Genomic DNA, 226,113 nt, shown 5'->3' on the forward strand with positions numbered 1-226,113 from the left:
CGACAGCAGCGAGGACAGTCGCCCGAACAGCGATAGCGTCGATATCGGCAACGGCTCCAGCAATAGCGAGGTGACGTCATGAATGTGGCGATCAAGGAGGCAGGAACGCAACGGGTGGACGCTGCCGAGGATGTCGAGTCGCCGTTGATCGAGGCCAACGGCCTGCACACCTTCTACGGCGAAAGCCATGTGCTGCACGGGGTGGACCTGACCCTCCAGGCCGGCGAGACGCTGAGCCTGCTTGGGCGCAACGGGATGGGCAAGACCACCACCTTGAAGTCGATCCTCGGCTTCGTGCCGCCGCGCCACGGCGAGGTGCGGGTCATGGGGGTGGACACCCGCAAGCGCCGTCCCTGGCAGATCATTCGTCAGGGTATCGGTTATGTGCCGGAAGGGCGGGGCATCTTTCCCGGTATCAGCGTGCGCGAGCATCTGGTGATGGCCGCACGCCCGGGGACTGACGGTCGCACCGATTGGGACATCGAGCGGGTGCTGGACACCTTTCCCCGGCTCAAGGAGCGCATCGGCCACGATGGTTCGCTGCTGTCCGGCGGCGAGCAGCAGATGCTGTCGATCGGTCGCGCGCTGATGCTCAACCCGCGGCTGTTGATTCTTGACGAGGCTACCGAAGGGCTGGCGCCGCTGATCCGCGACGAGATCTGGTCGATCCTGCGCACCATCAAGGCTTCGGGCATCGCCAGCATCATCGTCGACAAGAACATCGACAACCTGCTCGAGGTGGGCGACCGCCACCTGTTGATCGTCAAGGGCAAGGTGGTGTTCGACGGTGACAGCCAGGCGCTGAGGGCCGATCCCTCGATCCTCGATACCCACCTCGGTGTGGGCTGAGGCCACGCCGTGGCCACTTCACCCACCGCATCCGACAGCAGAAGGACAGCAACATGAAGCGATTCGAAGGACAGGTGATGCTGATCACCGGCGCCGCCCAGGGGATCGGTCGGCGTCTGGCCGAGCGGGCCGGTGACGAGGGCGCTGCCCTGGTGCTGGTCGATCGTGCCGAACATGTCCACCAGGTGGCCCGCGAGCTTGACGAGCAGGGAGTCGAGGTCCTGGCCCTGAACGCCGATCTGGAAACCTGGGAGGGCGCCGAGAGCGCCATCAAGAGCGCCATCGAGCGCTTCGGGCGACTGGACGTACTGGTCAACAACGTCGGCGGGACCATCTGGGCCAAGCCCTACACCCACTACTCACCGGAGCAGGTCGAGGCCGAGGTGCGTCGCTCGCTGTTTCCGACGCTGTGGTGCTGTCGCGCGGCGCTGCCTCACCTGATCGATAGCGGCGGCAATATCGTCAACGTCTCCTCGGTGGCCACCCGCGGGGTCAATCGGGTGCCCTACGCTTCGGCCAAGGGCGGGGTGAACGCCATGACCGTGGCGCTGGCCATCGAGATGGCCGAGCACGGCGTGCGGGTCAACGCCACCGCTCCTGGCGGCACCGAGGCGCCGCCCCGGCTGACGCCGCGCAACGCCGAGCCCCAGAGTGAACAGGACAAGCTGTGGTACCAGCAGTTGATCGACCAGACCCTGGCGTCGAGCCTGATGCACCGCTACGGCACCCTGGACGAGCAGGTCGGGCCGATCCTGTTTCTGGCCTCCCGCGACGCCAGCTATATCACCGGCACGGTGGTGCCGGTGGCCGGCGGCGACCTGGGCTAGCCGGTTGATGCCGCGTGACGTGGACCCACCTTGCATCCCGCTGTACATGCGGGGGCACCGGGACGGCGTGGTGAATCTTGTATCCTCCTTGGCCTGGCCGCGTGCCGGGCCTTTTTTGTCTTCCGTCGATGTCGCCGGGGGTCCCTCCAGGTGACATTCCTGGCCGGACATCGACGCCATCATCAAGGAGCCAGCCCATGCGCCGAACCGACTCCGATACCGTAACCGCACCTCAAGGAGCGGCTGCGGGGTCGTCCCTTTTTCGTGACCTGTCGCTGTCGGCGGTGACGGCAGGCTTTGTCGCGGTGCTGATTTCCTACTCGGGGCCGCTGGCGATCTTCTTCCAGGCCGGGGCGGCGGCGGATATCTCGCCCGAGATGATGACCTCCTGGGTGTGGGCCATTTCGTTGGGGGCGGCGGTGTCGGGCATCGTCCTGAGCCTGTGGCTCAGAGTGCCGGTGGTGACGGCCTGGTCGGCGCCGGGTACGGCGCTGCTGATCACCCTGTTCCCGGAGCTGTCGCTGGGCGAGGCGGTAGGCGCCTACCTGACGGCGGCGGTGCTGATGCTGATCATCGGTGTCACCGGCAGCTTCGACCGGTTGATGGCGCTGATTCCGTCGGGCGTGGCCGCCGGCATGATGGCGGGCATCCTGTTCCAGTTCGGCCTCGGTGCCTTTGCGGCCATCGAGACCTCGCCCTGGCTCGCCGTCGGCATGCTGCTGGCCTATCTGGTGCTCAAGCGGCTGGCGCCGCGCTATTGCCTGATCCTGTTGCTGATCACCGGTGTGGTGCTCGCCGTGGTGCTGGAAGGCGCGAGTCTCGCGGGCGTCGGTGTGCACCTGGCGATTCCCCGCTTCATCGCTCCCGAGTGGACCATCACCAGCACCCTGAGCCTGGCGTTGCCGCTGGTGGTGGTGAGCCTGACCGGCCAGTTCCTGCCGGGAATGGCGATCCTGCACGCAGCGGGCTATCGCACCAGGGCTCGGCCGATCCTGACGGTGGCCAGCCTGACCTCCTTCGCCACCGCCTGCTTTGGCGGCATCACCACGGTGATCGCGGCCATCACCGCTGCGCTGTGCACCGGCAAGGATGCCCACCAGGACCCGGGCCGTCGCTACGTCGCCGGGGTCGCCAACGGCGTCTTCTACCTGGTCGGCGGGCTGTTCGCCGGTACTATCGTGGCGCTCTTCACTTCCTTGCCCGGCGCCTTTGTGGCGGTACTGGCGGGGCTTGCCTTGATCGGTGCGATCACCAGCAACCTGGCCGCCATGATCGCCGCCGAGGACCACCGCGAGGCCTCGGTGATCGCCTTTATGGTGACGGCCTCGGGCATGAGCCTGTTCGGTCTGGGCGCGGCCTTCTGGGGGGTGGGGATCGGCATGCTGGCGGTCAGATTGCTGCACGCTGGACGCGCCGCGGCCTGACGCTGGCGGTGTCGCATGGCCCCAGGCCGAATGGCGCTCGTGCGTCGCGAATTCATCGATGTCAGCATCCTCGGTGAGCCTGACCTGCGGCCGTCTGGTATCGCTGGATTAGTGTGCTGAAACGATCGCGGCGTCAGGGTGGGAGCGCGGGGTGACAAAGTTGCCGGCTATCATCGGCGGAGCCCCATTTGGGCAAAGATGTCCGCTGTACTCGCTCGGATCGCCAGGAAACCGCCGTGACCCAGTATTCAAGAAGTGCTCTCGCCTGCCATGCGCTGGCGACCCTGATTCTGATCGCCTTTGGTCTGGTCTATCTCGGCCGCAGCGAATTCATGCCCTACCATGCCGCCGCCATGGGGCTCGACTGGGAGTCGGTCGCTCCAGGCACCCGGCAGGTCCTGCTGGCGCTGATGCACGCCCTGGGGGGCGCCTGTCTCAGCGTGGCGATGCTGGTCGGCGTTTTGCTGTGGGGGCCGTTTCGGAGGGGGGCCGACTGGGCGACCTGGACGGTGCCGCTGGCCGGCTTTGTGCTGTGTGTGACCTCGCTCTACGCTCAGATCGGGGTCGCCCTCAGGACGCCGGCGTCGCCTCCCATGCTGCCGGTCATCGCCGCCGGTGTCTTGCTGGCGCTGGGGCTGTGGCGGTCACGGCGCTGGCGCCAACGCGACGTCCCGTTGCACACCCGGTCGGACTCACGCTAGCGCACCGTACTGACGGTAACCGCAGGGTCAGTCTCCCTCCCACTTCTCCAGCAGCCGGTCATGATAGCGCCCCAGCTCAAGAAGCCGACTGGCACCCCGCCCGCTTTCGCCAAGCCGTGCGCGCAGAAGACGCAGGCGTTTCTCGCAAGCGCTTCGCTCGGCGGCTTCCTGTGTCTGCGCCAGCAGGTCTTCCACCTCACGAATCTCGCGCTGAAGCTGAAGCTCCGGGGGCAGATAGCCTGAATTCTTCAGCAGTCGGTAGCCTGCCCGCAGCGCCTCGGGAATCATGCTGTCGTCGTCGAGTTCGATGGGCTTGCCGTGATCCGGCAGGTCGTCGAAGGCGCCTTCCTGCTGCGCCTTCTGGATACGTGCCTCGGCCAGTTGATCGAGCAGGGACATGGGAGCACCTCGTGGCGTAAAGCGGTCCTGTTGACCCGACTTTAGGCCATCGGAGCGCTCCCATCACCCGCCAGCGGGAACCATCAAGAGAAGCAAGGCTCGAGGGCTACAGCTCTGGATGTCGACGATGCCAGTCGGTGACCTGCTGGAAGGCCCAGCCAGCGCGCACCAGCATCGCTTCGTCGAACATCGGTGCGATGAACTGGAAGGCGATGGGCCCGCCCTGCTGGCTGAAGCCCGCCGGCAGGGTAATGGTCGGGTGCCCGCTCAGGTCGAAAGGACAGGTATAGCGCAGCATGCCGGAAAACAGCGCTTCATCCTCGCCGAACTTCTCCATGAAGGCCATCGACGGGGCGGCGTAGGCGGTGACCGGGGCGATTAGCAGGTCGACACTGGCCAAGAGGCGATCGACCCGGCCCTTGAACTCGGCCCGGCGCAGCAGTCGTTGCTGGTGGTCCATGGCGCTCTGGGCGCGGCCCAGGTCGATCAGACCAGCAAGACCAGGGCCGTACGCTTCGCGCTGGCTGGGGAAGGTCTCGGCATGGGCGACGGCGGTCTCCACGCCGCACAGTGGCGCCCAGTCGAATACCGCCTGCTGGGTGTCGGGGAAGTCGATTTCCTCGATCACGGCACCGAGCTGTCCCAGCGTGGACACGACTTGTTCGAGGACGCCGCGGGTTTCGGTATCCACCGCTTCGATGGCCCAGCGAGGGTCGAGCCCGATACGCACACCCTTCAGGCCTCGCGTCATGCCGGCCAGGTAATCCGGCACGGCGAGGGGAACGGCGGTGGGGTCACGTTCGTCGGCACCGGCAATAACGCCAAGCAGCGCCCCTGCATCGGCGGCGCTGCGGGCGATCGGCCCGATGTGGTCCATCGAGGCCGCCAGCTCGAAGGCGCCGTGTCGACTGACTCGGCCCCAGCTCGGCTTGAGGCCGGTGACGCCGTTGGCGGCCGAGGGGAAGCGAATCGAGCCACCGGTGTCGGTGCCCAGCGAGCCAAAGCACAGCCCGGCGGCGGTGGCCACGCCGGAACCGCTGGACGAAGCGCCTGACCACAGGGCCTCGCCCCAGGGGTTGGTGGGCGGCGTGATGTCGGGATGGTGATCGGCGAAGGCGCCTTCGGTCTGCTGCAGCTTGCCTAGCAGCACGGCCCCGGCCTGGTCGAGGCGTGTGACCACGCTGGCCGTTTCCCGGGGCACGTGGTCACGGTGCAGGGGCATGCCGTGGGTCGTCCGGGTCCCCGCTGTCCACAGCAGATCCTTGACGGCCACTGGAACACCCTGAAGCGGCCCCTTGTGGATGCCAGCGGCCAGATCGCGGTCCGCCTGGGCGGCCTGTTCAAGTGCACTGTCGGCCATGACGGTGACAAAGCTGTTCAGGGTGGTATCGACGCTGTCGATTCGCTCGAGCATGGTTCGAGTGACCTCGACGGCGCTCAGTTCCCTGGACTGGATTCGACGGCCGACCTCGATAAGGCCGTCAAAGTGCAGCGGATGGTCTGTCATTGTTGTCATCCTGATGGTGAGAGAAGACGCTCACCTTCAGGGTAGGCAGGGCGTGGGACTCAGGTTTGCCTGAACGGGCCAAGCGGTGGCCCGAGAGGGCCAGAGCGAGCTGGTGGGGTCACATCGTCTCGGGTGCGTGGCGACCTGCTTGCAGCAAGGTAGAGGGCGGATGACCGTAGGCCTGACGGAAGCTACGGCTGAAATGGGAGACACTGGTGAAGCCATGCTCCAGGGCGACCTCGGTGACGCTGCGGATACCACCTGCCCGCAGGGTGGCGCGACTCTGCTCCAGGCGAATCGCCCACAGTGCTGCCATGGGGGTGTGACCGTGCTGAGCGAACAGCCGGGTGAGGGTGCGCCGAGAGACATGGTTGTCCCGGGCGATGCGATCGAGGCTCAGGGACGGGTCCTGGTGCTGTTGTCGAAGGTAGTGGCAAAGGCGTCGGTAGAGCGCGTCATTGCGACTGTCGCCAGCGCCGCCCAGCCCCTCGAGCACCAGAGCCGCCAGATCGACCATCGCCTCGCCGAGCCCGATCGACGACGCTTCGGCGTCTAGCCGGGCGCCGTCTCGGATCAACGCCTTCAAAGAGGTGGCGCCGGGCAAGGTCGCCGGGATAGGTCGCGCGGTCAGCGGCTCGGTGGAGGTCAGGCGACGCATCAAGGGCGCCCGAGGAAGGCGCACCAGATGAAGCGCGCTGGCGCTCAGGCACCATTCGAACGGGCGGCAGGCATCGTACAGCACCAGGTCGCCGGGCCCGATGGCGATACGCCGCTGATCCTGGTCGAGTCTGGCCGTGGCGTTCTCGAGAAAGCCGAGCCACAGGTCATCGTCGCTGTCGCGGGACAGGTGGTGTGACTGCCGGCGCCAGCGGTGGGAAGAGGCGGCCATGGTACTGATGGCGACGTCGCCGTATTGCCTGACGTTGAGACTGCCATGGAAGGGCCGTTCGTCGAGGCATTGGCTGTCGGCTGGAATGCAGTGGCTGCAGACGACGTCGTGCCAGAAGGCGAAGCGCTCTCGGGAGTCGATCTGTCGGGTGGTAAAGGCGGCCGTCATGCGGGTGTCCTTCCGGGCGGGGCGGCCACAGGGTCTCAAAATGGACATTGATGCCGCCATCGTCCCGACACTATAGCGCAGGCAGGGCCGGTGAACGCTCTGCGATAGCGGGTGCGGCGAACCTCTGTCGAGGCGAGGGCGTCCATCAGGCAGGCTCGATGTCTGTGGAACCTGCTCGCATTTCACTCTTCATCGCTGAACTCGGCAAAGAGTTCATGAACGAGGCTTCTCAGCCACTGGTTGGCGGGATCCTGATGAAATCGGCGGTGCCAGAACAGGTTGATCGGCAAGGGCGGAAAGTCCAGCGGGTGGGCGCGGGTCACCAGGCCAAAGCGCTCGGCGGTGGCCTCGGCCAGCTTGTCAGTCACCGTCACCACCAGATCGGTGCTGGCGATCACGAAGGGTACCGTGACGAAGTGGGGCATACGCAGGCACACCGGGCTCGGTACACCGGCCTCGGCCAGCACGTTGGCGATCGACTCGTGGCCTGTCCCCTGGGCATCGATCAGGACGTGGCGGGCGCGCACGAAGGCCTCGCGGGTCAGCTCACCTTCGGTCAAGGGATGGCCCTGGCGCATCAGGCAGACGTAGCGCTGGGTGAACAATCGACGCTGGTAGAAGCCAGCACCCAGCTGGGGAATCAATCCGACGGCAAGATCGATTTCGCCGTCCTCCATGCGTCGCTTCAAGTTGTGGCCTCGCACTGTCTCGAGGCTGACGCCGGGCGCCGCCTTCTCCAGTGCTTCGAGCAGGCGTGGCAGAAAAACGATCTCGCCGATGTCGGTCATCGACACGGTGAAGCGCCGGTCGCTGGCGGCGGGATGAAAGTCGCGCGCCAGATTGAGCCCGCGCTCCAGCTGTGACAGGGCGTCCTCGACCAGGGGGTGCAGGCGATTGGCGTAGGGGGTCGGTGCCAGCCCGCTCGAGGTTCGCTCGAACAGTTCGTCGTCCAGCAAGGTACGCAGGCGTTTCAGCGCGTGGCTGACGGCAGGTTGGGTGATGCCCAGTCTCTCGGCCACCCGGTTGAGGTTGCGCTTGCGGTGGATCAGGTCGAAGACCACCAGCAGGTTGGTATCGATATCGCTCAGACGGAGCATGGATGGGACTCCCAGGGGGCGACATTGGCCAGAATAGCTCGGCGAGTTTGCCTCAGTATGCCGTGAGAACGTGGCGATCCACGGTTAGACCTAAGTCCACCCCCGCAGGCTGAAATCCGGCGCAACCAGCTGACGTGGCGCCATATTCATACGGTTGATGGGAGACATGATCGTGGCTTTGTGGAGCCAAGGGGGGCGTCTTTCTAAGGTGGGGTCTCTAGATGGCTCGCCCCATGTCGAGACGACCTTCAGAGGAGCTTCACCATGACCCAGCCTGATCAAGCCTCCCAGCAAACAAACGCCTTCTCGCACGCTCGTCTGAGGGTGGCGGTCGTCGGCGGTGGCATCGGTGGCGTGGCCCTGGCCATTGGCCTTGGTCGCGCCGCGGACCTGGACGTTCGCCTGTATGAAGCGGCCAACGCCTTCTCCGAGATCGGCGCCGGCGTCTCCTTCGGACCCAACGCGGTGCGTGCCATCGAGCGCCTCGAGCTCAAGGCGCCGTATTCCGATATTGCCGATGGCTCCCCTGCGCCCTTCGAGGATGTCTGGTTCGAGTGGCGGCGCTGGCATGACGACAACTACCTGACGGCCTCCCTGGCCCCCGGTTGCGGGCAGTCATCGGTGCACCGTGCCGACTTTCTCGATGCCATCGTGGCCCATCTGCCGGAAGGTATCGCCCAGTTTGGCAAGCGCCTGGCGTCCGTCGATCAGGACGATCACGGGTGCCGACTTGAGTTCACCGACGGCAGCCACGCCGAGGCCGATATCGTGATCGGCTTCGATGGCATCAAGTCGGTGGTGCGCGAGCACGTGTTGCCTCCGCAGGAGTACGGCTATCTGGGGCCTCGCTACAGCGGCACCGAGGCCTATCGCGGGATGATCGAGACCAGCGCCCTGGCCCAGGCCTTCGAGGCGGCCGGCGTCGAGCCGCGCCTGGCGCGGGTGCCGCAGATGTACCTGGGCCCGGATCGCCACCTGCTGACCTTTCCGGTCAAGGGGGCCGAACTCGTCAATGTGGTGGCCTTCGTCACCGATCGCCGCGCCACGCGCTTCACGCCGGCGGGGGACGCGCCTTGGGTGGTCGAGACCAGCCAGCAACAGATGCTCGATGACTTCCCCGGCTGGGGACCGGCGACCCGGACGATTCTCGGGCTGATCGAGGCGCCTACCCGCTGGGCGCTGCACGATATCGCGCCGCTGCCGCACTACCGGCGCGATCGGGTCCTGCTGGTGGGAGACAGCGCCCACGCCATGCTGCCCCACCAGGGGGCGGGTGCCGGACAGGCGCTGGAAGACGCCTATGTGCTGTCTGAGCTGCTTGCCGACCCGCGCTGTGATCGTTCCAGTGTCGAGGACGTCTTGGCGGCCTTCGAGACGGTGCGACGGCCTCGTGCCAGCCGAGTGCAGACCACTTCCTTCGAGGCTGGAGAGCTCTACGAGTACGCTGCGCCGGGAATCGGTGATGACGAGGCGCGTATTGCCAGAGAGCTGGAGCAGCGCTTCGACTGGCTGTGGCAGCACGACCCCGAGGACGACGTGATCGCCTCACACCGGCAGTTGGGCTGGGCAGAGGCGAAAGCCGAACGCTGAGCGCTGAGCGTCCTTGCGGCCGTGGGCCCAACCTTCGGATCGCAACGCCTTCACAACGACAACAATACAGGAGGTCTCCATGACCACCACCGCTGACGAGTTTCTGGCCGAGCGACGCTTCGGTCGCTTTCAACGCCACCTGCTGATCTGGTGCTCCCTGATCATCGTGTTCGATGGCTACGACCTGATCATCTATGGTGTGGTGCTGCCATTGGTGATGGAGCAATGGCAGCTGACCAGCATCCAGGCGGGCCTTCTGGGAAGCTCTGCACTGCTTGGCATGATGGTCGGCGCGATCACCTTCGGCACCCTGGCCGATCGCCTGGGCCGCAGGGTGATCATCCTGTCGTGCCTGGCGCTGTTCAGCGTGGTCACGGTGATCAATGGCCTGGCCACCACCCCGACCCAGTTCGCGGTGTGTCGCTTTATCGCCGGATTGGGGCTTGGCGGGGTGATGCCCAACGTGGTCGCGCTGGTCACCGAGTATTCACCGAGGCGGCTGCGTACCACGCTGGTGGCGATCATGTTCAGCGGCTACTCCATCGGCGGCATGCTGTCAGCGGGCCTCGGCATCCTGATCGTGCCTCGCCTGGGCTGGGAGGTGATGTTCTTCCTGGCGGGGGTGCCGCTGCTGTGCCTGCCGTTCATGTGGCGCCACCTGCCGGAGTCCCTCGACTATCTGGTGCGCAAGGGACGCCATGAGGAGGCCGAGCGTATCGCTCAGCAGCTGACACGGCAGGAGGGCCTCGATTCCATCCCGCGCCTCGCGGCCAGCGAGGAGGCCGACGCCAAGGCGCCGGTCGCCGCGCTGATGCAGCCCCAGCGCCGCGTCAGCACGCTGATGTTCTGGTTGGCCTCCTTCATGTGCCTGCTGATGATCTACGCCCTCGGTTCCTGGCTGCCGACACTGATGACCATGGCCGGCTATCCCATCGGCAAGAGCCTCGGCTTTCTGCTGGTGATGAACCTTGGCGCCATTGCCGGCGCCATCGGTGGAGGACTGGCGTCCGACCGGCTGTCGCCACGGCTGGTGCTGATCGTGTTCTTCGTTGCCGGCTCCTGCGCCCTGGCGCTGCTTGGGCTGAAGAGCTCGACGCTGGTGCTCTATGCCCTGGTTGCCGTTGCCGGCGCGGCGACCATCGGCGCCCAGATCCTGATCAACGCCTACGTCGCTCAGTACTACCCACCGGCCATTCGCTCCACCGCGGTGGGATCGGCGCTGGCGGTGGGCCGCGTCGGAGCCCTGGCGGGGCCGTTGGTCACCGGCATGCTGCTGTCGCTGTCGTTGCCCCACGCGGTCAATTTCGCCGCCTTTGCGGTGCCGGGACTGATCGCACTGGTGGCGGTGTCGCTGATCGGACGCCCGTCCACGGCAACGACCGCCTCGCCGCACACCGGCTAGACGACGGGGCCGCACCGTGCAGCTGGACCGGCAGTGAGATCCGCTGGTCCAGCACGCGGATGACGCCCTGAATTCAAACAACAAGTGAAACCCCCGCGAGATCGCTCTCGCGGGGGCTTTGGTAATGGGTCGCTTGCGCTTGACGGTCGATCAAGACCGTCAGGCGGACCCCTTTCGATCAAGCCCTGCCAAGGGCTCTGGCGCTAGCTTGGGCTCAGGCGTCGGCCTTCTCCTTTTTCACCTTGCGGCCAGCCGCCTTGCCGGCGGGTATGCTCGCTTCGTCCCTGGCGTTCTGTCGGACCTTTTCCGGGGCCTTGTCAGGGGCATTGGCAGGCGTCCGGGCAGGTGCTCGCGCTTCGCTCTTCTTGATCACGGTGGTGCCGGCGAAGGTCTCGCCCTCTACATAGACCTCCCCGTAGTAGGACGCTCGTAGCACTTCCTTGAGCTCGCTGATCAAGGGGTAGCGCGGGTTGGCGCCGGTGCACTGGTCATCGAAGGCCTCTGCGGCCACTTCATCGAGCTTGGCCAGGAAGTCGGCCTCGGGGACGCCGGCTTCCCTGATCGAGGCGGGGATGTCCAGCTCGCGCTTGAGCTCATCGAGCCAGTTGATCAGTCGCTCGACCTTCTGGGCGGTGCGGTCGCCGGCCTGGGGCAGCCCCAGGTGATCGGCGACCTCGGCGTAGCGGCTGCGCGCCTTGGGCCGGTCGTACTGGGAGAAGGCGGTCTGCTTGGTCGGGTTGTCGTTGGCGTTGAAGCGCACCACGTTGGTGATCAGCAGCGCATTGGCCAGGCCATGGGGCAGGTGGAACTCGGCGCCGAGCTTGTGGGCCATGGAGTGACACACGCCGAGGAAGGCATTGGCGAAGGCCATGCCGGCGATGCTGGCGCCGCTGTGGACCTTTTCGCGGGCCACGGCGTTGCGCTCGCCCTCACGGTAGCTGGCAGGCAGGTACTGTTTCAGCAGCTTCAGCGCCTGCAGCGCGTGACCGTCGGAGAACTCGTTGGCCAGCACCGAGACGTAGGCCTCCAGCGCGTGGGTCACGGCGTCATAACCCCCGAAGGCGGTCAGCGAGCGGGGCATCTTCATCACCAGGTTGGCATCGACGATGGCCATGTCCGGGGTCAGCTGATAGTCCGCCAACGGGTACTTGATGCCGGTGGCGTCATCGGTGACCACCGCGAAAGGCGTGACCTCGGAGCCGGTTCCGGAGGTGGTGGGGATGCACACCAGGCTGGCTTTTTCGCCCATGGTGGGGAACTGGTAGATCCGCTTGCGGATGTCCATGAAGCGCATCGCCAGATCCTGGAAGTGCACGTCCGGGTGCTCGTACTTGACCCACATGATCTTGGCGGCGTCCATCGGTGAGCCGCCGCCGAGCGCCAGGATCACGTCGGGCTGGAAGCTGGCCATGGCCTCGGCGCCCTTGTCGATGATCGACATGGTGGGGTCGGCCTCGACGTCGTAGAAGGTGTGGACCTCCATGCCGAGTCCCTTGAGCAGTGCCATCAGCTCATCGGCGTAGCCGTTGTTGAACAGGAAGCGGTCGGTGACGATAAAGGCGCGCTTCTTGTCCTTGAGGTCGGTCAGCGCCACCGACAGGCTGCCGCGACGGAAGTAGATCGATTCGGGGAGCTTGTGCCACAGCATGTTTTCCGCCCGGTTGGCCACGGTCTTGGTGTTGATCAGGTGCTTGGGACCTACATTTTCGGAGATCGAGTTGCCGCCCCAGGAACCGCAGCCGAGGGTCAGCGAGGGCGCCATGTCGAAGTTGTACATGTCGCCGATGCCGCCGTGGGAGGTAGGGATATTGACCAGGATGCGCGCGGTCTTGAGGCGGTCGCCGAAGTAGCGGATACGCGACTGCTGAGTGTCCTGGTCGGTGTAGAGCCCTGAGGTATGGCCGATGCCGCCAAACTCGACCATGGTGCAGGCCTGGTCCACCGCGTCCCCGAAGGAACTGGCGCGGAACATGCCCAGTGTCGGTGACAGCTTTTCGTGGGCAAAGGCGTCGTCGATGCTGACCCGTTCGCCCTCGCCGATCAGGATCTTGGTGTCGGCCGGCACCTCGATGCCGGCGAGTCCGGCGATGGTCGCCGCCGACTGGCCGACGATGGCGGCATTCAGCGCGCCATTTTTCAGAAGCACCTGACGGACCTGGTCGGCCTCGTCGGCGGACAGCAGGTAGGCCGCGTGGGAGGCGAAGCGCTCACGTACCTCGTCGTAGACCTCATCGAGTACGATCACCGCCTGCTCCGAGGCGCATACCACGCCGTTGTCGAAGGTCTTCGACATCAGGATCGAGGCCACCGCCCGCTTGATGTCAGCGCTTTCGTCGATCACCACCGGCACGTTGCCGGCGCCCACACCGATGGCCGGCTTGCCCGAGGAGTAGGCCGCCTTGACCATGCCGGGCCCGCCGGTGGCCAGGATCAGGTTGATGCCCTCGTGCTTCATCAGGGCCTCGGACAGCGCCACCGAGGGCTGGTCGATCCAGCCGATGATGTCCTGTGGTGCGCCGGCGGCCACCGCCGCCTCCAGCACCAGCTTCGCGGCAGCGTTGGTGCAGTGACGTGCGCGTGGGTGGGGCGAGAAGATGATGCCGTTACGGGTCTTCAGCGAGATCAGCGCCTTGAAGATGGCGGTGGAGGTGGGGTTGGTGGTGGGGATGATGCCGCAGATCAGGCCCACCGGCTCGGCGATGGTCATGGTGCCGGCTTCATCGTGGGTAGCGATGACGCCGCAGGTCCTGTCGTCCTTGTACTTGTTGTAGATGAACTCCGAGGCAAAGTGGTTCTTGATCACCTTGTCCTCGAGCACGCCCATGGCGGTCTCTTCCACCGCCTGGCGGGCCAGCGGTATGCGGGCCTGGTTGGCGGCAAGCGAGGCGGCGCGAAAGATCGCATCGACCTTCTCTTGAGAGAAGCTGGCAAAGACCCGTTGCGCGGCCTTGACCCTGGCGACGAGGGCGTCGAGTTCAGCGAGGTTGGTAACAGCCATCATTGGCCTCCAGTAACATGACAAAGGAAAGAAAAAGCGACCTGCGAAACCTCCTTGGCGTGTGCAGCGCCTGTTGCTCGGAGCTGGGCATGTGCCTGGCTCGGGCGTCGGCGAGCCTAGGGCTTGGGCGTCGGCGAGCGTCGGGCTCGGGCGTCGGCGGGCATAAGGCTCGGGCGTCGGCGAGCATAAGAAGCAAAGCGGCTTGAAAAGTGGCTTGATGTCTTCCCGTCGAGATTCAGTCTATGGCTGTCTCGATTCAGCTCTGCTGACAGGGGTCAGTTTTGTCGCCGGTATTCCGCTGATTCGAACATCATGATGATCGCAAGCATCAGCTCAGCCTATCCGTGGGCTGGGGTAGGGAGGGCGCTTCAGCCGAGCCCCCTGTGGAGGAGAGGTAGACTCCACCTCGGTCAGGAGAGGCCATTGGCAATAATGTCAGGACACAAATCGTCACTCCGACGGGTCTTGCGACCCGAGTGATGGTTGACTAGCCTTGTGTGACGATAGTTGGACGAAAGCTATACAGAACGAAAGGAGTCGTTATGTGGAGCCTCAAGGATCTTCATCTGCAGCCGATCGCCGGTGAATGGAGGGCTGGAAGTTCCGGCGAGTCGCTCAAGGTGATGGACCCCTACCACCAGAAACAACTGGTGGAGATCACCCAGGCAGATTGCTCCGACGTCGAGCGTGCCTTTGATGCGGCCGACCGAGCGCAACGGCAGTGGGCGGATACCAGCGCTACCCATAGAGCGGCTGTACTGCGCCGTGTCGCCGAACTGATGGAAGAGCGCAAGGATGAACTGGTCGAGTGGCTCATCCGCGAGTCGGGCAGCACTCGCATCAAGGCCGAACTCGAGTGGAACAATGCCTGGGAGATGTCGCTCGAAGCCGCCGCCATGGCCACTCGCGTGCAAGGTACCACTGCCGCTTCGAGCGTCCCGGGCAAGGACCATAGGGTCTATCGCAAGCCGCTGGGCGTGATTGGCGTGATCAGTCCCTGGAACTTTCCCTTCCACCTGACCCAGCGCACCATCGGCCCCGCCCTTGCGCTGGGTAACGCCGTGGTGCTCAAGCCTGCCAGCGATACCCCCTTGACCGGTGGATTGCTGCTGGCACGGCTTTACGAGGAAGCGGGGCTGCCGAAGGGGCTCCTCAGTGTTCTGGTTGGTGCCGGCAGCGAGCTCGGCGACCCGCTGGTCGGACATCGGCTCGCCAAGCTTATCTCCTTCACCGGTTCCACCGAGGTGGGCCGACAGATCGCCAAGGGGGCGGTCGGCGGAGAACATATCAAGCCAGTGGCACTGGAACTCGGCGGCAACAGTCCCTTTGTGGTGCTCGATGACGCTGACATCGATCGGGCCGTACGGGCGGCGGTGGTCGGCAAGTTCATGCATCAGGGCCAGATCTGCATCGCCATCAACCGTATCATCGTCGATGCGTCGATCCACGACGCCTTTGTCGAGCGCTTCGTCGAGCGGGTCAAGGGGCTCAAGGTCGGGGACCCCTCCGACGCAGATACCGTCATCGGACCGATCATCAACGATCAACAGCTAGACGGGCTGAAGGACACCATCGACAGGGCCCGGGAGTCTGGTGCCCGGGTGGCGCTCGAGGGCTCTCTTGAAGGCCCTTGCCTGCATCCCTGGGTGTTCAGCCATGTCAGCGAGGAGATGGACCTGGCCTGCAACGAGATATTTGGTCCGATCGCCGGCATCATCAAGGCCGACGGTGAGGCCGAGGCGATACGCATCGCCAATGCCACCGAGTATGGCCTCTCCGCAGCGGTCTTCAGCGGTTGTCCGGCGCGCGGCGAACGGGTGGCACGCCAGATAGAGTCGGGAATGGTGCACGTCAATGACATGCCGGTGAACGACGAACCACACATGCCGTTCGGTGGTGAGAAGAATTCCGGGATCGGCCGCTTCAATGGCGACTGGGTGCTGAACGAGATGACAACCGTGCAATGGGTCAGCGTCCAGCACGAGCCTCGCGACTATCCCTTCTGATGGTTTCCCTCGGATACGGTGCGAAGCGCGTGCCGCCTGCTAGAGTCAAGTAGACTTAGGGTTGTGGATTGAACCCTCTGTGAGCGTCCCTGGACCCTGGCCAGGGTCAACCGACAGCGCTAGGGTGAAAGGGAATCACGACCAACGTCTTAGACAAGGAGATGTTATGAAAAACAGCATGATGCGTCGTTTCGGAATGGCTTTCGTGATCGCGATGATGGCGGGTGGTCTGGCCGCCTGCGAAGAGGAAGGCCCTGCCGAGCAGGCCGGCGAGGAAATGGATCAGGCGGTCGAGGATGCCGGTGAGTCCATGGAAGACATGGGCGAAGAGATGGAAGAGTCGGCCGAGGAAGCCACCAACTGATGTGACAGGCGTCACCGTCAGCGGCGCTATGCCGAGAGAGGCAGCGTGAAGGACGGGTCTGCTCACACTGACCTTGTGGGTCGGTGATGGCGCCTGTCTTCGCCGCTGAGGAGTATCAGGATAAGAGGTCTGTCCCCAGGGGCAGGCCTTTTCTGTGTGCAACGGAGTTGTTTCATGATCAAGCGGATCAAGATCGCGGCGGCACTGAGCGGCCTGATGATGTCCCAGGCAGTGATGGCCGCCGCGCCCGAAACGTCACACTGGTCCTACACGGGAGACACGGGACCTGCCTACTGGGCTGACATCGACGACGACTTCAGTATGTGTGGCCTGGGTCGCAACCAGTCGCCCGTCGATATCGATGGCGCTATCGATGCCGAACTTCCACCGCTACAACTTGACTACGCGACCACCGGGACCAGGGTCTTCAACAATGGCCACACGGTGCAGGTAGCCTCCCCCGAGGGCAACACGCTGACGCTTGATGGGGATCTCTTCATCCTGCAGCAGATGCACTTTCACGCGCCTTCCGAGCACACGGTAGACGGACGCCGGTTCCCGCTGGAAGCGCATCTGGTGCACAGCGACAAGGACGGCAACCTGGCGGTAGTCACGGTGCTGTTCGAGCAAGGCGAGGAAAATGCAGCATTGCGCTCGCTTGCCGATAGCCTGCCAGATACCGCCAGTGAACGTGCCGACGTAACCGATACCGTGAACTTCACGCAGATGTTGCCGGCCCAGCATGACTACTATCGCCTGAACGGTTCCTTGACCACTCCACCCTGCTCCGAAGGCGTCCGCTGGGTGATCATGCAGAGCACGCAGGATATTTCATCTGATCAGGTCGAGTCGTTCTCTGCTGCGATCGGGGACGCCAATAACCGGCCGCTGCAGCCTCTGAATGCCAGAGTGCCACTCAAGTAGTTCCGTCGCTCGACAACACCTTGTCACATGGTGATAAGCATCGCTCCCGGACGTCGTCGGCGCTGCTGCGCTGGGTCCGGGCCGGCACTTGCATGGCATCATTGATGCCGTCGGTACTAGCCAAGTCGCGATTGTCACTCTAATGTAAACGGGGAAGTTACAAATTTTTCTCCTGGAGGTGCTTCATGAAGCAAGGAATGTTTCGTCGTCTGGCCCTGGCCAGCGCTGTGGCGTCCATGATGCTGGTACTGGCGGGTTGCGAGGACGACGCGGCCGAAGACGCTGGCGCTCAGGTGGACGATGCACGCGAAGCGGTGGAAGAGCAGGCGCAGGAGACCGCCGCCGAAGCGGAGCAGTTGGCCGAGGACGCCGGAGAGGCGATGAGCGAGACCGCCGACGATGCCGAGCAGGCGATGGATGAAGCCGCCGCCGAAGCGGAGCAGCAGGCCGAGGACGCCGGAGAGGCGATGAGCGAGACCGCCGACGACGCTGAGCAGGCGATGGATGAAGCCGCTGCCGATGCCGAACAGCAGGCCGAAGAGGCGGAGCAGGCGATGGATGAAACTGCTGCCGACGCTGAACAGGCGATGGATGAAGCCGCCGCCGATGCCGAGCAGCAGGCCGAGGACGCCGAGCAGGCGATGGACGAAACCGCTGCCGATGCCGAACAGCAGGCCGACGAGGCTGCCGCAGGAGCCTCCAACCTGGTCGACGACGCTCAGGAAGCGCTGGGTGATGCTGCCGATGCCGTGCAAGAGCAGGCCAACGAGGCCATGGAGGGCATGAGCAATCTGGCAGAGGACGCCCAGAATGCCCTGAGCGATATGGCCGGTGACGCCGAACAGGGGGCCGATGCGGCTGCCGAGAGCGCGGGTCAGGCGGTCGAGGAAGCCGGTGACGAGGTCGAGCAGGCGACCGACGAGGCGGCCCAGTAAGTCGAACCTTCTGGTCGGGGCTTTTGCTCCGGGCGTCGGTTCTACAGGCCCGGTTTGGTCAGGCTTGGCGCCTTCATGGCGCCTTCAGACGCACCCACCGGCCCTTGAGCCCGTCAGAAACACAAAAAGGCCGAGATCCAGGATCTCGGCCTTTTTGTGTTGCCTATCTGTGGGCTGGGTGGCCATCACTGCCCGCCGCTGAGGGCGGCAGGCAGCGACGATGATCAGCCGTTCTGCTCGATGCCCTGGATGTACCAGGGGGCATCGTCACGCATTTCGCGGATCAGGTGCCAGGTCTCGTTGAACTCGGTTTCGCTGCCGTTTTCCTTGAGCACGCCGTGGAACAGCACCCGCGCCTCGGCCTGGTTGGCGAACTCCTGAACGCCGCCGAGCTCCGCAAACAGGCGCACGATTTCGGTCTGGTTGTTGGCCGGCTCCTGGGCCCGCTGTTCGCGCAGCAGGTTGTAGAGTTCCGGCGTCACGTACTCCTGGATGCGCGGCAGGTCGTTGTTGTCCCAGGCCCGCTGAAGGGTCATGAAGTGCTCCTTGGCACCGCCGAGGAAGCGTTCACGGTCGAACCAGGCGGGGTCTCCCTGAGGCCCTCCGGTCTGAGTGCCTGCGCTGTGGGCACCAAGACCTCCCGCGGAGCCCGGCATGTTGAACGGTGAGCTCTGGTGCTGTTCACGGTGCATGCCGGATGAACCGCCTCCCGCCGATGCGGTGGCCGTGCGCCGCCGTGCCAGCAGCTTGAACAGCAGGAAGGCCGCGCCTGCCATCAGCAGCAGGTCGACCATGCCGAGGCCATCGAAGGCGCCGCCGAAGAACAGCGCGCCGAGCAGGCTGCCGGCCAGCAGACCGCCGAGCATACCGCCCATCAGGCCGCTCTTCTTGCCGGCGGTCGGGGCGGCGTTGGGACGAGCGGTGTTCTGTGACTGGGTCGCACTGGGGCTGGCCTGGCGCGAGTAGGAACCAACACTCTTGCCGCCACCCAGGCGGCGGGCGTCGGCGCTGTCGACGGCAAGGCCGAAGCCCATCACGCCGACAAGGATCATCACGAGAAGGTGACGCATCGAAGACATCTCCGTAGTTCGGCCTGCATTGGCCAGTCTGGGCCTTTGACCCTGGTGGTCAGAGGCACGTCGCTCGTCCATTCTAGCGATAACGGGCGCCGCGGGAAGCCGTGTACAACGAAAAGTCGAGGAGACCCCATGCTGATCGAACGTAGTGACAGTCTGCTGCTGGTGGTCGACGTGCAGACGGCATTGATGCCGGTGGTGGAAAGAGGGGATCAGGCGATCACCGAGATCGGCTGGCTGGCGGCCGTGGCAGAGCGCCTGGAGGTGCCCGTGTGGGTGACCGAGCAGTATCCTCAGGGGCTCGGGGCGACCGAGCCGCGACTGAAATGTGCCCTGCCACAGAGCACCCGCTGGTTCACCAAGAGTCACTTCAACGCCTGCCGGGAGCGCGATATTGCACAGGCCTTCGAGGTGGCTGCGCCGCGTCAGGTCGTGATTGCCGGGGCCGAAGCCCATATCTGTGTGCTGCAGACGGCACTTGGCCTGCTGGAACGGGGTGTCGAGCTGTTCTGGCTGGTCGAAGGCTGCGTCAGTCGCCGCAGCGATGAGGCCAGACTTGCCGGCGAGCGCGCAAGACAGGCCGGCGCCTGGCAAGTCAGCGCCGACATGGTGGCCTACGAATGGCTGGAACGCTGTGACGATGCGACCTTTCGCGAGGTGCATCGTGAACTGCTGCGCCCCAGGGCGTCCCGGCCGCTGCGGCTGGCGCCCTGAGGATCACAGCTGGCGCGCCAGCCAAGCCAGACAATAAAGCCACGCCTTCATGATCGCTGAAAGGTGGCACCGTGCACCGATCTGCGGCGCACGGACGAGCGCTACCGGCGTAGCGGCGGCGCGACTCAGGCGGGGTTGTCGCGGGTGAACACCAGGGTGCCACCCTCGGACTCGGCGGCGTTGAAGCGGTACCCGGCCACGTCGAAGTCCTTGAGCCCTTCCTTGTCGTCCAGGCGTTGCTGGATCATCCAGGCGGCCATCAGTCCCCGGGCCTTTTTGGCGTAGAAGCTGATGATCTTGTAGCGATCGTTCTTCCAGTCCTTGAACACCGGGGTGACCACTTCGGCCTTGAGCTTTCTGGCATCGATGGCCTTGAAGTACTCGTTGGAGGCCAGGTTGACCAGCACAGGTGTTCCGCTCTGTGCCACCGCCCGGTCGAGCTCCTCGGTCAGCAGCGGCTTCCAGAAGGCGTAGAGGTCCTTGCCCTTGGCGTTTTCCAGACGGGTGCCCATTTCCAGGCGATAGGGCTGGATCAGATCCAGCGGGCGCAGCAGGCCATAGAGGCCCGACAGGATGCGCAGATGATCCTGGGCGAAGCGGTTGTCGGCTTCATCGAAGGCGTCGGCCTGCAGGCCGACGTAGACGTCGCCCTGGAAGGCCTGGGCGGCGACCTTGGCGTTGTCCGGAGTGAACGGGGTCTGCCACTGTCCGAAGCGCGCCGCGTTGAGTCCGGCGATCTTGTCGCTGACGCCCATCAGCTCCGAGATGCGGGCCGGGCTGTAGTCGCGCAGGATGTCGATCAGCTCGCGGGAGCGGTCGAGGTAGTCGGGCTCGCTGTGGATATCGGTGGTGGCCGGGGTCTCGAAGTCCAGCGTCTTGGCCGGAGAGATCACGCTGAGCATGGGCGTGCTCCTGATGTCAGGTAGGGAAAATTGGCAAGTGGCCGTCATTGTACCAAGCCCCGCCGCCGCTCGGGACGAGGGCGAGGCTATGGACGCCATAGTAAAGAGGGCATGCCTGCCGGCAAGGGCAGGCGTTGTTCTCTGCTTGAGGCCGGGAGGGGCGAGGCCGCTTCAGGGGCTTGGGTTGGGCAGCCTGTGATGGATGGCCTCGATGCCTTCGATGACGTCGTCGGCCAGCACCAGGGACTCCGAGGCGAGGTTGCTCTCGAGCTGCTCCATGGTGGTCGCGCCGATGATGTTGCTGGTCAGGAAGGAGCGCGAGTTGACGTAGGCCAGCGCCATCTGGGCCGGGTCCAGGGCGTGCTCGCGGGCCAGTTCGACGTAGGCCCGGGTGGCATCGATCGCCTGATCGGAACTGTAGCGGCTGAAGCGGTCCCACAGGGTCAGGCGGGCGCCGGGCGGACGGGCGCCATCCAGATACTTGCCCGACAGCACGCCGAAGGCCAGCGGCGAGTAGGCCAGCAGTCCTACCTGTTCGCGGTGAGCGATCTCGGCCAGCCCCACCTCGAAGGTCCGGTTGAGCAGGTTGTAGGGGTTCTGTATCGAGGCGACCCGCGGCAGGCCCAGGGACTCGGCCAGTTGCAGGCAGCGCATCACGCCCCAGGGTGTCTCGTTGGACAGACCCACGGCACGTACCTTGCCGGCATCGACCAGTTCCTTGAGGGCCGACAGTGTCTCTTCCAGATCGGTGGCCTGCTCGTCCTCGTCGTGGTTATAGCCCAGGCGACCGAAGAAGTTGGTCGAACGGTCCGGCCAGTGCAGCTGGTAGAGATCGACGTAGTCGGTGTTCAGGCGTGCAAGGCTTGCGTCGATGGCCTCATGAAGATGGGCGCGAGTCAGGCGAGGTCCGCCGCGGATGTGCTTGATACCGGGGCCGGCAGCCTTGGTGGCGATGACCACGTCGTCGCGGCTTTGGCGGCCCTTGAGCCAGGAGCCTACATAGCTCTCGGTCAGTCCCTGGGTGTCGGCCTTGGGCGGCACCGGGTACATCTCGGCGGCGTCGATGAAGTTGACGCCGAAGGCCACCGCGCGGTCGAGCTGGGCATGGGCCTCGGCCTCAGTGTTCTGCTCGCCGAAGGTCATGGTTCCAAGGCACAGGCGACTGACGTCGATGCCGGTGTTGCCAAGGGGACGGATCTGCATGGGGACTCCTTCTGGTAGGCCTTTGTCAGGGGGGCGCAGCGCCGCCGCCGGACCGTTTTTGCTGCAAAGCATCGAGATGGTACCTTTGGCCGATAGGGGTCGCCAAATCCCGGGGGTTGAGTCCGTATCGGGCCAGGCGTATGCTTGCCACCCCGTTGCCGCGGAGGAGTCCGTGGCACCGTCGATTCAACAGGAGATCGCCCGCGACACAGGAGGTGTCCGGTCCGACTTCCATCCTTTGGACTCAAGGTTGTTGCCATGCAGCAGGCATCGTCACTGAAGACGCGGCTCGAGTACCGTCTGGCCCAGCAGTTGTTTCACACTCGCTGGTTGCCCCGCTCGCCGCGAACCCAGAGGCTGACCATGCGTCTGTTTCAACGCTGTGCGGACGCCGGACACCCGGCAGCACTGTCGTTGTACGGGCACATGCTGTTTCACCGGTCACGGGCACCCCAGGACAAGGCACGCGGCGCTCGCTACGTGCTGCAGGCCGCCCATGGCGGGGACGTCAGGGCGCAGTACCAGGCAGGCCAGATACACGAACATGGCTGCGCGCTGTACCCGGCGCGCCACGACCACGCCGTGACCTGGTACGCCCGGGCCGGGGAAGCGGGTCATGCGTTGGCGGCGGCGCGCCTGGAGCGCGCCTACCGGGATGGTGAGCTGTCGCTACCGGTGGATCCAGAGCGTGCCGCCTACTGGGCGGTGCTGGCTTCTGCAGGACAGCCCTCGTCAGGGCAGGCCTCGTCAGAGCAAACCTTGGCACGGCAGGCCTCGCCAGGTTCGGCCAATAGCGCCCTGGCCAATGGACAGCCTGTTCCGGGGCAGTCCGCCAGGCAAGACGGTGTCACGCTGGACAAAGCGGAAGCCCAACAGCGACACTAGAGGTATCAGGCGCGGCGGTTGGGTCGCGCACGGGTCCCGGTGAGGCCGAGACGAGCGGCGGTTCAGGATTCCCTGGCCGCCGCTGGTAGTTTGGGCCTCGGGTACGGTTTTCGTTGTCGGGTGACGTCGGGGAGGCGTTTTGGCCGACTGTCACGACGAGGTTTGCTGCCTGTGGTGTTACCGACTCTGCTGGATATCGAAGCCTCTGGATTCGGGCGCGGCAGCTACCCGATCGAGATCGGCCTGGCGCGGCCGGACGGCAGCTGCTGCGCCTTTCTGATTCAGCCCCTCGAGGAATGGACCCACTGGGATCCCAAGGCCGAGCTGCTGCACGGGATATCCCGGGCCCGGCTCGAGCGCGAGGGCTATCCGGTACGTCACGTCGCCCGTTGGCTTAACGATGAGCTGCACGATATCGGCATCGCCTACAGCGATAGCTGGGGGTACGACAACACCTGGATGTCGCTGCTGTTTCACCACGCCGGCATGATCCCCGCCTTCCGCCTGGAAGCGCTGCGGCGGTTGCTCGACGAGACCCAGATGGCGATGTGGAGCGACATCAAGGAGTCGGTGATCGAGGAGCGGGGCATCCAGCGCCATCGCGCCGGCGAGGACGCCCGGCTGCTGCAGTTGACCTTCGCCCGCACCCAGGAGCTCAGCGCGCGCCGCTGACGCTCACTGTTTATCGCTCTCGCTGACGCTCACTCTTTCTCGCGTTCTTTCTCGCACTCTTTGCCGCGTTCTTTGCCGCGCTCTTTGCTTCGCCATGGCGCCGCTCTATGTGGCGCCGCTCTCTATGGAGCTGTTGGGAGCCTGCCTACCTGAACAGTTACCCACAGCCGGTCCGACTGACCGTCTGTGGATAACGTGCGCTGGTGTGAACCTTCAGGGAGCGAGATCAATCGGCGGCGACACGCAGCAGCAGCTTGCCGGTGTTGGCATTGTCGGCGAGGTGCTGGTGGGCGGCCTCGACCTCCTCGATGGGCCAGTCGGCGTCGATCAGCGGAGCGAGTTCGCCGCGCTCGAGCCTTGGCCATACGTGGCGAGCGAGTTCACCCAGAATCCTGCCCTTGTCTTCCGGTGACCTGGCCCGCAGGGTCGAGCCGATCAGGCGCTGGCGCTTCATCAGCAGGCGGCCGATATCGAGCTCGGCGTGGCGTCCGCCCATCAGCCCGATCACCACCATTCGTCCATCGGCGGCCAGCACCCGTTGATTGTCGGCCAGATAGCTGGCCCCCACCGGGTCGAGGATCAGGTTGACCTCGCCGAATGCCTTGACCGCCTCGACGAAACTGCCCTGGTGGCGGTTCCAGCCCGCCCTGGCACCCAGCGACAGGCAGCGCTTGAGCTTTTCATCGCTGCCCACGGTGACAAAGCAGGGGTGACCGAACTCGCGGCACAGCTGGATCGCGGCGGTACCGACGCCGCTGGCGGCGGCGTGCAGCAGCACCTGTTCGCCTTCGGCGAGTTGGCCTTCGATGAACAGGTTCAGCCAGGCGGTGGCGTAGACCTCCGGCAGGGCGGCGGCCTCGCGCAGGCCAAGGCCATCGGGCACCGGCAGCACCTGGCGTTCGTCCACGCAGACCTTCTCGGCGTAGCCGCCACCGGCGAGCAGCGCGCACACTTGCTGCCCAACCTGGAGCTTTTCGACCTCGGGGCCGAGCGCCACCACGCTACCGCTGACTTCCAGTCCCAGCACCTCGGAGGCGCCTGGGGGCGGCGGGTACTGACCGGCGCGCTGCATCAGGTCGGCGCGATTGACGCCGGCCCAGGCCACCTCGATATGCACTTCTCTGGCCTGGGGGGCGGGGAGATCGTCGGTGGACCGCCAGATCAGGCGGTCGCCGTCTTGCTGCATGGCGTACATCGGACATCCTCCATGATGAAATGAGAGGTCGACGAGGCGGCTGAGAAGCCGCCTGGACGCAGGAGCCTAGCGCTTGTCCAGGCGGGCCTCGAGCGCCTCCAGCAGAGCGTCGGGGTTGGCTGCACTGATCAGGGTATCGAGCGTGGCGGTGTCGAGAAAGCCCTGCTCCACCCCAGCGTGGAGGAACGTAAGCAAGGGGCGATAGAAGGCGCAGGTGTCGAGAATGCCGATGGGCTTGGCGTGCAGCCCCAAGTAGCGCCAGGTCCAGGTCTCGAAGAATTCCTCCAGGGTGCCGATCCCGCCCGGCAGCATCACGAAGGCGTCGGCGTTGGCCGCCATCTGGGCCTTGCGCCCGTGCATGTCGCCGACACGAACCAGTTCGGTCAGGCCATCGTGGGCCAGCTCCCGGTCCACCAGGTGGTGGGGCATGACCCCGATGACCTGGCCTCCGGCCTCCAGGGTGGCATCGGCCAGCGCGCCCATCAGGCCGACACTGGCGCCACCGTAGACCAGGCCATGGCCGCGTTCGGCCAGGCGCCGGCCGAAGGCGCGGGTATCTTCGAGAAAACGGGGATCTTCGCCCTGGCGTGAACCAAGATAGACACAGATCTGGGCCATGGAACGTTCTTCCTGTCGCGGCGTGAAGGGGGAGAGCGCTTGTCTGCGAGCAGCTCAGGGCAATAGATCGATGATGCCGTAGTGCTCGTCGACCCACTGGCCGATCACATTGTTGCCGCACAGGTGATGGGCGTACTGGGTGTGCAGGCAGCGCACCTGATCGTGGTTGGCGATGCCGCCGATGCCGCGTTCACGCAGCACCTTGTCATAGCCCAGACGCTCGACCTCGGCACGCTGCTCGGCGCTCATGTGCGCCCAGCGGGTGGCGATGTAGTCCTGGTGGCTTGCATGGTAGGCCGCACGGAAGTCGTCATCCTCCTTCAGCCGGGCTTCCAGCGACTTGATCACGCCGGCTGCCTCGATCCGTGACAGCTCCACCTTGAGCAGCTCGGAACTCAGCCAGAACAGCGTGGGAAACGGCTTGCCGTCGACGATCGGGGCCATGCGCAGCACCAGCGGAGTGCCTTCGCCGTCGGTGGCGGCAAGGGCCTCGATGCCGCGGGGCTCGCGACCGAGCTGCTCGGCGATGATCGCCGTCTGGGCGGCATCGGGGGGCGTGTCAGGACGGATCACCATCGGGGTTGTCTCTTACGAATTTGGTGGAGCGCCCCACCGCGCGAAAGAAGGCACGATTGAGCTGTTCCGGGGTGGGGACGTAGGCCTGCTCGCGCTCGATGAACTCGGCGCCGCGTGCGATCAGCACGTCGTAGAGGCGATTGAACGGGGCATCATAATCGTAGGGATCGGCGCCGAACAAGCGAATGTGCGGATAGTCGGCGAAGCGCTCGAGGAAGAAGGCTTCCAGGCTGGCCTCGGCGGCGCGATGGCGGACCTTGTCGTCCGGGTCCAGCCACAGGGTGTAGCGGATCGCCATGGGCACCTCTGGTGTCGATATGGCTCCACCCTAGCATTTTTGCCATTTTGACGCTTGTTCGGCCGGTTTTTAACCGGGAACGGGGCTGTCTCGAAGGGCTAGCTCGAAAGGCTGTCTCGAAGAGCTATCTTGAAACGCTATCTCGAAGGGCTATTTCGAAGGACTATCTCGCCAGCGCCACCACCTGGGCATCGGTCAGCGCGATCAGGTCGTCCGGGGCCAGGGTGATTTCCAGGCCGCGGCGTCCGCCGCTGACGTGGATCTGGCTGTGGCCGTGACAGCTGTCATCGATAAAGGTGGCCAGACGCTTCTTCTGACCCAGCGGGCTGATGCCGCCGACCACATAGCCGGTGGCTCGTTCGGCCGCTTCGGCCTCGGCCATGGCGGCCTTGCGACCCTCGGCCGCCTTGGCCAGGGTCTTGAGGTCGAGCTTGCGCGATACCGGCACGATGGCCACCACCAGGCGCTGGCCATCGATGCTGGCCAGCAGGGTCTTGAACACCGCCGCGGGGTCCAGCCCCAGCGCCTCGGCCGCCTCCTCGCCGTAGGCCGGCGAGCGCGGGTCATGCTCGTAGCTGAGGGTGGAAAACGGTCTGCCGGCCTTTTCCAGCGTCTTGACGGCAGGGGTCATGGTCAGGCGATCTCCGGTTCGTGAAGGTGCTCCATCAGGGCTTCGCGCAGCTCGCCTTCAATCGGCACTGCCTTCTTGGTCTGGTGGTCGAAGTGCACCAGCACGGTGTGGCCGAGATTGGTCAGCTCGCCCTTCTGGTGGGCTTCCTGGGTCACGGTGAAGGAGCTGTTGCCCAGGCGTGACAGGTAAGTGCGAACCTCGATGTCATGGCCATAGTGGAGTTCGGCGCGATAGTCGATCTCCATGCGTGCCATGATCAACCGCCACTTGGCCGGGTCCAGGTCCGGGGTGAACAGGCGGAAGAGGTCATTGCGTGCCAGCTCGAACCAGGCCGGCAGGCGGGTATTGTTGACGTGACCGAGGGCGTCGGTGTCGTAGAAGGCGGGCTCGATGGTGCGGGTCAGCATAGGGCGTTCTCGTTTGTTGTGGTGGCGATGTGGTGATGTCAGGGTTTCAGGATTATCCCAAGCAAGCGCTAGGTCAAGATGCGGGCGTCGGCGCGCCCGTCTTGGCTCAACGCTTGGCTCAGCCTTTAGCTCAGCCCTTGTCTCTCAACTTCGGCGGCCTGCCCACCACTGCTGCACACGCATCCACGACAACAGCCACAGGGTGGCGGCGGCGAAGCCCAGCAGGGTGCCTGGCCACAGGCCGAGGCTTGCGTAGGTCAGTGACACCACCAGGGCGTAGCACAGAAGCGAGCCCAGGCCCGCAGGATAGTGCTTGATGACCGTGGCCACTGGCGCTGCCCCCTGGGTCAGGTGGAGGATCACCAGGAACGGGTACATGGTCACCGGGAACGCCGCCATGACCCCGGCCCAGGCGCTCGGCACCACATGGGCGAGGCCGGTGATCAGGAAGATGATGCCCGCGGCGAGCCCTGCCCGAAGCGCCAGCGCCGGCCAGGAGAAACCGCCCTTGGGGGTGGCCTTGACGTCGGGGACCCGGCGATAGAGCCAGGTGAAGACGATGATGGCGGCCAGGGTGGTGAGGGTGCCACCGAGGCGGCTGAAATCGACCTGGGTCAGCAGGCTGCTGGCGGCGAGCCAGGCGGCAAGGCCTCCCGCGGTTCCCTGGGCCACGCCCTTGAGCCCGTCACCGCGTGCGGCCAGCAGGTAGCCGCCGCCCAGTGCCAGGGTCGCGGTGAAGCCGGCCAGGGTGTGTACGGCGCTGTCGCTGGCGAACTGGGGCGACAGCTCCAGGCCAATGAAGAACAGTGCGATGGCGGTGCCCAGCGGGTAGCCGGAGAGCAGGCCGGCGACCCGGGTGCTGACCCGCTCGGCGATGACCGACAGGCCGAGCACGACGCCGACGGAGATAAGCAGTTTGGCCAGTTGCCAGTGAAGGGGGACGTCCATGAGGGGAGGGGGTTCCTTGGGTTATCGTAGGTATCTGGTGACCAGGTTCAAGCGAGATGACCATGACCGAGCTGTCGCCGCCCCCGAGGCCAGAGCGCTGCGAGCTGTGCGCGCGAGGGGCGCCCCTGACCAAGCATCATCTGATACCGCGTTCGCTGCACGGCAAGGCGCGCTATCGCAAGCGCCACGATCGCGTCGAGCGCCTGACGACGATCCTGTGGGTGTGCCACGGCTGCCACCGCCATCTTCACGCGCTGCTGAGCGAGCGTGAGCTGGCCGACCATTATCGCAGCCGCGAGGCGCTGCTGGCACATCCGGAGATTCGTTCCTTCGTCGAATGGCTGTCGACCAAGCCCGACGGCTTTCGGCCGAAGCGGCCGACCCGGCGGCGTCGTTAGTGCGGTGCCTAGACCAGCCTGAGCCCCTGGCGATCAACCCAGGCGGCGGTCACCGCGGCAGCCAGCGGTTGGCGAAGGTGTTCCGGCAGGGCGTCGACGGCGGCGTCGCGGCTGTCGAAGGCGCGATTGCGCAGCCAGCAGTAGGCCCAGGCGCAGGCCTCGGGCTCATCGCCGGGTGTCGGCCGCGCAGGCATCTGGACCAGCAGGAACAGCGCGGTACGCACCGCCCAGTGGGGTGGGATCTCGTCGTTGTCGGCGGCGGCCCAGCGCTCCAGTGTGGCGCCGTCCGGGGTCTCTCCCGGGTCGCCGAGGCCGGCGACCCGGGCGGTTTCTGCCAGGATCAGCGCCAGGCGATCGGGGTCGCCGCGTCCAAGCGCCAGCCACTGGCCGATCAGGGCAGGCATTCCTCGGCATACCTTGGCGAAGAATCCGTGATGCGGCATGGTGCTTGTCATGGGGGAAGCGTCCTTCAAGTGCTTGGCCAGGGTATCCTGGCAACCGACCAGCCATCGTCAGGGAGATGACCATGAAACCCGATTTTGCCACGCCGATCGATCGACGACAGCCCCGCGGTGATGATCGTTCGCCACATTGGCCGTCACAGAAGTGGCACCGCCACGGTGATGACGTCCTTCCGCTGTGGGTCGCGGACATGGACTTCCGCTCGCCCGAGGCGGTGGTCGAGGCGCTGTCGGCGCGCATCGATCACGGCGTCTTTGGCTACGGTCTGGTGGCGGAAAGTCTGGAACAGACGCTGATCGACTGGAGTGCCACCCACTATGGCTGGGACATCGAGGCCCGCTGGCAGCACTGGCTGCCGGGGGTGGTACCGGCGTTGCACCTGGCGAGCCTGGCCTTTACCGAGCCTGGCGATGGGGTGCTGACGGTGACGCCTATCTATCCGCCGTTCTTGCAGGTGGCCAGGCGCACCGGGCGCCTGCCCCAGCAGGCAGCCATGCGCCCGCCCCAGGCGCCGGGCGAGCCCTGGACGCTGGACCTCGAGGCGCTGGAGGCGGCGATCACCGAGCGGACCCGGCTGCTGTTGTGGTGCCAGCCCCACAACCCCACCGGACGAGCCTGGCGCCGCGACGAGCTCGAAGGACTCGCCGAACTGGTCGAGCGTCATCAGTTGATCGTGGTTTCAGACGAGCTGCACTGCGACCTGCTGCTCGACGAAGGAGCGCGCCACCAGCCCCTGGCCGCCGCCTTCCCGGCGCTGGCCGATCGCATCATCACCCTGTGGGCGCCCTCCAAGACCTTCAATCTGGCTGGGCTGACTGCCGCCTGCGCGATTTGCCCCGACGCCGGCCTGAGAAAGCGCTTTCGTGATACCGCCAAGGGATTGATGCCGGACGCCAATGTGCTCGGGCTGGTGGCGGCTGAGGCCGCCTATCGCCACGGCGAGCCCTGGCGCCAGGAGTTGTTGACGGTACTGCGTGGCCACCGCCAGACGCTGGTCGAGCGCGTCGCTGGCTGGCCCGGCGTGGGCTTCAGCGCCCCCGAATCGACCTATCTGGCCTGGCTCGATCTGCGCCAGTCGACCCTGGGTGGCGAGGAGTCGCCGGCCAAGGCATTGCTCGAGCGAGCCGGGGTCGCGCTGTCGGATGGCGCCGACTTCGGCTGGCCGGGCTTTGCGCGGCTCAATTTCGGCACCACGGCCACCCAGCTTGACGAGGCGCTGGCGCGCCTGGACCAGGTGCTGGGCGGCTGAGTGGCGCTGGCGTAATAACCTCAACAACGAAAACGGGGCCCTCGAAGGGGCCCCGTTTTCATCTTTTTTAGGCGATGAGCGGCAAGGCGCTCGACGTCTCGATCCCCTCAGTAGAGCAGGGCGAACAGCTTGCGGCGGTAGCTCACCGTCAGCGGATGATCGGCGCCGAGTGCGTCGAACACCCGCAGCAGGGTCTTGCGCGCCAGGTCGTCACCGTAGGCACGGTCGCGCTTCATCACTGCCAGCAAGCCTTCCAGGCCGGGTTCATAGTCACCGTCGGCCACCTGGCGCAGCGCCCTCAGATAGTTGGCCTCGCTGTCGTCACGCCCCTCCAGGGCGGCCAGGGTCTCGGCGTCGGGCGCTTCTTCGCCGAACTCGATGCTGGCACGAACGCCGCGGGCCTCGGGACCGTCGCGGTCTTCCGGAGGTAGCGCGTCAAGCAGGGTGCGCGCTTCGTCATTGCGACCTTCCGCCACCAGCACTCGGGCCATCTGGATCTGGTAGGCCAGGTGGTCGGGGTACTGCTGCGTCAGCTGCTGCAGGATCTCCAGCGCGGTGGCGGTGTCGCCCGCCGCCAGGGCCTGCTCGGCCTGTTCTTCGGGGCTTGCCGGAGCATCTTCCGGGGCCGGGAAGTAGCGGCCCAGCCACTCGCGAATTTCCTTTTCCGGCAAGGCGCCCTGGAAGTGGTCCACCAGACCGCCCTGACTGATCAACTTGACGTCGGGTACCGAGCGTACGCCGAGCTGGCCGGCGATGTCCTGGTTGTCGTCGATGTTGAGCTTGGCCAGCAGGAAGGTGCCGGCGTATTTGCGGGTCAGCTTTTCCAGCACCGGCATCAGGTTCTTGCAGGGCTCGCACCAGGGGGCCCAGCAGTCCAGCAGCACCGGGATGCGCATGGACAGCTCCAGCACCTGCTGAATGTTGCTGCGGTCGACGTCGAAGATCAGGTCGCTGTCGGCCGGCCCCTGGGACGCCGCGGCGGCACCCAGGGCGGGTTCGCTGCTCGGATCGCTGCTCAGAGGTTCGCCTGTACGAGGGTCGACGATGGGCATGGGACACAACCTTGTCAAAAGTGAATTGCCCTAAAGATGCGGGCGACGGCCACCGACTTCAAGGCGCCTGCCGATACGCAGGTTGTATTGTCGAGGCGCTCGCGATGTTCGAGGCTGGGCACCCGCAGCTGCAGATTATTCATCGGCTCCGGGCGGCCAGCGGCCTGCGTCGATCAGGGATCGGAACCACTTGGTCATGGCTGCATCTTCCACGGCGTATTCACCCCGGCTCGATTTCCACGCAAGGGGTGGGGTGCGTTCCCGTAGACTCTCCAGGGCTCGCTGAGCTTTTTGTGCAGAAACCGGCTTGCCGGTGATCCGCCGATAAAAGGCCAGCGATTCGGCATTGTACGGACGGAACCCCTCTCTCATCTCGAGCATTCGCCACAGCACCGCCTGCTGGACGGGGTCCAGGCCGAGGTAATCACTCGCCATGTCCTGCTCGACATCTCGCTGTCGAGCCTGTGCGAGTGATACGAGCCGCTGCTCGAATCGGTTTTCATCCGCAGCCAGGGGGCTCATCGCTTGGCCGAGCGCCTCCATGAACAACTGGGGACGAAACCCATAAGCCGTGAATGCCTGCAGCAGCATGTCCGTGTCCACCGGGGCCTGCGCTGGCTGCTGGCGCTCGATGAGATCGGCGATGTGCTTGATAAAAGCCTTGCCGAGCAGCGGCATCTGCTGGATCTGTGATCCGTAGAAGGGGGCAGAATGGCTGTTGACAAGCCGGAGCAGCTTGTCGCGATCGGACCCCGACATGACCAGCATCAGCTGGATGTGGTCGGGCGAATTGAGCTGGTCCCGCGCCGACTTCAGGGCGGCCATGAGGGTGTTGCCAGCGTCGGTGGTTACCGCTTGCTGGGCCTCATCAATCACCAGGGCAACTGGCCTGCCCCCGGCCTCGATGAGCAGGCGTAGTGCCTCAGGGAGGGAGGCGCCCCCGTTGTCTGTGGGGGTGGCATCGAGCTGGATCCATTGTCCGAGCCCTACCTTGCTGATGCCCCACCGTGCTGCCAGCTTCTCGATGGCGGGACGGTGCGGGGCCATGGCTTCCTGAATGGCAGCCTGAATCAGCTGGGCGGGGTCGCGCTGCTGATCCGACCAGAGGTCGACATAGACCACCTCGACGCCTTGTGTCTCCAGCGTGGGCAGCAGGTCGTTGCGCAGGAAGGTAGTCTTGCCGGTCCTGCGAGGGGCGGCAAGGAACAGGCCATTAGGCGCGTCGCTGAAGAGGGTGTGCCCCCTCACGGCGTCCGCCATGTCAGCGGCCAGCTGATGCCTGGGAAAGTAGATCATGGCTTTACCAGTTTTTATCTGAATTCCTATAATTTATCAGACTAGCCGTAAAATGGCGTAAAGCAACGCTCCTGCCCATGATGGCTCCCGCTCCGAGCGGCCTGGCCAGGAGAGATGCGCGTTCTGTAGTAGGCGTGACGGCGGTTGTGCTGGCCCGCGGATGGCCCACGCGAAATGAGCTGGCCCTCAGTCGCTGGACGTTTCATACGGTCCGCGCGGTGATGGAGAGTTCCAGCACCGGCATCAGATGCTTGCAGGGCTCGTATCAGGGGGGCTGCAGGCCAGCAGAACCGGGATGCGCATGGACGGCTCCAGTACCTGCTGAATATTGCTGCGGTCGACGTCGAAGATCAGGTCGCTGTCGACGGTCGATTCTTGACCGACTCGGGTTGATCGAGGTCAGCTCTTCGACGAAAGAAGGAGGGGTGGATGGCTAATCCGGGGACACGGAAGCGCCAAAAAATATCGAATTGGCACAGAAAAATTAAGATTTAATCAGGGGGCGGGCTTCGCAATACAGGGATGCCGCAATGGCGTCTAGTGGCGAAGCGCTGGCCTCGGCCAGCACCGGACAGCCAACAAAAAAACGAGGCAGTCCCGAAGGACTGCCTCGTTTTCGTATTTGGTAGCGGGGACCGGATTTGAACCGATGACCTTCGGGTTATGAGCCCGACGAGCTACCAGACTGCTCCACCCCGCATCAACGAGGACGTAGTATACGGATAATTCTGGCTGCGTCAACCCTGTGCGATTTCGGGTGTGATGGGTCGTGCCGTTCGGGCGCTGTGGTCCATACTGGAGGGGCTGTCATGCAAATGTCAGTGCTAGACGCTAGCCTGGTGGATAGTCGTTGTGGACGTTGATTCGACGCAGTACCACGACGAAGGCCTGCCGAGGTAGGCAGGTGGGGCTGGACGTCGCAGTGGCAGGAGGCCACCCGCGATCGCTCTGGGCCCGAGGTTCCTGGTTGCGCGAATGCGCAGCACCAGAGCATCCACTGCTATACATGCTTGCAACAACAAGTGCCGTCGCCAAGCGGCGGCGTGAAGGACAATCAGGGAGGTCGTCTATGACTCAGCAAAAGCCCGTCGCGTGGGTCACCGGTGGTACTGGTGGTATCGGAAGCTCAATCTGTCGCGAACTGGCGGATGCCGGCTATCAGGTAGTGGCCGGTTACAACAATCCTGACAAGGCCAAGACCTGGCTGGAGACCCAGAAGTCGGATGGCTATGACAATATCGACATCGCTGGCATCGATCTGACCGATTTCGAGGCCTGCCAGAATGGCGTCAAGGCGATCGAGGACCAGCATGGGCCGATCGCAGTGCTGGTCAACTGTGCCGGTATCACCAAGGATGGCACCTTGAAGAAGATGTCGGCGGACCAGTGGAATGTGGTCATCGACACCAACCTCAACAGCGTCTTCAATACCTGCCGCAGCGTGATCGAGAGCATGCTGGAGCAGGGCTACGGACGGATCATCAACATTTCGTCCATCAACGGCCGCAAGGGTCAGTTCGGCCAGGTGAACTATTCCGCCGCCAAGGCCGGCATGCACGGTCTGACCATGGCGCTGGCGCAGGAAACTGCGACCAAGGGCATCACCGTCAACACCATCTCGCCTGGCTATATCGCCACCGACATGATCATGAAGATTCCGGAGAAGGTGCGCGAGGCCATTCGCGAGACCATCCCGATGAAGCGGTACGGCACGCCGGAAGAGATCGGCCGCCTGGTCAATTTCCTGGCCAGCAAGGACAACGGTTTTATCACCGGTGCCAATATCGACATCAATGGCGGTCAGTTCATGGGCTGACAGACGTCGCGCCGGGCTCACGAGGCTCGGCGATGTACATTTCGCCAGAAACCACGATGCGAGGCCAAAAGGCCTCGCATCGTGGTTTTCAGGGGTTGAAAGAGGGGGGAGGCACGGCAAGCCGTGCATCGCTCAGGGTGGTGGCAGTTGACTCAGCCCATCCAGCAGGGCGTCGAGCTCCTGTACCTCGCGCTCCCACTGCTGGCGCGACACTGGACCGGTGGCCAGCAGCCCACACAGTACCGAGATCAGCTCGTCTTCCCGGCTCGGCGCCTGGCCAAGGCTGTCGTTGAGACGGTCGACCTGGATCGCCAGGCGCAGTGGCTCGTCCTGGTGGCCGATCGGATGGCCCGCCAGGAGCGCCAGGTGCACCCGCAGTCGTGCCAGACGCTCGGCGACTTCCTCCGCTGGAGCAGGATCGCGTCGTGCGGCGTTGCGCTGTGCGTGGGCCTGTTTCAGCGCCGGCGGCAACGATAACGCGGCGGGAATCTCCACATCACTGCAGAGGCGGCCGGCGAGGCAGTCATCGTCTGCCTCAAGGTGCTGCAGAATCAGGGGTTTGACCTCGCGCCAACGACCGACGACCTCTGCCACGGAGAGCCGTTCCAGGCGCTCGCGCCGAGCCCGTACGATGCCGGTCCAGCGCTTGCGCATGCCTTCGGTGCGCCGGCCCGATGGCAGCGGTTCCAGCGCGCTGGCCTCATCCACCGCCTTGTCCAGCCAGTCGGCTTCGCTGCTTGCCGCGGGTTGCCAGGCATCGATGCGGTCGATCAGGGCCTGCATCTGTTCCAGGCGCTCGCGAGCACGCTGGGCACGATCATCGCGCTCGGCGTCACGCTGGGCGAAGATCTGGTCGCATAGTTGGCGGAATTCTCGCCACAGGGTCTGCTCCTCGCCCTTGGGCGCGCGCCCCAGTTCGCGCCAGCGCTGTTGCAGTGCCTTGGCCTGGTCGGCTCGCTGGCGTGCCGGCAGTCGTGCATCGACCAGCGCTCGGGCCTGGTCGATCACCTCACGCTTGGCGTCGGCGATCTCGTTGGCGCGGCGATCGATCAGCGCCTGCAACTGGTGCCGGATGCGGCCGAAGCGTCGTCCGATGGCCTCTGCGTGATCGCGCGGGACAGGGGCGGTGCGGCGCCACTGTTCCCTGGCCTGGTCGCGGATCTCGCGCAGCGCGTCGGGGTCGGCCTGGGCGGCGGGCTGCTCCAGAAGGGCCTCGATCTGCTCGCACAGCGCTTCGCGCTCTGCCAGGTTGGCCTCGCGCAGGCGCTGTTGTTGTTCACGCCAGGCCTTGAGCGACTCGCGAATACGTTCGGAGGTTGCCCGAAAGCGCTCGGACTGCTCGCGGTTGGCCGCGGCGTCACCCAGTGCCTTCCACTCCTTGACCAGCTGGCGATGGCGGCGGTCACGGTCACGGTCGGTGAGGGTGGCGTCCTGCTCCAGGGCCTCGATGGCCTGGCACAGTTGCTCGCGCTTGGGGCCGGCGACGAAGCCGCGCCAGTCGCGCAGTTCGGCGAGTCGTGCGCCGAGGCGCTTGAGTCGTGACTGCTGGGCGCCGGCCGAGGACGGCAGTTGATCGGCGAGGTGGCGAAGCCGCTGGTGCAGGCGACTCGCTCCCTTGAAGGTACCCTCGTCGAGCAACGCCTCGAGACGATCCAGTTCCTCATCGAAGCGTGTGAGCTGGGACTCCGACGGTTCGTCCCCGGAAAGATCCTTCTCCAGGCGAAGATGGTGTCGCGCACGTTCGAGCCGCGGGTCTGGCGGCAGACCTTCGGGCCACTTGCAGTCGCTCACCAGCTGCTTGAGCGCAGCCTCGTCGCCGGCCTTGATGGCTTCCTCCAGCGGCAGGGCGCGCTCGACCAGGCGCTGGTGGGCCTGGTTGATGGCGTCGTAGTTCTTCAAGGCCTTGTCGTAGCGCTGGCGCAGGCCGTCGTCGGCCAGGTGGATCTCGGACAGTGCCTGCCAGCGGTTGGCCATCAACTGCTTCTGAGCGCGCAGGCTGGCCAGGTCCTGTTCACCGACATATTCGCCCTGATAGAGCGCGGCCAGGCTTTCTTCCAGCGCCATGACCAGTGCCTCTCGGTCCTGGTCGGCCTGCTCGCGGCGCTGCCGGTCGGCACGCAGGGCGTGTTCCTGGGCCTCGTGATCGTGAATCACCTTGCGACAGCGCAGGCTGGCCTCCTGGTAGCGCTGCTCCTGCCCGGCGTCGGGCAGATCTGCCAGTCGAGACCACTCGCGCTCCAGATGGCGGAAGCGCCCAGCGTAGAGAGGCTCCCAGGTGGCACGGGCGTGCTGCTCGAGACTGGCCAGCAGTTGCTCGCGTCGTTCCCGAGCCTGTTCCACGGCGTCGGCGTCGGCGCGCAGTCGTCCCAGGCGTTCCTTGGCGTCGCGCACCACGTGGCGATCCCGGCGGGCCGCCTGGGCCAGCTGCTTGAGACCTTCCTCGGAGGTGACCCGCTCGGCGGCGGCGTGACGTACGGCGGCGATGCCGTTGTCGCAGGCCTGGCGAATCAGGGCGGCCTCGTCATCGAGCCTGGCCAGGGCGGCGAGTCGCAGCTGCTGGTTATCGCCCTGGAGGGCGATCTCCTCGAGCATCGCCGCGTCGTCCAGGGACTCGACGATCTGCTGGCGGCGGCCAAGTTCGATGCCGCCCTGGCGACCGATCAGCAGCGCGATGAGCTGACGATCCAGCTCGCGTGATCCTTTACCCCCGACGCGCAGCTCCAGCAGTCGCTGTGGGTCGTCCAGGCGCCTCGCCGCGGCGAGACGGACGTCGGGCTCGGTGTCCTGGACCAGGGTCTCGAGGGCCTCGCGTTGGCTCTGGGGGTCGAGCCGTTCGGCGGCATCGCGTCGGACCTGTGGATCGGGATGTCGCCAGCGTGGCGAGAAAAGGCGGCGGAGGAGTCCGGGCATGGGGCTTCCTGCAAAGAAATAAAGAAAGGTGGCGAAACGGCTTCACCATCTTGTTATTGCGCCAGGCAAAGCCGGGCGTCGAGATAGAAAGTTTATCTAAGCATGCGCGCCACCATCAGAAAAGGCCTCAGCGCAGGGCTGTGGCTGATTGGAGACACTGACAGGAGGACAATTGAGGCTTATGATCGGTTGCAGGACCGGGGGCTCTGACTTAGCTTGAGATCATCCCCCGACCAACACCCGACGTGGAGTTCGGCAATGAGCCTCAAAGTGGACAGGGACAGCATGGCGTTTACGTTCAAGGGTGGGATGCTGCCCATGACGGTGATGGAGCTTTCCAGTGCGGATCCCGAGGAAATTCGCGATCAGCTCGCGGGCAAGCTCTCGCAGTCGCCAGCCTTCTTTCAGCACACCCCGGTGGTGCTCAGCGTCGAGAAGCTCGACGAACCTCACCTGGCCCTGGAACGTATCTGTGCGGTGTGCCGGGCGCACAAGCTGCTGCCGGTAGCGGTGCGTGGTGGTGCCGATCCGGTCAAGCAGTCCGCCTGGGCGCTCGGACTTGGCTGGTTCCCCCCCCAGGATGCCGCTCGTGCGCGTACCCTGGAAAGCGTTCCGGTGCAGGAAGACGAAGACGTCACCGTGGTCGAGGAAGTGGAGGCTGACGCGCCTCATGGCGGACGTATCTTTCGTGGCACCGTGCGTTCCGGCCAGCAGATCACCGCTCCCGACGGCGACCTGACCGTGATCGGTGCGGTCAATGCCGGGGCCGAGGTGCTGGCGGCGGGCAATGTCCACGTCTACGGTGCCCTCAGGGGGCGTGCCCTCGCTGGCATTCACGGCGACCACCAGGCAGGCATCTTCTGCCGTGAGCTGCATGCGGAGCTGTTGTCAGTGGCGGGCAACTACAAGCGTCTCGAAGATATCGACCCCCAGCTGCTCGGCTCCTCCGTCCAGGTCGTGCTGACGGACGATCAGTTGGGGATCACCGCGCTGAAGTGAGCCTTCAGCTGGGCTTGTAAGGAGCCTTCAGCCGGGCTGATAGAGAGCCTTCAGCTGGGCTGATAGAGAGCCTTCAGCCGGGTTTGTAAGGAGCCCTCAGCTGGGCTGATGGAGAGCCTTTAGCCGGGCTTGTGAAGCGCCTTCAGCGGGGCATTGCCGCATCAGCGGGCGCTTTAGCGCGGGACAGCGATTTTTATAAGGCCGTGCCTGGTCACTGCGGTGACCACACAGGACCAACAACTTTACGACGACAGGATGCGACACTTGGCCAAGATCATCGTTGTGACCTCCGGTAAAGGCGGGGTCGGCAAGACAACCAGTGCGGCAGCCATTGCCACCGGGCTGGCACTCAGAGGCAACAAGACGGTAGTGATCGACTTCGATGTCGGTCTACGGAACCTCGACTTGATCATGGGCTGCGAGCGCCGTGTGGTCTACGACCTGGTCAACGTCATCCAGGGCGAGGCCGGGCTGAACCAGGCGCTGATCCGTGACAAGCGCGTGGACAACCTGCATATCCTTCCTGCCTCCCAGACTCGGGACAAGGATGCCTTGACCCAGGAGGGCGTCGAGAAGGTGCTGGACACCCTGACCAAGGACTTCGACTACATACTGTGCGATTCACCCGCCGGTATCGAACGTGGTGCCCAGCTGGCCATGTACTTCGCCGACGAAGCCATCGTGGTGACCAACCCCGAGGTGTCTTCGGTGCGTGACTCCGACCGTATCCTTGGGCTGTTGTCATCGAAGACCCGGCGGGCCGAGCAGGGCAAGGACCCGATCAAGGAGCATCTGCTGATCACCCGCTACAACCCCGGACGGGTCGACCAGGGAGACATGCTGAATCTCGAGGACATTCGCGAGATCCTGGCCATCAACCTGGTAGGTTTGATTCCCGAGTCCGAGGCCGTGCTGAGAGCCTCCAACCAGGGGGTCCCGGTCACCCACGACGACAGCAGTGACGCTGGCCAGGCCTATATGGATACGGTCAGCCGCCTGATCGGAGAGGAGGTGCCCTTGCGCTTCCACGAGTATCAGAAGAAAAGCCTGCTGAGCCGCATGTTCGGAGGAGGAGGTCGCCGGTGAAACTACTCGATTTCCTGAAGCGCGAACGCAAGAAGTCCGCGTCTGTCGCCAAGGAGCGGCTGCAGATCATCGTGGCGCACCAGCGTAGCCAGCGGGGACAGCCTGACTTCCTGCCGATGCTGGAGAAGGAGTTGCTTGAGGTTATCCGCCGCTATGTCGAGGTGGACGACGATGCCATCAATATGTCGCTGGACAGCGAGGACAACTGCTCGGTGCTCGAGCTCAACGTGACCCTGCCGCGCAGCAGTTGATGCAGCGTCTGGTGTTGCTTGAACGTCGTGATATCGTCGATGCCACATCGCCGATGCGATATCGACAATGCCAGCCATCAAGATGACGCCCCTTGGGCGTCTTTCGTGTATTTCCTTCCCGCGCCGGACTCGACCTGTGATCGTGCAGGCTGAGCCCGGCGTTGGCCTGTGCTAGGCTGACGGGCCTTTGACGTACGCGTGGAGACCGCAATCCCATGGCGCAGCCGAAAGCCGCTCCGCTGACCTTTCTGTGGCACGACTACGAGACCTTTGGTGCCGATCCTCGGCGCGATCGTCCCTCGCAGTTCGCGGCCATCCGTACCGACGCCGAGTTCAACGAGATTGGCGAGCCGGTGGAGCTGTTCTGCAAGCCCGCCGATGATGCCTTGCCGCACCCGATGGCCTGCCTGATCACCGGTATTACGCCCCAGCAGGCGAGGCGCAACGGTGTGCCCGAAGCCGAGTTCGCCGGCGCCATCGTCGACGAGATGAGCGTCGCCGGGACCTGTGCGGTGGGCTACAACAGCCTGCGCTTCGACGATGAGGTCAGTCGTCACCTGTTTTACCGCAACCTGATCGACCCCTATGCACGGGAGTGGCAGAACGGCAATTCGCGCTGGGATCTGATCGACGTGGTGCGCGCCTTCCACGCCTTGAGGCCCGAGGGCATCGAGTGGCCAAGGCGCGAGGACGGCAGTCCCAGCTTTCGCCTGGAAGACCTGACCGCGGCCAACGGCATCGAGCATGCCGGCGCCCACGACGCCCTGGCCGATGTACGCGCTACCATCGCCCTGGCGCGACTGTTGCGTGGCGCCAATGCCAACCTGTTCGACTACCTGCTGTCGCTCAGGGCCAAGCGCGAGGTGCGTAAACGCCTGGATACGACCCAGCGCAAGCCGGTGGTGCATATCTCCCGGCGCTATCCGGCCAGTCGCGCCTGCGGGTCTCTGGTGATGCCCCTGGCCGAACACCCGACCAATCCCAACGGCGTCATCGTCTACGACCTGTCGCTGGACCCTGCCGACATGCTCAGTCTCTCGCCCCAGGAGATTCGTGCTCGGGTATTTGTCAGCAATGACGACCTGGCCGAGGGGGAAAGCCGGATTCCGCTGAAGGTGGTGCACATCAACAAGTGCCCGGTGATCTTTCCGCCCAGTGCGCTCAAGGATGTGTCGGGGCCCCATCAGGGCGAGTACGGCGAGATCGTGGCGCGCATGGGGCTCGAGATGGACGCCTGTCGCGGTCACTACCAGCGGCTGGCCAAGGACCCCGATATCGTCGCCAAGGTGCAGGAGGTGTTCGCCGAGCCACCGCCGGAGCCGCGGAGGGATCCGGACCTGATGCTCTACTCCGGCGGGTTCTTCTCTCCTGCCGACCGCCAGCAGATGGAGCGCGTGCGTGCCATGGATCCCTGGGATCTGGTCGACGCCAGCTTTGCCTTCCAGGACCCGCGCCTCGAGGAGATGCTGTTTCGCTACCGCGCCCGCAGCTATCCGGACACCCTGACCGGCGAGGAGCAGGCGCGCTGGGAGACCTTCCGGTGGGAGCGGATGAACGACTCGGCGCTGGCGAGCCTGACGCTAAAGGACTTCGCGCGTGAAATCGAGCGTCTGAACCAGACCTCGCTGAGCGATCGCGAACGCCAGATCCTCGAGGAGATGGTGATGTTTGTGGAGTCGATCATGCCCGCCCAGGCGTTCGGCTAGGGGACCAGCCTGGCGCAGACGCACGGCGTCGCGCTGGCCGTGTCGGGCATCATCAATATGGCGCCATGAATCAGGTGCCATGTATCAGGTGTGATGAAGCGGGTGAAACGACGCGGGTGAAACCACAAGGCCCGCCGGGCGAGGCGGGTCGGGCCTTGTCGTCACTGCTGTCGGCGGCGGCGTCGCCAGCCGGGCGGGATCGCCCCCAAGCAGGGGGCGATGGGGTGGGCCAGGGCCTTTTGGCAGAGCCCTGTCAGGGTTTGGCCGCCTGGGCGCTGGTGTCCGCCGGCGTCGGTGACAGCGCTTCTTCCTCGTCACCGGGCAGGGCTTCCAGGTCGCCTTTCAACGCCATGACGTCGCTGGGTGCGGCGCCCGGATCGAAGGTCACGTCCACCACTGCGGCGCCACCCAGACGCTGCCAGCTGTCCTTCAGGCTGGCGGCGTCGACCTCGAGCACCGCGGCGGCCAGCCGCTCACGCCTATCGAAGTCGGTGTCGCCGTAGGACAGCGCCTGCCACAGGCGGGTGGTGCGCTCCTCGAGGCCTGAATCACGCTGGGTAATCTCGTCGTGGACCGCCTGGCGATAGGTGGCCAGGGTGTCGTCATCCAGGCTGTCCAGACGCTCGGGCACACGGTCGAGGAAGTCGCTGACCCTGGCCTTGAGCTCGTCGCTCTGGGTGGAGGGAGACTGCACCAGCAGGCTGATGCCCGGAGCGTGCAGCAGCGGTGAGTAGCCTGCGCTGACGATGTACCCGAGCTGCTGTTCGGTACGCAACTGCTGGTAGAAGGGGGTCTCGAGCAGCTTGCCGAGCACCGCGATGCGGGCCTGGGTGGCGATACCCTGGTCCGGCCCCTGCAGGTAGCGAATCAGCAGCGACTCGTCTCGGCTGGAGTCCGGCGTCAGGCTCGGCAGATCCACTGCCTTGAGTACCTGCAGGTCGGTGATGGCGTCCGCGCCAAGGCTGGGCTCAAGCGCCGCGATGGCCTGCTCGGCCTCGTCGCGTGCCAGCGACTCTTCCAGGTTGCCGACCACCAGCGCCTGCAGGTGCAGCTCGTCGAGGAAGCGCTCGCGGAAGTCGCGCAGGTCCTGGGGCTCGAGGTCGGACAGTGCCTCGAGCAGCACCTGGGGGGACCACTGGGGCCGAATCAGCGCCTCGGACAGGGTGCGTTGACCCTGGTGATAGAGCGGATTGCGTGGTGCATTGCCCCATTGCTTTTCCAGGCCGTAGCGTACTCGGGCAACGCTTGCGTCGCGGATCTCACCCTGCTTGAGCTGGTCGATCACCTCCCGTATCACCCTGTCCTGGCGGTCACGCCAGCCGGTGAAGGACAGCGTCATGCCACGTGAGTGGGCATAGGCTTCATACTTCTGTCCCGCCAGACGTGCGGCGTAGAGCTTCTCGTTGAGGCTGTCGTTGAGCCAGCCGGCCAGCAGTTGTGTCAGCACGGCCTGGTGCGGGGACTGGCTGGCGCCAGGGTGCTGCAGGCTGAAGCGCCAGGAGGCCTTGGGCGTATCGTACTCGGCATCGGCCTTGTACCAGGCGTCGGCCTCGGGGGTGTCGATCAGCAGTGAGGGGCGCTCGTCGTGGGCCTCAAGCAGCGCCAGGTCCTCGGCGATAAAGGGATTGGGCTCGGGCAGTGCCAGCCCCGCCAGGGGGTCGGCTGCGGTGTCGGCCAATGGCGTCTCCTGCCAGGCGGTGTCGTAGTAGCGGCTGCGCTGGTCGCCTTCGACCTCGGGGCCGGTGTACAGGCGGATCATGTTGTCGGGGCGCAGCGCATCGAGCCAGCGACGCACTTCCTCTGCGTCGAGCCCGTCCATGCGGTAGTCGGCGCGGTTGACGTCCTCGAGCGGGTAGTGGGTCAGGCTCATGGACAGGCGCATGGCCTCGTCCAGGGCGTTACCGTGCTGCTGGAACTGGAACGCCTGCTCGGACAGGCTGGCCTGCTCGTCGTAGCGCTCCTCGCTGATGCCCTGTTGGCGAATCTGCTCGATGGTGGCAAACAGACTGGCCTGGATGCGATCGAGATGCTCGCGCCCCTCGGGGGTCAGGCTGACATCCACGGCCAGCAGTGCATGGCGGCCGTCACCTCGGGTGACGCCGGCGGACAGGCCGTCGGCCCAGCCGGCCTCGCGCAGGCGGCTCAACAGGCTGCCGGGTCCCTCATGACCGATCAGGTTGGCGATGTAGCTGGCCGGCTTGTGGCGATAGCTGAGCACGGGGTCGGGCACCGGGAACAGAAAGCTGACGCGGCGAGCGTCGCGCAGCGACTGGGCCTCGGCGGCCAGCGGCAGGCGTGAGCGATCCACCAGTGGGGTGTCGATGACGGGTGCCTCGAGGCCGCGATCGGGCACCTCGGCGAAACGTTCGACCACCAGTGTCTGCAGTTGATCCAGCGGCATCGGCGCCACTACCGCCAGATGCATGACGTTGGCACCGTAGTGGTTGTCGTAGAAGTTCATGACCCGCTCGCGCAGGCTGGGCTCCCCTTCGGGCCGCTCGGCCAGGGTCTCCTTGCTGCCCACCGAGAAACCCACGGTGGGGTTGGCAGGATTGAGCAGGGCGTCGAGGACCTCGTTCTCGCGGCGTGCGTCATCGCGCAGGCGCGCCTGATATTCGGAGTGCACCACGTTGCGCTCGCTGCCCAGGCGGTCGGCGTTGAACAGCGGGTCGATGAAGAACCGACTGAAGCGATCCAGAGCGCCTTCGAAGGCCTCGGGTTCCACATCGAAGAAGTAGTTGGTGTCCAGCGAGGCGGTGAAGGCGTTGTGGCGCCCGCCGTGGCGGCTGATGTAGCCCTGGTAGGCGTCGGGCTCGGGGTAGGCCTCGGTGCCCAGAAACAGCACATGTTCGAGCAGGTGGGCGAGCCCCTGCAGGTCATCGGGATCCTGGGCGCTGCCCACCGACACATTGAGTGAAGCCGCCGCCTTGTCGGCCTCGGGATCGCTGACCAGCAGGACGTCGAGGCCGTTGTCCAGGGTCAGTACGCGATAGTCGCGATCATCGTGGGGGCTGACGATCGGCGTCGTGGCGGTGGCCACGTCGGCGTCGGCCTGAGCCGTGGGCGGTTGCTCGCTGGTAGCGGTCGGGGCCGCGGAAGCCTGAGCCAACGGCAGCCACAGGCCGATCAGGGTGGCGACGAGGGCGCTGGCGCCGCGTCGTGTGAGGGTCGAAGCCATCACGTCTCCTTGGAAGTCTGGCGCCACATCTTGCCGATGGGATGGGCACAGGATGGGTCTTGCTCTTGAGGATTGTTCACTCGTCTTGATACCGGAAAAGCGCCCAACAGTTCCCCGGGAGGGGGGCTCAACAGTGACTTGAGGTCCTCGGGATCACTCTGCGGGTCCAGCCAGGCCCTCGCTTGGCCGGGGGGCACGACCGCCGGCAGACGGTCGGTCAGGGGGGCCAGAAAGCCAGGGCTAGGTACCGTGATCAAGGCGAAGGAGTCGTTATAGTCGGTAAGGGTGGTGTGAAACCTACACCATAGTCCGGCCAGCAGCATCGGCCCGCGGTCTGCCCTGGTGATCAAGAAGGGCTGCTTGTAGTTTGGACGCGGCTGCCAGGCGTAGGCGCCGGCTACCGGCACCAGGCAGCGCCGCGCGCGGAAGGCGTCACGGAACATCGGGCGCGAGTCGAGGCTTTCGGCGCGGGCGCAGTGGGGGGCGTGATCGAGTACCTGCAACCAGGGCGGTGTCAGGCCCCAGAAACCGATCCCCAGGGTCGGGCGTCCAGCTTCCAGGCGGATGATCGACAGTGGACGGCGCGGGGCCATGTTGACGCCGCTGATGGCCTGGGCCGGAGCATCGAGGTCGTCGAGGGCGGTCTCGATGGCGCGGGCGGGAATATAGAGACGGCCGGTCATGGGGGCTCCTGCGATCTGGAGGGCCAGCGTACCCAAGCTCCCGGTGTCAGGAAAGCCTTGAGCCCGTTGTCGCGGCGAAGGGGGCATAATGAGCGGTCGAAAACAGTGTTCGATTAATGTATGCTGAACGATACCGCTGAACCTGAAGCCGCCGATGTCCGGCCGCGAGAGAGAAGAGCGATGGCGCGTCCAAGACAGCATGCCCCCGAGGAGCTTCACGCCCAGGTGATGGCCGCCTGCGATGCCTGGCTGGCTGAGCAGCCGGTGCATGCCCTGTCGCTGCGCTCGTTGGCCCGGGAGGTGGGCTGTGCGCCGAGCACCCTGCTGAAACTCTACGGCAGCTTCAACAACCTGCTTCAGCACGTCAACCTGGAAAGCCTCGGTCGGCTGCGCACGGTGATGGAGCCCCTGCTGGTGGACACCACCGAGCCCGAGGCCCGGCTGCGTGCCCTGGCCCAGGGGTACTGGAAGTTCGCCCGCGAAGACGCCCATCGCTGGCAGCTGATGTTCGACTATCCGTTGGCCCAGGAAGGCGAGCTCGATCAGCGCCAGACCGACATGATCGGCGCACTGTTTGCCCGGGTCGAGGGGACCCTGACCGAGTATCAGCCGGATCTCGAATCGCTCGAGGCGCAGCGCCTGGCGCGAACCCTGTGGGGTAGCGTTCATGGCCTGGTGCAGCTGGGGCTCAATGACCGTCTTGGCTATTCCCAGGGCGGCGCCTTCGAGGTCGAGGAGCTGCTCGATCAACTGCTGTCGACCACCCTCGCCGGACTCAAGCAGATAGGCCGTGACCAGAGGGGCGATAGACAGGTGAACGACACGCCGTGATCGACGTACTCGTCTGGGGCCTCGTCGGCCTGCTTGCCTGCATCGCTGCCTGGCGCTTCTATCGCGCCCCGGCGGTGTATATCCGACGTTTCGTGTTTGCCTTTATCCATGTGTTGTACCGACTTCGCTTCCAGGGGCGTCGCTTCGTGCCCCCGCGCGGGCCGGCGCTGGTGGTGTGCAATCATGTCAGCTTCATGGATGCGCTGGTGATGGGCGGCGGCAGCCCCAGGCCGCTGCGCTTCTTGATGGATCGTCCGATCTACGAGTCGAAGCGCCTCAACTGGCTGTTTCGCATGGTCGGGGCGATACCCGTGGAATCGGATCGTCGTGACCCGGGCAATGTGCGTCGCGCCCTGGAAGAAGTCAGTCGCGCCTTGAGAAACGGCGACGTGGTGATGCTGTTCCCGGAAGGGCGGCTGACGTCGGATGGTGAGGTCAAGACCTTCCGCCGGGGCCTCGATCTGATCCTGTCGAGGGACCCGGTGCCGGTGATTCCTGCCGCGCTGTCGGGCCTGTGGGGCTCGTGGACCTCCAATTGTCACGGCAAGGCTCTGGCCCATTTCCCCAGGCGCTGCCGCGCCCGGGTGGCGCTCTACTTCGACGAGCCGGTGCCGCCGGGGCAAGCCACCCGTCAGTCGCTGGAGGCCCGGGTGCGCGAGCTCAAGGCCGAAGCCGATCGCTGGGTCGAGACCGGTAAGCCCTGAGGCAACCGCCGCCGGGGTACGCAGGCTCCGGCAGAGGGAAGGTCGGGTTAGGGAAGTGATAACGCAGAAAGGGACGGCCTCGGCCGTCCCTTTCTCGTTAGTGCTTTGCTTGTCAGTACTTTGCTGGCAAGTACTCTGCCTGCTGGTGCCTTGCCCGCTGGTTCCTTCCCTGCATGTCGCGTCGCGACTGACGTCCCTCTGGTCCTTGCGGTGGTCAGTCGCCCGCGTCGGATTCTGCCAGGACGCGGCGAGTGCCGGGCCAGCAGCTGACCGAGGTGATCAGGTTGTCGCGCATCTCGAGGATTTCCATGCGGATGTTGCCGATCTGCAGGCAGGCCGGGCCGTCGGGGAAGGACTCGAGGTGTTCCAGTATCACCCCGTTCAGCGTCTTGGGGCCGTCGGTGGGCAAGTGCCAGCCCAGCGACTTGTTGATATCACGGATATTGGCGGTGCCGTCGATCACGTGGCTGCCGTCGCTCTGGGGCAGCATGTCCTGTTCCTGGCCGGCCACGTCGGTGGTGAATTCACCGACGATCTCCTCGAGGATGTCCTCCAGGGTCACCAGGCCCTCCACGTCGCCGTACTCGTCCACCACGATGCCAATGCGGCGCTTCTGCTTCTGAAAGTTCAAGAGCTGGGTGTGCAGCGGCGTCGATTCGGGGATGAAGTAGGGCTCCCGCGCTTCCTGCACGATGGCCGCCTTGGTCACCTCTCCTCTGGACAGGAAGCGGGCGGCATTGCGCAGGTGCAGCATGCCGATGATGCTATTGATGTCGCCCTTGAACACCGGCAGCCGAGTGTGCTGGCTGGTGCGGATCTGGGTCAGGATATCCTCGAGACTGTCGTCGAGGTCGATGCCGACCACCTCATGGCGCGGCACCATGATGTCGTTCACGGTGACATTCTCGAGATCCAGAATCGACAGCAGCATGGCCTGGTGGCGATGGGGAATCAGGGTGCCGGCCTCGTGGACCACGGTGCGCAACTCGTCGCGGGTGAGGTTGTCACCATTGCCGTCGATATTCTTGACGCCAAGCAGTCTGAGCAGGCCGTTGGAGATCACGTTGACCACCCACACCAGCGGATACAGCAGCTTGAGCAGCGGCTCCAGGATCATCGAGGCGGGGTAGGCGATGCGCTCCGGCTTCACCGCAGCAAAGGTCTTGGGGGTGACCTCGGCGAAGATCAGCACAACGATGGTCAGGATCGCCGTGGAGATGGCGGGGCCGCTGACATCGCCAAAGAAGTGGATGGCGATGATGGTGGCGATGGAGGCCGCCAGGTTGTTGACGAAGTTGTTGCCGATCAGGATGACGCCGATCAGCCGGTCGGGACGCGCGAGCAGGCGCATCACGCGCTTGGCGTTGCGCTGTCCGCTGTTGGCCTGGTGGCTCAACCGATAGCGGTTGATCGACATCATGCCGGTCTCGGAACTGGAGAAGAAGCCCGATAGGGCAATCAGCAGAAAGAGCAGGCCGAACAGCAGGCCCACCGGAAAGTCGTCGTTCAAGACGTGAAATCCTTGGTCGCGGGTAGGGGTCGAGTTGTAGGGGGTCGGGCCGGGAGTGTCAAGGAGACCTCCTGTCTAGCTGTGCGCTAACAGCACCTCAAGGACAAACTTGCTACCAAAGTAGGCCAAAAGCAGTGCGATATAGCCTCCCAGGGTCCAGCGCACCGCCCGCATGCCTCGCCACCCAAGGCGGTAGTGGCACAGCAGCAGTACCGCGAACACCAGCCAGGCCAGCAGCGACAGCACCGTCTTGTGGACCAGGTGCTGGGCGAACATGTTGTCGAGGAACACGAACCCGCTGGCGATGGCCAGCGTAAGCAGGGCCATGCCCACCCAGATCATCTCGAACAGCACCCGCTCCATGGTGGTCAGCGGCGGCAGTGCCTGTACCACGCCGCGTATCCGGTGATGCTTGAGGGCCTTGTTCTGGACACCTACCAGTATCGCCTGCAGCGAGGCGATGGCCAGCACCGCGAAGGCCAGGGCGGAGCTGACGGCGTGGAAGGCGATGCCGGGGGTCATGCCGTTTGCGCTGGTGGGGGTCGGTAGTTCGGTACCGAGCAGCAGCACCACGCCGGCAAAGGGGAACAGCACGGCGGCGATATTGAGCACCGGTTTGAACAGGCTGGCGCCCAGCAGCACCACCACCGCCAGGGCGGTGACCAGCACCGCGCTGGTGGACAGTCCTGGCAGCATCGAGCCCTCGAGGGCAAGCAGGCCGCCGGCGACGACCAGGTGGAGAGCCGCTGCCAGGGTGCCGAAGCCACGTACCAGTAGATCGCGCGGAGGTACCCGGCGAATCAGGGTCAGCCCTTGCCAGGAGGCAGCCGCCAGATAGAAGACAAAGGCCAGTAGAGCCAGAGGTAACGCCTGCATGCTGTGCTGTCCGTGCGCCTTGCCGGCGCCTTTGAAGATAGGGATCCTGGGTCCGGGGAATGCCTTCCCCTCGACACCGACTATACCGGATAGCGCCTCGGCTGACAGCCAGCGGGCGGCCTTCTTCGGCTGTCTTGCCGGCAACTGCATGGAGAGTCCGCGCCACAAGGCGTATAATTTGCGCCATCGTCAAGGCCGCGCACCGGCGGCCGTCTCAAGGGGCGTCTCGACAAGGGCGCCTTGAGGCCATCGCATTTGGAGAGGCCCATGTTTCAGAACCTGAGCGAGCGTCTGTCCCAGACGCTGAAGTCGATCAAGGGTCAGGCACGCCTGACCGACGACAACATCAAGGACACCCTGCGCGAGGTGCGCAAGGCGCTGCTCGAGGCGGACGTTGCCCTGCCGGTGGTCAAGGCGTTCATCGAGCGAGTGCGCGAACGTGCCGTGGGCCAGGAGGTCTCCCGCAGCCTGTCGCCGGGCCAGCAGTTCATCAAGATTGTCCAGCAGGAGCTGGAAGTCACCATGGGCGAGGCCAACGAAGGGCTGTCGCTCAAGGGCACGCCCTCCGTGGTGCTGATGGCCGGCCTGCAGGGTGCGGGCAAGACCACCTCGGTGGCCAAGCTGGGCAAGTATCTGCGCGAGCGCGAAAAGAAGAAGGTGCTGGTGGTTTCCACCGACGTCTACCGCCCCGCCGCCATCGACCAGCTCGAGACCCTGGCCAAGGAGGTCGAGGTCGACTTCTTCCCGTCGCGCTCGGATCAGGCCCCGGTGGACATCGCCACGGCGGCGCTGAAACACGCCAAGATCCAGTTCCATGACGTGGTGCTGGTCGATACCGCGGGTCGCCTGGCCATCGACGAAGCGATGATGCAGGAGATCCAGGGGCTGCATCAGGCCATCGAGCCCTCCGAAACGCTGTTTGTGGTCGACTCCATGACCGGCCAGGATGCGGCCAACACCGCCCGCGCCTTCGCCGATGCCCTGCCGCTGACCGGGGTGGTGCTGACCAAGGCCGACGGTGATGCCCGTGGCGGTGCCGCCCTGTCGGTGCGTCACGTCACCGGTCGTCCGATCAAGTTCATGGGTGTCGGCGAGAAGGTCGATGCCCTCGAGCCCTTCCATCCGGATCGTGTGGCCTCGCGCATCCTCGGCATGGGCGACGTGCTGTCGCTGATCGAGGAAGCCGAGCGTACCGTCGACAAGGGCAAGGCCGAACAGCTCGCCAAGAAGGTCAAGAAAGGCCAGGGCTTCGATCTCGAGGACTTCCGCGAACAGCTCCAGCAGCTCAAGAAGATGGGCGGCATGAGCGGCCTGATGGGCAAGCTGCCGGGCATGGGGCAGATGGCCGAGATGGCCCAGGGGCCTGGGCCCGAAAAGGAGCTTGGCAAGCTCGAGGCGCTGATCAACTCGATGACGCCGAAGGAGCGCCGTAATCCGGACATCATCAACGGCTCGCGCAAGCGCCGTATCGCCGCCGGTGCCGGCCTGCAGGTGCCGGACCTCAATCGTCTGCTCAAGCAGCACAAGCAGATGCAGAAGATGATGAAGAAGGCCGGTAAGAAAGGCGGCATGCAGAAGATGATGAGGGGCATGTCCGGCATGATGGGCGGAGGTGGCCCTGGCGGCCCCGGTGGCATGGGCGGCATGGGTGGCCCCGGCGGCATGCCCTGGCGCTGAGTCAGTTTTTTTCGCTGATGCTGTTTTTAATGCCAAGCGCCGAAGCGTGATGAAGATGCAATACGCTGGGCCCGCCACTCCCGGCCCTGGCACCGCTGGTGCGCCGCTCGTCAAGGGATGAGCGGCAAAAAAGGTTCCCTTGGGGGGTGGTTTTCCGTAGAATACTGCCTCTTCACTCGAGGACCGCGCCTGGCGCGGCCCTCGTCGTGAGCGAAACACCGGTGGCTGGCCTGGCCGTCGCCGTTATCTGAAATCCCAACCGAAGGACAGTCAACGTATGGTTACCATTCGTCTGGCACGTGGTGGCGCCAAGAAGCGTCCCTTCTACCACCTCGCCGTGACCGATTCCCGCAACGCCCGCGACGGCCGCTTCATCGAGCGTCTGGGCTTCTTCAACCCGGTGGCCCGTGGCCAGGAAGAGCGTCTGCGCATCGACCTCGACCGCATCGCCCACTGGCAGTCCCACGGCGCGCAGCTGTCTGACCGCGTCGCCGAGCTGGTCAAGGAAGCTCGCAAGCAGGCCTGAGGCGCAAGCCTTGCCTGTGAATGTCCCGGTGTGAAAGAGGTTTGACCCAGATGGCATCGCCACAACGCCCTAGCGCGCAGCGCCAAGCGCAAGACGATCGCCACAGCGACGATTACGTCGTGCTGGGCAAGCTGACCAGTCCTTACGGCATCAAGGGCTGGCTGAAGGTGTATTCCTACACCTCACCCATGGAAGGCATTCTCGACTATGCCGAATGGGTGGTCCGTCACGACGGACAGATTTCGCGCCACCGCCTCAAGCAGGGGCGCAAGCAGGGACAGGGCCTGGTCGCCCAACTGGACGGTGTCGATGACCGTGACCGCGCCGAGAGTCTGGCCGGAGCGGACATCCTGCTGGCCAAGCAAGACCTGCCCGAACTCGACAGTGAAGAGTACTACTGGCACCAGCTGGAAGGCCTCAGGGTCGTCACGCTGGAAGGGGTGTCTCTGGGACGCCTGGCCTACCTGTTCGAGACCGGTGCCAACGACGTCATGGTCGTGAAGGGCGGCGACGCCCCGGACGATCGCGAACGTCTGCTTCCCTACCTGCCCGATGACGTGGTCAAGCGCGTCGATCTCGAGGCAGGAGAGATGCTGGTCGACTGGGACCCGGAGTTTTGAGCGCAGTGCGTTCGAAAACCGCGTCGACAGGAGATCGATAACGTGTGGATAGGGGTGGTGTCACTGTTTCCGGAAATGTTCGAGGCGATTACTCGCCACGGCGTGACCGGCAGGGCCGTCGACAAGGGCCAGGTGACGCTGGAGTTCTGGAACCCCCGGGACTACGCCACCGACCGCCATCGCACCGTGGATGATCGCCCCTATGGCGGTGGTCCCGGCATGCTGATGAAGGTCGACACCCTGAGAAGTGCCATCCACGACGCCCGCAGCCGAGCCCAGGCGGCCACCGGCGAGCGTCCCAAGGTGATCTACCTGTCGCCCCAGGGGCGCAGACTGGATCAGCAGGGCGCGCGGGAACTGGCGTCCGGACCGCCCCTGGTGGTGGTGGCGGGGCGTTACGAAGGCATCGATGAACGCGTGGTCGAAGCGGACATCGATGAGGAGTGGTCGATCGGCGACTATGTCCTGAGCGGGGGAGAGCTGCCCGCCATGGTGCTGATCGATACGGCGGCAAGGCTGGTGCCCGGTGTACTGGGGCATCAGGATTCCGCGGTCGAGGACTCCTTCAACGACGGTCTGCTGGACTGTCCGCACTATACGCGCCCGGAGGAAATCGACGGTCGCAAGGTGCCGGACGTACTGCTCAGCGGTCACCACGGACAGATCCGTCAGTGGCGGATGAAACAGTCCCTGGGGCGTACCTGGCAACGGCGGCCCGACCTGCTCGAGGGCAGGCAGCTGTCGAAGGAGCAGAAGCGGCTGTTGAACGAGTTCATCGACGAACACGCCGACAAGGCGGAGGTGCAGGACGAACGTCGGGATTCCGACGAGGCGGCCAGTCGCCGCTGACGGACCTGCGTCATCAATGACCCGCGCGCTCGAGCTTCGAGGGCCGGGATCACGATCCATCGGCACCCACGACCGATCGATGGATCACAACGATTTCAGGAGTGAGTCAAATGAGCAGCAAGAACAAGGTGATCCAGGCGCTCGAAGCCGAGCAGATGAGCAAGCAGGTGCCGGACTTTGCACCGGGCGACACCATCGTCGTTCAGGTCAAGGTCAAGGAAGGCAACCGCGAGCGTCTCCAGGCCTTCGAAGGCGTGGTCATCGGCAAGCGTAACCGCGGTCTGAACTCCGCTTTCACCGTGCGCAAGATCTCCCACGGCGTCGGCGTCGAGCGTACCTTCCAGACCTACAGCCCGCTGGTCGACTCCATCAGCGTCAAGCGTCGCGGTGACGTGCGCCAGGCCAAGCTGTACTACCTCCGTGAGCGTAGCGGCAAGTCTGCGCGCATCAAGGAAAAGCTGGCCTAAGACGCGTAAGCGTCTGCCAGTCCGAGGGAGGCCCCGCCTCCCTCGCCCGACACCCCGTCACCACCTTCGTGGGGCGGGGTGTCGGTGCATTGGGGGCCTTCTCGTGCTTCACCAGTGCCCTCGATGGCCAGCCCCACAGCCCAGGAGGTGTTGCTTGAGCGCCGGCGATCGTCAGACAATCGACCGCTTCCTCGACCAGCTATGGCTCGAGCAGGGCGTCAGCGACCATACCCTGAGCGCCTATCGCCACGATCTGGAGGCCTGGGCCAAGTGGCTTGCTGATCAGTCGTGCGTGTTGCTCACGCCGGGTGAGCGGACCTTGCCGGACTGGCTGGACTCGCGTCGCGAGCAGGGCTACAAGCTCACCAGCAATGCCCGGCTGCTGTCGAGTCTCAGGCGCTTCTACCGCTGGGCCCTGGCCGAAGGGATGATCGAAGCGGATCCGCTGGCCCGGGTGCGCCTGCCGCGGGTGCGGCCATCGTTGCCGGACACCCTGGACGAGGACGAGGTCGAGCGCCTGCTGAATGCGCCGGACCTGTCCACCGCCCTGGGACTGCGCGATCGCGCCATGCTCGAGGTGCTGTACGGCGCAGGGCTTCGCGTCAGCGAACTGGTCGGTCTGACCACCGATGCGGTCAATCTGCGCCAGGGCGTGGTGCGGGTGCGCGGCAAGGGGCAGAAGGACCGTCTGGTGCCGCTGGGCGAGGAAGCCGGCCACTGGCTCGAGCGCTACCTGCGCCAGGGGCGTAGCGAGCTGATGAGCGATATCCAGCGTCCGGCGCTGTTCCCCGGACGGGGCGACGGCGCCATGACCCGCCAGACCTTCTGGCACCGAATCAAGCACTACGCCAGTGTGGCACGCATCGATCGTCCACTGTCGCCACACACCCTGAGGCACGCCTTTGCCACCCATCTGTTGAATCATGGGGCCAATCTGCGTGTCGTACAGATGCTGCTGGGGCACTCGGACCTGTCGACGACCCAGATCTACACCCATGTGGCGCAGGCGCGACTGGAAGCCCTGCACGCCGACCATCATCCTCGAGGCTGACCCATGAAACGCCCTCTGTTCGTGCTTTCCCTGCCCGCTCTGCTCACCGCTGCCCTGTGGACCAGCGGTGCGCTGGCGGCCCCTCCCGCCGCGCTCAATGAGCTTGAGGTGAACGGCCAGAAGATGCCGGTGAGTCAGGTGCTGGATACCCCCATGGACGGCATCTACGAGGTGCGTCTGGAGACCGGGGAGTCCTTTTACACCAACGAGAGCGGCAGCCACTTCCTGGTGGGGGATCTGTACCAGAACGCCGAGGACGGCCTGGTCAACCTGTCCGAGCAGAGCCGCAACGCCAGCCGCGCCAGCCGCGTGGCGGCCATCGACGAGTCCGAGCAGATCGTCTATCGCGGGGTCGATGAGCCCAAGGCCACCATCCACGTCTTCACCGATACCACCTGTCCTTATTGCCGCAAGTTGCACGAGGAAGTGCCGCGCCTCAACGAGCTGGGCATCCAGGTCAACTACCTGGCCTTCCCGCGTGGCGGCATGCAGAGCGAAGGCGCCCGCCAGCTCGAACAGGTGTGGTGCGCCGACAATACCAGCGAGGCGATGACCGCCGCCAAGAGTGGAGAGGTTCCGAGCGGCGCCACAAGCTGCGACAATCCGGTGGAGCGGCAGTATCATCTGGGGCTGGAGCTGGGCGTGCAGGGCACGCCGGCGATCATCCTGCCCGACGGCACCATGGTCCCGGGCTATGTGCCCGCCGAACGGCTGGCCGAACGCCTCGGTATCGACGGCTAAGCCCGTCCGACAACACAATCGAGAAGGCCCGAGCCAGACTCGGGCCTCGCCAAATCGCTGACACAGCCGTCGCTTGCGGCGACGGTCGAGAAGGGAGAATGACATTGAAACCGGTGAGAGTGGGAATCTGTGGGCTGGGTACCGTCGGTGGCGGCACCTTCAATGTACTGACGCGCAACGCCGACGAGATCGCTCGGCGTGCCGGTCGCCCGCTGGTGATCGAGCAGGTCGCCCATCGCAGCATCAATCCCGCCTGTGACCTTACCGGTATTCGTACCACCAAGGACGTCTTCGAGGTGGCGACCAACCCCGATATCGACGTGGTGGTGGAGCTGATCGGCGGCTACGACGTGGCCCGCGAGCTGGTGATGATGGCCATCGAGAATGGCAAGCACGTGGTCACCGCCAACAAGGCGCTGATCGCGGTGCACGGCAACGAGATCTTCAAGGCGGCCCATGAAAAGGGCGTGATCGTGGCCTTCGAGGCCGCCGTGGCCGGCGGTATCCCGGTAATCAAGTCGCTGCGCGAGGGCCTGGGTGCCAACCGCATCAGCTGGGTGGCGGGTATCATCAACGGTACCGGCAACTACATCCTGACCCATATGCGCGACGAGGGCCGGGCGTTCGAGGACGTGCTCGCCGAGGCCCAGGCGCTGGGCTACGCCGAGGCCGATCCGACCTTCGACGTGGAAGGCATCGACGCCGCCCACAAGCTGACCATCCTGGCGTCCATCGCCTACGGTGTGCCGCTGCAGTTCGAGAAGGCCTACACCGAGGGTATCTCTCGGGTCACCGCCGAGGACGTCGAGCAGGCCGACAACCTGGGCTACATCATCAAGCACCTGGGCATCTCCAAGCGCACCGGTGACGGCCTCGAACTGCGCGTCCATCCGACGCTGATTCCCAAGGAGCGGCTCCTGGCCAGCGTCCACGGGGTCAAGAACGCCATCGCCGTGATGGGTGACGCCGTCGGTCCGACCCTCTACTACGGTGCCGGCGCCGGTGACGAGCCCACCGCCTCGGCGGTGGTCGCCGACCTGCTCGACGTGGCCCGCGACATCTCCACCGAGCACCGCTATCGCACGCCTTATCTGGCCTTCTGCGGCGTCACCGATGACTGTGACGAGCTGCCGATCATGCCCATGGAAGACATCACCACGGCCTACTACCTGCGCCTGCTGGCGGTGGACCGCCCCGGCGTGCTGGCGCGGGTGGCGACGATCCTCTCCGAGGAGGGTATCTCCATCGAGGCGCTGATCCAGAAGGAGGCCACCGAGGGCGAACTGGTGCCGATCATCCTGCTGACCCACCGTACCCTCGAGAAGCACATGAACGAGGCCATTCGCCGCATCGAGTCTCTGGCCGACATCGCCGGCTCGGTGACCCGCATTCGCGTCGAGAGCCTCGACGAGCAGGACTGATGATGCCTGCGGGAGCGGGCCCAGGCTCGCTTTCGCGGGCGCTTCGCTGGAATCTCAGGCCGCGCCCCGGGCGGCGGCAAGGAATCACAAGATGCGCTATATCAGCACCCGCGGGCAGGCGCCCGCGCTGTCCTTCGAAGAAGTCGTCCTTACCGGCATGGCCGCCGACGGTGGCCTCTACGTTCCCGAGGACTTCCCTCACCTGAGCGCCGACGACCTGGCCGACATGGCCGGGCTGTCCTACGCCGAGATCGCCTTTCGGGTGATGAAGCCCTTCGTCGGCGGCGAGATCGACGACGACACCTTCCGTGGCCTGGTCAAGGACGCCTACGCGACCTTCAGCCACGACGCCGTGGTGCCGCTCAATCAGCTCGACGCCAACCACTTCCTGCTCGAGCTGTTCCACGGTCCGACCCTGGCGTTCAAGGACGTGGCCCTGCAGCTGCTCGGACGTATCCTCGATCACTTCCTCAAGAAGCGTGGCGAGCGCGCGGTGATCATGGGTGCCACGTCCGGCGACACCGGCTCGGCGGCGATCGAGGGCTGTCGTCACTGTGACAACCTCGACATCTTTATCCTGCACCCCCACAACCGGGTGTCCGAGGTACAGCGCCGGCAGATGACCACGGTGCTGGCCGACAACGTCTTCAACGTCGCCATCGAAGGCAACTTCGACGACGCCCAGGCCATGGTCAAGGCCAGCTTCGCCGACCAGAGCTTCCTCGACGGGGCTCGGCTGGTGGCGGTGAATTCGATCAACTGGGCGCGGATCATGGCCCAGGTGGTCTACTACGTAGCCTCTGCCGTGGCGGTGGGCGCGCCCCAGCGTCAGGTCAGCTTCTGCGTGCCCTCGGCCAACTTCGGCAACGTCTTCGCCGGCTACGTGGCCTACCGCATGGGGCTGCCGGTGAAGCAGTTCATCGTCGCCACCAACGCCAACGACATCCTCCATCGCACCCTGGCCGACAACGACTTCTCCAAGCAGGAGCTGCTGGCCACCCTGGCGCCGTCCATGGACATCGTGGTGTCGTCCAACTTCGAGCGTCTGCTGTTCGAGGCCTACGACCGCGACGGCGGCGCCGTGGACGAGCTGCTCGGGCGCTTCCAGAACGAGCCGACGGTGCTGGCCGAAGCCCCGCTGGGCCGGCTGCGCGAGGTCTTCTCGAGCCACAGCGTGGATGACGACACCATCCTCGAGGTGATCCGCGAGGCCCACCACCGCACCCAGGAGATCCTCGATCCCCACACCGCGACCGGCTATCGTGCCGCCGAGCGCGAGCGCAGGGACGCCTCTACGCCGATGATCACCCTGGCCACCGCCCACCCGGCCAAGTTTGCCGAGGCAGTGGTCAAGGCCGGCTTCCCGGGTGTGCCGCTACCGCCACATATGGACGATCTGCTCGAGCGCGAGGAACGCTACGAGGTGCTGCCGGCTAGACTCGAAGCGGTACAGGCCTTCGTCGCCGAACATCGTCGTCGCTGAGGCCTTCGGCATGGGGCCGAGCGCCTTGCGGCGTTCGGCTCGGTTTTGTGCCAATCGGTTCTTATCCATCGGTTTTTGCCAAGGGTGCCCGCTGCCGGGCATCCCGACAGGGAGACTTCCATGAAGCTGTGGGGACGCAACAATTCGGTCAACGTCAAGAAGCCCGTCTGGTGTGCCATCGAGCTGGGGATCGACCTCGAACGGGTCGATCTGGGAGGGCCCTTCGGTGGGCTCGATACGCCGGAATTCCTGGCCAAGAATCCCAACGGCCTGATTCCCTGTCTCGAGGACGGCGACCTGGTGCTGTGGGAATCCCACACCATCGTCCGCTATCTGGCCGATGTGCACGGTGACGGTCGGCTCGCGACCGACTCTGCCGGCGCCAGGGCGCGCTGCAGCATGTGGATGGACTGGGCGCTTGGCAGTCTGGCGGGCCCCTATCGGGATCTGATCATGAACCTGGTGCGCGGCACCCCCGAGACCCGCGACGATGCGGCCATCGAGCGTGGCCTGGCCGGGTTCGAGAAGAGCCTGCGTATCGCCGACGGTGCGCTGGCCCGCCAGCCCTGGCTGTCCGGCGAGGAATTCGGCATCGGTGATATTCCGCTGGGGGCCTACGTCTACCTGTGGTTCGCCCTGGATATCGAGCGCCCGAGCCTGCCGAACCTCGAGGCCTGGTACGAGAAGCTGACCCAGCGCAGCGCCTATCGCGAACACGTGATGCTGCCGATCAGTTAAGTCGATCCAGCTGCGTTGGACGCGCCGGTATCGCGTCGGCGCAGGTGGCGGTCAGCACGCCATCTGCGCCGACCTTCTCGGTTCCCGACACCCTCCTGCGCCAGCCTCGCTTCAACCTTCCAGAGAATCCGATGTCCCACTCTTCTCCGGCAAATACCGGCTCGAGCGAGCATGCCGAGCCGCGTCCGCGTATCGAACCGCGTCCTCGCAACGAAAGGCTGTATCGGCAGGGACTCGAGGCCGGGCTGTCGGAGCTTCAGGCCCGGCTGCTGGCCGGACGCCTGCCCGACTACCAGGGCGAACTCGGCCCGCTGGTCGACCCGAGTCTACGTCATCTGGTCCATCCCGAGCGTCTGGCCGATGCGCCGAGAGCGGCCGAGCGCATCGCCCAGGCGGTGGCCGAGGGCGAGCACATCGGCATCCTCACCGATTACGACGTGGACGGCATCACCTCCCACGTGGTGATCCGGCGCACCCTGAACGAACTGTTCGGGGTGCCAGAGTCACGTCTGCACAGTCTGATCGGTCACCGTATTCATGACGGCTATGGCATCAGTCTGCCGCTGGTGGAACGCACCCTGAAGCTGACGCCGCGGCCCAGCCTGGTGATTACCGCCGACTGCGGCAGCAGCGACGAGGCGCGTATCGCCAGGCTCAAGGCGGCGGGAATCGACGTGGTGGTCAGCGATCACCACGCTCTGCCCCAGGAAGGGCCGCCGCCCTCGGCCTATGCCACGGTCAATCCGACCCGAGCCGACTGCGACTACCCGGACGCCACCATCGCCGGCTGCATGGTGGCCTGGCTGTTGATGTCGCTGACCCGCCAGGTACTGATCGAACAGGCGGTACTGTCGCCGTCCACGCCCAAGCTCTCGCCCTGGCTGTCCTACGTGGCGCTGGGCACCGTGGCCGACTGTGTGTCGCTGGGTGGCAGCGCCATCAACCGGGCGGTGGTGCGCCACGGTCTTGCGCTGATCAATCGCATGGGCGAGCCCTGCTGGCGGGTAATGGCGGAGCGCCTGGGCGCCGACAGCGTGCCCTTCGACGCCGAGACCCTGGGCTTCCAGATGGGGCCGAGAATCAACGCCCGTTCGCGCCTCGACGATCCCTACGCGGCGCTTCACTTCATGCTCGCCGGGGATGACGGGGTGGCGCGGCGTCACCTGGAGACCCTGGACGCCGACAACCAGTCACGCAAGGCCATCGAAGCCGACATGGTCGCCGAGGCCAGGCTGCTGGCCCGCCGGGCGCTGGACGCCGACGAGCCGGTGGTCATCGTCTATCTGGAGAGCGGCCATCCGGGGGTTCAGGGCATCGTCGCCTCACGCCTGGTGCAGGCCTACGGGCGGCCGACCCTGGTGCTGACCCCCGCCGCCGAGGCCGGCATGCTGACCGGCTCCGGACGCTCGGTGGAGGCGCTGCACCTGCGCGATGCTCTGCAGCGCGCCCACGACCTGGCCCCCGAGGCGCTTACGCGTTTCGGCGGCCACCGGGGCGCCGCCGGCGTCGGCGTGGTACAGGAACGTCTCGACGACTTCCGCCAGGCGCTGATCACCGCGGTCAGCGAACAGCTCGGCGATCTGGAACTGGTGCCCAGGCTCTACACCGACGGTGAACTCGGCGAGCATCAGCTAAGCCTCGAGACCCTGGCCGAGATCGAGGGCCTTGGCCCCTTCGGCCGCGAGTTCGAGGCGCCGCTGTTCGAGGGGCGCTTTCTGGTGGAGCGGCTCAAGCCGGTGGGTGACGGCAGTCACCTGACCCTGGAGCTGTCCTGTCGCGGACTGACCCTGAAGGCCATCTGGTTTCGCTGCCTGACCCCGGGCCAGTTGCCGGACTTCGACGTGGGCGCCACCCTCCACTGCGCCTACAAGCTCAATCGCAACCGCTTCCGCGGACGCGAGTCACTGCAGCTGATGGTGGAGCACGCAGAGCCCGTTGAATAAGCCGGTCGACTAGGCCCGTCGAATAAGCCGGTCGACTGACGTGCCCGATCGAGTCGCCCCGCGACAGTGTCGATGCTGTTATCAATAGTTCGGCCAGATGCCCGGGGTGGCGAGTTCCAGCAGATGCCCGTCGGGGTCGCGGAAGTACAGGCTCTCGCCGCCCTTGGGCCAGTGGGTACGACCCTCGATCTGGACCCCGTGGGCGTCGAGGCGCGTCTCCCAGGCACCGAGCTCCTCGCGGTCGATGGCCAGCGCCATATGCACCCAGCCGCGGCCGTCGTGGGGCGGGATGGTGCCCATGTCATCCGGCAGCACCACCGTCTCCAGGGTCTCGCCCTCGAGAAACAGCAGCAGCACCGAAGGGCCGACCTGGTAGGCGGTGAAGCGATGGTCGGCGTTGAAGGGGGCAAGCCCCATCACCTCCTCGAAGAAGGCTCGCGCCCGCGCCATGTCGGCCACGTACAGGGCGGTTTCCAGCACCGACCTGAGGCGGGGGCTGGGGCTCGAATCCAGGTCACTCACGGAAGGCTTGCTCATGGGGCGCTCCTTGGCGTGGCGGTCTCTTCAGGATAGCCAGAACCACCACACAATCAGGCCGATCAATCCCAGTCCCGTCAGGGTCACCACGATGCTCATGACAGCACCTCCTGCGATGGCGGGGTGTCGGGGTGTGACGCTCGCGCGTTCTGGGGGCGCAGGCGCTTGAGTCGCAGCCGGTTGGCGTTGGCCACTACGGTGATCGACGAGGCCGACATGGCGGCGCCAGCGATCATCGGTGACAGCAGGGTGCCGGTGAGCGGGTAGAAAAGGCCGGCCGCGATGGGGATGCACAATGCGTTGTAGCCCAGTGCGCCCCACAGATTCTGGCGGATATTGGCCAGGGTCGCCTGGCTGATCTCGATGGCGGCGGCGACGCCGTGAAGCGATGAGCGCATCAGCGTCACCCCGGCGCTTTCGATGGCCACGTCGGTGCCCTGGCCGATGGCGAAGCCGACGTCGGCCCGGGCCAGGGCGGGGGCGTCGTTGATGCCGTCGCCCACCATGCCGACGACTTCGCCCTCGGCCTGAAGACGCTCGATCTCGGCGTGCTTGTCCTCCGGCGACAGTTCGGCGTGGACCTCATCGATGCCGACCTCTTCCCCAATCGCGCGGGCGGTGGCGCTATTGTCACCGGTCAGCATCACCACCTTGAGGCCATCGGCCCGCAGTCGCGCCACCGCGTCGAGGCTGTCCTCGCGCAACGGATCCTCGATGGCGAAGCCCGCCGTCAGGACGCCGTCCAGCGACAGATAGACCAGGGTGCGGGCCTGGGCCTGCCAGTCGTCGAGCTCATGGTCAGCGAGTGTGACGCCTTCCTCCTGCATCATCGCCGCATTGCCGATGGCCAGGCGTCGTCCCTCGGCGTCCCGGGCACGCACGCCGCGTCCGGTCAGGCTTTCGAAGGCCTCGATGGTGCTGTTGGCGAAAGAAGAGGCACTAGCGGTGCTGCCGCCAGATTCGTCGCTGGGGTTGGTGTCGGCGGCGGCATGGTCATGGCCATGGTCGTGTGCATAGCGGCCCAGGGCCTCGGCCAGGGGGTGTTCGGAACGGGCCTCGATGGCCGCGACCAGACCCAGCAGCCGGGTGCGGTCGTCGCTGGCTTCGCCAGCGAACCAGCGGCAGTCGGTGACCCTGGGGCGACCTTCGGTCAGGGTGCCGGTCTTGTCCACCACCAGGGTGGTCAGTCGACTGGCGGTCTGCAGCGCTTCGCCGGAGCGTATCAGCACGCCGTGCTCGGCGGCCTTGCCCACCCCGATCATGGTCGACAACGGGGTGGCCAGGCCCAGTGCGCAGGGGCAGGCGATGATCAGTACCGTGGTGGCGGTGACCAGCATATGGATGACCCGCGGCTCGGGGCCGAAGTGGTACCAGGCTAGGGCGGTGAGCACGGCGATGATCATCACGCTGGGCACGAACACCGCCGAGACGCGATCGGCCAGGTTGCCGATGGGTGGCTTGGAGCCCTGGGCGTTGGCCACCTGTTCGGTGATACGCCCCAGTCGGGTATCGGCACCGACGCGGGTCGCGCGGAACACCAACGACCCCCGGCCGTTGACCGTGCCGGCGCTGACCTCGTCGCCCGGGCCTCGGGCCACCGGCGCGGGCTCACCCGAGAGCATCGATTCGTCGATATGGCTGTCGCCTTCGACCACCTCACCGTCCACGGGCAGGCGCTCGCCGGGCCGCACCCGGATCAGATCGCCCTGGCGAACCTCGTCGATGGGCAGGTCCAGCTCGCCCTCTTCACGCACCACTCGAGCGCTCTGGCTCTGCAGGTCGAGCAGGCGATGCAGGGCGTCCGAGGTCCTGCCCTGGGCACGCAGTTCCAGCGCCTTGCCCAGCAACACCAGGCCGATGATCATGCTCGAGGCCTCGAAGTAGAGCCCTCGGGCGGCCTGTGGCAACCAAGGGGCAGCCACCACCACCGCCATGGAGTAGAGCCAGGCGGTGCCGGTGCCCAGTGCGATCAGGGTATCCATGTTGGCCCGGTGGTGACGCAGCGCTTTCCAGGCGCCGACGAAGAAGGCGCGTCCCGGGAACGCCAGCACGGCCAGCGTCGCCAGGCCCACCAGCCCCCAGCCAAGGCGGGCAAGACCCGTCGGCTCAGGGTGATGGATCAGCATCATCACCATCAGCGGAACCGCCAGCGCCAGCGAGGCCAGGCTGCCCTTGAGCTTGCGCCGGTATTCGCGCTGGTTGCGTTCGGCACGCTGGCGTTCGGCCTGGCGCAGGTCGACGATGGGTTCGGCGCCGTAGCCCACGGATTCCACCGCTTGAACCAGCGCCTCGGCGTCAACGTCGCCGTGGATCCGCGCGGTATGGGAGGCGAAGTTGACCTCGGCGCGCTCGACCCCTGAGGTGGCGGCCAGCGCCTTCTGCACACTGGCCACGCAGCCGGCGCAGGTCATGCCCTGGATCGCCAGACGCTGGGAAGGCGCTGAGGGCTCTTCTTGCAGTGACGCTGAGGGCTCTTCCTGAAGCGACGGCGCCTCGGCGGGTGCTTGTGGCGTGGTCGTGCTGTCGCTGGCTATCTGCTCGTCGGTGCCGCTTGCCTCGGCGGGCGCTAGCGGTGTGGGCGCGCTGTCGGCGGTTATCTGCTCGTCGCTGCCGCTTGCCTCGGCGGGGTAGCCGGCTTGCGACAGCAGGGCGGCTAATTCGTCGGCGCCGAGGCATGAGGCAACCGACAGCGTGCCGCTCCCGGGGTCGCCTTCGACCTGGGCTTCGGCGTCGTGCTCCTGGATGGCCCGGCGCATGCGCCCGACGCAGCCCTGGCAGGACATTCCGGTTACCTGAAACTGGTGCTCCTCGAGGCGATTCATGACGACTCCCGCTGTCTGGCCGTGGCGGTTTCCGGTACGGACGCCGTCGGCACGCTTTCGATCAGGCGGCACAGGCTGTGTCCGTCCGGGACGCCGTCGGGCAGGTGTTGCCAGCTCTGCATGGCGTCTTCCATGCGCGCTGCCAGGGCCTCGAGCTCGGCGATGCGCCTGCGGATCTTCGGCAGCCGTTCGGCCAGCAGGTCGCGCACCATGGGGCAGGGTGAATCCCCCTGATCGGCGTGGGACAGGATGTCGCGAATCTCGGCCAGGCTGAATCCCAGGGTTCGGGCGCGCTGGATAAAGTCCAGACGCTCGCGATCGCGGTCGCCATAGAGGTGATAGCCGTTGTCAGGGTCTCGATCGGGCGCCAGCAGGCCCTCGCGGGTGTAGTGGCGCACCGTCTCGGCGGTCACGCCGGTGATTCTTGCCAGTTCACTGACCTTCATGTGCACTCCTGGGCGCCCATCGGCGCTGCGCATGGGAGAACGATGGGGATAGTGTAAAACCTGTGTGTTGCACAAAGGTCAAGGGCGCCTGAAGTATGCAGGAAGCGTTTTGTTTAGCTTGTCTAAGTCTTTGAAATGAATGAATTGGCAAATGTTCTTTGACCAAAGTATGAGTAATTTGGCCATTAAAACGAACGTTTGGCCTTGAACTCTTTGGCGCCTTCGCAAACACTGCGAGCAGGCCCGTCGACAGGGCCAAGCAATTCAGGTCAAACAGATTACAAAGAGTGCTCGAAAGGAACTGCGCCCGGACAAGTGTGCGGACGCAACTGCACAATAACCACTACGCCATAACAAGTACGCCGACACGCTTGCTGATAATAAGGACGCCGACATGATGCACAACAACTTCAAGCCTTTGACCCTGGCGGTTGCCGTGGCCACCGCTGCTCTTTCCGGCCAGGCGATGGCCGGCGCCTTTCAGCTCAACGAGCAGGGCGTAAGTGGCCAGGGCACCTCCAACGCGGGCCGTGCCTCCACCGTGACCGACGCCACCATCGTGTTCGGCAACCCGGCCGGCATGTCGTTTCTCGATCGTGCCCAGGTCACCGCCGGTACCGCCTTCCTGACCGTGGACACCGACATCAAGAATGCCGACGGCAGCGCCACGGGCTCCAACGAAGGCGATATGGTGCCGGACACCTTTATTCCCTTCGGCTTCTACGTCCAGCCGATCAACGACAACCTGCACTTTGGCCTCGGTGTCTACGCGCCCTTCGGTCTGATCACCGACTACGAAGGCCAGTTCCAGGGCCGTTTCTTCGGCGATCGCAGCAAGGTCGAGGTGGTCACCGTTCAGCCGACCATCTCGGTGAAGTTCAGCGAGCAGTTCTCGGCCGGCTTTGGCCTGACCTACAACCAGATCGATGGTGAGCTGACTGCCAATACTCAGGGAGGCCCGGTGGGCTTCTTTGACCAAACCGGTGCCTTCACTCCTACCGGAGTCGCAGGCGAAGGGGATGTGGACATCGAGGGTGACGATAACGCCTGGGGCTTTACCTTCGGCGCCATGTACAAGCCCTGGGAGCACACCACCTTCGGTTTCGCCTACCACTCTGAGGTGGAGTATGACCTCGAAGGCAAGGCGCGCTTTACCAATGTACGTGGACAGGGTGACCCGACGGTCGTTGCTGGTATCGGCCCCGTAGTCCCTGTAGGCACTGCGAGCCAGCAAGTCGACGCCGATCTGTCGATCACCCTGCCCGAGGTGTGGGACTTCTCGGTAACCCACGAGCTCAATGATCGCTGGACGGTGATGGCCGGCGCCGCCATGACCAACTGGAGCGAGTTCGATGAGCTGCGTGTCGAGAACGATGTTCGCGAGATCGTCGAGGCCCAGAACTATGAGGACAGCTGGCAGTACTCCATCGGTACCGCCTATCAGCTCAACCCCCAGTGGGTGCTGCGTACTGGCCTCGCCTACGACGAGACCCCGATCAAGGACGAGTACCGCAGCGTGCGTGTGCCGTCTGATGATCGCATCATCTTCTCGCTGGGTGCCGGCTGGACCCCGACCCCGGATCTGACCGTGGACGTGGCCTACTCCTATATCCACGAATCCGACGCCGAGCTGTCCCAGGAAGAGGAAAATCGCGGCACCTACGAGGCGGACTTCGAAAACACCGCCCAGGCCTTCGGTGCCCAGCTGACCTATCGCTTCTGACCTATCGCTTCTGACCGGCCACCACCTCGGTCCAGGCGACCGATATTGGCTTCCGCTAGAACATAGTCAGACCCTGCGCAGCGCCCCCTCCCAGGAGGGGGCGCTGTCGTTCGTGGAAGCCAGCCATGCCAAGAGAAGATATCAGCGTTGCAAGTGGAGGCCTTTCTGGAAGGGCAGGGGGTAACAACAGCGATGCTTCACCGTAAGGGTGATAGCACGCGAATCGGCGAAGTCCACTATTGTCGAACATCCCGTTGCATCGGTTTGCCGGTTTTCTGATCGCTAAACGCTGTCTGGACGTATCCCGGTTGGTTAGCATTGCGAATCAATCGTATTTGGTCAATACAACAACCTGGTGCTCCGGATGTCCCTTCGCTTGATGATTCGCTGGTCTGTTCTGCCCCTGGGGGCGGCTTCCCTGTCTGTTCAGGCGCAACAGGATCTCGCCCTGGACAATATCGTCGTTACCGCTGCGGGCTATGAGCAGACGCAGACCGAGGCACCGGCTTCGATCAGCGTGGTGACCCGGGAATCGCTTGAAAAACGTGCCTACCGGGACATCACCGATGCGCTACAGGATGTGCCCGGCGTCGTGGTGACCGGCGGTGGCGATGGCGAAGACGTCAGCCTGCGTGGCATGCCGGCGCAGTACACCCTGTGGCTGGTAGACGGTCGCCGGCAGACTTCGCGGGAATCCCAGCCGAGCGGCGGGGGCGGCTTCCAGAAGGACTGGCTGCCACCGTTGAGCGCCATCGAGCGTATCGAGGTCATCCGCGGCCCCATGTCGACCCTGTACGGGTCCGATGCCATCGGTGGAGTCATCAACATCATCACCCGCAAGGTCGCGGAGGATTGGGTCACCCAACTGCGTACCGAGGCGACGATTCAGGAAGACAGTGACTCCGGCAACGAATTCAACAATCAGCTGTATGTGTCCGGTCCGCTGGCCGACGACGTCCTCGGGCTGCAGCTGACCGGTCAGTACCAGCATCGCCAGGAGGACAAGATCGAGCGCGGCTATGCCAAGCGCGAGTTTTCCAACCTGGCCGCGCGGCTGTCGCTGGAGGCTACGCCCGATCACTCACTTTCGCTTGATGTCAGTCGACGAGAGCAGGATCGCACCAGTCGTGCCGGATTCTCGCTGCCCGAGCGTTCGAGCGACGCCGAGACCGAAAATCGACACAAGACCGTTGCGCTGTCCCACCAGGGCAACTGGGGGTTGCTGACCTCGGATTCCTACGTGCAGCTGGAGGAAACCGACAACGTCGGTCGCGATATCGAAATTCGCAATACGGTGGCGGATTCACGCTGGGTACTGCCGCTGGGCGACCACTTCGTGACCTTCGGGGGCACCTGGGAGGACGAGAAACTCGAGGACACCGCCACCAACGCTCTGGCAGGCACCGACGAGATCACCGTCTACCAGTACGCGCTGTTTCTCGAAGACGAGTGGTATCTGACCGACAGCTTCTCGTTGACCGCCGGGCTGCGCATGGACGATCACGAGTTCTTCGGCGAGCACTACAGCCCGCGACTCTACGGTGTCTGGAGCCTGCTGCCCGACTGGACCCTGAAGGGCGGTATGTCCACCGGGTTCCGCGCGCCCAACCTGCGCGAGCTGTCCGGCGACTGGGTCCAGGAGAGCCGGGGCGGCGATATCTACGGCAACCCGGATCTGGACGCGGAAGAGTCCCGTAGCTACGAGATGGGGCTGGTGCATGATGGCGCCAACGGCCTTCAGGCCAGCCTGACGATGTTCTACAACGACTTCGATGACAAGATCTCCACCATCGCCTGTGGCGATCGCGACTGCGGTGATGCGGCCGCTGGCGACCCGGACGCCCGCACCAACGTCAATATCGATGACGCCATCACCAAGGGCATCGAGGCTGGTGTCCAGATGCCGATCGGCGAACGTTGGCAGGCCCAGGCCTCCTACACCTACACCGATTCCGAACAGAAGAGCGGTGACAACGAGGGTCAGCCGCTGACCCAGGTGCCTCGGCACCTGTTCAACACCACCGTCAACTGGCAGGCCACCGAGGCCCTCGCTCCCTGGCTGCGCTTTACCTTCCGCGGCGAAGAAAGCCAGCCGGTGAACCTCTCAAGCAACAGCAGCACCTCCATCCGGGCCCCATCCTACGCCACCTGGGACGCGGGGCTCAGCTGGCAGGCGACACGACAGATCCGTGTGCTTTCCGGCATCTACAATCTGACCGACAAGGACATCGAGTTCGATAACTTCGGTCATGTGGACGATGGACGGCGCTACTGGGTCGGGCTCGACCTGGAGTTCTAAAGCGCCAAGCCACCCACCTAAACGAACAGCAGCGAACAGGAAGGACAATGAAAGCGATGATCGCAGGGGCCGTGGTAAGCCTCACCCTGAGTCAGACCGCCCTGGCGGTGGATGAACCTCCCCAGCAGCTGGCCGAGCAGCTGGCTGAGCGGGGCCTGGCGGCCGGACAGGCCTTCCCCGGGCTGTCCAGCCTGTGTGACCTGTCGGCCAGGCTCAAGGTGGCGGGCCAGCGTCCGAAAGGCGAGGCGGCAGAGCGGGAGCGTCGTGAGTCCAGTCGCGATGACCGGCGCCAGCGCGGCCCGGCCGAGCCGATGCCGACCCAGGTATTCGACAATCTCTACTACGTCGGCACGCCCGGCGTCGCCAGCTGGGCGCTGACCACCAACGAGGGGATCATTCTGATCGATGCCCTCAACAACAACGAGGAAGCGCAGAAGTTTATCGAGCAGGGGCTGGTGGATCTGGGCCTGGATCCCGAGGACATCACCTATCTGGTGGTGACCCACGCCCACGGTGATCACTACGGTGGTCAGCAGTACCTGGTCGATAACTACGGTGCCCAGGTGGTCATGAGCGATGCGGACTGGACCGCCCTCGAACAGCCGGAGCTGGCCATCGACAATCCCCGCTGGGGCGAGCCTCCAGTGCGCGATATCACCATCGCCGACGGCGACACCCTGACTCTTGGCGATACCGCCCTCGAGGCCTACGTGACCCCCGGCCATACCCTCGGCACGCTGTCGCTGGTGATTCCGCTGAAGGATGGCGACAGTACCCATCGGGCGGTGCTGTGGGGCGGTACCGGTTTCAACTTCGGGCCGGACGAGGCCCGATTGCGGGAGTACTCGGCCTCCGCCTCACGAATGAAGACGATCTCTGAACAGCAGGGCGTGGACGTCTTCCTGTCCAACCATCCCACCCGCGACAACACCCTGGCGCGGATCGAGGCGTTGGAGCAGCGGCAAGCCGGCGATCCCCATCCCTTCGTCAGCGACCAGGCGCTGGGTGCCCTGGACCTCTTGATGAGCTGTTCGCTGGCCCAGGCCGAGCGTGTCTACGCAGGCGAACATCCGACAGAGTAGAGACGTTCATACGAGCCAAAGCAGCGGCCGCTGCCTTCGCACACCAGGCGCTGCTCAAGCAGCGCCTGTTACGTTACGTAGGTAGAGCCCGTAGATCGCTTGGCCTAGGCCACCTGATCGAGCATGGCGGCGGCCAGCAGCTTGCGGGTGTATTCGGTCTTCGGCGCGGCGAACAGCGCTTCGGCGCTGCCCTGTTCCACTACCTCTCCGTCCTTCATCACCAGCACGGTGTCGGCCAGTGCCCGCACCACCGCCAGGTCGTGGCTGATGAACAGGTAGGTCAGGCCGTGTTTCTGTTGCAGGTCACGCAGCAGGTCGATGACGGTGACCTGCACCGAGCGGTCCAACGCCGAGGTGGGTTCGTCGAGCAGCAGGAACTCCGGCTTGAGCACCAGCGCCCGGGCGATGGCGATCCGCTGGCGCTGGCCGCCGGAGAACTCGTGGGGGTAGCGATTGCGCATCGAAGGATCCAGCGACACCTCCTTGAGCGCCGCCATCACCTGGGCCTCGCGCTCGGCGCGGGACAGGTGCGGGGCGTGGACCTTGAGCCCCTCGCCGATGATGTCGCCAACGGTCAGCCGCGGCGACAGCGAGCCGTAGGGGTCCTGGAACACCACCTGCAGCTTCGAGCGGATCGGCCGCATGGCGGTCTTGTCCAGCACGTCGAGGCGGGTGTCGTGGAAGCGGATCTCGCCCTGGCTCTTGAGCAGCCTCAGCAGGGCGCGGCCCAGGGTCGACTTGCCGGAGCCCGATTCGCCGACGATGCCCACCGTCTGGCCGCGACGGATGCTGACGTCGATGCCTCGCACCGCCTCGAAGTACTCGCTGGGACCGAACAGGCGCTTCTTGAGGGCGAAGCGTACGCGCATGTCCTTGGCCTCGAGCACCATGGGCTCGCTGTCGGCCACCGGCGCCTTGCGCCCGCGTGGCTCGGCGTCGATCAGCATGCGGGTGTACTCGTGGCGCGGGTTGGCGAAGACCTCCTGGGTCTCACCCTGCTCGACCAGCTCGCCGTGGCGCATCACGCAGACCCGGTCGGCGAAGTGCTTGACGATGGTCAGGTCGTGGGTGATGAACAGGATCGCCATGCCGTAGCGGCGTTGCAGGTCCTTGAGCAGCTCGAGGATCTGGGCCTGGACGGTGACGTCCAGCGCGGTGGTGGGCTCGTCGGCGATCAGCATCTCCGGCTCGCCGGCCAGGGCCATCGCGATCATCACCCGCTGGCGCTGGCCGCCGGACAGCTCGTGGGGGTAGCTCGATACTCGCCTTGCCGGTTCGGGGATGCCGACCTGCTCGAGCAGGTCGATGGCCTTGGCGGTGGCGGCGCGCCCCTTGAGGCTCTGGTGGCGGTCGAGCACTTCCTTGATCTGGTCGCCGATGCGGTGCAGCGGATTGAGCGAGGTCATCGGCTCCTGGAAGATCATGGCGATATTGCCACCGCGAATCCGGCGCATGCGCTTGGCGGTGGCACCCAGCAGTTCCTCGCCCTTGAAGCGGATGACGCCCTCGGCCCGGGCGAGCTCCGGCAGCAGGCGCATGGCGGCGGTGGAGGTCACCGATTTGCCGGAGCCGGATTCGCCCACCAGCGCCAGGGTCTCGCCGGGATTGATGGCAAAGCTGACGTCCTTGACCGCCTGGACGGTGCCGTGGGGCAGCTCGAAGCTGACGCTGAGCCCCTCGATCTCGAGCAGCGCCTCGCGGGCGGGGCGACGGGGGTTCTTGGGTTGTGTGTCGGTCATGGTCGCGTCTCCGGCGTCGATCAGCGGGTCTTGGGGTCCAGGGCGTCTCTGAGGCCGTCGCCGAGGAAGTTCAGGCAGAACAGCGTCAGCGCCAGGAACACCGAGGGCACCAGCAGCATCCAGGGCGAGGTCTGCATCATGTCGGCACCTTCGGAGATCAGCACGCCCCAGCTGGTCAGCGGCTCCTGCACGCCGAGGCCGAGGAACGACAGGAAGCTCTCGAGCAGGATGACCTTGGGCACCGTCAGGGTGACGTAGACGATCACCGGGCCGATGGCGTTGGGGATCAGGTGGCGGGTGACGATCTTGCCGTCCTTGACGCCGAGGGCGTGGGCCGCCTCGACGAACTCCCGCTGCTTGAGCGCCAGGGTCTGGCCGCGCACGATACGCGCCATGTCGAGCCACTCCACCGCGCCGATGGCGGCGTAGATCAGGAAGATGTTGCGGCCGAACACCACCATCAGCAGGATCACCAGGAACATGAACGGCAGCGAGTACATGATGTCGACGAAGCGCATCATCAGGTTGTCGACGCGCCCGCCGACATAGCCGGACACGGCGCCGTAGAGCACTCCGATGATCAGGCTGACGAAGGTCGCCACCAGTGCCACCGACAGCGACACCTGGCCGCCGTAGAGGGTGCGGGTCAGCAGGTCGCGGCCGTTGGCGTCGGTGCCGAGCCAGTGGCCGCCTTCCAGGGTCGGGCCCACGTCGAAGGCGTTCCAGTCGACGTCGGCCAGCCCCCAGGGGGTCAGCCAGGGACCGATGAAGCAGGCCAGGGTCATCAGGCCGAGCAGCCACAGGCTGGCCATGGCCGCGCGGTTCTGGCTCAGCCGGCGCCAGGCGTCGCGGCCGAGGCTGTCGCCGACGGGGGCGGCGGTCGGGGCGAGGGAATCGGTACTCATGGCGTCGCCTCAGTCGTCATAGCGAATTTGGGGATCGAGGGCCGAGTAGATCAGGTCCACGATCAGGTTCATCAACACGATCAGGGCGCCGTAGAACACCACCGTGCCCATCACCAGGGTGTAGTCGCGGTTGAGCGCGCCCTGGACGAAGTAGCGGCCGATGCCGGGGATGCCGAAGATCTGCTCGATCACCACGGAGCCGGTGATGATGCCGGCGATGGCCGGGCCCAGGTAGGAGGTCACCGGCAGCAGGGCGGGGCGCAGGGCGTGGCGCCAGACCACCTCGGCCTCGGTCAGTCCCTTGGCTCGGGCGGTGCGAATATAGTGGCTGCCCATCACCTCGATCATGCTGGCGCGCATCATCCGCGCGATGTAGGCGATCTGCTGAATCGATAGCGCGATCACCGGCAGGATCAGGTTGGGCAGGGCGCCGTCGTTCCAGCCCCCCGCCGGCAGCCAGCCGAGCAGCACCCCGAACACCAGCGCCAGCACCGGCGCCACCACGAAGTTGGGCACCGCGATGCCGGCCAGCGCCGTGCCCATCACCGTGTAGTCCACGGCGGTATTGCGCTTGAGTGCGGCGATGATGCCCAGCGGCAGGCCGATCGCCAGCGCCAGCAGGATCGCCAGGCCGCCGATCTGCAGGCTTACCGGGAAGCCCTGCATGATCAGCTCGGTGACGGTGAAGTCCTTGTACTTGAACGAAGGCCCGAAGTCGCCCTGGACCAGGTTGCCCAGGTAGCGGAAGTACTGCTGCCACAGCGGTTCGTCCAGGTGATAGGCGGCCATCAGGTTGGCCTCGATCTCCGGCGGCAGGGCGCGCTCGCCGTCGAAGGGCCCGCCGGGGGCGATGCGCATCAGAAAGAAGGCGATGGTGATGACGATCAGCATCGTCGGTATGGCCTGGGCCAGGCGTTTCAAGGTGTAGCTCAGCATGGCGCCGTTCCTCGGTTGACATGAAGGGCGGGCCGTCCCTGGCCGCGCCCACGATTGGGTTGGGGCGAGTGGTCGTCAGGGCGCGTCGCCGTCCACGGACACGTAGCGCAGCGGATGCACGTCGAGCGTCGTGGGCTGCCAGCCCTTGACGTCCGGAGAGACCAGATTGACGACCACGTAGTCGTAGATCGGCAGCATCACGTCGGCTTCCAGCAGGCGCTGCTCGGCCTCGGTCATCAGCGCGGCGCGTCGGTCCACGTCGAGCTCATGGGTGCTGGCCTCGACCAGGGCGTCGTACTCGGGGTCCGCGTAGCCGGTGCTGGCCGCCGCCGAGCCTCCCGCCGCGTAGGCGTTGAGGAAGTCGTAGGGGTCGTTGACCGTGGCCACGAAGCCGTAGCGGGCGATCTCGAAGTCGCCCTGGCGCAGGCCGGCGAAGTGCACCGCCGCCTCGCGATTGACCAGATCTATTTCCACCCCCAGCGGGCGCCACATGGCGGCGATGGCCACGGCGATCTTCTTGTGGTCTTCCAGGGTGTTGTAGGACAGCTCAAGTTCAAGCGGTCGATCCGGCCCGTAGCCGGCCTGATCCAGCAGCTCACGGGCCCTGGCCCGGCGGCTGTCCATGCCCTGGTCATGGAAGTCGAGGCTTGCCGAGGTGGGCGAGGCGATGGTGCGCGGCACGAACCAGTAGGACGGCGTCTGGCCCATGCCCAGCAGGCGCTCGGTGATCACCTCGCGGTCGAGCGCCAGATTCAGCGCCTCACGCACCCGCTCATCGCTGAGCGGCGTGCCTTCGCGCAGGTTGAGCATATAGAAGTAGCTGCCGATCAGCGGCCCGACGCGCAGCGACTCGCTCAGGTTTTCCTGGGCCCACTCGAAGCGCGCGGAAGGCACCGCGCCGTAGGCGATGTCGAGCTCGCCTGAGCGAAAACGGTTCATCAGCGCCGAGGTATCCTCGATGGCGTGGAAGTCGACACCCTCCAGCGCCACCTCGTCAGCGGCGTAGTAGCGAGGGTTGCGCTCCACCTCGACCTTGTCCTGGGGCTTCCAGTCGGCGAGCACGAAGGGGCCGCTGGCCACCAGGGTGCCTGGCCGGGTCCAGTCCTCGACGCCGCTGGTGAGCAGGTGGCGGGGCAGAGGTGCGGCCTCGGTCATCGCCATGGCCTGAAGAAAATAGGCGGTGGGCTCGGACAGCCGGATTTCCAGGGTGTGGGAATCCAGCGCGGTGACGCCGAGGCTCTCGGGTTCGGCCTCCCCGGTGTTGATCGCCCGGGCGTTGATGATGGGGTAGTAGAGGTTGGCGTTGTGGTTGGCGGTGGCCGGCGTCACCAGACGTTGCAGGGCGAAGACGGCGTCATCGGCGGTGATCGGCTCGCCGTCGGACCACTGCGCCTCGCGCAGCCGGAAGGTGATCACCCGGCCGTCGTCGGACAGCTCCCAGGATTCGGCCAGGCCCGGCACCAGGGCGCCGTCGGGGCCATAGTTGACCAGACGATCGAACAGTTGGCGGGTGATCCGGCTCTCCCAGTTGCCGCTGACCTTCTGCGGATCCAGGGTGCTGGGCTCGGCGCCGTTGCCGACCTGCAGGGTGGCGGCCTGGGCGTCGGCAGCGGGCAGACAGAGTCCGAGGCTTGTCGTTGCCATCAGGCCGGCAAGTGCCAGCGGACGAAAGGCGTCCATGGAGACCATAGCGAAGTCCTTGTGGGGTAGGCAGAGCGTCGGTAGGGGACTCGCCTCCTGGTGGAGGCGATTTCTCGCAGCGAGTCGTTGAAGTGAGTCCTTGAAGCGAGTCCTTGAAGATAGCCCAACGCTGCTATTTACCAACCCAGCGCTGCTACTCGTCGAAGGAGATCCAGCGAGACGGGTGATCGTCCTCGATGTTGTCTTCCCAGCCGCTGATCTTCGGGTTCACCAGGTTGCGTGAGACGTAGTAGAGCATCGGGATCAGGGCGTCGTCGTCCATGGCCAGGGCCTCGGCGCTTTCCATGACGGCCTTGCGTTCATCCAGGTCCAGGGTGGCGGCGGCCTGGTCGTAGAGGGCGTCGAACTCCTCGTTGGCGTAGGCTCCGTAGTTGTTGCCGACGCCGGAACGCAGCAGCGCCAGAAAGTTCTCGGCGTCGTTGTAGTCGGCGATCCAGCCGGCCCGGGCCACGTCGAAGTCTCCCTCGGCGATGGTCTGGTAGTGCACCGTGGCCTCGGCATTGACCAGCTCCACCTCGACACCCAGCGGGCGCCACATGGACGACACCGCCACCGCGATCTTCTTGTGCTCGTCGGTGGTGTTGTAGCGCAGGCGCAGTTCGAGCGGTGACTCCTGGCTGTAGCCGGCCTCTTCCAGCAATTGCTTGGCGCGGGCCATGCGGGCGTTCATGTCATCGGTGATGTCATTGCCGTCGGCGTCTTCGAAGCTGGTGTTCTGCACCTGGTAGTGATCGATGCCGTCAGGCACGAAGGACAGCGATTTCTGGAAGGTGCCGCCCATGATCTGCTGAGCGATGACGTCGCGGCGCACCGCCATGTTGAGCGCCTCGCGCACCCTGGGATCGGCGGTGGGATGACCGTCGCGGTGGTTGAACACGTAGTAGTAGCTGCCGAGGTAGGTGGCCATGTGGGTGGCCTCGGGGATCTCTTCCTTCAACAGCGGATACATGCTCGAGGAGTACTCGGTCATGATGTCCAGCTCGCCCGCGCGAAAGCGCGAGACTCCGGCATTGCGATCCTCGATGGTGTGGTAGCGCACGCCGTCCAGCGCCACCTGGTCGGCCTCGTAGTACTCGGGATTCTTGACCACGGTGATGCGCGACTGGGAGATCCACTCGGTGGGGGTGAAGGCACCGTTGGTGACGATGTTGTCGAGATCCACGTAGTCCCGGCCGTACTCCTCGAAGGTGTGCTGTGGCTGGGGGTAGCCGGTGTAGTGGGTCAGCAGCTGCAGGAAGTAGGGCGTCGGTTGAGTCAGCTGGACCACGAAGGTGCGGCCATCGTCGCGGCTTTCCACGCCAAGCTCCTCCAGGGGCAGCTCGCCGGTGTTGACCTCCCTGGCGTTGACCACCGGATAGAGCATGTAGGCGTACTTGGAAGCGTTGGCCGGGTCCAGCAGGTGGCGCCAGCCGAACACGAAGTCCTCGGCGGTGACAGGCTCGCCGTCGGACCAGCGGGCATCCTCGCGCAGGCTGAAGGTGTAGGTCTTGCCGTCCGCGGAGACCTCCCAGTCGGTGGCCATGCCGGGCAGGATCTCGCCGTCCGGGGCGTTCTTGACCAGGCCCTCGTAGACGTCCATCAGGATCTGGGACTCCCACACGCCGCCGGAGATCTGGGAGGTGTCGAAGGAGGCGAGTTCGCCGGTGACGCCAAGATCGAGGGTCTCGGCCATGGCCGGTGCGCTGATGGCGGCCGCCAGCGAGGACAGGGTCAGGCCGGAGGCCAGCGCCAGGCGGCGGGCCCAGCGAGCACGGTTCGCGATCATGTCAGTTCCTTGTTCGTGTTGGCATTGTTGTCGCGGGCCGGGCCGTTGGCAGCGCGGTTCGCTGCGACCACGGCCATCGTGGGAAGGCCGCACAAGGCGTGCGACACCGGCTAAGCCCGCTTAGTCGTCAATGACCATCGCGCCGTGGCTCCGGTGCTGTCCAGACGAAAATTTTCATGACGTCTTGCGTTTCGTCGATAGCCCCGTGGGAGCCCTTGTGGCAAGGGGGCTCGATGGCAGGAGCAGGATGACGGGGTTAGACGTTTTGGCTACAATGCATCCCCTTTATCGCGGCCTGGCCGACGATCATCGCAACTGGCCCATCGCCACCGGCGCATCGCGAGCGCACGCCGGCACCCGGCGAGGGACGACAAAAGGCGAACTTCATGTTGGAAACCAACCCGATTCACAACCTCATCAAGGACCTGTCTGAGCGGACAGACGTCCTGAGGGGGTATCTTTGACTATGCCGAAAAGAAAGATCGGCTAGAGGAAGTCACCCGCGAGCTCGAGGACCCGGCGGTCTGGAACGACCCGGACTACGCCCAGAAGCTCGGCAAGGAACGTGCCTCGCTGGAACTGGTGGTCGCCACCATCGACGAGCTGGACCAGGGCCTCGGCGACAGCCGCGACCTGCTGGAGCTGGCCGAGATGGAAGACGACGAGGCCACCGTGGCCGAGGTCGAGAAGGAACTGGCCTCGATGCAGGCCAACCTCGAGAAGCTCGAGTTCCGGCGTATGTTCTCCGGCGAGATGGACGAGAACAGCGCCTATCTCGACATCCAGGCGGGCTCCGGCGGTACCGAGGCCCAGGACTGGGCCAACATGCTGCTGCGCATGTATCTGCGCTGGGCCGAGTCCCACGGTTTCAAGGCCGAGATCATCGAGCTGTCGGCCGGTGAAGTGGCCGGGATCAAGTCGGCCACGGTGCACGTTCAGGGCGAGTATGCCTTCGGCTGGCTGCGCACCGAGACCGGGGTGCATCGTCTGGTGCGCAAGAGTCCGTTCGACTCCGGCGGTCGCCGCCACACCTCCTTCGCCTCGGTGTTCCTGTCGCCGGAGATCGACGACAGCTTCGAGGTCGAGATCAATCCGGCGGATCTGCGCGTCGACACCTACCGCTCCAGCGGCGCCGGTGGTCAGCACGTCAACACCACCGACTCGGCGGTGCGGATTACTCACGAGCCGTCCGGCGTGGTGGTGTCGTGCCAGAGCCAGCGCAGCCAGCACGCCAACCGCGACTTCGCCATGAAGCAGTTGAAGGCGAAGCTGTGGGAGCTGGAAATGCAGAAGCGCAACGCCGCCAAGCAGGAGGCCGAGGACTCCAAGGCCGACATCGGCTGGGGCAGCCAGATCCGTTCCTATGTGCTGGACGACCAGCGCATCAAGGACCTGCGCACCGGCGTGCAGTCGAGCAACTGCGACAAGGTGCTCGACGGCGATCTTGACCAGTACATCGTCGCGAGCCTCAAGCAGGGGCTTTAAGCGACCGTCGCCAAGCCCACCGCGTCGCGACCTCGCCCCGGGAGCCAAGTGGCCCCGGGGCGTTTCGCCACCACCATTCATGGGTCCCGTGCCGGGGCCGTTCGGGGAACCGCCGTGGCGGCTTCCCTGCCGTGACAGAGACGAGTAGCCATGGCCAACCAGGATACGCCTTCCACCAATGACGCCGTTGCCGAAGAGAACCGCCTGATCGCGGAGCGCCGCGCCAAGCTGGCGGCTCGTCGCGAGCGCGCCGAGGCCGAGGGCGGCAGCGCCTTCCCCAACGACTTTCGCCGTGACAGCCTGGCCGCCGAGCTCGAGGCGGAACTTGGCGAGCATGACAAGGAAGCGCTGGAGTCGCTGGGCCGCGAGGCCGCGGTCGCCGGGCGCATCATGCGCAAGCGCGGTCCCTTTATCGTGATCCAGGACGTCAGCGGCCAGATCCAGCTCTACGTCGACAAGAAGGGGCTGGATCCCGCCCTGCTCGAGGACATCAAGGGCTGGGACATCGGCGACATCGTGGCCGGCCAGGGCCCGGTGCACAAGTCCGGCAAGGGCGACCTGTACGTGATGATGCGCGAGGCCAAGCTCCTGACCAAGAGCCTGCGCCCGCTGCCCGACAAGTTCCACGGCCTCACCGACATGGAAGCGCGTTACCGCCAGCGCTATGTCGACCTGATCATGAACCCGGACTCGCGCCGGGTGTTCGAGACCCGTGCCGGCATCATCAGCGCCATGCGCCGCTTCTTCGAGGATCGCGGCTTCATGGAGGTGGAAACGCCGATGCTGCAGCCGATCCCCGGTGGCGCCACGGCGCGTCCCTTCATCACCCACCACAATGCGCTGGACATCGACATGTACCTGCGTATCGCGCCAGAGCTTTACCTGAAGCGCCTGGTGGTGGGGGGCTTCGAGCGGGTCTTCGAGATCAACCGCAACTTCCGTAACGAAGGGCTGTCCACCCGCCACAACCCCGAGTTCACCATGGTCGAGTTCTACTGGGCCTACGTGGACTACCAGGCGCTGATGGATCTGACCGAGGCGATGCTGCGCGAGATCGCCCAGAAGGTGCTCGGCACCACCACCCTGAACTACCAGGGAGCGACCTACGACCTGGGCCAGCCGTTCGTACGGATGACCCTGCGCGAGGCGATCCTGGCTCACGGCGAAGGCATCGAGGCTGCGGAAATCGACGAGCTCGACGCCGCCCGTGCCCTGGCCGAGCGTCTCGGCATCAAGGTCAAGGATGGGTGGGGACTCGGCAAGCTGCAGACCGAGATCTTCGAGGAGGTGGCCGAGGCGCGCCTGGACCAGCCGACCTTCATCACCGAGTATCCGGCCGAGGTCAGCCCGCTGGCGCGGCGCAACGACGCCAATCCCTTCGTCACCGACCGCTTCGAGTTCTTCGTCGGCGGCCGCGAGATCGCCAACGGCTTCTCCGAGCTCAACGACGCCGAGGACCAGGCAGAGCGCTTCCGCGCCCAGGCGGCCGAGAAGGACGCCGGTGACCTGGAGGCGATGTACTACGACGCCGACTACGTGCGCGCGCTCGAGGTAGGCCTGCCGCCCACCGCCGGCGAGGGCATCGGTATCGACCGCCTGGTGATGCTGTTCACCGACAGCCCCTCGATCCGCGACGTGCTGCTGTTCCCGGCGATGCGCCCGGAAGCCGGCGAGGCCTGAGCCGTTGGGCCTGGCCACCGGGGACAATGTCCCCAGTGGTCGGGCCGATGGATTGTCGGCGGGGTCGGGCCGATGGATGGTTGGCGGGGCCGGGCCGGTGGATTGTCGGCGGGGCCGGGCTTTTGCTGGCAAGCGAGGCCCTTAGCACCCATAATGGCTGCGATTCGACGTCGAGGAGACCGCGATGAAACTGCTCAACCGCTCCGCCCTGAGCGTCAGACCCACCCAGCACTTTGTTGACTGGATCAATGCCCTGGAACCGACCATGGGCGATGACGACCTCACGCTCGCCGACGTCGACCGGGAAAGCACGGTCTACCTGATCCCGGAGATGGATACCCCCGAGGCGCTGGAAGCCTTCGTTCGCGAGCGCTATCTCGAGGTGCTCGAGAACGAACTGCGCGCCTGGGAAGAGGACGAACGGCAGTGGCCCGAGGCCCTGAACTGGGAGCTGTTCCAGCGCTTCTTGCAGGTCGAGCACAGCTATCTGGCGATCGATCTGGATGGCGAGGCTGCGCTTGAGATCTCCGAGGTGGACGACGAACTGCTGGCCGACCTCGAGCAGGACTGAAACAGCGCGGCCTGGCGCCGCTGATCAGTGTCTGCCGGATGTACCCCGCAGGTGTCGACGAGACCGGCCACGGCCGGTCTCGTTGCGTGCCGGCATGACCTCCTGTGCCTGACCACCCCGATGCAAGACAACACCCGCCTAGACAACACCAGGAATTGCCCCGATGCGTCGACTGTTCTCCACCCGTGACGGCGACGACGGCCTGCCCGGGCCGGAGCGACGGCTGGCGGTCATCGCCCTGGTGCTGGGGACCCTGATGGCGGTGGTGGACACCACCATGATCAATATCGCGCTGCCCTCCATGGCGCGGGATCTGGGCGTGTCCGATGCCCGCGCGGTGTGGATCACCAACCTGTTCCAGGTGGTCTGCGCGGCCATGCTGCTGGTGTTCGCCGCCGCCAGCGAGTTGCTCAGTCGGCGCAAGGTCTACGTGGCAGGGCTCACCCTGTTCGTAGTGGCGGCGCTGGGCAGCGCGCTGTCGCCCAACTTCGAGACCCTGCTGGTGTTTCGTGCCCTGCAGGGCGTCGGCGCCGCCGCCACCCTGTCGATCGGGCCGAGCCTGTATCGCTCGATCTTTCCCTCGCGCCTGCTCGGCAGCGCCCTGGGCCTGTCGTCGCTGGTGGTGGCGGGGGGCTACGCCGCCGGCCCGTCGATCGGTGGTCTGGTGCTGTCGGTGGCCAACTGGCCGTGGCTGTTCGCCCTTAACGTACCGCTGGGCGCCGCCGCCGCGGTCATGGCCTGGCGCGCCCTGCCCAGGGAGGAGCGCCGCGAGGGCAACTTCGACGGCGTTGGCGCCCTGGCCTCCATGGCCATGCTGGCGGGACTGTTCATGTGCATGGACGCCGTCGGTCATCGCGCGCCGCTGGCCGAGATCCTGGCCTGGCTGGCGGTGACGGTGGTGTCGGCGGTGGCCTTTATCCGTCGCCAGGGGCGGGCTCCCCATCCGCTGCTGCCGCTGGGGCTGTTTCGTGAACCGCGTTTCAGCCTGGCAGTGTCCGCCCAGGGCACCGCCTTCATCGGGCAAGGGCTGACCTTCGTTGCGCTGTCGTTTCTCTACCAGCAGCAGATGGGCTACTCGGCGCTGCATACCGCCTGGTTGTTTACCCCCTGGCCGCTGACCATCATGGTGGTCGGGCCGCTGTCCGGTCGTCTGGCCGATCGTTTCAACCCGAGCGTGGTGGCGAGCGTCGGCCTGGTCATGCTGTTGCTGGGGCTGGTCAGCCTGGCGGCGCTGCCGCAGGACGCCAGCGCGATCGACAGCCTGTGGCGCACCGCCCTGTGTGGCGCAGGCTTTGGCCTGTTCCAGCCGCCCAACAACCGTGAACTGATGACCAGCGTACCCAAGGCCCGCAGCGCCAATGCCTCGGGGGTGATGAGTACCACCCGCACGGTGGGGCAGTCGCTGGGGGTGGCCTTGGTCGGGCTGTGCCTGGCCGCCGGCGCCGGCGTTCAGCAGGCGTTGTGGGTCGGCGCTGCCACCACCTTGCTGGCGCTGGTGATCAGCCTGGTGCGTATCCCCCGGGCCCATCGTGCGTATCGTGCGGCGCGGGAGCAGAAGAAGGCCGCGCGCGCCGGCTACTCCGAACGAGTGGGCGAGGACGCCCCGAACCGGGTCGCGGATCGGGCTTAGTCAGCGGCTGGGCGAGGGCGTACAATGGCACAGTATGTACAAAATTAACCGTCACAGACGCGAGTACCCATCATGAGTATTCAGGCGACCATCGAACACAAGCTAAAGGCCCTGGAGCCCACCGAACTGGTGGTCGAGAACGAGAGCCACATGCACAGCGTGCCGCCGAACTCGGAAACCCACTTCAAGGTGACCCTGGTCTCCGAGCGCTTTTCCGGGCTGATGCCGGTCAAGCGCCACCAGCAGATCTACTCGCTGCTGGCCGATGAGCTGTCCGGCCCGGTCCACGCCCTGGCGCTGCACCTTTACACCCCCGGTGAATGGGATAGCCGCAGCGCACCGCGTCCGGACTCGCCCAACTGCATGGGCGGCTCACGCTCGTGACGCCGGAGCCGACACGGCTCGCCTATCTGGATGCCATGGGGCTGACCGCCTGGGTGGCCCGCTATCAGCTGCCCAACGCCCGCGAGACCGAAGCCTGCGACTGGCCCGAGCCAGTACCCGAGGAGCGGCCCCAGCCCGGTGCCAAGGGCTTGCATGCGCTGCTCGATGACATGCCCGCCTCGGCCGGCGGTGGCGACACTTCCGCCGGGGCGACCGAGCAGGCCGCTGTCGCTGATTCGTCCTCTGCCGTCCAGGCTCCTGCCCCCCAGGCGCCGGCTGGTCCGCGCAAGGCCAGAGCGCTGCTCGGTGATATCGTGCCCGATGCAGACGACGGTGCAGCGACGGCCCCCACGGCCATGCCGGCAGAGGATGAGGCGGAGGAAGGCGCCGAGCCGCTGCGCTTCGGCTGTCAGGTGGCCTGTCTCGACGGTCGCTGGCTTTTGCTGGTCGCCCGTGAAGAACCGCTGGGGCCCCTGCACCAGCGGCTTCTGCTCAATATCCTGACCGGCGCCGGGGTCAGGCCGTCGCAGCGACCGGTGTTCGACTCCCTTGCCTGGCCGCTGGAAGAAGGCTTGCCGGTCAGGCGGCCGTTGGACGAGGCGCGTCAGGGGCTGAAGGCCTTTGTGGCCGGTCGCGCTCGTCGTGGCTGGGCTCCGGAGCGGGTGCTGGTATTCGGCCGCCAGGAGGCGCTGACGCAAGCGCTGGCCCCGTCTGACGCCAACGACAACAGCGCGCAACCTCCGCGCAGCCAGACCCTGGCGCTGCCGTTGTGGCAGGGCCCGGGGCTCGACGAACTGCTCGCCGGTGACGGCGTCGGTGCCGAGGCCAAGCGCCGGCTGTGGTCGCAGATCGGCGAGTGGCAGGCACAGTGGAGCGACGGCACTCGAGGTGATGGTGCTGGAGGCGATGGTGCCAGAGACGACAGCGATGGCGCTTGAGGCGACAGCGGGCCAGCAGAGCTGTCCCCATAGCGGCGGCTACGGTCCTGTCCGTGTCCTTGGCGCCGCCGATCTTGACGCCCTCCTGCGACTGGAAGCGATGCCGTCAGCGCCGTTGTCCAGCCCTCAGGCACTGGCTCAGGCACTGGAAGATGACCAGCGCCTGCTGCTGGGGATCGATCGGCTGGGACCGGCAGGTGATGTCGGCGTTGAAGGCGGCCTTGATGCGGACATGACGGGGCAGAGGGCTATTCACGCCTATGCGTTGCTGGCACGCCAGCCCTTCGAGGCCGAGCTGGAAGCGATCCTGGTGGCCCCGGAAGCTCGCCGCCACGGGCTTGCCGCACGGCTGCTGACAAGCCTGATTGCGGTAGCGCGCCAGTGGGGCTCGGAGCGACTGCTGCTGGAGGTGCGTGCCGACAACGGCGCGGCGATCGCCTGCTACCGAGCCGCCGGCTTCGCCGAGGATGGTGTGCGTCGCGGCTACTATCCGCCGCTGGCCGATGGCGGCGAGCGTGTCGATGCCTTGCTGATGTCGCTGGCGCTTGACTGAAACAGCCTGAAGCGCTCGGCTTTCTTTAGTCTGGGCCGCCTGCGGCTGGGCTTCCATCGTACGCGCAATGCAAAAGGGCTCCCCATGGGGAGCCCTTTTCATTCGTGTCGATCGTTCGCATCAGCCGTTCGAGTCGACACTGCCGGCACACAAGGCAGGTCAGAGGCTATGGGCGGGCGCCTGTTCGGTATTGCCCGTTTCGCCTTCCACCTCATCGAGCTGGCCCAGGATGGCGGTCAGGCGACGTTCCCACTCTTCGCGATCCTGCTTCAGGCGAGCGTTTTCCTCGCGCAACTCCTCGGCTTCCAGTTTCAGCAATTCCAGGGCCTCAAGGGCGCTGGAGACCTTCTTTTCGAGTTGGTTGAAGAGTTCCGTGCTCATCCTCGTCTCCTGACATGACGTGGGGTGAAGGCGCGACGCGCGCCCCGATGGAACGAGCGTAACGCCGCCGCCGCCGGCGAACAAGCGTCGCCGGGCGGCGACGGGGCTGCTTTGCTGATTCGGCTCAGGAATTACGACGGTCGCGTGCTTGGGGTACTGCCGGCTCAGCTCTCAGGCGCAGCGTCCTTGAGCGAGTCGGCGTCGCTTTCGCTGCGTCGATACAGACGCCCCATGCTGTCTCCCGCGCGGACCTCTCGGTGTAGCTGCCAGGTGGGGGGCACGGCGGGAACCAGGCCACTTTCGACCTCCACGTAGATCCAGGCCTCATCCGCCAGCCAGCCGGCTTCCAGGGCCTGGCAGCATGGCTCGGCGAGGCCCTGGCGAAAGGGCGGGTCGAGAAACACCAGGTCGAAGGGGCTGGCGGTATCGTCTTTCAGCAGCGCGGCGGCGTCGGTGCGGCGCACCTGGGCGCGATCGATCGCCAGCGTCGCCAGGTTGTCGCTGATCGCCTGGGCCACCTGGGCATCGCGCTCGACGAATAGGGCCTCGCTGGCGCCACGCGACAGCGCCTCCAGGCCCAGGGCACCGGTGCCGGCAAACAGATCGAGCACGCGGACGCGGTAAAGCTCGACCCCGAGCCAGTTGAACAGGGTCTCGCGCACCCGGTCCGGGGTCGGGCGCAGGCCGGGCTTGTCGAGCACCGGCAGCTGACGGCGGCGGTGTTCGCCACCGATGATACGCAGCTTGCCAGGCGGCCGACCGCTCGCGGGACTCTTGCCCGAGCGGGGTTTTCCGGCGCCGCCGCGCGGACGGTTTCTTGAAGGACGTTGTCGACTCATGGGCGGCGATTCTACCCCCATGGCAGGGTGCCGTCATGCCTTCGCCATCGCTTCTGTGGCAGGCTGTGGGCAGCGTCGCGTCGCCGCCTCGGGGCTGTCCTGTGTCCACAGCGAGCGGGCAGGGTGGTAGGATGTGGCGGTTCGTTCACCGGCTGAGGCGTCAGGTCATCCATGTTCGGTATTTTCAAGCGCAAGAAGAAGCACACGGGCGAAGAACCCGCCAAGGACCAGGAAGTCGTCGATCAGTCGTCTGCAGATGAGGCGGAAGGTGCGGCTGACAGGGAGGCTGAACAGCCCCTCGGCGACGAGCTGTCGCAAGGCTCACCGTCGGATGCCGAGCCGCCCCAGCAGGGCCGGGAATCTGGCCCCGAGCCGACCGAGACCGCCGAGGCGGTGGTGCCGGAGCCTGTCGAGCCGGCAGCGCCAGCGCCTGCCGAGCCGTCCACCCCTGCCGAGCAGGCGCCCGTTGAACCTGAGCCCGACAAGCAAGAGCCCGACGAGCACGAGCAAAAGCCTGTCGAGCAGAAGTCTGTCGAGCAGAAGTCCGGCGAGTCGCAAGCCGACCAGGCGCCGTCTGCCAGCCCCCAGCCGGCTGGCGAGCCCGCCGAAGATGAATCGCCGGCCTCGGCGCACAAGTTGGCCGAGGCGGAGGTGCCCGAGCCTGCAAGTCCGCCAGCTCCCGACGCTGGCACCGGCCAGCGCGAGCACGCCGAGGTGATCGAGCCCAGCCGTCCCACCGGCCCGGCCCTGCAGGAAAAGCCCAGAGCGCCGGTGCAGGGTGGCAAGGGTGGCGAGAAGAAGGGCTGGTTTGCGCGCATGCGCGAGGGCCTTGGCAAGACTCGGGCCAACCTGAGCGACGGCCTGGCCGACCTGTTCATGGGTGCCAAGCAGATCGATGACGAGCTGATCGAGGACATCGAGACCCAGCTGCTGATGGCCGACGTCGGTATCGAGGCCACCAGCGAAATCATCGAGGCGCTGACCGATCGCGTCTCGCGCAAGGAGCTGAAGGACCCGGAGGCGCTGTATCGTGCGCTGCAACAGGAGCTGGCCGCCATGCTCGGCGAGGTCAGCCAGCCCTTGAGCCTCGAGACCGCCGACGGTGGGCCTTTCGTCATCCTGGTGGTGGGCGTCAACGGCGTCGGCAAGACTACCACCATCGGCAAGCTGACCCAGCGCTTCCAGCGCGAGGGCAAGAGCGTGATGCTGGCGGCGGGGGACACCTTCCGCGCGGCCGCGGTGGAGCAGCTCAAGGTGTGGGGCGAGCGCAACAGCGTGCCGGTGGTGGCTCAGCACACCGGCGCCGACAGCGCCTCGGTGATCTATGACGCCGTGGCGGCGGCCCGTGCCCGTGGCGTCGACGTCTTGATCGCCGATACCGCCGGTCGCCTGCACAACAAGAGTCACCTGATGGAAGAGCTCAAGAAGGTCCATCGGGTGATGGGCAAGCTCGATGCGCAGGCGCCTCACGAGGTGATGCTGGTGCTCGACGCCGGTACCGGCCAGAACGCCTTGTCCCAGGCGGCCACCTTCAACGAGGCGGTTCCGGTCAGCGGGATCACCCTGACCAAGCTCGACGGTACCGCCAAGGGGGGCGTGATCTTCGCCCTGGCCAAGCAGCTGAAGACGCCGATCCGCTTTATCGGGGTGGGTGAGAGTCTGGATGACCTGCGGCCGTTCAAGGCCGAGGACTTCGTCGACGCCCTGTTCGATCGTCGCCCGAGTGACGCCGACGAATGATCGCCTTCGAGCACGTCGGCAAGCGCTATGGAGGGCGCTTCGAGGCGCTCTCCAATATCGATTTTCGCGTCTCGCGGGGCGAGATGGTGTTTCTCACCGGCCATTCCGGTGCCGGCAAGAGTTCGCTGCTGCGGCTGATCATGCGCCTGGAGCGACCCAGTCGCGGACGGGTGATGGTCGCCGGTCACGATATCGACAAGCTGCATCCCAGCCAGTTGCCGTTCTACCGGCGTCAGATCGGGGTGGTCTTCCAGGACCACCAGCTGCTGTTCGACCGCTCGATCTATCACAATGTGGCGTTGCCGCTGGAGATCCGCGGCCTGGCGCCGCGGGATATCGCGCGGCGGGTCCGCGCGGCACTCGACAAGGTCGGCCTGCTGCACCGCGAAAAGGCGCTTCCCATCGAGCTTTCCGGCGGCGAGCAGCAGCGCGTGGGCATCGCCCGGGCGGTGGTCAACAAGCCCGCCCTGCTGCTGGCCGATGAGCCTACCGGTAACCTCGACCCTCAGTTGTCCGCCGATATCATGGGGCTGTTCGAGGACTTTCATCGAATCGGCACCACGGTGATGATCGCCAGTCATGATCTGGCGTTGATCGCCAGGCTGCGTCACCGCACCCTGCGCCTGAGCGAGGGGCGTTTGGTGGCCGACGAGGAGGCCGCATGAGCGCTCGCCATTCGCGCAAGGGCGCGGCGACGCCCAGGGGCGCCTCGGCCGCCGCACGTACGGGCGGCCGCCAGGAGGCCTCGACGTCACCTCGCGGTGCGCGTCAGCAGACGGTGCGCGCACAGGGGCAGTGGCAAGCCTGGCTGCGCCACCATCGTGCCATGTGTGTGGACAGCCTGCGCCGGCTGGTGCGCCAGCCGGTGGGTAGCCTCTTGACCATGCTCGCCATCGCCATCGCCCTGGTGCTGCCCAGCGCCCTGTGGCTGTCACTGGACAGCGCCAAGCTGGTGGACGCCGAGCTGGACGCCAGCGCCACCCTGACGGCCTACCTCGACAAGGGGGTGAGCGAGTCCGAGACCGGGCGCATCCTGGAAGCGCTGGAGGCTCAGTCGGAGGTCGCCGCCACCGAATTGATCACCGCCGAGCAGGGCATGGCGGAATTCCAGCAATCCCTGGGGCTCGACGATGCCCTGGCGCGGCTCGACGAGAATCCGCTGCCCGCCGCGGTGGTGATCTCGCCGACGACGCCGTCACCGGAGGCCATGGCGGCGCTGTCCGAGCGGCTGTCGGCGATGTCCGGGGTGGCCGAGGTGCGCCTCGACCTGGCCTGGATCGAGCGTTTGCGGCAACTGGCTGAGCTGGGTCGTCGCCTGACCCTGGCGCTGGGGGTGCTGTTTGGTCTGGGCGTGCTGCTGGTGGTGGGCAACACCATCCGCCTGGCGGTGGAGAACCGGCGCAAGGAGATCGAGGTGGTGACCCTGATCGGCGCCACCCATGCCTTTGTACGCCGACCCTTTCTGTACAGCGGCGCCTGGTATGGCCTGGGCGGCGGACTGCTGGCGTGGGGGCTTCTGACCCTGGGCAGCGACTGGCTGGCGGCGCCGGTGGCATCGCTGGCGGCCAGCTACGGCGCGCACTATCAGCTACCGACCTTGGGCCTCGTCGGCTCTACAACATTGCTGACTTGTAGTACACTATTGGGCTGGTTGGGAGCCTGGATCGCCGTCAGCCGCCATCTGGCGGGCATCAAGCCACGCTAGCGGCAACAGGTAATCACCCGTTTCTTGTACGGTTTCGTCGGATGTCTACGACCAAAGGGGAACTTCTTCCTATTTTTATCCTCCAAGGTGCATCCGAAATCTTGTTGGTCTTCGAGGAGACAACCTGCACATGAGCAACAGTCTTCTGCCGGTGGGTCATCTTTCACCGGGGCACGACCTCAACGGCTATATTCAGGCCGTCAATCGCATTCCGCTGCTGACGGTGGATGAAGAGCAGGACCTGGCCCATCGCCTTCAGCAGGAAGGCGATCTGGAAGCCGCCCGCCGTCTGGTCATGTCCCATCTGCGTTTTGTCGTGCACATCGCACGCAGCTATTCCGGCTATGGACTTCCCCAGGCTGACCTGATTCAGGAAGGCAACGTCGGCCTGATGAAGGCCGTCAAGCGTTTCGACCCGACCCAGGGCGTACGCCTGGTGTCTTTCGCGGTGCACTGGATCAAGGCCGAGATCCACGAGTTCGTGCTGCGTAACTGGCGTATCGTCAAGATCGCCACCACCAAGGCCCAGCGCAAGCTGTTCTTCAACCTGCGCGGCGCCAAGAAGCGCCTGGCCTGGTTGAACAGCGACGAGGTCGACGCCATCGCCAAGGACCTGGACGTCAAGCCCGAGGTGGTGCGCGAGATGGAAGGTCGTCTGGCCTCTCATGATGCCGGCTTCGATGCCTCACCGTCCGAGGACGAGGATTCGGCCTATCAGGCACCGGTTCACTATCTGGACGACGCCAGCCAGGACCCGGCGACCCAGCTCGAGGACAGCGACTGGGAGCAGGACGCCACCCGCCGCCTCCAGGGCGCGCTGGCCGAGCTCGACGAGCGCTCGCGGGATATCCTGAGCCAGCGCTGGCTCGCCGAAAACAAGGCGACCCTGCATGAACTGGCCGACGTCTATGGCGTGTCCGCCGAGCGCATTCGTCAGCTCGAGAAGAACGCCATGAAGAAGATCCGCGAACGTCTGGGCGACAGCATGGCGGCCTGACCGCCATCGATTGCGCCAGCCGCTGGCAGGACGAAAACGCCCGAACCTCACGGTTCGGGCGTTTTCAGTTGTGGCTGAGCTTGTACCAGGGCGACTGCCACAAGGGCTGTAGGAGGGTTGCCTGAGCCGCTGTACCAGCCGCTATACCAGCCGCTACACGCCCTGGTACTAGCGCCTAGCCCTGGGCGCTGGCAGCACCCGTCAGGCCGCCAGCGGCGGCTGCGCGGCGGGCAATGTCGCCCAGCGCCTCGTCACCGGCGCTGAGATCGCGAAAGGCGCCCATGGCGCCGAGCAGGGCCGAACTCTCGTAGGGCACGAACACACGCTCTCCCTGCTTGGCCATCTCCGGCAGCATCGAGATATAGGACTGGCCGAGCAGGTAGCCGATGACCGCCCTGGTGCTCTTCTCGCCTTCGCCCATGGCACCCAGTACCAGCTCGATGGAGCGACTTTCGCCCTGGGCGCGCAGAATGGCGGATTCCTTGTCGCCCTGGGCGTTGAGGATCGCCGACTCCTTTTGGCCCTGGGCCTTGGCGATGGCCGCGGCCTTTTCGCCCTCGGCCTCGGTGACGGTGGCTCGACGGCGACGTTCGGCGGACATCTGCAGGTGCATGGCCTCCTTGACCTCCGTCGGCATCTCGATGTCCTGCACCTCGATGCGATTGATCGCCACCCCCCACTTGGAAGCAGGTTCCTCCATCTGTTCCTTGATCTTGGCGTTGACCTCGGCGCGGGACTCGAAGATCTTGTCCAGCTCCATCTGGCCGACCACCGAGCGCAGCGTCGTCTTGGCCAGTACCTCCACCGCCTGACTCATGTTCTCGATCTTGTAGACGGCGTTGGCCGGATCGATGATCTGAAAGTAGATGGCGCCGTCGATGCGCACCGTCACGTTGTCGGTGGTGACCACCGGCTGGGACGGGAAGTCCATGACCGACTCGCGCAGGTCGATGCGGGTCTCCTGACTCAGCACCGGGGTGAATTCCTGGCCCTTGCGCAGGTAGCGCACCATCTTGATCGGTCTTGGCTTGTCGAAGAACGGAACGATGAAGTTGATGCCCTTCTGCAGCGTGCGGTGGTAGGCGCCGAGGCGCTCGATCACCATCACCTCGGACTCCTGAACGATCACCAGTCCCTTGATCACCATGATCACGGCGATGACGACCACCACCAGGGCAATCAATAGCCCCGGATTTATGGCATACGGCAACATGCAGGTACCTCCTTGGTATCGAGAGTGTCGCCCAGGGCGACCGACGGCATCCCGCCGCCGAAAGCCAGCTTAGGCAATGGGCGGGCGAGTGGCGATAGTGTCTGGCGGCCGCTGCCCGAACGAGCGCATGACCGGGATCAAGAACCTTCGCCGGCGGGACGGACCACCGCCTGGGTGCCCTCGAAGCGGACCAGCGTTACCTCGTCACCCGGACGAAGGGCAGGACCACTCGCTGCTTCGTCCGCCAGGCTGGCACGGTAGAGATCACCGTCGAGCTTGATGCAGGGTGCGTCATCGAAGTCGCGGCTGACCAGCACGAAGCGTTGACCGCGGCCTCCACCGCTGCCAGCCACGCCGAAGCCTTTTTTCGCGCCTCGGCCGCGTCGTCTGAGCTGTCGAATCGCCAGCGGCACCAGTACGGCACAGGCGAGCGCCAGGACGATCAGTTGCAGGGTGAAAGTGGCGCCCAGCCAGGCGGCCAGGGCGGTGAGGGCGAGCGCCGCCGCCAGGGCCAGCAGCACGTAGGAGCCGGTCAGCAGCTCGACCAGCAGGGCCGCGAGTCCGGCCAGTAGCCACCACAGCGCGGGAGATAGAAAATCCATGAGGGGCCTCTTGGAAGCAGCGAAATGACGTCCTGTCCTGTCCGATTCTGCGCCGCCTGCCGTGGCCCGGCAAGCCGGTGAGGCCCGCAGACGACAGCGCCACCGCGATTGCGGTGGCGCTTGGCTGAATGTGAGGAGGCCCGAAAGGCTGTCGTGTTACGGGGCTTACCAGTACCCCAGCACCTTCCACCGTAGAGAGTCTGCGACACCGACCCAGACGGTCAGGTTGACCAGGCTCCTGCCCTGATCAAGAGCGGACCCGCCTTCCGGGCGTCTTACCAGTACCCCAGCACCTTCCACCGTAGAGAGTCTGCGACACCGACCCAGACGGTCAGATTGACCAGGCTCCTGCTCTGATCAAGAGCGGACCCGCCTTCCGGGCGTCTTACCAGTACCCCAGCACCTTCCACCATAGGCTGCCGACACCGACCCAGACGGTCAGGTTGACCAGGCTCATCACCAGTCCGGCCTTCCACCAGGTGCCGAGTTCCACATAGCCGGAGCCGAAGATGATCGGGGCGGTGCCGGTGGCGTAGTGGGTCAGCGACATCATCAGCGAGGAGGCGCCGGCCAGCAGCAGGGCGATGTACAGGGTAGGGATGCCGAGGGCGATACCGGCGGCCAGGAAGGCGGCGTACATGGCGGTGATATGGGCGGTGGTGCTGGCGAAGAAGTAGTGCGCGTAGAAGTAGACACCGGTCAGCGCCAGGGCCATGCCGAACCAGCCCATATTGAAGCTGCTGATGCCCTCCTCGATGACCCCGGAGAACCAGCCGATCAGTCCGAGCTTGCCCAGGAAGCTTGCCATCATTACCAGAGCGGCGAACCACACGATGGTGTCCCAGGCGGACTTCTCGCCGAGAATGTCATCCCAGGTCAGCACATTGGTGACCAGCAGGATGGACAGTCCCAGCAGCGCCACCGCGGTGGAGTTTACCTTGAACTCGGGGCCGAACAGCATCGCCGGGATACCGGCCCACAGGATCAACAGCAGGCCGAACACGCCGATCATGATCTTCTCGGCGCGGTCGAGCGGGCCCATGGCGGTGAGCTGCTCGCGGGCGAAGGAGGTGGCGTCCGGGGTGCGCTTGAGCTCCGGCGGATACAGCACGTACAGCACCGCCGGCATCAAGGCGATGGCGACCAGGCCGGGCAACAGCGCGGCCAGCGCCCACTGGGTCCAGGTGATCGAGATGGCGGAGTCGGTGGCCTTGGCGATCAGGTCGACGATCAAGGGGTTGGGGGCCGTTGCGGTGATGAACATGGCCGAGGTGATGGGGTTGGCGTGATAGTTCACCAGCGCCAGGTACTCGCCGATCTTCTTGCTGGTGCCGGACTCGGGGGAGGAGCCGAAACTGTCGGCGATGGAGCGCATGATCGGGTGCATGATGCCGCCACCCCGGGCGGTGTTGCTGGGGGTGATCGGGGCGATGGTCAGCTCCGCCAGGGACAGGGCGTAGCCGATGCCGAGGGTGCGTTTGCCGAAGGCGGCGATAAAGGCGTAGCCGATGCGGTTGCCCAGCCCCGTCTTCGACAGCCCGCGGGAGATCATGATGGCCAGGCCGATCAGCCAGATCAGCGGGTTGGAAAAGCCCGAGAGGGCGTCGGAGACCGCGCCCTTGGAGCTTTCAGGGTTGGTGACGCCGGTCAGCGCGACCACGGTGATGGCAATGATCGCCAGGGCGCCGATGCGCATGGTCTTGCCGATGATGGCGGCGATGGTGGCGACGAAGATCGCCAGCAGGTGCCAGGCCTCGGGATTGACGCCGTCAGGTACGGGGATTACGAACCAGAGCGCCAGCCCCAGGGTCACCGAGACCAGGGCGGGAAGCGGTTTGAATGCGAGCATAAGCGAGCTCCTTTGGGGAAGATCGAGTGATCACCTCTCCGCAGAGAGAATCCGAAGGTGTTGTGCTCATTTACGCATAGACGAAGCGACGTCCGAATGACGGACATCAAGCAGAAGTACGACTTTCGTCGAAATGGTCATGTCGAGTGCAACTTGCGTTGAGGAGGTCGCAGCGCCAAGGCAGGAGATAACGGTGCAGGAGTTGGGTGAGGGCTGCAGCCGACGCCATGCCGGGAACTGCCCGGCATGGCGCGAGAGGAGGTGAACGGTCCCTAGTCGGGCTTGATCGCGGAGCGGCCGCTGCCCAGGAACATCATCGCCAGGGCGCCGAACAGGAACATGCCCTGCAGCTCCAGCGCCCAGCCGCCGCTACTGGTCAGGCTGAACAGCTCACCCATATGCGCCAGATAGATGGCCACCACCATGTTGCCGGCGATCAGCAGACCGGCGATGCGCGTGTTCCAGCCGAGGATTGCCATGACAGGTGCGACGACTTCGCCCAGCAGAACGCCATAGGCCAGCACCGTGGGCAGGCCATGGGAGGCCAGGGTTTCACCGATCCAGGACAGGCTGCCGGGGTTGATCAGCTTGCTGACGCCGTGCAGCAGGATCATCACGCCAAGGGCCAGGCGCAGGATCAGCTTTCCCAGGTCGTCGTTGTCGAGGGCGTTGAGCATGGTGACTTCCTTTTCACTAGGGGCTTTTGACTCGAGAGCCTTTCACTACTGGCGTTGGGCATAATACAGGCGCGCCGAGTTGTCCGAGGCTTCGCTGCACGACCGCGACGACTTCGGGGAGGAGCCTTCGGTCGCAATACCAGAATGACCGAAACGGTCGGACCACGCAGGCAATTCTGGCATATTAGGCATTATCCAGATGACTCAGCTGCAAGGAAGATAGCATGGTTCCGTCACGACTTCGCCGCACCGCCGCTTTCGCTCTTTTCACCCTGGCGCTCAGTGCCTGCTCCAGCCAGCCCGGGCCCACGGCGGGTGGGGGCGACACGGCGGCCCCGGGCAGCGTCTCGAGCCCGCTGGTCGGCAAGCGCTGGAACCTGTTGCTGGTGGGCACCAGCGATCGCCTGTCGATGCCGCAGAAGCCGTACTTCGAGGTGGCTTCCGATGGCAGTGTCAGCGGTAGCGACGGCTGCAATCGCTTCACCGGCACGGTGAGCTTCGGTGACAGCCAGCGTATCGACTTCAGCGAACTGACCGCGACTCGCATGGCCTGTGCCAATCCCCAGGGGGCCCAGCAGGTCCGCGAGATGCTCGACAACGCCTATCGCTACCTGATCGACCATGACCGACTGGTGTTCTTCGGCCCCAACTCGCTGGTGCTGGGCGGTTTTCGCGACGCCAGCTGACCGGGCCAGTGTTCATCGGGGCGATCAGCGACTCCGGTTGTCTCTCGTGTGTGCGGTACTCGAGATGTCGGCTGCAGCGCGGCTTGCATGATGCAGGCAGGATCGCAGGCTGTGCTTTCGCTGCCTGAAGTGATCAAGCCACCGGGGGTGGAAGGCCACCACGCGGACCGGAACGCTGGCCAATCCCAGCAATTGCACGATGGCCAGACGGTGTGAGCCGCCGTAGCCGAGCACGACCTCGCCATCCCGGGTAATCAATACCTGCATTTCGTCATCGGGGTCGTGACTGTCGTCGGGGTGTTGGCGAGCCAGTTCTTGCTGGGTCTTGTAGCCGTGTCGGCGAATGCCGTGGTAGGCACGAGACAGCGTCTCGAAGTAGCGAGCGATATCCTCCTCGCTGCGACACCAGTAGGCGCCTTGCTGTGCCGGGTCGGTGCACTCGCCGGAACGATAGCGAACCACCGCTTGATGCATCTGGGCGTACTGGGCGGTCTCGCGGAAGTGCCTGTCGTGGGCGAAGATGTCCTCGACTGCAGCGGTCTCGTTCAGGCGTGCCTGGCAAAGTGGTGCAACATGGCTGAGGTCCCAGTCGCCTTCACTGATCAACTCACGGCTCAAGCCAGAGCGCGTGACGCAGCGCGCGATGCGCCTTGGGTCGATGTCGACCAGCGGCAGGTCATTGGCATTCAGCCAGCGACGTTGAAGGTCGACACGGCCACACAGCTCGGCCAGGTACAGCAGGGCACGCCGTGTTCGGCGACGAAGGCGTGGCAGGGCGGCGAGCCCGGCAGTGCCAGGGAACGCCAGGGGGGAAAGGCCCGAGTGCGTCATGTTGTACATGTCTATTGTTGTTGTATGCGTTGGTATGGCCGTTGTTCGGTCTGCTGTCGTATCTGCGGCCGAATCGGCGATTGGCCTGAAGGAGCGGCTGTGCTGACAGCTTCACTGTGCCGCAAAAGGCTTTAATAGAAGAAACTGAATTTTGTAGTAATACCGTCATCTTTGTGTCGTACCCGATCAGGCTGAGGCGACGCAGACGGTTGCCTGAGGCGAGGGGCAGGCACGAACCAATAGCGACGTTCCGCCAGGGGGGGGGATGGCCTTTAGCAACGAAGAGAGAGCGGCATTGCTGGCGCTTCACGGGGTAGGGCCGACCGTCATCAGCCGCTTTGAACAGCTTGGTATCGACTCTTTCGAGCGTCTGGCGACGTTCGAGGCCCGGGAGATTGCCGAGCAGGTGGCATCGATGCTCAACACCAGCTGCTGGAAGAATTCGCCACGCGCCCTGGCGGCGGTGGAGGCGGCCATCGTGCGTGCCAGGCAAGGACTACAGGAATAGGGGGCCGCCTTATGGCATTCAATGATCTGGAGAGAAAGCGAGTGGAGAAGGCGGCAGGGGCTTTTGTCGAGAAGCATCGTCCACCGCCTCAATTGAGATCAAAGCTTGATCTCGCCTTTCGTATCGATGGGCAGAGTCTGGAGATCTTCGAAGTCAGTCCTCGCTATGACAAACCTGACGAGAAACTGGAGATACCCGTCGCCAAGGCGAAGTACGTGCGTAGTCAGGATGTCTGGAAGGTCTACTGGCAGCGAGCGGACCTGAAGTGGCACGGTTATACGCCCTGTCCCCAGGTGGGGACGGTGGAAGCCTTTCTCGAACTGGTGGGTCGCGATGAGATGGCCTGTTTCTTCGGGTAGCCAAGCGTGCTGGGAGCCGACGGATTCTCTGCTGCTATCACGTCTGAATAAAGTCGACCCCGCCAGTGGGGGGGTCGACTCGGCTGGTGCTCAGGCCGGTTGAGCCGGTTTAGGCCCAGACTACAGGGCCGCGATCTTGTCGCGCTGTTCGACCAGCACCCGGCGGGCGGCCTGGTACTCCTCGAGCTTGCCGCGCTCCTTGTCGATGACGGCGGCCGGGGCCTTGGCCACGAAGCCTTCGTTGGCGAGCTTCTTCTCGACGCCGCCGATCAACTTGTCCTGCTTGTCGATCTCCTTGCCCAGGCGGGCGAGCTCGGCGTCCTTGTCGATCAGGTCCGCCATCGGCACCAGTACTTCCATGTCGCCGACCAGCTGGGTGGCAGACAGCGGCGCCGTGCTGGCGTCATCGAGCCACTCGATGGACGACAGCTTGGCCAGCTTGGACAGGAACAGGCGGTTGGCGCTCAGGCGCGCCTGGTCGGCCTCGCTGCCCTTGGTCAGCAGGGCGTCGAGCGGCTTGCCCGGGGCGATGTTCATCTCGGCGCGGATATTGCGCACCGCCACGATCACCCCCTTGAGCCATTCGATGTCGCGGATCGCGTCCTGGTCGATCAACGCCTCATCCGCCAGCGGCCAGGCCTTGGCCATCAGCGAGTCGTTGTCGCCTTCCAGGGTGCCGGCGAGCGGCGCCACGCGCTGCCAGATCTCCTCGGAGATGTACGGCATCATCGGATGGGCCAGGCGCAGGATGGCTTCCAGCACCCGCACCAGGGTGCGCCGGGTGCCGCGCTTGGCGGCCTCGCTGGCGCCTTCGTCCCACAGTACCGGCTTGGACAGCTCCAGATACCAGTCGCAGTACTCGTTCCAGACGAAGTCGTAAAGCGCCTGGGAGGCGTGGTCGAAGCGGAACTCCTCTATCGCACGAGTGACCTGATCCACCGTCTGCTGCAGGCGGGCCTCGATCCAGCGGTCGGCCAGCGACAGCTCGACCTCGCCGCCTTCGCGGCCGCAGTCCTCGTTCTCGGCGTTCATCAAGACGTAGCGAGAGGCGTTCCACAGCTTGTTGCAGAAGTTGCGGTAGCCGTCCAGCCGGCCCATGTCGAACTTGATGTCGCGACCGGTGGTGGCCTGGGACAGGAAGGTGTAGCGCAGGGCGTCGGTGCCGTGGGCCTCGATGCCGTCGGGGAACTCCGAACGGGTCGCCTTGGCGATGGCCTTGGCCTTCTGCGGCTGCATCATGTTGCCGGTGCGCTTGTCGACCAGCGCCTCCAGATCGATGCCGTCGATCAGGTCGATGGGGTCGAGTACGTTGCCCTTGGACTTGGACATCTTCTGGCCCTGGCCGTCACGCACCAGGCCGTGGACGTAGACCGTCTTGAACGGCACCTCGTCGGTGAACTTGAGGGTCAGCATGATCATCCGCGCGACCCAGAAGAAGATGATGTCAAAGCCGGTCACCAGCACGCTGCTGGGATGGAAGGTCTTGAGCTCTTCGGTCTGCTCGGGCCAGCCGAGGGTGCCGAAGGTCCACAGCCCGGAGCTGAACCAGGTGTCGAGTACGTCCTCGTCCTGGGTCAGGGCGACGTCGCCTGCGATGCCGTGCTTTTCGCGGGCCTCGGCTTCGGTGCGCGCCACATAGACGTTGCCCTCCTGGTCATACCAGGCAGGGATACGGTGGCCCCACCACAGCTGGCGCGAGATGCACCAGTCCTGCAGATCACGCATCCACGAGAAGTACATGTTCTCGTAGTTTTTGGGCACGAACTGGATGTCGCCGTTTTCCACCGCCTCGATGGCCGGCTTGGCCAGTGTTTCCACCGCCACGAACCATTGATCGGTCAGCAGCGGCTCGATCACGTCACCGGAACGATCGCCGTAGGGCAGGGTGTTGTTGACCGTTTCGGTCTTCTCGAGCAGGCCCTTGGCCTCCATGTCGGCGACGATGGCCTTGCGAGCGGCAAAGCGGTCGAGGCCGGCGTATGCCGCAGGCAGGCTAGTGTCGATGTCGGTCAGCGGACGGCCCTGGATGTCGAAGGCCTCGGCGGCTTCGAGGATATGGGCGGTCTTCGAGAAGACATTGATCAGCGGAAGACCAGCGCGCTTGCCGACTTCATAGTCGTTGAAGTCGTGGGCCGGGGTGATCTTCACGCAGCCCGAGCCCTTGTCCATGTCGGCGTGCTCATCGGCGACGATGGGGATGCGACGGCCGACCAGCGGCAGCTCGACGAACTTGCCGACCAGCGAGGCGTAGCGCTCGTCGTCGGGATTGACCGCCACGGCGCTGTCGCCGAGCAGGGTCTCGGGGCGGGTGGTGGCGACCACCAGATGGTCGAGGCCGGCGTCGGTGGTGACACCGTCGGCCAGCGGATAGCGGAAGTGCCAGAACTGACCCTGCTGGTCGCGATTCTCGACCTCGAGATCGGAGATGGCGGTGTTCAGCGTCGGGTCCCAGTTGACCAGGCGCTTGCCGCGATACACCAGATCCTCTTCATACAGGCGGACGAAGACCTCCTGCACCGCCTTGTAGAAGCCCTCATCCATGGTGAAGCGCTCGCGGCTCCAGTCGAGGCTTGCGCCCATTCGACGGAGCTGGCGGGTGATATGGCCGCCGGACTCATGCTTCCATTCCCACACCTTGTCGATGAAGGCCTCGCGCCCCAGGTCGTGGCGCGTCTTGCCTTCCTCGGCGGCGACCTTGCGCTCCACCAGCATCTGGGTGGCGATGCCGGCGTGGTCGGTGCCCACCTGCCACAGAGTGTTGCGACCCTGCATCCGCCGCCAGCGGATCAGGGTGTCCATGATGGTGTCCTGGAAGGCGTGACCCATGTGCAGGCTGCCGGTGACGTTGGGTGGCGGAATCATGATGGCGAAGGGGTCGCCCTTGCCCGAGGGCGCGAACCGTCCGTCTTTTTCCCAGCGCTCGTACCAGCGGGCTTCGATGCTTTCGGGTTGGTAGGTCTTGTCCATGGGGTACTCTTGCTAGCGGAGCCCGGGGCATGCCAGGCACGAGACAGAGGCTCGCGCATGGCGCTGGGCTTGGAGTTCGACAGCCGGCGCTCGGGCTCGCAAGCTTCCCGCCGAAGAGCGGTTGCGCGAGTGAGGCCTGCGAAAAATGGGCTCGATTATACCCTGATCCGACGCGGGGCGTCAGGGGCTGACGGGATGACCGGCAGTGTCCAGAGGATTTGGTGACAGGAGCCTACCCCTGACCCTTGAGGTGGTGCGGTGTGACCGGGTAGCCGCGCTGCTTGTAGGTCTTCCAGCACTCGCGCTTGACCGTCAGTACGTCCTGGTGCTGGTTGATGATCTCGGCCACCCGCTCGAAGCGAGAAAACCACTCGGGGATTTCCGGCGACAGGTTGAGCATCGCCTGGGGCGGCGGGTCGAGGCTTTGCGGCGGCCCCTGCCAGCCGATGGTGACGGGTACCGGCCTTGCGTTCTCGATACCGGCCTCGTGCGACCCGCCGCCGGGCTCTTGCATACCGGCCCCGCCCCCGGCCGCTCTTGCATCGGCCCCGCCCCCAGCCGCTCTTGCATCGGCCCCGCCCCCGGCCTCGAGCGCATGGGGGACGAAGGCGTCGGGACGAAAGTCCCACAGACGCTGGTCGAGCTCCCGGGCCATGGCTTCGTCTTCGGCGTACAGGTAGAGCCGGTAGCCCTTGCGGGCGATGGTCTCGGTCAGCCGACAGGCGAAGGCGAGGCGGGCCTCGAGGGTGGTGTCCGGCAGGATGTAGAAGTCGATCTTGGTCATGCGCTCTGACTTGATGGCTGAACGAAGGCCGCCCGGGGGCGGCCTTTTGGTAGGGAAAGCGCCGGATCAGGCAAGACGGGTCAGCCAGCCATGGGTGTCTTCGACACGGCCGTACTGGATGTCGAGCAGACGCTTGCGCAGTCGGCTGGCCACCTCGTTGCCCTCGGGGTGCTCGATCACGCCGTCCTCGCTGACCAGTCGCCCGATGGGGGTGATGACCGCGGCGGTACCGCAGGCAAAGACCTCGGTGATTTCGCCGGAGGCCACGCCATCGCGCCACTCGTCGATGCTGATGGGGCGCTCTTCCGGGGTCAGGCCTTCATCCTTGGCCAATTCGAGCATGGAATCCCGGGTCACCCCCTCGAGGATGGTGCCGGTCAGGCGCGGGGTGACCAGGCGGCCGTCGCGGGTGACGAAGAACAGGTTCATGCCGCCGAGTTCCTCGATCCAGGTGTTTTCCACGGCGTCGAGGAAGGCCACCTGGTCGCAGCCGTGGTCGGCGGCTTCCTTCTGGGCCAGCAGCGAGGCGGCGTAGTTGCCGCCGCACTTGGCGTAGCCGGTGCCGCCGGGGGCGGCGCGGTTGTAGTTCGACGACAGCCAGATCGATACCGGCTTGACCCCACCCTTGAAGTAGGCCGCCACCGGCGAAGCGATGACGTAGAAGTCCACCTCCTTGGACGGGCGCACGCCAAGGAAGGCCTCGGAGGCGATCATGAAGGGTCGCAGGTAGAGGCTGGATTCCTCGGCTGCGCTTGCCGGCGTCGGCACCCAGTCGATGTCCTGGGCGACCAGCGCCTTGACCGCGCCGATGAAGTCCTCGTCGGACAGTTCCGGCAGGGCCAGGCGACGGGCGCTGGCGCGAAAGCGCGCGGCGTTCTTTTCCGGACGGAAGGTCCAGACGCTGCCGTCGGCGTGGCGGTAGGCCTTCATGCCCTCGAAGATTTCCTGGGCGTAGTGCAGCACCGAGGCGGCCGGGTCCAGTGACAGCGGGCCGTAGGGACGTACCTGATGGCCGTGGAAGCCGGCGTCCTCGGTCCAGCGGATGTGGGCCATGTGGTCGGTGAAGTGACGACCGAAGCCCGGGTTCTCGAGAATGGTGTTACGGATGCTCGCGTCGGTGGCGTTGGCGTTGGGCTCGAGCGAGAAGCCTTGGATGGACACGGGTCGTTCTCCAGAATCGTATCGCGCCGCAAGGGCTCTGCGGCGACAGCGGATCGAGGTCGAGTCAGGGGGCTCGACCGGGATGGGGTGGGCAGGCATCGCGCCTGCCGATGGAATCAGAATGACACAGGCTCGCCCTTTCGGGAAAGCCTGTGGGTCGGGAAAGCCTGTAGGACGGGGAAGCCCGCCGGGGCGGGTGCCGACGTCTGTCGGCGCCCGCGTGGACGGCGGACTTGCCGGGTCAGTCCTGGTCGGTGTTGACCACCTCTGCCTCGCGGTCGAGCAGGTAGCGGGTCAGCAGGCCCACCGGGCGGCCTGTGGCACCCTTGGCGCTGCCGCTGTTCCAGGCGGTGCCGGCCACGTCCAGGTGCGCCCAGGGGAAGTCGGTGGCGAAGCGCGACAGGAAACAGCCGGCGGTGATGGTGCCCGCCGGGCGCCCGCCGATGTTGGCAAGGTCGGCGAAGTTGGAGTCCAGCTGTTCCTGGTACTCGTCCCACAGCGGCAGATGCCAGGCGCGATCCCAGGCGGTTTCGCCGGCGTCGAGAAGGTCCAGCGCCAGGTCGTCGTCGTTGGACATCAGGCCGGTGGCGTGGTGGCCAAGCGCAATGATGGCGGCACCGGTGAGGGTGGCGATGTCGACGACGCTGGCCGGCTCGAAGCGCTCGGCGTAGGTCAGGGCATCACACAGCACCAGGCGGCCCTCGGCGTCGGTGTTGAGCACCTCCACCGACAGCCCCTTCAGCGTCTTGATGATGTCGCCAGGCTTGGTCGCGCGACCGCTGGGCATGTTCTCGGCGGCGGCGACGATGGCGACCAGGTTGATCTTCGGCTTGATTGCCAGGATCGAGGCAACCGCGCCGAACACGCTGGCGGCGCCGCACATGTCGAACTTCATCTCGTCCATGCCGGCACCGGGCTTGAGCGAGATGCCGCCGGTGTCGAAGGTGATGCCCTTGCCGACGAGCACGTGGGGCGACTCGTTTTCGTCGTCCGCGCCTTGATAGCGCATCACGATCAGTCGCGACGGCTCGTCGCTGCCATGACCGACCGACAACAGCGAGTGCGCGCCGAGCTCCTCGAGGGCTGCCTCGTCGAGGATCTCGGTGGTCAGGGCGCCATCGGATTCGCTGGCCAGGCGCTCGGCCTCGCTGGCGAGGTAGCGCGGCGTGCAGACGTTGCCCGGCAGGTTGCCGAGCTGGCGGGCCAGGTTGATGCCCTGGCCCACGGCGGCACCCTGGCGGGCGCCTTCGCTGGCCGCGTTCTGGTCTTCGCCCTCACTGAGCAGGATCGACACCGTCTTGAGGCTGGGAGCCGGGCCACTCTCCTTCTTGAAGTCGGTGAAGCGGTAGCTGGCGCGCAGCGCGCTCTCGGCGATCTTGTGGGCCTTCCAGCCGGCGTCGCGATCCTCGACGGGCACGTCGGTGAGGGCTACCGAGACTTCGTCCACGGTCAGCTGACCGAGGCTCGCGAAGGCGGCGTCCACGGCCTTGCAGAAGGCACCTTCGTGGCACTTGTCGCGCTCGCCGAAGCCGACCAGCAGCAGGCGGTCGGCGCACAGCCCAGGCGCAAAGGGCACCAGCTGGACGTTGCCGAGCTTGGCGTTGAAATCGCCACGCTCGATCAACTGTCCGATCAGACGCTCGCTGGCGTCGTCGAGCTTGGCGGCGGCAGGAGTAAGTTCACCGTCCTTGAACACCGGGATGACCAGGCAAGCGGTCTCGATCTTGACCGGGTTGGCCGTCTTTACAGGGAATTCCATGCTGACTCCACAAGACAAGTGTGGGGGGATTCTGGATAATGCCGGCACGATGCCGAGTCCATCCAGTGTACCCAAGGCCCCCGGGGTTTGCATGATCACCGTGGCCGCAGCGATCGATCGGGTAGAGACATCGATCAGGGACCTATACTGGATCAGGGACGACCGGTGAGGACGACCGAGAGCAGGAGCGCGCATTGATCATATTCCGTTACCTCACCCGCGAGATTCTGCTGACCATGTCGGCGGTGGCCGGGGTGCTGCTGCTGGTGATCATGGGCAGTCGGTTTATCCGCTATTTTGCCAACGCCGCCGAAGGCGAGATCCCTGCGAACATCCTCGGCTCGCTGATGCTCTATCACATGCCGGGCTTTCTCGAGCTGATCCTGCCGCTGGCGTTCTTTCTCGGAATTCTGCTGGCCTATGGCCAGCTCTACCTCAACAGCGAGATCACCGTGCTGGTGGCCTGCGGCACCAGCCCCAACCGCTTGCTGACGGTCAGCCTGGTGCCCGCCGCCCTGGTGGCACTGCTGGTCGGGATATTCAGCCTGTGGCTGACCCCCGCTGGTGCCTTGCACAACGAACTGGTGCTGGAAGAACAGCGCAGCAAGCTCGACTTCTCGGCGCTGGCGCCAGGGCGTTTTCAGGAGTTCGGCAGTGGGCGTATCGCCTACGCCAGCGACGTGTCCGAGGACGGCGAGCGCATGCAGGAGGTGTTCATCAGCGAACGCCAGAAGCGCAATGACGGCTCCCCCGAGAGCGTGGTGACCCGGGCGACCCAGGGCTACCAGTCGGTGGATCCGGACACTGGCAGTCGCTATCTGGTGCTGGAAGACGGTGAACGCTATAGCGCAGAGGCCGGTCGCGCCGACGCCGAGCGGCTCGAGTTCGGTACCTACGCCGTGCGTCTGGCGCGGGCGGTGGAGGCGGTCGAGACCGACTCGGCGGAGTTTGCCACCACCACGACCCTGCTGAATGACGCTTCGCCCGAGGCCAGGGCCCAGTTGCAGTGGCGGCTCGGCGCTCCCCTGATGGTGTTCGTGCTGACCCTGCTGGCCCAGCCGCTGTCCCGGGTCAATCCACGCCAGGGCCGCTTTGCCAAGCTGTTGCCGGCGATCTTTCTGTACGTGGCCTACCTGAGTCTGCTGCTGGCGGCCATGGACGCCATCGGCAGCGGCAGCCTGCCAGCCGTCATCGGCATGTGGCCGATCCACGCAGGCTTCCTGATCCTCGGCCTGGGACTGGCCTTCAATGCCCAACGCAAGGGAATGAGCGGATGATTCTCGATCGCCTGGACGGCTACATCGCCCGCAACGTCCTCGCTGCCATTCTGGTAGTGCAGGTGGTGCTGCTGGGCCTGGACCTGATCATCACCTATATCGATGACCTCGGAGACATCGAAGGCGGCTATGGTGCCTTCGAGGTCTTCCTGTTTCTGTGCATGCGCCTGCCCTGGCGCTTTTATCAATATGCCCCGGTAGGCGTGTTGATCGGCGCCCTGATCGGACTCGGCAGCATGGCTTCCAACAACGAGCTGACGGTGATGCGGGCGGCGGGACGGTCGCTGGCGCGCATCGTCTGGGGGGTGATGAAGCCGATCATCCTGGTGGTGGTGATCGTGCTGACGGTGGCAGAGTTCGTCAGCCCCAGAACCGAGCAGTTCGCCCACGCCTGGAAGGTGCAGCAGATGCAGGGCGAGGGTGCGGTGGTCACCGAACGCGGTGGCTGGCAGCGCGAGGACGACGACTTCTATCGCTTTGGTGCGATTCGCGCCGACGACACCGTGCTGGATCTGACTCGCTACGAATTCGACGGCCACCGGCTGGAGTCGGTCACCACCGCCAGGCGTGCGGTGTGGCAGGGCGACTTCTGGGAGTTGCAGCAGGTCGAGACGACCCGCTTTGCCGATGACCGCACCGAGGTCGACAAGGTGGCTAGCCTGCGCTGGGACACCAGCCTGTCGCCGACTCAGCTGTCGCGTCTGCTGCGCGACGTGGAGACCCAGGCACCGAGCGAGCTGTGGGCCTACGCCAGCTATCTGGACGAGCAGGGCCTGGAGGCCACCCAGCCGCTTCTGTACTTCTGGCAGAAGATGCTGATGCCCCTGACCATGGCCTCGCTGGTATTGGTAGCGGCGTCCTTCGTGTTCGGCCCGCTGCGCACCGTGGCCGCCGGGACGAGGGTATTCTACGGGGTCATCACCGGGCTGGTGTTCAAGTACCTGCAGGATCTGCTGGCACCGGCCTCCACGGTATTCGGCTTTTCGCCGGCTTGGGCGGTGCTGGCCCCCACACTCGTGTGCGCCTTGCTGGGACTTCACCTATTGAGGCGGTCGGGGTGAAGGGCGGCATGCCTGGCGCCGGCTTGGGCACTCTCGATCGCCCCGGCGCCAACGTTAGTATGCGCCTTGCCGAGACTCCACCTGCTGAGCAGACCCAATGACACGACGCTTTCCCCATCTCGATGATGTCTGGCCCGCGGGGTTGGGCCGACGTCTGGGCGCCATGTTCTACGACAGCTTTCTGTTGCTGGCCATCTGGATCGCGATCACCACCTTGCACGTGCTGGTGGTGCGCAAGCTGCTGGGCCTGGCCCCGGAAGAGGTGGGGGCAGGCGTTTGGCAGGTGCTCAGCCTGCGACTGCTGCTGGTGGTCGCGGCCTTTGCCTTTTTTGCCTTCTTCTGGCGCCGCGGGGGCATGACCCTGGGGATGCAGGCCTGGCGTCTTCGCGTCCAGACCCTCGACGGCGGACCCATCAGCCTGCGTCAGACCATGCTGCGCTTCGCCGTGGGAGCGTTTTCCTTCGTGCCGCTGGGGCTGGGCCACTGGTGGGTGCTGTTCGACGCGGAACGGCGCAGCTGGGCGGATCTGGCGTCTGGTACTCAGGTGGTAGTGCTGCCGAAGGCGGCGAAGCGATAACCCTGCAACGAGCGCTTGCGCGAGATTCCTGAACAGGGCAGCTTACCCGTCAGCCCGGCTCGGGCGTCTGCCATCGACCCTTCATCCTCTGCAGCGCCCGGCCGACGTTCTCCCTGAGATGCTGCTCGGCCCCTCCCCATTCAGCCTGCACGAGTCGCTTCCTTCTGTTTCCATCCTGGTTTTCTGGTTGCTGTCGATTGGCTGTCGGCAGGGGCAGCGCTTGAGCTGAGTCATGTAAATTCAAATCTTTAGCTAAAGTAAATACGAATTACTCTTGAAAAGGTTGCGTGTCGCTATGGGAATCATTTACATTGGCTATAGTGATTCAGGAGAGATGGCGATGTACGTATGCCTGTGCAAAGGGGTCAGTGACCGACAGATTCGTCAGAGCGTCGATGACGGCGCGCGTAGCTGGCGTCAGGTTCAGCGTGAGACCGGTTGTGGCACCCAGTGCGGCAAATGCGCCTGTGTGGGCAAGCAGATCACCCGTGACGCCATCCAGGAAGCGTCGAGTCTGGAAGTCGAAGCGCTGGCCTATGCGGTATAGCCTCGGTCGTCGGTACGCTCTTGCGCTACTTCCTTTGCGGTAGTCTTTTGAATTAGCAATCGATATCGTTGTAGTTGCGGTTTTCAAGATTCTGATTTTATTGAGTTTTTTCATGGATGCCCTATACTGCTTCTTGACGGGAGCTGGTAGGGCATTGCTTGTCGTGCCAGTGTGTCTGTAGCCCCGCGTCTGTTGCCCTGTGAAGGCGGGCGAGGCCAAGGAGAGACGTCGCCTCTGCGGCGTCCGATGCAAGACGGTTCGATCAACGACGACTGGCCACGGCCGGTCGGCAATCACCGGCAAGCACAAGTCCGGCAAGCATTGAGGAGTTTTCCATGAAAGGCGATCCCAAGGTCATCGAGCATCTCAACAAGGTGCTGGGCAACGAGTTGGTGGCCATCAATCAGTACTTCCTGCACGCCAAGATGTACAAGGACTGGGGCCTGGCCCGGCTGGCCAAGTGGGAGTACGACGAGTCCATCGAAGAGATGAAGCACGCCGACATTCTGATCGAGCGCATCCTCTTTCTCGAAGGCATCCCCAACCTGCAGGACCTCGGCAAGCTGCATATCGGCGAGGACACCCGCGAGATGCTCGAGGCCGACCTGGCCGCGGAGCATACCGGGCGTGACGACCTGATCGAAGCCATCACCTACTGCGAGCAGGTGCGGGACTACGTCAGCCGTGACCTGTTCCAGAAGATCCTCGATGACGAGGAAGAGCACATCGACATCATCGAGACCGAGCTGGGTCTGATGGACAAGGTCGGCTTGCAGGCGTATCTGCAGACGCAAATGCAAAAGGCCGGCGGCGAAGAGTGATTTAGCGCTGGCGCATTGCATCGACAGCGCCCAGGCAAGCAAAAAGGGGAGGCCAGCGGCTTCCCCTTTTTGCGTCTGCGTGTTCCGTTGCCTGCGCGCTGGCCAGGGCGTATGGACTCGCCTCGCCGGGCTGGCGCTGTTGGACCAGCGTTATCGAACTGGCAGCGTCGGACCGACGACATGGATCCGGGCGCCGTCAGGGCCTGCTAGGCGCTGTCGGAAAAGTCGACGAGCGATGGTTAGACAAGGCAAAAATCGGTGAGAAAGCGCAGTTTACGGGGTGTAAATGAGCATTTTGACCGGGCTGGCGCACCAGCCGATTTTTAACGCCGTATTACCGAGCGCAGGCAGTTTTCAGACAAGCCCTAGAACGCCTTCTCGAGGGCAAAGCGTGGAGTGGTAACACCTTCGACTTCGACGCTCTCGCAGAACATCTCAAGCGGGCGCACCCACAGGCCGTAGTCCCCGTAGAGCGCGCGGTACACCACCAGGGCCTCTTCGCTTTCGCTGTGATGGGCGACGCCGGTCACCTCGTAGAGCGGGCCCTTGTAGTGGCGATAGATGCCGGGCACCGGGAGGGGGGATTGCGGGGTTGTCATGGTCGGTTCCTTGTCTGGCTCATTTTACCCGGGTCAGTCTGGCCAGCGCCCGCGAGGCGGCGACAAAGCCGAAGCTACCGGTGACAAAGGTGGCGGCGCCGAAGCCGCTCTCGCAGTCCAGGCGCGTGGACTCGCCGGCACCAGGCTTGGTGTGGCAGACCTCACCGTCCTGGCCGGGGTAGACCAGCTGCTCGTCGGAGTAGACGCACTCGACGCTGAAGCGGCGCTTCGGGTTGCGCGAAAAGCCATGGTCGCGGCGCAGGCGCGAGCGCACCTTGGCAAGCAGGGGGTCATGCTCCGTGCGGGTCAGGTCGGCCACCTTGATCCGGGTGGGGTCGGTCTGTCCGCCGGCGGCGCCGGTGACCGTCAGCGGCAGCTTGCGGCGCTTGCACCAGGCGATCAGTGCGGCCTTGGCCACCACGCTGTCGATGGCGTCGATCAGATGATCGGCGTCCTCGGGAATGCGTTCGGCGAGATTGGTCGGGGTGGCGAAGGCGACATCGGCGACGACCTCGATGCCGGGGTGGATGGCCCGACAGCGCTCGGCCAGCACTTCCACCTTGGGCCGCCCGATGGTGCCGTCGAGGGCGTGAAGCTGACGATTGACGTTGGATACGCAGACGTCGTCGAGGTCGATCAGGGTCAGCTTGCCGACGCCGCTTCTGGCCAGCGCCTCCACCGCCCAGCTGCCGACACCGCCGACCCCGACCACCACCACGTGGGCTTGCGCCAGGCGGGCGCTGGCGGTGGTGCCGTAGAGACGGCGAATACCACCAAAGCGCAGGTCATAGTCGTTGTCGCTGGGGTCAGTGCTCATCAGGAATCTCGCTGGGTCGTTGCGGTCACGTTGGCGTTGGTGGTGCTGACTGGCCGGGGCAGGTGGGCGCGCCAGCCGAAACGGTCGAACAGCCGCGTCATGCAGGCGTCCAGCGGGCAGCACAGCGCCATCGGGGTGCGATGGCGAGGGTGCTCGAACTCGAGCGAGGTCGCCGCCAGCAGCAGCCGATCGCAGTCCAGGCTGTCGCGAAAGAAGCGGTTGTGATTGCCCTTGCCGTGCTTGGCGTCGCCGATGATCGGGTAGCCGATGCCGGACAGATGACGGCGTATCTGGTGGCGTCGCCCGGTCAGCGGGCGGGCTTCCATCAGCGAGTAGCGAACCTGGGGGTAGCGGTCGATACGTACCGGCAGCTCCACGCTGTCGAGTCGGCGCACCTCAGTGATCGCGGGCATCGCCGGCATCTCGGCCTTGGGCCGGCTACCGTCTTCCTCGCGCAGTGCCCGGTCGATGCGCTCGGTCTCGGGGCCGATGCCGCGCACCACCGCCAGGTAACGCTTGGTCACCTGGCGCTCGGTGAAGGCCTCGGCCAGTCGCCGGGCCATGTCCGAGGACAGCGCGAACACCATGACCCCCGAGGTAGGCCGGTCGAGCCGATGCACCGGGTAGACCCGCTGGCCCAACTGGTCGCGCAGGCGCTGCAGCAGGAATTCGCGCTCGCCACGGGCCAGCGCGCTGCGATGCACCAGCAGCCCTGACGGCTTGTGCACCGCCACCAGATCGTCGTCCTGGTAGAGAATGGGCAAGGGCAGGGACATCGCGGCGATACCTATGGCGTGAATGCGGGCTCGAGGCGCGCTATTGTCGCCATGTTGCGGCGATCTGTCATCCGGATTGCGACGACTCCGTGAGTCGAGGGGCATCTCTGGCTACGGCTTTGGTCTATGATGAGCGCCGACAATCGGTGAGAGAGCAGGCTATGACCCGAGGGATAGGGATGCTGCGCTGGTGCAGGGACTGGGCACCGGTCCTCAAGGTACTGTCGGTACTTTGGCTGGTGCTGGCGCTGTTCATGCTGCTGCCCTGGGGGGTGCTGGTATGGGAAGGCGACGCCGACGCGCCGGCCTTCGCTCGTTCTCTGCTGGTGGTGCTGGCCACGGTGCTGATGTGCTGGTGGCTGACCTGGCGGATACCGGTGGCGCTCAAGACCCAGCAGATGTTCGTGCTGACCACCCTGAGCTGGGTCAGTATCAGCGGTTTCGCCAGCCTGCCGCTGGTGCTTGGCGCGCCCCATCTGTCGCTGACCAATGCGGTGTTCGAGTCGGTCTCGGCGATCACCACCACCGGCTCCACCATCCTCACCGATATCGACCAGCTGTCCGATGGTCTCAAGCTGTGGCGGGGTTTGATGCAGTGGCTCGGCGGCATCGGCATCATCGTCATGGGCATCGCCATCCTGCCGTTTCTCAAGGTCGGCGGCATGCGCCTTTTTCAGACCGAATCCTCGGATTGGTCGGACAAGGTGATGCCGCGCACCGGCGGCATCGCCAAGGCCACGCTCGGCATCTACGCCCTGGGCACCCTGGTGGCGATTCTGGCCTACGGTATCGGCGGCATGGCACCGGTAGACGCGGTGGTGCACGCCATGAGCTCGGTATCTACCGGCGGCTTCGCCAACTCTGACGCCTCCTTCGGGGCCTACGCCGACCAGCCGCATCTGTTGTGGATGGGCACCTTGTTCATGTTGCTTGGCGCCTTGCCCTTCGTGCTCTACATCCGCTTTCTGCGCGGCTCGCCGCTGGCCTTGTGGCGCGACGAGCAGGTCCGTGGGCTGGTGTGGCTACTGGTGGTGGTGACGCTGATCCTCAGCCTCTATCGGGTATGGCGAGGCGAGGCGATGTTCGATGCCCTGACTCACACCGCCTTCAACGTGGTCTCGGTGGTGACCACCACCGGCTACGCCAGCGACGACTACAGCCAGTGGGGCCCGTTCGCCGCCATGGCGTTCTTCTATCTGACCTTTGTCGGTGGCTGCAGTGGTTCGACCAGCGGAGGCATGAAGATCTTTCGCTTCCAGGTGGCGATCAAGATGCTGCTGAGCCAGCTGCGCTTCTTGATCCACACCCATGGAGTCTTCGTCTCTCGCTACAACGGTGCGCCGCTGTCCGATGAGATCAGCCGGGGCGTGGTGGCCTTCTCCTTCTTCTTCTTTCTGACCATCGCCGGCCTCGCCCTGGCCCTCGCCATGCTGGGCCTCGATCTGGTCACGGCACTGACCGGGGCGGCCACGGCGGTGGCCAACGTCGGGCCAGGACTTGGCGATATCATCGGCCCAGCCGGTAACTTTTCCACCCTGCCCGACGCCGCCAAGTGGCTGTTGTGTGTGGGCATGCTGATGGGCCGCCTGGAAATCCTGACCGTGCTGGTACTGTTGACCCCGATGTTCTGGCGCAAATAGGTCTTTGGCGGCGGTGGGGGAGGTGATCGAGGGCGTAGTGTGCCGGGTTGGACAGACGGCTTGGCGGCTGCCATGTTGCACGGCAACATGACAGTCGACATTGGTCGTCTCGCCGAAGGTGGCGGCGGCGGTCATTCTGAGCTGACGCCCGTCGGGAGCCCCGTGATGAAACTGTCCCCTGCCTATCGCATCGCCGCCACTATCCTGCATGGATTCGACGAGTACCGCTCGCGCTTCAAGCAGATCACCCTGGACGCCAATCGACGCTTTCGCGACGCCGCCTGGCGCGAGGCCCAGCAGGCCTCGGCGGAGCGGATCAACCTCTATCAGGAAAAGGTCGACGAGACCCTGGGGCGCCTGCAGCGCACCTTTGACGAGGACATCCTGACCCACTGCGAGTGCTGGCGTGAGGCCAAGGGGCACTATGTCGAGCTGATCGGTCAGCGACTCGACTACGAGCTGGCCGAGACCTACTTCAATTCGCTGTTCTGCTCGATCTTTCATCACCGCCACATCCGCGATGACTGGATGTTCGTCAACTCCTCCAGGGACGCCGCGTCACACCACTCGGGCATCGAGCTGTGCCGACACATCGCGGTGGAGGGGGACTGGTCAAGGGCCATCGCCGAGGCGCTGGAGGGGGCCGAACTGGGCATGGAGTTCATCGACCTGGGCCACTGCGGACATCTGGCGCGTGACTTTCTGGTCGAGCACCTGCCGCAAGGGCTGGCGGACGGCACGGACACCGAAATCGAACTGCTGAAGAGCGTCTTCTACCGCAACAAGGGCGCCTACCTGGTCGGCCGCATCCACCGCGATGGCGAGCAGGTGCCGCTGGTGCTGCCGGTGCTCCACGAGGAGGGCAAGGGGCTGCACCTGGATACGGTGCTGATCGAGCCCGACGAGGTGTCGATCATCTTCTCCTTCACCCGGGTCTACTTCCAGGTCGATGCCACTGTGCCCCGTGAGTTCGTGGCCTACCTGCACATGCTGATGCCGGACAAGCCGATCAGCGAACTCTACGCTGCCATCGGCTTCTTCAAGCACGGCAAGACCGAGTTCTTCCGCGCCCTGAACCAGCAGATCGCGCGGCGCGAGGACAAGTTCATCATCGCCCCCGGGGTGCGCGGCATGGTGATGGCGGTGTTCGTGCTGCCGTCACACCGCACCGTGTTCAAGATCATCAAGGACCGCTTCGACCCGTCCAAGGCGATGAGTCGCGACAACGTGCGCGAGAAGTACGGCCTGGTCAAGCGCCATGACCGGGTCGGCCGGATGGCCGATACCCAGGAGTTTTCCTACCTGGTATCGCGCAAGGACCACTTCGATCCCGAATGCCTTGAGCATCTGCTGGAAGTGGCGCCGAGCAACGTCTACCTGAAGGACGACAAGGTCATCATCAAGCACTGCTACACCGAGCGCATGATGACCCCGTTGAACCTGTATCTGGAGCAGTGCGACGAGACCGAGACCCGTGCGGTGCTCAAGGACTACGGCAATGCCATCAAGCAGATGGCGGCGGCCAACATCTTCCCCGGCGACATGCTGCTGAAGAACTTCGGGGTGACCCGCCACGGGCGGGTGATCTTCTACGACTACGACGAGGTGAGTTATCTCACCGAGTGCAACTTCCGGCATATCCCGGAGCCCCTCTATCCCGAGCAGGAGCTGGCCGACGAACCCTGGTACTCGGTGGGGCCCAATGATATTTTCCCCGAGGAATTCGGGCCCTTCCTGTTCGCCAATGTGCAGTTGCGCAAGCTGTTCTTCGAACTGCATCCGGAGCTTTTCGATGCCGACTACTGGAAGAGCCTGCAGGCGGCGATCACCGACGGTCAGGTGATCGACGTCTACCCTTATCGCAACAAGCAGCGCTTCGCCTCGGACCCCGGGGGCCTGACCTACTGAGTCCGTGGCGGCGCTGATTCAGACTCTCAAAGCTGTGGAGCGAGTTCATGTCCAAGGCCCCCCACCTGGTGGTGCTGACCGGCGCCGGCATCAGCGCCGAGAGCGGAATCCAGACCTTCCGTGCCGCCGATGGCCTGTGGGCGGATCATCCCATCGAGGACGTCGCCACCCCCGAGGGCTGGGCACGAGACCCGCAGCGCGTGCTGAGCTTCTATGACGCCCGTCGGGACCAGGTACGTGGCGCGCGTCCCAACGCCGCCCACCGGGCGTTGGCTAACCTCGAGGCGCGTGGCTTCGAGGTCAGCATCGTCACCCAGAACATCGACGATCTGCACGAGCGAGCGGGCTCCCGTCGGGTGCTGCACCTGCATGGCGAGATCATGATGGCGCGCTCCTCGGTGGACGAACGCATGCGCTATCCGCTGGGGCGTCGCAATATCGCCATGGGCGACGTCTGTGACCGTGGCAGCCAGCTGCGCCCGGACGTGGTCTGGTTTGGCGAGGCGGTGCCGGCCTATCAGGACGCCTGCGAGATCGTCGCCGAGGCGGACCTGTTGCTGGTGGTCGGCACTTCGCTGGCGGTGATGCCGGCGGCGGCCCTGATCAACGAACTGCCCTTCGATGCCGACTGCGTGCTGGTGGACCCCGACGAATCGCTCAGGGTGCCTGCTGGCGTTGCCCGGCTGGTGATGCCGGCAGGCGAGGGCGTGCCCGCCCTGACCCGTCACTGGCAGCGTGAAGGTCGACTGTTCATGCCGCAATTGGGCTAGGCCCGGGCGAAGGTGGCGCCGTCGAGCGGGTTTTCTAGAGAGCCGTCGAACGGGTTGTCTATAGAGCCGTTGATTGGGTTGTCTAGAGCGCCATCGAGCGGGTGGTAGATAGAGCGGTCTTTCGCGTGGCTTGCCTGACGCAGGCAATGGGGCGTGGTAGATTGGGCGCCCTTTGCCGCAGCCTGCATCCCGCCCATGTGTGACTCTCGTTTCGCCGATTCCGCCCCCTCCCAGCAAGACGCCCGCTCCGAAGATTCCGGCTCAACTCAGGAAGCTTCAACTACCGAGGAGGCGTCCGCCGATCGCCATCCGGGTGAGCCGAGCGCTGTCGGGGATCCGCACCTCGGCGAGAGCCGGAGCCTCGACAGGGACCCTGCCACCGGTCATCCGCGTCCCCCGCGAAGAGAGTTCAAGGCGCGCGGCAGTTTCGTCACCCGTTGCGCCGGCTGCAATCTGCCCGAACTCAACTGCCTGTGCCCCTATCAGGCCAAGGCCGACTCTCGGGTCCAGGTGTGGCTGATCACCCATCCGCTGGAGCACCACAAGCCGACCAACACCGGCCGTCTGATCGCCGACGTGCTGGCGCCCACCCGAGTCTTCACCTGGTATCGCACCACGCCCGATGAAAAGCTGCTGGCGCTCCTGGCCGACGAGCGTTACGCCCCCTTCGTGGTATTCCCCGACGACCAGCCCGACTACGCCGACCGCGTGGTCGAGGTGGAGGCGGTCCGGCGAGTCCCCCGGGAGCGCATCCCGGTGCTGATCCTGCTCGACGGCACCTGGCGTCAGGCGCGGCGGATCTTTCGCAAGAGCCCCTACCTGGAACGCCTGCCGGTACTGCCGTTGAGAACCGATCGACTGACGCGTTATCGATTGCGCAAGCCCGCTTCCCAGGCGCATCTGTGCACCGCCGAGGTGGCCGCCGAGCTATTGCGTCAGAGCGGCGAGGAATACGCCGCTTCCGTGCTCGACGATTACTTCGACGTCTTCAACGACAGCTACGCCGCCAGTCGGCGCTACCACAAGATCGAGACGCCAAGCCCGGCCATGCGCAGGCTGGCCGCACGGCGAGGGTGAGAGGGCGTGGTCAGGCATCGAGGCGACGACAACGCCAGGATCGGTGTCGGTATACGCATAACTATGCCGTATTGAGCGGGTTTTTTCGGACCTGTCGGTATAAAACTACATTCCCTATCCACGACCGCTGGCTTGTGGTGTCGCGAATATCCTAGTTCGCCCGGGCTTTTTCTGGGAGACGCTCTTCTTTTGACACAGTTTCGTCAATCTGTGCGGCTTGGCGCACGAGGAGCGTTATGGATTTTCGTAGGCGTTTTCACCCCTGCCGACCTCTCCCGGGAGATCGCTGTCCATCGCTGGCGGTGGATGGTGATGCCGCTTTTTCCGTGGCGACGCTGGAGCGTCGCTTGGAAAAGGACCGTACCCGGGTCGTCCACAGTGCCAGCCTGCGTCGATTGCAGCTGCTGCCCCAGCAGGGCGCGGTGCTGGCCCACGCAAGCCAGAGGCGCCTGCTGTCGGCCTCGCTGGAGCGACAGCAGATGGGGCGCCGGATCGTGCAGATGGTCTATCGCAAGCTGGGCAAGCGGGCGGGTGACTGTGGCCTCGATGGTCTGGAAGACGCCTTCATCTGTCTGGTCGAGGTGGGCAGCCTGCTGCGTGATATCGGTCGACCTCCCTTCGGCCAGGCCGGAGAACTTGCGCTCTGCGGCTGGTTCGACAGCCATATGTCGGCCCTGGGAGGCCGCCAGCTGCCGCTGGCCAAGGACGATATCCAGGGCGCGGCCCTGCTCAACGAGCTGTGTCGTTTCGACGCCCAGGCCCAGGCGCTCCGCACCATCGGCAAGCAGGAGGGGATCTCGCTGACCCATGTCCAGGGCGCGGTGCTGCTGGGTGAGCAGGCGGTGTGGCGCGAAGAGGGCGACGATGGCCGTGGCCGCCAGGGCTACTGCTATCGTGCCGAGAGCGACCAGGAGACGGCCATGCGTGGTGTCCTGGGGCTGGGCCAGGATCATCGCCATCCGGCCAGCTACGTGGTGGATGCCGCCGAGGTCATTGCACGGACCCTGTCTCGTCTGGAGGCGGTGGTGGAGCGGGGGTTGATCGACCCGACGTCCCTGGTGGCATCGCTCAAACAGGCCTACGTGGAGGGGCTGGCCCGCCAGGGAGAGCCCTGGGCGAGTCTGGAGGAGCGGCGCTTCTCGCGCCACGGAGTAGTACGCCGCTGGAGCCTCGGTGGCATGCTGGACTGGGCGCTGCGCCGCTATGAGCGGGACAACGTCGAGGAACTGGGGCGCTTCTTTCACTACCTGCGACTGGCGCTGGGGCGAACCCTGGTCAATCACGCCGCCGATGCCTTCGTGGCCCACCTGGAGAACATCCGGGAGGGACAGCCTCAGTTGAGGCTGCTGAGCGCGGAGGTCGGCTGTCGCGCTCTGCTCGAGGCCTTCGACAGCCTGGCCACCCGGGTTGAATATCGGGATCCGGAGCTGGAACAGCTGGAGCTCGAGGGCTACCGCACCTTATGTGGACTGCTCGATGCCGCCCTGCCGGCGTTGCGCCTGCCGGAAGCGGCCTTCGTGCGACTGCTGGACGAGGGCCATGGCGCCTCGCCGCGGCTGACGCTGTGGGTGAAGCGGTTGCCGCCCGGCGTGCTCAGGGTGTATCGCCAGGCCATGGCGCAGCCCTGGGAAGGGGCGAGCCGCGAGGTCTGGGAGGCCTACCATCGTGGACGCCTCGTGCATGACTGGATCTGCAGCATGACCGAATCATCGGCGCTGGAAGAGTACAGTCGCCTGCGTGTAGCCGGTCGTTCGCTGGCCTGACGGTCTGAAACTGTGGCGTCACCACCGGCCCGCCCAGCGTTGAAACGATGGGCCAGGGATGGCGTAGAGTTTCTGTCGACGATTCTGCACAGGCGAAGTCCCATGAGGCTGGCGACGGGTGGTCGGCGAAGCATCTCGTTGATGGCGGTGCTGGCACTGTTGCTGGTACTGATGTCGCTGGTTTCTGGCTGCGTGCCGGTGATCAGTGAGCGCTGGGCGCGCCAGCCATTGCAGGGGCAGGTCATCGACGCCCGTACCGGGGCCCCACTGGCGGGGGCCAGGGTCTCGGCCGAGGCCTTTGCCGAGGCCGCCGACGTGACCGACAGCAACGGGCGGTTCGCCATTCCGGGGAATTCGTATATCGGTGGGCAGTTGTTGATGGCTGCAAGCGGGCTCCGTCCTCAGTGCTGGAAGATCGAGCGCGACGGCTACCGGACGCTGTGGATCGAGGTGATGGAGATGGTCCCGGATACGCTGCGCCAGCCGATCACGGTGAACCTGCCCATGTTGGCGTTCGATGCCGAGGCGCCCGCTGGACGCTCTGCCGAGACGATGGTCAAGGATAAGAGCCCCGGGGATCACGCCGGGGATCAGGTCGGCAATCACGTCGCCAAAGAGGCGATTTCCCGCGCGATACAACGCGACAATTACCGTTGGCGCCTGGCGGAAGGCAGCGACTGTGGCGCAGCGCCGCCGCCCGGCTAACGATCGATGAGATCACCGTTCGCTGCCAGCGCGCGTGCATCCACTTCCCTGATACTCGAACAGCCGCACATGGCGAGGCCCTGATCCAGCTCCCTTTGCAGGATCGCCAGGCAGCGCTCGACGCCGGCTTCGCCCGCGTCGGCCAGTCCATACAGATAGGGGCGACCGATATGCACGGCGTCGGCGCCCAGGGCCAGCGCCCGAAGGATGTCCAGGCCGCTGCGAATCCCTCCATCCAGATGCACCTCGAGACGCTCGCCCACCGCCGCCACCACCTCGGGAAGCGCCGCGATGGTGGCCCTGGCGGCGTCCAGTTGGCGCCCCCCGTGATTCGACACCACCACGGCGTCGGCTCCCTGCTCGGCGGCCTGGCGCGCCGAGTCCGCGTCCAGTACCCCCTTGACGACCAAGGCGCCCGGCCAACGGGCGCGGACCCAGCCCAGATCACTCCACCCCAGTGACGGATCGAGCTGGTCGTCGAGCCAACTGGCGAGTGAGGCGATGCCGTCCGGGGCCGAGAGCGGTCCGTCCAGATTGCCCAGGGCGAAACGACGGCTGCGCAGGTGGCGCCACCACCAGCCGGGGTGACGGCCCAGCCCCCAGGCGAGCTTGAGGGCGGTGGCCGGATCGGGCCTGACGTCGTGGCCGAGTCCCCGGTGGTGATCGGCCAGCAGCGGCATATCGATGGTCAGCACCAGCACACGGCATCCGAGACTCAGGGCGTCGTCCATCAGCCGCTCGCTGAGACCGCGATCCTTGAACACGAACAGCTGAAACCAGGGTGGGCGCGGGCAGTCCCGGGCGATATGCGCAAGGGGGGCGTTGGACAGGGTGGCGGCGGTGTAGGGGACCCCGGCTCGCGCAGCGGCGCGTGCGGCCAGACGTTCCCCGTCGGCCCAGGCCAGGCCGCCCAGGGCCACCGGCGAGAGCACCAGCGGCAGCGCGATATCTTCGCCCAGAATGCGAGTACCGAGGGTGCGCCGGCTGACGTCGGCCAGGCGCGGTGCCAGCGCCACTCGTGACATGGCCTGGAGGTTGGCGGCCAGCGCCTGCTCGGCGCCGGAGCCTCCTTCGATATAGTCGAAGACCAGCCGTGGGAGTCGCCGTCTCGCGCCTTGGCGAAGCGCCTCGATGGTGCTGCGGGTCATGGGGCCGACTCCGTTCAGCAGGCTGTTCCTTTGAGCATAGTCTAAGCGGGCTTCGGAGCCGGTTTCGATGGCGGGCTGGCGTGGACCCGGAGCGGGTTCACGTTGATGGTAGGGGGCGTCGAAACGACACCGCCGCCCGAGGGGGCGGCGGCGCGAGGGTGCCGAACGAGGCGGCCGGGCTAGCCGAACAGACTGTCGGCGATACGAAAACCGGCGATCCAGGTGCCGGCGGCGGAGCCCAGGGTCGCCGTCAGAAACACCAGCAGGGTGCGCGAGACACGGTTCTTCCACCAGCCCTTCACCTGGGTAACGTCGTGACGCAGGGTGGAGAAGTCGCGCACCTTGGGCTTGCGCATGGCCAGTTCCACCCCGGCGGCGACGAAGCCCGCCCCGATGGTCGGATTGAGCGAGGTCAACGGGGCGGCGAACACCGTGGCGATCACCGTGACCGGGTGGGCGAGGGCCAACAGGGTGGCGCCCCCTGACAGCACGCCGTTGATCACGAACCATTCCGCCACCAGCTGCCAGCCGAGCTCGGTGTTGCGCGAAAAGCCGATGGCGAAGCCGGTCAGTACCAGGGCAGTGATCAGCCAGGGCAGCATCTTCCAAACCTTCGACGGCGGCCGGGTGGCCTCCAGCGCGGCGATTTCCTCGGCCGGGTCCTCGGCAGGCGGGCCTTCCAGGTGCTCGGCCATGCCCTTGAGGTGGCCGGCGCCGATCACCACCAGCACCCGCTTGAACTTGCCAGGTGGGCACTGCTGGGCCAGGCGCATCACCATGTAGCGATCGCGCTCGCTGATCAAAGGGGTGAACAGCGACTGCGACTCGGCGGCGAATTCGCTGAAGGTGGATTCCAGCACGTCGCCTTGCTTGAGCCGCTCGACCTCCTCGGCGGAGACTTCCTGGCGCGACAGCACGCTGCCGAGCAGGCCCGACAGCAGGCTAAAGCGCTGCCACCAGGGCACGTTCTGGTAGATCCGCTTGAGCGTCAGACCCACGTCCCGGTCGATCAGCAGCAGCGGAAGCTCGTGGCGCTGACTGGCCTCCAGGGCAGCGCGCATCTCGGCACCGGGCTCGATGCCGGACTGCTCGGCGATGCGCTGCTGGAAGGCGCCGAGGGCCAGGTTGGCGGCGACCATGCCGGCCTTGCCCTGACGAAAAATCTGGAACAGGTCCTGGTCACCCAGGGCGTCGGGATTGGCCAGGTTGCTGTGGCGGGCGTCGCACAGCTCGATGGCGACGGCGTCGAAGTCGCCGGAATCGATCAGGTCGCGCACCTCGTCGGCGCTCTCGGCGCTGACGTGGGCGGTGCCCAGCAGGGTAAAGGTGGTGTCGCCGACGCGGAGGTCACGTCGGGGGCCGCCTCGGGTCTCGGGCCGCTCGGCCAGCGCAATGTCGTCGATCTCGCTCATGGGGCTCGGGGCCTTGAGAATGTGAAGGATCGATTATCCATGAACGAGGAGGGCAGGCCAAACCCTGGCCTGCCCTCGAGCTGACATTGTCCGGCGTTCAGTCCTGATAGGCGCCAGCGGAATAGGTCAGTTCGTAGCTGTGCGAGTAGATCTCGAGGATGTTGCCGAACGGATCTTCCATGTAGATCATCCGGTAGGGCTTCTCGCCGGGATAGTACTCGCGCACCTTGGGCATGCGCTTCTTGCCGCCGGCGGCGACGATGCGCTCGGCCAGGCCCTCGACGTCGGGATCCTGGACGCAGAAGTGGAATACGCCGGTCTTCCAGTACTCGAAGTTGTTCTCCGGGTCCTCGTGGTTGGCGAATTCGAACAGCTCCACGCCGACCCGGTCACCGGTGGACAGGTGGGCGATACGGAAACTGCCCCAGCCAGGGCCGAAGACGTCGGTGCACATCTCGCCGATGGCGGAGTCGTCTTCCTCGATGGTGGTCGGCGCCATGATCTGGTACCAGCCCAGCACCTGGGTGTAGAACGCCACCGCGGCCTCCACGTCCGGCACCGAGATGCCGATATGGGAGAAGCTGCGGGGATAACTGTTTGGAGAGTTGCTTGAAGAGTTGGCGGGAGCGTCGTGGTTGGCGTTTGCCAAGGCGTCTTGCTGGCTCATGGAGTGTCACCTCTTGATGCAGGAATGATGAGCACAGTCTGGGCCGGGATCGCTATAATGAAAATCGACGCGACGTTATGGTGATGATAATAGATGCTTATGGTAAATCCGCTCTGGCTACGTTCGTTTCAGGCGTTGGTGGAGCAGGGCAACTTTACCCGCGCCGCCGAGCGCCTTGATTTGACCCAGGCGGCGGTCAGCCAGCATATCCAGCGCCTGGAGGCCGAGCTGGGACAGTTGTTCATTCGCCGGCCTCGGCGGCTCGAGCTGACCCCGGCAGGCCACGCCCTGCTGGACTATCTGAGCGAGCGCGAACGGGTCGATCAGCGCCTCACCCAGCGCCTGGCCGGTGACCTGGACGATCATGGCGAGATCAGCCTGATGACGCCAGGGAGCATCGGGCTTGCGATCTACCCGCGTCTGCTGGCGTTGCAGAAGCGCGCGCCGGGGCTGGCGATTCGCCATCGCTTCGGTCCGACGCGGGAGATCGTCGAGGCCGTCATCGACGGCAAGGTGGAGATGGGGCTGGTGGGCGAGCGTCCCGACGACGCCAGTCTGACGGTCAGCGAGTTTGCCACCGAGGCGCTGGAGCTGGTGGTACCGGCCAACACCCGTGTCGAGACATTCGATGAGCTGATGGCGCTGGGCTTTATCGACCATCCGGACGGCAAGGCCCTGGCCACCCGTTTGCTCAGTCGGCGCTTTCCGGGCTCGCCGGGCTACGCTCGCTGGCCGCGCAGCGGCTTCACCAATCAGATTGGTCTGATCCTGGCGCCGGTGGCCCAGGGGCTGGGCTTCAGCGTGTTGCCACGCTTTGCCCGGGAGGCCTTCGAGGACCAGCACGCCATCCGTGTGGTCGAGGGTGCCCCCGAGGTCAGCGATACCCTCTACCTGATCCAGCGCGCCGAGTGGCCACTGTCGGCCCGGGCACAGCGGGCGCTTTCGGTGATGCGAGAGGCGGTGGCGGGTACCGACACCGCCCTCTAGCGAAGGGCTACGGCAAAGGAAAGGGCGCCAGGATCGGTCCTATTTGCGCCAGAAGGCCGGGGTAAACAACACCAGAACGGTAAAGATCTCCAGGCGGCCCATCAGCATCGCCATCACCAGGATCCACTTGGCCATGGTCGGCATGTCACCGTAGTGCAGACTGGCCTCGCCCAGCGCCGGCCCCAGGTTGTTGAGCGCCGAGCCCACCGTGGACCAGGCGGTGACCTGGTCGACCCCGGTGGCCATCACCCCCACCAGCATCAGGAAGAACAGCAGCACATAGGCCGAGAAGAATCCCCACACCGCCTGGGCGATGCCGTCGGGTACGCTGACCTTGCCGATCTTGACCGCGATCACCGCATTGGGGTGGATCAGGCGCATGATCTCGCGCATGCCCTGCTTGATGATCAGGATGATGCGGATGACCTTCATGCCGCCGCCGGTGGAGCCGGAGCTGGCGCCGACGAAGGCGGCGATGAACAGCAAAAGCGGCAGGGCGCCGGGCCAGGCGGAGAAGTCGGCCACCGAAAAGCCGGCGGTGGTGGCCACCGAGACCACCTCGAAGATGCCGTGGCGAAGACCCACGGTGGTCTCTTCGGTACCGGTCAGCCACAGCACCACCACGGTGATGCTGGCAAGCCCCGTCAGGTACAGCAATAGAAAGCGCGCCTCGGAGTCTTCCCAGTAGTGGCCGATACGGCGTTCGCGCCAGGCCAGGAAGTGCAGGCTGAAACTGAGCGCGGAGATCAGCATGAAGACGATACAGATGGCCTCGATCACCGCGCTGTCGAAGTAGCCGATGCTGGCGTCGTGGGTCGAGAAACCGCCGATGGCCACGGTGGAGAAGCTGTGGCCCAGGGCGTCGAACCAGTCCATCCCGGCGGCCATGTAGGCCAGCATGCACACCACCGTCAGGGTGGCGTAGATGTACCACAGTGCCTTGGCGGTCTCGGTGATCCGCGGGGTCAGCTTGGAATCCTTGAGCGGCCCTGGTATCTCGGTACGGTACAGCGCCATGCCGCCGACCCCCAGGGTCGGCAGGATCGCCACCGCCAGCACCACGATGCCCATGCCACCGAGCCACTGCAGCTGCTGACGGTAGTAGAGGATCGCCTCGGGCAGGAAGTCGATGCCGGTGATCACCGTGGCACCGGTGGTGGTCAGCCCCGAGAACGATTCGAACACCGCGTCGGTGAACGACAGTGCGGTGCTGCCGGTGAGCATCAGCGGCAGCGAACCGAACAGCCCCAGCACCGTCCAGAACATGGCGGCGATCAAAAAGCCGTCGCGGGTGCGCAATTCCCGCCGGGCACGACGATTGGGCAGGAACATCAGCGCGCCGGTCAGCACGGTGATGGCGATGGCGATCAAAAAGGCGTCCCAGGTGCCGTCGCCGAACAACAGCGAGATGGCGATGGGCGGCACCATGGTCAGGCTGAACATCATCAGCAGCAGCCCGAGAATGCGCAGGATCATCCTCAGGCTCATGGCGTCTTGCCCCTTTGCTGACGGCAACAGGCGGGGGACATGTCGGGACGGGTCGTCGTCTCAAGCCCGGTCGGCATCGGACTCATGCGGCGGCTCTCCTTGGTATGGCGGCAGGGGCGAGGGGCGCGCCCATCAGAAAAAGGTCAATCCGACCTGGAACAGGCGTTCGACGTCACGGATCTTGCGCTTGTCGACCACGAACAGGATGACGTGGTCACCGCTCTCCACTACTACGTCGTCGTGGGCGATCAGCACTTCCTTGCCGCGCACCACCGCGCCAATGGTGGAGCCACCGGGCAGGTCGATGTCGCCGATGGCACGACCGACCACCCGGGAGGACTGGCTGTCGCCGTGGGCGATGGCCTCGATGGCCTCGGCGGCGCCGCGGCGCAGCGAGTGGACGTTGACGATGTCACCGCGGCGCACATGGGTCAGCAGGCTGCCGATGGTGGCCTGCTGGGGCGAGATGGCGATGTCGATCTCGCCGCCCTGGACCAGATCCACGTAGGCGGCGTTGTTGATCAGGGTGAGCACCTTCTTGGCACCCATGCGCTTGGCCAGCATCGACGACATGATGTTGACCTCGTCGTCGTTGGTCAGCGCGCAGAAAATGTCGCAGTCCTCGATGTTCTCCTCTTCCAGCAGGCGCTTGCTGGTCGCGCTGCCGTGCAGTACCACGGTGCGGTCGAGGCGTTCGGAGAGCTGGGTGCAGCGCTCGAGGCTGTGCTCGATCATCTTGACCTGGTGGCTGTGCTCGAGGTGCTCGGCCAGGCGCTCGCCGATGTTGCCGCCGCCGGCGATCACCACCCGGCGGAAGTCGCGATCCAGTCGCCTCAGCTCGCTCATCACCGCGCGGATATCGCGCCGGGCGGCGATGAAGAAGACCTCGTCGTCGGCCTCGATCACGGTGTCGCCACGCGGAATGATCGGACGGTTGCGCCGGTAGATGGCGGCCACCCGGGTGTCGACGCTGGGCATGTGACGGCGCAGGAAGCCGAGCTCCTGGCCGACCAGCGGACCGCCGTAGAAGGCCTTGACCGCCACCAGCTGGACCAGTCCACCGGCGAATTCCAGCACCTGCAGGGCGCCGGGGTGCTCGATCAACCGACGAATATGGTCGGTGACCACCTGCTCGGGGCTGATCAGTACGTCGATGGGCACCGCCTCGTGGGCGAACAGTCCCTTGCGCGCCAGGTAGGCGGTGGCGCGCACTCGGGCAATCTTGGTCGGGGTACGAAACAGGGTATGGGCGACCTGACAGGCGATCATGTTGACCTCGTCGGAGTTGGTCACCGCGATCAGCATGTCGGCGTCTTCGCAGCCGGCCTGGCGTAGCACCATGGGGTAGGAGGCCGCCCCGGAGACGGTGCGGATGTCGAGCCGGGTATGCAGCTCGCGCAGGCGCTCACCGTCGGTGTCCACCACCGTGATGTCGTTCTCCTCGCGGGCCAGGTGCTCCGCCAGGGTGCCGCCAACCTGGCCGGCGCCGAGAATGATGATCTTCATCGTCGTCGTGTCCGAAGAGGGGTTCAGAGCCTATGGTGCGTCGCAGCATTGAGCCAGCATACCCGAGCTCTGAACAGTACAACAGGGCGGGAGAGTCCCGCCCTGTGCTGAAAGGAAACACCGCAGGACTTGCGCAATGCAAGTCCCGTGGGTCTCCGGGTCGAATCAGCCTCGCAGGTCAGTCGAGGGTGAAGCCGACCTTGACCGTGACCTGCCAGTGGGCCACCCGGCCATTCTCGATATGGCCGCGGGTATCGGTCACTTCGAACCAGCGCAGGTCATGCACGGTTTCCGAGGCCTTGGTGATGGCCCGCTGCACCGCATCTTCGATGCTGGTTTCCGAGGAACCGGTCAACTCGATCTGCTTGTAGACGTGTTGGCTCATACAGACTCCCTGTTGGAGAAGCATAGGTCACGGGCGGCCAGGCCGACGTCCTGGTCGGACTAGCGGCCCGCCTTCACCAGTCTGGCATAGAAGAAGCCGTCATGGCTGTCGACCTTCGGTAACAGTTGGCGTCCGGCCCCGGAAACCTGGCCCCAGGCGATGCCGTCGGGCATCTGCTCGCTGGCGTCCGGGGTGCGCGCGAGAAAGTCGCGGATCTGGTCGCGATTCTCTTCCGGCAGCACCGAGCAGGTGGCGTAGAGCAAGGTGCCGCCGGGCTTGAGCAGCGGCCACAGATTGTCGAGCAACGCGCGCTGAAGCTGGGCCAGCTGGGCAATGTCGCTGGGCCGACGCAGGCGCTTGATGTCGGGATGACGACGGATGACGCCACTGCCGGAGCAGGGAGCGTCGAGCAGGATGGCGTCGAACGGGGTGCCATCCCACCAGTCACGCTCGGTGGCGTCGCCCTGGGCCAGGGTCGCCGACAGGCCCAGACGAGTCAGGGTGTCTTCCACCCGTGCCAGGCGCGCGGCATCGGAGTCGATGGCGTGCAGGTCGACGTCGAACAGCTCGAGCAGGTGAGCGGTCTTGCCACCAGGGGCGCAGCAGGCGTCGAGCACCCGTGCACCCGGCCGCGGTGCCACCACCGGGCCAAGCAGCACCGCGGCCAGTTGGGCGGCCTCGTCCTGGACGCTGACGTGACCCTGGGCGAAGCCGGGCAGCGCCTCCACGTCGCGGGCGGTCTCCAGCACCAGCCCGTCCGGGGCGTGGGCGCATAGCCTGGCGGAGATGCCGGCACCGTCGAGGATATCCAGGTACTGCTCGCGGTCGTTGTGGCGACGATTGACCCTCAGGGTCATCGGTCCCGGCTGGTTGTTGGCCTCGCAGATCGCCTGCCAGTCATCGGGCCAGGCCTGGCGCAGCGACTTGAGCCACCAGCGTGGGTGCAACAGCGCCACCGCCGGGTCACGGTCGACTTCGGCTTCCAGCGTCGACGACTCGCGCTGCAGCCGGCGCAGACAGCCGTTGAGCACCCGGGTGGCCCAGGCCTTGCCGAGCAGTCGCGCGGCACCGGCGGTCTCGCCTACCGCCGCGTGGGCCGGGATGCGCAGGTACAGGAGTTGATAGGCGCCCAGCAGCAGCAGCGCCTGGATGTCGGCATCGCGACTCTTGAACGGTTTCTCGAGCAGCTGGGCGGCCAGTGCCTCGAGCCGTGGCAGGGTGCGGCAGACGCCGAAGCACATGGCCTTGAACAGGGCACGGTCGCGGGCCACCACCTGATGGTCGTCCAGGGTGGCCAGTGAACCCTTGCCGGTGATCACCGGCACCAGCGCCTTGGCTGCGGCGGCGCGGACACAGTCCCCCATGTCGCGCCGTGCGTTGGCGTGACGGCGGCCATGGTGGGGCGGCTTGCGATCGCGTGGGGGTTGAGAATCGCTCATGCGGAGGTCTCCGGGAAAGGACGTCCCAGCAGCGTGCCCTGGGGAAAGCGTTCGGCCCTGGCGCGCAACAGCTCGGATACCGCCAGTGCCTTGCCGCCGGGCAGCTGGGCCCGGGTGATGCGAAGGCGCTCGCGGCCCTCGTCGCCACAGGCCACCAGCAACTCGGTGTCGGCGCGGGTGATGGTGCCGGGCGACTCTGGTGCGCCGTCGTCGGTCGGCTCGGCCAGGTGGATACGCAGGCGCTCATCGCCCAGCGCGCACCAGGTCACCGGCCAGGGATTGAAGGCGCGCACCCGGGCGGCCAGGGTCGCGGCGGGCTGGGCGAAGTCCAGCTCGGCCTCGGCCTTGCTGAGCTTGGAGGCGTAGGTGACGCCCTGTTCGGGCTGCGGCGTGGCGGCAAGCTCACCGTCGGCAAGTCGGTCGAGGGCCTCGACCATGGCCTTGCCACCGATCTCGGCCAGGCGATCGTGCAATTCGCCGCCGGTGGTGGTGGGCAGGATCTCGGTGCGCCGGATGATCAGCATGTCGCCGGTATCGAGTCCCTCGTCCATCTGCATGATGGTGACGCCGCTCTCGTCATCGCCGGCCTCGATCGCCCGCTGAATCGGCGCTGCACCGCGCCAGCGCGGCAGCAGCGAGGCGTGGACGTTGAGGCAGCCCAGGCGCGGTGCCTCGAGTACCGGCAACGGCAGGATCAGGCCGTAGGCCACCACCACCATGACGTCGGCGTCCAGCGCGGCCAGGGCGCGCTGTTCGGCTTCGTCCCTGAGCCGCTCGGGCTGGTACACCGGCAGGCCGTGCTCCAGCGCCAGCGACTTGACCGGGCTTGGCGTCAGCTTGCGGCCGCGTCCGGCGGGGCGATCGGGTTGGGTATAGACGGCAATCACCTGGTGGTGACTGGCCAGCAGCGCCGAGAGACTCTCGGCGGCGAAGTCGGGCGTGCCAGCGAAGATCACGCGCAGCGATCGGGTCATGTTCAGGGCCTTGGCCGAAGAATGCGGGGACAATAGTAACGGAGACGGGCGAAACGACGAAGACCGACAACGTGATTCACGTTGCCGGTCTTCGTCGTAGGCGGTTGCGGGGCCGAGATGGCGGCGGCTTGAGGGCTGCGCAGCGGCTCAGGCGCCCTGCATCTGGCGATGACGCTTCTGCATCTTCTTCATCACCCGGTCACGCTTGAGCGGTGACAGGTAGTCGACGAACAGCACGCCCTCGAGGTGGTCGAGCTCATGCTGGATGCAGTGGGCCAGCAGTCCGTCGGCTTCGAGCTCGTAGGGCTCGCCGTCGCGTCCCTGAGCCTTCAGCTTTACCCGAAGCGCGCGCGGCACCTCGGCGTAGTACTCGGGGATCGACAGGCAGCCTTCCTGCATCGGTTCCCGTTCGTCCCCCAGCGGGGTGACCTCGGGGTTGATCAGCACCAACGGGGTGGACTGATCTTCGCTGACGTCGATCACGATGACTCGGCGATGCACGTCCACCTGAGTGGCGGCGAGGCCGATACCCGGTGCGGCGTACATGGTCTCCAGCATGTCATCGACCAGCTGGCGGACCTCGTCATCGACGTTTTCGACGGGCACTGCCTTGTTGCGCAGCCGCTCGTCGGGAAACTCGAGAATGGGGAGTCTGGCCATGCTGTGGTACCACCGTTATTCGTTCGGTTCGTGTTGCCCATTCTAGGACGACGCCGGGGGTGACCCTAGTCGTTGGCGCCAATGAGCGTGATAGGTCGCTACTATAACATGCCAGAATCGCCGTCGCGCACCGCCTGGGGCCGAGACGGCGAAGACCGCCAAGGCGTGTCGCGCCTGCCTGCCTATACTGCCGGCACTCGGCCAGGGAGGGCTCTGTCATGGAACTTGGCTTCGCACGCTGGATGGCGTTGAACGCACTGCCTCAGGTGGGCCCACGACGGCTGGCTCGCCTACGCCAGTTAAACCCTGACTGGCCCGGTGGCTGGCTGGCCCGGCTGCCGCCTGGGGCCGCGGCGGAACTGCGCTTGTGGCTGGATCATCCTAGACGCAGCCCGCTGACGGCGTTGATCGAGCAGGCCGAGGCGTGGCTTGCCGGCGACGGCGGGAAAGAGCGCAGCGCTGCCAATGGATGTCGCCTCCATGAGCGGGCCGAGGCGCGCCACCTGCTGCATCCCGATCATCCGCGCTGGCCGGCCCTGCTCGACCAGATCCCGGACCCGCCGGTGCTGCTGTGGGCGCTTGGCGATCTCGATGCCCTGGTACCGCCGAGGCTTGCCCTGGTGGGGTCGCGGCGGCCCACCCGCGAAGGCTTGGTCAATGCGCGCAGTTTTGCGGTGGCGCTGGCGGAGGCCGGCTGGTGTCTGGTCAGCGGCATGGCGCTCGGCATCGGCGGTGCCGCCCAGGCGGCGGCGCTGGATCTTGGGGGGCGCAGCATCGCGGTGCTGGCCGGCGGCGTCGATGTGGTCTATCCCGGCCAGCACGGCGCCCTGTATCGGCGCCTGCGCGACGACGGTGGCCTGCTGCTGGCGGAGTCTCCCCCTGGAGTGCGGCCTCGCTCGGGGGATTTTCCCCGACGCAACCGCATCGTCACCGGGCTGTCCTGCGGTGTGCTGGTGGTGGAGGCCGCCGAACACAGCGGCTCGCTGGTCAGTGCCCGCCTGGCCGGTGAGCAGGGCCGCGAGGTATTGGCGCTACCCGGCTCCATCCACTCGCCCCAGGCCAGGGGCTGCCTGCGGCTGATCCGCGAGGGCGCCGCCCTGGTCAGACACCCCGACGACCTGTTCGAGGAACTGGCGTGCTGGGGGCCGCGACGCGCGATCCCGCAGAACATTGCGGCTGGTGCCGCCGATGATCCTGTAGATAGTCGTGTAGATCGCCATGTAGATGGTCCTGTAGATAGCTCTGTCGATAATCCTGTCGATAGTCCTCTAGACAGCGCCTCCGAACGCACCGGGGCCAGGGCCGCGCCTTCCCCCGGTCGCAAGCTGCTCGATCTGCTGAGCGCCACCCCGTTGGCGGTGGACGATCTGATGGGGCTGGCGGGATGCGATGTGGCCGCCTGCCAGCGTGAACTGACGCTGCTCGAGATCGCAGGACAGGCCGGGCTGGTGGCCGGCGGGTGGGTGCGTCTGGATGGTGGCAAGGGCTAGCCGCCCGATGACGAGGCCCGGCCGAACAGGGTGCCCATGGCCGTGGGGGAATGGGCGGATCGCCTACGTCGGCGGCGACAGCGGCGTGCGACGCAAGTCCCGACGCCGTGCTAGCATGGCGCAACGATACTCCCTACCCTGATCTTTCGATTCGGTACCGATTCAGATAACGACCCCATGAGTGATTCCGATTCCTCCCTCGTGCCCGTCGTCGACGCCCTGCGTCGTGGCGGTGTCATTGCCTATCCCACCGAGGCCGTCTGGGGCCTGGGCTGCGATCCCGACAACGAAGAGGCGCTGACCCGGCTGTTGCGCCTGAAGCGCCGTGACCCGGCTAAGGGGGTGATCCTGATCGCCGCCACCATCGAGCAGTTTGCTCCCTGGCTCGAAGGATTGCCCGCCGACCTTCATGCGCCTCTTGTCGCCAGCTGGCCGGGCCCCAACACCTGGCTGGTGCCGGACAATGGCCGTACCCCGTCGCTGGTGCGAGGCTGCCACGACAAGGTGGCGCTGAGGGTCAGTGATCATCCCGGTGTACAGGCGCTGTGTCGTGCCTTCGGCGGTCCGCTGGTGTCCACCTCGGCCAACCGGGCAGGAGAAGCGCCGGCCATGAGCGAAGCGGACATTCGGCGCATCTTCGGCAACGAGCTGGACGCGGTCGTGCCGGGAGCGTTGGGCGGCAATCCTCGCCCCAGCACCATCCGTGACCTGCTAAGCCGCGAGACCCTGCGCCACTGACATGGCTCTCGGCCCGGCCCTGGGGGCACCTTTTTACGCATCGCTTTTACTCATCGCTTTTTAGTCAACAACAGGAGCAGACGTGTCCGAGCCCAATCTCGAAGAGGTCAAACGCTACCTGCTGGAATTGCAGGATCGCCTGTGCGAGGCCCTGGCCGAGGCCGACGGCGAAGGGCGCTTCCATGAAGACGACTGGGTGCGTGAGGAAGGCGGCGGCGGCCGTTCTCGGGTCATCGAGGAAGGCGCGCTGTTCGAAAAGGGCGGGGTCAATTTCTCCCACGTCCACGGCGCGACCCTGCCCCCGGCGGCCACCGCAGCACGCCCGGAACTCGCCGGGCGCGGCTTTCAGGCGGTGGGGGTGTCCTGGGTGCTGCATCCGCGTAATCCCCACGTACCCACCAGCCACGGCAATGTGCGCTTCTTCATCGCCAGTGCCGAGGGCGAGGCGCCGGTATGGTGGTTCGGCGGTGGCTTTGACCTGACGCCCTTCTATCCCCAGCTTGAAGACGCCTGTCACTGGCACCGGGTGGCCCACGACCTGTGCCAGCCGTTCGGTGACGACGTCTACGACCGCTACAAGCGCTGGTGCGACGACTACTTTTTCCTCAAGCACCGAAGCGAGACCCGTGGTGTCGGCGGTCTGTTCTTCGATGACCTCAACGAGGGGGGCTTCGACCGCTGCTTCGCGTTTCAGCGCGCGGTAGGGGATGGCTTCCTGAACGCCTATCTGCCCATCGTGGAACGTCGTCGCGATACCCCCTGGGGCGAGCGCGAACGTGAATTCCAGCTGTATCGGCGAGGTCGCTACGTGGAATTCAACCTGGTCTGGGACCGTGGCACCCTGTTTGGCCTGCAGAGCGGCGGTCGCACCGAGTCCATCCTGATGTCGATGCCGCCGCTGGCGCGCTGGCAGTACGACTACCAGCCGCAGCCCGGCTCTCCCGAGGCGGCGCTGGATGCCTATCTGGTGCCCCGGGACTGGCTTGGTGAAGAGGCCTCGAGCCAAGCGCGATGACCGTCAGCGGTCACAATGCGGCATACGACAACGTCAAGAGCGAGGTTAACCGTCCGATGAACGATCGTTACTGTGTGTTCGGCAATCCGGTGGGGCATTCGAAATCGCCGGTGATCCACAGCACCTTTGCCGAGCAGACCGGTGAATCGCTGGAATACACCGCCATCGAGGCGCCACTGGAGGACTTCGGCGGAGCCTGGCGCGCCTTTGTTGCCGAAGGCGGGCGCGGCGCCAATGTGACGGTGCCGTTCAAGGAAGACGCCTACCGGCTGTGCGACAGCCTGAGCGAACAGGCGCAGCGGGCCGGGGCGGTCAACACCCTGACGCTCAAGGCCGATGGCAGCGTCGAGGGTCACAATACCGATGGTATTGGCCTGGTGGCGGACCTGGAGCGCCAGCAGGTAAGGCTTGAGGGTGCACGTATCCTGGTGCTGGGTGCCGGAGGCGCGGTGCGCGGCGCGCTGGAAACGTTGCTGTCGCGACGTCCCGCCTCGCTGCGGCTGGCCAACCGCACCGCCGCCAAGGCCGAGGCGCTGGCGCGGGATTTCGCCGACCTGGGCCCCGTGCTGGGCGGCGGCTACGACGCCGTCGACGAGCGCTATGACCTGGTCATCAACGGCACCAGCGCAAGCCTTGCCGGGGACCTGCCGCCGCTGCCGGAGGATCTCTTCAACGAGGGGGCTGTCGCCTACGACATGATGTACGGCGCCGAGCCGACGGTGTTTCTGGCCTGGTCGGCCGAGCGAGGGGCGAGCACCAGCGATGGTCTCGGCATGCTGGTGGAACAGGCGGCGGCGGCCTTTGAACGCTGGCGTGGCGTCACGCCGGACACAGGCCCGCTGCATCGAAAGCTGCGAGCAGAGCTCGACGCCGGCTGAAGCCGCTTTCGCGGACACATCGGCAGCAACGACAACGGCGCCCCTGGCTCACTGCCATGGGGCGCCGTTGTCGTTGGGCGTCGATGTCGTCGGTCAGGAGCCGTCAGCCCCTGGTCGTCAGCCAGCAGCCACGCGCCGCGTTTCAGCCGCGTCGACGGTAGAGCCCCAGCATGCACAGCCCCAGCCCAACCACCGACACCAGCAGGCCGCCGTTGACCAGCCAGGGGCTGCGAACGATCCAGGGAACGAAGGGCGACGGCGTGTCGCCACAGTGGCCGGCCAGGTAGTTCCAGTGGCCCTGGTCGACCAGTTCGCACTGGCGGATATCGCCGAGTTCCACAAAGAACAGGGTCAACAGCACCACAATGGGCACGACGAGCAGGATCAGGCCGAGCCTGGTGGAGGTGAGTTTCATGGCACCAACGAAGCGTGGAAGTGACGGGAGCCGAGGCCTCCAGGAATAGAGGCCTCGGCGATAGATGCCCCCTTGTCAGCAGCCTGGGGACGGGCTGCAGGGCCTGGGCTGTTCTGGTTCAGGGCGCCTTGCAGCTGGGCGTCAGGCCACGCGCCTGGGCTTGCTCGTAGCGCGCCATGGCGTCGTTCATGCCCGCCTCGAGCCCGGCGATACGGTTGCCGTGTGCCGGGTGGGTGGACATCCACTCCGGCGGCTGGCCGCCGCCGGCGGCGCTCATGTTCTGCCACAGCTGGACGCTGGCGCGGGGATCGAAGCCGGCGTCGGCCATCAGCTGCAGGCCGATGGTGTCGGCCTCGCTCTCGTGACTGCGCGAGAACGGCAACAGGATGCCGTACTGGGCGCCCATGCCCATGGCCGCCATCAGCTGGTCGCTGCCGGTGACACCCTGGGAGCCGAGGGCGGTACCGACCACCGACATGCCAAGCTGGGTCGCGCTTTCGGTGGAGGCGCGTTCGTTGGCGTGGTGGGCCAGCACGTGGCCGATCTCGTGGCCGATGACGGTGGCCAGCTGGTCCTGGTTGGTGGCGACGTCGAGCAGGCCGGTGTTGACCCCCACGTAGCCGCCCGGCAGGGCAAAGGCGTTGGCGTCCTCGGACTCGAACACCTTGACCTGCCAGTTCTGGTTGCGCTGGTCTTCCGGCAGCGCCTGGACCACGTTGCGGGTCACGCACTGCACGTACTCGAGCTGGCGCCCGCTCACGGTGGGCAGCTCCTGCTGGTACTGGTCGAAGGCCTGGGCCCCCATCTGGCTGAGCTGCTGTTCGTCCAGCAACAGCATCTGGGAGCGACCAGTGGGTGAGGTGGAACAGGCAGCAACGGTAACCATCAGGGCGCAGGCGCCCACGGCCTTCATCCAGCGCATGGGGGGTCTCCTTGTCATGATCCGCCGGGGTCGAGCCCGAGCGTGTAGAATCGGTGGCAACTGGCCTCAAGATACCCGGACTGCTGGAAGGGTCAACAGCAAAGGTAGTGCACGGCCGGTCGCTATCCAGCGACAGACCCTGACCGGCGGCCATCATTTGTTACAAGGACACCTGCCCCGATGGACACTCAACTCGCCCAGCGCCTGCTGGCCCTTCTCGATCGCGTCGAACCCTGGCTGCCCGAGCCCCGCCCTGCGGTGGACTGGCGTCGTGACGTCGCTGCGCTGTGGCAGCGCCACGCCCTCGGCGGGCAACTGGTGCCGGTGCCGCCTCGGGATGCCCTGAGCCTGGACGACCTGGTCGGGGTGGAGCGCCAGAAGCGCGAGCTGCTGGCCAATACGCGGGCCTTTCTGCGTGGCCTGCCGGCCAATCACGCGCTGCTGTGGGGCTCTCGTGGCAGTGGCAAGTCGTCGATGGTGCGCGCGCTGCTCAACACCTTGGCTGACGAAGGTCTGCGGCTGATCCAGGTGGACCGCCACGACCTGGCCGGACTGCCGCTGCTGGTGGAGCAGTTGCGTCACGAACCGGCGCGCTTCGTGGTGTACTGCGATGATCTGTCCTTCGAAGGCTCCGACGACGCCTACAAGGCGCTCAAGAGTGTCCTCGACGGCACCCTGACCGGCCCCCCGGAAAACGTGCTGATCTACGCCACCTCCAACCGGCGCCACCTGATGCCGGAGCATATGAGCGACAACCAGCAGAGCCACCTGACGCCGGACGGCGAGGAGTTGCACCACGGCGATGCGGTGGAGGAGAAGATCTCGCTGTCCGACCGCTTCGGGTTGTGGCTGGCGTTTCATCCGTTCAACCGGGAGACCTATCTCGATACCTGTCGCCACTGGGTCGAGCGCCTGGGCCAGCCGCAGGACTGGGATGACGAAGCGCCGGTGGCGGCCACCCGCTTCGCCACCATGAGAGGCGGACGCAGCGGCCGCTGTGCCTACCAGTTTGCGCTGGACTGGGTAGGGGCTCGTCGCCTGGCAGAGCAAGCCTGAGGCGCTGCCGCAGGCTTGCAGGCCAGGCTCAGCAGCGAGCGAGGCATGGTCTCGACATCCGGCAGCATGCGTGCACGAAAACGCCCGGTTCCTCTGGCGAGGGACCGGGCGTTTCGTTGTCGTTCAACACCAGGGGCGAAAGAGCGGCGAGTGACGCCGGTGACGCTTAGCGGCGGCTCTTGCGCGCCTCCTTGGTGCGCCCCAGTTCGCGCTTCTTGGCCTTTTCCTTGTCGGAGGCTTCGGCCAGTCGGTCGTAGGGGTTCTTGCCGGAGCGGAACTCGAAGCGCATCGGCGTGCCTCGGACCTTGAGCACCTTGCGGAAGGTGTTGGTCAGGTAGCGCTTGTAGGCTTCGGGCAGCTTGTCGGTCTGGTTGCCGTGGACCACGATGATCGGCGGGTTGCTGCCGCCCTGGTGGGCCATGCGCAGCTTGATCCGGCGGCCGTGGACCATCGGCGGCTGGTGCTGCTCGACGGCGTCCTGCAGCAGTGTGGTCAGACGGTTGGTCGACCAGTGGCTGTTGGCGGAGGCGAAGGCGCGCTCCAGCGACGGGTACAGGTCGCCCACGGCGGTGCCGTGCAAGGCCGAGATGAAGTGCAGCTCGGCGTAGTCGGCGAAGCCCAGACGGCGCTTGATCTCGGCACGCATCTTGTCCTTGGCCTCGCTTTCCAGGCCGTCCCACTTGTTGACCGCCAGTACCAGCGCGCGGCCAGAGGTCAGCACATAGTCGAGCAGGTGCAGATCCTGCTCCACCAGGCCGGTGCGGGCATCGAGCACCATGATCGCGACGTGGCACTCCTTGATCGCGTCCAGGGTCTTGATGATCGAGAACTTCTCGGCCACCTCGGTGACGTTCTTGCGCCGCCGGACGCCGGCGGTATCGACCAGTACGTAGGGCTTGCCGCGACGCTCGAAGGGGATCTCGATGGCGTCGCGGGTGGTGCCGGCTTCATCGAATACCACCACCCGGTCCTCGCCCAGCAGGCGGTTGACCAGGGTCGACTTGCCCACGTTGGGACGACCGATGACACCGATGCGGATACCCTTGCTGCCGGTGTCCGCGGGGATGTCCATGTCGCGCTCGGGGAACGGCGAGAGCACCTCGTCGATCAGCGCGGTGACGTTGCGGCCGTGGGCCGCCGCGATGGGCCGGGGATCGCCGAGACCGAGCTGCCAGAAGTCGGCCATGGCCGAGTGTTCCTCGAGGCCGTCGGTCTTGTTGACCACCAGCCAGGTCTTCTTCTGGTTGACCCGCAGGTGGTTGGCGATGGCCTCGTCGGCGACATTGAGGCCGGCACGCGCGTCCACCAGGAACAGCACGATGTCGGCTTCGTCGATGGCCTGCAGCGACTGTTCGGCCATGGCCGCGTCGATGCCTTCCTCGTCACCGCTGATGCCGCCGGTGTCGATGACGGTGTAGGCCTTGTTGCCGAGCATACCGTTGCCGTACTTGCGATCCCGGGTGAGGCCGGGGAAATCGGCCACCAGGGCGTCGCGAGAGCGGGTCAGGCGGTTGAACAGGGTCGACTTGCCCACATTGGGCCTGCCGACCAGTGCGATCACGGGGGTCATGGGCGGATGTCCAGAGCCTCCAGGCTTCCGTCATTGGCCAGGGCGTACACGCGCTTGCCGTCGGTGAGAGGGCGCACGCTGATGCCTGAGCCGTCAATATGGGTGCGGCCGACCAGGCGTCCGCTGCTGGCGTCGATAAAGTGCACATAGCCTTCGGCGTCGCCGAGCACGATGCGGCCGTCGGCGAAGGCCGGGGCGGTCACCGAGCGACCGTAGAGGTCCTCCAGGCGCCACAGCTCGTTGCCGCTGTTGGCGTCGAAGGCGATCAGGCGGCTGGCCTCGTCGACCACGTAAAGCGTCTCGCCCACCAGCACCGGGGTGTGGTAGCTGGACAACGGCGTCGACCACAGGGTCTCGCCGCTCTGGGCGTTGAGCGCCACCAGGCGACCATTGAAGCTGGTCACGAACAGGCGGCCGTCCGGAGTCAGCACCGGCTGGCCGGCCAGGTCGACCAGACGGTCGATGTCATTCATGCCGGTGGCCACGGCGATGGTGCGCTCGGAGATCTGCTGGCCCGAGCGGTTGTCGATGATCGACAGACGGCCGTTGGCAAAGCCGGCGAAGGTCACCTGATCGATGGCGGTGGGGGTGCCGGTGCTGCGCAGGGTCAGCGACGGCATATTGGCACTGAACACCCACTGGCGGTCACCGGACAGGCGATCCAGGGCGGTCACGGTGCCGTCCACCGCCTGCACGATCAACAGCTGGGTGGTCGGCTGGGGCGCGGCCAGCACTTCGCTGGGCACACGGGTACGCCACTTGACCCGGCCATTGCGCTGGTCGAGGGCGACCACCTCGCCATTGCGGGTGGCGAGGAACAGATCGCCGTCCACTGCGGTGATACCGCTGGAGATCGGTGAATCCAGTTCGGCTTCCCATTGGGTGTCGCCGTTGGCGGTGTTGAACGCCTCGACCAGGCCTTCCTCGTCGGCGGCGAACAGGGTGGAACCGGCCAGGGCGGGTTCGATGGGGTAGGTGGCCTCACCCAGGCCTGCGCCCACGCCTTCGCTCCAGCGGGTTTCGACCCGGGTGGACTCGGCGAAGTCCTTGAGCTCCTTGGGCGGATACTGGGGCTCGGACTTGCTGGCGCAGCCGGTCAGCAGGGCGGTCAGGGTGACGGCGGTCGCCAGGGCGATCCGGGTTCGGTTAAACGGGGTCTTCATAGGGTGGCCTCCTGATCACCGAGGTCGTCGAGCTTGAGCGAGATACCGTAGAGCGGCTGACCGCTTTCTTCGGCCAGTGACTGGGCGCTCTGCCAGGCCTCGGCGGCCTGGTCGTGCTGGCCGGTGGCGTGGTAGATGTCGCCGCGCACGTTGTCGCGCTGGGCGGCCAGGGCCTCGGGGATGTCACCGTCGAGGGTGGCAAGAGCGGTCTCGTGGTTGCCCTCGGCGCTCTGCAGGCGCGCCAGGCGCAGGCGGGCGAGGCCGGTCAGGTAACCATCGTCGCTGCCCTCGATGAGGGTCTCCAGCGACTCGCGGGCGCCCTCGACATCGCCTGCGTCGACCTCCAGGCGGGCCTCGAGCAGCAGCGCAAGCTCGCTGTACAGGGTGCCGTCGTGGTCTTCCTGCAGGGTGTCGACCAGCCCCTGGGCCTGGGCCAGGGCCCCGTCGTCGAGGCTGTCGCGGCTGGCCAGGTCAAGAAGCTGCTGGTAGCTGCTGGAGGCGGCCACGGCCTGCCCCTGCTGGTAGTCCTGCCAGGCGTTCCAGCCGAACACGCCAGCGGCGGCCAGTACCGCACCGGCGAGCAGCGAGGTGCCGTTTTCCTTCCACCAGCGCTTGATCGCCTCAAGCTGTTCTTCTTCGGTTCTCAGCTCCGCCACGGGCGGTCTCCTTCTAATGGTCGTGCCGTCACTCGGACAGCAGGCTCGTCAGGGTGGTGGCCAAGGACGCTTGCTCGACCACGCGTTGTTCGCGGTCGTCACGCAGGAACTTGATCGCCACCTGGCCGTTTTCACGTTCGTTTTCGCCGATCAGCAGGGCGAGGCGGGCACCGCTGCGATCGGCCTTCTTGATGCGGCTCTTGAAGCTGCCGCCGCCACAGTGCAATTGCACGCCAAGGGCCGGCAGTTCATCGCGCAGGCGCTCGGCCAGGGCCATGGCGTCGCCGTCGGTGCTGGCGTCCATGCCCAGCACGTAGGCGTCGAGCGGGGCACGGGCCTCCTGCGGAACGATGTCCAGGGTCTCGAGCAGCAGGATCAGACGCTCGATGCCCATGGCGAAGCCCACCGCCGGGGTCGGCTTGCCGCCGAGTTGCTCGACCAGGCCGTCGTAGCGTCCGCCGGCGCACACGGTGCCCTGGCTGCCGAGGGCGTCGGTGGTCCACTCGAACACGGTGCGGCAGTAGTAGTCGAGACCGCGCACCAGGCGCGGGTTGATCACGTAGTCGATGCCGGCGGCGTCGAGTCGCGCGGTCAGCGCCTCGAAGTGCTCGCGGGACTCCTGATCCAGGTGATCCATCAGCTGGGGTGCCTGGCTCAGCATCTCGGCCATGGCCGGATTCTTCGAGTCGAGGATACGCAGCGGGTTGCTGGTCAGGCGGCGCAGCGAGTCCTCGTCGAGGACCTCGCGGTGCTGCTCGAAGTAGGCCACCAGAGTGTCGCGGTAGGCCGCGCGCGCCTCGTTGGAGCCCAGCGAATTGAGCTCCAGGGTGACGTGATCAAACAGGCCGAGCTGCTTCCACAGACGCGCCGACAGCAGGATGACTTCGGCGTCGATGTCCGGGCCTTCCTGGCCGTAGGTCTCGACCCCGACCTGATGGAACTGACGGTAGCGGCCCTTCTGCGGGCGCTCGTGGCGGAACATCGGGCCGGTGTACCACAGCCGCTGGGTCTGGTTGTACAGAAGGCCATGTTCCATCGCCGCGCGAACCGCGCTGGCGGTGCCCTCGGGGCGCAGGGTCAGGCTGTCGCCGTTGCGGTCCTCGAAGGTGTACATCTCCTTCTCGACGATGTCGGTGACCTCGCCGATCGAGCGGGCGAACAGGGCCGTCTGCTCGACGATAGGGGTACGGATCTCGTTGTAGCCGTAGCGCTTCATCAGCGCCTGAACCTGGGACTCGAAGTACTGCCACACCGGCGAGGCGTCGGGCAACAGGTCATTCATGCCACGGATGGCCTGGATCTTCTTGCTCAAAACTTGCTCCTTGGTCTCGCCGTAGTCACGGCCCTCGCCCGGCCTCGCCGGGCGAGAGCGTTACAGGCGAGCGATGACGTCGCGTTCTGTCGCTTCCTTCTCGGCGACCTTCTGGCGAATCAGCGCCTCGAGATCGTCGACCAGGTGGTCATTGCGCAGTTTGCTGGCGGGCTTGCCGTCGATGTAGACGAGGTTGGCCGGGGTGCCGCCGGTCAGACCCAGATCGGCTTCCTTGGCCTCGCCGGGGCCGTTGACCACGCAGCCGATGACGGCCACGTCCAGCGGCGTCATCACATCCTCGAGGCGCTCTTCGAGGGCGTTCATGGTGCTGATGACGTCGAAGTTCTGACGCGAACAGCTCGGGCAGGCGATGAAGTTGATACCCTTGGCCCGCAGGCGCAGGCTCTTGAGCATGTCAAAGCCGACCTTGACCTCTTCGACCGGATCCGCTGCCAGCGATACCCGGATGGTGTCGCCGATACCGTCCATCAGCAGCATGCCAAGGCCGATGGAGGACTTGACGGTGCCCGAACGCAGACCGCCTGCCTCGGTGATACCCAGGTGCAGCGGCTGCTCGATGCGTGAGGCCAGGTCACGGTAGGCGGCCACCGCCATGAACACGTCGGAGGCCTTGACGCTGACCTTGAAGTCGGGAAAGTCGAGGCGATCCAGGTGATCGATATGGCGCATCGCCGATTCGACCAGGGCCGCCGGCGTCGGTTCCCCGTACTTCTTCTGCAGGTCCTTCTCCAGCGAGCCTGCGTTGACGCCGATACGGATCGGGATACCGTTGTCACGGGCGGCGGAGACCACCGCCTGGACGCGGTCTTCACGGCCGATATTGCCGGGATTGATGCGCAGGCAGTCGACGCCGAGCTCAGCCACGCGCAGGGCGATGCGGTAGTCGAAGTGGATGTCGGCCACCAGCGGCACCTGGGTGCCCTGCTTGATGCGACCGAAGGCCTCGGCGGCGTCCATGGTCGGCACCGAGACGCGTACGATATCGGCGCCGGCCTGTTCGAGGGCACGAATCTGGCCAAGGGTGGCCTCGACGTCCAGGGTGTCGGTGTTGGTCATGCTCTGCACCGAGATGGGAGCGTCGCCCCCGACCGGTACCGAACCGACATGAATCTGGCGTGACTGGCGTCTTTTGATCGGTGAGTGCGAATGCATGGCGATCAATCACTCTCCCAGGGTAAAGCGGGCGACATTGTTTCTGCCGGCGCGCTGTTGCAGGTCGACGGTTTCTCCGCCCCACAACAACTCCACGCCGGTGGCGTTGCCGACAGTCATGCGGAAGGGCGGCTCGCCCTCCACGGTGGCTTCGGTGCCCGGTGACTGCAGGCCGACGAAGACTCGGGTATTGGTGCTGTCGAAGATCTCGGTCCAGGACTGCTCGTTGAAGGTCAGCTTGAGGATACGACGGCTGTCGGCAGCCGGCGCGGCCTCGGCGGCGCCCTCGTCCTCGGCGCCCTGTGCATCGTCGGCGTTAGCTGTCTGCTCGGCGCTGGCGTCGTCGGCACCAGCGCTTGCAGCCTGGTCGGCGCTGTCGTTGACGCTGTCGTCAGCGGGCTCGCTGGCTTCGGCGGCAGCCGCTTCGGTGGCCGCCACGGTGCTCGGCGTCGAGGCGCCAGGCTCGGCGCTGGCGCTGTCTGCAGCGCCGTCGGCGGTGGCCTGCTCGCCATCGACCAGTCCCATCTCGCTGTCCTCGGCGGGCAGCGGGGGCAGGTTGTCGTCGCCCTCGGTGGCCTCGTCGCTGACCGCGGCGTTGCCGTCGATGGTGTCCACCGAGACCGGGCCGTTGTCGCTGACCTCGGGCGGCTCGCTGCCACCACGGCTCTGCCACCACATCAGGGTCAGCCCGATCAGGCCGGCGATGACCACCAGGGTCATCAGCCGAAACAGCCAGGCGCCCAGGCGCGAGGGGGGCTTGTTGATGTACACCGGGGTGACCTTGCGCTCGACTTCCTCGTTGCCCATGCGCGCTTCGTACAGCGCCATCACCCGGCCGACATCGACGCCGAGCAACTGGGCGTAGCTGCGCAAGTAGCCGCGTCGGTAGGTCACCACCGGCACTTCATCGTAGTTGTCGATCTCCAGCCCCTCGATCACGGCGGGGCGGAGGTTGAGGGCTGCCCCGACTTCCTCGCGGGTCAGCCCCTGGCTCTCTCGTTCATGGCACAGCAAGGCGCCGGGAGAGGCGTCCCCGGAGGGCGTTTTGGACAAGGAGACCTCGGAGTCGGTGTACTGACTGTCGCTCATGGCTGAGCTTCCTTCATCGTGTAAACAGTGATCAAAGCGCGCGTGAAGGCTGGTCGGGTTCGGCCGATGACCGGGCGCCGGTGTCGGCGTCTCCCAGGCTAGCGGCAAGCTGCCTGGCGGCGGTGGTCCATCCCGCCTGGCTCACGAAGCGATCCAGCTGTGATCGGGCGCGCATAAGGTTGCCCTGTGCGTATTCCAGTTCGGCGAGGGTCAAGTGGCTCGCGGGCAGGCTCGAGTCGATGCGTTGGGATCGCTCCAGCGCCGCCCTGGCCGTCTCGACCTCGCCGAGTTCCCACCGGCAGCGTCCCAGGTTGGCAAACAGCTGGGCCCGGTGGGCATAGTGTATATCGTGACTGGCCTGTTCAAGCTGCTCGCAGGCCTCACCGGTTTGCCCCCGATCATACAGGAAGGCGGCGTAATTGTTGCGTGCCCGGGTGAAGTTCGGGTCTTCATCGAGGGCGCGTCGAAAGAACTCGTCCGCCAGCGCCGCTTCCCCTTGGCGTTGGTGAATCAGTGCCAGCGCCTGCAGCGCGGCGGCGTCATCGGGATCGAGCGAGACGGCGCGATCGAGTGCCGCCGTGGCGCGGGGAAGGTTGCCTTGGCGCAGGTAGGCTTCGCCGAGGTTGCGATAGGCGACGGCGGGGGACTCGTCGGACTGGGGCACGGCGACGGCGCAGCCTGCAAGCGTCAGGGGAAGCGCGATGGCCAGTCCGATGACCAGGCCGCGCAGGCCGGCGCTTGAGCTGTCTGCCTGGCACGTCATGGCGTTGTCGTACTCCCGCTGCTTGGCCGTGGCGGGAAGGCGTCTGGCGACACCCGCCCGTGGGCAGGAAAAGGCCCGAATATCAAAGCGCCGTGCCGGAATGAAGTCAAGACGGCAGGGTCAGTCGGCGTCGATCTGGATCGACTGAATGTAGCGTTCGTGACGACGCGTACGATCCTTGACCCGTCCTACCAGCTGGCCGCAGGCGGCGTCGATGTCATCGCCCCGGGTCGAACGGATCGGCGCGGTATGACCCAGTTCGTAGAGCCAGCGCTGGAAGCGCATCACCTGGTTGCGGGAGGGCTTCTCGTAGCCGGAATGGGGGAAGGGGTTGAAGGGGATCAGGTTGATCTTGCAGGGCAGTTCCTTCAACAGTTCCGCCAGTTCACGGGCATGCTCCTGCTGGTCGTTGACGTCCTTGATCACCGTGTATTCGATGGTGACCTGGCGGGTGTCGTCGCACTTGGCCAGATAACGGTGGCAGGCGTCCAGCAGTGAGCGGATGTTGTACTTGCGGTTGAGCGGTACCAGTTCGGTGCGCAGCGCATCATTGGCGGCGTGCAGCGAGATCGCCAGGCTGACGTCGAGTTCGTCGCCCAGGCGGTCGAGCATCGGTACCACCCCGGAGGTGGACAGGGTGACACGGCGTTTCGACAGGCCGTAACCCTGATCGTCGAGCATCAGCTTCATCGCCGGCACGACGTTGTCGTAGTTCATCAAGGGTTCGCCCATGCCCATCATCACCACGTTGGTGACCGGACGATTGGCGCTGTCCTTGCGTGAGCCGCCACTGTTGGAGGCGACCCATACCTGGCCGATGATCTCGGCGCTGGTGAGGTTACGCTGAAAGCCTTGCTTGCCGGTGGAGCAGAAACTGCAGTCCAGCGAGCAGCCGACCTGGGATGACACACACAGGGTGCGGCGCTTGCCGTTGTCGGCGGGGATAAGCACGGTTTCGACGTAGCTGCCGTCCTCGACCTCCACTACCCACTTGCGCGTCCCGTCCTTGGAGGCGCCTTCATAGACGACCTTGGGACCGCGTACCTCGGCGGTTTCCTCGAGGCGTGCGCGCAGCGCCTTGGACAGGTTGGTCATGGCGGCGAAATCGTCGACGCCTTCGTGGTGAATCCATTTCATCACCTGGGCGGCACGGAACTTCTTCTCACCGATGGAGAGGAAGAAGGCTTCCATCTCTTCTCGGGTCATGCCGAGCAGGTTGACGCGTTGGGGAGCAGCGGTGGTGGTCATGGCAGGTTCAGCGGGTCGGTGGGCAGAAAGGAGCGAACGGATGCCAGGGGCATCCGTTCACCGATGGGGCCGCAATCACGAGGGTCGGACCCCGACGCCCTTAGCGCGGGCAGATCTCGTCTGCGCCGAAGAAGTAGCTCACTTCGCGCTCGGCGGACTCGGGGGAGTCGGAACCGTGGACGGCATTGGCGTCGATGGAGGAGGCGAAGTCGGCGCGGATGGTGCCGGCGTCGGCTTCCTTCGGGTTGGTGGCGCCCATCAGCTCGCGGTTCTTGGCGATGGCGTTGTCACCTTCCAGCACCTGCACCACGACCGGACCAGAGGTCATGAAGGACACCAGGTCGCCGAAGAAGGGGCGTTCCTTGTGCTCGGCGTAGAAGCCTTCGGCCTGCTCCTGGGACAGGTGAACCATCTTGGCGGCGACGACCTTCAGTTCGGCCTTCTCGAAGCGCGTGATGATCTCGCCGATGACATTCTTGGCGACGGCGTCGGGCTTGATGATGGACAGAGTGCGCTCTGTAGCCATGAAACTCTCCAGTAGTTGGGCCCAGGAAGTGGGCATGGATGCCAGGTAGATGGCGTCGCGCCGCCCCGGGGACCGGGGCGGCGCGACGCGGGAAAACGAAGCGATGCGGCGTGTTGCGCCGAAGAGCGCAGATTATAGCGTCCTCGTGGCGCCTTGAACACAATTGTTCGTCGCGGCGCCAGCGAGTTCTGCCGCGATCACGGCGAATTCAGACGGTAAAGCTCTCGCCGCAGCCGCACTCGTCCTTGACGTTGGGATTGTTGAAACGGAAGAACCGGTTCAGCCCCTCGTTGACGTAGTCGACCTCGCTGCCGTCGAGCATCTCGAGCGCTTCCGGGGCGACATAGACCCGAGCGTCGTGTTCCTCGAACAGGGCATCGTCGGCCTGGACGTCGTCGGCGAAGTCGAGGACGTAGCTGTAGCCGGAGCAGCCGCTGGGCTTGACCGAGACCCGCAGTCCAAGCCCCTGGCCTCGCTCGTCGAGCACGCGGCGGATCTGGTCGGCCGCGGCGGGGGTGATCTTCAGGTGTGCCATATCATTCTCCTGGGTCGGGCGCTGCCGCCTGGGCGGCAGTCACCGAAACTGTCTCTGTCGTGCGCTGCCTGTCGAAGGGTGATGTTCTCAAGGCATGTCTCAAGGCATGGCGCGGGGCTCAGGCCTCACGGCATGGCGCGCTGGCGCAGGCCAATCAGCGCGGTGCGCAGGGCCTGGCCTGCGCGGTCGATGTCGTCTTCGCTGGTGAAGCGTCCGATGCTCAGGCGCAGCGAGGCCAGCGCCAGGCGGCGCGGCACCCCGATGCCCTGGAGCACGTAGGACGGTTCGACGCTGGCCGAGTTGCACGCCGACCCGGTCGACAGGGCGATGTCGCGCAGCGCCATCAGCAGCGACTCGCCGTCGACGCCCTCGAAGCCGAGGTTGATGATGTTGGGCACCGAGGTCTCGAGGCGGGTGTTGCAGTGCACGCCGTCGAGATCGGCGATGGCCTCGAGCAGACGATCCCGCAGGCTCTGGATACGTGCCTGATCGGCCTCGCCTTCGTTCGCCGCCAGCGCGAAGGCCTCGCCCATGCCGGCGATCTGGTGGGTCGCCAGGGTGCCGGACCGCATGCTGCGTTCGTGGCCGCCGCCATGGATCAGCGCCTCGAGGCGAAGATCGGGGCTACGCCGCACATAGAGCGCGCCGATGCCCTTGGGGCCATAGGCCTTGTGGCCGGACAGCGACATCATGTCGACCTTGCTTCGCCCCACGTCGAGGTCGATGCGGCCCACCGCCTGGGCCGCGTCGACGTGGATCATGGCGCCGTGGTCATGGGCCACCTCGGCCAGGGCGGCGATGTCATTGATGGTGCCGAGTTCGTTGTTCACCGCCATCAGCGATACCAGCACGGTGTCGGGGCGCATGGCCTCGGCCAGCTGGCCGGGGCTGACGCTTCCGTCGGCCTGGGGCGTCAGCCAGGTGACGTCAAAGCCCTCTCGCTCTGCCGCCTTGGCGGTATCGATGACCGCCTTGTGCTCGATGATGGAGGTGACCAGGTGGCGGCCCTTGTCGCGATTGGCCCTGAGGAAGCCGGTAATGGCCAGATTGTCCGCCTCGGTGGCGCCGCTGGTCCAGACGATCTCTCGCGGGTCGGCCTTGATCAGGTCGGCGACCTGGCGCCGGCCGTTTTCCACCGCCTGCTCGGCCAGCCAGCCGGGCATATGGCTGCGCGACGCCGGGTTGGCGAAGGTGCCCTCGAGGGTCAGGTGCCGACTCATGACCTCGGCGACACGGGGGTCGACCGGGGTGGTGGCGGCGTAGTCGAGATAGACGGGTGAAGTCATGGCGATGTCATCGTTGGCGGGCAGAGGGGCGAAAGTCTAGCTCAGGGCGCCGAGGTCACAATGTCGTCGTTGTGCTGGCGACGGCGCTGACGCCCGGCGATCTCGGCGATCTCCTGGCGCTCGGCCAGCTCGCCCAGGGTGACGCCGTCGAGGAAGTCCTGGATGCGCTCGGACAGCTCGAACCACAGGTGATGGGTCAGGCAGGTGTCGCCCTTCTGGCAGTCGGACAGACCGCCACAGCGGGTGGTGTCCACCGACTCCTTGACCGCATCGATGACCCGGGCCACCGAGATGGACGCTGCCGGCTCCGCCAGCAGGTAGCCACCGCCTGGCCCGCGCACGCTGTCGACCAGGCCAGCGCGCCGCAGGCGGGCGAACAGCTGCTCGAGGTAGGACAGCGAGATCTGCTGACGCCGGGCGATGTCGGCCAGGCAGATCGGGCCCTGGTCGGCGTTGACCGCCATGTCGAGCATGGCGGTGACAGCGTAGCGTCCCTTGGTGGTCAGGCGCATGGGGCGAACCCTCGACGCCGACATGGGTCGGCGGTCCGGAAAGTGTGGGCGTGGTCGGTAGCCGACGACGCTTGGATCAAAGCGATATTATGGGAAAGACCGAGTGTCGTGGTCAACTATTGGCGCCGTGCCGTCGTCGCCTCGTCTTCCCGCTCGGCCCCGTGCTCGGCGTCATTGGCCGTCTCGCTGCCGCCGGCACTGTCCTTGTCGGTGGTGCCTGGGTCGGAGGTGTCTGGGGCGGAGGTGCCTGGCCCGACGTCTTCATTGCCGCTGGCGCTTTCGTTGCCGCTGGTGGCGGTGTCGGAGCCCAGGATATCGGCGTTGGCGTCACGCCCGATCACCGGCGCACAGGCGCGGTCGACGTCTTCCAGTATCTCGGCGAAGTCCTCGTCGCGAATTTCCGGCATCTGACCATCGCGGTAGCTGTGGTCCAGTTGCCTCAGGGTCTTGCACATGCCGCTGATGCGTTCATCCACCGCGTGCATATGGTCGAGCATGGCCTGCATCGACTTGGCCACCGGGTCGGGCATGTCCTGGCTCATGCCGTAGGCGTCGAAGCCGAATTTCTGACACATCGCCTCGCGACGGGCCGGGTCGACCTCGAGGCCCGGGTCGCTGTCCGGGTCGCGGCGCTGGACGATCTTGCCGGGGATGCCGACCACGGTGGCGCCGGCCGGGACTTCCTTGGTGACCACCGCGTTGGAGCCGACCTTGGCGCCAGCGCCGACGGTGAAGGGGCCGAGAATCTTGGCGCCGGCACCGACGATCACGCCGTCCTCCAGGGTCGGGTGACGCTTGCCCTTGTTCCAGCTGGTGCCGCCCAGGGTCACGCCCTGGTAGAGGGTGACATCGTCGCCGACGATGGTGGTCTCGCCGATCACCACGCCCATGCCGTGGTCGATGAAGAAGCGCCGGCCGATGGTGGCGCCGGGGTGGATCTCGATGCCGGTGAACCAGCGGCCTAGCGTCGACAGGGTACGCGCGATCCATTTGAGATTGCGCTTCCACAGCTGGTGGGAGATCCGGTGCAGCAGCAATGCGTGAAGGCCAGGATAGTTGGTCAGGACTTCAAGAAAGTTGCGCGCCGCCGGATCCCTGGCAAATACGCTGTTGATGTCTTCGCGTAGGCGTTGAAACATGCGGCGGTCCCTGAGTCGGTCAAGAGAATCATAGTGGGGGCTGGTGGTGGGCCATTCAAGCCTGCCACCTGTCGAGTCAGTGATCTGGTGCAGCTCAGCGGCTCGAAGGTGGACGCCGTGTCGCTCCAGAGCCGCCGGCCTGGCGCTGATCCTGCTGTTGGTTCTGCTGTTGGTTCTGCTGTTGGTTCTGCTGTTGGTTTGGGCTAGTCCTGGGCCGGCTTCTGGCCCTGATGCGTGTCATGTTCTCGCTGTAATTCCGGCTCGCTGGCGCGGGCGCCCAGCGCCTGGCCGCCTGCGGCCTTCTCGGTGGCGCTGAGGATGCCACGCAGGATGTTGAGCTCCATGCGTTCGGGGCGCGAGCGCAGGGTCACTCGGCGCAGCCTGGCCATCAATTGGCGAGGCTTCGCCGGGTCGTGGAAGCCGATGGTGATCAGCGCGCGTTCCAGATGAGCGAAATAGTGCTCCAGCTCCTCGTGGCTGGCCAGTGGCTGCGCTTCTTCCTCATCGTCCTGTGCCGGGCCTGGCTTATTCTGGGTCTGGGCCTGGGCCAGCCAGGCAAGGCGGCATTCGTAGGCCAGCACCTGCACCGCCGCGGCGAGGTTCAGCGAGCTGAAGTCGGGATTGGTAGGGATGTGGACGTGGGCATGGCAGCGTTGCAGTTCGGCGTTGGACAGGCCGCTGTCCTCGCGGCCGAAGACCAGCGCGATGCGGGCCTCGGGCGTGGCCAGCTCGGCGGGCAGACGCTCGCCCAGCTCACGCGGGGTGATCATCGGCCAGGGTAAGGTGCGCGAGCGCGCGCTGGCTCCCACCACCAGGGTGCAGTCGGTGACCGCCTGCTCGAGGCTGTCGACCACCCGAGCGTCGTGGACCAGGGCGTCCGCTCCGGAGGCGCGGGACACACTGTCGGCGGTGATGACCTCGCAGCGTGGTGCGACCAGGGCCAGATCGGCGAGTCCCATATTGTGCATGGCGCGGGCGGTGGCGCCGATATTGCCGGGGTGGCTGGTGCCGATGAGAACGATGCGAATGCGCTCGAGCATGGAAGATCCTGTAACGACGCGGCGGGTTGATGCGGTGGTTGGTGCAGTGGTCTATTCAATGACCGATGCAAGGGCGCTGATGGCGGACCGGTCGGCAGCGCCAGGGGCGCCAGTCTAGCATGGGTAGATGCGCGCTGGGGCGAAGTGCGTGGCATTCATGCCCGTGGTCTGCTAGGATTCGCGCCGAGTCAGTTACCCACGTCGACTCCGTTCTTTAACACCACCGACTCCCAAGGCCCGATCATGCATCCGATGGTCCAGTACGCCCTGCGCGCTGCCCGCAGCGCCGGCGAACAGTTTCTGCGCATTCGCGAACGAATCGAGAATGCCCACGACGAGCACAACCTCGACCGTCTGCTCGAGGACACCGCTCGCAACGCCGAATCCCTGATTACCCGCCAGCTGACCCGCGGTTATCCCCAGCACGGGGTCGTCGGTCGCTACACGCCCCACCGTGCCGGTGAAGGCGAAGGCGCGGATATCCTGTGGCGCATCGAACCCTTCCACGGTTACTCGAACCTGAGTGTGGCGTCCCCTGAGTTCGCCCTGTCCGTGGTATGTCTGATCAAGGGCCGTCCGGAGCACGCGGTGGTGATCTGCCCCTTCAGCGATGACGAATACCTTGCCAGCCGTGGCCGTGGCGCCCAGCTCAATGGCAAGCGTCTGCGTGTGTCCAAGATCAAGAGCGCCGCTGGCGCCCGCCTGTCGCTGGGGCTTCCCGATACCTACCTGCGCTCGCGTTTTCTGCCGACCTACCTGACCCTGGTGCAGCAGCTCGGCCCCCAGGCCGAACAGCTTCAAGCCAGCGCCTGTGGCCTGCTCGACATGGCCCGTCTGGCCGCCGGTCGTGCCGACGCCGCCTTCGTGCTGGGAGTCGAGGAGCAGGACCTGGACATCGGTTCGCTGCTGCTCAAGGAGTCCGGTGCCCTGATTGGCACCCCGGATGGCCAGCCCTCGGTGCGTATCGAAGGCGCCCTGATGGCCGCCAACCCGCGCCTGTTCAAGGCGTTGATCAAGCAGCTTGCGCCCCACGTGCATACCGCGCCCAGTCAGCCCGAAGAGGACTGATTCGGCACCGCTCGCGCGAGCGAGCGGTGATCGTGACGCCGTCACAGCAACGCCCCCGCGGCCTGGCCGCGGGGGCGTCATTCGTTGTTGGTGCAGTGAGTTCGGTGTGACCGTGGTCAGGGCGCCAGCGCGGCCACCACCTCTTCGACCTGGAGGCGGGTGCTGTCCAGGCCCTGGCCGGCCAGATACCAGAGTCGCGGCGAGCCGACGGCGATCGCCAGATCGTCACCGACGGCCTGCGTCAGCGCCTCGACATCGAGAGGCGTCTGGCCGATGGCGGCGCTGCGGTCCACCACCCACACCAGGTCGGGCTGGGTGGCGGCGATCTGCGCCGGCGTTAGCGGTGTGAAGGTACGCTCACCACGCGTCACGCTCTCGACGTTCTCGGGAAGTTCGGGCGAGGCCAGTCCCATCAGGTCATGCACGACGGCGTTGTGCTGGACGATAAGCTTTCCGTCATTATGGACGACCACCAGTACCTTCGGCGTCCCGTTGATCTCGGCCAACTGCTGATCGAGCGCCTGGCGCAGGTCCGCAAGCGCCTGCTCACCCGCTTGCTGTGCATCGAACAGCGCAGCCAGATCGTCGACCCGATGTTCGAGCTGGTCCCAGGCGTCCTCGCCCTCGGTCGCCACGGCGTAGACCGGGGCAAGAGCTTCCAGATTTTCGCGTTCGGCTTCCAGACGCCCGCTGATCAGGATGGCGTCGGGTGACAGCGACTCAAGGGCTGGCATGTCGGCGACCTTGAGGGTGCCCACGTCGGTGAAAGCGTCATCGGCATAGTCGGACAGATAGTCGGGAAGCGTTGCCTGGGCGACACCGGCGATACGCTCGCGCTGCGCCAGGTTGTCGAGGATGTCCAGGGCCGCGTAGTCGAGGGCGGCGACCCTTTCCGGCACCGGTTGCGCCCAGGCCTGGGCAGTGACGCTGAGCAGGGCGGCGATGGCGAGAGGCTTGTACATGCTTTCTCCATTGATAATCATTTTCAATGGAGATGTTATCGCAAATGCTCGGGCAAAGGGGGAGCGTCGCCGTGCTACGTTGCGTTGCGTACTGGCGAACGCTCCCTGGCGCCGGGGTTCAGGAACCCTGGCTGGCCGGGTCGCCGGAGTCTGTCTTGGCTGACCTGCCTTGTCGACGCTGGGTCCAGCGCTGCTTGGCGTACTTGCGCATATTGGTGACGTTGTCGGTCTCGTCGACGATATCCTGGCCGAGCACCGTCTCGATCACGTCCTCCATGGTGATCAGCCCCACCCAGGTGCCATGGTCGTCATACACCACCGCCAGATGCTGGCGATCCCTGAGCATCATGGTGAAGACGTGCTCGACGCTGTCGTCGGCCTGTACCGAGGGGGCGTCCTGCATGATCTCCTTCATGTCCACGGATTCATCCGCCTGGTAGGCGTCGGCCTTGTGCACATAGCCGATGGCCTGCTCGCCGCCGTCCATCACCGGAAAGCGGGTGAACGGCGAGCGCACCAGTTCCTGTTCGAACTGGGCCACGGTCATCGATGGGCGCACCGTGACGCACACGGTTCTTGGCGTCATCACCTTGCTGATCTTGATCTCGTGAAGGTTGAGGATGTTGGTGATGGTTCTGGCTTCGTCCTGGTCCAGTGCCTTCTCGTCCAGGCCGATGCGTGCCAGCGCCTTGATCTCGCCACGCATATCGGTGTCGGCGGCATTGCCGCCGATGCGCTGGGTGATCTGCTCGGACATCCAGATGAACGGCTTGAGAATCAGGATCAGGGTATTGAGGATAGGCGGTAGCCAAGGCGACAGCTGGCGCCAGAAGGTGGCGCCGATGGTCTTGGGAATGATCTCCGAGAGGATCAGGATGGCCAGCGTCATCACCGCCGAGGCGACGCCCAGCCAGGCCTCGCCGAAGACCACCGCGACCTGGGCGCCGACGCCGGTGGCGCCAACGGTGTGGGCGATGGTGTTGAGCGTCAGGATAGCCGCCAGCGGGCGATCGATATCCCGCTTGAGGGCGTTCAGCTTCTTGTGCAGCGGCTCGTTGGTCTCCTGGACCTGGGCGATATAGCTCGGTGTCAGCGACAGGATGGCCGCTTCCAGTACCGAACACAGGAAGGAGGCGCCGATGGACAGTACGGCAAAGGCGATCAGCAGGAACATGCGGCCTCGTCACGTTTTAATGGGGTGGATGACAAGCATGAAAGGGGGCGCTGGCCAGGGCAAGTGACGGCGGGCATTTTCTGGAAGGAAACGACCTATCTCGCGTTGCTGCATGGTTTTCGAAGTGAACTGAGAGGCCGCCGACAGCGGTGCCGGCTCGCCGTGATCGGGCACCGACCTCGGATAGCAAGAGGCCCCGCCGTGGATGATCCACGACGGGGCCTCGAGGGGCAGTTGCGGTGATATCAGGGCAGCTGCTCTTCCTCGGCGTCTTCCTTCTTCTCCGGGATCAGGTCGCGGCGCTGAAGCTTGAGCTTGATCAGCAGGGCCGCCGCCACGTAGATCGACGAGAAGGTACCCACGCCGATACCGATCAGCAGGGCCACCGAGAAGTTGTGGATCATGTCGCCACCGAGCCAGGCCAGCGCCAGCAGTACCAGCAGGGTGGTGCCGGAGGTCGCCAGGGTGCGGGACAGGGTCTGGTTGATCGCCTCGTTGAAGATCGCCGGCATGTCGTCGATACGCGACTTGCGGATATTCTCGCGGATACGGTCATAGACCACGATGGTGTCGTTGAGCGAGTAGCCGATCACCGCCAGCACGGCGGCCAGCACCGTCAGGTCGAACTCCATCTGGAACAGCGAGAAGGCGCCGACCACGATGATCACGTCATGGACCAGTGCCAGCAGTGCGCCGATGGCGAACTTGTACTGGAAGCGGAAGGCCACGTAGAGCATGACCACGCCGAGGGCGACGAGCATGCCGAGACCGCTCTGGTCACGCAGTTGACCGCCGACCTGGGCACCGACGAATTCGGCACGCACCAGGTCCACCTGGGCGCCGCCCTGGGCCAGCAGGCCCACGACCTGGTCGCCGACGTTGGCCTCGAAGGTCTGCTGCAGACGAATCAGCACCTCATTGGCGGCGCCGAAGGTCTGTACCGAGATGTCATTGAAGCCGGCTCCCTCGAGGGCGCCGCGCACGCTGTCCAGCGCCGGGGCGGTGGCGTAGCGGACTTCGACCAGGGTGCCGCCGGTGAAGTCGAGGCCCAGGGCCAGGCCCTGCACCACCAGCGACACCAGTGAGACCAGGATCAGGATCGCCGATATGGCAAAGGCGATCTTGCGCTGGCCCATGAAGTCGAGATTCAGGTTGGTGAGGCGTTTCATACCCTCTCCCCGTTGTGTGCAAGTGGACATGGGCTTAGATCCATAGCTTCTTCACCGGCTTGCCGCCGTAGATCAGATTGACCATGGCACGGGTCACCAGCAGGGCGGTGAACATCGAGGTCAGGATGCCCAGCGACAGGGTGACGGCGAAGCCCTTGACCGGGCCGGTACCGATGGAGAACAGGATCAATGCCACCAGCAGGGTGGTGATGTTGGCGTCGACGATGGAGCTGAAGGCGCGCTCGTAGCCGGCGTGGATCGCCTGCTGCACCGACAGTCCTGTGCGCAGCTCCTCACGAATACGCTCGAAGATCAGCACGTTGGCGTCAACCGCCATGCCCAGCGTCAACACGATACCGGCGATACCGGGCAGCGTCAGGGTGGCGCCGAGCATCGACATGGCGGCGACCAGCAGGGTCAGGTTCAACGCCAGGGCGATGTTGGCGATGACGCCGAACACCTTGTAGCGGATCAACATGAACAGCACGACCAGCAGCAGGCCGATCTGTACCGAGAGCATGCCGCGCTCGATATTGTCGGCGCCGAGGCTCGGGCCGATGGTGCGTTCCTGGGCGAAGTAGATCGGTGCCGCCAGAGAACCGGAGCGCAGCAGCAGTGCCAGCTCGCCGGCTTCGGTGGGCGATTCCAGCCCGGTGATGCGGAAGCTGTTGCCCAGCGCGCTCTGGATGGTGGCCAGGCTGATGATGCCGCGCTCGGTGTAGGGATCACGCACGGTTACCTGCTCACCGTCCTCCATCACCGTACGGTCACGGGTCTTGTGCTCGATGAACACCACCGCCATGTTGCGACCGATGTTGGTGCGGGTGGCGCGGTTCATCAGGGTGCCGCCGGTGCCGTCCAGGTTGATGTTGACCTGGGGGCGACCGTTCTCGTCGAAGCCGCGGCTGGCGCTGGACACACTGTCGCCGGTGATGATGACGTCGCGCATCAGGTCGGCGGTGCGTCCGGGTTCATTGCGGAAGGACAGCGCCTCGGTCTCGTTGGACGGGGTGTCGGTGCGCGCCTCCAGGCGGAACTCCAGGTTGGCGGTGGCGCCGACGATACGCTTGGCGGCGGCGGTGTCCTGCACGCCGGGCAGCTCGACCACGATGCGATCCGGGCCCTGACGCTGTACCAGCGGTTCGGCCACGCCGAGCTCGTTGACGCGGTTGCGCAGGGTGGTCAGGTTCTGGTTGATCGCGTAGTCCTGGATCTCGTCCACGGACGCGTCGGTCAGCGTCATCGCCAGGCTGGCGCCGCGTTCACGCTCGACGTCCTGATACTGGAAGTCGGGGAACTCGCGGCGAATCAGCGTCTCGGCAGCGTCGCGGTCCTCGGCGTTCATGAAGTCCAGCGAGATGGTGCGGCCGTCGATCTCGGTGTTGCGGTAGCGGATGCGCTCTTCACGCAGGGTCTCGCGCATGGCGCTGGCGTTGACCTCGAGACGCTGATTGACCGCCGCTTCCATGTCCACTTCCAAAAGGAAGTGCACACCGCCACGCAGGTCCAGACCAAGGGTCATGGGCGAGGCCGCCAGCGAAGACAGCCACTCGGGGGTGGACTCTGCCAGGTTCAGCGCGACCACATAGTCATCGCCGAGCTGCTGGGCGATCAGGTCACGGGCGGGAATCTGGTCCTCGGCGTCGTTCAGCCGGATCAGCAGGCTGTTGGGCTCCTGTTCCACCGTCTTGACGTCGATGTCCGCCTCGGCCAGGGCCTGTTCGAGGCTCTGCTGCTGGGACTGGCTGAAACTCAGCTCGCCACGATCACTGCTGATCTGGACCGCTGGGTCTTCGGGAAACAGATTGGGAAGGGAGTAGACCAGGCCGACAAGAAGTACCACCAGGATCAGCAGGTACTTCCATAAAGGGTAACGATTGAGCATCGGGGCTCTGCCCTCAGGTTGCTGACAAATAAGGGAAAGCCGGGGGCGCTCGAGAGGTGCTCCGGGGACTTTCCAAAGCGAAGGGTGCGGCTGCCTCGCCAACGCGCGACAGCCGACCGATCGGCTCCCCCCGCGTCAGCATGGGGCCCCCTTCGGCGCACAGGGCCGAAGGGGAATGACACCAATCAGATGGACTTGATAGTGCCCTTGGGCAGCACGGCGGCCACGGCGTTCTTCTGCACGCTGACTTCGGTGCCTTCGCTGATTTCCATGGCGAGGAACTCGCTGTCGTCGCTGACCCGGGTGATGCGGCCCATCAGACCACCGCCGATGACGATCTCGTCACCCTTGGACAGGCCAGCGATCAGCTGCTTGTGCTGCTTGGCGCGCTTGGCCTGGGGACGCCACAGCAGGAAGTAGAAGATCAGCACGAAGCCGACCAGCATCACGATCTGGGCGATACCACCACCGGCGGCAGCGCCAGCATCCTGGGCCAGGGCCGGGGAGATGAAGAAGTCCAACATGTACGACGGTCTCCTGAAGTCGTGGGGAAAAGGGAGTCAGACGGCCGGCGGCTGCCGACCGGGTCATCAATTCGGGGCGGGGGGAACCGGCAGGCCACGCCTGGCATAGAACCCTTCCACGAAGTCAGCCAATGTACCCGCTTCGATAGCACCGCGCAAACCGGCCATGACACGCTGATAGTGACGCAGATTATGGATCGTGTTGAGCATCGATCCGAGCATCTCGCCGCAGCGGTCCAGGTGGTGCAGATAGCCCCGCGAGAAGTTCTGACAGGTGTAGCAGTCGCAGTCATCTTCCAGCGGGCGGGTGTCGTGACGATGCTTGGCGTTGCGGATCTTGACCGTGCCCTCGGCGGTGAACAGGTGGCCGTTGCGGGCGTTGCGGGTGGGCATCACACAGTCGAACATGTCGACCCCGCGGCGTACCCCCTCGACCAGATCCTCGGGCTTGCCGACGCCCATCAGATAGCGCGGCTTGTCCGCCGGCATCCACTCGGGCAGATAGTCGAGCACCTTGATCATCTCTTCCTTGGGCTCGCCCACCGACAGCCCGCCGATGGCGTAGCCGTCGAAGCCGATGTCGCCGAGGCCCTTGAGCGAAGCCTCACGCAGATCCGGGTACATGCCGCCCTGGATAATGCCGAACAGCGCCGACGGTGAGTCGCCGTGGGCATCGCGGGAGCGCTGGGCCCAGCGCAGCGACATCTCCATCGAACGACGCGCCTCGTCGTGGGTCGCCGGGTAAGGGGTGCACTCGTCGAAGATCATGACGATGTCGGAGCCCAGCGAGCGCTGCACCGCCATCGACTCTTCCGGTCCCATGAACACCTTGGAGCCGTCCACCGGCGAGCGGAAGTGCACGCCCTGCTCGGTGATCTTGCGCGTCTCGCCCAGCGAGAACACCTGGAAGCCGCCGGAGTCGGTGAGGATCGGCTTGTGCCACTGGGCGAAGTCGTGCAGGTCGCCGTGGGCCTCGATGACCTCGGTACCGGGGCGCAGCCACAGGTGGAAGGTGTTGCCGAGGATGATCTCGGCGCCGATCTCTTCCACCGAGGCCGGGGTCATGCCCTTGACTGTGCCGTAGGTGCCCACCGGCATGAAGGTCGGGGTCTCGATGGTGCCGCGGGGAAAGGTGATGCGACCTCGGCGAGCCCGGCCGTCCTCGGCCAGCTTGTCGAAGCGCATGAAGCATTGCTCGCGCATGGGTCTCTCCGTGCCCCTTGGGGGCGTTGATTCGAGCCTGACGACGGTGGACCGCTCGGCCGAGCAGCCACCGCCTGGCAAATAGGGTCAGCGTGCCGGCGTCAGCAGCATGGCGTCGCCGTAGCTGAAGAAGGCGTAGCGTTCCTTTACCGCCTCGCGGTAAGCCTTCATCACGGTGTCGTAGCCGGAGAAGGAAGACACCAGCATCAGCAGGGTCGATTCCGGCAGATGGAAGTTGGTGATCAGGGCGTCCACGCAGCGCCACTCGTAGCCCGGGTAGATAAAGATGTCGGTGTCGCCGGAGAAGGGCGCGATCTCGCCCGACTGGCTGGCGGTCTCCAGGCAGCGCACGCTGGTGGTGCCGACGGCGATGACCTTGTTGCCGCGAGCCTTGGCCGCGCGCACCTGGGCGCAGGCCTGGTCACCCACCTCGATCCATTCGCTGTGCATGTGGTGCTCCTGGATATTGTCGACGCGCACCGGCTGGAAGGTACCGGCGCCCACGTGCAGGGTCACGTAGGCGGACTCGACGCCTCGCTCGGCCAGCCGCTCGAGCAGCGGCTCGTCGAAGTGCAGACCGGCGGTCGGCGCGGCCACCGCCCCGTCGCGGCGGGCGTAGACGGTCTGGTAGCGCTCGCGGTCGGACAGCTCGTCGTCCCGGGTGATATACGGCGGCAGCGGCATATGGCCGTGGCGCTCCAGCAGCGCGATCATCGGAGTATCGCCGAGAAAGCGCAGCTCGAACAGGGCGTCGCGGCGGCCTTCGACCACCGCCTGGATGCCGCCCTCGAAGTGAAGCTCGGTGCCGGGCTTCGGTGACTTGCTCGAACGCAGATGGACCAGCCCCCGATGGGCGTCCAGCGGCCGTTCGAGCAGCATTTCCACCTTGCCGCCGCTGGTCTTGTGGCCGTGCAGACGGGCGGGGATCACGCGGGTGTCGTTGAACACCAGCAGGTCGCCGGGCTCGAGCAACTGCTCAAGGTCCGGAAAGCGGCGGTGGTCGAGGTGTCCGCTGGCGCCGTCGACGCACAGCAGGCGGCAGTCGCTGCGAACGTCGGACGGGTAACGGGCGATCAGCTCTTCAGGGAGCTCGAAATGAAAGTCGGCGCGCTGCATGGGAATTCGCAAGTCGTCAGGCGGGATGAAGGATGCCAAAGGCGCACAAGGATACCGTTTCCTGACCGCCACGTCAGGAAACGGCGTCGATCTTCTGTCACGACCACGCCATGGGCGTCAGCCCGTTTCGGCCATCCGCGAGGCGGGCAGCGCAGTCGGGTCGACGACCAGGGGACATCGGGGTGGCTACCACAGCAGCAGGATCAGACCGTAGGCCATCAGCGTCACCACCACTGTACTGATCAGGTTGAGGGCAAAGCCGGCACGAATCATCGACTGGATCTTCATGTGACCGGTGCCGAAGACGATGGCGTTGGGCGGTGTGGCCACCGGCATCATGAAGGCGCAACTGGCGGCGATGGCGGCTGGCACGGTGATCAGCATCACCGGCAGATCCAGCGACAGCGCCAGCGCGCCGAGCAGCGGCAGGAAGGCCGCCGCGGTGGCGGTGTTGGAGGTCACCTCGGTGAGAAAGATGATGACCAGCACCACACCACCGATGATCGCCAGCACCGGCAGGGCGCCGAGGATCGACAGCTGGTTGGCGATCCACTCGGCCAGCCCCGACTTGCTGATCGCGCCGGCCAGCGCCAGGCCGCCGCCGAACAGCAGAAGGATGCCCCAGGGCAGCTTCACCGCGTCTTCCCACACCATCAGCGCCTCGCCGGAACGACGGCCAGAAGGAATCAGGAACAGCGCCATGCCGGCGACGATGGCGATGGTGGTGTCGGACAGCCAGGAGGCGCCCATGTCATTGAGCAGCGGGCGCAGTATCCACAGCGTCGCCGCGGCCAGAAACAGCAGGCCGACACGGCGTTCGGCGGCACTCATCGGGCCCATCTCGGTGAGCTGGTCCTTGATCAGGTTGTCGCTGTCACCCTTGCCGACCTTCAGCGAGAAGCCGCCGCGGGACAGCCACCACCAGGTCAGCGCCATCATCACTACACTGATCGGTACCCCGACCAGCATCCACTGGGCGAAGCCCAGGTCGATGCCGCGATCATCGGCCAGATAACCGGCCAGCAGGGCGTTGGGTGGCGTGCCGATCAATGTGGCCACACCACCGATGCTGGCCGAATAGGCGATGCCCAGCAGCAGCGCGGTGGCAAAGCGGCGCAGCTCATCAGGGTCGGAATCCTCGAGCAGGCTCAGCACCGAGATGCCGATGGGCAGCATCATGATCGAGGTGGCGGTGTTGGACACCCACATGCTGAGAAAGCCGGTGGCGATCATGAACCCGGCGATCTGGCGCTTGGGCTCGCTGCCGACGACCTTCAGCACGTGCAGGGCGATACGCTTGTGCAGGTTCCAGGTCTGCATCGCGATACCGAGCAGGAAACCGCCGAGGAACAGATAGATGATCGGATTGGCGTAGCTGGCCGCGACCTCCTTGATGCTGCCGATGCCCACCGCCGGGGCCAGTACCAGGGGGATCAGCGAGGTCACCGGGATCGGGATCGCCTCGGTGGACCACCAGCTGGCCATCAGCAGTGCCATGCCGACGCAGCCCCAGGCAGCCTGGGACATGTCGCCGGGCGGGGGCAGCACCAGGGTCGCGATCAACAACAGCGGACCCAGCACCAGCCCGATGCGGCTGGCGATGGACGGATGGGGAACGGCTTCATTGCGAGTGTCAGCCATGGGCGACTCCATTCTGGGCTGGACGCGGGTCTTGTTGACCAGGGGCTTGGTTGACCTGGGGCAGGCGGAGCGCAGTCTACCAAGGTCTAACCCGAGCGGGCGAGCGTCAAGACATGGAGGAATGACCCACTAGCCGCCAGGGTGCCGAAACCAACGGCCGGGGGGGGCTTTGGCTGACAACGGCCGAGGCCGATCCCAGGTCGATGCTCGGCCGGATGCGGCGGGTGCCCCGCCCGGCAGGGACGGGAGTCGCCTCGACAACGGCGCCATCGGGCCCCGACAGGCGCCACCGAGCGGCTCAGGGGAATTGACCTCTGGCGCCACCCACGTATAATCCTCGCCCGTTGCCGGTGTGGCGGAATTGGTAGACGCAGCGGATTCAAAATCCGCCGCTGGAAACAGTGTGTCGGTTCGAGTCCGACCACCGGCACCATTCCCAATGCAGTTCGTGTATTCCCTCCTTACGCTCGTTTTCCCCTATCTGCAGTTCCCTAGGCGCTAGCGACTCGAGATAGGCCAGAGCAGTACCCTCGATGAGTAACCTGAGAGACCGTTCAAGCTCGGGTCAGCAGATCATGAGGGTCGGTGTTGTCACGACCCGACCATCGTCCACGCGAAAGGTAGCGAGCCTGGAAACAAGCCCAGTACCCATTCTGGCGCTTTTCTCGCTTGACCATGTTTTGTCAGCCCGTTCGACAAATCGACCGCCTTATCCGCTCAAGATGTTCAAGGCGCTCAAGCCTGATTCGAAGATATGCACCGCACGCATCTCGGTAGGCAGAGGTTACAATACGTGCCGATGTTGTATGCCAGGTTGGTGGTCTTTTCTTCGCCTATTTGCCTGCTTTTTCCTCGGCGTTTGTAAGTAATAGTCCTTCCTTGTATCTCCCATGGTCGTAGGGTGCCGCCGAACAATACGGCTAGGCTGAAAGTTGATTCAGGCCTTATGACAACAAGATGAAAGGGTGGGCCCATGCTCAATAAAACGTTGCTTGCGTTGTCGGTTGCCGGCGTCAGTCTTGGTGTTTGTGCCGATACCACCGTGATTCATGATGCCAACGGCTACGGTTTCGATGTCCATCGTCAGCTGGTGAGCTTTACCACCCTTGTCGTCGAGGATGGCAAGGTGGTGGCACGAGGCGATGAGCAACTGCTATCGGAGTATCCTGAACCACAGGCAACGATCGATGCGGGTGGCCGCACGCTGTTGCCTGGCCTGATCGACGCCCACGGACATCTGATGGGGCTCGGCTATGGCCTGCTCGAGGTCGAGTTGCGTGGCCTGGCGTCGGCCGAGCAGAGCGCTGATGAAGTCGCCGACTTCGCCGAGGCAAATCCCGATCTGGAATGGATACGTGGCAGGGGATGGAATCAGGTGCTGTGGGACGGCAAGGCATTTTCTACCGCGCAAGTGGTCGATGAAGTGATTGCCGATCGCCCCGTGGTGCTGAGTCGAGTGGATGGGCATGCGATCTGGGTCAACAGCAAGGCCATGGAAATGGCAGGCGTGGATGGCGAGACCCAGGCACCGGAAGGGGGCGAGATCATTCGTGATGATGCCGGCACACCGACCGGCGTTTTCATCGACAATGCCGAGCTGCTCATCACCGACAAGATTCCCCCGCGCAGTGCACAGGAAATGGCCAAGGCCTTCGATACCGCTGTGGCACATCTGCAGGAGCTTGGCATCACCGGAATGCACGATGCCGGCGCCAGCGCCGCTGAGCTTGAGATGTACCGGTCCAGGGCCGATGCAGGTGAGTTGGGGGTGCGCATCTACCCGATGGTGTCTTCAAGCGACCCACAGCTTGACGAGATTCTCGCGCAGGGCATCCACGACGACCCCGAAGACTGGCTGGATATTCGCAGCGTCAAGATCTATGCAGATGGCGCCCTCGGCAGCAGAGGCGCGGCGCTGCTGGCGCCCTACAGTGATCGACCCGATTCCAGCGGACTGATGATCCAGAATCAGGACGCCCTGCAGGCGCTGGTCGATCAGGTCAGTAGCCAGGGATTCCAGGCCAATATGCACGCGATAGGCGACCGCGCCAATCGTGTCGCTCTGGACGTTTATGCGCGTAGCTTGGAGCAGGATCCCCAGCGGCGTGAGCTTCGCCATCGCATCGAGCATGCGCAGGTGGTGAGCGTTGATGATATACCGCGATTTACGGAACTTGGCGTCATTCCCTCGATGCAGCCCACCCATGCGACCAGTGACAAGAACATGGCCGGTGACCGGCTAGGCCAGGAGCGTCTTGCCGGTGCCTACGCCTGGCGCTTTTTCATGGACAGTGGTAGCCGTATCGCCGCGGGTTCCGACTTTCCGGTCGAGCCAGCCAACCCCTTTTACGGCCTGCACGCCGCCGTGACTCGGGAAGACCGCGACGACCAGCCCGAAGGAGGCTGGCTACCCGGGCAGAAGCTCACCGTGGCCGAAGCCCTGCGCGGCTTTACCGTCGATGCGGCCTACGCGGCGCACCAGGAGGGTAGCCTGGGTGGCTTGATGCCGGGGCAGTGGGCGGATTTCGTACTGGTGGATACCGATATTCTGCGTGCCGATCCGGCTGAGCTCTGGCAAACCCGGGTGAGTGAAACCTGGATTGCCGGAGAGCGAGTATTTGTGCGGGACCAATAGGCCGAAAGGCGCCCCGCAAGGCATGGAGCAAGGCCGATATGCTTTGTTTGCGGCGAAGGGGGGGCGCCGGTTTACTCGTTCACGATGGCTCGATTTCAGCCTGACTCAGGGCGGTGATGGCGGCCTCGGCCAGGCCTGCCAGCGATGAAATGTCCAGCAGCGAAGAGTGGTGATACTCGGCTAGGCCAGGCTGGGTCCGCCAGTAGCGGGAGTCCTGTCCATCGATCTCCCACCCTGGCGGAATGTCGTGAATATCCCGCGGTTCGATGCTGAACGCGGCCACCAGCCCTTCGCCCTGATGCCAGCTCAGCAAGGTGGTCAGTGGCTGGCCGTTGTCGCGGTTGATGAAGCACCGAAACAACCCTTGGGTCCAGACGTTCTGGGGGCTCGGTTGCTGTTCTGGGGCGAGTTCTCCGATGGAGAGCTCGCGCCAGATGGTGCCCTTGATCAATGGCTTCCAGATGCGCTTCGACGCCTTCAGCAGGACTTCTAGATAATCGTTGCGGATCTGATGCGCCAGAATCAGCGTATTGCAGTGGTTGATGAGTTCGTCCCACTGCATGCCGACCGCCAGGTGCTCAAGCTCATGGGCGAGCAGGGCGTCCACGGCGTGTCGTGTGGAAGGGTGCTGCAGGTAGTCGTGAAGCGGGTCGGACAGTTTCAGGTCATGGCGAGAGGTTTTCATATCGGTCCCTGCTGGGAAGAGGGACGGAATGCCGCCTCTTGCCCCCGAAAGGCGATGCGACGGCGTCCATGCCGTCGGTGACTTGTCACTCGACCAATCCTTGGTCGGCAGGATCAGAATAGCCCCCTTGGACGGCTGTGCCTTTGATCAGGATCAGGTGGCCATGAGCATGGTTGTGCGATAGCGCTACTTTGCTGTTTTTTGGGCACAACTGGTCCAGTGTTGCGGAAAAAACTGTGGCCTGCTCTTCGCTTCGGCGCACCCTGGTCGTGCGTGAAGCGCGGGGCGATGCTCGTGCGCCGGCTTTACAAGGGTTCGAGGCTCATCCATGTTGCCATTCTGAATCCACCGTCGGGCAGGAGGCTCATCATGAAGAAGCTGATCAACGATCCCAGAGGCAGCGTTCGCGAGATGCTGGAAGGCATGGTGGCCCTTCATCCTGGGCTTGCGCTGATGGATGAAGAAAACGTGGTCATCGACGCTAGCTTGCCTGAAGACCCTGAGCGTCGGCCGGTGGCGGTGATATCCGGCGGCGGCAGCGGACACGAGCCTGCCCACGCTGGCTACGTCGGGCGCGGCATGGTGACGGCCGCCGTGGCGGGAGACGTTTTTACCTCACCGAGCGTCGATGCCGTGCTGGCGGCGATCCTTGCCTGCGCCGGTCCACGTGGGGCCCTGCTGGTGGTAAAGAACTATACCGGGGATCGTCTCAACTTCCGCCTTGCCGCTGAACTGGCAAGGGTTCGGGGGATTCCAGTGGAGGTGGTGATGGTCGCCGATGACGTGGCGCTGCGCGATTCACTACCCCGGGAGCAGAGTCGTGGTGTGGCCGGGACGGTACTGGTGCACAAGATCGCCGGTGCCGCTGTGGCCCGTGGTCTGCCCCTCGAGGAGGTCGCCGCGCTGGCTCGGGGGGCGGCCGAATCGGTGGCGACCATGGGTATTTCCTTGGGGGCCTGCACGGTGCCGGCGGTCGGCCGGCCGGGGTTCGAACTCGGTGATGACGAGATCGAGTTCGGCTTGGGCATCCATGGCGAGAAAGGGGTTCGCAAGTCGGCCATGCTGCCGGCGGATACCATCGTCGATAGCATGCTGGAATCTTTGAGCCAGGCGTTGTCGGTGAAGGGGTGTCGCCTGGGTGTGCTGGTCAATGGTCTCGGCGGCACACCGCCGATGGAGCTTGCCATCGTGGCGCGACGGGCCTTGACCAGGCTGCGTGAGCTGGGGGCCGAGCCGGTGCTGGGGTGGTGCGGCAACTTCATGACGGCGTTGGAAATGCCGGGGTGCTCGCTGTCGTTGATGGTGCTCGACGAAGCCCGCGAGGACTTGCTCACGTCGCCGACCGAGGTACGCATCTGGCCAGGCAGTGCCGAAGTGGCAGCAGAGGTGAAGAGTGTGACTGCCAGCGTGCTTGATGAGCCGCAGCCGGGCGCCGACGAGGCTGGACCACCCTGCGAGCGACTTCAGCGAGCGGTGGCGGCGGTGGCGAGCGCCATGGTGGCCAGCGAGGAACGCTTGACCGAGCTCGACAGTGCCGCCGGCGACGGCGACCTGGGGGCCAGCATGGTGCGCGCGGCCCAGGCGCTGCGCAAGCTGCCGGACAGCGCCTTTGGTTCGCCTGCCGACTGCCTGGCCAGAGCCGGGGAGGCCCTGAGGCGAGCGATCGGAGGAAGCTCAGGTCCCTTCTACGCCTTTGCCCTGCTGCGTGCGTCGCAGGTATTGCCGAGCGAAGGGGAGGTCGCGGCGCAGGATTGGGCAAGAGCGCTCAAGGCCGCCGGCGACGCTATCGCCGAGATCGGAGGTGCTGCTCCTGGGGATCGCACCATGCTGGATGCTCTGGTGCCGGCCAGCCAGGCCTTCGAGGCCGCGCTGGCAGAGGGATTGGACGGATCTCAGGCCTTTGCTCGGGCGGTCGAGGCGGCCTGGCGCGGCGTCGAGGCTTCGGCCCGCATGCATCCACGCTTTGGTCGCGCGGCCTACCTCGGCGATCGGGTGATGGGCGTGCCCGACGGTGGCGCCGAGGCGGTGGCAAAATGGCTCGAGGCCATCGACCGGTCCTGCGGCCAGCGCTAGAGCGCCACCAGTACCACCCAGGCGGTGGATAGGGTGAAGAGATAGCCCAGCAGCGCCATCAGGCCGTCTCGTGCCAGCAGGGCCAGGCCGAACAGTGATCAGAGAGAGGGGGCCGCGCCGGCTTTGCTCTAAAGAAGGGGGGGCTTCGTGCTAGGCGCTGTCCGAAAAGTCGACGAGCGAAGGTTAGACAAGGCAAAAATCGGTGAGAGAGCGCAGTTTACGGGGTGTAAATGAGCATGTTGATCCGATTTTTAACGCCGTATTACCGAGCGCAGGCACTTTTCAGACAAGCCCTAGAGCGCCACCAGTACCACCCAGGCGGTCGATAGGGTGAAGAGATAGCCCAGTAGCGCCATCAGGCCGTCTCGCGCCAGCAGGGCCAGGCCGAACATGGTCTGAGCCGCGCCGGCGAGCGTGGCACTGAATGGAATCAGTTCCATCGGTGGCGTGGCGAGCGCAATGGCCAGACAGGCCAGGCCGATGGGGTAACGGGCGATCTGACCGGTGAATACAGTCAGCCTCGGTTTCAACAACCGATCGATCCAGGCGGCCGGCTTGCGCAGCCAGCCGATGGTTCGCTCGACCTTGTCGGTCTCCACCTCACGCCGCGCCAGCCAGGCCGGCAGCCAGACGCTCTTTTTTCCGGCCAGCAATTGTGCTGCAGCAAGCACGATTAGCAGCGCCATCATGGTGGGCACACCGGGGATATCACCGATCAGCGGAGTGAGCGTGACCAGGCCTGCGACCAGCAGAATGGGGGCAAAGCTGCGCCTGCCGACGGCGTTGATGACCTCAGCCAGACTCAGGCAGCGCTTGTCCTGGCTGGCGGCCTGTAGCTGGTCGAGCAGTTCGGTCAAGGATTCTGGAGAGGACTCTGAAGCGGTGGAACTCGTCGGCATGGGGCCTCGGGCGTGGGTAAAGCGACGTAGTATGGGGGCTGGAAAAGCAGCCTGTCCATGCCGTGAACCTGGCGCGAGTTTAATATAAGTAGTTTCTTATTTTTAGAAGTTGTCGTATGCTGAAACTGATACGAGTCCTTCCCTATATCGGGGAGGGCTTTTTTTGTTGCCAGGCCTGATTCTCGATCGTTGTCTTCGACGCAGGCCGACGTTTAGCAGTGAGGTGCCAAGGATGTCGTTGAGACTTGCCAACCGTCTTGATGCGGAGCGTTTACAGCGCCTGATCGATGAAGCCTGCGGAACCGAACGGGCTGCCGCCGACCTGCTGGAAGAGCGACTGGAGCGTGCCGAGATTCGCGACCCGGACGAGATGCCCGATGACGTGGTCAGCATGAACAGTAAGGTTGTGCTCAGGGACGTCGACACGGATCGACTTCTGACGCGCACGCTGGTCTATCCTCATGCGCTGGCGACGACCGAAGATGGTCTATCGGTGATGGCGCCGCTGGGCGCCGAGCTGTTGACCCGTCGGGTCGGGGAAGAGTGGACGACCCAGGTGGCATTGGGCAAGCCAGGGCGCTGGCGGGTGGAAGAGATACTGTGGCAGCCCGAGCGAGAGCGTCAGTTTCATCGCTAGGGCTTGTCTGAAAAGTGCCTGCGCTCGGTAATACGGCGTTAAAAATCGGCTGGTGCGCCAGCCCGGTCAAAATGCTCATTTACACCCCGTAAACTGCGCTTTCTCACCGATTTTTGCCTTGTCTAACCTTCGCTCGTCGACTTTTCGCTCATCGACTTCTCGCTCAAGGCCCAGTGAGCAGCGCAGCCGAAGCCTTTGGCATCGCCTGGATGAGCAAAGGAGGAGGGAGATGGGCCGATTCACTCACCGGTTCTCAGGGTGTGTCCTCGGGCTGGGGCTTTTCCTCGCGGGTACAGGCGTTGCCGTGGCCGATATTGTCGTGCGGTTCTCCGGGACTCAGGGCATTCCCTTCACCGCTCAGTGGGAGTGGGCGGGCCCGGGGCAGGAGCACAGGAGCGGGACCTGGGCGGGACGGGCGCCTCGGGTAGAGCGCCTGCCCGACGGAAGGTTCAGCATGACCGTCATCCAGCAGGCGTCCGGGGGCCGGCTGGAGGTGCTGGTCACCGGGCGCGGCAATCGTTCTTCCTCGTCCAGCAGTGGTGCCGGGGCGATGATGTTGTTCTCGTTGCAGTGAGCCTGGCCGCAAGGCCATGTCGTGATCGGTTCAGCGAGGCTCGAGCTCCCGGGGCAGACGGCTGCGATGTGAATTCTTGGTCATGGGGGGCGGGATGCCCAGGTGCTTGCGCGCCCAGTGTGCGGCCTCGGCGCGGTGATGCACCTTGATCTTCTTGAAGATGTTGTACAGGTGAGACTTGACCGTATGCTCACTCAGGAACAGTTGGGTGGCGATATCCTGGTTGGACGCGCCGTTGCCGATGAAGCCGAGAATTTCCAGCTCCCGCTGGGTCAGACCGGCGACGGGACGGTAGGTGTTGAACTGCTGTCGTCGGAAATATTCGAACATCTGCTGTAGCAGCGGACGCGACATCCACAGGGCGCCATCGAGGAGTTGGATGATTCCCTTGCAGATATTGTCCAGTTCGTCGCGGCGATAGAAGATGCCCTGAAGGTGCAATGACGCCAACAATTCAGCGGCTTGTTCCTGGTTGGCCAGGTTGAACGCCGCCAGCAGAATGTCGGGAAACTGTGCCTTGAGCTCGTGGCAGCGATGCATGTCGCTGTGCGATAGCTGATCGGCGTCCAGTAGCCACAGTTGCACACCAGGAGGTGAGTTCGACAGTTCCGCTTCCAGGCCGGACACCGCCTCCGGGGCAAGAGGACTGACCTGGCAGTCGAGTACCTGGCTCAGGTGATGGGTGAACAACTGCGACTGCACGTTGGGGTGCGTGATCAGCCGGACGATCGGACCTTCCTGAAGGGCAGACATCGTCCCCTCCCTGTTCCCATGCGATGATTGATCGTTATCGTTTTTTGGTGATGCCGATTTAGTATCGTTATCGATACTAATATGCTTGTAAATGACCATTGGGCGTGAACTTTGTCATTTCCGAAGAATGGTTTTTTTGATTCAGGCCGCAAAGGATGGCCGCTGAGCGCCGTGGGTCGTAGGTGTCAGCACGCTGAACTGTGCGCCATTCGTCGTCTAGTCCATCGGAATTCTCACGAGGGAGTGTGATGCCGCTGTCATTGTGGATGTCTCTGGCCGCCATCTGTGCCATGGGGGCCATGTCTCCTGGTCCAAGTCTGGCCCTGGTGCTTCGTCATACCCTGGGAGGGGGGCGCAGCTCTGGGGTGGTGGCGGCGATCGCCCATGCGCTGGGCGTCGGCCTCTACGCCTTGCTGACCGTGTGGGGACTGGGGGAGGTGATCGAACGCCATCCCTCCGCCTTTCGCGTGATCACGATCGGTGGGGCACTGTATCTGGCCTGGCTTGGCATAAAGGCGCTGAGGGCCGGGCGTGGCGGAGCGCTGGGCGCCCGACCCACCGCCGCCAGTCACCGCGTCGCTGCGAGAGAAGGGCTGTTGGTTGCCCTGGGTAATCCCAAGCTGATCCTGTTCTTCGTCGCGCTGCTCAGTCAGTTTGTCAGCCCCGAAATGTCCTCGATCGAGCGTGCCATCATTGTGCTGACGGCGATGCTGATCGACGGTGGCTGGTACGTCATCGTGGCGTTGGGGCTGTCGCACTCCCGCGTGCTGCCCTGGCTCCAGGCTCGCGCCCACTGGATCAATCGCATCAGCGGGGTGCTGCTGCTGGGGCTGGCGCTGAGGGTGCTGGCGGGATAAGGCCGCCGCCGGCTGCGAGCATTTCGTGGCCGAGGCTGCTGGCGATGTCGGTTCATGCTGGCGCTGAGCGATGGAGGATGGCGTCCAGCGGACTTGCCGTCGGCAACACGCCATAGGCCGGGCTCGGGTGCTGGCCCAGGCGGGTGCGGCAGAAGGTATCCGCCACCTCGTGGGGCGCGTGCTGGACCAGCAGCGCTGCCTGGGTGCACTGGGCCAGCCACTGGGTCAGCCAGCGGGCCCTGGGCACCAGGTCTTCGCGGGTCTTCGGCTGAGGCAGCAGGGCCAAGGCGCGATCCAGATCCGGATGTCCACCTCGGGCATGCTCGAACAGCTGATACAGGGCCGCCATGGCCTCGGGGTGTCGCGCCATGACCCGCAGCACGTCGAGGCAGATCACGTTGCCGGACCCTTCCCAGATGGAATTGACCGGCGCTTCGCGGTAGAGCCGCGCCAGCGGTGCTTCCTCGACGTAGCCGATGCCACCGAGGCACTCCATGGCCTCTGCCATGAAGCCGGGGGCGCGCTTGTTGTGCCAGTACTTGGCCAGGCTCGGCAGCAGTCGGGCCAGGGCGCGCTCCTGCTCATCCCCGCGGCTGGCGCCGTCGAAGGCCTGAGCGGTGCGCAGCATCAGCGCCACGCCGGCCTCCACCTCCAGCGCCAGATCCGCCAGTACCGCTCGCATCACCGGCTGCTCGGCCAAGGGCGCCCCGAAGGCATGACGCTGACAGGTATGCTGCCAGGCCTCGCGCCAGGCCTGGCGCATCATGCCCACCGGGGCGCTGGCGGCGTCGAGACGGGTCTGCTGAACCATTTCCAGGATGGTGGCGATGCCGCGTCCAGGGGCGCCGAGCGGGTGGGCCCAGGCCCCCCGATATTCGATCTCGGCGGAGCCATTGGCGCGATTGCCGCACTTGTCCTTCAGTCGCTGAATCTCGATGGCGTTGCGCTCGTCATCAGGGGCGAAGCGAGGCACCAGGAAGCAGCTGAGGCCTTCGTCTCGCTGAGCCAGGGTCAGGAAGGCGTCGGACATGGGGGCGCTCATGAACCACTTGTGTCCGTACAGGCGCCAGCCGTCCTCGCCATGCTCGGCTCGGGTGGTGTTGGTGCGCACATCGCTGCCACCCTGCTTCTCGGTCATCGCCATGCCGAAGGTCAGGGCGTGCTTGTCGCTCGCCGGTAGTGCCCTGGAATCGTAGTCCTCGACGAGCAGTCGAGAGGTCCACCAATCCGGCAGCGAGCGTTCTCGACGCAGCACCGGGTAGGCGGCATGGGTCATGGTCACCGGGCAGCAGATGCCAGTTTCCGCCTGGGTCAGCAGATAGAGTCCCGCCACGTGCGCCTGATGACCGCCGCGCCCCTCCTCCGTCCAGGCCATGGTATGGACGCCACGGGTGGTAGCCAGGCGCATCAGGGCGTGGTAGGCCGGGTGGTAATCGACGGCGTCGAGCCGGCGACCGTGACGATCGAAAAGTCGCAATGAGGGTGGGTGACGGTTGGCCTCGTCACCCAGTCGCTGGGTCTCCGCACGACCGACATCCTGGCCCAGCAGGGACAGTCGGCAACTCACCCAGGCCGGCGCCAGATGGGCCAGCCAGAACTGAAGCACGGCGTCGTCGGCGAAGGCGTCGAAGGGAAGAGAGTACGGCTGATTGTCGACCCGGTGGCTCGCCAGGCACTCTCGCGGAGCTTGGTCATGCATGGCCCTGTCCTGATGACGAAAGACCTGATATTCAGCATGGTGTGCTGTGCCCCTCGGGTCAAACGAGAGGGATGACGCAACGGGACGGGATGGGTAGTCTTGGGGCTTTCTCGGTGGAGCCCTTCGATGTGCCCTGTTTCCTCTTTCGACTCGGCTCCCACGGCCTCTGGCGTGACGAATGCTGGCGAGGCGTCCCCTGACAACCAGCGTGAGGCGCCCGCAGCGGTGATCGCCCGGGAGCGTGTGCAGGTGGTGGATGCCCGCAATCGTCCCTGTGGCAGCGCCTGGCGCGCAGAAATGCGCCGCTATCGGTTCTGGCACCGCGCCACCTACATCGTGGTACGCAATCGCCGTGGTGAACTATGTGTGCAGCATCGAACGCTGACCAAGGAAGCCTTTCCAGGCGGACTGGACCTGGCGGCGGGAGGCGTAGTCGGCGCCGGGGAGGCGGTCCACGTCTCGGCACGTCGTGAGCTGGCCGAAGAGCTCGGTATCCGCGCAGTAGCGCTGCGCCATTGCCTGGAGTTTCGCTACGATGAAGACGGGTATCGCATCTTCGGCAGCGTCTACTGCGTAGAGTGGGACGGCCCCTTGTCGCTGCAGGCCGAGGAGGTCGCCAGCGTGGCCTGGATGTCACCGCGTCGAGCCCTCGAGCTCGCCGGCGTGACGCCGGATACGCGGCTGGCCCTCGAGTTGCTGCTCGAGCGCGAGGGGGACAATTGAATGCCGCTTTGCCGCCAGGGCGTTGCGACTGGCGCAATGACGTCTGGCATGTCATCGTGAAGACAGTAAGCGCGAGTTCATCCCATGACCCTGCATGATGTCGAGTGCCGCACCCATAGCGGCGAGCCCTTCAACCTCCGCGCCCTGCGTGGCCAGGTGCTGCTCGTGGTAAACGTGGCGAGCAAGTGCGGCTTCACCCCTCAGCTAGCGGAGCTAGAGGCGCTCTATCGTGAACACCGCGAGCGCGGCTTCACCGTGCTCGGGTTCCCCTGCAACCAGTTCGCACGGCAGTCGCCGGAGTCCGCCGAGCAGTTCTGCGCTTTCGGTGAGCGTGAGTTCGGTGTCACCTTTCCCTTGATGGAAAAGGTCGAGGTCAATGGCGCCAAGGCCCATCCGCTGTTCAAACGCCTGAAGGCCGAAGCCCCAGGATGGATGGGGACGCGCGCCATCAAGTGGAACTTCACCAAGTTTCTGGTCGCCCGAGACGGCCGTGTGCTCAAGCGCTATGGGCCTCGCGATGGGGGCGACGCCATGATGCTGGACCTCGAGCGGGCACTGGACGAATCCTGACCTCTCTCCCGCTCAGCGTATGTCTCCTCCGCGCGCCACTACCAGCCGTTCCACCAGTTCGTTGTAGCGATGGCGCACCATCATGGTGGTCAGGCCCGAGAACAGCGCCCAGAACTTGCGTCGCCAGCCCTTGAGGCGAAGGTTGTGGGCGACCAGACGGCGCATCAATTGGTGGTCATCGAACTTGCGCCACTCACCGGCGACCGACATCTGCTGACGCGACAATACCGGCGCCAGCTCGATCCGAAAGACCCATTCCAGGTCCTTGAGGGCGATGCCGTCGCGCTCGATCACTTCGACCATCCGCGCATAGTCGGACTCTCTGGGCTCGCGTTCGAGCCACATGGGCGCCAGGGCAAGCCACAGCTCGCCGCGTTCATCGACCAGGGTCTGTGCATCCATCGGGCGGTCTCCTCAAGCGGTGGGCAGCATCCTGCCCGACCCCGTGCCGGTGGGCAAGAGAGTGACGCGATCGCCAGCACACCCGGACAGGGCCCTGGTGTGTTCAGGCGCAATGCGCGGCAAGGAAAAGCGCGGGAAGTCAGGGGCATGTGCACAAAGGCGGACAGGGCGGCGCTGTGCCGCTAGAATATCGCGACCACGCTCTACACATTGGATGGCTCTCCCTCGGGAGCCGCGAGTAACGAAGAGGTCTGTCGTGATCATCAAGCCCAAGGTACGCGGATTCATCTGCACCACCACCCATCCCGTCGGTTGCGAGAAGAACGTCCTCGAGCAGATCGAGGCGACCCGTGCGCGCGGCCTCGATGCATCCAAAGGGCCCAAGAAGGTGCTGGTCATCGGCGCCTCCAGTGGCTACGGTCTGGCCGCGCGCGTCACTGCGGCCTTCGGCTACGGCGCCGATACCCTGGGGGTGTTCTTCGAGAAGCCGGGCAGCGAGAAGAAGCCGGGTACGGCGGGCTGGTACAACTCTGCCGCCTTCGACAAGTTCGCCAAGCAAGAAGGGCTCTACAGCAAGTCCATCAATGGCGACGCCTTCTCCCACGAGGCTCGTGACAAGGCGATCGAGCTGATCAAGGCCGACATGGGCCAGATCGATCTGGTGGTCTACTCGCTGGCTTCCCCGGTGCGCAAGCTGCCCGATTCCGGCGAGCTCAAGCGTTCTTGCCTGAAGCCCATCGGCGAGACCTATCGTGCTACCGCCATCGATACCAACAAGGACACCATCATCGAAGCCCAGGTGGAGCCGGCGACCGAGCAGGAGATCGCCGACACCATCGACGTCATGGGTGGCCAGGATTGGGAACTGTGGATGGAGGCGCTGTCCGAGGCCGGCGTGCTGGCACCCGGCGCTCGCAGTGTGGCGTTCAGCTACATCGGTACCGAGATCACCTGGCCGATCTACTGGCACGGCGCCCTTGGCAAGGCCAAGGAAGACCTGGACCGGGCAGCCTCCGCCATCGATGACTCGCTCAAGCAGAGCGGTGGCGGCGCCAACGTGGCGGTGCTGAAGTCCGTGGTGACCCAGGCCAGTGCGGCGATTCCGGTCATGCCGCTGTACATCGCCATGGTGTACCGCGTGATGAAGGAGCAGGGTCTGCACGAAGGCACCATCGATCAGCTCAATCGTCTGTTCGGCGAGCGCCTCTACGGCGGCGAGGCGACCACCGATGACGTCGGGCGCCTGCGCCTGGATGACTGGGAGTTGCGTGACGATGTCCAGCAGGCGTGCAAGGACCTGTGGCCCCAGGTGACCAGCGACAACCTGTTCGACATCACCGACTACGCCGGCTACAAGCACGAATTCCTGAAGCTGTTTGGCTTTGAGCGCGATGACGTCGACTACGACGCCGACGTTGATCCTGTCGCCGAGTTCGACGTGGTGCAGCTGTAAACCAGAGGACTGCCGTTCGGCGATGAAGGAGGCCGCGACCGAGAGGTCGCGGCCTCCTTCGATGTGAAGCCCGCAGACCTTGGGTGTCGACCTGGTGTAGCCCATGCGCAACGGACATGGGCGCTGAATCTCGCAGATCAGTGGCGTAATATATGCCTCGCGCACACTCCTCGAGACCCCCCATGCCACACACCGTCAGCACAACACGTTCGCCGGATTTGCTTCGACAGGTCGGGGTCGTGGTCATGCCGGGGTTTTCGCTGCTGGCGCACGCCTGTGCCACCGAACCGCTGCACGTGGCCAACTTGCTGCACGGGCGAACCCTGTATCGATTGACCAGCTACGCCAGCGGCGGCGACGCGGTGACCAGCGCCTCCCAGCAGACGGTGTTGCCACGCGCCGCGCTGGGGGAGGCGGAGTCGCAACCCGACATGGTGCTGGTGTGTGGTCCGGCCAAGCTGCCGGGGGGCATTCCTGATGACCTGGCCGCCTGGCTCAGGCGTCTGGCGGCGTCCGGGGTGGTGCTTGGCGGTATCGGCGGTGGCACCGAAGCCCTGGCCCGGCTGGGCCTGCTGGATGGCTACCAGGCAACGCTACCCTGGCAGCGTTTCGAGGCCTTCGCGGCGGCCCATCCCAGGGTGCGCCTGTCACAGCAGCTGTTCGAGATCGACCGTGACCGGATCACCTGCGGTGGGGGGACCGCCGCCATGGACATGATGATCACCCTGGTGGAAAGCCACCACGGCTCAGGCCTTGCCACTCGTATCTCCGAGTACTTCGTGATGGAGCGCATCCGCATGGGGGACGAGCCCCAGCAGATCCCCCTGCGTTCACGCCTGGCCCATGCGCCGGACAGCCTGGTCGAGGCGGTCCAGCTGATGGAAGCCAACATCGAGGAGCCGCTGTCTACCCATGAACTTGCCGAGCACCTGGGGATCTCTCGCCGTCAGTTGGAGCGGCTGTTCAAGAAGTACCTGAAGTCGGTGCCGAGCCGCTACTATCTGGACCTGCGCCTGCAGAAGGCCCGTCGAATGTTGCGCGATACCGACCAGCCCGCGGGCGAGATCGCACTGCAGACCGGCTTTTCTTCTGCCGCCCACTTTTCCACGGCCTATCGCAACCACTTCGGCATGACCCCGAGAGAAGAGCGACTGGGCTGACGCTCGACGCCTTCTGTATCCGGTACGTCTTCAGGCCTTGATGAGCGACGCTTGTCGGAATGGTCTGGTCCTGAGGGTAACGGCTGCTGTCTTCACCGTGCTTCTCCCCTCCGTCGCGTTTCAGCTTCTCGCTCCGACCCTCTCGCTTCGCCCCTGCTCGCTCCCGCATTTCTAGCCCCGTCTGCACTCGCCCCGTCTGCACTCGTCGCCCCGTCTGTACGTGCTCCACTCGCCTCTGCGCTCTACATCATCTCCAGCACGACTCCTCTCGCTCATCTCTCGCTCCTTTCTCGCTCCTTTCTCCCCGGCTTCTGTCGTCCTATCGTTTCGCCTCTTGCTATCTCTACTGTGCACTGCCCGATGTGCCTACCCGCTAACAATTGGCGTATTTCCTTCTTTTGCGTCGCCGAGTGCATAGGCCGGCACAGCATGGGCGCGTAAGGAATCTCCAATAAATGCTACATAGATACCGTAACTCCTGGAGCCGTTACGGCTTGTCCGCTGGCCGAGGTCAGGCAACGGCCAAGCAAATGGCTCTGCTTTCGTCCCAGGAATGTCGATGGGCGTGTCGATAGCGGCCCGGGACGAAAAAAAATGAAGAAGGCGTGTAAGAAAGTCGCGGGTAACAACTACCAACCACCATGAACAACAGACGAGTTGCTCGGAAGTCTGCCGCTATTGAGGTCGGAATTCTGTGCATATTCGAACGAAGCGTGAATGAAACGGTAGCAGAAAAGTGGAGGTGTCAGGATGCCATCCACGCAAACTAAAAAAGTGAAGACGGAGAGTTAGACATGAACCACACCACCATTTCTCGACTGGGTTTCTATGTGGCCCTGTACGGCGTCGTCGCCATTCTTTTCTGGATCGGCTTTTTCAAGTATCACCCCGATGAAGCTGCAGCGATCCAGGGCATTGTGGCCAGTTCGCCACTGATGGCCTGGCTCTATGATGTCGCCAGTGTCAATCAGGTATCGGCCGCGATCGGAACCGCCGAGATTATCGTCGGCCTGCTGGTAGCCGCCTATCCCATCTCGAAAAAAGCCGGCCTGGTGGGTGGTGCCTTGGCAAGCGTGATCTTTCTGACAACGACCAGCTTCCTGTTGACCACGCCGGGTGTACTGCACGTCAGCAGCCTGTCCGGTGACACCCTGGCGTTCCCGTCCCTGTTCGGAGGCTTCCTGGCCAAGGATCTGGTACTGCTTGGCGCATCGCTGGTGATCACCGGCTCAGCCTGGCAGGCAGTGAGTGCAGAGCGTAGTGCACAGCATGCCAAGGACGACGCTCTGGTTGCTGATGCTGCATAGAAATGAAAGGGCTTTTCGGTCTCGGGAGTGTGGCTTTCCCGGGCTGGAAAGCCCGCTCCGCGCCTGGTCCCTTTGTGAAGGGGCGCTGGTGGAGGACATGGCTACCAAGGTGTGTGGGCGCAAGAGTCCGTGTCGGCGCACTTTTCTAATCAAGAAGTTTGGGTGAATTAAATCAGCAGCTTAAACGAATATTGTGCCTGAATGATTAGATGGACATATTTGCAATTGCCAATATGAGGGATGCCGATTAGATTTGATGTTGCCGGGTAACAAAACGTTACGACGAGAGTCGGAAAGACGGAAAGTGGTTAGACCGAAGATAGAAGTAGAGGGCAGAGTGTCGGCGCGTCCAGGAAGATGATCCCAAAGGATGCTCGATAACGCACAAAATATCAGAACGATTCAACGTCGAAACACTATCGACGACTCCAAGGAGAGTGACATGAAAACCAAAATGATCTTTGCCGCAGTGATGGCCTCCATGTTTGCCGCTGGCAGTGTCTATGCCATGGACTCCGACACCCTGCAAAAGCGCATGCAGGAAATCGAAGAGCGCAGCACCGAAGCCTCTGAAGAGCAGAAGGTCGAGGCCCTGGAGCAGGAAGTGGCTGAGCTCAAGGACCTGCTGCAAATGACCGTAGAGAGCCTGGAAGAGTCCCAGTAACACAAGCTGGAGAAAGACACGCTGGAACGCTGACGTAAAGGGCGCTCGCTCTGCAACCCGAGAGGATCGCCCTGGCAGCGCATGAACTAGCCAAAAGGACATGCAAGCGTGAAGGGAAATGTCGGTAAGGTGATAGAAAAGGTGTGCTCATCTTGATGACTCCCTTATCTACAGCGGCAGGGACGCCGTCTTGCCTTGCGGGTTTGAAGCGCTCTTTGGGTTGGTTGTGACAAGACGTTGGGCATCAATACGCTGGCGGTTTCCGCTGGGTAGATGCCGCCAGCCAGAAGCGCTAGTGGTCAAACCAATGTTCGGACTGTGCAAGTCTGATCATGCAGAGCAAGCGTCGGTTGCGTGCTGAAATGGTGCCCTTTAGATTGATCTTGTTGATTTGTGAACAGTGTTTTTCGAACGGATATCGATGCCTGTTCGCCGACAGGTGGACGTTCATGGACCGAGCGCCTCAAGGACTTGAGTCGAAGGATTGGCTCACTGGCCGCAGGGACGCGGTCTTGCAGAGCGATTGAAGCGTGACATTGGATGTCCGGCGGAAGAGCTCGGGAGTGGTCGTCGAAGCGCCTACCTGTCGGTGGCCGTGACGCACCTTGGCTTTCACTAACGTTGGTTGATTACCGCTTCCTGCCACCACCCGGCAGCGCCATCCAGGGGCGGCGGTCAGGACAAGTGGTCGAAGGATGTTCGACGAAAACGAGGAGAGAGACATGAAAACCAAGATGTTGGCAACTGCAGCGCTGGTCTCGATGATGGCCGTCGGCTCAGCCTTCGCCATGGATTCCGATACCTTGCAGAAAAACATGCAGCGGATCCAGGAGAATGCCGAAAGCGCAGAGCGCCAGGCCAAGATTGCAGCCCTCGAGCAGGAGGTTGCAGAGCTGAAGGAACTGCTGCGCGAGACCATCGCGGCGTTCCAGGAAGCGAATATGTAAGTCGTCAGCAAAGACGGCAGCAGTGTTGTCGCGTTTCGCGACCGCTACGTGAAAGGCTCACTCAGGTGGGCCTTTTTAGCGCTTGAAGGATGCTGCGTTCGAATGCTCCTGCGTTCATGACATGCTCAACCGTGGCTACGCTGCTGCGGTCTGCTGGTAACCAGCGCTCGTCCATCGATGGGAGGAAGGTCAGGGCAGGGCAGCCGATACCGATTCCTATGCTGATGCCGATGGACAGCATCCTCGACAGTCACGTCATGTCCGAATCTGCCCCCTTCAGGGCCGGCCCTGTACTGCGCATCGCTGCTGCGGGGCACTAGTCTGCAATCTCCCCCCCCCCCTTTGCTGGAGATTGGACATGACCAAAGCACTTCTCGTCATCGATGTTCAGGCCTCGTTTCTCGCGCGCCCCTACTGGGATGCCACTCGACTCGGTGATTGGCCGGAAGCTCAGCGCGCCTTGATCGATCTGGCACGCGAGGCAGGCATGTTGATGGTGCGAATCATCCATACGGAGCCGGGAAGCCAGGGCGCCTTTGATCCCGACAATGGATTGACCCGAGCCATGGAGGGCTTCGAAGACCCCGCTGATGTGACCTTTTACAAGACCGCCCACAACGCCTTCACCGATACAGGGCTGGACCGCTGGCTACGCGGTCGAGGGGTGTCTCGGCTATGGATCAGCGGTATTCGCACCGAGCAGTGCTGCGAGACCACCACCAGGGTGGCCTCCGATCTGGGATACGCCGTGGACTTCGTCAGTGAAGCGACCCTGACCTTTGCCATGCAGCGGGGAGCGCGAACCTTCAGCGCCAGCGACATCCGCGAGACATCGCCGAGCGGGTGGGGGTGAGCGACGAACGTCAGTTGCGCCGGCTGTGGAAGCGCTTTGAAGCCGACACGCCTGCCCGGTGGCGCCGCCAGCATCGCCAGTGGACGCAGGCTCAGCCGGACTGATGTTCAGTAGGCCCAGGTTCGGCTGGTCGAGGTTCTTCTGGTCGCGGTTTCGCTGGTCGAGGCTCGGCGTGGTCGGCCTTGGCGGCGATCAACGCACGAAACAACGAGCCCATCATCACCGGAGTGTCCTGTTCGATGACGAAGCCTGCCTGGTCCAGCAATGGCCGGGCCTGGCGAGTGATATCGGTGGCGATGGCGGATGTCAGCAGATTGAGCCCCCTGCGCGCCAGTCCCGAGGGCCGCTCGTCGCTCTGGAACTTGTCCATCACGCATAGCTGGCCGTCGCCTTTGAGGACGCGATGGGCCTCGGCGAGCCCCTTTGCCGGATCCGGCATCACCGCCAGGATCAGGTGCATCACCACCACATCGAAGCTGTTGTCGGCGTAGTCCAGCCGCTCGGCGTCCATGGTTCTGGCCTCGACGTCGATGCCAAGCCGACAGGCGCGATCCTTGAGACGCTTGACCATCGCCGGGCACAGGTCGCTGGCGTGGATCTCCAGGTCGCGCGGTAGCCACGGCAGGTCAAGGCCGGTGCCGGCCCCCACCAGCAGTACCTTCATCCCCGACTGCCAGCACACCTGATTCAGGGCGCGCCGCCGAGCCCTGGCAAAGGTGCGCTGGGCCACCGCGTCGTAGACGGGGGCATAAAGCGAATAGCGCCAGCGGTTCCAGACGGTGGTGTTGAGCATGGCGGAGCCCCTGGAGGTGATAGTGATCGGGTCAGGTCCTGCGGGAGTCTTCAGCCTAGACGAAGCCTGGGTAGGCGTCATGACGATGGTGCAAGGGCAGGGCGCAAGGACAGAGCTTTGTGAAAAAGCGGGTCCCATTGCTGAAAGCCGTGGAGCGAGGGCGTCCCTATACTCGAAGCATCGATCCATTTCATGCTTTGCAGTAGCGCGCAAGCTGCGCGCTCCCGTCCGACGACGGGCAACGCCAACCACAGCGGAGATCCCCGATGAGCCATACCCCGAGCCGTGCCGACTTCGACCAGTACATGGTGCCCAACTACGCTCCTCAGAAGGTCATCCCGGTGCGCGGCGAAGGCAGCCGTCTGTGGGATCAGGAAGGCCGCGAGTACATCGACTTCGCCGGCGGCATCGCGGTGAACTCGCTGGGTCACTGCCACCCGGTCCTGGTCGAGGCCCTCAAGGCCCAGGCCGACAAGCTGTGGCACCTGTCCAACGTCTACACCAACGAGCCGGCACTGGAGCTGGCCCGGGAGCTGACCGAGCGCACCTTCGCCGACAAGGTCTATCTGTGTTCTTCCGGTGGCGAGGCCAACGAGGCCGCGCTGAAGCTGGCGCGTCGCTGGGCCCATGACAAGCACGGGGCCCACAAGGACAAGATCATCTCCTTCCGTCAGTCCTTCCATGGTCGCACCCTGTTCACCGTCAGCGTGGGTGGCCAGCCCAAGTACTCTCAGGGCTTCGGGCCGGTGCCCGGAGGCGTGCTCCACGCCGAGTTCAACAATCTGGACAGCGTGCGCGAACTGGTCGGCGACGACACCTGCGCCATCATGGTCGAGCCGATGCAGGGCGAGGGCGGCATCGTGCCGGCCACGCCCGAGTTCCTCCAGGGCCTGCGTGACCTGTGTGACGAGCACGACGCCCTGCTGGTGTTCGACGAGGTGCAGACCGGCGTGGGCCGCTCCGGCTCGCTGTACGCCTACATGGACTACGGCATCACCCCGGACATCCTGACCAGCGCCAAGAGCCTGGGCGGTGGTTTCCCGGTGGGCGCCATGTTGACCACCGATCGCGTCGCCCCGGTGCTGGTGCTGGGCACCCACGGCTCTACCTACGGCGGCAACGCCCTGGCCTCGGCGGTGGCATTGGCGGCGATCCGTCATATCGACACGCCGGAAGTGCTCGGTGGCGTCGCCAAGCGTCACGACCTGTTCCGCGAGCACCTGGAAGCGATCAACCGCAAGCACGGCGTGTTCAAGGAAATTCGTGGCATGGGACTGCTGATCGGTGCCGAGATGGCTCCCGAGTATGAAGGTCGCGCCAAGGACATCCTGCCGCTGGCCATCGAGGAAGGTCTGATGGCGCTGATCGCCGGCCCCAACGTGCTGCGCATGGCGCCGTCGCTGGTGATTCCCGAGGCCGACATCGTCGAGGGACTCGAGCGTCTCGAACGCGCCATCGCACGGATGGTCAGCGCGTCGTGAAAGGTGCCGATCAACATGAGCTGACGGGAGGGCATCCGATGCTGGCCGTTCGCCCTGTGCGGCTAGGTGACCTGCCGGCGCTGGAGCGCCTGGCGGGTTCCGCCCAGCCACGTTTGACCAACCTGCCGGCCCACCGTGATCGCCTGGAAGAGCGCATCGCGCGCTCCCAGCGGGCGTTTGCCAGTGAGGCCGAGGTACCCGGCGACGAACACTACACCTTCGTGCTCGAGGATCGCGAGCGCGGCGAGGTGGTCGGTACGGCGACCATCCGCGCCCTGGCCGGGGCCACCGAGGCGTATTACACCTATCGCCAGGAAACCCTGATCCACGCCTCGCAGCAGCTCAATGTTCGCCGTGAGGTGCCGACACTGGCGCTGTCCCATGAGGTCTCGGACGCCAGCCTGCTGTGCGCGCTGTCGCTGGATCCGCGGTACAAGGGCACCAGCGCCGAGAGCCTGCTGCGCCGTGCCCGGCTGATGTTCATCGCCCAGTACCCCGAGCGCTTCGCCGAGGTGCTGGCGATGGCCTTCCCGGGGTATCTGGACGACGACGGCGAGTCGCCGTTCTGGAACAGTGTCGGTCGCCACTTCTTCGTGCGCGACTACCACGAGATCAACTACACCGCAGGCGTGCGCTCGAAGAGCTTCATTGCCGAGGTGATGCCGCAGTTCCCGCTATACCTGGCGCTGCTGACGCCCCAGGCGCGCGCGGCCATCGGACGCGAGCACCCGGCCCACGAGGCGGCGCTGGAAGAGATGCTGGCCGAGGGCTTCCTGCGCTCGCGCCACGTCGACCTGTTCGACGCAGGCCCGGTGATCAAGGGCGATCGCATGCGCCTCGAGTCCTTCCGTCGCGCCGCCTGGCACCCGGTACGCATCCGCCCAGAGCACGCTCTACCCGATGCCGAGCCTGCGATGGTCGCCAACCAGCGCCTGGACGGCTTCTGCTGCACGGTGGCGCGCTACGCGCTGTCGCCCACCGGCCAGCTGATGCTGTCGCCGGCCCACGCCGAACTGCTGGGCGTGGAAGAAGGACGTGCGGTGCTAGCGGCGCCGCTGGGGCTGAGCGATGACGGGCTCGACCCGGGCTACGACGAGGGAGAGCTGTAATGCGCATGCGACCGATCATGGAAGGGGACCTGGACGAACTCCAGGCGCTGGCTCGGGAGACCGGGGTCGGCTTCACCTCCCTTCCCGATAACCGCGAGTTTCTGGCGGACAAGATCGCCTCCGCCACGAGCGCGTTCAACGAGCAGACCCCGGTGGACCAGCGTCTCTACTTCTGCGTGCTGGAGGACGAGGAGAGCGGGCATCTGGCCGGCTGCTGCGCCATCGAAGGGCAGGTCGGGCGTGAAGTGCCGTTCTATCACTACCGCGTGGGCACCCTGGCGCACTCGTCCAAGCAGCTCGACCTGCATCGCACCGTCGATACGCTGTTTCTGAGCTCGGATCACACCGGCGACGCCGAGGTCGCCTCGCTGTTCCTGCGCCCGGAGTTCCGGGGTACCGATCGCCGTCATCAGCGCAACGGCGCGCTGTTGTCGATGATGCGTTGGCTGTTCATGGCCGAGTTTCGCGATCGTTTTCCCGAGAAGGTGCTGGCCGAGATGCGCGGACGCTTCGACGAGAACGGACGCAGCGCCTTCTGGGACTGCCTGGGAGCCAACTTCTTCCCCATGGACTTCAACGAGGCGGATCGGCTGACCGGCCTTGGCCAGAAGAGCTTTATCGGCGAGCTGATGCCCAAGTTCCCGATCTATACGCCGTTTCTTTCGGAGCAGGCGCGTGCCTGCATCGGTCAGGTCCACGAGCACACCCGCCCGGCGCTGGCCATGCTCAAGAAGCAGGGGCTGCGCTGGGAGGGCTATATCGACATCTTCGACGGCGGTCCCACGGTCGAGGCCTACATCGACGACGTCAAGGGCGTGCGCTTGTCGCGACACGTGCGTGTCGAGGTCGACCCCAACGCCGACAGCGCCGAGCGGCCCCAGTGGCTGGCGGCGACCACCCGCATGGCCGACTTCCGTGCCGCCTGGGTCGGGCGTGGTCCCGACGCCGACGGCGTGCTGGTGCTCAATGACAACGAGGCGCGCAGGCTGGAGGTCGCCTCCGGCGACACCCTGCGCGTGCTGAATTCCGACGAGGAGGCGTGATGCAGCCCACACAACAATTGCTTATCGATGGACAGTGGATGTCCGGCGACGCCGAGGCCTTCACCAAGCTCGACCCGATCACCGGCGCCGAGCTGTGGCAGGGCAAGGCCGCCAGCGCCGAGCAGGTCGCCCAGGCCGTTGCCAGCGCACGCAAGGCTTTTCCCGACTGGGCATTGACCTCGCTTGAGCAGCGTGAAGCCCTGGTCGAGCGCTTCCGTGGCGTGCTTGAAAGCCACCGCGAGGACCTGGCGGCCAGCATCGCCCACGAGACCGGCAAGCCGCTGTGGGAAGCACGCACCGAGGTCGGCGCCATGATCGGCAAGGTGGCGCTGTCCATCCGTGCCCGCGAGGAACGCACCGGAGAGCGCGAGCGTGACCTGGGCGACGCCCGAGCGGTACTGCGCCATCGCCCCCATGGCGTGATGGCGGTATTCGGCCCCTACAACTTCCCCGGCCATCTGCCCAACGGGCATATCGTGCCGGCGCTGCTGGCCGGCAATACCGTGGTGTTCAAGCCCAGCGAGCAGACCCCGCTGACCGCCGACCTGACCCTGCAGTGCTGGCTCGAGGCCGGCTTGCCGGCGGGCGTCATCAACCTGGTCCAGGGCGCGGCACAGGTCGGCCAGGCGCTGTCCGCCGATGCCGGTATCGATGGCCTCCTGTTCACCGGCAGCGCCAAGGTCGGTGGCCTTCTGCACAAGCAGTTCGCCGGCCAGATGGGCAAGGTGCTGGCGCTGGAGCTCGGCGGCAACAACCCGCTGGTGGTCAAGGACGTGCCGGATGAGGACGCCGCGGTGCTGACCATCCTGCAGTCGGCCTTTCTGTCCGGGGGCCAGCGTTGCACCTGCGCCCGCCGCCTGATCGTGCCCGAGGGCGAGGCCGGTGATCGCCTGATCGACGCCCTGAGCGGTGCCATCGAGCGCCTGCGCGTGGCCGAGCCCTTTGCCGAGGAGGCGCCGTTCTACGGTGGTCTGGTCAGCGTCGAGGCGGCCGAGGGGCTGCTCGCCGCCCAGGCAGACCTGGAGGCTCGCGGTGGCAAGGTGCTGTCGCGCATGCGCCAGGTCGAGCCGGGCACTAGCCTGCTGACACCGGGACTCGTCGATGTGACCGGGGTCGAGGTGCCGGACGAGGAACACTTCGGGCCGCTGCTCAAGGTCTACCGCTACCAGAGCTGGGACGACGCCATCGCACTCGCCAATGACACCCGCTATGGCCTGTCCGCCGGGCTGATCGGTGGTGAGCGGGCCGATTGGGACGACTTCCTGCTGCGCATCCGCGCCGGTATCGTCAACTGGAACCGCCAGACTACCGGCGCCTCCGGCGACGCGCCCTTCGGCGGCGTCGGCGACAGCGGCAACCATCGCCCCAGTGCGTATTACGCTGCCGACTACTGCGCCTACCCGGTCGCCTCCGTCGAGAGCGAAGCCCTCAACCTGCCCGAGAAACTGCCGCCGGGGGTGAGTCTGTGAGCGATATGAGCCAGCGGGACGTGGTCGAGGTCAACTTCGACGGCCTGGTGGGGCCGACCCACAACTACTCGGGGCTGGCCCACGGCAACGTGGCGTCGATGTCCCACGGCGGCCTGGTGTCCAATCCTCGCGAGGCGGCGCTGCAGGGCCTGGCCAAGATGAAGGCGCTGAAGGACGCAGGCTACGTGCAGGGCGTGCTGCCGCCGCAGCAGCGCCCTGACCTGGGGGCGCTGCGCTCGCTGGGCTTTGCCGGCGACAACGGTCAGGTGCTGGCCCAGGCCGCCAGCCAGGCGCCGCAACTGCTGCGCGCGGTGTGCTCCGCCTCCAGCATGTGGACGGCCAACGCCGGCACCGTGACACCGAGCCTGGATGCCGCTGATGGTCGAGTGCACTTCACCCCGGCCAACCTGCAGTCGAGCTTCCACCGCTTTCTGGAGCCGGAGACCACCGGTCGGGTGCTGGCGGCGATCTTCGCCGATCCCGCCCACTTCGCCCATCACCCGGTGCTGCCGGCGACCCCGGCGTTCTCCGATGAAGGCGCGGCCAACCACACCCGGCTGTGCGGCGAGCACGGTGAGCCGGGGGTGCACCTGTTCGTCTACGGGCGTCAGGCCTTCGGCGGTGACGGCGTCGAGCCGCGTCGCTTTCCGGCGCGCCAGACCCTGGAGGCCAGCCAGGCCATCGCCCGCCAGCATGGGCTCGCTGAGCATCAAGTGGTCTACGCCCAGCAGCACCCGGATGCCATCGACGCCGGGGTCTTCCACAACGATGTCATCGCCGTGGGCAATGGCCCGGTGCTGCTCTACCACGAGCTGGCCTTCCGTGACGAAGAGGCCACCCTCGATGCGCTGCGCGAGAAGATGTCGACGCCGCTGATTCCGGTGCGGGTACCGCTTGAGGCGGTCAGCCTCGAGGACGCGGTGGCCTCCTACCTGTTCAACTCCCAGCTTCTGTCCAATGACGACGGCAGCATGACCCTGGTTGTGCCGGGGGAGTGTCAGGAGCGTGAGGCGGTGTGGCGGTGCATCCAGGATCACCTGCTGGCCGGCAACAACCCGATCGGCGAAGTGGTGGTCAAGGACGTCAAGCAGAGCATGCGCAATGGCGGTGGTCCGGCCTGCCTGAGGCTCAGGGTGGTGCTGAGCCAGGCCGAGCGCGAGGCGCTGTCCGGCCGGGTGCTGCTCGACGACGCCCTCTACGCCGACCTGGTCGCCTGGGTCGAGCGTCACTACCGCGAGCGTCTGGCACCGGAAGACCTGGCCGATCCCAGGCTCGCCGAGGAGACATTGGCGGCGCTGGACGAGCTGACGTCCCTCCTCGCGCTGGGCCCTGTGTACCCCTTCCAGGGGGCTGGCAACTGAGCACCGATGGGCTGAAATAGCCATGCGTATCCTGGTTGCTGTTTGTCGATTCGACCCCACCTCTTGGTGGGGTTTTTTATTGAGCGAGATCGCCAGGTGGGCCTTGGTGCAGCGCTTCTGCCCAGGGCATATAACGCAGCGAAAAGACCGCGTCCGGATGGCAGTCGTTGCCGCGCTGACGGGGGCGTGCGGGCATTGCCTGGAAGTCGGATTCGGTCGCGCTGGTGCGGGCGAAGGCTTCGCGGACGACGCCGATGCGACAGCTCAGGGCGTCGCGGTAGGCCTGGCGCATGGGCGGATCCAGGTTGCGGGCGCCTTCGTCGTCCTGCCACCACACCTGCCAGCCGCTTTCGGCGATGTCCTCGGCCCAGGCCGCGTAGACCCCTGGCGTCACGAAGCCTCCGCTGAACATGCTCAGGTGCAGCGGGCCCGTTAGTTGTTGGCTGGCGCAGGCCAACTGGCGCGTCAGTTCCTGGCGTACGCCGGGTTCACGAAACAGCCAGTCATCGAGTTCTTCCGGCAGGTACCAGCCCACCGGTGTCAGTGGCCATTGGCGCTGGATCTGCTGCTGTCGCGCGTGGGCCTTGGCCAACTGCTGGTACCAGTAGTGACGGAAGCGGGCGTTGTCGGGGAGGGTTTCGTAGTACTCGGGGTCCTGATAGAGACCGATAATCAGCTCGAGTCCCTGGCGTTCGGCGTCGACCAGGGCGTTGGCCAGCCAGCCATCGGCGCCACCGAAGGTCTCTTCGCCGTACTGGGTCCACTGCACGATCAAGGTGTGGACGCCGTTCTCACGGGTACGCCGCCACAGCGTCTGCCACTGCTGTCGGCTGAGCGAGGCGTCGCGATTCTGAGGCTGGTAGAACAGGGTTTCGCTACGGTAGGCCTCGGCGGCTCTTGTCAGGAGGCTGTCGTCGGCGGCAGCGACCGTCCCCACGGGCATGGCAAGGACCACCGTCAGGGTCAGTGGCGCGATAATGCCAGCGAATGGGACTGGCACCGCGGTGCCTTTGAGGTGTCCGGCCACAAGAATGCTTGAGTTCATCACAGGCTCAGCTCCAGATGGATCATCCAGCCGTCGCGTTCCTGGTAGAGGTTGCCCCCCAGGGATTGCTGGTACTCGGTGGAGACGCTCAGCTTGCGGCGAAAGGCGTTGTAGTGATCCTCGTCGTACCACAACTCCCAGCGCAGTCCTGCGGCGAGGCGTACATCCTCGTCCCAGCCGGTGGTGTCGTGGCTGGTGGCCTGGAAACTGGCGTAGGGCATCAGCGTCTGGGCCGAAGGGGTCGGCAGCTTGAAGGTGCGGCCCTGGCGGTAGCGGCCGAACAGCTGTACATCGCCACGTTGGGTCCACCAGGCGGCGTCGAGATAGAGCGAGCGCTCATTCCACTGCTCCTGGCTTACGCGCCATTCGCTGCTGTGATCGCCCTGATCCAGAAAGGAGCCGGTGGCCCTCAGCAGCAGATTGTAGTCGGTGTGCTCGCCATCGTTTTTCTGGGACTCGGCGAACATCTCGGCGTACAGGTTCAGGTTGTGACGGGCCAACGGCTTGGCCCGCAGTCCCAGGCCCAGGGAGCGTCCTCGCCCGTAGTCGTCACGATCATCGCCGCCGATGATGGCCCTCATGTAGCCGGCCAGCTCCCGCCCCTGGTGGATCGGGTCGTGGCCAAGCGCGTGGTCCCATTGAACCACCTGGGTGTTGATATCGTGGCCGCTATCTTCGTCGTTATCGTGGTTCGATGAGTCACTGCGTATCCCCGGCGTCGGGCTGGTTGGCGACCAGCTGCTGGTCAGCGTGATCCGGTCGCGCCGCGTCAGTGTCTCGTGGGTCCTTCGCAGCCGGTAGCGGCGCTCGGCCATGGCCTCGAGGCTGTCCTCGCCTACCGCCAGGTCGAAGGGCTGCAGGTCGATGGCGTCCTCGATGCGCGTCATGGAGCGGGCGTTGTCGCCAATGGTGCTGTAGAGGTTCCCCAGGGTGGCGGCGCTGACGTAGTCCTCTGGATAGGCCTGGCGGGCGCGCTCCAGCAGCGCAATGGCCTCTGACCGAGCACCTGCTTCCTCCGTTGCAGCGAGCGTCAGTCCCAGCTCCCGGGCAAGTCTTGGCGAGTCCGGCGAGGTCGCCTGGGCCTGGGTCAGCCAGCGTCGAGAGAGGGTTGGGTTGCCTGCCTGACGGGCCACTTGGCTCGCGCCTTCCAAGACGGCGGTGTCGGTCTTGGGCTTTCCGCCGGTGGATGCCACTGCGACTCTGGCCAGTGCCATGGCGCCGGCGGCGTCGTGGCGGGCCAGGGCGATGCGCGCGCCGAGCAGCCTCGCCTCAGGGCTGTCGCTATCCTTGGGCCACCAGCGCCAGGCGCCCTCGGTGTCGCCACTTGCCAGGGCACTGCGCGCGCCGGCCAGGCGATCTGTCAGGTCGAGTTCTCCGTCGCAGGGGCCGTCGCGTTCGAACGCTCGCCACTGACGCCAGGCGGCGTCGGGGTCGCCGGCGGCAAACAGCGCGAAGGCCAGTCGCTTGCGAGCCTGGATCTCTGGTTGCGTCATTGCCGCCGTCACCGCGTCATCTTCCGGCTGGCGCTGGGTGAGCTGTGTCAGCGCCCTCTGGAAATAGCCAGCGGCCTGGGCGGGTCTGTCTCGCGAGCAGATCCCGAGGGCGGCCCAGGGGGGCATGCTGGCGTCGGCCACGCTGCGAACGACAGTGCAACGATCGTGGCGGGCAAGCTGTTCGAGCAGGTTGGTGCGCTCGGTATCGGCCAGTCGGGGCTGGCGTACCAGCGCCTCCAGCGTCGCGTCGGTGACGCCGGCATTGTCGTCGGCGTAAAGCTGGGCCAGTCGCGCCAGTGAGGTCGCCGATAGCCGCTCGGGGGCAAGCTTGAAGGCTTGCTCCAGCAGTCGCCGGGCCGCCTGGGGCCGCTGTGATGCCAGATACAGATAGCTTGCCTGCTCAAGCGAGCCGGAATCGCCGGTCAGATGATAGTGCTGCTGCCATAGCTCGGCGGCCTCGGGGCGTCCCAGCCGCTGGGTCAACTCGGCGCGCTCGCGCAGGATCGCCGGCGTCTGTGGCTGACGTGTCAGCAGGCGCAGCGCCTTGTCATCCAGCCCGTCGGCGCGATAGCGATCCAGCAGCACCCGATCGCGTCGCTGGTGCCAGGCCTCCGGCAGTTCCGTGGTTTCCAGCAGTTCGAGGGCATCGAGACGATCGGCGAGTATCAGCCAGCTTTGCGGATCTTCCTTCGCGTCGCACTCGGTGAAGGTGCTCAAGGCCTCGGGGTCGCCATGATCGCTGAGCCAGCTCACCAGCGTCAGGCAATCCGTGTCCTGGCGGCTGGCCATCTGGCGGACCCTGTCGGTGTCGCCCACTGCCAGCGAGGTCTGCAGCAGCTTGCGGGTGTCGCTGGCGTCCAGCTGATCCGACTGCTCCAGGGTGGCCAGCCAGCGCTGGGCGATCCCGGAGTAGCCCAGGGCGATGGCGCGATCGGCGCCTGCGCGCAGCACGAAATGGCGGACGTCGCCCTCGGGAAGCCTGGCGATCAAGGCATTGATGCCGCGTGCATCATCGGTCTGAATCATGGCGATCGACAGGCGTCGCCAGTCGTCGTCGTTCAGCGTATCTTCCATGGCGTGGGGCACCAGCGCATCGATCACGCCGTTCCAGTCCTGGATCTGCTCGGCCAGGGCGGCACGGTAGCGGTCCCGTGCCAGGGCGTCCTGCCGGGCGGGCACCGTAGCAAGCCATTCCAGTGCTGCCCGGGCGCCGCGGGTTGCGCGCAAATAGTTGGCCTGGGCGCTCCACAGGGCCTCCCGGGCGCTGCCCGACGTTTCGCTGAGCCATAGCGTCAACTCGCCCTCGCTGGCGTGGCCGTCGGCGATCCAGGCCTGGCGCAGGGCATTGATCTGGACCGCCGCCACGTTGGCGTCCAGCGCCCCCAGCGCCGCCATGGCGCCATCCAGATTGCCCTGCTTCGCCAGTGCCTGGGCCAGCAGGCGATAGGCCTCGACGTTCTCGGGCACCTGACTGATCAGGTGCTCCATCAGCTGCTGGACTTGCGCCCAGTCGCGTTGTTCTGCTGCCCGGTAGGCCTTGTCGAGATAAGGGTAGCTGTGAAACTCCTCGAACTGGCTCAGCCCCCAGGCCGGTGGCTGAGCCAGCAGCTGAGCCAGCGACACGGCGATCAGCAGCGATATCGCCCTGGCCTTCATACCGCCACATCCTCGAGACTGCGGGCCGCCTGTCGGCGGTGGTCCGCCTGGAGCGCGAGTGCTCGCTCAAGGTCGTTCGATTCGATCATCCCGCGCGCGACAAGGAAGTCGCCCAGACAACCCTGTTCAGGATCGAAGTCGATCATCGCCTGGCCGAACAGGGCGGGTGTGATAAGCCCTTGCTCCAGCAACAGTTCTCCGAGCAGGTACTGGTGAGCGCAGTAACCATCGAGGCGTGCGGCGTCGGCGTCTGCATCCAGCTCAAGCAGCCGGTCCCGGTCGACGTCGCCAAGCTCTCCCAGGTACCAGTGGCGCAGGCCAAGGGTGACGCGTCCGAGCGGGACCAGACGCTGCTCGACAGGACGCTTGATGCGCCGGCCAATGGCGCCGATGGCGACCGGACTCAAGGCGGTCTCGGTGGCGATGATCAGGCTGTCGCCGCTCTCGCCGATGGGCAGCGTGGCGTAGCGCAGGGCGACATGCCGGGGCAGGGCGTCGATCAGCGCGGGCGACAGCACCAGCGGATGGATCTCGACGCTGGCGATGCCCCGCCGTCTGGCTTCAAGCCTGGCCAGCGTCGCACCGGACACCAGGTCTCGTGCAATCAGCTCCCTGGGTAGCCGACGTGCTCCGACTTCAACACCTATGCGCTCGATATCGCTCGCGGTGACAACGCCATCCTCGATCAACAGGGCTTCGAGAGAGACTTGCACGGCGTCGTCGAGCTGGGGGAAGTCGTGGGTGGTCTTGTCCCAGGCGAAGGTGCGGTGACGCGCCCGGGTGAAGAACAGCTTCCAGGCCCGCACGTTGGCCAGAAAGTTGACCAGATTGCTCCACAGCATGCGTGGAAAGGACAGCAGGCCCTGACGCCAGCCGTAGTAGATCTTGACGAAGTAGAAGCGCTGGAAGGCCCTGTTGACCAGCAGCAGACCATTGATGGTGAGCAGGGTCTCCAGCAGCCAGCCACCGAGGATCGACTGGAAGTGCCAGGCCTGTGGCGACAGCACGGCGTACAGCCAAAGCCCTGCCAAGATCAGCATCAGCAGGGTGGCGACCAGCGCCAGGGGGTAGGCCACCAGGCCACGACGGTCGCGCCACAGAAAGTAGTTGAGACGCCAGTTGGTGCGGCTCCAGCCCAGATGCTGATAACCCTGGAAGACGATACCGGTGATCCAGCGGGACTTCTGCCGAACCACCGCGCCCAGCGCCGTGGGGAAGTGCTCGCGCACACAGATCACCTTGCTGTCACGCATCGACAGGCCGTGGGCGTGTTCGCGCCGAGGCGACAGCTCGTCGCGCTCGACGCTGTAGCGCACGAAGACACAGGAAAGCCCGCTCTCGTGCAGGCGAAAGCCGATATCGTAGTCTTCGGTCAAACTCCAGATGTCGAAGGTGATGCCGTCATTGAGCTCTCTCAAGTGGGCCAGCGCACGACGACTGAAGCAGGTGCCGACCCCGGCGCTGGGCACCTGGCCGCACATGGCCTCGCGAATCAGCACGTCCTTGCCGTGGTACTCGGAGAACTCGTCGATGTAGTGGCCGCCGGAGAGCTGATACCAGCGTGGTCGGAAGGGGTAGACCGGGACCTGGATCAGGTCCTTGTCCGGCAGCAGATAGTTGTAGAGCCTAAGCTCCATCGGCGAAATGACGTCTTCGGCGTCATGCAGGATGCAGCCGGCAAACTCGATCCCGGCGGCCTTCTCGAAGCGCGCGATGGCCTCGATGATGTTGTTCAGGCAGTCGGCCTTGCTGGTCGGGCCGGGGCGTACCGTGACCACCTTGTGCACGTTGCTGAAGCTCTGGCAGACCGCATCTACCTCGGCCTGGGTCTCGGGGTCGTTAGGGTAGGTGCCGACGAAGATCTGATAGTTCTCGTAGTCCATGGTACTGGCCATCAGCTGGGCCATCTGGCCGACCACGCCGACTTCCTGCCAGGCCGGCACCATGACCGCCAGCGGTTTCTCCCGGGCCTGATAGAGACGCTCCTCGTTGGCCCTGGGGTTATCGCGATAGATCGACCAGTAGCGCCAGCTACGCCGGCTCCAGTAGATCAGATCGAGAAACAGATCATCGATGCCCATGGCCAGCATCAGCAGGCACAGCGTTATGGCGACGTACTTCAGGGCGAACAGCACATGGATGGTGGCGTCGACCAGCCACAGTGACAGCTCGGGGGATAACTCAGGCATCGCCGGCCTCGAGTGTCTCGACGGCGCGGACAAGCCAATCGTTGAGGTCTTCGATGATCTGCCTGGCGGCGTCGCCGCTACCGTAGGGATTGGGGATCGCGGCCATGCGCCGGCGCGCCTTTTCATCGTCGAGCAGGCGCGCCGAGGCGGCCACGATGGCGTCGCTGTCACTGCCGGTGAGGATGACGGTACCGGCGCTCAGGGCATCGCATCGCTCGGTGTGCTCGCGCATTACCAGCACCGGCACACCGAGAGCGGGAGCCTCCTCCTGGATGCCGCCGGAGTCGGTAAGGATCAGACAGGCGCGGCCCATCAGCCAGACGAAGTCGCGGTAGTCCTGGGGGGGCACCAGCAGCACGTTTGGGATGCCCGCCAGGGCGTGTTCGACGACGTCCTTGATCGCCGGGTTGAGATGGACCGGGTAGACCAGGTCGACGTCCTGGTAGCGAGCGGCGAGTGCGGCGATGGCGGTGCAGATGGTACGGATGCCATCGCCGTGGTTTTCCCTGCGGTGGCCGGTGATCAGCACCAGCCTGGCGTCGTCGCGCAGCGCGGCAAGCGGTGAGGGGGCTGCCGGGCGATAGCCTTGGCGGCCGAGGCGGTCTTTCATCCAGGCCAGGGCGTCGATGACGGTATTGCCGGTCACCAGGATGGAATCCGGCGCCACCTGCTCACGCAGCAGATTGTGACGCGCCGACGCGGTGGGGGCGTAGTGGCGCTGGGCGATACGCGCCACCATGCTGCGGTACGCCTCCTCCGGCCAGGGCGACGCGATATTGCCGGTGCGCAGCCCGGCTTCCACGTGAGCCACCGGGACCCGCCGGTGGAAGGCCGCGAGGCTCGCGGCAAAGCAGGTAGCGGTATCACCATGGACCATCACCAGGTCGGGGGCCACCCGGGACATGTCTTGGTCGAGTGCCTGGATCATGGCCTGCATTAGACCGTTGAGGGTCTGCGCTGGTCTCATCACCGCCAGATTGCTGTCCGGCGTGAGGTCGAACAGCGACAGTGCCTGGAACAGCATCTCGTCGTGCTGGCCGCTGGCACACAGATGCAGTGACAGTGCCGGGCATGCCTGTATGGCCTGGGCGACCGGGGCCATCTTGATCGCCTCGGGACGGGTTCCAACAACGAGCATGACGACAGGCATGAGACGTCCCATGGGAGCGGAGTAAAGTATTCTTTGATTATCTCAGCATACTTCGGTGCGAACTGGGCGTTATCGCAGTGATCTAGGTCAACAAAAGGATATTTTTTGCCGAAAGCGGCGAGAGGGCGACACCTCGTAAGGGAGAGGCGGAGCGACTCTTGGGAGAGAGGGTAGCGGCGAGCCTGGAGAGAGGGTGGCGGCGAGCGTGGAGAGAGGGTAGCGGCGAGCCTGGAGAGAGGGCGGCGGCGAGCCTGGGGAGAGAGGGTAGCGGCGAGCCTGGAAAGAGAGCGGCGCCGGGAATCGAATCCCGGGACGACCCAGCCAGCAAGTCAGCCGGTTTTGCAATGCACAAGGAAGTCGAGCACCTTGTGCTCGCTCATCTCGCAGGGCTTCAGTTGCCACCCACGAGCGGTCAGGTAGCCATTGAGACTGACCATATCGTTGCCGCCCAACTCCCGCGCGAACACCTTGAGCGAGCGCCCTCGGTTGAAGGTGCGTCGGGTCATGGCGTAGCGGCGTCCCCGGTAGTGCACCTCGCTGTAGCCCTCGGGCACACCTTCGAGCAAGAGCGCCAGGTCGTCGGGCGTCAGCTTGTCGGCTGTCAGATCGTCAGCAGCGGGATCTGAAGCCGGCTGCGGCCTGGCATCGGGCAAGTCTGGATGGGCCTTTGATGCTGCCGGATTTCCAGTGGATGCTTGCGACATGGCATAGACCTCCGGGGCAATTGCTGCGGCGGCGAAGGGGCCGAGCGGTTATGCTGAGTCTACCCAAGTTTTCCCAGGCCAAGGAGGGATGCCCTGTGGCTGGAAGTAGTCTGTTAACCCTGATCGACGACATCGCCACCCTGCTCGACGATGTCTCGGTGATGACCAAGGTGGCGGCCAAGAAGACCGCCGGTGTTCTCGGCGACGATCTGGCGCTCAACGCCCAGCAGGTCACCGGCGTGGCGGCGGATCGCGAGCTGCCGGTGGTGTGGGCGGTGGCCAAGGGGTCGCTGTTCAACAAGTGTTTCCTGATTCCCGGCGCGCTGTTGATCAGCGCCTTCGTGCCCTGGCTGGTGACGGTACTGCTGATGCTTGGCGGGGCCTTTCTGTGCTTCGAGGGCGCCGAAAAGCTGGCCCACAAGTTCCTGCACAAGGAAGACGCCGAGCAGGAGCGCCAGGCGCGACTGGCGGCGCTGGCCGACGGCGAAACCGACATGAAGGCCTTTGAACGCGGCAAGATCAAGGGCGCCATCCGTACCGACTTCATTCTCTCGGCGGAGATCATTGTCATCGCGCTGGGCACCGTCAGCGCCGCCCCCCTGAGCCAGCAGATCGCGGTGCTGGTGGCGATCGGCCTGCTGATCACCGTGGGTGTCTACGGCCTGGTGGCGGGACTGGTCAAGCTCGACGACCTGGGGCTCTACCTGACGCAGAAGGACGGCGGCCTGGCACAGGCCCTGGGCCGAGGACTGCTCAAGGGCGCACCGCTGTTGATGAAGGGATTGTCGATCTTCGGCACCCTGGCGATGTTCCTGGTCGGCGGTGGCATTCTTGCCCACGGCATCCCGGCGGTCGGGCACTGGATCGAGGGGCTGGCCGAGACCGAGGTAGCCCTTCCCGGCCTCGACGCCATCATGCACGGGCTGGTGCCAATGCTGGGCAATGGTCTGTTCGGCCTGGCCGTGGGTGCTGCCCTGGTGGCCGTCTGGACCGGCATCCAGCGGCTTCGGGGCAAGGGACACTGATCGCGGATAGGTAGACAGGGGCGGAGCGTGCTCCTGGCTTCAAGCAAGAAGGGCGACCCGTGGGTCGCCCTTCTTGTGTGGTGGATGGCCCTTTCCTGGCTTTGCCGATGGCCCTTTCCTGTCTTTACTGATGTGGGGCCTAGCCGGTAGCGCGTCGGCGTGCCGCGACCAGGGTACGCAGGGCGTCCACCGTCAGGAATATCACCAGGCTTACCCCCATTACCGGCATCGCCAGTCCCAGCAGCAGCGCCACCAGCGAAATGAGCGCCAGCACCGACAGCGGCAATTCCAGCAGGGCCTGCCACAGCGTCTGGCTGTCGCGGGTCAGGGCACGGCGGCGCCACCACATGGCGTAGCCCCAGCCGACCATGGTCATGATGCCGATGCCCAGCGTGGCCAGCAGCAGTTGGTTGGGCAGGCCGAAGAGGATGCCCATATGGCCGTCGATGCCCCAGCGGGTGAGCTTGGCCGCAGGCGGGTAGTCGTTGAAGCTCACCTGATCCAGCACCTGGAAGCTTTGCGGATGGATCGCCACCTCGTCCACCTGGGACGGCCAGCTACGGTCGATCTCGCGCACCTTCCAGGCCTGATTGTCGCCGGGCACCAGCAACTCGATCTTGCCGGCGTCGAGGCCTGCCTCACGGGCCTGGCGTTCGACCGCGTCGAAGGCCTCAAGCGACCCCGATACGGTCGGGTGAGCGCCGGGCATGGCGTGGTCGGCGTGTGCGTCGTAGGCGACGTCGTGGGCCTGAAGCGACTGGGACACCCGAGGCGTCCCCCAGCCTGCGGCCTTGAGCATGGTGAAGAAGTTGTCGCCGGCGTACTTCGACCAGGTCATGCCGGTGGCCGACAGGACCAGCAGGCCGACCAGCAGGAACAGCCCCAGCAGACTGTGGCGTCGGCGGGTGCGCAAGCGACGGGCGGTGCGGGTCTGCTTGCCGGGCTGCACTCGGGGCGAGGGGGTGACCGCCCAGATGGCCAGTCCGCCGAGGGCGGCGAGCCACATCCAGGAAGCGGCCAACTCGCTGTAGAGACGGCCGGGATCGCCCTGCATCAGGCTGCGGTGGATCTGGTCGATGATCCGGCGTAGCGGCAGTACCCCACTGGTACCGTAGACAGTCATGTCGCCACGGATTTCGAGGCTTTGCGGGTCGACAAAGATCGCCCGGTGTTCGCCGGCATCAAGGCTTGGGTCTGCGAACATCACCCGGGTGGTGGCGCCGGGTTCGGGGGCCGGGCGCACGGCGCTGGGCAGGGCGGAATCATCGAGATAGTCCTGGGCCGCTGCAATCTGGCGTGACAATGGCCGGGCCAAGGTCGCGGAAGCGCTGTCCGAACCGGTGGTCAGCGCGTCCCGGTACAGTGCCTGCTCCAGTGCCGGGGTCAGCGCATAGAGCGTGCCGGTGAGGGCGGCGAAGAAGATGAAGGGGCCGACCAGCAGGCCGATATAGAAGTGCAGTCGTATCACCAGCGTCTTCAGCGCCGGCGCAACGGGTTTCGCGTGCGTCGTCATGGTCATTCTCTTGAAGGCGGAGTTGCCGACGGCGATGCCGTTCGGTGGCTCTGGAGGCGGTGGCCTCGATGGATCACGACAATGACGCGGGAGGGGCGCGGGGAGTCGGACGCTGGAAGCGCCCGCTGACAACGGGGGGAATGCCTGCAGCACAACGTGCCGGCGGGGCCCGCGGCGCCAGGCTAACCAATACCAGCAACAGCAGGGCCAGCCACGGCACCTGGGCAAACAGTACGCAGTAGCCACAGGCGGCCAGGTGATGATGCCCGGCGTCACCGACCGCCCCCTCGGCGGCAGGCTCGGACGTGCTGCGCCCCTCTACTTCCGCGGCGCTCGGCGTGGGATCATGCTGGGCATGGCCTTGTCCGGTGCCTCGAGCCAGGCCTTGGTGGTGACCATGCCCTTGGTGGTGTTGTCGACCGGCCTCGTCCTCCATCGCCAGGCGCTGGATCTGGCTGATCAGTGGGCCTACGAACAGCATCAGCATGGCCAGCACCGCCAGCAGGCAGACCCGGCGCTGACGGCGGGGTCGGGAGCTCAAGAGACGAGCGGCTGAGGGCATGAAAGAGGCAACCTTAGCGATCGGGAATATGCAGACGGGCCACTATAGTGCAGCGCCTGGCGTTTGCCCACGGTGGAGGCATGCTCTTCCGAGGGACCTGTGCCGGCGGCAATGGGGGCACACGGGTCGATACCACCAGCCAGGGATCTATCGATGAGTGACGGCTACAAAGAGGGCAAAGGGACCGGTGACAGGATCGGCGGCGGGATCGATGAAGCAAGCGGTGAAGGCCTGCAACCGCATCCTGGGCCGGACCGAGAGGCGCCATCGCTTGGCAGCCAACGGCTGGATCGGCCGCTCCATGGGCCGTTGAACCAGTCTCGATGTCAGCCGTTGTCGCTGGGCTATCAGGCGCTGCTGGAGGAGGGACATCTGGTTGCCGATGCCGCCCAGGCCCGGGCGGTCGAGGCGCTGGACGCCTTGCAGCAGGAGCTCGCTGGCGGCGTGACGAGCCGGGGCCTGTACCTCTGGGGGCCGGTGGGTCGTGGCAAGACCTGGCTGATGGATCTGTTCGTCGAATGCAGTCCCGTGACGGTGCGTCGTTGGCACTTTCATCACTTCATGCGCTGGGTGCACCAGCGTCAGTTTTACTGGCGGGGACAGCCCGACCCGCTGGCAAGGCTCGCCGAGGAGCTTTCCGCCGAGGTCGGGGTGCTGTGTCTGGATGAAGTCTTCGTCGAGGACATCGCCGACGCCATGCTGCTGGGCGGGCTGATGCAGCAGCTGTTCGCCAGACGCCTGACGCTGGTGGCCACCTCGAACCAGCCGCCGGCCGAGCTCTATCGCGATGGCTTCAATCGCGAGCGTTTCCTGCCGGCCATCGCCGCGATGCAGGCCCATCTTCAGGTGCTCGAACTGGATGGCGGTCAGGATTATCGCCGCCATCCCGGCGACGTTCACCAGCGCTATTTTGTGCGTAGGGCCGGCGACCCCGGCATCCTGTCCGAGCAGTTTGTTCGGCTGAGCGGCAGGGCGGCGACGCCCCGAACATTGGCGCTTGGCGGCCGCAAGCTGGAGGCCAGAGGCCTCGAAGGCCAGGTACTGTGGTGCGACTTCGCTGCCCTTTGCGAGGCGCCGCTGGCGGCGCTCGACTTTATCGCGCTATGTGATCGCTTCGATACGCTGTTGCTGGGGGAGGTGCCGTGCCTGGCTTCCAGGCCTGATGAGGATGACAGCGACGGCAGAGCCGCGCCGGATCGGCAACCGGGCGCCCCGCGTCCCATCGCTCGTGGCACAGAAGACGCCAGTGAGCGGGTGGCCGCCGGTGATCGCGTACTGCCGCCGCTGGGGGCCAGGGACGACAGCGTGCGTCGCTTTATTGCCCTGGTCGACGAATGCTACGACCGTCGGGTACCGCTGGTGATCGAGGCGTCGGTGGCGATGGAGGAGCTTTATCCCGATGGCTATCTGGCGTTTGCCTTCCGGCGCACCCTGAGCCGGCTTGGCGAAATGCAGCTGGCGCGCTTCGGGCAGCGCCGGTTGCCTTGATCCTTGCGGCGTCAGCCTGGGCGAGGCCGCGATCGGCAGGCGCCGTCGAAAAGTGTCGGCAGGGACAATAACGCTCACAAGTGAACGGCAATAGACGGAAGTGGACAGCAATGGACGAAAATCGACAGATGAACGGGATCACCATCGAGCGCTTGAGCGCCGCTTCGCAACAGCTTGACCAGGTCGCCGACTGGACCTTTGACGCCTGGGGGCACCTGCATCCGGAGGCCGACATCGACGGCTGGCGCCAGGCGGTGGCTCAGATGTGCGGTCCGGCCGGGGTGCCCTCGGTGTTCGTGGCGATGAAGGAGGGACAGGCCCTGGGCACGGCGAGCCTGTCGCCGGATGACATGAGTATTCGCCGGGAACTGTCACCGTGGCTCGCCTCGGTCTACGTGCCGCCCGAACAACGCGGTCAGGGACTCGCCTCCGCGCTGGTAAGGCGGGTCGAGCAGGAGGCTCGCGACCACGGCATCGAATGGCTTCACCTCTACACGCCGGATCAGCAGTCACTGTATCGCCGGCTGGGGTGGGAGGAGCTCGAAGAGCTCGACTATCTGGGTGAGCGGGTCACCATCATGCGGCGGCGGCTGATTGATGGGTGAAGTGAAAAGGTTGGTCGGAGGATGGACTGTGCTCAAACAGTCTTTTTCGGAAGTTATCTGATTGAATTTTATATAAAAACGAAGGTGTGCGGTAGGGTGGGCTAGCCGCTGGGTTTGCCGCAGGCTAGCCTTCGTCAGGAGTATGCCATCTACCTTTATGAGATCGACTGACCCGGAGATCATGCCATGGACAAGCACACCATCGAAGGCAAGTGGAAGGAACTGAGCGGTGCCGCCAAGGAAAAGTGGGGAGAACTCACCGACGACGAGATTCAGCAGGCCGAAGGCAATAAGGAAAAGCTGATCGGCATCATCCAGCAGAAGTTTGGCCTGGCCAGAGAAGAGGTGGAGAAGGAGTTCGACAAGCTCAAGGGTCGGCTCGATCAGTAACGGCGAGTGCCTCGGGCTCTGTCGCCCGTGCGGGTAGGCAGCGTCTTGTACCAGCGGGGAGTCATCGTGACTCCCCGTTGTTCGTTGTGGGCCAGGTCTGGTGTCCTCAGGTGCTCTCACCTTCCAGCAGGGCGAAGCCGACGTCGATCTGGCGTTCGGGGTCACGGCCCTCCAGACGTTCGATGATCTGCGAGGCGGCGAGCCGGCCGATGGCCTCGCGGGGGGAGGAGATGGTGGTCAGACGCGGCATCAGCGAGCGGCCGAAGGGCAGCCCGGTAAACCCGGCGATGGCGATGTCGTCGGGCACTCGCAGGCCCTGGCGCTGTGCGCCCAGCAGGGCGCCGCTGGCCATCACATCGTCGACGAAGTGGATCGCCTCGACGCCCGGGTGGTGGCGACGGACCTCGTCCAGCGCCGTGGCGCCGAGGTCGAAGTGGCTGTCCTGGTGCCACTCCATCAGCGGGGCCGCAAGTCCGGCCTTCTCGAGCCTGGTGCGGTGGCCGGCGTAGCGCTGGGCGGCGCGATAGTTGGACTCGAGCCGGGTGCCGGCGAAGACGATATGACGGTAGCCCCGGGCGATCAGATGATCGGCCATGGCGGCGCCTGCCTTTTCGTGGTCCATGCCGACGTTCATGTCCAGCGCCGGGCCCAGTTCCATGATTTCCACCAGCGGTCGAGGAAAACGTTCCAGCAGCGCGCTTAGCCCCGGCTGGTGGCGCAGGCCGGTGGTCACCAGGGCGGTGGGGGACCAGCCGAGAAAGGTGCGGATCAGCTCTTCTTCGCGCTGCATGCTGTAGTCGGTGTTGCCCAGCAGCATCTGGTAGCCGTGCTGGTCGAACTGTGCCTGCAGCCCCTGGATGACCTCGACGAACACCACATTGGACAGCGACGGCACGATCACCGGGATGAAGCGCGAACTGGCCGAGGCCAGGCTACCAGCCACCATGTTAGGCACGTAGCCAACCTTGGCGATCGCCGCTTCCACCTTGTTGCGGGTGGTCTCGCGTACGCTGTCCGGGCGGTGAATCGCCCGGGACACGGTGATCGAGGAAACTCCAGCCTCACGGGCGACGTCGTCAAGCGTCGGGTTGTCCAGGCCCTTGCGGCGGCGGCGATCACCGCCCTGGGTCTCGTTCATCGGACTCTCCTTGATCGATGGCATCAGAGGGACGCCTGCCTTCCATGGTATGCCGAATGGGGCGCGCTGGCTCGCTCGTTCCGAGGCTGTCCCTGCGTCGCAGGTCAGTGGGGACATGGCCCAGCGCCTCGGCCTCGAGCGGCTGATGCCGAGCGCTTCATGCAGGGCAGCTTGGATCAAGCGCTGCACGCCTCGGGGCACCCATGGTCCCGACACCGGGATCACGGCGGTAGTTAGACATTGGTCGATGCCTATCGCTTTCGTGCTTGTGCAACAAGGGACTCTGGACTAAAAATGTTAGCGCTAACATTTTACAGGGCAGCAGCGCTGATCTTCACCCATCATCGCCGACCGGATTCCCTATCGTCCTGTTATCGGTATTGGTCGCTGGCCTTCGGTGTGCCGGGGACAGATACCGCCTCCCTGCTCCTTCCGTAGATGAAGTCGAAGCAGGCCATACTCTTGTTTGTCGGCCCTGACGGCCTCGTTACCGGAGAGCAGCATGAGCGAATCATCCACGACATCCGCCGGATCCCCTGTCTGTGGCGTGGTGGGACTTGGCGCCATGGGCATGGGCATCGCCCGAAGCCTTCTGCGTGGCGGCCTTGAGGTGATCGGTTGCGACGTTTCCAGCGCCTCCCGTCAGGCCTTCGAGGAAGCCGGTGGCGAGGCGGTGGCGTCGGCCCGCGAGCTGGCGCCGCGCTGTGACGTGGTGCTGCTGGTGGTCGTCAACGCCGATCAGGTCGAGGCGGTGCTGTTTGGAGAAGATGGCCTGGCAGCGACGCTTGCGTCGGGCAGCCTGGTGATCCAGTGCGCCACCGTGGCGCCGAGTTTCGCCGAATCCCTGGGACGCCGACTGGCAGAGGCTGGGCTGATGATGCTCGACGCCCCGATCAGCGGCGGGGCGGCCAAGGCGGCCAGCGGAGAGCTGTCGGTGATGGCCTCCGGGAGTGCCGAGGCCTTCGCCCTGGCCGAGGCACCGCTTGGTGCCATGGCGGCCACGGTCCACCGGCTGGGCGACGTACCGGGGCCTGGCTCCAGCGTCAAGCTGGTCAATCAGCACCTGGCCGGGGTGCATATCGCCGCCGCCGCCGAGGCCATGGCGCTGGGTCTGAAGATGGGCATCGACGGTCGCGCGCTGTACCGGGTGATTACCCAGTCGGCGGGCAATTCGTGGATGTTCGAGAACCGGGTGCCGCACATTCTGGACGGCGACTATCACCCGCTGTCGGCCGTGGACATCTTCGTCAAGGACCTCAACATCGTCCACGACACCGGCCGCGAACTGCGCCTGTCGATGCCAGTGGCGGCCAGCGCCCTGCAGCAGTTTACCGCCGCCAGCGGCATGGGGCTGGGACGCGAAGACGACGCCGCGGTGGTCAAGGTCTACGCCGCCACCGCAGGGATCGCACTGCCCGCGGCCAATGACGACGACGCAGGATAAGGCCGCGACGCAGCCGTGTTCCTCCCCTTTTTTCACCGTATTTGACGAGGACTGACCATGACTCTGGTACTCGGCGCCATCGCCGATGATTTCACCGGCGCCACCGACCTGGCCAACAATCTGGTGCGCTCCGGCATGCGCACCGTGCAGATGCTCGGTGTGCCCACCGGCAAGCCGCTTCCGGAAGGTGTCGACGCCGTGGTCGTCGCGCTCAAGTCGCGTACCTGCCCGGTGGAGGAGGCGCTCGCCGACAGCCTGGCGGCGCTGGACTGGCTGACCGAACAGGGCGCACGGCAGGTCTTCTTCAAGTACTGCTCGACGTTTGATTCCACCGCCGATGGCAATATCGGCCCGGTAGCCGATGCCCTGCTCGAGCGTCTGGGCGGCGATCAGACGGTGATGGTGCCGGCCTTTCCGACCACCGGACGCACGGTCTATCAGGGCCACCTGTTCGTCGGCGATCGTCTGCTCAACGACAGCGGCATGCAGGATCACCCGCTCAATCCGATGACCGACGCCGATCTGGTGCGGGTGCTGGGCGCGCAGACGTCGCATGCGGTGGGGCTTCTGTCCCACTCGGTGATCCGCCAGGGCGCCGAGGCCTGTGCCAGCCACCTCGAACGCCTGGGAGGTGACAAGGTCCGCCACGTCATCTGTGACACCCTGGATGACGCCGACCTTGAGGTGCTGGCTGCGGCCTGCGTCGAGCTGCCCCTGGTCACCGGCGGCTCGGGCCTTGGCCAGGCGCTGCCCGCCGAGTATCGGCGCAAGGGCTGGCTTGAGGCGGTCGACGACGCGGCTCGGCTGGCCTCGGCCCAGGGGCAGGCCCTGGTGCTTTCCGGTAGCTGCTCGCGGGCGACCCTGGCCCAGGTCGAGCACTTCCTCGAGCGCCATCCGGGGATCGCCCTGGACCCGCTGGCGCTGGCCGAGGGTGACGCGCCCATCGCCGAAGCGCTGGACTTCGTGCGTCGCCACTATCGGGACTCGCCGGATGAACCGGTGCTGGTCTACGCCTCGGCTGCACCCGAGCGGGTCAAGGCCGCCCAGCAGCGCCTGGGCGTGGCCAAGGCGGGCGAGCTGGTCGAGCGGGCCCTGGCGACCCTGGCCGCCACCCTGGTGGACGAAGGTGTCGGCAGGTTGCTGGTGGCCGGCGGCGAGACCTCCGGTGCAGTGGTCTCGGCGCTGTCGCTGGACCAGTTGCATATCGGCGGGCAGATCGATGCCGGGGTGCCCTGGACCCAGGCCCGCGTCGGCGGGTCGACCCTGTCGCTGGCGCTCAAGTCCGGCAACTTCGGCGGCGTCGATATCTTCAGCCGCGGCTTTCAGGTGCTCAAGGAGATGAGCCAATGAGTGCACGTGACGTCAATCGTCTGCGCGAGCAGATCGCCACCTATGGCAAGTCATTGTTCGACCGCGGCCTGACCATGGGCTCCAGCGGAAATATCAGTGTGCGTCTGGACGATGGCGGCTGGTTGATGACCCCGACCAACGCCTGCCTGGGACGACTCGATCCGGCCAGCATCTCGACGTTGTCGGCGACGGGGGAATGGCTCGATGGCGACAAGCCGACCAAGGAAAGTTTCCTGCATATGGCGATGTACGCCGAGCGGCCCCAGTCCGAGGCTATCGTCCATCTGCACTCGACCCACTCGGTGGCGGTATCCTGCCTGCCGGATGTGGACCACCACGACTGCATCCCGCCGCTGACCGCCTACTACGTGATGCGCGTCGGCCGCCTGCCGCTGGTGCCCTACCACGTGCCGGGGGACCCCAGCCTTGGCGACGCGGTACGTGGGCTCGCCGGCAAGCACAGCGCGGTGCTGCTGGCCAACCACGGCCCGGTGGTGGCGGGCAAGTCGCTGGAGGCAGCGGTCTACGCCACCGAAGAGCTCGAGGAGACCGCCAAGCTGTTCCTGCTGCTGCGCGGCCAGAATCCTCGTGGGTTGACCCCAGAACAGGTAGAGGAACTCGAAGCACGCTTCCCCCGCGACTGATCTTGGGCTATTGGCGTCGGCAAGGCCTCGATACTGGGCCCCCGACGCGAGGCCCGCACGACAATGACAATCAGGAGAGCGAGATGCCCCGCCTGGCCGCCAACCTCAGCATGATGTTCACCGAACACGCCTTTCTCGACCGCTTTGGTGCCGCCGCCAAGGCGGGCTTTACCGGCGTCGAGTACCTCTTCCCCTACGACTTCGAGGCGCACGAACTGCGTGAGCGGCTCGACCAACATGGGCTGACGCAGGTGCTGTTCAACCTGCCCCCCGGTGACTGGGAGGCTGGCGAGCGAGGCCTTGCCAGCCTGCCGGGGCGCGAGGGGGAGTTCCGCGAGGGGCTCGAGCGTGCGCTCGACTACGCCGCGGCGCTCGACTGTCCGCGCCTGCATGCCATGGCGGGGCTGCTGCCGCAAGGCGCCAGCGAGGCCACCCGAGAGGCCCATCTGGCCACCTACGTCGACAACCTTTCCCATGCCGCCGAGGCCTGTGGCCGGGCCGGGCGCACCCTGTTGATCGAGCCGATCAACGGCCGCGACATGCCGGGCTTCCTGTTGCAGCGCCAGGAGCTTGCCAGGGAAGTAATCCAGCGCGTCGGCTCGCCCCACCTCCGGCTGCAGTTCGACCTGTACCACTGCCAGATCGTCCAGGGCGACCTGATCCGTACCCTGGAAGCCCAGTTCGACGTGGTGGGACACGTGCAGCTCGCCGGGGTCCCGGAGCGCCATGAACCGGACCAGGGCGAGGTGAACTTTGGCCCGGTGCTCGAGCGTCTCGACGCCCTTGGCTATGACGGCTGGGTCGGCTGTGAATATCGTCCCGCAGGTGACACCGTCGATGGCCTGGGCTGGGCGCGCGCCCATGGCGTTGTTGCCAGCTAACTCGTCACTGGATAAAGCGGGCCATCGTCACCAACGGAGGAGGGCTTCCATGCATATCTTGATTACTGGTGCCTCTGGTGTATCGCTGGGGCAGCGCCCGGCGTGGGCCATCGTCCCCAAAGGAGGAGAACACCCATGCATATCTTGATTACTGGTGCAGCCGGCTTCCTTGGCCAACGTCTGGTTCAGGCGCTGCTGGCCAAGGGCGAGGTCAACGGCCAGCCGCTTTCACGCCTGACCCTGGTCGACCAGAGCACGCCGCCTCACCCGCAGGACTCAGGCCAGGTGGCGGTGACGTCCACCGCTCGGGATCTTACCGAAGAGGGAGCCTGGGACGCCCTGCTGGATGGCGCCCCGGACGTGATCTACCACCTGGCGGCGGTGGTCAGTTCTGCCGCCGAGGCCGATCTGGAGCTGGGGCTTGCGGTCAACTTCGACGCCACCCGGGCGCTGCTCGACGGCTGCCGCCAGCGCGGCCTGGCCACGACCCGGGTGATCATGGCCAGCTCGGTGGCGGTGTACGGCGGCGAGTTGCCCGAGGTGCTCGACGACATGACCGCGCTGCGGCCCCAGAGCTCCTACGGCAGCCAGAAGGCCATGTGCGAGTTGTTGATCAACGACTACAGTCGACGGGGCCTGATCGACGGTCTGGTGCTGCGCCTGCCGACCATCGTCATTCGGCCAGGCCGGCCCAACGCCGCGGCCTCGAGCTTTGCCTCCAGCATCCTGCGTGAGCCCCTGAACGGCGAGGCCGCGGTGTGCCCGGTGCCCACCGAGCTCGAACTGTTCGTGATGTCGCCTGGCAAGGTGGTTCAGGCGCTGGTCCACGGCGCCGAAGTCGCCGCCGATGCCCTGGGTGACTTCCGCGCCTTCATGCTGCCGGGTATCAGCGTGAACGTGGCGGCCATGCTCGACGCGCTGGAGCGTCAGGGTGGCGCTCAGGCGCGGGAGCTGGTGAGTTTCGAGCCGGATGAGCGTATCCGCGCCATCGTCGAGAGCTGGCCTGGGCGCTTTCGTACCGACAAGGCTGAGGCCCTTGGCTTTGTCGGTGACAGCGACTTCGATGCCATCGTCGCGGCCTTTGTCGAGGATCAGGCGACGGGCTAGCGCTAGCGGTGGGGAATCGAGGCTGAAGGCGGTTGCCCAAGGGCTGGCGCGGGTGCTTGGCGCGAGTCCTTGGCGCGGGGCCTTGGCGAGAGTCCTTGGCGTGGGTGCCTAGCGTGGGTGCTTAGCGTGGGTCTTCGGGGGTATCCAGGTCGCGCACCACGCCGGGATCATCGACGTCGATCTCGAGCAGTGCCTGGCGGTGGCGGTGCAGTAACGCTCGGGCGCCGTCCTGGCCGTGAAGCTGCGTCATCTCGGGCCAGAAGTCGCAGCCAACGATCACCGGGTGGCCGGGTTGGCCGTGAAAGCGCGGCCTGACCAGTCGGTCGGCCCTGGCGCTGGCGGCAAGCCGGCGGCAAGTCGGTGCCGAGATCCAGGCCATGTCGCCGAGCCATACCGCCGCTGCGGTGAGCTCAGTACGTTGCTGCTGGCGTTGCTGAAGCAGCCAGCGAAAGGCCGCCGACAGGCTGTCGCCGAGGGCGTCGCTGGGACGTTCAAGCGACAGCAGCTCGAGGTTGGCAGACGGTGCAAGGTCCCAGTCGGCGAGGCTCTCGCCCGGCCCCAGCACCACCAGCCGCCGAGGGGTCAGCTCGGCCGCCGCCGCAAGGCTTGCCGCCAGCAGCCGACGACCATCCTTGAGGCGTGCATGGCGCTTGTCCGCGGCGCCGAAGCGCCGTGAACGACCCGCCGCCGCTACTACACAAATCAGTGGGGTGACGTGGGACGGATGGCGGCTTTCCTCACAAGAGGGGGTTGAAGCGGGAGTGCCCGACTGGCCGCTAGAGCGCATGGCGGTCCTTGCCCCGGCGTACCCGAACGATATCGGCCATCACCGCCAGGGCGATCTCCGCCGGGGTCTTGCTGCCCAGGTTCAAGCCGATCGGCATATGGATACGCGCGATCTCGTCATCGCTCAGACCACCGCTGCGGGATAGCCGCTCTGCCCGTGCCCGGGACGTCTGCAGCGATCCCATCACTCCGATATAGAACGCCTCGGAGCGTACCGCCTCGATCATCGCCAGATCATCGATGCGCGGGTCGTGGGTCAGCGCCACCACCGCCGTGGCAGCATGGCAGCCGCCTTCGGCGATAAAGCGGGACGGTAGGGTCGCCACCTTCTCGATGTTGCCGGAGGCGCCCCCGAGTTCATCGATAAAGGACTCCAGCATGCCTTCCCGAGGGTCGCAGACGATCACCTCGAAGCCGAGCCCCACGGCGAACTGGGCGCAGGCGACGGCCACCGGCGAGACCCCGGCAAGCAGCAGTCGGGCGGCTGGGCCGACGCGCAGTTGCGCACTGGCCTCACCATTCCCATCGACCAGAACGACGCGATCACCCAGGCCATCGTCTTGAACGAGTGAACGCGCGCCGCTGTCCAGATCGACGCGGCGAATCAGCGGCTTGCGTCCTTCCAGCGCCGCCTCCAGGGCGGAGAAGTGCGCCAGTGCCGCCTGGCCGGGGGCGAAGCGTTCGACCAGGACGTCGAGCACGCCGCCGCAGGGAAGGCTGGGCGCCGGGTAGTCGACGTCGTCGCCGGCGCCGTAGCGCACCCGCCTGACCGGCGTATCGAAATCACCCTGCCCAAGGCGCTCAAGAAAGTCCTCCTCGACGCAGCCGCCGGACAGCGAGCCAACGTGATCACCGTCACGGGTAGCAGCCAGCCAGGCGCCGGGTTCGCGTGGTGAGGAGCCATAGGTGGACAGCACCGTGGCCAGCCACAGGGTGCGCCCGTCGCGCAGCCAGGCGAGGGCACGTCGCACCACCGTAAGATCCAGATGTTGCATGGTCAGCGTGTCCTGTGTGTGACGAGCGCCACGCGATCAGCGTGGCGCTCGGGTGGCGGGTCAGGCCCCCAGTGCGGCCTTGAGCGCCTCCGGCCGCATCGGCAGGTCGCGCAGGCGCACGCCGGTGGCGTGAGCGATGGCGTTGGCGATGGCCGGCGCTACAACGCAGGTGCCAGGTTCGCCTAAGCCGACCGGGGTGTGGTCGTTGTCGACGAATTCAAGGTCCAGCTCCGGCACCTGATGCATGCGCAGCGGCGTATAGCTGTTCAGGTTGAGGTCCGCAGGCTGGCCTTCGGCGTACTCGGTGCCTTCGTGCAGGGCCATCGACAGGCCCCATAGCAGCGAGCCCTCCAACTGGGCCATGGCACCGTCGGGATGGGCCAGGGTGCCGGCATCCACCACCGAGGTCAGCTTCTCGACCGTCACCTCGCCGCTGGCACGATCCACCTTGACGCGGGCGACACAGGCCACCCAGGTCGGCATATGGCGTTCCTGGCCGAAGCTCAGCGCCACACCGAGACCGGTGTCCTCGGGCAGGGCGTCGCGCTCGTTCCAGCCGGCCTTGTCGAGGGTGCGTTCGAGCACTGTCTTGAGGCGCTCGGCGCCGCCGACGCTGTTGGGCGCCTCGCCGGCGTTGCGTCCTTCGGCCTTGAGCAGGTTCCGGCGGAACTCGGCAGGGTCCTGGTCGGCGGCCAGTGCCAGTTCGTCGATATGGCTCTCCACCGCCCAGGTGGTCCAGCCTGGCCCCACCGCACGCAGATAGCCGGGAACGAAGGCCTCGTGGGCCTTGTGGTTCTGCTGGGCCCACACCCGCTGGGCGCCCAGTGCGTACCAGTGGTCGGCACCACTGATGGCAAAGGAATCGATCTTGCCGCCACCTTCGACGAATTCGCCGAGAAAGCCGGGTGCGATATCGGCGGTGGGCCAGCCGGCGGCGGCGGCGTGTTCGCTGGCCTGGATGGCGCCGTCGGCTGCCAGGGCCGAGCGCAGCCGCTGCACCGAGGGTGAGCGCACGCAATCCATGCGACTGTCATCGGGGCGGGTAAAGACCATCTTGACCGGGGCACCCACGGCCTTGGCTGCCAGCGCCGCAGGCACGGCATAGTCGCCATAGAGACGGCGTCCGAAGCCGCCGCCCAGATAGTACTGGTGGAAGGTCACCTGGCTCTCGTCGACTTCCAGCGCCTTGGCTACCAGGGGCACCGCCACGGACTGCTGCTGGTTGCCGCAGTGGACGTGCCAGTGGCCGTCGCGCTCGACCACGGTGGCGTTGACCGGCTCGAGCTGGAAGTGCAGCACGCTGGACGTGGTGTAGGTGGCATCGATCAGCGACACGTCCTCGGCGGACGCGGCCTGCTCGAGGGTGGACGTCACCTCGCCGATATCGACGAACAGGGCGCCGTTGTCACGGCTCGGTGACTGGGTCAGACGGCGGCCTTCATCGAGAATGTCGGCCTCGGTGATCGAGATGCCGGAGCCGTTTTCCCATTCAATCTTCAGCGCATCGGTGGCACGCATGGCGGCGGAAAAGTTGTCGGCGATCACCGCCAGCCAGCCCTGGCACAGGCCCGAGGGGTCCTCCAGCCGGATGGTCTGGCGATAGCCGGCGATGGACTGGGCTGCGCTGTCATCGATGGAGGTGGCGCGGGAGCCGAAACGGGTAGGCGGCAGCACCGGGCGGGCGTAGAGCATCCCATCGACCTTGGCGTCGATGCCGAAGACGGCCTCACCGGTGGTCTTGGCTGGGATGTCCTGGGCTCGGCCGGAGGTGCCCAGCACGCGGCGCTCGGAGGCCGGCTTGAGCTCGATGGCTTCAAGCTCTTCGGCGCTGTAGCTGCGCGACAGGGTGCCGCTGGCAACGATCTCGCCGTAGCCGATGCGCTTGTCGCCGCTGATGACCTGACCGTCACGGGCCTGGCAGTCGGCGGCGTCGACCTCGAGCAGGCGCGCACCTGCTTCGATCAGCGCCTGGCGTCCGGCGGCGCCGGCACGGGAGAGCGGCAGGAAGCTGTGGTTCACCGACCAGCTACCCCCGGTGATCATGTAACCCCACTTGGGGTCGCTGTCGACGTATTCGATGGCGATCGTCGCCGGGTCGACCTCGAGTTCCTCGGCGACCAGGCGGGCCAGGCTGGTGCCCACGTGCTGGCCCATCTCGGCCTTGGTGCAGTGCAGGGTGACGTGACCCTGGGCGTCGATGGCGTACCACAGGGTCGGCTCGAAGCGACCCTTGGCCAGGGCCTCGCTGGCCGCGTCGGCGGCGCCGAAGGCCATGCCGGGCAGGCCAAAGGCGAGAACCGCGCTGGCGCCCAGGGTGCCGATCAGAAAGCCGCGGCGGCTAAGGCCGGGGCCTGCGTTTCGGTCGGCTAGGGACGTATCGCTGCGGACTGCGGAAGCGCCCCGATGGGCCGCCAGGGTGTCATCAAACCGGCTCATGGCGGGGCTCCTCGGCGCTGGTACGGGTTTCGCTGCGGGCAGCAGTAGCGGAGGCGGGGTCGAAGGTCTCGACGCCGCCCTGCTGAAGCGAGGAGGCGCGTTTCACCGCGCGATGGATGCGCACGTAGGCCATGCAGCGGCACAGGTTGCCGCTCATGCCCTGGGTGATCTCGTCATCGCTGGGGGAAGGCTTGCGCTTGAGCAGATCGGCCGCCTGCATGATCTGGCCGGATTGGCAGTAACCGCACTGGGGCACCTGCTCTTCTCGCCAGGCCTGTTGCAGCGGGTGGTTGCCGTCGGCGTCGAGGCCTTCGATGGTGGTGATCTCGGCACCTTCGGCGGCGGCCAGCGGCAGCACGCAGCTACGCGTGGCCGAGCCGTTGAAGTGGATGGTGCAGGCGCCGCACTGGGCGATGCCGCAGCCGAACTTGGTGCCGGTCAGGCCCAGGGTATCGCGCAGTACCCACAGCAGTGGGGTCTGGGGATCCACCTCGACGCTCACCGCTTCGCCGTTCAGGGTGAAGCTGGTCATGGGGGCTGGTTCCTCGCTGGTTTCATTGCGTAGCTTCAGGGTCCGTTGGTGCTTCTGATTTTTTTGTATGCGTCCCTTTTACCCGTTCTTGAGGCAACAGGGGACGCGAGGACGGTCGGGATGCCGTAACTGGCACACCATCTGCCTCTTAATAAGCGATGTCGCGATACTATAGACCAGTCGACTAGTGGGCAACGTTGAATGCGGGAACGGGCGAAATGCGTGGATGGCGGTTACCGCAAAGGCGCCGGGGGCGTCTGGCGCCTCTCGTGGTGAGGGCTGCTTCTCGACATGGAGTTCAGGGCGTCAGTGAATCTAGCTCTCGCTGAGACGTCGATGGAGTGCGTCGCCCTTGAGCATTTCGGGGTTCAGGCGAACGCCCAGCCCGGGTTCGCCGCTGACGCGGATCATGCCGTCCTCGACCGGCGGCAGGCCCTCGACGCAGTCGGCGTACCAGCCGTAGTAGAAGGCCCGGGTGAACTCCTGCTCGGCGACGTTGGCAAGCGCCATGGCCAGGTGGGTGGATACCGCCAGCGTCACCGGGCCGGAACAATCATGGAAGGCGATCGGGCGACCCTCGGCTTCGGCCAGGGTGGCGGCCTTGCGGGCGAAGCTGACGCCGCCGCCCCAGGTCACGTCGATGATCGGGGTGTGGATACGTCCGCGATGCAGCAGGTCGCGAATCTGCCCCAGGCCGCCGAGGGTCTCGCCGCCGGCCAGGGGGACGCAGGTGTCGGCCAGCTCGCCAAGCTGGTCGAAGCGATCCATCCACAGCGGGTCCTCGATCCAGTCCGGGTCAATGGGGGCCAGCGCCTGACAGATGGTGCGCGCCGCCGGCAGACTCCAGAGTCCGTGCAGTTCCGCCTTCAGGCGCATGCGATCGCCGTGGACACGACGGATCTCCTCGAACGGCCACAGCGCACGATTGAGATCGGCGGGCGAGATGGACATGCCGTGGCGGGCGCCTTCGGCGAAGTCGAAGGGCCAGATCTTCATGGCGGATATGCCCATCTCGAGAAGCTCTGCGGCGAGCTCTGCCGGACGCTCGAGAAAGGCGTCCAGGTCCTCGTAGCGGGGAGACGCCCCGTCATCCCCCGAGCCACCCTTGATGCCGAAGTTGTCCGGGCGTACCTCGGCGGACTTGGACACATAGTCGGGGCCGGCGCAGGTGTTGTAGAGCGGCACCCGCGCTCGGGTGGCGCCACCGAGCAGGTCATGCAGAGGCAGGCCGGCACGCTGACCAGCCAGGTCCCACAGGGCCACGTCGATGGCGGACAGCGCGCGGGTCTCGGCACTGGTGCCGCCAAAGCCCACGTAGGGTTGCATCTTGCGGTGCAGCGCCTCGATGCGGGAGGCATCCTCGCCCAGCAGCAGGGGAGCGAGGCGGCCATGAACATCGGCGTCGATGGCGTCGGTGCCGAACCAGCTCTCGCCCAGGCCCACCAGGCCGTCCTCAGTGTGGACGCGCACCCAGATCAGCGACGGACGAGCCGCAGGACGCAGGGTTTCGATACGCTGGATCTTCATGCTGGTCTCCGCAAGGTTCAGTGTTTCGCTACCGTTGATCGGCCCCGTTCGTCATTGCCGCGTACCGCCACCGTTCATCGCTGTTGTGCATCTTCAATGGCCACCCTTGCTGACGTCGCTTGATCCGCTCAGGCAGCTTGCGAGTGGCCGCCGTCAAATGACGTGTGACGCAAGCATCATGGCTGCTTTGACTGTGATTCGCCGAGCAGACTGACCAATTCCGGGACCAGTCTTTCACCGTGGCCGGCATCGACGATGTCCTGGTAGAGCCGGGTGATCGCCTGACTGAGCTGGCGCGAGGCGCCGAGGTCCTCGGACATGCTTTGATAGTAGCCCACGTCCTTGAGCGAGTTGGACAGGCTGAAGCTGAAGCCTGCAGGGTCGGCGTCGGTCAGGAAGGGACGCAGGCGTTCGAGCACCACGCCGCCGCCGCCACCGTTGCCCAGCACCTCGAGCAGCACGGCGTCGTCGATGCCGGCGCGTCGAGAGGCGGCGCTGGCCTCGGCCAGTACGGCGGTGAAGCCCAGCGAGACGAAATTGTGCAATAGCTTCAGGGTGTGGCCGGCGCCCACCGGGCCGCCGTGGGTGATGTGCTCGGCGAAGGCGCCAAACAGCGGCTTGAGCTCGTCAAACAGCGCCTGATCGGCACCGACGATCAGGTTGAGGCGGCCCTCGGCGGCCTCCTTCGGGGTGCGGGTCATGGCGGCGTCGACGAAACGGCCACCGGCCTCGCGCACCCTGGCGTCGATGGCCTGGGTGGAGCTGGGGATGGCGGTGGAGCAGTCAACCACGATCTGGCCTGGCTTGAGCCCCTCCAGCACGCCGCCTTCGTCGAACAGCACGCTTTCCACCTGGGGAGTGCCGGTGACGCACAGGATCACCAGATCGGCGGTCTCGGCGACCTCGCGGGCGCTGGTCAGAGCGCTTGCCCCTTTGTCGATCAGGTCGTCGCTGGGCTGATTGCCGGGGTGATCGAGAAAGCTCAGGCGATGGTCCGCGCGCAGCAGGCTGGTGGCGATCCCGTGGCCCATCAGGCCGACGCCGATCAGGCCGACGTGAAGCGAGGTGGTCATGTCCCTTTCCTTGTGGTGGTGGTAGTGGTGATGATGGTGGTTGGTGCTTGATAGTCCTGGGTGACGGCCTAGAGGAGGGCCGGCACCTTTCGTGCCAGGCCCAGACGTTTCCAGCGACGTCTAGCCGTGATGAATCGCAATGGTCTTGATGCGGGTATAGCTCCTGAGCCCTTCAAAGCCCTTTTCGCGGCCGTGGCCGGAGCGGCCGACGCCGCCGAAGGGCAGCTCGATACCACCGGCGGCGCCGTAGTTGTTGACGAACACCTGGCCCGAACGGATCGCCTTGGCCAGACGCAGTTGGCGGCCGCCGTCGGTGGTCCATACGCCCGCACACAGGCCGAAGTCGGTGGCGTTGGCCAGGCGTGCGGCCTCGGCCTCGTCGGCGAAGGCCTGGACCACCAGTACCGGCCCGAACAGCTCCTCGCGGCTGACGCCGTGGCCTTGCGGCACCTGGGTCAACAGGTGGGGGACCACGAAGTGGCCGTCCCGGGGGGCGTCGTCGGCCAGGCGTCCATGGGCGGCGATGTGGATGCCATCATCCTGTGCCGCCTGGATCAGCGTCATCACCTTGTCGCGCTGGCGTTCATTGATCAGCGGTCCGCAGTCCGGGTCGTTCTCGCCGACGTCACAGGTCAACCGCGCGAAACGCTCGCTCAGTGCCGCCACCACCTCATCGTGGATGCTCTGCTCCACCAACAGACGGCTGCCGGCGGAACAGGTCTGGCCGGCGTTCTGGATGATCCCGCGTACCACGGCGTCCAGGGCGCGTTCACGGTCGGCGTCGGCGAACAGCAGCTGGGGCGACTTGCCGCCGAGTTCCATGGTCACCGGCACGTGGTGCACCGCCGCCGCCTGAGTCACCAGGGTGCCGGTCTCCGGCGAGCCGGTGAACGACAGATGATCGATGCCGGGGTGGGCGGCCAGGGCGGCGCCGGCTTCACGGCCGAGGCCAGGCACCAGGTTGAGCGCGCCTTCCGGCAGCCCGCAGTCGACGGCCAGCTGGGCCAGGCGCAGCACGCTCAGACAGGCGTCCTCGGCGGGCTTGAGCACGCAGGTGTTGCCAGCGGCCAGCGCCGCCGCCACGCAGCGTCCGAAGATCTGGGCCGGGTAGTTCCAGGGGATGATCTGGGCGCACACGCCCCAAGGCTCGCGCAGGGTCATCACCGCATAGTCGGGATCGAAGGGGATGGTCTCGCCGTGGAGCTTGTCGGCGGCGCCGGCGTAGAAGCGGAAGTAGCGCGCGCAGGCGGCGATGTCGCCCCGGGCCTGGCTGATCGGCTTGCCGGTGTCGGCGCACTCGAGGGCGGCCAGGGTCTCCCTGTCGGCGTCGATGGCCTGACTGAAGGCATACAGCCATTCACTGCGCGCCCGCGCCGAGAACGTCGACCACTGGCCAAGCTCGCCTGTGAAGGCTGCCCGGGCGGCGGCCACCGCAGCATCGACGTCGGCTGCGCTGGACGCGGCGATACGGGCGATGACTTCGCCGCTGGCCGGGCGCAGCACCTCGAGGGTGTCGGCGGTATCGACCCAGTGACCGCCGATCAGGGCGCCGGTGGGTGGAGTGGGGGGGAGGGCGTGCATTCTGTCGACTCCTGAGAAGGGGCGGAAGATGGGGTGGGCCCCGGCGCGGCCGGGGCAGTGATCGGTATCAGTACAAAAGATCGACCAGGCCCAGCGAGATCCAGGGCATGTAGGTGATGGCCATCAGGCAGACCAGCACCACCAGCACGAAGCGCGCAAGCCAGGGGATCAGCTCGTCGATGGACAGCTTGGCCACCGCGCAGGCGGCGAACAGATTGACCCCTAGCGGAGGGGTGAACATGCCGAGCGCCAGGTTGACCACCACGATCAGGCCGAAGTGCACCGGGTCGATGCCGTACTGCACGGCGATGGGGGTGAAGATCGGGGCCAGCACCAGGATCGCCGCCGAGGTCTCGACGAACATGCCGATCACCAGCAGCATCACGTTCACCGCCAGCAGGAAGCTGACCGGGCTCTCGAACACCTGGGTGACCCAGGCGGCAACCTCGCCGGGCAGCCCCGAGCGGCTGATCAGGAAGCTGAACAGCGCCGCCGCCGAGATGATCAGCATCACCGTGGCGGTGGAAATCACGCTCTGGCGCAGGATCGGCACCAGCTCCGACAACGGCAGCTCACGGTAGACCAGACCGCCGACGATCAGGGCGTAGAACACCGCCACCGCCGAGGCCTCGGTGGGGGTGAAGACCCCGCCATAGATGCCGCCGATGACCACCACCGGCATCAGCAGAGCGGCCCAGGCGCGACGCATTGAGGTGGTGAAGGCGGCGCGATCCTCGCGGTCGCGCAGGCCGTAGCCGCGCAGCTTGCAGAAGATGTACAGAAACAGCAGCAGCGCCGAGCCGATCAACAACCCCGGACCGATACCGGCAATGAACAGGCGCCCGATCGAGGTGTCGGTGCTGACGCCGTAGAGGATCAAGGGGATGGAGGGCGGGATCAGTACGCCGAGCTCCGCCGAGGAGGCCTGGATCGAGGCCGCCAGCGGACGCGGGTAGTCGTGGGCCACCATCGCCGGAATCAGGATGGAGCCGATGGCGAAGGTAGTGGCCACGCTCGAGCCGGAAACCGCGGCGAACATCATGCAGGTCAGCACGCAGGTCATGGCGAGCCCGCCCTGGAGCCCGCCGACGATGGACTTGGCCAGGTCCACCAGGCGCTGGGAGATGCCGCCGGCGGCCATCAGGTTGCCGGCCAGGATAAAGAAGGGGATCGCCATCAGCGGGAAGTTGTCGATGCCGACGAACATCTGCTGGGGCACCATCAGCAGCGGAAAACGGGTGAAGAACTCGATACCGATCACCGACGCCAGCAGGATCGACACGGCGATCGGCACGCCCAGGGCGAACAGGATGATCAGCGACAGTCCGATAGCGGCGTTCATGGCTGCTTCCTCCCTTCGGTACCGGACGAGGTCCCAGTGTCAGGGCCAGGTCTGGATTCGGGTTCAGGCACGTGTGCGGGGGCCTCGGCATCGACCACGCCGATGGTCTCGCGTCCGGTCAACTGGGCGATCAGTCGAGTGATCACCGACAGCAGCGAAAAGGCGGCGCCGATCGGAATGGCGGCGTAGATCCAGGCGATCGAGATGCCGACGCCGGAGAGCATCTGGTTCTGCACGCGCAGCGTCATCTGATAGCCGTAGATCACCAGGATCGCCAGGACGATCATGCAGCAGGTGGCGATCAGTATCTCCAGCGCCTTGAGGGCGGAGGTCGGCACCAGCTTGTAGATCACTTCGACGGCCATCATGTAGCCGCCGCGAAAGGTCGCTGCGGCGCCCAGAAAGACGCACCAGATCATGGTGGAGCGGGCCATCACCTCCGACCAGGTGGAGGGGGCGTCGAACACGAACCGGGTCAGCACCTGGTAGAAGCCAAGGCTTACCGAGGCGATCAACATCAGCACCGCTGCGTAGAGGGCGACCTGGGAGATGGCCCGCTCGAGACGGAAGAACAGATCCAGCATGGGGCTTTCCTCATCGCGGGTAAGGCCCGAGGACGGGTCAGGCTTGACCGCCCAAGTGCTCGCCAACGGCAGGTAGCGAGCGCTCGGGCGGGAAGGTCAGTCGAGGATCAGTGGACGATCAGCTGCCGCAGTCGCTGGAGCGAATGCGATCGAGCATCTCCGAGCCGTACTCGTCGGTGTAGACCGAGTAGGAGGGCTCGACGGCGGCCTGGAACTGGGACTTGTCGATGTCATCGACCACGGTCATGCCCTTGGCCTTGAGTTCCTCGACGCCTTCGGTCTCGAGTCTCGACACCATCGCACGCGTGGCCTCGGCGCCGGCCTGGGCGGCCTCCATGAACCAACCCTTCTGCTCATCGGACAGGCCGTCCCAGAGGATCGGCGAGGCCAGCATGATGGCCGGAGAATAGACGTGGCCGGTCAGCGACAGGCGATCCTGGACCTCCCACAGGTTGCCGGTGAGGATCACCGAGATGGGGTTTTCCTGGCCGTCCACGGTGCCCTGCTGCAGCGCGGTAAACAGCTCCGGGAAGGCCATCGGTGTCGGATGTACGCCCATCTCGTTGAACGCCGCCATGTGCATCTCGTTTTCCATGGTGCGGATCTTGAGACCCTGGGCGTCTTCGGGGGTCTCGATGTCACGCTGGCTGTTGGTCATGTGGCGGAAGCCGTTCTCGGTCCAGGCAAGACCCACCAGATCGTGCTCGCCGATCTTGTCGAGCAGGTCCTGGCCGACCTCGCCATCCAGCACGCAGCGGGCGTGGTCGTAGTCCTTGAACAGAAACGGCAGGTCGAGCACGTAGGTCTCAGGGACGAAGTTGCCTAGCGGCCCGGTGGAGGTGACAACGGCGTCGATGGTGCCGATCTGCAGGCCTTCGATCATGGCGCGCTCGCCGCCCAGCGCACCGGAGGGCTGCTCGTTGACCGTGAATTCGCCGTCGGACAGCTCCTCCAGGGTCGCCTTGAAGGCATCGATACCCTCGGAGTAGTGAGAGCTGTCCGAGGTGGTGTGGCCGACGGTGATGGTCTGGGCGGCGGCCGCTGGCAGGGCAAACCCGGCCAGTGCCACGGCCAGCAGGCAGGGCTTGAGGTGAAAGGCGGGGCGGCGTGTTGCGTGGCGTACAGTCGTCGTCATTGTTGTTTCCTCTTTGCGGGATGACGCTTGGGTGTGGCCGTGCCCGGTGGCACGGCCGGATCAGTGCTCGTGGTCGGTCAGGGCTCGTCCTCGCCTTAGCCGCTCGAAGTAGTCGTCGCCACCGATCTGACCGCCCTTGAAGGCGATCTCTAGATCCTGGTAGCGCGGGTCGTCGCTGTGGGCCTGGCACAGCGGCGAACCCGGGGTGTCCGGCAGCGGCATCTTGACCGTCAGGGCATGGATGTTCAGGGCGGCGATGGCATGGCTCGAGGTGTCGCCGCCGGCGACACTCACCCGGGTCAGCCCCTGATCGTCCACCAGCGCCTTGAGCATCTCGCCGAGGGCCTTGCCCAGACTGTGGCGGCTGGATTCGGTGGCCAGGCTGTCGTCGTGGCTGTCGGGTCCCATGGCGGTGTGCAGGATGACGCTGCGGCCACTGCTCAGGGCATCCAGTGCCTTGAGGATGGCGGTGGCCATGGCCTCGTTGCGATGGGCGGGGATGGCCAGACTGCGGGCGTCGAGCTCGATGCGCTGAAAACCGGCATGCTCGACCGCCCAGTGAATCTGGCGTGCGGTGGTGCTGGAGACGCTGCCGGAGACCACCGCGATGCGCTCGACCGAACGGGGCGGAGTGAAGTCCTCGCCCCCTTCCACCAGCCCCAGGCGTCGCCACTCGGCGAGCAAGGCGTACTCGACGCCGGACGAGCCGACCACGAAGCCGCCCTTGCCGCCTTGTTGCTGCGGGCGAGTGCGCCAGAGTTGATGACCCACCGCCTGTTGATGGGGGGGCTCGAGCACGTCGAACAGCACCGCCGGATGCTCGGCGAGGGCGTGATCCACGCGTTCGTCGATATCCGGCAGGGCCAGGCTGGGCACATCGATCAGGCCGACCGGCAGAGTGGTCTGGGCGGCCAGGTGGCGGCGCAGGTCCGCCTCGTGCATGGGGGTGACCGGGTGGCGCGACATCACCGGGTGTCGATCGATGCGGTAGATCTGATCCTGATAGGCGGCGTAGAGCTCGCCGAAGACGGTGTAGCGGCGCATCTGCGGCACCCCCACCACCAGTGGGATCGGTGTCTCGCCGAAGACGCCGCGAGCGACCTCCATGGCACAACCGATGCTGCCGACCTCGGGGCTGCTGTCGAAGGTCGAGCAGGTCTTGTAGTGGGTCAGCGCTGCGCTCTGTTCGGCCAGCCACTGGAAGGAACGCTTGAGCTCGCGGCGCATCCAGTCATTGGACTCGCTGCGGCTGGTGCCGGCCAGACCCAGGGCACGACAATGATCGAAGCGCGCTCGCTGTTCGGCGCTGGGGCGAGCGGTGAACAGCACACTGGGGACGCCCTGGCAGGCCAGGGCCTCGAGCGCGTCGGTGGAGCCGGTCAGGTCGTCGCCGTAGTAGCTCAGCAGCAGGTCGTTCATGGGCAGAAGGTCTCCAGAGCCTGGGCCAATTCGCCATGATCACGGGCGTGGTCGGCCAGCGAGATGCCGCGTGCAGCGGCGTCGTAGGCCTGGCGCAGGCTCCTGACGCCGGCGGCGATACCGCCAGGGTGGGCCATGATGCCGCCGCCTGCGGTAACGATCATGTCGCTGCGGCCCCCCATGGCGCGGCAGGTGTCGATGGCCTGGCAGGCGGTCTGATTGGACGAGAATACCGGCATCACGGTGTGGGCGGGTCCCGGGGGGTCGAACAGCGGCGTCAGGCAGGCCCGGGCGCTGGCGGCGACACTGTCGTCGGACTCCGAGAACTTGTTGGCCAGACCATTGACGTGAAGGTGATCGACGCCGGCCAGGCGCCAGAAGGTCTGCCAGGCGGCGAAGTCCATGCCCAGCAGCGGCTCCCGGCTGAACATGCCCCAGCCGGCGCGGTGGCCGTGGATGGGCAGCTCACAGTGGCGCCGCAGATGACTGACGCCGGCCAGACCCACCGCGTTCAGGGCGACCATCACACAGCTGCCGCCGGCGGCCAGCACGTGGTCGTGGTGCCGGCGCATCTCGTCGATCTCGCCGGTGATGTTGAAGGCCACCATGACCTTGCGTCCGGTGCGCTGCTCATGTTCGAGCACCAGCGGCATGATCGCGTCGACCCGCTCGGTGAACGGGCAGTGCGGGCCGTTGGCCTGGAGTTCATCGTCCTTGATGAAGTCGATGCCGCCATCCAGCAGTTCCTTCACCACCTCGGCGGTGGCATCGGGTGAGAGCCCGACGCTGGGCTTGATGATGGTGCCGATCAGGGGACCCTGGTCGACGCCGCTGAGGCGGCGGGTACCGTCGATGCCGAACTGGGGCCCGGGGCAGGCCTCGGCAAAGGCGTGGGGCAGGCTGACGTCGAGCAGCCTGAGTCCGGAGAATTCCTTGAGTTCATACAGATTGCCGGCGAGGGTGGCCATCAGCGTGGTCAACGACGGACCGAGGTTCTCAAGGGGCCAGGACAAACGCACCCGGGCACGCTGGTAGCGGGTGCCGGGCGGCTGGGGCCGGGTCGGCATGGGCAGCGAGGGCGCATCGACGCTGTCGAGCAATTCGATGGACTCGACCCTGGCGGCATGACGCTTTCGAAAGTCATCGGTTTCCGCGGCCAGGCGGGTGAAGGTGCCGCAGGATTGCTCCCCGGCCATCACCTGGCAGGCCTGCTCCACCTCGAAGGGGGTCTCGATCAGGTAGCTGGCTTCGATTCGGTTCATGCCTGGCCTCTTGATACTCGCGATGGCGCTGTCGTCAGACTCTGTGGAGAGCGTGGCCCCTCAGGTGATGCGCTGAATGCTGTCGGCGATGGCGTCTGGTTCGAACACCCGCTTCCAGTCATCGCGCATCAGCATCGGCTTGCCGTTCTCGATCGCCTTGTTGCAGGCGTCCGAGAAAGCGCCGGGCTGCTCATCGAAGATCACCGCACCGAGGATGTTGAGATGGCCAAGCAGAAAGTCCCTGGCGCACTCATGGCTGACGCCTCGATCCACGACCTCGTCCATCGCTTCACGCATCACCGATAACAGTGTGGCACATACTGTTTCCGACAGACCGGGTTCCAGCAGCGCCATCTGTTCAACGCTGACGCGATGGCTGCGCCCGACGGGGGCATAGATGGTCCTGGCCACGGCCTCGCCGAGGGCAAAGTGGCGGTCATCGCCCTGCATCAAGGCGCTGACGATATGCTGGGTGGCGTGGCTGCCGCCGAAATAGTCGCGCTTGGCCTCGAGGGTGGTCTCGTCGTTGAAGATCGGCGGGTGACACGGGTGGGTGACGAAGTAGACCAGGTCGTCACGTTCGGGCAGATGGCCGGCGAAGGGGGCGGCGGCGTCCAGGCAGACCACCATGGTGCCGGCTTCGATCGACGGTGACAGCTCGGCGGCAATCTTCTGGATCAGGGTGTCGGGAACGGCCAGGATGACCACATCCGCGCCGGCCACCGCCTGCTCGGCGCTGTCGACGCACTCGATGTCGAGTTCGTCGCGAAGCCGTTGGCGGCCCTGTTCGCTGACCTCGACGTGACGCACGTCGAAGTCCGAAGTCTTGAGATTGCGGGAGAGGCGGGCGCCCATCTTGCCGCCGGCACCGATCAAGGCAATGGTCGTCATGGCCAGGTAACCTGTGTGAAAAAGTGGAAGAGGCAAGCTTTGCTGCAACTGGTATGATGACAATATAAGTGGCCGAGGCTGTCAAACACGACCTTGGTCGAGTGTCATGTTCCAGGCCCGCTGGCATGGGTATGCTGCGGGGCCTGGCGCCGCGAGGTAGAGGCCATGAGCGACTCGTTGAAGATTTCTCGCCGCAAACTGTCCGACGAGGTGTTCGATCGGCTTTATCAGCAACTGCTGAACGGCGACTATGCGCCGGGGGACAGCCTGCCCTCTGAGCGGGAATTGATGGATACCTTCGGGGTCGGCCGGCCGGCCATCCGCGAAGCGATGCAGGCGCTGGAGCGACTGGGGCTGGTGTCGATCCACCACGGGCAGCGGCCCAAGGTGCTGACGCCCAGTGCCGACGGCATGCTGGCCCAGATAGAACTGACCGCGATGCACCTGCTGTCGACCGAACCCGCCTCGCTCGAACACCTCAAGGAGGCGCGGCTATTCTTCGAGGTGGGCATGGTGGCGCGGGCGGCGCGGCAGGTGGGCGCCAAGGATCTGGCGCGCCTCGAGGCGCTGGTGGAGCGCCAGCGGGTGGCGTTGAACAAGGACATCGATGCCTTTATCGCGGCGGACATGGGGTTTCATGTTGCCATCGCCGAGACCACCGGTAACCCTATCTTCATCGCGGTCAGTCGGGCGATGTTCGAGTGGCTGGCCAGGTTCCATACCTCGCTGATCCACTGGAAAGGCAGCGAGCATGTGACGCTGGAGGAGCACGAGCGCATCCTGGCGGCGTTGAAGAACGGCGACGAAGGCGCTGCCATTCGCGAGATGACGCGTCATCTGGAAAGGGCGCGTTCGGTGTACGCTCCCAGTTGAGGGCGCATTGATCCCCGCTTTTGACGCTCGCCCCGGACGGGCGACACTTATCGAGAAGGAACGGGACCTTGGATAGTGATCTGGTCTACGCCCTGGACATGGCGGGGACGGTGGTCTTCGCCCTGTCGGGCATCTTGCTGGCGTGCCGCTCACGCATGGATCCCATCGGCATGCTGGTGCTGGCGGCGGTGACCGCCGTCGGAGGAGGGACCCTGCGTGATCTGGTGCTGGGTGTCGCCCCGGTGTTCTGGATCCGCGATCCGACCTATCTTTGGGTGATCCTGGCCACGGTGCTGTGCGCACTGGTCGGATTTCACTATATCCACCGCCTCAATCGGGTGGTGCTGCCGGTGGCCGACGCCTTCGGTCTGGCGCTGTTCGTGATCATTGGTGCCAATAAGGCGATGCTGCTGGGGACCTCGGGGGTCGTGGCGGTGTTGATGGGGCTGTTTACCGGGGTAGCCGGCGGCATGATCCGTGACGTGCTGGCAAGGCGGGTGCCGATGGTGCTGTGTCGTGAGGTCTACGCCACCGCCGCCATCGCCGGCGGTGTGGTCTTCGTGGCATTGGCGAGCCTCGGCGCCCCCAGGCTTGGCATCCTGCTGTCGCTTGCCACCACCCTGGGGCTGCGGCTCGCGGCGATCCGCTGGCAGCTGGCGCTGCCGGTGCTGGCCTGGGTGGTGATCGAGCCATCTCCAGGCCAGTCGGCGTCGAGTCGGGCGGCGGATGCCGACGCCGCAGCGGTGCCTCCTGACCCGGCGTCGATGCCGGCCGATGGCTATGACACACCGCTGACATCGGCCCGCGAGACGGCATCGTCCGCCGACGTCGCGCGTCCCAAGATGCGGGTGAGGATGGTCTCCCGAAGCAAGGCCGCCCGCCTGTGGCCCGAGGATGAGGACATCGACTGAGCGAGATCTGACGCGTTCACTTGTTCGCGCTGTTCAACCGAGGTGGCAGGTGCCATGCTCTTGTTCAGTGAGCCGATGTATTTGTCCCCTGCATGGTGACAAGGGGGACGCCGCTCCCCCATGAGCGAGTGATGCCGACACTCTTGAGAAAAGGCCCGTACCGGTTTTTCTTCTACAGCGACGAAGGCGATCCACGAGAGCCGCCCCATGTTCACGTGGCGGCGGGCGATCAGGTCGCGAAATTCTGGCTGGATCCGGTCGAGTTGCAATCGAGCAAACGTCTGCGTGCCCATGAAATCACCCAGCTCTGTCGGCTGGTTGAACGGCACCAGGCAGAGTTTCTGGAGGCATGGCATGCGTACTTTACGTCTTGAATCCGAACCCCTGGCTGTTGATGTGGCATTCTCCTCCGATGCATTTTGCGTCACCCTGAATGATGGGCGAGAGCTTTCGATTCCGCTGGCCTGGTTTCCCAGGCTATTGCACGGCTCACGTGAGCAACGTGAGCAGTGGGAGCTGATCGGCGGCGGAGAAGGGCTGCACTGGGAGGCCTTGGACGAAGATGTCTCTGTGGCAGGTCTGTTGGCCGGTCGCGGTGATCAGACGCGCCGCCGCGAAAGCGTCGCTTGACCGGCCGTCTGGCTTGAAAACCACCATGAAGGGCGCTTCGGTGCGTCGAGCGTGCTTGTTCACGCTATTCGGCGCGATGACGCTGCTGCTGAGCGTCGCATCGCCGGCCCTGTTGTCATTACCGAGTGACACTGCCGTCTTTGCCTCGACTCAGGTTTCTGAGCAGGCCTCTCGATCTTCTCCTGTCGGCCAATCTCCAGGTGCGGTTGGCGCAAGTGTTGCTGTTGGCGAAAGCGGTGCTGCTGGCGAGAGTCGTACTATCGCCGAGAGGCGCGCCGCCGCCGAGATCCGTGCCGTCTACGAAACCTCCTTCGACCTTCTTCCCGCCGACAAGCAGCGCCACTACGCCCAGCGGCTGTGGCGGGTGACCGGTGACCCTGCCTACCTATGCGCCAATCATGCCTACGGCCGACGTCTGCTCGATCAGCTCGCGCGTGACGCCTTCACCGTCGCGGACAGTGACCGGCTTCGCCAGCGCAATCGCGAGTTGCTGGCGGCCTACCCCGAGACCAGCCCCAAGCAGCGTCGGCGCAAGGCCATGCTGTCGGAACATGTCGACATGATGCTGCCTCGGGGCATCCTGTTTCGGCTGGCCCAGGCCCGCTACCACGGCTTGCTTGGACAACTTTCCGAGGCTGATCGGCGCTTGCTTGAGCAGGCCGTGGGCGCAGTGGATTGGCGGGCCTTTCTGACCGACCCCGAGGTGGTGTCGGTGTATGCCGCCCAGGTGGCCAACCAGGCCGCCTTCCTGGCCCAGCTGGGGATCGTGGATCTGCGTGGCGAACTCGCCCGGGCCTTTCGTGACCGTTATCCACCCGGACGGATCGAGGAGCTGTCACCGGCGGAATATCGCAACTGGGTCTACGGCCTGACCCACTTCATCATCGCCGCGAGCCACTACTACCAGCGAATGCTGTCCGACGGCGAGCTCGATTGGGCGGTGGCGGCGTTGCTCGGCCAGGGAGAGGCGTTGGTGCAGGTCAAGGCCGATATCATCGCCGAGGTGGCGCTGTCGCTGCAGTTGGCAGGGCAGGCCGATCATCCGCTGGTGGCGGTGCTGCATGAAGCGCTGCTGGCACGACGGGATCCGCAGTCGGGCATCCTGCCCGCCACCGACGGCGGGTTCGATCTGGGCGAAGGTGAGCATCGCAATGTGCTGGCGATCATGACACTGGGGTGGGACGGGCGGTTGTATTCAAGGCCCCGGCTGGTCCTCAAGGACATCTCCGAGGAGCGTGACTGCCGACTACCTGGGCGGTCCCTGGCAACGTCGCCAGAGGACTGAGTTGGAGGCCGGGTCGGAGGTCCGCTCAAGGGGCAGGTCGAGGGTCGGGTCGAGAGGTCGGACGCTCGATCGACGCCTTGCTATACCCGGCAGCTCGACGTCGAGCGCCACAGGCTCCCCAGTCCGTCGAGGTGGTCCCGGGTGGCGGGCAACTGGGCCCCCAGTGACTCGTGCAGACGAAGGTAAAGCGGCGTCAGCAGCGGATTGCGTTCGCGCTCGGCGCATTCGTTGTCGATGTAGTAGGCACGCCGGGTACCGCAGTAGTGGATGGTGTCGCTCACCGGCTGGAAACGAAAGCCGGACAGGGTCAACAGCCGCGCCAGGGGAGGCTCCATCAGGGCGTAGAGATGTCGCCGTGCGGTCAGGCCGGCAAGGGCGTGGGCGCTCAAGAACAGGCCGGTGACGATCAAAGGAAATGCCTGGCGTTCCTCCGGAGGAAACTGTACCGGCAGCGTTTCTTCGCCCTTGCTTGGGGCCCGGAAAAGCCGCGAGATCGCCAGGCGAGAAATTTCGGCGATCTGGCGCCCGTCGTGCTGTCGCGGATGTAGCGAAGGCGCCGTGAAGACGCTGCGGGTGGCGTTCATCACCGGCAGGTCATCCGGACGATCGACGGGGGGAAATACCAGTCGCACGCAGCCCGCCGCCAGACCGCTTGAGCGATGTTCGACCAGGCAGTGGATGGCCTGTTCATCGAAGTCATCATGCTCCTGTCGCTTGTCACTGTCGCCTGGCAGGGCGTATTGAAGCTCACGTAGAAAGACGTCATGGCGCAGCGAATAGACCCGCTCCCTGTCCGCGACCGTCTTTACCAGGATCACCCGGAACTGGTCGGCGAACTGCTCCAGCAAGCGCTGTTGCCGGGATGGCCTCTCGGTGTCTGCTGCTGGCATGGGGGATCACCTCCGTGTTGTTATAGCCGGGCCGTAAAGGCCCGGCGGGCGTCCGGCTCCCTGCTCCGGTACACCCTGTCTATGATAATACCCATTCAATATGCACTAGTTTACCGAATCGATGTCGATCACTGGATCGAAGGCGAAGACCTCTTTGAAGGGCACAGGACGGCCCA

General features: G+C 65.4%; 207 protein-coding genes, 2 tRNA genes and 2 pseudogenes (2 of these 211 running past the window's edge). 102 read left to right on the top strand and 109 right to left on the bottom strand.

What is annotated here, in order from left to right; translation table 11 throughout:
- From NFG58_RS02325 to NFG58_RS02345, 5 genes are all read left to right on the top strand, one after another.
- On the top strand, positions 1-82 hold the end of the coding sequence (locus tag NFG58_RS02325; RefSeq protein ID WP_348827521.1) for an ABC transporter ATP-binding protein. It extends 740 nt beyond the left edge of the window; only the last 82 of its 822 coding nucleotides appear in the window; the start codon falls outside the window, past its left edge; the stop codon is at positions 80-82.
- The gene (locus NFG58_RS02330) at positions 79-849 is read left to right on the top strand and encodes an ABC transporter ATP-binding protein (RefSeq protein ID WP_348827522.1); all 771 of its coding nucleotides are present in this window, start codon (positions 79-81) and stop codon (positions 847-849) included. Before NFG58_RS02325 ends, NFG58_RS02330 begins: the two co-directional genes overlap by 4 nt.
- A 53-nt stretch (positions 850-902) precedes the next feature.
- Positions 903-1,676 carry a benzoate diol dehydrogenase BenD gene (benD, locus tag NFG58_RS02335; protein ID WP_348827523.1) on the top strand — a complete coding sequence of 258 codons (774 nt, stop codon included), beginning with the start codon at positions 903-905 and terminating at the stop codon, positions 1,674-1,676.
- 197 nt (positions 1,677-1,873) lie between these two features.
- A complete protein-coding gene (locus NFG58_RS02340; protein ID WP_348827524.1) occupies positions 1,874-3,100 on the top strand; it encodes a benzoate/H(+) symporter BenE family transporter in 1,227 nt (408 codons plus the stop codon).
- Positions 3,101-3,336: 236 nt separating this feature from the next.
- Positions 3,337-3,801 (top strand): hypothetical protein, encoded by a 465-nt coding sequence (locus tag NFG58_RS02345; protein WP_348827525.1) that lies wholly within the window; start codon positions 3,337-3,339, stop codon positions 3,799-3,801.
- A gap of 27 nt (positions 3,802-3,828) precedes the next feature.
- On the opposite strand, the gene NFG58_RS02350 is transcribed toward NFG58_RS02345, so the two are convergent.
- The 4 genes from NFG58_RS02350 to NFG58_RS02365 all read right to left on the bottom strand — a co-directional run bounded on the left by NFG58_RS02350 (position 3,829) and on the right by NFG58_RS02365 (position 7,861).
- Entirely contained in the window at positions 3,829-4,200 is a 372-nt protein-coding gene (locus NFG58_RS02350; protein ID WP_108448480.1) for a DnaJ family domain-containing protein, read from the bottom strand.
- Between the two features lie 106 nt (positions 4,201-4,306).
- Positions 4,307-5,707, bottom strand: a complete 1,401-nt coding sequence (locus NFG58_RS02355; protein WP_348827526.1) for an amidase — start codon at positions 5,705-5,707, stop codon at positions 4,307-4,309.
- Positions 5,708-5,825: 118 nt separating this feature from the next.
- The gene (locus NFG58_RS02360; RefSeq protein ID WP_348827527.1) at positions 5,826-6,764 is read right to left on the bottom strand and encodes a helix-turn-helix domain-containing protein; all 939 of its coding nucleotides are present in this window, start codon (positions 6,762-6,764) and stop codon (positions 5,826-5,828) included.
- Between the two features lie 182 nt (positions 6,765-6,946).
- Entirely contained in the window at positions 6,947-7,861 is a 915-nt protein-coding gene (locus NFG58_RS02365; RefSeq protein WP_348827528.1) for a LysR family transcriptional regulator, read from the bottom strand.
- Between the two features lie 264 nt (positions 7,862-8,125).
- Between NFG58_RS02365 and salA the strand changes: the two genes are divergently transcribed.
- Positions 8,126-9,451 (top strand): salicylate 1-monooxygenase, encoded by a 1,326-nt coding sequence (salA, locus tag NFG58_RS02370; protein ID WP_348827529.1) that lies wholly within the window; start codon positions 8,126-8,128, stop codon positions 9,449-9,451.
- Between the two features lie 79 nt (positions 9,452-9,530).
- On the top strand, positions 9,531-10,853 hold the full coding sequence (locus tag NFG58_RS02375) for an aromatic acid/H+ symport family MFS transporter (RefSeq protein ID WP_348827530.1): 1,323 nt from the start codon (positions 9,531-9,533) through the stop codon (positions 10,851-10,853).
- Positions 10,854-11,067: 214 nt separating this feature from the next.
- Here NFG58_RS02375 and adhE read toward each other — a convergent pair whose 3' ends face one another.
- Positions 11,068-13,851 carry a bifunctional acetaldehyde-CoA/alcohol dehydrogenase gene (gene adhE / locus NFG58_RS02380; RefSeq protein ID WP_348827531.1) on the bottom strand — a complete coding sequence of 928 codons (2,784 nt, stop codon included), beginning with the start codon at positions 13,849-13,851 and terminating at the stop codon, positions 11,068-11,070.
- A gap of 542 nt (positions 13,852-14,393) precedes the next feature.
- Between adhE and NFG58_RS02385 the strand changes: the two genes are divergently transcribed.
- The 4 genes from NFG58_RS02385 (at position 14,394) to NFG58_RS02400 (ending at position 18,080) form a co-directional block, all read left to right on the top strand.
- On the top strand, positions 14,394-15,857 hold the full coding sequence (locus tag NFG58_RS02385; protein WP_348827532.1) for an aldehyde dehydrogenase family protein: 1,464 nt from the start codon (positions 14,394-14,396) through the stop codon (positions 15,855-15,857).
- 166 nt (positions 15,858-16,023) lie between these two features.
- A complete protein-coding gene (locus tag NFG58_RS02390) occupies positions 16,024-16,221 on the top strand; it encodes a hypothetical protein (RefSeq protein ID WP_045991360.1) in 198 nt (65 codons plus the stop codon).
- A gap of 174 nt (positions 16,222-16,395) precedes the next feature.
- Positions 16,396-17,145 (top strand): carbonic anhydrase family protein, encoded by a 750-nt coding sequence (locus NFG58_RS02395; RefSeq protein ID WP_348827533.1) that lies wholly within the window; start codon positions 16,396-16,398, stop codon positions 17,143-17,145.
- Between the two features lie 185 nt (positions 17,146-17,330).
- Positions 17,331-18,080 carry a hypothetical protein gene (locus tag NFG58_RS02400; RefSeq protein ID WP_052704223.1) on the top strand — a complete coding sequence of 250 codons (750 nt, stop codon included), beginning with the start codon at positions 17,331-17,333 and terminating at the stop codon, positions 18,078-18,080.
- A gap of 224 nt (positions 18,081-18,304) precedes the next feature.
- On the opposite strand, the gene NFG58_RS02405 is transcribed toward NFG58_RS02400, so the two are convergent.
- Positions 18,305-19,150: a TIM44-like domain-containing protein gene (locus NFG58_RS02405; protein WP_045991358.1), complete on the bottom strand. Its 846-nt coding sequence runs from the start codon at positions 19,148-19,150 to the stop codon at positions 18,305-18,307.
- Positions 19,151-19,288: 138 nt separating this feature from the next.
- Here NFG58_RS02405 and NFG58_RS02410 point away from each other — a divergent pair, with 138 nt between their 5' ends.
- Complete coding sequence (locus NFG58_RS02410) at positions 19,289-19,870, top strand: isochorismatase family protein (RefSeq protein WP_213230076.1); 582 nt, start codon at positions 19,289-19,291, stop codon at positions 19,868-19,870.
- Between the two features lie 125 nt (positions 19,871-19,995).
- On the opposite strand, the gene yaaA is transcribed toward NFG58_RS02410, so the two are convergent.
- Together yaaA and NFG58_RS02420 are read right to left on the bottom strand one after the other, a co-directional pair.
- Entirely contained in the window at positions 19,996-20,772 is a 777-nt protein-coding gene (yaaA, locus tag NFG58_RS02415; RefSeq protein WP_045991356.1) for a peroxide stress protein YaaA, read from the bottom strand.
- Between the two features lie 171 nt (positions 20,773-20,943).
- Positions 20,944-21,975 carry an NADP(H)-dependent aldo-keto reductase gene (locus NFG58_RS02420; RefSeq protein WP_348827534.1) on the bottom strand — a complete coding sequence of 344 codons (1,032 nt, stop codon included), beginning with the start codon at positions 21,973-21,975 and terminating at the stop codon, positions 20,944-20,946.
- A 258-nt stretch (positions 21,976-22,233) separates the two neighbouring features.
- Between NFG58_RS02420 and NFG58_RS02425 the strand changes: the two are divergent.
- Positions 22,234-22,689 (top strand): annotated as a pseudogene (locus NFG58_RS02425) (sel1 repeat family protein); the annotation flags it as partial.
- 336 nt (positions 22,690-23,025) lie between these two features.
- Entirely contained in the window at positions 23,026-23,532 is a 507-nt protein-coding gene (locus NFG58_RS02430) for a hypothetical protein (RefSeq protein WP_108131597.1), read from the top strand.
- 226 nt (positions 23,533-23,758) lie between these two features.
- Here NFG58_RS02430 and NFG58_RS02435 read toward each other — a convergent pair whose 3' ends face one another.
- From NFG58_RS02435 to NFG58_RS02465, 7 genes are all read right to left on the bottom strand, one after another.
- On the bottom strand, positions 23,759-24,727 hold the full coding sequence (locus NFG58_RS02435) for an NAD(P)H-quinone oxidoreductase (RefSeq protein WP_108131193.1): 969 nt from the start codon (positions 24,725-24,727) through the stop codon (positions 23,759-23,761).
- Between the two features lie 66 nt (positions 24,728-24,793).
- Entirely contained in the window at positions 24,794-25,345 is a 552-nt protein-coding gene (locus NFG58_RS02440; RefSeq protein ID WP_348827535.1) for a TIGR00730 family Rossman fold protein, read from the bottom strand.
- Positions 25,346-25,399: 54 nt separating this feature from the next.
- Positions 25,400-25,921, bottom strand: a complete 522-nt coding sequence (locus tag NFG58_RS02445) for a DUF501 domain-containing protein (protein ID WP_045991352.1) — start codon at positions 25,919-25,921, stop codon at positions 25,400-25,402.
- The gene (locus NFG58_RS02450) at positions 25,905-26,219 is read right to left on the bottom strand and encodes a hypothetical protein (protein WP_045991351.1); all 315 of its coding nucleotides are present in this window, start codon (positions 26,217-26,219) and stop codon (positions 25,905-25,907) included. Before NFG58_RS02450 ends, NFG58_RS02445 begins: the two co-directional genes overlap by 17 nt.
- 163 nt (positions 26,220-26,382) lie before the next feature.
- On the bottom strand, positions 26,383-26,850 hold the full coding sequence (ybaK, locus tag NFG58_RS02455) for a Cys-tRNA(Pro) deacylase (RefSeq protein WP_222568287.1): 468 nt from the start codon (positions 26,848-26,850) through the stop codon (positions 26,383-26,385).
- Positions 26,851-26,852: 2 nt separating this feature from the next.
- Positions 26,853-27,257 (bottom strand): thioesterase family protein, encoded by a 405-nt coding sequence (locus NFG58_RS02460; RefSeq protein ID WP_045991349.1) that lies wholly within the window; start codon positions 27,255-27,257, stop codon positions 26,853-26,855.
- Positions 27,258-27,401: 144 nt separating this feature from the next.
- Complete coding sequence (locus NFG58_RS02465; RefSeq protein ID WP_045991348.1) at positions 27,402-28,205, bottom strand: hypothetical protein; 804 nt, start codon at positions 28,203-28,205, stop codon at positions 27,402-27,404.
- A 62-nt stretch (positions 28,206-28,267) separates the two neighbouring features.
- Between NFG58_RS02465 and NFG58_RS02470 the strand changes: the two genes are divergently transcribed.
- Complete coding sequence (locus tag NFG58_RS02470; RefSeq protein ID WP_261391961.1) at positions 28,268-28,603, top strand: hypothetical protein; 336 nt, start codon at positions 28,268-28,270, stop codon at positions 28,601-28,603.
- An 8-nt stretch (positions 28,604-28,611) separates the two neighbouring features.
- Here NFG58_RS02470 and NFG58_RS02475 read toward each other — a convergent pair whose 3' ends face one another.
- A complete protein-coding gene (locus tag NFG58_RS02475; protein ID WP_045991372.1) occupies positions 28,612-29,046 on the bottom strand; it encodes a hypothetical protein in 435 nt (144 codons plus the stop codon).
- Positions 29,047-29,129: 83 nt separating this feature from the next.
- Here NFG58_RS02475 and NFG58_RS02480 point away from each other — a divergent pair, with 83 nt between their 5' ends.
- The gene (locus tag NFG58_RS02480) at positions 29,130-30,314 is read left to right on the top strand and encodes a PatB family C-S lyase (RefSeq protein WP_222568285.1); all 1,185 of its coding nucleotides are present in this window, start codon (positions 29,130-29,132) and stop codon (positions 30,312-30,314) included.
- A gap of 107 nt (positions 30,315-30,421) precedes the next feature.
- On the opposite strand, the gene NFG58_RS02485 is transcribed toward NFG58_RS02480, so the two are convergent.
- The 3 genes from NFG58_RS02485 to NFG58_RS02495 all read right to left on the bottom strand — a co-directional run bounded on the left by NFG58_RS02485 (position 30,422) and on the right by NFG58_RS02495 (position 33,362).
- Positions 30,422-31,366: a co-chaperone YbbN gene (locus NFG58_RS02485; protein WP_348827536.1), complete on the bottom strand. Its 945-nt coding sequence runs from the start codon at positions 31,364-31,366 to the stop codon at positions 30,422-30,424.
- A gap of 135 nt (positions 31,367-31,501) precedes the next feature.
- Positions 31,502-32,662 carry an ATP-binding protein gene (locus NFG58_RS02490; protein ID WP_348827537.1) on the bottom strand — a complete coding sequence of 387 codons (1,161 nt, stop codon included), beginning with the start codon at positions 32,660-32,662 and terminating at the stop codon, positions 31,502-31,504.
- Positions 32,663-33,285: 623 nt separating this feature from the next.
- A tRNA-Met gene (locus NFG58_RS02495) sits at positions 33,286-33,362 on the bottom strand.
- A gap of 369 nt (positions 33,363-33,731) precedes the next feature.
- Here NFG58_RS02495 and phbB point away from each other — a divergent pair.
- Positions 33,732-34,478 (top strand): acetoacetyl-CoA reductase, encoded by a 747-nt coding sequence (phbB, locus tag NFG58_RS02500; protein WP_045991345.1) that lies wholly within the window; start codon positions 33,732-33,734, stop codon positions 34,476-34,478.
- A 132-nt stretch (positions 34,479-34,610) separates the two neighbouring features.
- Here the strand turns inward: phbB and NFG58_RS02505 are convergent, their stop codons facing one another.
- Positions 34,611-37,388 carry a DUF349 domain-containing protein gene (locus NFG58_RS02505; RefSeq protein WP_348827538.1) on the bottom strand — a complete coding sequence of 926 codons (2,778 nt, stop codon included), beginning with the start codon at positions 37,386-37,388 and terminating at the stop codon, positions 34,611-34,613.
- 258 nt (positions 37,389-37,646) lie between these two features.
- Here NFG58_RS02505 and minC point away from each other — a divergent pair, with 258 nt between their 5' ends.
- The 4 genes from minC to sbcB all read left to right on the top strand — a co-directional run bounded on the left by minC (position 37,647) and on the right by sbcB (position 41,430).
- A complete protein-coding gene (gene minC, locus NFG58_RS02510; protein WP_045991343.1) occupies positions 37,647-38,387 on the top strand; it encodes a septum site-determining protein MinC in 741 nt (246 codons plus the stop codon).
- A 264-nt stretch (positions 38,388-38,651) separates the two neighbouring features.
- The gene (gene minD / locus NFG58_RS02515; RefSeq protein ID WP_045991342.1) at positions 38,652-39,473 is read left to right on the top strand and encodes a septum site-determining protein MinD; all 822 of its coding nucleotides are present in this window, start codon (positions 38,652-38,654) and stop codon (positions 39,471-39,473) included.
- A complete protein-coding gene (gene minE, locus NFG58_RS02520; RefSeq protein ID WP_045991341.1) occupies positions 39,470-39,724 on the top strand; it encodes a cell division topological specificity factor MinE in 255 nt (84 codons plus the stop codon). The genes minD and minE overlap by 4 nt, the downstream gene beginning before the upstream one ends.
- Positions 39,725-39,939: 215 nt before the next feature.
- Positions 39,940-41,430: an exodeoxyribonuclease I gene (gene sbcB, locus NFG58_RS02525; protein ID WP_348827539.1), complete on the top strand. Its 1,491-nt coding sequence runs from the start codon at positions 39,940-39,942 to the stop codon at positions 41,428-41,430.
- Between the two features lie 253 nt (positions 41,431-41,683).
- On the opposite strand, the gene NFG58_RS02530 is transcribed toward sbcB, so the two are convergent.
- Both NFG58_RS02530 and NFG58_RS02535 read right to left on the bottom strand, forming a co-directional pair.
- Positions 41,684-44,608: an insulinase family protein gene (locus NFG58_RS02530; protein ID WP_348827540.1), complete on the bottom strand. Its 2,925-nt coding sequence runs from the start codon at positions 44,606-44,608 to the stop codon at positions 41,684-41,686.
- The gene (locus NFG58_RS02535; protein ID WP_348827541.1) at positions 44,608-45,291 is read right to left on the bottom strand and encodes an SOS response-associated peptidase; all 684 of its coding nucleotides are present in this window, start codon (positions 45,289-45,291) and stop codon (positions 44,608-44,610) included. The genes NFG58_RS02530 and NFG58_RS02535 overlap by 1 nt, the downstream gene beginning before the upstream one ends.
- A 180-nt stretch (positions 45,292-45,471) precedes the next feature.
- Between NFG58_RS02535 and NFG58_RS02540 the strand changes: the two genes are divergently transcribed.
- Complete coding sequence (locus tag NFG58_RS02540; protein WP_108131203.1) at positions 45,472-46,122, top strand: TetR-like C-terminal domain-containing protein; 651 nt, start codon at positions 45,472-45,474, stop codon at positions 46,120-46,122.
- Positions 46,119-46,826, top strand: a complete 708-nt coding sequence (locus NFG58_RS02545) for a 1-acyl-sn-glycerol-3-phosphate acyltransferase (protein WP_348827542.1) — start codon at positions 46,119-46,121, stop codon at positions 46,824-46,826. Before NFG58_RS02540 ends, NFG58_RS02545 begins: the two co-directional genes overlap by 4 nt.
- A gap of 214 nt (positions 46,827-47,040) precedes the next feature.
- Here the strand turns inward: NFG58_RS02545 and NFG58_RS02550 are convergent, their stop codons facing one another.
- On the bottom strand, positions 47,041-48,336 hold the full coding sequence (locus NFG58_RS02550) for an HlyC/CorC family transporter (protein ID WP_045991336.1): 1,296 nt from the start codon (positions 48,334-48,336) through the stop codon (positions 47,041-47,043).
- Between the two features lie 75 nt (positions 48,337-48,411).
- On the bottom strand, positions 48,412-49,212 hold the full coding sequence (gene ccsA / locus NFG58_RS02555; RefSeq protein ID WP_045991335.1) for a cytochrome c biogenesis protein CcsA: 801 nt from the start codon (positions 49,210-49,212) through the stop codon (positions 48,412-48,414).
- A gap of 267 nt (positions 49,213-49,479) precedes the next feature.
- On the opposite strand from ccsA, the gene ffh reads away from it, so the two are divergent.
- The 11 genes from ffh (at position 49,480) to recJ (ending at position 60,728) form a co-directional block, all read left to right on the top strand.
- Positions 49,480-50,889, top strand: coding sequence for a signal recognition particle protein (gene ffh / locus NFG58_RS02560; protein ID WP_045991334.1), 1,410 nt, complete (start codon positions 49,480-49,482; stop codon positions 50,887-50,889).
- A gap of 277 nt (positions 50,890-51,166) precedes the next feature.
- Positions 51,167-51,415: a 30S ribosomal protein S16 gene (rpsP, locus tag NFG58_RS02565; RefSeq protein ID WP_045991333.1), complete on the top strand. Its 249-nt coding sequence runs from the start codon at positions 51,167-51,169 to the stop codon at positions 51,413-51,415.
- Positions 51,416-51,465: 50 nt separating this feature from the next.
- Complete coding sequence (gene rimM, locus NFG58_RS02570) at positions 51,466-52,035, top strand: ribosome maturation factor RimM (RefSeq protein WP_045991332.1); 570 nt, start codon at positions 51,466-51,468, stop codon at positions 52,033-52,035.
- A 42-nt stretch (positions 52,036-52,077) separates the two neighbouring features.
- Positions 52,078-52,884 (top strand): tRNA (guanosine(37)-N1)-methyltransferase TrmD, encoded by an 807-nt coding sequence (gene trmD / locus NFG58_RS02575; protein ID WP_108131204.1) that lies wholly within the window; start codon positions 52,078-52,080, stop codon positions 52,882-52,884.
- Positions 52,885-52,994: 110 nt separating this feature from the next.
- Positions 52,995-53,351, top strand: a complete 357-nt coding sequence (gene rplS, locus NFG58_RS02580; RefSeq protein WP_045991330.1) for a 50S ribosomal protein L19 — start codon at positions 52,995-52,997, stop codon at positions 53,349-53,351.
- Positions 53,352-53,505: 154 nt separating this feature from the next.
- Positions 53,506-54,402 carry a site-specific tyrosine recombinase XerD gene (gene xerD / locus NFG58_RS02585; RefSeq protein ID WP_240184197.1) on the top strand — a complete coding sequence of 299 codons (897 nt, stop codon included), beginning with the start codon at positions 53,506-53,508 and terminating at the stop codon, positions 54,400-54,402.
- 3 nt (positions 54,403-54,405) lie between these two features.
- A complete protein-coding gene (locus NFG58_RS02590; protein WP_045991329.1) occupies positions 54,406-55,143 on the top strand; it encodes a DsbC family protein in 738 nt (245 codons plus the stop codon).
- Between the two features lie 104 nt (positions 55,144-55,247).
- Positions 55,248-56,564: a homoserine dehydrogenase gene (locus tag NFG58_RS02595; RefSeq protein ID WP_045991328.1), complete on the top strand. Its 1,317-nt coding sequence runs from the start codon at positions 55,248-55,250 to the stop codon at positions 56,562-56,564.
- A gap of 91 nt (positions 56,565-56,655) precedes the next feature.
- The gene (gene thrC / locus NFG58_RS02600; protein ID WP_045991327.1) at positions 56,656-58,047 is read left to right on the top strand and encodes a threonine synthase; all 1,392 of its coding nucleotides are present in this window, start codon (positions 56,656-56,658) and stop codon (positions 58,045-58,047) included.
- Positions 58,048-58,167: 120 nt separating this feature from the next.
- Complete coding sequence (locus NFG58_RS02605) at positions 58,168-58,785, top strand: glutathione S-transferase (RefSeq protein WP_045991326.1); 618 nt, start codon at positions 58,168-58,170, stop codon at positions 58,783-58,785.
- 131 nt (positions 58,786-58,916) lie between these two features.
- Complete coding sequence (gene recJ, locus NFG58_RS02610; RefSeq protein WP_348827543.1) at positions 58,917-60,728, top strand: single-stranded-DNA-specific exonuclease RecJ; 1,812 nt, start codon at positions 58,917-58,919, stop codon at positions 60,726-60,728.
- Between the two features lie 81 nt (positions 60,729-60,809).
- On the opposite strand, the gene NFG58_RS02615 is transcribed toward recJ, so the two are convergent.
- The 3 genes from NFG58_RS02615 to NFG58_RS02625 form a co-directional block, all read right to left on the bottom strand.
- Positions 60,810-61,265 (bottom strand): VOC family protein, encoded by a 456-nt coding sequence (locus NFG58_RS02615; RefSeq protein WP_348827544.1) that lies wholly within the window; start codon positions 61,263-61,265, stop codon positions 60,810-60,812.
- 95 nt (positions 61,266-61,360) lie between these two features.
- Positions 61,361-64,087, bottom strand: coding sequence for a heavy metal translocating P-type ATPase (locus tag NFG58_RS02620; protein ID WP_348827545.1), 2,727 nt, complete (start codon positions 64,085-64,087; stop codon positions 61,361-61,363).
- On the bottom strand, positions 64,084-64,533 hold the full coding sequence (locus tag NFG58_RS02625) for a MerR family transcriptional regulator (RefSeq protein WP_108448495.1): 450 nt from the start codon (positions 64,531-64,533) through the stop codon (positions 64,084-64,086). Before NFG58_RS02625 ends, NFG58_RS02620 begins: the two co-directional genes overlap by 4 nt.
- A gap of 394 nt (positions 64,534-64,927) precedes the next feature.
- Between NFG58_RS02625 and NFG58_RS02630 the strand changes: the two genes are divergently transcribed.
- From NFG58_RS02630 to NFG58_RS02640, 3 genes are all read left to right on the top strand, one after another.
- Positions 64,928-66,256: an outer membrane protein transport protein gene (locus NFG58_RS02630; protein WP_308812410.1), complete on the top strand. Its 1,329-nt coding sequence runs from the start codon at positions 64,928-64,930 to the stop codon at positions 66,254-66,256.
- A 364-nt stretch (positions 66,257-66,620) separates the two neighbouring features.
- Positions 66,621-68,555, top strand: coding sequence for a TonB-dependent receptor (locus tag NFG58_RS02635; protein ID WP_348827546.1), 1,935 nt, complete (start codon positions 66,621-66,623; stop codon positions 68,553-68,555).
- A 47-nt stretch (positions 68,556-68,602) separates the two neighbouring features.
- Positions 68,603-69,637 carry an MBL fold metallo-hydrolase gene (locus NFG58_RS02640; RefSeq protein ID WP_348827547.1) on the top strand — a complete coding sequence of 345 codons (1,035 nt, stop codon included), beginning with the start codon at positions 68,603-68,605 and terminating at the stop codon, positions 69,635-69,637.
- Between the two features lie 104 nt (positions 69,638-69,741).
- On the opposite strand, the gene NFG58_RS02645 is transcribed toward NFG58_RS02640, so the two are convergent.
- The 5 genes from NFG58_RS02645 to NFG58_RS02665 all read right to left on the bottom strand — a co-directional run bounded on the left by NFG58_RS02645 (position 69,742) and on the right by NFG58_RS02665 (position 76,683).
- On the bottom strand, positions 69,742-71,376 hold the full coding sequence (locus tag NFG58_RS02645) for an ABC transporter ATP-binding protein (protein WP_348827548.1): 1,635 nt from the start codon (positions 71,374-71,376) through the stop codon (positions 69,742-69,744).
- A 20-nt stretch (positions 71,377-71,396) separates the two neighbouring features.
- Positions 71,397-72,281: an ABC transporter permease subunit gene (locus NFG58_RS02650; RefSeq protein ID WP_045991316.1), complete on the bottom strand. Its 885-nt coding sequence runs from the start codon at positions 72,279-72,281 to the stop codon at positions 71,397-71,399.
- A gap of 9 nt (positions 72,282-72,290) precedes the next feature.
- Entirely contained in the window at positions 72,291-73,217 is a 927-nt protein-coding gene (gene oppB / locus NFG58_RS02655) for an oligopeptide ABC transporter permease OppB (RefSeq protein WP_045991315.1), read from the bottom strand.
- A 75-nt stretch (positions 73,218-73,292) separates the two neighbouring features.
- On the bottom strand, positions 73,293-74,906 hold the full coding sequence (locus tag NFG58_RS02660; protein WP_249743017.1) for a peptide ABC transporter substrate-binding protein: 1,614 nt from the start codon (positions 74,904-74,906) through the stop codon (positions 73,293-73,295).
- A 145-nt stretch (positions 74,907-75,051) separates the two neighbouring features.
- The gene (locus NFG58_RS02665) at positions 75,052-76,683 is read right to left on the bottom strand and encodes a peptide ABC transporter substrate-binding protein (RefSeq protein ID WP_348827549.1); all 1,632 of its coding nucleotides are present in this window, start codon (positions 76,681-76,683) and stop codon (positions 75,052-75,054) included.
- Positions 76,684-77,069: 386 nt separating this feature from the next.
- On the opposite strand from NFG58_RS02665, the gene prfB reads away from it, so the two are divergent.
- From prfB to NFG58_RS02700, 7 genes are all read left to right on the top strand, one after another.
- Positions 77,070-78,168, top strand: a protein-coding gene (gene prfB / locus NFG58_RS02670) for a peptide chain release factor 2 (RefSeq protein ID WP_197037043.1) whose coding sequence is annotated in 2 segments (ribosomal slippage) — positions 77,070-77,144 and positions 77,146-78,168 — 1,098 coding nt in all. Because the reading frame shifts where the segments join, the coding sequence is not laid out codon by codon here.
- A gap of 150 nt (positions 78,169-78,318) precedes the next feature.
- Positions 78,319-79,848: a lysine--tRNA ligase gene (lysS, locus tag NFG58_RS02675; RefSeq protein ID WP_348827550.1), complete on the top strand. Its 1,530-nt coding sequence runs from the start codon at positions 78,319-78,321 to the stop codon at positions 79,846-79,848.
- Between the two features lie 184 nt (positions 79,849-80,032).
- Positions 80,033-80,419 carry a hypothetical protein gene (locus NFG58_RS02680; RefSeq protein ID WP_045991311.1) on the top strand — a complete coding sequence of 129 codons (387 nt, stop codon included), beginning with the start codon at positions 80,033-80,035 and terminating at the stop codon, positions 80,417-80,419.
- A 163-nt stretch (positions 80,420-80,582) separates the two neighbouring features.
- A complete protein-coding gene (locus NFG58_RS02685; RefSeq protein WP_348827551.1) occupies positions 80,583-82,049 on the top strand; it encodes an MFS transporter in 1,467 nt (488 codons plus the stop codon).
- A gap of 72 nt (positions 82,050-82,121) precedes the next feature.
- Positions 82,122-82,433, top strand: coding sequence for a BolA family protein (locus tag NFG58_RS02690; protein WP_045991309.1), 312 nt, complete (start codon positions 82,122-82,124; stop codon positions 82,431-82,433).
- Entirely contained in the window at positions 82,430-83,371 is a 942-nt protein-coding gene (locus NFG58_RS02695; RefSeq protein ID WP_348827552.1) for a hypothetical protein, read from the top strand. The genes NFG58_RS02690 and NFG58_RS02695 overlap by 4 nt, the downstream gene beginning before the upstream one ends.
- Positions 83,343-83,924, top strand: a complete 582-nt coding sequence (locus NFG58_RS02700; RefSeq protein WP_348827553.1) for a GNAT family N-acetyltransferase — start codon at positions 83,343-83,345, stop codon at positions 83,922-83,924. Before NFG58_RS02695 ends, NFG58_RS02700 begins: the two co-directional genes overlap by 29 nt.
- 159 nt (positions 83,925-84,083) lie before the next feature.
- Here NFG58_RS02700 and zapB read toward each other — a convergent pair whose 3' ends face one another.
- Together zapB and rsmD are read right to left on the bottom strand one after the other, a co-directional pair.
- Positions 84,084-84,305, bottom strand: a complete 222-nt coding sequence (gene zapB / locus NFG58_RS02705; RefSeq protein WP_045991307.1) for a cell division protein ZapB — start codon at positions 84,303-84,305, stop codon at positions 84,084-84,086.
- A 164-nt stretch (positions 84,306-84,469) separates the two neighbouring features.
- A complete protein-coding gene (gene rsmD / locus NFG58_RS02710; RefSeq protein ID WP_348827554.1) occupies positions 84,470-85,144 on the bottom strand; it encodes a 16S rRNA (guanine(966)-N(2))-methyltransferase RsmD in 675 nt (224 codons plus the stop codon).
- Positions 85,145-85,315: 171 nt separating this feature from the next.
- Between rsmD and ftsY the strand changes: the two genes are divergently transcribed.
- The 4 genes from ftsY (at position 85,316) to rpoH (ending at position 89,586) form a co-directional block, all read left to right on the top strand.
- A complete protein-coding gene (ftsY, locus tag NFG58_RS02715) occupies positions 85,316-86,884 on the top strand; it encodes a signal recognition particle-docking protein FtsY (RefSeq protein WP_348827555.1) in 1,569 nt (522 codons plus the stop codon).
- The gene (gene ftsE, locus NFG58_RS02720; protein WP_045991304.1) at positions 86,881-87,549 is read left to right on the top strand and encodes a cell division ATP-binding protein FtsE; all 669 of its coding nucleotides are present in this window, start codon (positions 86,881-86,883) and stop codon (positions 87,547-87,549) included. The genes ftsY and ftsE overlap by 4 nt, the downstream gene beginning before the upstream one ends.
- Positions 87,546-88,589 (top strand): permease-like cell division protein FtsX, encoded by a 1,044-nt coding sequence (gene ftsX, locus NFG58_RS02725; protein WP_045991303.1) that lies wholly within the window; start codon positions 87,546-87,548, stop codon positions 88,587-88,589. The genes ftsE and ftsX overlap by 4 nt, the downstream gene beginning before the upstream one ends.
- Positions 88,590-88,719: 130 nt before the next feature.
- Positions 88,720-89,586, top strand: a complete 867-nt coding sequence (gene rpoH, locus NFG58_RS02730) for an RNA polymerase sigma factor RpoH (protein WP_045991302.1) — start codon at positions 88,720-88,722, stop codon at positions 89,584-89,586.
- A 175-nt stretch (positions 89,587-89,761) separates the two neighbouring features.
- Here the strand turns inward: rpoH and NFG58_RS02735 are convergent, their stop codons facing one another.
- The 4 genes from NFG58_RS02735 to NFG58_RS02750 all read right to left on the bottom strand — a co-directional run bounded on the left by NFG58_RS02735 (position 89,762) and on the right by NFG58_RS02750 (position 93,927).
- Positions 89,762-90,796: an SPFH domain-containing protein gene (locus NFG58_RS02735; RefSeq protein ID WP_108131605.1), complete on the bottom strand. Its 1,035-nt coding sequence runs from the start codon at positions 90,794-90,796 to the stop codon at positions 89,762-89,764.
- Positions 90,797-90,936: 140 nt separating this feature from the next.
- Positions 90,937-91,401 (bottom strand): NfeD family protein, encoded by a 465-nt coding sequence (locus NFG58_RS02740; RefSeq protein ID WP_348827556.1) that lies wholly within the window; start codon positions 91,399-91,401, stop codon positions 90,937-90,939.
- 385 nt (positions 91,402-91,786) lie between these two features.
- A complete protein-coding gene (locus tag NFG58_RS02745) occupies positions 91,787-93,250 on the bottom strand; it encodes a DASS family sodium-coupled anion symporter (RefSeq protein WP_213230498.1) in 1,464 nt (487 codons plus the stop codon).
- A 272-nt stretch (positions 93,251-93,522) separates the two neighbouring features.
- Positions 93,523-93,927, bottom strand: coding sequence for a DoxX family protein (locus NFG58_RS02750; protein WP_213230496.1), 405 nt, complete (start codon positions 93,925-93,927; stop codon positions 93,523-93,525).
- 224 nt (positions 93,928-94,151) lie between these two features.
- On the opposite strand from NFG58_RS02750, the gene NFG58_RS02755 reads away from it, so the two are divergent.
- Positions 94,152-94,613, top strand: coding sequence for an META domain-containing protein (locus tag NFG58_RS02755; RefSeq protein WP_213230495.1), 462 nt, complete (start codon positions 94,152-94,154; stop codon positions 94,611-94,613).
- Between the two features lie 24 nt (positions 94,614-94,637).
- Here NFG58_RS02755 and NFG58_RS02760 read toward each other — a convergent pair whose 3' ends face one another.
- Positions 94,638-95,453, bottom strand: a complete 816-nt coding sequence (locus NFG58_RS02760; RefSeq protein ID WP_348827557.1) for a hypothetical protein — start codon at positions 95,451-95,453, stop codon at positions 94,638-94,640.
- Positions 95,454-95,709: 256 nt separating this feature from the next.
- On the opposite strand from NFG58_RS02760, the gene NFG58_RS02765 reads away from it, so the two are divergent.
- Both NFG58_RS02765 and NFG58_RS02770 read left to right on the top strand, forming a co-directional pair.
- On the top strand, positions 95,710-95,952 hold the full coding sequence (locus tag NFG58_RS02765) for a helix-hairpin-helix domain-containing protein (protein WP_348827558.1): 243 nt from the start codon (positions 95,710-95,712) through the stop codon (positions 95,950-95,952).
- An 11-nt stretch (positions 95,953-95,963) separates the two neighbouring features.
- The gene (locus NFG58_RS02770; protein WP_348827559.1) at positions 95,964-96,311 is read left to right on the top strand and encodes a DUF3024 domain-containing protein; all 348 of its coding nucleotides are present in this window, start codon (positions 95,964-95,966) and stop codon (positions 96,309-96,311) included.
- 120 nt (positions 96,312-96,431) lie between these two features.
- On the opposite strand, the gene NFG58_RS02775 is transcribed toward NFG58_RS02770, so the two are convergent.
- The 4 genes from NFG58_RS02775 to NFG58_RS02790 form a co-directional block, all read right to left on the bottom strand.
- Positions 96,432-99,278 carry a valine--tRNA ligase gene (locus NFG58_RS02775; RefSeq protein WP_348827560.1) on the bottom strand — a complete coding sequence of 949 codons (2,847 nt, stop codon included), beginning with the start codon at positions 99,276-99,278 and terminating at the stop codon, positions 96,432-96,434.
- 232 nt (positions 99,279-99,510) lie between these two features.
- The gene (locus NFG58_RS02780; protein WP_348827561.1) at positions 99,511-100,062 is read right to left on the bottom strand and encodes a DNA polymerase III subunit chi; all 552 of its coding nucleotides are present in this window, start codon (positions 100,060-100,062) and stop codon (positions 99,511-99,513) included.
- Positions 100,063-100,128: 66 nt separating this feature from the next.
- Positions 100,129-101,223 carry a branched-chain amino acid aminotransferase gene (locus NFG58_RS02785; RefSeq protein ID WP_045994721.1) on the bottom strand — a complete coding sequence of 365 codons (1,095 nt, stop codon included), beginning with the start codon at positions 101,221-101,223 and terminating at the stop codon, positions 100,129-100,131.
- Between the two features lie 241 nt (positions 101,224-101,464).
- Positions 101,465-102,982: a leucyl aminopeptidase gene (locus NFG58_RS02790; protein ID WP_045994720.1), complete on the bottom strand. Its 1,518-nt coding sequence runs from the start codon at positions 102,980-102,982 to the stop codon at positions 101,465-101,467.
- 194 nt (positions 102,983-103,176) lie between these two features.
- Here NFG58_RS02790 and lptF point away from each other — a divergent pair, with 194 nt between their 5' ends.
- From lptF to bfr, 5 genes are all read left to right on the top strand, one after another.
- Positions 103,177-104,259 (top strand): LPS export ABC transporter permease LptF, encoded by a 1,083-nt coding sequence (lptF, locus tag NFG58_RS02795; protein ID WP_083970631.1) that lies wholly within the window; start codon positions 103,177-103,179, stop codon positions 104,257-104,259.
- Positions 104,256-105,320 (top strand): LPS export ABC transporter permease LptG, encoded by a 1,065-nt coding sequence (lptG, locus tag NFG58_RS02800; RefSeq protein ID WP_348827562.1) that lies wholly within the window; start codon positions 104,256-104,258, stop codon positions 105,318-105,320. The genes lptF and lptG overlap by 4 nt, the downstream gene beginning before the upstream one ends.
- 97 nt (positions 105,321-105,417) lie before the next feature.
- A complete protein-coding gene (locus tag NFG58_RS02805; protein WP_045994718.1) occupies positions 105,418-105,897 on the top strand; it encodes an RDD family protein in 480 nt (159 codons plus the stop codon).
- 340 nt (positions 105,898-106,237) lie between these two features.
- Positions 106,238-106,444 carry a (2Fe-2S)-binding protein gene (locus NFG58_RS02810; RefSeq protein ID WP_045994717.1) on the top strand — a complete coding sequence of 69 codons (207 nt, stop codon included), beginning with the start codon at positions 106,238-106,240 and terminating at the stop codon, positions 106,442-106,444.
- A 335-nt stretch (positions 106,445-106,779) separates the two neighbouring features.
- Positions 106,780-107,265 (top strand): bacterioferritin, encoded by a 486-nt coding sequence (gene bfr, locus NFG58_RS02815; protein WP_045994716.1) that lies wholly within the window; start codon positions 106,780-106,782, stop codon positions 107,263-107,265.
- A 365-nt stretch (positions 107,266-107,630) separates the two neighbouring features.
- Here the strand turns inward: bfr and NFG58_RS02820 are convergent, their stop codons facing one another.
- The 3 genes from NFG58_RS02820 to NFG58_RS02830 are packed head-to-tail and all read right to left on the bottom strand — an operon-like array spanning position 107,631 to position 109,457.
- The gene (locus tag NFG58_RS02820; RefSeq protein WP_213228243.1) at positions 107,631-107,864 is read right to left on the bottom strand and encodes a DUF1653 domain-containing protein; all 234 of its coding nucleotides are present in this window, start codon (positions 107,862-107,864) and stop codon (positions 107,631-107,633) included.
- Between the two features lie 19 nt (positions 107,865-107,883).
- Positions 107,884-108,681, bottom strand: coding sequence for a tRNA cyclic N6-threonylcarbamoyladenosine(37) synthase TcdA (tcdA, locus tag NFG58_RS02825; RefSeq protein WP_045993071.1), 798 nt, complete (start codon positions 108,679-108,681; stop codon positions 107,884-107,886).
- The gene (locus tag NFG58_RS02830; RefSeq protein WP_045993072.1) at positions 108,681-109,457 is read right to left on the bottom strand and encodes a pseudouridine synthase; all 777 of its coding nucleotides are present in this window, start codon (positions 109,455-109,457) and stop codon (positions 108,681-108,683) included. Before NFG58_RS02830 ends, tcdA begins: the two co-directional genes overlap by 1 nt.
- A gap of 161 nt (positions 109,458-109,618) precedes the next feature.
- On the opposite strand from NFG58_RS02830, the gene NFG58_RS02835 reads away from it, so the two are divergent.
- The 3 genes from NFG58_RS02835 to NFG58_RS02845 all read left to right on the top strand — a co-directional run bounded on the left by NFG58_RS02835 (position 109,619) and on the right by NFG58_RS02845 (position 113,775).
- On the top strand, positions 109,619-111,097 hold the full coding sequence (locus NFG58_RS02835; RefSeq protein WP_045993073.1) for a TrkH family potassium uptake protein: 1,479 nt from the start codon (positions 109,619-109,621) through the stop codon (positions 111,095-111,097).
- Positions 111,098-111,262: 165 nt separating this feature from the next.
- On the top strand, positions 111,263-113,005 hold the full coding sequence (aceK, locus tag NFG58_RS02840) for a bifunctional isocitrate dehydrogenase kinase/phosphatase (protein ID WP_108131228.1): 1,743 nt from the start codon (positions 111,263-111,265) through the stop codon (positions 113,003-113,005).
- Between the two features lie 47 nt (positions 113,006-113,052).
- Positions 113,053-113,775 carry an NAD-dependent deacylase gene (locus tag NFG58_RS02845; RefSeq protein ID WP_045993075.1) on the top strand — a complete coding sequence of 241 codons (723 nt, stop codon included), beginning with the start codon at positions 113,053-113,055 and terminating at the stop codon, positions 113,773-113,775.
- Here the strand turns inward: NFG58_RS02845 and NFG58_RS02850 are convergent.
- A complete protein-coding gene (locus tag NFG58_RS02850; RefSeq protein WP_348827563.1) occupies positions 113,772-113,972 on the bottom strand; it encodes a hypothetical protein in 201 nt (66 codons plus the stop codon). The genes NFG58_RS02845 and NFG58_RS02850 overlap by 4 nt on opposite strands.
- On the opposite strand from NFG58_RS02850, the gene NFG58_RS02855 reads away from it, so the two are divergent.
- The 3 genes from NFG58_RS02855 (at position 113,971) to NFG58_RS02865 (ending at position 117,320) form a co-directional block, all read left to right on the top strand.
- A complete protein-coding gene (locus NFG58_RS02855; protein WP_348827564.1) occupies positions 113,971-114,852 on the top strand; it encodes a DTW domain-containing protein in 882 nt (293 codons plus the stop codon). The genes NFG58_RS02850 and NFG58_RS02855 overlap by 2 nt on opposite strands.
- Before the next feature lie 236 nt (positions 114,853-115,088).
- Positions 115,089-116,615 (top strand): hypothetical protein, encoded by a 1,527-nt coding sequence (locus tag NFG58_RS02860; RefSeq protein WP_348827565.1) that lies wholly within the window; start codon positions 115,089-115,091, stop codon positions 116,613-116,615.
- Between the two features lie 102 nt (positions 116,616-116,717).
- On the top strand, positions 116,718-117,320 hold the full coding sequence (locus tag NFG58_RS02865) for a carboxypeptidase-like regulatory domain-containing protein (protein ID WP_348827566.1): 603 nt from the start codon (positions 116,718-116,720) through the stop codon (positions 117,318-117,320).
- On the opposite strand, the gene NFG58_RS02870 is transcribed toward NFG58_RS02865, so the two are convergent.
- The 3 genes from NFG58_RS02870 to NFG58_RS02880 all read right to left on the bottom strand — a co-directional run bounded on the left by NFG58_RS02870 (position 117,317) and on the right by NFG58_RS02880 (position 120,547).
- Positions 117,317-118,468: an alpha-hydroxy acid oxidase gene (locus NFG58_RS02870; RefSeq protein WP_348827567.1), complete on the bottom strand. Its 1,152-nt coding sequence runs from the start codon at positions 118,466-118,468 to the stop codon at positions 117,317-117,319. The two genes, NFG58_RS02865 and NFG58_RS02870, sit on opposite strands and share 4 nt — an antisense overlap.
- A gap of 179 nt (positions 118,469-118,647) precedes the next feature.
- Positions 118,648-119,880: a TraB/GumN family protein gene (locus NFG58_RS02875; protein WP_045995236.1), complete on the bottom strand. Its 1,233-nt coding sequence runs from the start codon at positions 119,878-119,880 to the stop codon at positions 118,648-118,650.
- A 97-nt stretch (positions 119,881-119,977) separates the two neighbouring features.
- Positions 119,978-120,547 (bottom strand): lactoylglutathione lyase family protein, encoded by a 570-nt coding sequence (locus NFG58_RS02880; protein ID WP_083970698.1) that lies wholly within the window; start codon positions 120,545-120,547, stop codon positions 119,978-119,980.
- 93 nt (positions 120,548-120,640) lie between these two features.
- Between NFG58_RS02880 and NFG58_RS02885 the strand changes: the two genes are divergently transcribed.
- Positions 120,641-121,534: a LysR family transcriptional regulator gene (locus NFG58_RS02885; RefSeq protein ID WP_348827568.1), complete on the top strand. Its 894-nt coding sequence runs from the start codon at positions 120,641-120,643 to the stop codon at positions 121,532-121,534.
- Between the two features lie 39 nt (positions 121,535-121,573).
- On the opposite strand, the gene NFG58_RS02890 is transcribed toward NFG58_RS02885, so the two are convergent.
- The 6 genes from NFG58_RS02890 to def form a co-directional block, all read right to left on the bottom strand.
- Positions 121,574-123,022 (bottom strand): TrkH family potassium uptake protein, encoded by a 1,449-nt coding sequence (locus NFG58_RS02890; RefSeq protein WP_108448511.1) that lies wholly within the window; start codon positions 123,020-123,022, stop codon positions 121,574-121,576.
- 132 nt (positions 123,023-123,154) lie between these two features.
- Complete coding sequence (trkA, locus tag NFG58_RS02895) at positions 123,155-124,528, bottom strand: Trk system potassium transporter TrkA (RefSeq protein WP_045995220.1); 1,374 nt, start codon at positions 124,526-124,528, stop codon at positions 123,155-123,157.
- 178 nt (positions 124,529-124,706) lie between these two features.
- Positions 124,707-124,913, bottom strand: a complete 207-nt coding sequence (locus NFG58_RS02900) for a dodecin (RefSeq protein ID WP_045995219.1) — start codon at positions 124,911-124,913, stop codon at positions 124,707-124,709.
- A gap of 59 nt (positions 124,914-124,972) precedes the next feature.
- Entirely contained in the window at positions 124,973-126,277 is a 1,305-nt protein-coding gene (gene rsmB, locus NFG58_RS02905; protein WP_045995222.1) for a 16S rRNA (cytosine(967)-C(5))-methyltransferase RsmB, read from the bottom strand.
- A gap of 71 nt (positions 126,278-126,348) precedes the next feature.
- On the bottom strand, positions 126,349-127,326 hold the full coding sequence (gene fmt / locus NFG58_RS02910; RefSeq protein ID WP_348827569.1) for a methionyl-tRNA formyltransferase: 978 nt from the start codon (positions 127,324-127,326) through the stop codon (positions 126,349-126,351).
- 147 nt (positions 127,327-127,473) lie between these two features.
- A complete protein-coding gene (gene def, locus NFG58_RS02915) occupies positions 127,474-127,986 on the bottom strand; it encodes a peptide deformylase (protein ID WP_045992735.1) in 513 nt (170 codons plus the stop codon).
- Between the two features lie 218 nt (positions 127,987-128,204).
- Between def and dprA the strand changes: the two genes are divergently transcribed.
- The 4 genes from dprA (at position 128,205) to aroE (ending at position 132,107) form a co-directional block, all read left to right on the top strand.
- On the top strand, positions 128,205-129,476 hold the full coding sequence (gene dprA / locus NFG58_RS02920) for a DNA-processing protein DprA (RefSeq protein WP_348827570.1): 1,272 nt from the start codon (positions 128,205-128,207) through the stop codon (positions 129,474-129,476).
- A 177-nt stretch (positions 129,477-129,653) separates the two neighbouring features.
- Entirely contained in the window at positions 129,654-130,214 is a 561-nt protein-coding gene (locus tag NFG58_RS02925; protein ID WP_045992737.1) for a Sua5/YciO/YrdC/YwlC family protein, read from the top strand.
- An 82-nt stretch (positions 130,215-130,296) separates the two neighbouring features.
- Positions 130,297-131,229 (top strand): oxygen-dependent coproporphyrinogen oxidase, encoded by a 933-nt coding sequence (hemF, locus tag NFG58_RS02930; protein ID WP_348815307.1) that lies wholly within the window; start codon positions 130,297-130,299, stop codon positions 131,227-131,229.
- A gap of 56 nt (positions 131,230-131,285) precedes the next feature.
- Positions 131,286-132,107 (top strand): shikimate dehydrogenase, encoded by an 822-nt coding sequence (aroE, locus tag NFG58_RS02935; protein ID WP_045992778.1) that lies wholly within the window; start codon positions 131,286-131,288, stop codon positions 132,105-132,107.
- Positions 132,108-132,249: 142 nt separating this feature from the next.
- Here the strand turns inward: aroE and NFG58_RS02940 are convergent, their stop codons facing one another.
- Positions 132,250-132,522, bottom strand: coding sequence for a hypothetical protein (locus tag NFG58_RS02940; RefSeq protein WP_045992739.1), 273 nt, complete (start codon positions 132,520-132,522; stop codon positions 132,250-132,252).
- A 118-nt stretch (positions 132,523-132,640) separates the two neighbouring features.
- Positions 132,641-133,444 carry a M48 family metallopeptidase gene (locus tag NFG58_RS02945; protein WP_108131243.1) on the bottom strand — a complete coding sequence of 268 codons (804 nt, stop codon included), beginning with the start codon at positions 133,442-133,444 and terminating at the stop codon, positions 132,641-132,643.
- Positions 133,445-133,624: 180 nt separating this feature from the next.
- Between NFG58_RS02945 and NFG58_RS02950 the strand changes: the two genes are divergently transcribed.
- Complete coding sequence (locus tag NFG58_RS02950; RefSeq protein WP_045992741.1) at positions 133,625-134,500, top strand: ATP-binding protein; 876 nt, start codon at positions 133,625-133,627, stop codon at positions 134,498-134,500.
- A gap of 166 nt (positions 134,501-134,666) precedes the next feature.
- Here NFG58_RS02950 and der read toward each other — a convergent pair whose 3' ends face one another.
- From der to trmJ, 14 genes are all read right to left on the bottom strand, one after another.
- Positions 134,667-136,070: a ribosome biogenesis GTPase Der gene (der, locus tag NFG58_RS02955; RefSeq protein WP_045992742.1), complete on the bottom strand. Its 1,404-nt coding sequence runs from the start codon at positions 136,068-136,070 to the stop codon at positions 134,667-134,669.
- A complete protein-coding gene (bamB, locus tag NFG58_RS02960) occupies positions 136,067-137,233 on the bottom strand; it encodes an outer membrane protein assembly factor BamB (protein WP_045992743.1) in 1,167 nt (388 codons plus the stop codon). The genes der and bamB overlap by 4 nt, the downstream gene beginning before the upstream one ends.
- Positions 137,230-137,889: a tetratricopeptide repeat protein gene (locus tag NFG58_RS02965; RefSeq protein WP_045992744.1), complete on the bottom strand. Its 660-nt coding sequence runs from the start codon at positions 137,887-137,889 to the stop codon at positions 137,230-137,232. The genes bamB and NFG58_RS02965 overlap by 4 nt, the downstream gene beginning before the upstream one ends.
- 28 nt (positions 137,890-137,917) lie before the next feature.
- Positions 137,918-139,201: a histidine--tRNA ligase gene (gene hisS / locus NFG58_RS02970; RefSeq protein WP_348827571.1), complete on the bottom strand. Its 1,284-nt coding sequence runs from the start codon at positions 139,199-139,201 to the stop codon at positions 137,918-137,920.
- A 60-nt stretch (positions 139,202-139,261) separates the two neighbouring features.
- On the bottom strand, positions 139,262-140,374 hold the full coding sequence (ispG, locus tag NFG58_RS02975; protein WP_045992780.1) for a flavodoxin-dependent (E)-4-hydroxy-3-methylbut-2-enyl-diphosphate synthase: 1,113 nt from the start codon (positions 140,372-140,374) through the stop codon (positions 139,262-139,264).
- Between the two features lie 9 nt (positions 140,375-140,383).
- A complete protein-coding gene (locus tag NFG58_RS02980) occupies positions 140,384-141,463 on the bottom strand; it encodes a RodZ domain-containing protein (RefSeq protein ID WP_348827572.1) in 1,080 nt (359 codons plus the stop codon).
- Positions 141,464-141,494: 31 nt separating this feature from the next.
- The gene (gene pilW / locus NFG58_RS02985; protein WP_253555274.1) at positions 141,495-142,226 is read right to left on the bottom strand and encodes a type IV pilus biogenesis/stability protein PilW; all 732 of its coding nucleotides are present in this window, start codon (positions 142,224-142,226) and stop codon (positions 141,495-141,497) included.
- Between the two features lie 120 nt (positions 142,227-142,346).
- Complete coding sequence (rlmN, locus tag NFG58_RS02990; protein WP_108448518.1) at positions 142,347-143,474, bottom strand: 23S rRNA (adenine(2503)-C(2))-methyltransferase RlmN; 1,128 nt, start codon at positions 143,472-143,474, stop codon at positions 142,347-142,349.
- Between the two features lie 100 nt (positions 143,475-143,574).
- Positions 143,575-144,000, bottom strand: a complete 426-nt coding sequence (ndk, locus tag NFG58_RS02995) for a nucleoside-diphosphate kinase (protein WP_045992747.1) — start codon at positions 143,998-144,000, stop codon at positions 143,575-143,577.
- A gap of 208 nt (positions 144,001-144,208) precedes the next feature.
- Positions 144,209-144,535 carry an iron-sulfur cluster assembly accessory protein gene (locus NFG58_RS03000; RefSeq protein ID WP_045992748.1) on the bottom strand — a complete coding sequence of 109 codons (327 nt, stop codon included), beginning with the start codon at positions 144,533-144,535 and terminating at the stop codon, positions 144,209-144,211.
- 125 nt (positions 144,536-144,660) lie between these two features.
- Entirely contained in the window at positions 144,661-145,821 is a 1,161-nt protein-coding gene (locus tag NFG58_RS03005) for an aminotransferase class V-fold PLP-dependent enzyme (protein ID WP_348827573.1), read from the bottom strand.
- 41 nt (positions 145,822-145,862) lie between these two features.
- Entirely contained in the window at positions 145,863-146,333 is a 471-nt protein-coding gene (locus NFG58_RS03010) for an Rrf2 family transcriptional regulator (protein WP_045992750.1), read from the bottom strand.
- A gap of 116 nt (positions 146,334-146,449) precedes the next feature.
- On the bottom strand, positions 146,450-147,472 hold the full coding sequence (gene cysE, locus NFG58_RS03015) for a serine O-acetyltransferase (RefSeq protein WP_348827574.1): 1,023 nt from the start codon (positions 147,470-147,472) through the stop codon (positions 146,450-146,452).
- 203 nt (positions 147,473-147,675) lie between these two features.
- Positions 147,676-148,512 carry a tRNA (cytosine(32)/uridine(32)-2'-O)-methyltransferase TrmJ gene (gene trmJ / locus NFG58_RS03020; RefSeq protein WP_348827575.1) on the bottom strand — a complete coding sequence of 279 codons (837 nt, stop codon included), beginning with the start codon at positions 148,510-148,512 and terminating at the stop codon, positions 147,676-147,678.
- 243 nt (positions 148,513-148,755) lie between these two features.
- Here trmJ and NFG58_RS03025 point away from each other — a divergent pair, with 243 nt between their 5' ends.
- Positions 148,756-149,580 (top strand): inositol monophosphatase family protein, encoded by an 825-nt coding sequence (locus tag NFG58_RS03025; RefSeq protein ID WP_045992751.1) that lies wholly within the window; start codon positions 148,756-148,758, stop codon positions 149,578-149,580.
- Positions 149,581-149,696: 116 nt separating this feature from the next.
- Here NFG58_RS03025 and NFG58_RS03030 read toward each other — a convergent pair whose 3' ends face one another.
- The 8 genes from NFG58_RS03030 to NFG58_RS03065 form a co-directional block, all read right to left on the bottom strand.
- Positions 149,697-150,542: an ABC transporter substrate-binding protein gene (locus NFG58_RS03030; RefSeq protein ID WP_348827576.1), complete on the bottom strand. Its 846-nt coding sequence runs from the start codon at positions 150,540-150,542 to the stop codon at positions 149,697-149,699.
- A gap of 118 nt (positions 150,543-150,660) precedes the next feature.
- Positions 150,661-151,716 (bottom strand): CNNM domain-containing protein, encoded by a 1,056-nt coding sequence (locus NFG58_RS03035; RefSeq protein ID WP_213228205.1) that lies wholly within the window; start codon positions 151,714-151,716, stop codon positions 150,661-150,663.
- A 245-nt stretch (positions 151,717-151,961) separates the two neighbouring features.
- Complete coding sequence (secF, locus tag NFG58_RS03040; protein ID WP_045992759.1) at positions 151,962-152,885, bottom strand: protein translocase subunit SecF; 924 nt, start codon at positions 152,883-152,885, stop codon at positions 151,962-151,964.
- Positions 152,886-152,919: 34 nt separating this feature from the next.
- Entirely contained in the window at positions 152,920-154,770 is a 1,851-nt protein-coding gene (gene secD, locus NFG58_RS03045; RefSeq protein WP_108131253.1) for a protein translocase subunit SecD, read from the bottom strand.
- 185 nt (positions 154,771-154,955) lie between these two features.
- The gene (gene yajC, locus NFG58_RS03050) at positions 154,956-155,294 is read right to left on the bottom strand and encodes a preprotein translocase subunit YajC (RefSeq protein ID WP_045992761.1); all 339 of its coding nucleotides are present in this window, start codon (positions 155,292-155,294) and stop codon (positions 154,956-154,958) included.
- A 66-nt stretch (positions 155,295-155,360) separates the two neighbouring features.
- The gene (gene tgt, locus NFG58_RS03055; protein ID WP_045992762.1) at positions 155,361-156,497 is read right to left on the bottom strand and encodes a tRNA guanosine(34) transglycosylase Tgt; all 1,137 of its coding nucleotides are present in this window, start codon (positions 156,495-156,497) and stop codon (positions 155,361-155,363) included.
- Between the two features lie 87 nt (positions 156,498-156,584).
- Complete coding sequence (gene queA, locus NFG58_RS03060; protein ID WP_348827577.1) at positions 156,585-157,613, bottom strand: tRNA preQ1(34) S-adenosylmethionine ribosyltransferase-isomerase QueA; 1,029 nt, start codon at positions 157,611-157,613, stop codon at positions 156,585-156,587.
- A gap of 186 nt (positions 157,614-157,799) precedes the next feature.
- Positions 157,800-159,254 carry a DASS family sodium-coupled anion symporter gene (locus NFG58_RS03065; RefSeq protein WP_249742803.1) on the bottom strand — a complete coding sequence of 485 codons (1,455 nt, stop codon included), beginning with the start codon at positions 159,252-159,254 and terminating at the stop codon, positions 157,800-157,802.
- Positions 159,255-159,600: 346 nt separating this feature from the next.
- On the opposite strand from NFG58_RS03065, the gene NFG58_RS03070 reads away from it, so the two are divergent.
- A tRNA-Leu gene (locus NFG58_RS03070) sits at positions 159,601-159,687 on the top strand.
- 540 nt (positions 159,688-160,227) lie between these two features.
- Positions 160,228-161,889 carry an amidohydrolase gene (locus NFG58_RS03075; RefSeq protein ID WP_348827578.1) on the top strand — a complete coding sequence of 554 codons (1,662 nt, stop codon included), beginning with the start codon at positions 160,228-160,230 and terminating at the stop codon, positions 161,887-161,889.
- Between the two features lie 79 nt (positions 161,890-161,968).
- Here NFG58_RS03075 and NFG58_RS03080 read toward each other — a convergent pair whose 3' ends face one another.
- Positions 161,969-162,574 carry a hypothetical protein gene (locus tag NFG58_RS03080; protein ID WP_348827579.1) on the bottom strand — a complete coding sequence of 202 codons (606 nt, stop codon included), beginning with the start codon at positions 162,572-162,574 and terminating at the stop codon, positions 161,969-161,971.
- Between the two features lie 369 nt (positions 162,575-162,943).
- On the opposite strand from NFG58_RS03080, the gene NFG58_RS03085 reads away from it, so the two are divergent.
- Positions 162,944-164,647, top strand: coding sequence for a dihydroxyacetone kinase family protein (locus NFG58_RS03085; protein ID WP_348827580.1), 1,704 nt, complete (start codon positions 162,944-162,946; stop codon positions 164,645-164,647).
- Positions 164,648-164,940: 293 nt separating this feature from the next.
- Here NFG58_RS03085 and NFG58_RS03090 read toward each other — a convergent pair whose 3' ends face one another.
- Complete coding sequence (locus NFG58_RS03090) at positions 164,941-165,546, bottom strand: exopolysaccharide biosynthesis protein (protein ID WP_348827581.1); 606 nt, start codon at positions 165,544-165,546, stop codon at positions 164,941-164,943.
- A 232-nt stretch (positions 165,547-165,778) separates the two neighbouring features.
- Between NFG58_RS03090 and NFG58_RS03095 the strand changes: the two genes are divergently transcribed.
- Together NFG58_RS03095 and NFG58_RS03100 are read left to right on the top strand one after the other, a co-directional pair.
- Entirely contained in the window at positions 165,779-166,183 is a 405-nt protein-coding gene (locus tag NFG58_RS03095; protein WP_045992777.1) for a GreA/GreB family elongation factor, read from the top strand.
- Between the two features lie 304 nt (positions 166,184-166,487).
- On the top strand, positions 166,488-166,757 hold the full coding sequence (locus NFG58_RS03100; RefSeq protein ID WP_348827582.1) for a hypothetical protein: 270 nt from the start codon (positions 166,488-166,490) through the stop codon (positions 166,755-166,757).
- 30 nt (positions 166,758-166,787) lie between these two features.
- On the opposite strand, the gene NFG58_RS03105 is transcribed toward NFG58_RS03100, so the two are convergent.
- On the bottom strand, positions 166,788-167,510 hold the full coding sequence (locus NFG58_RS03105; RefSeq protein WP_108131263.1) for a response regulator transcription factor: 723 nt from the start codon (positions 167,508-167,510) through the stop codon (positions 166,788-166,790).
- Between the two features lie 248 nt (positions 167,511-167,758).
- Here NFG58_RS03105 and NFG58_RS03110 point away from each other — a divergent pair, with 248 nt between their 5' ends.
- Positions 167,759-168,367 (top strand): LysE family translocator, encoded by a 609-nt coding sequence (locus NFG58_RS03110; RefSeq protein WP_083970155.1) that lies wholly within the window; start codon positions 167,759-167,761, stop codon positions 168,365-168,367.
- Between the two features lie 52 nt (positions 168,368-168,419).
- Here the strand turns inward: NFG58_RS03110 and NFG58_RS03115 are convergent, their stop codons facing one another.
- Positions 168,420-170,066 (bottom strand): acyl-CoA dehydrogenase family protein, encoded by a 1,647-nt coding sequence (locus tag NFG58_RS03115; protein WP_348827583.1) that lies wholly within the window; start codon positions 170,064-170,066, stop codon positions 168,420-168,422.
- 171 nt (positions 170,067-170,237) lie between these two features.
- Between NFG58_RS03115 and NFG58_RS03120 the strand changes: the two genes are divergently transcribed.
- Together NFG58_RS03120 and NFG58_RS03125 are read left to right on the top strand one after the other, a co-directional pair.
- Complete coding sequence (locus NFG58_RS03120) at positions 170,238-170,789, top strand: NUDIX domain-containing protein (protein ID WP_231498436.1); 552 nt, start codon at positions 170,238-170,240, stop codon at positions 170,787-170,789.
- A gap of 84 nt (positions 170,790-170,873) precedes the next feature.
- Positions 170,874-171,359, top strand: a complete 486-nt coding sequence (locus NFG58_RS03125; RefSeq protein WP_045990894.1) for a glutathione peroxidase — start codon at positions 170,874-170,876, stop codon at positions 171,357-171,359.
- A 12-nt stretch (positions 171,360-171,371) separates the two neighbouring features.
- Here the strand turns inward: NFG58_RS03125 and NFG58_RS03130 are convergent, their stop codons facing one another.
- Positions 171,372-171,761, bottom strand: a complete 390-nt coding sequence (locus tag NFG58_RS03130; protein ID WP_108131267.1) for a hypothetical protein — start codon at positions 171,759-171,761, stop codon at positions 171,372-171,374.
- Positions 171,762-172,017: 256 nt separating this feature from the next.
- Between NFG58_RS03130 and fabV the strand changes: the two genes are divergently transcribed.
- From fabV to NFG58_RS03160, 6 genes are all read left to right on the top strand, one after another.
- Positions 172,018-173,214, top strand: a complete 1,197-nt coding sequence (gene fabV / locus NFG58_RS03135) for an enoyl-ACP reductase FabV (RefSeq protein WP_045990896.1) — start codon at positions 172,018-172,020, stop codon at positions 173,212-173,214.
- A 182-nt stretch (positions 173,215-173,396) separates the two neighbouring features.
- Positions 173,397-174,374, top strand: a complete 978-nt coding sequence (locus NFG58_RS03140) for a GlxA family transcriptional regulator (RefSeq protein WP_181248576.1) — start codon at positions 173,397-173,399, stop codon at positions 174,372-174,374.
- A 794-nt stretch (positions 174,375-175,168) separates the two neighbouring features.
- Positions 175,169-175,681, top strand: a complete 513-nt coding sequence (locus NFG58_RS03145; protein ID WP_108448003.1) for a DUF417 family protein — start codon at positions 175,169-175,171, stop codon at positions 175,679-175,681.
- 442 nt (positions 175,682-176,123) lie between these two features.
- A complete protein-coding gene (locus NFG58_RS03150; RefSeq protein ID WP_045990898.1) occupies positions 176,124-176,345 on the top strand; it encodes a hypothetical protein in 222 nt (73 codons plus the stop codon).
- A 722-nt stretch (positions 176,346-177,067) separates the two neighbouring features.
- The gene (locus tag NFG58_RS03155) at positions 177,068-177,292 is read left to right on the top strand and encodes a hypothetical protein (protein WP_124802861.1); all 225 of its coding nucleotides are present in this window, start codon (positions 177,068-177,070) and stop codon (positions 177,290-177,292) included.
- A gap of 358 nt (positions 177,293-177,650) precedes the next feature.
- Positions 177,651-178,145: an isochorismatase family protein gene (locus NFG58_RS03160; RefSeq protein ID WP_348827584.1), complete on the top strand. Its 495-nt coding sequence runs from the start codon at positions 177,651-177,653 to the stop codon at positions 178,143-178,145.
- A 91-nt stretch (positions 178,146-178,236) separates the two neighbouring features.
- Here NFG58_RS03160 and NFG58_RS03165 read toward each other — a convergent pair whose 3' ends face one another.
- A complete protein-coding gene (locus NFG58_RS03165; protein ID WP_348827585.1) occupies positions 178,237-178,938 on the bottom strand; it encodes a class I SAM-dependent methyltransferase in 702 nt (233 codons plus the stop codon).
- A gap of 266 nt (positions 178,939-179,204) precedes the next feature.
- Between NFG58_RS03165 and NFG58_RS03170 the strand changes: the two genes are divergently transcribed.
- The 5 genes from NFG58_RS03170 to astB are packed head-to-tail and all read left to right on the top strand — an operon-like array spanning position 179,205 to position 185,401.
- Positions 179,205-180,419 carry an aspartate aminotransferase family protein gene (locus tag NFG58_RS03170; RefSeq protein ID WP_108448006.1) on the top strand — a complete coding sequence of 405 codons (1,215 nt, stop codon included), beginning with the start codon at positions 179,205-179,207 and terminating at the stop codon, positions 180,417-180,419.
- A 38-nt stretch (positions 180,420-180,457) separates the two neighbouring features.
- Complete coding sequence (locus tag NFG58_RS03175; protein ID WP_222515663.1) at positions 180,458-181,528, top strand: arginine N-succinyltransferase; 1,071 nt, start codon at positions 180,458-180,460, stop codon at positions 181,526-181,528.
- A complete protein-coding gene (gene astA, locus NFG58_RS03180) occupies positions 181,528-182,571 on the top strand; it encodes an arginine N-succinyltransferase (RefSeq protein WP_348827586.1) in 1,044 nt (347 codons plus the stop codon). Before NFG58_RS03175 ends, astA begins: the two co-directional genes overlap by 1 nt.
- Positions 182,571-184,040 carry a succinylglutamate-semialdehyde dehydrogenase gene (gene astD, locus NFG58_RS03185; RefSeq protein ID WP_348827587.1) on the top strand — a complete coding sequence of 490 codons (1,470 nt, stop codon included), beginning with the start codon at positions 182,571-182,573 and terminating at the stop codon, positions 184,038-184,040. Before astA ends, astD begins: the two co-directional genes overlap by 1 nt.
- Positions 184,041-184,045: 5 nt before the next feature.
- The gene (gene astB / locus NFG58_RS03190; protein ID WP_222515818.1) at positions 184,046-185,401 is read left to right on the top strand and encodes an N-succinylarginine dihydrolase; all 1,356 of its coding nucleotides are present in this window, start codon (positions 184,046-184,048) and stop codon (positions 185,399-185,401) included.
- A gap of 76 nt (positions 185,402-185,477) precedes the next feature.
- Here astB and NFG58_RS03195 read toward each other — a convergent pair whose 3' ends face one another.
- The 5 genes from NFG58_RS03195 to NFG58_RS03215 all read right to left on the bottom strand — a co-directional run bounded on the left by NFG58_RS03195 (position 185,478) and on the right by NFG58_RS03215 (position 193,638).
- Complete coding sequence (locus NFG58_RS03195; RefSeq protein ID WP_348827588.1) at positions 185,478-186,401, bottom strand: DUF4434 domain-containing protein; 924 nt, start codon at positions 186,399-186,401, stop codon at positions 185,478-185,480.
- A 44-nt stretch (positions 186,402-186,445) separates the two neighbouring features.
- Positions 186,446-189,595 carry a tetratricopeptide repeat protein gene (locus NFG58_RS03200; protein WP_348827589.1) on the bottom strand — a complete coding sequence of 1,050 codons (3,150 nt, stop codon included), beginning with the start codon at positions 189,593-189,595 and terminating at the stop codon, positions 186,446-186,448.
- Entirely contained in the window at positions 189,592-191,784 is a 2,193-nt protein-coding gene (locus NFG58_RS03205) for a glycosyl transferase family protein (protein WP_348827590.1), read from the bottom strand. The genes NFG58_RS03200 and NFG58_RS03205 overlap by 4 nt, the downstream gene beginning before the upstream one ends.
- Entirely contained in the window at positions 191,777-192,946 is a 1,170-nt protein-coding gene (gene wecB, locus NFG58_RS03210; RefSeq protein ID WP_348827591.1) for a UDP-N-acetylglucosamine 2-epimerase (non-hydrolyzing), read from the bottom strand. Before wecB ends, NFG58_RS03205 begins: the two co-directional genes overlap by 8 nt.
- A 317-nt stretch (positions 192,947-193,263) precedes the next feature.
- Positions 193,264-193,638: a hypothetical protein gene (locus NFG58_RS03215; RefSeq protein WP_348827592.1), complete on the bottom strand. Its 375-nt coding sequence runs from the start codon at positions 193,636-193,638 to the stop codon at positions 193,264-193,266.
- A gap of 95 nt (positions 193,639-193,733) precedes the next feature.
- On the opposite strand from NFG58_RS03215, the gene NFG58_RS03220 reads away from it, so the two are divergent.
- A complete protein-coding gene (locus NFG58_RS03220) occupies positions 193,734-194,663 on the top strand; it encodes a DUF808 domain-containing protein (RefSeq protein WP_348827593.1) in 930 nt (309 codons plus the stop codon).
- A gap of 139 nt (positions 194,664-194,802) precedes the next feature.
- Here NFG58_RS03220 and NFG58_RS03225 read toward each other — a convergent pair whose 3' ends face one another.
- The gene (locus NFG58_RS03225; RefSeq protein ID WP_348827594.1) at positions 194,803-196,176 is read right to left on the bottom strand and encodes a PepSY domain-containing protein; all 1,374 of its coding nucleotides are present in this window, start codon (positions 196,174-196,176) and stop codon (positions 194,803-194,805) included.
- Between the two features lie 73 nt (positions 196,177-196,249).
- The gene (locus NFG58_RS03230) at positions 196,250-196,738 is read right to left on the bottom strand and encodes a DUF2946 family protein (RefSeq protein ID WP_348827595.1); all 489 of its coding nucleotides are present in this window, start codon (positions 196,736-196,738) and stop codon (positions 196,250-196,252) included.
- A gap of 153 nt (positions 196,739-196,891) precedes the next feature.
- Here NFG58_RS03230 and zapE point away from each other — a divergent pair, with 153 nt between their 5' ends.
- From zapE to NFG58_RS03245, 3 genes are all read left to right on the top strand, one after another.
- Entirely contained in the window at positions 196,892-198,226 is a 1,335-nt protein-coding gene (zapE, locus tag NFG58_RS03235; RefSeq protein WP_348827596.1) for a cell division protein ZapE, read from the top strand.
- Between the two features lie 110 nt (positions 198,227-198,336).
- Positions 198,337-198,831: a GNAT family N-acetyltransferase gene (locus tag NFG58_RS03240; RefSeq protein WP_231498438.1), complete on the top strand. Its 495-nt coding sequence runs from the start codon at positions 198,337-198,339 to the stop codon at positions 198,829-198,831.
- A gap of 186 nt (positions 198,832-199,017) precedes the next feature.
- A complete protein-coding gene (locus tag NFG58_RS03245) occupies positions 199,018-199,221 on the top strand; it encodes a CsbD family protein (RefSeq protein ID WP_045990910.1) in 204 nt (67 codons plus the stop codon).
- Between the two features lie 106 nt (positions 199,222-199,327).
- Here the strand turns inward: NFG58_RS03245 and NFG58_RS03250 are convergent, their stop codons facing one another.
- The gene (locus NFG58_RS03250; protein WP_348827597.1) at positions 199,328-200,359 is read right to left on the bottom strand and encodes a LacI family DNA-binding transcriptional regulator; all 1,032 of its coding nucleotides are present in this window, start codon (positions 200,357-200,359) and stop codon (positions 199,328-199,330) included.
- A gap of 502 nt (positions 200,360-200,861) precedes the next feature.
- On the opposite strand from NFG58_RS03250, the gene ltnD reads away from it, so the two are divergent.
- From ltnD to denD, 5 genes are all read left to right on the top strand, one after another.
- Complete coding sequence (ltnD, locus tag NFG58_RS03255) at positions 200,862-201,803, top strand: L-threonate dehydrogenase (RefSeq protein WP_124802843.1); 942 nt, start codon at positions 200,862-200,864, stop codon at positions 201,801-201,803.
- Between the two features lie 57 nt (positions 201,804-201,860).
- Positions 201,861-203,153 (top strand): 3-oxo-tetronate kinase, encoded by a 1,293-nt coding sequence (gene otnK / locus NFG58_RS03260; protein WP_348827598.1) that lies wholly within the window; start codon positions 201,861-201,863, stop codon positions 203,151-203,153.
- Entirely contained in the window at positions 203,150-203,797 is a 648-nt protein-coding gene (otnC, locus tag NFG58_RS03265) for a 3-oxo-tetronate 4-phosphate decarboxylase (protein ID WP_045990915.1), read from the top strand. Before otnK ends, otnC begins: the two co-directional genes overlap by 4 nt.
- A gap of 83 nt (positions 203,798-203,880) precedes the next feature.
- The gene (otnI, locus tag NFG58_RS03270) at positions 203,881-204,678 is read left to right on the top strand and encodes a 2-oxo-tetronate isomerase (RefSeq protein ID WP_348827599.1); all 798 of its coding nucleotides are present in this window, start codon (positions 203,881-203,883) and stop codon (positions 204,676-204,678) included.
- A gap of 135 nt (positions 204,679-204,813) precedes the next feature.
- Positions 204,814-205,785, top strand: a complete 972-nt coding sequence (denD, locus tag NFG58_RS03275) for a D-erythronate dehydrogenase (RefSeq protein WP_348827600.1) — start codon at positions 204,814-204,816, stop codon at positions 205,783-205,785.
- A 121-nt stretch (positions 205,786-205,906) separates the two neighbouring features.
- Here denD and NFG58_RS03280 read toward each other — a convergent pair whose 3' ends face one another.
- The 13 genes and pseudogenes from NFG58_RS03280 to NFG58_RS03340 form a co-directional block, all read right to left on the bottom strand.
- The gene (locus NFG58_RS03280) at positions 205,907-206,572 is read right to left on the bottom strand and encodes an NTP transferase domain-containing protein (RefSeq protein ID WP_222568224.1); all 666 of its coding nucleotides are present in this window, start codon (positions 206,570-206,572) and stop codon (positions 205,907-205,909) included.
- Positions 206,562-207,566 carry an XdhC family protein gene (locus tag NFG58_RS03285; RefSeq protein WP_222568223.1) on the bottom strand — a complete coding sequence of 335 codons (1,005 nt, stop codon included), beginning with the start codon at positions 207,564-207,566 and terminating at the stop codon, positions 206,562-206,564. Before NFG58_RS03285 ends, NFG58_RS03280 begins: the two co-directional genes overlap by 11 nt.
- Before the next feature lie 60 nt (positions 207,567-207,626).
- Positions 207,627-210,002 (bottom strand): molybdopterin cofactor-binding domain-containing protein, encoded by a 2,376-nt coding sequence (locus NFG58_RS03290; RefSeq protein ID WP_222568222.1) that lies wholly within the window; start codon positions 210,000-210,002, stop codon positions 207,627-207,629.
- Between the two features lie 85 nt (positions 210,003-210,087).
- Positions 210,088-210,534: pseudogene (locus NFG58_RS03295) on the bottom strand ((2Fe-2S)-binding protein); the annotation flags it as partial.
- A 315-nt stretch (positions 210,535-210,849) separates the two neighbouring features.
- Positions 210,850-212,061, bottom strand: a complete 1,212-nt coding sequence (locus NFG58_RS03300) for a mandelate racemase/muconate lactonizing enzyme family protein (protein WP_222568221.1) — start codon at positions 212,059-212,061, stop codon at positions 210,850-210,852.
- A gap of 176 nt (positions 212,062-212,237) precedes the next feature.
- Positions 212,238-213,134: an NAD(P)-dependent oxidoreductase gene (locus NFG58_RS03305; RefSeq protein ID WP_348827601.1), complete on the bottom strand. Its 897-nt coding sequence runs from the start codon at positions 213,132-213,134 to the stop codon at positions 212,238-212,240.
- 120 nt (positions 213,135-213,254) lie between these two features.
- Positions 213,255-214,715, bottom strand: a complete 1,461-nt coding sequence (locus tag NFG58_RS03310; protein ID WP_348827602.1) for an aldehyde dehydrogenase family protein — start codon at positions 214,713-214,715, stop codon at positions 213,255-213,257.
- A gap of 67 nt (positions 214,716-214,782) precedes the next feature.
- Entirely contained in the window at positions 214,783-216,057 is a 1,275-nt protein-coding gene (locus NFG58_RS03315; RefSeq protein ID WP_124802823.1) for a TRAP transporter large permease, read from the bottom strand.
- Positions 216,054-216,641 (bottom strand): TRAP transporter small permease, encoded by a 588-nt coding sequence (locus tag NFG58_RS03320; RefSeq protein WP_124802821.1) that lies wholly within the window; start codon positions 216,639-216,641, stop codon positions 216,054-216,056. The genes NFG58_RS03315 and NFG58_RS03320 overlap by 4 nt, the downstream gene beginning before the upstream one ends.
- Positions 216,642-216,759: 118 nt before the next feature.
- On the bottom strand, positions 216,760-217,776 hold the full coding sequence (locus NFG58_RS03325) for a TRAP transporter substrate-binding protein (protein WP_045991765.1): 1,017 nt from the start codon (positions 217,774-217,776) through the stop codon (positions 216,760-216,762).
- A 60-nt stretch (positions 217,777-217,836) separates the two neighbouring features.
- Entirely contained in the window at positions 217,837-219,195 is a 1,359-nt protein-coding gene (locus NFG58_RS03330; RefSeq protein ID WP_348827603.1) for a four-carbon acid sugar kinase family protein, read from the bottom strand.
- A complete protein-coding gene (locus tag NFG58_RS03335; RefSeq protein WP_348827604.1) occupies positions 219,192-220,457 on the bottom strand; it encodes a ribulose-bisphosphate carboxylase large subunit family protein in 1,266 nt (421 codons plus the stop codon). The genes NFG58_RS03330 and NFG58_RS03335 overlap by 4 nt, the downstream gene beginning before the upstream one ends.
- A gap of 60 nt (positions 220,458-220,517) precedes the next feature.
- Complete coding sequence (locus NFG58_RS03340) at positions 220,518-221,348, bottom strand: phosphogluconate dehydrogenase C-terminal domain-containing protein (RefSeq protein ID WP_108448026.1); 831 nt, start codon at positions 221,346-221,348, stop codon at positions 220,518-220,520.
- Positions 221,349-221,513: 165 nt separating this feature from the next.
- Between NFG58_RS03340 and nanR the strand changes: the two genes are divergently transcribed.
- The 5 genes from nanR (at position 221,514) to NFG58_RS03365 (ending at position 225,047) form a co-directional block, all read left to right on the top strand.
- Positions 221,514-222,221 (top strand): transcriptional regulator NanR, encoded by a 708-nt coding sequence (gene nanR / locus NFG58_RS03345; RefSeq protein WP_045991761.1) that lies wholly within the window; start codon positions 221,514-221,516, stop codon positions 222,219-222,221.
- 98 nt (positions 222,222-222,319) lie between these two features.
- On the top strand, positions 222,320-223,132 hold the full coding sequence (locus tag NFG58_RS03350; RefSeq protein ID WP_348828116.1) for a trimeric intracellular cation channel family protein: 813 nt from the start codon (positions 222,320-222,322) through the stop codon (positions 223,130-223,132).
- 131 nt (positions 223,133-223,263) lie between these two features.
- On the top strand, positions 223,264-223,506 hold the full coding sequence (locus NFG58_RS03355) for a DUF4160 domain-containing protein (RefSeq protein ID WP_124802813.1): 243 nt from the start codon (positions 223,264-223,266) through the stop codon (positions 223,504-223,506).
- The gene (locus tag NFG58_RS03360) at positions 223,487-223,762 is read left to right on the top strand and encodes a DUF2442 domain-containing protein (RefSeq protein ID WP_124802811.1); all 276 of its coding nucleotides are present in this window, start codon (positions 223,487-223,489) and stop codon (positions 223,760-223,762) included. Before NFG58_RS03355 ends, NFG58_RS03360 begins: the two co-directional genes overlap by 20 nt.
- Before the next feature lie 55 nt (positions 223,763-223,817).
- A complete protein-coding gene (locus NFG58_RS03365; protein WP_348827605.1) occupies positions 223,818-225,047 on the top strand; it encodes a DUF3541 domain-containing protein in 1,230 nt (409 codons plus the stop codon).
- A gap of 80 nt (positions 225,048-225,127) precedes the next feature.
- On the opposite strand, the gene NFG58_RS03370 is transcribed toward NFG58_RS03365, so the two are convergent.
- Complete coding sequence (locus NFG58_RS03370; protein WP_348827606.1) at positions 225,128-225,937, bottom strand: PEP-CTERM/exosortase system-associated acyltransferase; 810 nt, start codon at positions 225,935-225,937, stop codon at positions 225,128-225,130.
- Between the two features lie 105 nt (positions 225,938-226,042).
- A protein-coding gene (locus tag NFG58_RS03375; RefSeq protein WP_348827607.1) for an EAL domain-containing protein crosses the window boundary here: on the bottom strand, positions 226,043-226,113 show its 3' portion. Its footprint extends 2,791 nt past the window's final position; only the last 71 of its 2,862 coding nucleotides appear in the window; its start codon lies off the right edge, out of view; it ends in the stop codon at positions 226,043-226,045.

The sequence above is a fragment of the Halomonas sp. RT37 genome (assembly GCF_040070525.1).
Taxonomy (GTDB): domain Bacteria; phylum Pseudomonadota; class Gammaproteobacteria; order Pseudomonadales; family Halomonadaceae; genus Halomonas; species Halomonas litopenaei.

Coding starts and splice junctions, on each gene's coding strand:
- NFG58_RS02330 (WP_348827522.1), top strand. CDS start 79: ATGAATGTGGCGATCAAGGAGGCAGGAACGCAACGGGTGGACGCTGCC.
- benD (WP_348827523.1), top strand. CDS start 903: ATGAAGCGATTCGAAGGACAGGTGATGCTGATCACCGGCGCCGCCCAG.
- NFG58_RS02340 (WP_348827524.1), top strand. CDS start 1,874: ATGCGCCGAACCGACTCCGATACCGTAACCGCACCTCAAGGAGCGGCT.
- NFG58_RS02350 (WP_108448480.1), bottom strand. CDS start 4,200: ATGTCCCTGCTCGATCAACTGGCCGAGGCACGTATCCAGAAGGCGCAG.
- NFG58_RS02355 (WP_348827526.1), bottom strand. CDS start 5,707: ATGACAGACCATCCGCTGCACTTTGACGGCCTTATCGAGGTCGGCCGT.
- NFG58_RS02360 (WP_348827527.1), bottom strand. CDS start 6,764: ATGACGGCCGCCTTTACCACCCGACAGATCGACTCCCGAGAGCGCTTC.
- NFG58_RS02365 (WP_348827528.1), bottom strand. CDS start 7,861: ATGCTCCGTCTGAGCGATATCGATACCAACCTGCTGGTGGTCTTCGAC.
- salA (WP_348827529.1), top strand. CDS start 8,126: ATGACCCAGCCTGATCAAGCCTCCCAGCAAACAAACGCCTTCTCGCAC.
- NFG58_RS02375 (WP_348827530.1), top strand. CDS start 9,531: ATGACCACCACCGCTGACGAGTTTCTGGCCGAGCGACGCTTCGGTCGC.
- adhE (WP_348827531.1), bottom strand. CDS start 13,851: ATGGCTGTTACCAACCTCGCTGAACTCGACGCCCTCGTCGCCAGGGTC.
- NFG58_RS02385 (WP_348827532.1), top strand. CDS start 14,394: ATGTGGAGCCTCAAGGATCTTCATCTGCAGCCGATCGCCGGTGAATGG.
- NFG58_RS02390 (WP_045991360.1), top strand. CDS start 16,024: ATGAAAAACAGCATGATGCGTCGTTTCGGAATGGCTTTCGTGATCGCG.
- NFG58_RS02395 (WP_348827533.1), top strand. CDS start 16,396: ATGATCAAGCGGATCAAGATCGCGGCGGCACTGAGCGGCCTGATGATG.
- NFG58_RS02400 (WP_052704223.1), top strand. CDS start 17,331: ATGAAGCAAGGAATGTTTCGTCGTCTGGCCCTGGCCAGCGCTGTGGCG.
- NFG58_RS02405 (WP_045991358.1), bottom strand. CDS start 19,150: ATGCGTCACCTTCTCGTGATGATCCTTGTCGGCGTGATGGGCTTCGGC.
- NFG58_RS02410 (WP_213230076.1), top strand. CDS start 19,289: ATGCTGATCGAACGTAGTGACAGTCTGCTGCTGGTGGTCGACGTGCAG.
- yaaA (WP_045991356.1), bottom strand. CDS start 20,772: ATGCTCAGCGTGATCTCTCCGGCCAAGACGCTGGACTTCGAGACCCCG.
- NFG58_RS02420 (WP_348827534.1), bottom strand. CDS start 21,975: ATGCAGATCCGTCCCCTTGGCAACACCGGCATCGACGTCAGTCGCCTG.
- NFG58_RS02435 (WP_108131193.1), bottom strand. CDS start 24,727: ATGTACGCCATGCAGCAAGACGGCGACCGCCTGATCTGGCGGTCCACC.
- NFG58_RS02440 (WP_348827535.1), bottom strand. CDS start 25,345: ATGGCCCAGATCTGTGTCTATCTTGGTTCACGCCAGGGCGAAGATCCC.
- NFG58_RS02445 (WP_045991352.1), bottom strand. CDS start 25,921: ATGGTGATCCGTCCTGACACGCCCCCCGATGCCGCCCAGACGGCGATC.
- NFG58_RS02450 (WP_045991351.1), bottom strand. CDS start 26,219: ATGGCGATCCGCTACACCCTGTGGCTGGACCCGGACGACAAGGTCCGC.
- ybaK (WP_222568287.1), bottom strand. CDS start 26,850: ATGACCCCTGCCGTCAAGACGCTGGAAAAGGCCGGCAGACCGTTTTCC.
- NFG58_RS02460 (WP_045991349.1), bottom strand. CDS start 27,257: ATGCTGACCCGCACCATCGAGCCCGCCTTCTACGACACCGACGCCCTC.
- NFG58_RS02465 (WP_045991348.1), bottom strand. CDS start 28,205: ATGGACGTCCCCCTTCACTGGCAACTGGCCAAACTGCTTATCTCCGTC.
- NFG58_RS02470 (WP_261391961.1), top strand. CDS start 28,268: ATGACCGAGCTGTCGCCGCCCCCGAGGCCAGAGCGCTGCGAGCTGTGC.
- NFG58_RS02475 (WP_045991372.1), bottom strand. CDS start 29,046: ATGCCGCATCACGGATTCTTCGCCAAGGTATGCCGAGGAATGCCTGCC.
- NFG58_RS02480 (WP_222568285.1), top strand. CDS start 29,130: ATGAAACCCGATTTTGCCACGCCGATCGATCGACGACAGCCCCGCGGT.
- NFG58_RS02485 (WP_348827536.1), bottom strand. CDS start 31,366: ATGCCCATCGTCGACCCTCGTACAGGCGAACCTCTGAGCAGCGATCCG.
- NFG58_RS02490 (WP_348827537.1), bottom strand. CDS start 32,662: ATGATCTACTTTCCCAGGCATCAGCTGGCCGCTGACATGGCGGACGCC.
- phbB (WP_045991345.1), top strand. CDS start 33,732: ATGACTCAGCAAAAGCCCGTCGCGTGGGTCACCGGTGGTACTGGTGGT.
- NFG58_RS02505 (WP_348827538.1), bottom strand. CDS start 37,388: ATGCCCGGACTCCTCCGCCGCCTTTTCTCGCCACGCTGGCGACATCCC.
- minC (WP_045991343.1), top strand. CDS start 37,647: ATGAGCCTCAAAGTGGACAGGGACAGCATGGCGTTTACGTTCAAGGGT.
- sbcB (WP_348827539.1), top strand. CDS start 39,940: ATGGCGCAGCCGAAAGCCGCTCCGCTGACCTTTCTGTGGCACGACTAC.
- NFG58_RS02530 (WP_348827540.1), bottom strand. CDS start 44,608: ATGGCTTCGACCCTCACACGACGCGGCGCCAGCGCCCTCGTCGCCACC.
- NFG58_RS02535 (WP_348827541.1), bottom strand. CDS start 45,291: ATGACCGGCCGTCTCTATATTCCCGCCCGCGCCATCGAGACCGCCCTC.
- NFG58_RS02540 (WP_108131203.1), top strand. CDS start 45,472: ATGGCGCGTCCAAGACAGCATGCCCCCGAGGAGCTTCACGCCCAGGTG.
- ccsA (WP_045991335.1), bottom strand. CDS start 49,212: ATGCAGGCGTTACCTCTGGCTCTACTGGCCTTTGTCTTCTATCTGGCG.
- ffh (WP_045991334.1), top strand. CDS start 49,480: ATGTTTCAGAACCTGAGCGAGCGTCTGTCCCAGACGCTGAAGTCGATC.
- rpsP (WP_045991333.1), top strand. CDS start 51,167: ATGGTTACCATTCGTCTGGCACGTGGTGGCGCCAAGAAGCGTCCCTTC.
- rimM (WP_045991332.1), top strand. CDS start 51,466: ATGGCATCGCCACAACGCCCTAGCGCGCAGCGCCAAGCGCAAGACGAT.
- rplS (WP_045991330.1), top strand. CDS start 52,995: ATGAGCAGCAAGAACAAGGTGATCCAGGCGCTCGAAGCCGAGCAGATG.
- NFG58_RS02590 (WP_045991329.1), top strand. CDS start 54,406: ATGAAACGCCCTCTGTTCGTGCTTTCCCTGCCCGCTCTGCTCACCGCT.
- thrC (WP_045991327.1), top strand. CDS start 56,656: ATGCGCTATATCAGCACCCGCGGGCAGGCGCCCGCGCTGTCCTTCGAA.
- NFG58_RS02605 (WP_045991326.1), top strand. CDS start 58,168: ATGAAGCTGTGGGGACGCAACAATTCGGTCAACGTCAAGAAGCCCGTC.
- recJ (WP_348827543.1), top strand. CDS start 58,917: ATGTCCCACTCTTCTCCGGCAAATACCGGCTCGAGCGAGCATGCCGAG.
- NFG58_RS02615 (WP_348827544.1), bottom strand. CDS start 61,265: ATGAGCAAGCCTTCCGTGAGTGACCTGGATTCGAGCCCCAGCCCCCGC.
- NFG58_RS02620 (WP_348827545.1), bottom strand. CDS start 64,087: ATGAATCGCCTCGAGGAGCACCAGTTTCAGGTAACCGGAATGTCCTGC.
- NFG58_RS02625 (WP_108448495.1), bottom strand. CDS start 64,533: ATGAAGGTCAGTGAACTGGCAAGAATCACCGGCGTGACCGCCGAGACG.
- NFG58_RS02630 (WP_308812410.1), top strand. CDS start 64,928: ATGATGCACAACAACTTCAAGCCTTTGACCCTGGCGGTTGCCGTGGCC.
- NFG58_RS02635 (WP_348827546.1), top strand. CDS start 66,621: ATGTCCCTTCGCTTGATGATTCGCTGGTCTGTTCTGCCCCTGGGGGCG.
- NFG58_RS02640 (WP_348827547.1), top strand. CDS start 68,603: ATGAAAGCGATGATCGCAGGGGCCGTGGTAAGCCTCACCCTGAGTCAG.
- NFG58_RS02645 (WP_348827548.1), bottom strand. CDS start 71,376: ATGACCGACACACAACCCAAGAACCCCCGTCGCCCCGCCCGCGAGGCG.
- NFG58_RS02650 (WP_045991316.1), bottom strand. CDS start 72,281: ATGAGTACCGATTCCCTCGCCCCGACCGCCGCCCCCGTCGGCGACAGC.
- oppB (WP_045991315.1), bottom strand. CDS start 73,217: ATGCTGAGCTACACCTTGAAACGCCTGGCCCAGGCCATACCGACGATG.
- NFG58_RS02660 (WP_249743017.1), bottom strand. CDS start 74,906: ATGGTCTCCATGGACGCCTTTCGTCCGCTGGCACTTGCCGGCCTGATG.
- NFG58_RS02665 (WP_348827549.1), bottom strand. CDS start 76,683: ATGATCGCGAACCGTGCTCGCTGGGCCCGCCGCCTGGCGCTGGCCTCC.
- lysS (WP_348827550.1), top strand. CDS start 78,319: ATGGCCAACCAGGATACGCCTTCCACCAATGACGCCGTTGCCGAAGAG.
- NFG58_RS02680 (WP_045991311.1), top strand. CDS start 80,033: ATGAAACTGCTCAACCGCTCCGCCCTGAGCGTCAGACCCACCCAGCAC.
- NFG58_RS02685 (WP_348827551.1), top strand. CDS start 80,583: ATGCGTCGACTGTTCTCCACCCGTGACGGCGACGACGGCCTGCCCGGG.
- NFG58_RS02690 (WP_045991309.1), top strand. CDS start 82,122: ATGAGTATTCAGGCGACCATCGAACACAAGCTAAAGGCCCTGGAGCCC.
- zapB (WP_045991307.1), bottom strand. CDS start 84,305: ATGAGCACGGAACTCTTCAACCAACTCGAAAAGAAGGTCTCCAGCGCC.
- rsmD (WP_348827554.1), bottom strand. CDS start 85,144: ATGAGTCGACAACGTCCTTCAAGAAACCGTCCGCGCGGCGGCGCCGGA.
- ftsY (WP_348827555.1), top strand. CDS start 85,316: ATGTTCGGTATTTTCAAGCGCAAGAAGAAGCACACGGGCGAAGAACCC.
- ftsE (WP_045991304.1), top strand. CDS start 86,881: ATGATCGCCTTCGAGCACGTCGGCAAGCGCTATGGAGGGCGCTTCGAG.
- ftsX (WP_045991303.1), top strand. CDS start 87,546: ATGAGCGCTCGCCATTCGCGCAAGGGCGCGGCGACGCCCAGGGGCGCC.
- rpoH (WP_045991302.1), top strand. CDS start 88,720: ATGAGCAACAGTCTTCTGCCGGTGGGTCATCTTTCACCGGGGCACGAC.
- NFG58_RS02740 (WP_348827556.1), bottom strand. CDS start 91,401: ATGGATTTTCTATCTCCCGCGCTGTGGTGGCTACTGGCCGGACTCGCG.
- NFG58_RS02745 (WP_213230498.1), bottom strand. CDS start 93,250: ATGCTCGCATTCAAACCGCTTCCCGCCCTGGTCTCGGTGACCCTGGGG.
- NFG58_RS02750 (WP_213230496.1), bottom strand. CDS start 93,927: ATGCTCAACGCCCTCGACAACGACGACCTGGGAAAGCTGATCCTGCGC.
- NFG58_RS02755 (WP_213230495.1), top strand. CDS start 94,152: ATGGTTCCGTCACGACTTCGCCGCACCGCCGCTTTCGCTCTTTTCACC.
- NFG58_RS02760 (WP_348827557.1), bottom strand. CDS start 95,453: ATGTACAACATGACGCACTCGGGCCTTTCCCCCCTGGCGTTCCCTGGC.
- NFG58_RS02765 (WP_348827558.1), top strand. CDS start 95,710: ATGGCCTTTAGCAACGAAGAGAGAGCGGCATTGCTGGCGCTTCACGGG.
- NFG58_RS02770 (WP_348827559.1), top strand. CDS start 95,964: ATGGCATTCAATGATCTGGAGAGAAAGCGAGTGGAGAAGGCGGCAGGG.
- NFG58_RS02775 (WP_348827560.1), bottom strand. CDS start 99,278: ATGGACAAGACCTACCAACCCGAAAGCATCGAAGCCCGCTGGTACGAG.
- NFG58_RS02780 (WP_348827561.1), bottom strand. CDS start 100,062: ATGACCAAGATCGACTTCTACATCCTGCCGGACACCACCCTCGAGGCC.
- NFG58_RS02790 (WP_045994720.1), bottom strand. CDS start 102,982: ATGGAATTCCCTGTAAAGACGGCCAACCCGGTCAAGATCGAGACCGCT.
- lptG (WP_348827562.1), top strand. CDS start 104,256: ATGATTCTCGATCGCCTGGACGGCTACATCGCCCGCAACGTCCTCGCT.
- NFG58_RS02805 (WP_045994718.1), top strand. CDS start 105,418: ATGACACGACGCTTTCCCCATCTCGATGATGTCTGGCCCGCGGGGTTG.
- NFG58_RS02810 (WP_045994717.1), top strand. CDS start 106,238: ATGTACGTATGCCTGTGCAAAGGGGTCAGTGACCGACAGATTCGTCAG.
- bfr (WP_045994716.1), top strand. CDS start 106,780: ATGAAAGGCGATCCCAAGGTCATCGAGCATCTCAACAAGGTGCTGGGC.
- NFG58_RS02820 (WP_213228243.1), bottom strand. CDS start 107,864: ATGACAACCCCGCAATCCCCCCTCCCGGTGCCCGGCATCTATCGCCAC.
- tcdA (WP_045993071.1), bottom strand. CDS start 108,681: ATGAGCACTGACCCCAGCGACAACGACTATGACCTGCGCTTTGGTGGT.
- NFG58_RS02830 (WP_045993072.1), bottom strand. CDS start 109,457: ATGTCCCTGCCCTTGCCCATTCTCTACCAGGACGACGATCTGGTGGCG.
- NFG58_RS02835 (WP_045993073.1), top strand. CDS start 109,619: ATGACCCGAGGGATAGGGATGCTGCGCTGGTGCAGGGACTGGGCACCG.
- aceK (WP_108131228.1), top strand. CDS start 111,263: ATGAAACTGTCCCCTGCCTATCGCATCGCCGCCACTATCCTGCATGGA.
- NFG58_RS02845 (WP_045993075.1), top strand. CDS start 113,053: ATGTCCAAGGCCCCCCACCTGGTGGTGCTGACCGGCGCCGGCATCAGC.
- NFG58_RS02855 (WP_348827564.1), top strand. CDS start 113,971: ATGTGTGACTCTCGTTTCGCCGATTCCGCCCCCTCCCAGCAAGACGCC.
- NFG58_RS02850 (WP_348827563.1), bottom strand. CDS start 113,972: ATGGGCGGGATGCAGGCTGCGGCAAAGGGCGCCCAATCTACCACGCCC.
- NFG58_RS02860 (WP_348827565.1), top strand. CDS start 115,089: ATGGATTTTCGTAGGCGTTTTCACCCCTGCCGACCTCTCCCGGGAGAT.
- NFG58_RS02865 (WP_348827566.1), top strand. CDS start 116,718: ATGAGGCTGGCGACGGGTGGTCGGCGAAGCATCTCGTTGATGGCGGTG.
- NFG58_RS02870 (WP_348827567.1), bottom strand. CDS start 118,468: ATGACCCGCAGCACCATCGAGGCGCTTCGCCAAGGCGCGAGACGGCGA.
- NFG58_RS02875 (WP_045995236.1), bottom strand. CDS start 119,880: ATGAGCGAGATCGACGACATTGCGCTGGCCGAGCGGCCCGAGACCCGA.
- NFG58_RS02880 (WP_083970698.1), bottom strand. CDS start 120,547: ATGAGCCAGCAAGACGCCTTGGCAAACGCCAACCACGACGCTCCCGCC.
- NFG58_RS02885 (WP_348827568.1), top strand. CDS start 120,641: ATGCTTATGGTAAATCCGCTCTGGCTACGTTCGTTTCAGGCGTTGGTG.
- NFG58_RS02890 (WP_108448511.1), bottom strand. CDS start 123,022: ATGAGCCTGAGGATGATCCTGCGCATTCTCGGGCTGCTGCTGATGATG.
- trkA (WP_045995220.1), bottom strand. CDS start 124,528: ATGAAGATCATCATTCTCGGCGCCGGCCAGGTTGGCGGCACCCTGGCG.
- NFG58_RS02900 (WP_045995219.1), bottom strand. CDS start 124,913: ATGAGCCAACACGTCTACAAGCAGATCGAGTTGACCGGTTCCTCGGAA.
- rsmB (WP_045995222.1), bottom strand. CDS start 126,277: ATGGGGGACTGTGTCCGCGCCGCCGCAGCCAAGGCGCTGGTGCCGGTG.
- fmt (WP_348827569.1), bottom strand. CDS start 127,326: ATGACCCGATCGCTGCGCGTGATCTTCGCTGGCACGCCCGACTTCGCC.
- def (WP_045992735.1), bottom strand. CDS start 127,986: ATGGCCAGACTCCCCATTCTCGAGTTTCCCGACGAGCGGCTGCGCAAC.
- dprA (WP_348827570.1), top strand. CDS start 128,205: ATGGAACTTGGCTTCGCACGCTGGATGGCGTTGAACGCACTGCCTCAG.
- NFG58_RS02925 (WP_045992737.1), top strand. CDS start 129,654: ATGAGTGATTCCGATTCCTCCCTCGTGCCCGTCGTCGACGCCCTGCGT.
- aroE (WP_045992778.1), top strand. CDS start 131,286: ATGAACGATCGTTACTGTGTGTTCGGCAATCCGGTGGGGCATTCGAAA.
- NFG58_RS02940 (WP_045992739.1), bottom strand. CDS start 132,522: ATGAAACTCACCTCCACCAGGCTCGGCCTGATCCTGCTCGTCGTGCCC.
- NFG58_RS02945 (WP_108131243.1), bottom strand. CDS start 133,444: ATGCGCTGGATGAAGGCCGTGGGCGCCTGCGCCCTGATGGTTACCGTT.
- NFG58_RS02950 (WP_045992741.1), top strand. CDS start 133,625: ATGGACACTCAACTCGCCCAGCGCCTGCTGGCCCTTCTCGATCGCGTC.
- der (WP_045992742.1), bottom strand. CDS start 136,070: ATGACCCCCGTGATCGCACTGGTCGGCAGGCCCAATGTGGGCAAGTCG.
- bamB (WP_045992743.1), bottom strand. CDS start 137,233: ATGAAGACCCCGTTTAACCGAACCCGGATCGCCCTGGCGACCGCCGTC.
- ispG (WP_045992780.1), bottom strand. CDS start 140,374: ATGCATTCGCACTCACCGATCAAAAGACGCCAGTCACGCCAGATTCAT.
- NFG58_RS02980 (WP_348827572.1), bottom strand. CDS start 141,463: ATGAGCGACAGTCAGTACACCGACTCCGAGGTCTCCTTGTCCAAAACG.
- pilW (WP_253555274.1), bottom strand. CDS start 142,226: ATGACGTGCCAGGCAGACAGCTCAAGCGCCGGCCTGCGCGGCCTGGTC.
- rlmN (WP_108448518.1), bottom strand. CDS start 143,474: ATGACCACCACCGCTGCTCCCCAACGCGTCAACCTGCTCGGCATGACC.
- ndk (WP_045992747.1), bottom strand. CDS start 144,000: ATGGCTACAGAGCGCACTCTGTCCATCATCAAGCCCGACGCCGTCGCC.
- NFG58_RS03000 (WP_045992748.1), bottom strand. CDS start 144,535: ATGGCACACCTGAAGATCACCCCCGCCGCGGCCGACCAGATCCGCCGC.
- NFG58_RS03005 (WP_348827573.1), bottom strand. CDS start 145,821: ATGACTTCACCCGTCTATCTCGACTACGCCGCCACCACCCCGGTCGAC.
- NFG58_RS03010 (WP_045992750.1), bottom strand. CDS start 146,333: ATGCGCCTGACCACCAAGGGACGCTACGCTGTCACCGCCATGCTCGAC.
- cysE (WP_348827574.1), bottom strand. CDS start 147,472: ATGTTTCAACGCCTACGCGAAGACATCAACAGCGTATTTGCCAGGGAT.
- trmJ (WP_348827575.1), bottom strand. CDS start 148,512: ATGCTCGAGCGCATTCGCATCGTTCTCATCGGCACCAGCCACCCCGGC.
- NFG58_RS03025 (WP_045992751.1), top strand. CDS start 148,756: ATGCATCCGATGGTCCAGTACGCCCTGCGCGCTGCCCGCAGCGCCGGC.
- NFG58_RS03030 (WP_348827576.1), bottom strand. CDS start 150,542: ATGTACAAGCCTCTCGCCATCGCCGCCCTGCTCAGCGTCACTGCCCAG.
- NFG58_RS03035 (WP_213228205.1), bottom strand. CDS start 151,716: ATGTTCCTGCTGATCGCCTTTGCCGTACTGTCCATCGGCGCCTCCTTC.
- secF (WP_045992759.1), bottom strand. CDS start 152,885: ATGAAACGCCTCACCAACCTGAATCTCGACTTCATGGGCCAGCGCAAG.
- secD (WP_108131253.1), bottom strand. CDS start 154,770: ATGCTCAATCGTTACCCTTTATGGAAGTACCTGCTGATCCTGGTGGTA.
- yajC (WP_045992761.1), bottom strand. CDS start 155,294: ATGTTGGACTTCTTCATCTCCCCGGCCCTGGCCCAGGATGCTGGCGCT.
- tgt (WP_045992762.1), bottom strand. CDS start 156,497: ATGCGCGAGCAATGCTTCATGCGCTTCGACAAGCTGGCCGAGGACGGC.
- queA (WP_348827577.1), bottom strand. CDS start 157,613: ATGCAGCGCGCCGACTTTCATTTCGAGCTCCCTGAAGAGCTGATCGCC.
- NFG58_RS03065 (WP_249742803.1), bottom strand. CDS start 159,254: ATGGCTGACACTCGCAATGAAGCCGTTCCCCATCCGTCCATCGCCAGC.
- NFG58_RS03075 (WP_348827578.1), top strand. CDS start 160,228: ATGCTCAATAAAACGTTGCTTGCGTTGTCGGTTGCCGGCGTCAGTCTT.
- NFG58_RS03080 (WP_348827579.1), bottom strand. CDS start 162,574: ATGAAAACCTCTCGCCATGACCTGAAACTGTCCGACCCGCTTCACGAC.
- NFG58_RS03085 (WP_348827580.1), top strand. CDS start 162,944: ATGAAGAAGCTGATCAACGATCCCAGAGGCAGCGTTCGCGAGATGCTG.
- NFG58_RS03090 (WP_348827581.1), bottom strand. CDS start 165,546: ATGCCGACGAGTTCCACCGCTTCAGAGTCCTCTCCAGAATCCTTGACC.
- NFG58_RS03095 (WP_045992777.1), top strand. CDS start 165,779: ATGTCGTTGAGACTTGCCAACCGTCTTGATGCGGAGCGTTTACAGCGC.
- NFG58_RS03105 (WP_108131263.1), bottom strand. CDS start 167,510: ATGTCTGCCCTTCAGGAAGGTCCGATCGTCCGGCTGATCACGCACCCC.
- NFG58_RS03110 (WP_083970155.1), top strand. CDS start 167,759: ATGCCGCTGTCATTGTGGATGTCTCTGGCCGCCATCTGTGCCATGGGG.
- NFG58_RS03115 (WP_348827583.1), bottom strand. CDS start 170,066: ATGCATGACCAAGCTCCGCGAGAGTGCCTGGCGAGCCACCGGGTCGAC.
- NFG58_RS03125 (WP_045990894.1), top strand. CDS start 170,874: ATGACCCTGCATGATGTCGAGTGCCGCACCCATAGCGGCGAGCCCTTC.
- NFG58_RS03130 (WP_108131267.1), bottom strand. CDS start 171,761: ATGGATGCACAGACCCTGGTCGATGAACGCGGCGAGCTGTGGCTTGCC.
- NFG58_RS03140 (WP_181248576.1), top strand. CDS start 173,397: ATGCCACACACCGTCAGCACAACACGTTCGCCGGATTTGCTTCGACAG.
- NFG58_RS03145 (WP_108448003.1), top strand. CDS start 175,169: ATGAACCACACCACCATTTCTCGACTGGGTTTCTATGTGGCCCTGTAC.
- NFG58_RS03150 (WP_045990898.1), top strand. CDS start 176,124: ATGAAAACCAAAATGATCTTTGCCGCAGTGATGGCCTCCATGTTTGCC.
- NFG58_RS03155 (WP_124802861.1), top strand. CDS start 177,068: ATGAAAACCAAGATGTTGGCAACTGCAGCGCTGGTCTCGATGATGGCC.
- NFG58_RS03160 (WP_348827584.1), top strand. CDS start 177,651: ATGACCAAAGCACTTCTCGTCATCGATGTTCAGGCCTCGTTTCTCGCG.
- NFG58_RS03165 (WP_348827585.1), bottom strand. CDS start 178,938: ATGCTCAACACCACCGTCTGGAACCGCTGGCGCTATTCGCTTTATGCC.
- NFG58_RS03170 (WP_108448006.1), top strand. CDS start 179,205: ATGAGCCATACCCCGAGCCGTGCCGACTTCGACCAGTACATGGTGCCC.
- NFG58_RS03175 (WP_222515663.1), top strand. CDS start 180,458: ATGCTGGCCGTTCGCCCTGTGCGGCTAGGTGACCTGCCGGCGCTGGAG.
- astA (WP_348827586.1), top strand. CDS start 181,528: ATGCGCATGCGACCGATCATGGAAGGGGACCTGGACGAACTCCAGGCG.
- astD (WP_348827587.1), top strand. CDS start 182,571: ATGCAGCCCACACAACAATTGCTTATCGATGGACAGTGGATGTCCGGC.
- astB (WP_222515818.1), top strand. CDS start 184,046: ATGAGCCAGCGGGACGTGGTCGAGGTCAACTTCGACGGCCTGGTGGGG.
- NFG58_RS03200 (WP_348827589.1), bottom strand. CDS start 189,595: ATGAAGGCCAGGGCGATATCGCTGCTGATCGCCGTGTCGCTGGCTCAG.
- NFG58_RS03205 (WP_348827590.1), bottom strand. CDS start 191,784: ATGCCTGAGTTATCCCCCGAGCTGTCACTGTGGCTGGTCGACGCCACC.
- wecB (WP_348827591.1), bottom strand. CDS start 192,946: ATGGGACGTCTCATGCCTGTCGTCATGCTCGTTGTTGGAACCCGTCCC.
- NFG58_RS03215 (WP_348827592.1), bottom strand. CDS start 193,638: ATGTCGCAAGCATCCACTGGAAATCCGGCAGCATCAAAGGCCCATCCA.
- NFG58_RS03225 (WP_348827594.1), bottom strand. CDS start 196,176: ATGACGACGCACGCGAAACCCGTTGCGCCGGCGCTGAAGACGCTGGTG.
- NFG58_RS03230 (WP_348827595.1), bottom strand. CDS start 196,738: ATGCCCTCAGCCGCTCGTCTCTTGAGCTCCCGACCCCGCCGTCAGCGC.
- zapE (WP_348827596.1), top strand. CDS start 196,892: ATGAGTGACGGCTACAAAGAGGGCAAAGGGACCGGTGACAGGATCGGC.
- NFG58_RS03240 (WP_231498438.1), top strand. CDS start 198,337: ATGGACGAAAATCGACAGATGAACGGGATCACCATCGAGCGCTTGAGC.
- NFG58_RS03245 (WP_045990910.1), top strand. CDS start 199,018: ATGGACAAGCACACCATCGAAGGCAAGTGGAAGGAACTGAGCGGTGCC.
- NFG58_RS03250 (WP_348827597.1), bottom strand. CDS start 200,359: ATGAACGAGACCCAGGGCGGTGATCGCCGCCGCCGCAAGGGCCTGGAC.
- ltnD (WP_124802843.1), top strand. CDS start 200,862: ATGAGCGAATCATCCACGACATCCGCCGGATCCCCTGTCTGTGGCGTG.
- otnK (WP_348827598.1), top strand. CDS start 201,861: ATGACTCTGGTACTCGGCGCCATCGCCGATGATTTCACCGGCGCCACC.
- otnC (WP_045990915.1), top strand. CDS start 203,150: ATGAGTGCACGTGACGTCAATCGTCTGCGCGAGCAGATCGCCACCTAT.
- otnI (WP_348827599.1), top strand. CDS start 203,881: ATGCCCCGCCTGGCCGCCAACCTCAGCATGATGTTCACCGAACACGCC.
- denD (WP_348827600.1), top strand. CDS start 204,814: ATGCATATCTTGATTACTGGTGCAGCCGGCTTCCTTGGCCAACGTCTG.
- NFG58_RS03280 (WP_222568224.1), bottom strand. CDS start 206,572: ATGCGCTCTAGCGGCCAGTCGGGCACTCCCGCTTCAACCCCCTCTTGT.
- NFG58_RS03285 (WP_222568223.1), bottom strand. CDS start 207,566: ATGCAACATCTGGATCTTACGGTGGTGCGACGTGCCCTCGCCTGGCTG.
- NFG58_RS03290 (WP_222568222.1), bottom strand. CDS start 210,002: ATGAGCCGGTTTGATGACACCCTGGCGGCCCATCGGGGCGCTTCCGCA.
- NFG58_RS03300 (WP_222568221.1), bottom strand. CDS start 212,061: ATGAAGATCCAGCGTATCGAAACCCTGCGTCCTGCGGCTCGTCCGTCG.
- NFG58_RS03305 (WP_348827601.1), bottom strand. CDS start 213,134: ATGACCACCTCGCTTCACGTCGGCCTGATCGGCGTCGGCCTGATGGGC.
- NFG58_RS03310 (WP_348827602.1), bottom strand. CDS start 214,715: ATGCACGCCCTCCCCCCCACTCCACCCACCGGCGCCCTGATCGGCGGT.
- NFG58_RS03315 (WP_124802823.1), bottom strand. CDS start 216,057: ATGAACGCCGCTATCGGACTGTCGCTGATCATCCTGTTCGCCCTGGGC.
- NFG58_RS03320 (WP_124802821.1), bottom strand. CDS start 216,641: ATGCTGGATCTGTTCTTCCGTCTCGAGCGGGCCATCTCCCAGGTCGCC.
- NFG58_RS03325 (WP_045991765.1), bottom strand. CDS start 217,776: ATGACGACGACTGTACGCCACGCAACACGCCGCCCCGCCTTTCACCTC.
- NFG58_RS03330 (WP_348827603.1), bottom strand. CDS start 219,195: ATGAACGACCTGCTGCTGAGCTACTACGGCGACGACCTGACCGGCTCC.
- NFG58_RS03335 (WP_348827604.1), bottom strand. CDS start 220,457: ATGAACCGAATCGAAGCCAGCTACCTGATCGAGACCCCCTTCGAGGTG.
- NFG58_RS03340 (WP_108448026.1), bottom strand. CDS start 221,348: ATGACGACCATTGCCTTGATCGGTGCCGGCGGCAAGATGGGCGCCCGC.
- nanR (WP_045991761.1), top strand. CDS start 221,514: ATGAGCGACTCGTTGAAGATTTCTCGCCGCAAACTGTCCGACGAGGTG.
- NFG58_RS03350 (WP_348828116.1), top strand. CDS start 222,320: ATGGCGGGGACGGTGGTCTTCGCCCTGTCGGGCATCTTGCTGGCGTGC.
- NFG58_RS03355 (WP_124802813.1), top strand. CDS start 223,264: ATGCCGACACTCTTGAGAAAAGGCCCGTACCGGTTTTTCTTCTACAGC.
- NFG58_RS03360 (WP_124802811.1), top strand. CDS start 223,487: ATGCGTACTTTACGTCTTGAATCCGAACCCCTGGCTGTTGATGTGGCA.
- NFG58_RS03370 (WP_348827606.1), bottom strand. CDS start 225,937: ATGCCAGCAGCAGACACCGAGAGGCCATCCCGGCAACAGCGCTTGCTG.